Source organism: Streptomyces sp. NPDC091282 (assembly GCF_044757385.1).
Classification (GTDB): Bacteria; Actinomycetota; Actinomycetes; order Streptomycetales; family Streptomycetaceae; genus Streptomyces; species Streptomyces gramineus.
This window is the reverse complement of the sequence record NZ_JBIVUX010000004.1, coordinates 285,177-515,862: the sequence shown is the minus strand read 5'-3', so window position 1 is coordinate 515,862 and position 230,686 is coordinate 285,177. Positions and strand designations below refer to the sequence as shown.

Below are 230,686 nucleotides of genomic sequence, written 5' to 3'. Positions count from 1 at the left end.
CCGCGGAGTCATGGGCGTCGAGCCCGAGAACACCCTCCGTTCCTTCGTCGCCGCCCAGCAGGCCGGCCTCGACCTGATCGAACTCGATCTGCACCTCAGCAAGGACGGCGCCCTGGTCGTCATGCACGACGCGGAGGTCGACCGCACGACCGACGGCTCCGGCCCGATCGCCGAGAAGACCCTGGAGGAACTGCGCACTCTGGACGCCGGCCGCGGTGAGCGGGTGCCCGTGTTCGAGGAGGTCCTCGACGCGGTACGGGCTCCGCTGCAGGCGGAGATCAAGGACGTGGCGGCGGCGCGTGCGCTGGCCGAGCTGATGCAGCGACGGGACCTGGTGGGCCGGGTCGAGGTGTCGTCGTTCCACGACGAGGCCGTCGCCGAGATCGGCCGGCTGGTGCCGGGCGTCCGTACGGCGCTGATCGCGAGCCGCTACGGCACCGACGTGGTCGAGCGGGCCCGGGAGGCGGGCGCCGCGACACTCTGCCTGAACATCCGGCGGCTGACCCTGGAGGTCGTCGAGCACGCCCGCAAGGCGGACCTCAAGGTGATCGGCTGGGTGGTGAACACCCAGGACGACCTGCGGCTGGTGCGCGCCCTCCAGCTGGACGGCGCGACGACCGACTACCCGGAGATCAAGCGCACCGCCCGCTTCACCGCGTGAGCCGTCACACCAGGGGCTTGACCAGCAGCTCGAACTGCAGGTCGGCGCGTTGGGGAATGCCGAAACGCTCGTCGCCGTACGGGAACGGCGTCATCCTTCCCGTACGGCGGTAGCCGCGCCGCTCGTACCAGGCGATCAGGTCCTCGCGCACGGAGATCACCGTCATGTGCATCTCCGTGGCGCCCCAGTCCTGCCGGGCCCGGCGCTCCGCCTCGGCGATGACGGTCTTGCCGAGGCCGGCGCCCTGGAGCGCGGGGCTGACGGCGAACATGCCGAAGTAGGCGTGGGTGCCGCGGTGCTCCAGCTGGCAGCAGGCGACCGTCCGGCCGTCCCGCTCGACCGTGAGCAGGGTGGCGTCCGGTGCCTTGATGACCTGCAGGACGCCCTCCGGGTCGGTCCGCTGCCCCTCCAGGATGTCCGCCTCGGTGGTCCAGCCCGCCCGGCTGGCGTCGCCCCGGTACGCCGACTCGATCAGCGCGACCAGCGCGTCCACGTCGGCGTCGGTGGCGTCGCGGAAGGTCAGTCCGGCGGCGTTGTCCATGTGCGGTCTCTCCGATCTCGGGCAGCCTGAGCCGCCACGAGCCTAGCGCCGCCACCGGACCGCCCGCGGACCGGCCGTACCCGGTGGCGCCCGCCGGGCGGGTCCCCGGGCGGTGTCGGTGATCTCGGCGCGCGGGACGGCGGTGCGGGCGTGGGGTCCGGGACGGCGGCGGAGGGGACGTTACGCTCCGGTCGCATGGTGCATGTGGTGAGCAGCCGTACCCTCGTCCGCCCCGGCGACCCCGAGCGCTCGCGTGCCTTCTACGGCGATCAGCTCGGCCTCGCCGTCTACCGCGAGTTCGGCACCGGCCCCGAGCGCGGCACGGTGTACTTCCTGGGCGGCGGCTTCCTGGAGGTCTCCGGCCGCGCGGACGGCGCCGTCTCCCCCGCCGTGCAGCTGTGGATGCAGGTGGCGGACCTGGCCGCGGCGCACGAGGAACTGCTGGCCAAGGGCGTCGAGATCGTGCGTCCGCCGGTGACGGAGCCGTGGGGCCTGGTCGAGATGTGGATCGCGGACCCGGACGGCATCAGGATCGTGCTGGTGGAGGTGCCGGCCGGTCATCCGATCCGGTACCGGCCGGGGACCTGAGGGCACGCCCGGGTCCGATGGCCGCTGTCAGTGCCGGGGTCTAGCGTTCGCAGGAGACAGACCCCTGGAGGAATGGCCATGGAGTTCGACAAGGCGGTGCCGGGCGGCCCCTGCTGGACGGAGCTGGGGACCGACGACCTGGAGGGCGCCAAGCGGTTCTACGCGGAGCTGTTCGGCTGGCGTCCGGAGACGGACCCCCGGCAGGAGGCCGGCTGCTACACCGTGGCGCACCTCGGGGACGCGGCGGTCGCGGCCCTCAGCCGCCTCTACCAGGAGTCCCAGCCGGTCGCGTGGAACGTGTCGTTCGCGGTGACCGACGCCGACGCGGCGGCGCGGCGGGTCGAGGAGGCCGGCGGCACGGTGGTGGTCGGTCCGATGGACATCTTCGACGCGGGCCGCTTCGCGGTCGCCCTCGATCCCACCGGTGCGGCCTTCCAGCTGTGGGAACCGCGGGCCTTCCCCGGTGCCGGGCTGCTCGGCGCGCCCGGTGCGCTCGGCTGGGTGGAGCTGGCGACCCGGGACACCGGCCGGGCCACCGGCTTCTACACCGCCGTCCTGGGCTGGACCGCCGAGCCCTCCGAGCAGTACACGGAGTTCACCGTGGGCGGGCAGCGGTTCGGCGGGACGGCCGACATGGGCGACCGGTTCCCGCCCGAGGTGCCGCCGCACTGGCTGCCGTACTTCGCCGTCGAGGACGTGGACGCCACCGCCGAGGCGGCGGCCGCGGCGGGCGGGACCGTGCGGGCGGCGCCGGTGACGGTGCCGGACGGCCCGCGCATCGCCGTACTGAGCGATCCGCGCGGCGCGGCGTTCGGCGTCTTCCGGGCGGAGGAGAAGGGCTGAGCCGCGGGACGGGCGCCGGGCACGCCGCAGGCGTCCGCTGCGGCCGACCCGCGGTCGCCGCCGGGCGCGGTCAGGCCCGCAGCGCGCCCGTCCTGCTCTCCAGCCGTCCGAGCAACTCGGCGAGCAGACCCGCCAGTTCGCCCTGCCCGTCGGGGGCGAGGACGGACAGCACGGTGGTCTCGTAGGCGAGCTGCTCGGGCAGGATGCCGTCGACCAGATCGCGTCCCGCGTCGGTGAGGCTGAGGTGGGCCACCCGCCGGTCCCGGGCGTCGCCGCGCCGCTCGACCAGGCCCCGCTCGGTGAGCTGCTTGAGCCGCTTCGTGACGGCCGCGCCGGAGGAGAAGGTCTCCTTGGCCAGCTCGCTCGGGGTCAGTTCGTGGCCGGTGCGGCGCAGCGCGCCGAGCAGGTCGAACTCGGCGCGGCTGAGTCCCGCCCGGCGCAGCGGGGCGTCCTCGGCCTGCTGGAGGAGGGCGGCGCAGCGGTTGATCCGGCCGATGACCTCCATGGGCCCGGTGTCCAGCCGTGGATGGACGGCCCGCCACTGCCGGACGACGGCGGCGACCGTGTCGTCCCTGTCCGCGCCGCCGCTCGCACCCCCGTTCCGGTCGCCGCCGGCCGCCGGTCGTCCGCTGGTCGCCGTCATGGCCGTACGTCCTCCGTAGTCCTCGTACCGTCCCAGGAGTGCGGTTCCTGGCGTCGTACCGTCGCGGCGAGCGTACGGTGTCCTGACTGCTCGGCGAGCACGACCCGCTCCTCGGGCAGCGCGCGCCGCCCCCACTCGCCGGCGGCGGCGTCGGCCGTGGCGCGCAGTTCGGCCAGGGCGGCGGACAGGCTGCGGCGGGCGGTCTCCAGGGCGCGCGGCGACGGACGCGGCTCGGCCAGCAGCCGCGCGGTCTCCTCACGGGCCCGCTCGACGGCGGTCAGGGCGCGTTCGACGCGGTCCCCGGTCCGCCGGTCGGTGACCACGACGGCGGCCGCGAAGCCCACGAGCGCGCCGACCAGGGTGTCCAGGACCCGCTCGGTGATCAGCTGCCCGGAGTCCTGGGTGCGGGCGAACTCGGTGACCAGCAGCGCCATCGGCGTGACGCAGACGCTGCCGAGCCAGTAGTTGCGGCCGATCAGCGCCTCGGCGCCGAAGTTGAAGGCCAGGCAGCTCAGCACCAGGACGGCCGGATGGAGATGGGCGAGCGGGACGACGGCGGCGAAGACCAGGACGCCCAGGAGGTTGCCGACGACGCGCTGGACGCCCCGGCTCCAGGTGAGCGTGGTGTTGGCCTGGTAGAGGGACGCGGCCGTCACCAGTGCCCAGTAGGGGCGGCCCACGCCGAGGGCCAGGGACGCGTATCCGGCGAGGGCGCAGCCGAGCGCGGTGCGGGCGGCGACCGGGGCGAGCGGCCCGAGCCGGTGCCACAGCGGGCGGTGCGGTACGGCCCGTTCGGCGTCGAGGCCGAGGAGTTCACCGGCGGCGCCGGCCACCCGCGGGACGCGTCCGGTGCCGCGCAGTGCTCGGGCCCACCCGCGCAGCCGCTCGGGGTCGGCGTCGGCGGGGGCGGCGAGGGCGACCTCGGCACGGACCACGAGGTGTTCGAGGGCGCGGCGGGTGCGGTCGGTGCGGGCGCCGGCGGCCGTCAGGGACTGCCAGGCGGCCTGCACCGCGGCGGCAGCGGCGGCCCTGCTCCGGTCGTGGCCCTCGCCGCCCGCGGGGGTCCCGGCGAGGGCGGCGGCCGCGTTCAGGGCCTGGGCGGTGGCCCGGCGCTCCGGGCCGTGCGGGCGCAGCAGGCCGGGCGCCATGCCGACCAGCCAGGCCCAGGCGCCCGCCAGCAGGGCGAGTCCTACGTGGCCGGGCACCTGGCCGGGGGTCTGCGGCGCGAACAGGCAGGCGGAGCTGATGAAGGTGAGAACCACGTTGCCGGGCGGCCCGACGCGGGTGGCGTCGCACAGCGTCTTCTGCACGGCGGCCATCAGCGCGCCGACGGTGACCAGGACGACGGCGTTCGTGGTGAGCGAGGCGGCGAGCAGGGCGACGGCGAGGCCGCCGGTCATCCCGAGGACGACCCGGGCCAGCGTGCGGGCGCGGGCCGGGTAGGGGCGGTTGTGGCCGTAGAGGGCGCACAGCGACCCGGCCATGGTGTACATCGCGAGGTCGAGGCGGCCGAGGGCCAGCAGGATCAGGTTGGGCGGAGCGACCGCGGCGACCGCGCTGAGGGCGGGCTTGAACCAGATGTCGGAGGGCCGGCCGAGGCGCAGGGCGCCGGCCAGGGGCAGACGGCGGGTGGTCGGGGTCGCAGTGCTCATACCCATCAATTTAGCATGTGTTTTACTCGTAAAACATCATCGGACATGCCGTCCGCACGTCTGTCGGACAGCATGAGAACAGGCCGCCCTCACCTGCAGTGCTCCGCCGAGTGCTCCCCGTGTACACCCTTGCGCTCGCGTGAGCGCCGGGTGGGCGGGGCATCGCATCCATCGATGCGACGTCGAGCGGGGAGGTGCGCGTGCACGGACCGGCTTCGCCCGGCTGGCTGCTGGTCGCGCTGTGCGCGGCGACCGGGGCCTACTGCCTGCTGCGGATGCGCAGCGGCATCGAGGCACAGCGGCGTGCCGCGGGCGGCGAGGCACTGATGGGGTTCGGCATGGCCGCGATGGCCGTGCCCGCGACCGTCTTCACCCCACCCGCGTGGGCATGGCCGCTGTACGCGGCGGTGTTCGGCGCGGCCGCGCTGCGCGCCCTGTGGAGCGCCCGCGACAGCGCCCACCATCTGCACCATCTGGTGGGCACGGCGGCGATGGTCTACATGGCGGTGGCGATGGCGGCCTCCCCCGGCGGCCACCACCACGGCGGCGCCGGAGTCCCGGCGGTGACCGGCCTGTTGCTCGTCTACTTCACCGGCTACGTCCTGCTGTCCGGAGCCCGCCTGGTCCCGGTCGCGGTGGCGGCGGCCGGGAGCGGGACGGCCGGATGGGGCGACCGGCCCGAACTGGCGCGGGCGTGCCGGCTGTCCATGGGCATCGCGATGGTGACGATGCTCCTGGGCCTGTGACCGGGCGACCGGGGCCGCGACTGCCGCGTTGCCTGCGTCACTTCGGCGCCACCCTGTACCCCTGAGCGGTCCTGCGCTCATAGGCTTCCCGTCATGATGGTCCCCGTGGCACTGCTGCTGCTCGGCGCCCTGACGGCCGTGGCCGGTCCCCGGCTGCTCGCCCGGGCCGACTGGACGGACCGGGAACCGGTGGTCGCCCTGTGGGTGTGGCAGTGCGTGGTGGCGGCCGTCCTGCTGTGCTGCGCCCTGTCGATGACGCTCAGCGCGGCGGCGGCCTGGCAGGCGGCGCGCGGACACCTCTTCGCGACCGCCCCGAGCGGGGTCGCGGAGGCCTACCCGCTCGCCGCCACCGGCCCCTGGGCGGCGACCACCGCGGTGGCGCTCGCCTGCGCCGGTCTGTGGAGCGGGGCGATGCTGGTCCGCGAGATCGCCGGAGCCAGGGCCAGGCGCCGCCGACGGCGGGCCGAACTGCTGCGCCGGGCACCGCTGTTGCCCGGCGAGGAGAGTTCCGCCGACCGCCTGGTGGTCCTTGAGGGCGACCGCTCGGACGCCTGGTGGCTGCCCGGCGCGCCGCCCCGGCTCGTCGTCACCACGGCCGCGTTGCGCCGCCTGAAGGGGCGGCAGCTGGACGCGGTGCTCGCGCACGAGCAGGGGCACGCCCAGGCCCGGCACGACTGGCTGCTGCACTGCTCGGCAGCGCTGGCCGCCGGTTTCCCGCAGGTCCCGGTGTTCGCCGCGTTCCGCGACGAGATGCACCGGCTGGTCGAACTGGCCGCCGACGACATGGCCTCCCGGCGCCACGGCCGTCTCACCACCGCCCTCGCCCTGGTCGAACTCAACGAGGACCGCGGCGTGTTCGGGCCCGGCCCGGCGGGGCACGCGCATGTCCCGCAGCGCGTCGACCGGTTGCTCACCGCACCGGACCGGCTGCCCGCCCGGCACCGGCTGCGGCTGACCGCGACCGCCGCGCTGGTCCCCGTCGTCCCGGTCCTGGTGGCGCTCGTCCCCGGACTGCGCGCGCTCGGCTGAGGCCGCCGTCGGAGCCGGGGAATTGCCCTTCCGGCAATGATTCGGCAAAGATCGCGTCATGCGCCCCCCGTCCAGCGACCGCCCTGCCCCGCTCCTCGCGACCGCCGTCCTCGCCCTCTCCTCGGCGCTGCTGCTCGCCCTCGTCGCCGGCGAGTGGCCGCCGCTGGTCGCGCTCGACGAGGACATCGCCGACACCACCCATCGCTGGGCCGTCGCGGACCAGGGCACCACCCAGGTGCTGCGCATACTGACCGACTGGGTCTGGGACCCGCTGACGATGCGCCTGCTGTGCGCGGGGGTCGCGGTGTGGCTGGTGTGGCGGCACTCGGCGTGGCGGACCGCCCTGTGGCTGGCCGTGACCTGCGCGCTCGGCACCGTCGCCCAGCAGACCCTCAAGGCCGCCGTGGGCCGGCCGCGCCCGGAATGGCACGACCCGGTCGACTCCGCCCACTACGCCGCCTTCCCCTCCGGGCACACCATGACGGCGACCGTGGTCTGCGGCCTGCTGCTGTGGCTGCTGCACCGCTGCGGCACCGGCCCGGCGCTGCGGCGCACGGCCCTGATCGCGGCCGGCGTCTCGGTCGCCGGCGTCGGCCTGACCCGGGTATGGCTCGGCGTCCACTGGCCCTCGGACGTCCTGGGCGGCTGGCTGCTCGGATCCTTGGTGGTGGCCCTGGCGGTACTGGCGTACGAGTGGGAGCGCGACGGCCGGGACCCCGCCCGCTAGGTCCGGCCCGACGGGGCGCGCAGGCCTGACGGACCCCTTACAGGTCGGGCTCGGGGACCGCGCAGGTCAGGACCGGCGGACCACGTACAGGTCGGGCTCGGCGGACCGCGCGGGGCGGGCCCGACGGACCCCGCAGGTCGGGCCCGACGGACCCCGCAGGTCGGGCCCGACGGGGCGCGCAGGCCGGGCCCGGCGGACCCCGCAGGTCAGGCCCAACGGGGCGCGCAAGTCAGGCCCGACGGGGCGCGCAGGCCGGGCCCGGCGGACCGCGCGGGACCGACCCGGCGGATCGCCCGGCACCGCGCCGCCGTACCGCACCGCGGCCACGGGGTCCGCCGCATCGGTTCACGGCGTCCCCACGGGCTCCCTCGCCGGGCGTTCACCGCCGGTCGGCTCCGCCACCCTCGCCACACCTGCCGAACCCGAACCCCGCCCGCGCAAACACCGTCCCGCCGGCCGCCCGCGACCCGATCCGCCGGGCGGCTCCCGGGGTCTGCGGTGGGTCAGGGGCCCGGCAGCCGGTGACGCCGCCGGTGGCCAGGGGAGCCAGGACGGCGGATCTCGCGTCGAGAGCATGATCCGCCGGTCGGCCGCCGGGTAGGGTCCGGGCATGGATGCCGTGCTCTTCGACTTCTCCGGGACCCTCTTCCGCATCGAGTCCACCGAGTCCTGGCTGCGGGCGGTGGCCGAGGAGTCCGGAGCGGAGTTCACCGGGACGGAACTGACCGAGGCCGCGCAGGCGCTGGAGGCGGCCGGAGCCCAGCCCGGCGGCGCCAACCCGCTGGAGCTGCCCGCGGACCTCGCCGAAGTGTGGTCGGTACGCGACCAGAGCGCCGCACTGCACCGCACCGCGTACACCGGCATGTCCCGCCGGGTGCCGCTGCCCGACCCCGCCCTGCACGACGCGCTGTACGAGCGGCACATGACCCCGCGGGCATGGGCGCCGTACCCGGACGCCGCCGAGGTGCTGGGGACGCTGCGCGCCCAGGGGATCGGCGTCGGCGTGGTCAGCAACATCGGCTGGGACCTGCGGCCGGTCTTCCGGGCCCACGGGCTCGACGCGTACGTGGACACCTACGTCCTGTCGTACGAGCACGGTGTGCAGAAGCCGGATCCACGGCTCTTCACCGTCGCGCTGGAGGCGCTCGGGGCCGCGCCCGCCCGGACGCTGATGGTCGGGGACAGCAGGCCCGCGGACGGCGGGGCGGCGGCGCTGGGCTGCCGGGTGCACTTCGTGGACCATCTGCCGGTCGCCGAACGCCCGGACGCACTGCTGCCGGTGCTGGACCTGGTGGGCGTGGCCCGCCGACGGGTCGCGCCCACCCAGACCTGACATGCGTGCGCCGTCCGCCCGAGACGCTCCCCCGTGTCGCCCCGGACGGACGGCAGCACTGAACAGGCCCCGCACGAAGCGGTGCCCACCGCGTCGATTATAGTTGGCTGGCAGCCAGTCAACGCAGGAGTTCCAGGATGTCCCCTCGCAGCGCCTCGGTCAATGAAGAGTTGCGCAGGCGTTCCCGGGAGCGGCTGCTGCAGGCCGCGGTCGAGCTGGTCGACGAGCACGGCTTCGAGGCCACCACGCTGGGCGCCATCGCCGACCGGGCCGGTTCGGCGCGCGGGCTGGTGTCGTACTACTTCCCGGGCAAGCGCCAGCTGGTGCAGTCCGCGGTGCACCGGCTGATGCACCGCACGCTGGAGGAGGGGCTGGAGCGCGAGCCGCGCACGGACGACGGCCGGGAGCGGCTGGCCCGGGCCATCGACGCGATCCTGGGTCTCACCCGTGACCGTCCGGTGCTGATGCGCCAGCACATGGCGGGCCTGCTCCAGGCGGAAGGCTTCGTGCAGTGCCCGGAGCAGCGCCGGCTGTCGGAGCTGCTCGGCGACACCGTCGCCCGCTACGGCTCGCAGCACGTCGAGGCCGACTACCCGATGCTGCGCGCCCTGCTGATGGGAGCGGTGTTCGCGGCACTGGTGCCGGGCGTCCCGATGCCGGTTCCGGTCCTGCGGGCGGAGCTGTTCGAGCGCTACGGGCTCGACTGGGAGCAGGGCGTGCCTCCGGGGTCCGCGCCCGAGACGGAGCCGCAGGAGCTGTCCCGGTTCTTCGCCACGGAGGACCGCAGCGGGTCCGGGTGACCGCGCGGTTCAGCGGCGCGCGTGCCGCGGGGTGAGGAAGCCCGCGTCGCGCGCCTGGGCGATGAGCCGGAGCGAGCGCCGCCGGCTGTGCCCGGTCGCGGACATCACGGCGAGGACGGGGTCGGCGCCCTCCTCCTGGGCGGCCCGGTACTTCTGGGCGACCAGCCACCGCCCCTCGATCCCCCGCGGCCAGGCGGGCCGGGCCCGGCGCGCCCCGGCCCCGTCGTCCGCGTCCCGCGCGGCGCACGTGCCCTCCGCGACGCCCTCCGCGCGGCCCTCGGGGTCACCCCCGGGGTCGTCGTCGGGGTCGTCATCGGCGGGCTCCTCGTCCGCGTACGACTCCAGTCCGCACGCCCGGAACAGGGGTTCCTCGATCCAGTCGGCGAGCGCCGTCAGGTCCGCGAGCGACAGCGCGGGCCGCGCCTTGACGTCCTCGATCGAGACCAGCCCCGCGGCGACCACGGCGAGCGCGTCGACCCGGGCGCCGTCACCGAAGGCCAGGCTGACCTGGAACCAGGACGTGGCGCCGGTGTGCTCCTGCACCTCCCAGGCGGGCGTCACGGACACCGCGCCGTCCTCCGCACACCGATCGGAAAGATTAAGAAAGGATGCTTCTAGCACACACAAAACGTAACCGCATGATCACACTCGATAGCGAGGACACGCGTTCGCGTCACCCCAGCGGCCCCTGTCGAGGTGTCCGCGCCGGTGGGATGCTGGAGCCACCAGCCCCTCGGGCAAGGGAGTCCCCCCGTGTTGCGTGTCGCCGTCGTCGGCTCCGGGCCGAGCGGGTGCTACACCGCCCAGAACCTCGTCCAGCTCGACCCCACGGTGGTCGTGGACGTCCTGGACCGGCTGCCGTGCCCGTACGGACTGGTGCGGTACGGCGTGGCTCCGGACCACGAGAAGATCAAGTCGCTCCAGGGCAACCTGCGCGCGGTCCTCGAACACGAGCGGGTCCGGTTCCTCGGCGGCGTCCGGATCGGCGACGGCCCCGGCGAGCTGCCGGTACGGCGACTGCGCGAGCTGTACCACGCGGTGGTGTACTGCGTCGGCGCCGCGGGCGACCGGCGCCTCGGCATCCCGGGCGAGGACCTGCCGGGCAGCTGGTCGGCGACCGAGTTCGTGTCGTGGTACAGCGCGCACCCGGACGCGATCGACACCGGCTTCGTGCGCGACGCCCGCTCCGCGGTGGTGATCGGCGTCGGGAACGTCGCGGTGGACGTGGCCCGGATGCTGACGCGGGGCGTGGCCGAGCTGAGCCCGACCGACATGCCGCAGGCGGCGCTGACCGCGCTGGCGGCGAGCCGGATAAGAGAGGTCCACGTGGTCGGCAGGCGCGGCCCGTCCCAGGCCCGCTTCACCACCAAGGAACTGCGTGAGCTGACCGCCCTGCCGGACACCGAGGTCCGCGTGGATCCGGCCGAGTTGGCGCTCGACCCGGCCTGCGCCGACCCGGCCGCGCTGCCTCCCGCGCAGCGCCGCAACGTGGAGGTGCTGCGCGCCCTGGGCGAGGACGGCGCGCGGGGTGCGGAGCGCCGCATCTGGCTGCGGTTCTTCCTGCGCCCGGTCGAACTGCTCGCGGACGGCGGGCGGGTGAGCGGCGTGCGCTTCGAGCGGACAGAGCCGGACGGGCACGGCGGGGTGCGGGGCACCGGGCGGTACGAGACGCTCGACGCGCAGCTGGTGCTGCGGTCGGTGGGCTACCGGGGGCTGCCGCTGGCCGGGCTCCCGTTCGACGCGGGGACCGGCACGGTGCCGCACGCGGCCGGCCGTGTCCTGCACGGTCCGGGTGGCGGACGGGCCGGCGGGCCGGGCGACTACGTGGCCGGCTGGATCAAGCGCGGCCCGACCGGCGTCATCGGCACCAACCGGCCCGACGCCAAGGAGACGGTGACCTCGCTCCTGGCGGACGCGCCCGCGCTGCTCGACAGGGCGGTGCCGGACGATCCGGTCACCGCGCTGCGCTCGCTGGGCGTCGAACCGGTCGAGTGGCCGGGCTGGCAGGCGATCGAGCGGGCGGAGGCGGCGCTCGGTGCCCGACTGGGCCGCGGTGTGGTCAAACTGGCCGACTGGGAAGCCCTGTTGACGGCGGCGCGGTCGGGGGCGTAGCGAGCAGGCCGCCGCCGGTCGGGCAGGACACGTGTCGGCAACACCACGGCAATCAACAAACTGTGCAAGCCGCTTACGGTCTCGTCCTGACCGGATGTCGTCCCCGCCGCCTGGAGTCCTCGTGTCCGCCACCGCCGCCCCCGCCCCCGTCCATCCCGTCGACGAGGTGCCGCCCGTAGGACAGTTGGCCGCCTTCGGCCTGCAGCACGTGCTCGCGATGTACGCGGGCGCCGTCGCCGTCCCGCTGATCGTGGGCGGCGCGATGAAGCTGTCACCCGCCGACCTGGCCTATCTGATCACCGCCGACCTGCTGGTGTGCGGGGTCGCGACGCTCATCCAGTGCGTCGGCTTCTGGCGGTTCGGCGTCCGGCTGCCGATCATGCAGGGCTGCACGTTCGCCGCGGTGTCGCCGATGGTCCTCATCGGCACGACGGGCGGCGGACTGCCCGCGATCTACGGCTCGGTGATCGTCGCGGGCCTGGCGATCATGCTGCTCGCCCCGGTCTTCGGGAAACTGCTGCGGTTCTTCCCGCCGGTGGTCACCGGCACGGTGATCCTGATCATCGGGATCTCGCTGCTGCCGGTCGCGGGCAACTGGGCGGCGGGCGGCGCCGGTTCCGAGGACTTCGGCGAGCCGCGGAACCTGGCGCTGGCGGCCTTCGTGCTCGCGGTGGTGGTCGCCGTGCAGCGCTTCGCTCCCGCCTACCTCGCCCGGATCGCGGTCCTGACCGGCATCGTGGTCGGCGTGGCGGTGGCGGTGCCCTTCGGGTTCACGGACTTCGGCGGGGTCGGCGACGCGGACTGGGTGGGCGTCAGCACCCCGTTCCACTTCGGGACGCCCACGTTCAGGGCGTCCGCGATCGTCGCCATGCTGGTGGTGGCCCTGGTCACCATGACGGAGACGACCGGTGACCTGATCGCGGTCGGCGAGATGACCGGCCGGAGGGCCGAGCCGCGTTCCCTGTCCGACGGCCTGCGCGCCGACGGCCTCTCGACCGTCCTGGGCGGCGTCTTCAACACCTTCCCGTACACGGCGTACGCGCAGAACGTGGGCCTGGTCGGCATGACCCGGGTGCGCAGCCGCTGGGTGGTCGCGGCGGCCGGCGTCATCCTGGTGCTGCTCGGCCTGCTGCCCAAGCTTGGCGCGGTGGTCGCGGCCGTACCGGCGCCGGTGCTGGGCGGTGCGGGCCTGGTGATGTTCGGGACGGTCGCGGCGAGCGGCCTGCGCACCCTCGCGACCGTCGACTTCGAGGGCAACCACAACCTGACGGTGGTGGCCGTCTCGGTGGCCGCCGGGATACTGCCGGTGGGCGTGCCCACGGTCTACGAGAAGTTCCCCGACTGGTTCCAGACGGTCATGAACAGCGGCATCAGCGCGGGCTGCCTGACGGCGATCGTCCTCAACCTCCTCTTCAACCACCTGCCGGCCAGGACCCCTTCGTCCCCGGAACTCCCCCCGTCCGCTCCCGACACCGTCTGACCGGCCTGCCGTCCGGGCACGGGGCCGCCCGTCCGTCACGCCACGGCGCCGGCGGCGCCGTCCCGGGCGGGCACCTGCGGCTGGTCCGGCCAGGCGACCGCATAGCGGGGGTCGCCGCCGCGGCTCAGCCGTACGAACCTCAGGAGTTCGCGGACGATGCCCGCGTTGCCCATCGCCCAGCCCGTGGACGGTTCGAGGTCGCCCGGGACGGCCCGGTGGTCGACGTTGGACCAGCGCGCGCCGTCCCCGTCCCGGGTCGCGCGGGCGGCGAGGTCCGCGACGAGGATCCGGGCGAAGTCGTCGGTGTCCCGCCGCTCCGCGATCCGGTCGCAGGCCGTCGCGAGGACGCCCGCGGTCCCGCAGCAGCGGCCGTTGTTGTCCCAGAAACCGGGGCGCAGCCGCTCGGGCAGGCCCGAGTGCGTGACCGTGTGCCAGCAGCGGTCGGCGAGGGCGGTCCAGGCGGGGTCGCCCGTGACGTCCCGCAGCAGCCGGAAGGCCTGGCCGTCACCTGCCGGGCCGTGGCACCAGCCGTAGCTCACGGGATCGACCACGTCGGGACGGAAATGGGGAGTGGAGTGGGGCACCAGGAAGCCCGGCGGTCCCGCCTGGTCACGGGCCACGACGTCGGCGGCACCGGCCAGGGCCAGTTCGACCAGGTCGCCACGGCCGGTGGCGCCACCGATCCGGGCCAGCGCCAGGACGATGCCGAGCGTGCCGTGCGAGACATGGTGCAGATGGGAGGCGACACCGGGGCGATGGGTCCACTGGACGCCCGCCGGAGTCGGCTCCGCCGTCCGCAGGTAGGGCTCCACGGCGAGGACGCCCAGGTCGGGATCGCCGGCCGCGAGCGCTCCGAGTCCGATGCCCGCGTTCCCGCCCATCAGCTCGAACAGGGCGCCCCAGCGGGTGCCGTCGAAACGTGACCGTACGGCCGTCAGCGCGCGGTCGGCCGCGGCGCCGGCCGTCCTGTCGCCGAGTTCCTCCTCAAGTGCCCGCAGGACGAGGGCCATTCCGGTGCGGCCGAAGTACAGGGAGTCGTCGTCGGCGCCGTCGACCGCGTCCGCGATGCCCCGGCCCGTACGCAGCGCCGTGTCCGCGTAGGTGTCGTCGCCGAAGTGGCGCCAGGCCTCCAGGAACACCAGGACCTGCCCGGCCGCACCCCGGTAGAACGCGTGGTCGACGTCGCTGTCGGAGCGGAGGTCCGGCCAGGCGAGCTTCCCTCCGGAGGTCTCCCGTGCCGAGCCGGCCAGCCAGCGCAGGCCGTCCAGCGCGAGAGCCTCGGCTTCGTCGACGTCCTTCAACGTGGTCCGTGCCCCTGTCATGGGCTCACCTTCGCATGATCATTCCGCCGGATCCCCCAGTTCCGCCCGATAGGACGCGTACGCCGTGCGCAGGTCGTCGCCCGGCCAGTCGGCGGGGAGGAGTTGCGGGGGCAGGACGGGGTCGGTCAGCAGGTGGCGTACGGCCGCCGCGAAGAGGGTGAGGCGGTCGGGGGGGCGGCGGGCCCCGGCCTCGTGGGCCAGCAGGGCGCGGGCGGTGTCGGCCCAGGCTGTCAACGGCCAGAGGCGGGCGGCCAGTTCGGGGGCGGGTCGGGACGGGCGGGCCGTGCAGGGTTCGGTGAGGTCCAGCACGTCGCCGGGCAGCGCTCTGGCCAGGTTCGCCGGGCGCAGCCAGACGCCCTCGCGGAGTTCGGCCAGGCGGAGTCGGGTCAGGCGGGTGCGCAGCTCCGCGCGTTCGGCGGGACCGCGGCCGGTGGCCGTGACGACCAGCATCTCCCAGTCGCCGTGCCAGGCGCGGGTGCGGGGCCGTACCGCCTCGTCCTGGCGGCGCTGGCGGGCGAGCAGCCGGTCGCTGAGGCCGTAGACGGCGTCGTCGGTGCGGCGCAGGTCGCCCGCCGCCGTCATCCGGCTCAGCGCGGCCCGCAGCGCGGAGCCGCCGACCCCGAACGGTTCCACGAGCCGGAGCAGGTCCTTCACCGGCAGCCGCGGCGGATGCGTGCCCAGCAGCAGGCTCAGCACGACCGACCGGGCGGACAGCGGCCGCAGGTCGACACCGGCGGGCCCGGCGGACACGTTCATGCGCATGGTCACGTACTGTACGTGCGGCCTCATATTGCAGCATTGCTACAGTCGTAGTGAGAGTGCAACATGGAGCCATGGACCCGACCGCCGCGCTTCCGCAGCCGCAGTACGCCACCCACGACGTCACCAACCAGCCGCCGCCGCTGGCCCCGTACGACGCCTCCGACGACGCGGCCCTCCTCGAAGGGCTGCGCCGGGAGGGCGCCGAGTGGGCCGAGCAGGGGATCCGGCGGCTCGGCGCGCGGGCCGGGAGCGCGGAGGCGCAGGAGTGGGGCGAGCTGGCCAACCGGCACGAGCCGGAGCTGCGCAGCCACGACCGGTACGGCAACCGGATCGACGAGGTCGACTTCCACCCCAGCTGGCACCACCTGATGCGGACGGCGGTCGCCGAGGGCCTGGCCGGGGCGGCGTGGGCCGACGACCGGCCCGGCGCCCACGTCGCGCGGACCGCCGGCGGGCTGGTGTGGGGGCACACCGAATCCGGCCACGGCTGCCCCACCTCGATGACCTACGCGGCCGTCCCCGCGCTGCGCGCCACCCCGGACCTGGCCAAGGTCTACGAACCGCTGCTGACCAGCCGGGAGTACGACCCTCAGCTTCGGGTGCCGACCGAGAAGCCCGGCCTGCTCGCCGGGATGGGCATGACGGAGAAGCAGGGCGGCTCGGACGTCCGCACCAACACCACGGCCGCCACGCCGACTTCGGAGCCGGGCGTCTACACCCTGCGCGGGCACAAGTGGTTCACCTCGGCGCCGATGTGCGACGTCTTCCTGGTGCTGGCCCAGGCGCCGGGCGGACTGTCCTGCTTCCTCGTGCCGCGGGTGCTGCCCGACGGCAGCCGCAACGCGTTCCGCATCCAGCGGCTCAAGGACAAGCTCGGCAACCGGTCGAACGCGTCCTCGGAGCCGGAGTTCGACGGCACCGTGGCCTGGCTGGTCGGGGACGAGGGCCGGGGTGTGAAGACCATCATCGAGATGGTCAACTGCACCCGGCTGGACTGCGTGATGAACTCGGCGACCCTGATGCGCAAGACGCTCGTGGAGGCGGGTCACCATGTGGGCCACCGCAGCGCGTTCGGCGCCCGCCTCCTCGACCAGCCGCTGATGCGCAACGTGCTGGCCGACCTGGCACTGGAGTCGGAGGCCGCGACCACGCTCACGCTGCGGCTGGCGGGCGCCGCGGACCGCGCGGTGCGCGGGGACGAACAGGAGCGGGCCTTCCGGCGGATCGCGACCGCCGTCGGCAAGTACTGGGTCACCAAGCGCGGCCCGGCCTTCACCGCGGAGGCCCTGGAGTGCCTGGGCGGCAACGGCTACGTCGAGGACTCCGGCATGCCCCGCCACTACCGCGAGGCACCCCTGCTGTCGATCTGGGAGGGCTCGGGCAACGTCAACGCGCTCGACGTGCTCCGCGCCCTGGCCCGCGAACCCGGCGCCGCCGACGCCCTGTTCGGCGAACTCGCCCACACGCGCGGGGCGGACGCCCGGCTCGACGCCGCCGTGACCCGGCTGAAGTCCGGCCTGGCCGAAACCGACCAGGCGGGCGCCCGCCGGCTGGTCGAGAAGATGGCGCTCGCGCTCCAGGCCTCCCTGCTCGTCCGGTACGCCCCGGCCGCCGTCGCCGACGCCTTCTGCGCGACCCGGCTCGGCGGCGACTGGGGGTACGCGTTCGGCACGCTGCCGGCCGGGACCGGGCTCGACGCGATCCTGGAACGGGCCCTGTCCGGCGGGAACTGAGCCCGCGCGGGGCCCGGTTGGCCGGTGAGCGTCGACGGATCGCACACAGTCGTCGCCCGATTCCGCATTGTTGTCAGTGCCGTGGTGCACACTCCTGAACAGGTGGTAACCGCCCGGGGAGGACGACGTGTTCACGGGGATCGACGAGGTCGACTGGGCCGCGCTGCGGCACGCGTACGGCAGCGCGGAGGACGTGCCCGGCCTGCTGCGCGCCCTGGCCTCGCCGGACGCGACCGAACGCGAGGCCGCGCTCGACGGGATGTACGGCTCGGTGCACCACCAGGGCAATGTGTACGACTCGACGCTGGCCTGCGTCCCGTTCCTCTTCGCGCTCGCCGCGCGCGCGGAGGTGCCGGACCGGGGCGCCATCGTCGAACTGCTGGTCAGCATCGGGGCGGAGAGCGCGGGGCCGCCGGCCCGCACCGCGGTGCGCGCGCACGCCGAGGCGTTCGTGCCGCTGGCCGACGACCCGTGCCCCGGGGTGCGGCGGGCGGCCACGACGGCCGTGGTCGGATTCCTGGACGACCCCGCGCGGGTGCTGGAACTGCTGCGCCGGCGGAGCGCGGTGGAGCGCGACGAAAAGGTGCTGCGGACCCTGACCGAGGCCCTCGGCCTGTTCGTGCGGCGCCATCCCGCCGACGCCGGCGGGGCGGTGGAGCTGCTGGCCGCGCAGAGCGAGCCGCCGCACTCCCCGGGGACGCGGCTCGCCGCGCTCGGCCAGCTCGCCCTGGGCGCGCCCCTGCGGCTGCCCGCCGATCTGGTGCCGACGGCCGTCCGGCTGCTCCGGGAGCGGTCCCTGCGGCGCGCCTCCGGTCCGGACCGGGCGGCGCCGGACACCCTGGTCGGCCGGATACGGCGGCTGCGGCCGTCGGACGAGGAGGGCGCGTACCTGCTGCGCACCCTCCACCGGGCGCTGGACGACCGGGTGGCCGACCGGATCACCCTGCTGGTGGGCCAGTTGGACAGTCCGGACGCGATGGACCGGTGCAACGCGGTACGGATGTCGGCCGGGCTGTTCCGGGAGTGGCGGGCCGACTTCGGCGCGGCCGTGTCACTGATCGGCGGCCAACTGGACTGCGAGGAGGACCAGTTGCGCGAGGCGGCGGTGTCCGTGCTCGCGGAGCTGTTCGGCCTGGCCGCGCCCGCCGCCGACGACCTGCACGCGCTGGTGGTCGCGCGGCCCGACCTGTGGGTGCACAGCTGGGTACGGGGCAGACCCTCGCTCGGCCGGCCGCTCAAGGCGCTGGCCAGGAGCGGTGATCCCCGTGCGGTCCCGGTCCTGGCGCAGTTGCTGGCGGCCCCGGCGGCACCGGCAGGTCTCGGCTTCGAGGTCGCCCACCTGGGACCGGCCGCGACTCCGCTCGCGCCCGCGCTGCGGCGCCGGCTGGGCCGGATCCCGCTGGACTCGCCCGAGGCCGCCGAACTCGCCGCTCCCCTGCTGGCGGCGCTCACCGCCCTCAAAGACCCGGCGGCGGTCCCGGAAGTGCTGCGCCTGCTGCGCGGCGCCCCGGACGGCCTCGGAGCGCGGGAGGCGCTCGTCGGACAGGCGGTGCGCACGCTCGACGCCCTGGGTACGGCGGCCCGGGCGGCGACACCCGTGCTGCGCGCGCTCCTCGACACCCGGCACGCGGCGCCCGCCGCGGGCGCCCTGTGGTCGGCGGAGGGCGACGCGGACGCCGCACTTCCCGTGCTGTTACGGGAGTTGACACGCGGCCGCGGCGGGCGGACCGCGGCCGAACAGCTGGGGCGGCTCGGGACCGCCGCCCGGGAGGCCCTGCCCGCGCTGCGCGGCCTGGCCGGATCGGGCCGCGTGTGGGAACGGACCGCGGCGGCCCAGGCGTGGTGGCGGATCGACGGTGATCCGGAACCGGTGCTGCCGGTGCTGCGGTCCGCCTGGGCGGAGAATCCGTACGCCCGCGGTGCGATCGCCGGATGCCTGGCGGAGATGGGCCCGGCGGGCGCACCGCTGCGCGACCTGCTCACCGCCGAACTCGCCACCGCCCGACGGCACACGGCCCGGCCGGGCGGCCACGGCAGCCACGACATCGCCCGCGACGAACGCCTCCTCGCCGACTGCCGTACGGCACTGGCCAGTCGGTGACCGCAGCGTCGCGGGCACACCCCCACTCAGCCGAACCGCCCGACGCCCGAGGGCACACCATCCGGTCGGACGGCCGCGGCAACGGCCACACCGCTCGCGACCAGCACTCCCCCGCCGACTGCCGTACGGCGCCGGGCAGTCGGTGAGGTTCAGGTCGAGGGCAGGGCCGGCCGGGTCAGCCGATCGTCCGGCCCCATTGCGGCCCGAGCCGTGACCACTCCGCGTCCCAGCGGTCCATCCGCCGCCGTTCCAGGCGGCCGCGCACCACGAGCCCGGCGACGAACGGGACGGCGGCGGCGCTCAGTCCGACGAGGCCGCCGATCAGCACCGACCGCAGACGGGCCTCGGCGGCGGTGGCGGGCCGGGAGACGAGATGCCCCTGGAGGTCCGTCCAGACGGCGACCGGCGTGCCGATCCCGCTGCCCGCCGCGACCCGTGCCTGGCCGGTGTGCGCGGAGCCGTCGGCGACGGTCCAGCCCACCCTGGCCCAGACCCGTTCGCCGCCGGAGGACCCGGACTCGGTCTCCGTCTCGGCTCCGGGCCGTCCCGGTGCCCGGTCCAGGACGTGCGCCACGGCCGGCCGCCATTCGGCGCGCTCGCGGGCCAGACCGCCCTCCGCCGACCGCGCCGCCGCGAGCCCGCCGACCACCCCGGCCGCCAGCGTGAACAGCCAGGCGCCGAGCAGCACCCAGGCCTCCAGCGTGTCGCCGCGCCGCTTCAGCGGATTGCGCCGCCAGCGCCACAACCAGACCTTCGGACCACGGAACGCCTTCAAAGGCATCCTCCTCACGCGCGCACGGACAGGCCGGACCGCCCTCCCATACGGGAGAGGCCGCCCCGTTGCTCACGGCGAACCTCCGAGTCGACGGTCGCACGACCGGGCCCGCTCGCGCAGGCGTCTCCCGGAACGGATCCGGACACCTTCCCCGACGGTCCGGCAGCGCGCGCCCGCGAACCGTCCGAAGGCCACGGTTTCTGTCGTACGGACCGACGGTCCGGTCATCCTCGGTCGTCCCGCGGTCACCGCTTGATCACCGCCCCGTGTACGGCAGTAGGGTGACGCCGTGGCACCACGACCCTTGCATGAAATCGTCGAACCGGGCTGGGCGAAGGCCCTGGAACCCGTGGCCGGACAGATCGCCGCGATGGGCGACTTCCTGCGCGCGGAGATCGCCGCGGGACGCACCTACCTGCCGGCCGGGCCGAACGTCCTGCGGGCCTTCCAGCAGCCGTTCGACGACGTCCGTGTCCTGATCGTCGGTCAGGACCCCTACCCCACCCCGGGGCACGCGGTGGGACTGTCGTTCTCGGTCGCGCCGGAGGTGCGCCCGCTGCCGGGCAGCCTGATCAACATCTTCCGGGAGCTGAACACCGACCTCGGCCTGCCCCAGCCGTCCAACGGCGACCTCACCCCCTGGACCCGGCAGGGCGTCCTGCTGCTCAACAGGGCGCTCACGACCGCGCCGCGCAGCCCCGCCGCGCACCGGGGCAAAGGCTGGGAGGAGGTCACCGAGCAGGCGATCCGGGCGCTGGCGGGGCGCGGCAAGCCGCTGGTGTCCGTTCTGTGGGGCCGTGACGCCCGCAACCTCCGTCCGCTGCTCGGCCAGTTGCCCGCGGTGGAGTCCGCGCATCCCTCGCCCATGTCGGCGGACCGCGGCTTCTTCGGCTCCCGCCCGTTCAGCCGGGCCAACGACCTGCTGATCCAGCAGGGCGGTCAGCCGGTGGACTGGCGTCTGGCCTGAACCGGGCGGCGGCGGGACGCCGGTTCCGGTCCGTCCCGCCGCCGACCTGCGCGGCAACACGTCCGGTCACCGGACCGCCCGCTTCCCGGGGTGCGGAGACGCCGCCTCCGCAGTACGCACAAAAAGGGATTGATCCCACCGGGACGTGAACTGTCCGACAGGTGGCGGGATCACCTCCGAATCATGCGTAACTCATCAGACAAAACCGGACGGATACCGCTCACCTGCACCCTCCCCGAACAGGGGAGCCCAATAAGCCAGTAACATGCGTCGCCATGAGCTCCCCCACTGGGCCCGCGTCCGGCCTGCCAGTACGAATGCCGCGACCTCGCCAGCCCGGGCGGCACCGCCGACCCGAGCCGCTGGTGGCTCCCGAGGACGCGCCCGCGCTCGTCCTCGCGGTGCCGGGTACGCCCAGCACGGCCACGCGCGGCCTCGCCGAGGAGGTCGTGAGCATCGCCCGCTCCGAGCTGCCCGGCCTGGACGCCCGCATCGGTTACCTGGACGGGGACGACGAGTTCCCCACCCTGCAGTCCGTGCTCACCCGTGCCGCCGAGGAGCGCACCGCCCGCTACGAGCAGGCCGTCGCCGCCGGTGTCGAGGGTGTCAAGATGCCCGACGGCCCGGTTGCGGTCGTCGTGCCGCTGCTGGCCGGCCCGGACAGCGCGCTGCTGCGCCAGGTCCGCCAGGCCGTCATGGAGAGCCGGATCGCGGCCGACCTGACCGACGTCCTCGGCCCGCACCCGCTGCTCGCCGAGGCGCTGCACGTGCGTCTGTCGGAGGCCGGTCTGGCCCGCGCCGACCGTGCCCGCCTGTTCACGGTGGCGACGGCCGCCGACGGCATCATCCTCGCCTCCGTGGGCGGCGAGGAGGCCGTGCAGGCCGCCGGGATCACCGGCATGCTGCTGGCCGCGCGCCTGGCCGTGCCGGTGATGGCCGCGGCCCTGGACCAGGAGGGTTCGATCTCCTCCATCGCGGAGCAGCTGCGGGGGGCGGGCTCGCAGCAGCTGGCGCTGGCGCCGTACCTGATCGGTCCCGAGATCGACGCGGAACTGCTGGCCGCGGCCGCCGAGGAGGCCGGATGCGCCACCGCCGAGCCGCTGGGCCCGTACCCGGCGATCGGCAAGCTCGCGCTGGCCAAGTACACGACGGCGCTGGGGATCGCTCCGCAGCAGCCGCAGGGTACGCCGGTGCGCTGACACCAGCGTGTGTGTCCGCGACGGGTCCCTTCCCAGGAAGGGGCCCGTCGGTCTTTTCAGCGGCTCAGCCGAAGACGACGCAGGACGGCGCCGGGATCTCCACGGAGCCGTCGTAGCGCGGTACGCCCGTCTCCCGGTCGACGGCGAACCAGGTGATGTCCCCGGAGCGTTCGTTGGCCGAGTAGAGGAAGCCCCCGGACTCGGTGAGGGCCCTGGGCCAGTGGCCGCCGCACGGGACGGTGGCCGTCAGGCGGAGCTGGTCCCCGTCGACCGCGAACGTGGACAGGACGTCCTCGCCGCGGGTCGCCGTCCACAGGAAGCGGCCGTCGGGCGACACGGCGATCCCGGACGGGTAGGCGTCGCCCGCCGGGGCGCCGGGCAGTACGGGAGTCTCCGCGAGGGGCTTGAGGGCGCCGGTGGCGGCGTCCCAGCGGCAGACGGTGACGGTCGGGGTGAGTTCGTTGACCACGTAGGCGTACCGGCCGCCGGGGTGGAACGCCAGGTGCCGGGGGCCGGAACCGGGGCGCAGCGCGAACTCGCGGTGGACGGCGAGCGCGCCGTCCTTCAGGGTGCACACGCGCACCGAGTCGGTGCCGAGGTCGACGCTGACCGCCCACCGGCCGCTGGGGTCCGGCTGCACCTGGTGGGCGTGCGGGCCGCGCTGACGGCGCTCGTGCGGGCCCGAGCCGCTGTGCCGGAGCACTCCGGACGCGGCGTTGGCGAGGGTGCCGTCGGGGCGGACCGGGACGGCGCTGACGCTGCCCGAGCCGTAGTTGGCGGTCAGGACGTGGCCGCCGAAGACGCTGAGGTGGGTGGGGCCGTTGGCGTCGACCGGGACGGGGGGTCCGGCGAGCCGCGGCTTGTCGTCGTGGACGTGGTACGCGGCCACCGCGCCGTCGGCGGTCTCGCTGACCGCGTACAGGGTGCGCCCGCCGGGTGCGAGCGCGAGGTACGACGGGTCGGGCACGCCGCCGACGCTCTCCAGCAGGGCCAGGGCGCCACTGTGCGGATGGACCGCCGCCGTGACGACTCCCGGTCCGCCCGCCGCCGTGAACGACCCGATGAAGGCCCTCCGCCGTCTGCCGCCGTCTGTCACCGGTGTCCCCTCTCGATACGAGCCGGTACGAGTCAGTACGAGCCGGTCCGGGGCCGACGGTAGCAGTTTGCGGTCTAGACCAGGGCGTCCGGGGCGGCGCGTGTCAGGCTCCGATCAGGGGTGAGCGGGAGGGGGCGAGCAGCGGCTCGGCGAGGTCGGCGAGCGCGCGCTCCACGCCGTGCAGATGGGCGAGGGCGGGCTCGGTGGGCTGCTCGGCGGGACCGGCGGTGTGCGCGGAGCCCCGGGTCAGCGCCTCCACGGCCGCCTCGACGCGCCAGCAGGCGGCGGCCAGCCGGGCGTCGTGGGAGGCCTCGGGATCGGCGGCGACCGCGACCAGGCCGCGGATCTCCCGGGCGCAGTCGTCGAGCAGGGCCAGGACCCGGCGGGCACGGCGCCTGCGTCCCGGCATCGGGCTGAGCGGGTGGACGAGCGGGGCGACCGAGAGCCGTACCCGGCCGAGCAGCTGCTCCAGTTCGGCCACCCGGGGTGCCGGATCGGCGGTGGCGGACCCGGCGAGCCTGGCGGCGGCCTCGGCCGTGCAGGCGTGCACGCAGCGCAGGGCGCGCTGGATCCAGGCGTCGGTGGTGAGGTGGGTGGTGACCGGCAGGACGAACAGCACGGCGAGTCCGGCGCCGAGGGCGCCCACCGCGGTCTCCGTCAGCCGGAGCGCCAGCAGGGACGGGGTGAGGACGCCGAGGAGGCCGTAGAGCAGTTCGGCGAGCAGGGTCACCGAGAGCATCATCCAGGTGTAGGAGACGGCGGCCGAGTAGAAGATGCCGAAGACGGCGACCGCGGTCAGCACGGCGGTGGGTACGGGAGCGCCGTGCACGGGGACGGCGACCAGCAGGCCGAGCCCGATGCCGAGGACGGTCCCGAGGACCCGGCGGAATCCCCGGACCAGGGTCTCGCCGCGCGAGGCGGTGTTGACGAAGATCCACCAGGTGGCGCCGACCGCCCAGTACCAGCGCTGTCCCGACACGGCCTGGCCGACGACGAGCGCGAATCCCGCGCCCGCGGTCGCCTGGACCGCCTGCCGGGTGGTGACCCGGGCCAGGCCGCGGCCGGCGTGCGGGGCCGGTACGGCCGCCGGGGGCAGGTGGCGTTCGTAGCACCACAGGCCGAAGCGGACGACGGCCGCGGCGAGCACGGAGAGCAGCACGGCGGCGTACAGCCGCGGCAGCTGTCCGGGCGTGGCGTGCAGGAACTGGGCCACAAAGTAGGTCATGAAGGCGAACACGCCGAGGCTGTGGCCGCGCGGCCCCCAGCGGCGCGCGTACACGCCCGCACCGACGACGGCGAGGAAGACCAGGTCCCGTGCGACGGGCACGCCGTGCAGTTCCGCCGCGGCGGCCAGCACGGGGAGGCCCACCACGGGCAGCAGCGCGGTGGTGACGGCCTGCCCGCGCACGGTGGCGTCGGTGACCGTGAACAGGGCGAGCAGCGCGGCGAGGCCACCGGTGACGGCGCCCGCGAGGGACTGCCCGGCCGCCCCGCAGAGCACGACGGCGAGGCCGATGCCCAGCACGGCCCGCCCGGCGGATCGCAGCCGCATCCGGCCCGGGTCCGGAGCCGTGAACGCCCTCTTCAGCACTGCTTTCCCTCCCGTGGACGGCACAGAAATGGCGCCGCGGGATCCCGCAGCGCCATCGACACCCCCCATGAGAGCACCGCCGGGGCGACTGGCTCAAGTGTTCCCGGATTCACTGGGCCATTGGTTCACCGTCCTCTCAGTCTGTTGGTCACCGAGGGCGCCGATGGCGCAGCTCGACCGGAATTCCCACTGAGCCATTGGTACAGTCACCCACCATGGCCGTGGACGAGCTCGACACCCGCATCCTGCACCTGCTGCTGGAGCAGCCGCGCACCAGCGTGCGCGAGTACGCCCGGATCCTCGGCGTCGCCCGGGGCACCCTCCAGGCCCGCCTGGACCGGCTGGAGCGGGACGGCGTGATCACCGGCGGCGGTCCGTCGCTCTCCCCCTCCGCGCTGGGCCATCCGGTGCTGGCCTTCGTGCACATCGAGGTCACCCAGGGCCATCTCGACGACGTCGGGGACGCGCTGGCCGCCGTCCCGGAGATCGTGGAGGCGTTCTCGATCACGGGCGGCGGGGACCTGCTGACCCGGGTGGTGGCGCGGGACAACGCGCACCTGGAGGACGTGATCCAGAAGCTCATCAGTCTGCCGGGCGTGGTCCGCACCCGTACGGAGGTGGCCCTGCGCGAACGCGTCCCCCACCGGCTGCTGCCCCTGGTCGAGTCCATCGGCCGGGCCGCCCGCGGGTGACGCCGTCGCGGCCGCCCCCGAGCCGCCACAGCCACCGGTGGGCGGTCAGAGCCGCCTGTGAGCCGTCACGTCGACCCCGAAAGCCGCCGCAGAGCCACCCGTGAGCCGTCACACCACCCGTACGGACCACCGCCGCCAGCCGTTCGCTCCGCCGGTCGTGCGACCCGCGCGACGGCTGCCTAGCGTGGCGGCATGACCACGACCTGGGCGAAGCCGCAGCGACCGGCCACCGACGACCGGCGGTGGCGGGCGCTCGGGGTGTGTCTGGCGGCCGGCTTCATCTCGCTGCTCGACACCTCCATCGTCAACGTGGCGCTGCCCTCGATCGAGCACGGGCTCGGCGCGACGGAGGCCGCCCAGTCCTGGGTGGTCTCGGGCTACGCCCTGACCTTCGGGCTGGCGCTCGTCCCGGCCGGCCGGCTCGGTGACATACGCGGGCGGCGCCAGGCCTTCCTCCTCGGGCTGGCCGTCTTCACGGTGGCGTCGGCGGCCTGCGGGCTCGCCGCGAGCCCCGACTGGCTGGTGGCGTTCCGGCTGATCCAGGGCGCGGCCGCGGGCCTGGTGGCCCCGCAGACCTCGGGACTGATCCAGCAGATGTTCCAGGGCTCGGAGCGGGCCAAGGCCTTCGGACTGCTCGGCAGTGTCATCGGCGTCTCGACGGCCGTGGGCCCGCTGGCGGGCGGCCTGATCATCGACGCGGCCGGTACCGGCGACGGCTGGCGGTGGGTGTTCTTCGTCAATCTGCCCATCGGCGTGGCCGCGTTCGCCGCCGGCCTGCGGCTGCTGCCCCGCTTCCCCGGCTCGCCCGGCCGGCGCGAGGAGTTCGACCCCGTCGGGGTGGTGCTCCTCGGTGCCGGCGTGCTGGCGCTGATGCTGCCGCTGGTGCAGGAGCAGCAGTGGAACGGGCGGCTGAAGTGGTCGCTGCTGCCGGTGGGTGCGCTGCTGCTGGGCCTCTTCTGGGTCTGGGAACGCCGGATGGGACGGCTCGGACGGGCTCCCCTGGTCGATCTGGAACTGTTCTCGCTGCGGTCCTTCACCCGCGGCGCGCTGATCAGCCTGAGCTACTTCGCGGGCTTCACGACGGTCTTCTTCGTCCTCGCCCTGTTCCTGCAGAACACGGCCGGATACAGCGCGCTGGCCTCGGGCCTCTCGGTGATGCCGTTCGCCGTCTCCTCGGCGGTCGGGGCCGCCCTGGGCGGACGGCTGGTGGTCCGCCACGGGCGCAAGATCGTCGTCATCGGCCTCAGCGGGGTGGCGGTGGGGCTGCTCGGGATCGCCGCGGTGGCGTGGCTGGTGCCGCTGGAGGACCTGGGGTGGGCGGCGGCGGTGCCGATGATCATCGGCGGGATCGGCTCCGGTGTCACGGTCTCCCCCAACACGACGCTCACGCTCACCCTCGTCCCGGTGAAGCGGGCCGGTGCGGCCGGCGGCGTGCTGCAGACCGGCCAGCGCGTCGGCTCGGCGGCCGGGATCGCGGTGGTGGGCGCGGTGTACTTCGCCCACCTGGCGAACGGCGGCCCGGCCGTCGAGGCGCTCCAGCTGGGCCTGCTCACGTCCGTCGGTTTCATCCTGGTGGCGCTGTGCCTGGCAGTCGCCGACCTGCGCGAACGCTCGCACGCACCGCACGACGACTGAGCCGCTCGGGCCGGTGCTCGTCAACGTGGCCCAGGAGCGTCCGGCCTCGCGTGCGGCGGGAGCGGTGGCGGGTCAGGACCTGCGGCGGGGCTTTCCGCGTTTTGCGGGCTTGGCGGACTGGGTGCGCCTGGCGCCGCCGGCTCCGGCCCGGCCCTGGGAGCCACGGCCCGCCGCGGTCGCCTTCTGCGGCCGTTTCGACTGCGTCCGCGCGGCCGGGGATCCCTGCGGCTCCTGGTCGGACTGGCGGCCACGCGTGCTGTTGACCGTGCGGCCGCGGACGATGCCGATGAAGTCCTCGACCAGGTCGGTGGTGGCCTCCTCCGGCCAGGACAGCGCGACCGTCGACTGCGGTGCGTCGGTGAGCGGCCGGTAGGTGAGGTCCCGGCGGTGGTACAGCCGGGCCAGCGACTGCGGGACGGCCAGCAGGCCGACGCCCGCGGCGACCAGTTCGACGGCGTCCTCGGTGGTCGCCGGACGCTCGAAGGCGGGCTCGCCGGGCGGCGCGTCCCAGTCGAGGACGTCGTCCAGGGGGTGGAAGAGGACCTCGTCGGCGAGGTCGGCGACGGTGACCTCCTCCGCCGCCGTGATCACGTGGTCCTTGGGGACGACGATCACCGTGGCCTCGGTGTAGAGGGGGATCGCGCTGAAGAACGCGCGGTCCACCGGAAGCCGTACGAAACCGGCGTCCGCGTCGCCCGCGCGCAGCGTTCCGGCCGCCTCGGCGGCCGTGACCTGGTGGAGGGCGAGGGGGACGCCGGGCAGCCGCTCGTGCCAGATCCGTACCCACTTGGCGGGCGTCACGCCGGGGACGTACGCGAGCCGGAACGACGGTGTTTCCTCCGAGCCTGTCACCCGGCCAGGTTAACCGCCCGCGGGCGCCGGCCCCGCATCGGCCGTGGTCGGCGGATCCGCACCCGGCCGATACCCTTGACCTCATGAGTTCGCACCAGACCGCCCAGACGATGAAGCCCGCGACCGCGGCGAAGAAGCTGGGTGTGTACCTGCCCGCCACGCCCGCCGCCTTCCAGGAGGGTGTCGTCTCGCGCGCCGAGCTGACCGCGCTGCAGGCCGACCCGCCCGAGTGGCTGCGCGAGCTGCGGGCCACGGGGCCGCACCCGCGCCCGGTGGTCGCGGAGCGGCTCGGCGTGTCGATCGCGGGGCTGGCGCGCGGCGGGGTGACCGAACCGCTCACCACCGAGCAGATCGAGGAGCTCAGGCGCGAGCGGCCCGAGTGGCTGGAGAAGGAGCGCGCCACCCAGGCGGAGGTCCGCAAGGAGGGCGCGCGCCTGAAGAACCTGAAGCGGGAGAAGGAGGCGGGGCAGGGCTGACACCCCGCCCGCGAGACGTTCGTACGGCCCCGGTCCAGGCGCATCCGCCCGTGGACCGGGGCCGTTCGCATGCCCCGCCGTCCGTCTCCGCACCGGCCGCTCACCTGCGCACATGCGTGCTTGTCCACCGCCGTCGAGGTCGCGGAAGGGCGTTGTCAGTGGTCTCGCCTACAGTCGCCAGCACTTGATCACTGCGGTGCGGGGAGGCACGCATGGGGTGGGTGACGGCCGGGGACTACGAAGTGGCCCTGGACGACGGGAAAGTGGTCTGCCGCAACGCGGCGGGACGGCGGCTGAAGTCCGTGCCGGCGAAGCTCGCGGACGATCCGGCGGTCATGGGACTGCGGCAGCTGACCGAGTGGCTGGAGCGGCACGAACGGCAGTGCCTGGCCGACGTGGAGCGGTGGTTGACCCGTTCCCTGCCGGTGCCGCTGCAGGTCCTCACCCGTGTCTGGCCGGACCCGGCCTGGCAGGCGGCGCTACGCGACCTGGTGGTCACCGGTGCCGACGGCGAGGTCGCCGGTTTCCTGCGGGACGCCGACCCCGAGCGCGGGCTCGGCCTGGTGGATCTCGACGGCGACACCGTGCGCATCGCTCCCGGCCTGGTCCGGCTGCCGCACCCGGTGCTCCTCGAAGACCTCTCGGAGCTGCGGGAGTTCGCCGTCGAGCTGGGCGTCGAGCAGAAGGCCTCGCAGCTCTTCCGCGAGGTCTGGCACCGCCCGGCCGGCCTGGACGCGGACGCCGCCCAGGTCGAGGAGTACGCGGGCGGGACGTTCAAGGAGCTGCGCTTCCTGCACGGCAGGGCCACGCAGCTGGGATACCGGGTGCGCGGCGGCCACGCGGTGTGCTCCGTGCTGGAGGAGGGCCGCGGCATCGAGGCCCGGGTCTGGGTCGGCGACTTCGACGGCTACAGCGAGACCGAGACCGGCCCGCTCGTGTGGACCGATCCGGCGGGCCGGGCGCTGAAGCTGGGTCAGGTCGGCCCGGTCGCCTGGTCGGAGGGCATGCGGATGGCGGCGGCGCTGTACGCCGGGCGGGACATCGAGGACGAGGAGCGGGCGGCATGACCACGTACGACGACACCACGACGGCCGCGCTGCTGGACGCCGGAGCGATCCTGCCGTCGGGCACGACCCGGCGCGAGGACGCCGACGTCCTGACCGCCCGCGCCTACACCCATCCCGCCCTGGACGACCGCCCGGTGGTCCGGCTGGTGCCGGGCACCCTCGGCGAGGCCGAGGACCTGGCCCTGGAGTTCCTCGGGCTCGCCCGCGACCCGGAGGCACCCGAGGTCGGCCAGGTACGCCGGGAGACCCTGGGCTTCCCCGCCTGGGCGCTGGTCCACGACCCGGCCAACGGCCACCACGCCCTCGCCCTGGTCAAGGACGTCGAGCGGCTGGCCCGGCAGGCCAAGTCCAGGCCGGGCACCGCGAAGGAGGGCTTCGAGGCGCTCGGCGAGCGGCTGGGCCGGGCCGTCCCGCACTTCCTGCCGACCTTCTACGAGCAGGCCGCGCGGGTCTTCCTGCAGTACGAGAACGCCACCTACGCGGCGGCCTTCTTCGGCAAGGCCCGCGAGGCGGAGCGGGTGCACGCGCTGGCCGTGGACGAGGAGCGGCAGCGTGCGGTGTTCCTGGAGTTCGCCTTCGCCGGAGCACTCACGGTCAAGGCCCTCAAGGAGTACGTGAGGGACCTCGCCCGGCGGCTCGAACCGGCCGTCGCCTGGGCGCAGTTCCGGCAGCTGACGGTGGAGCGCTGCGCGGCCGGCATGCCGCCGTACGCCTCGCTTCCGCAGGACGCGCGCGGACTGATCAAGGCGGCGGGTCTTGACCGGGTCACCGAGGAGTGCGCGCTGGTCGCGGACCTGCTCGCGTCCCCGGCCGCCGTGCGGGCACCGGCCTCCTTCTGGAACGCCTACCGCGGTGTGCTGCCGGTCCTCGCCGAGTCCCGGCCCGAGATCCGGGTGCGGCTGCTGGAGATCATGCCGGCCGGGCTGGGCCGCGAGGTGGCGGACGACGAGTTCTGGCTCGCGCTGCTGGCCGAGTGCGGCACGGATCCGCTGCTCACCGACGACGCGGCGGGCGCGGAGGTGGACGCCGCGGACTGGCTGAGCCGCTGGGCCCAGCACCGCAAGCACGGATCGGCGTACTCGCACCGCTCCCCCGCCACGCTGGCGCTGGTCGAGCGGATGGCGCCCCGGCTGCGGGCGTCCGGACGGCCCGTGGACCTGTTCACCGGACGCTGGCAGGCCGGGGCCGACCTGGATCTCCTGGACCTGTGCGTGGCGGAGGGCATCGCGCTGACCGCTCCCGAGGAGGACGCGGACGTCCGGCTGCCGCTGAGCACCTGGCTGCGCGACGAGCGGCCGGGGCAGCGGGACCTGAAGGCGCTGGGCGCCGAATCCCGTTACCGGGACCTGCTGTTCGAGGCCGTCGAAGGGCTCGGGCGGGGGCACGGATCCTCGGACCTCCCCCGGATCGCCGCGCATCCGGTCCTCGGCGACGTGCTGCGCGAGTGGCTGCGGGAGGCGACCACGGAGTTCGCCGCCACGACCGGACTGCCCGGCGCGGGCACGAAGCTGGAGCGGCTGCGTCCCTTCCGAGCGGTCGTGCGGGAGAGCGCGCCCGCCGTCCGGCGGCTCGCCGAGTACGACGTGGTGCCGGTCCTCGGCCGCACCCTCCGCGCCGGGATCCTCGACGAACTGGGCTGGCCCGCGCTGGAGGAGGCGCTGGCCCTGCTCGACTCCGAAGTGCGCAAGGACCGGGACGACGAGCTGTCGGTGACCGAGGCCTGGCCCGCGCTGATCCTGGCCCGCGGTCACAAGGCGGTCGTGGTCGGCCCCGAAGGGCTGCTGCTCACGCACGACCTGCGGCTGCCCGCCGACCTGGACCGCTGGCAGCGGCCCCGGTTCCGGTACGCCGACGGCGAGTTGCTGGTGCTGTGGCGCGACGGCTCGAAGCAGCGCGGCTACTGGTCGAACCGTCCCTCCGAGGTGTTCCCGCTCGGCGGCGAGCAGGTGTCCGGCTGGTGGTCCGGCATGGACGCGGCCAACGCCTCCGTCCCGCTGCCCGCCGGCGGCCGGGCCACGGGCGGCCGGACCCTGCACGCCGGGGACACGGTCCTGCCGCCGAGCCGGCCGGTGCTGGGCGACGGCACCACCTACTGGCGTCAGGGACGGCAGGGACGGCAGTCGGTGTGGCTGGAGTACGACCCGGTGACCGGCGAGCACGGCCGGGCCTCGCTGCCCGCGCTGCTGGCGTCGGCCGTCCGCGAGGACGCCTCGCTGCTGCACGGCTCCTGCGAGGTGCTGCCGTTGCAACCCGGCCTGGAGACCAGCCCGTTCGGCACCGACGGCACGGTTCTGGGCCGCTGGGTGCGCACCGAGGGCGAGGGCGCCGAGGCCCGCACCGTCGCCGGGACACCGGACGGCCGGACGGTGACGCTGCGGGCGGCCCGCAACGGCCGGGTCCCGGGGGTGCCGCTCGGCGCGCTGCGCCTGCCGGGCGGGGCCGAGCCGATCGCCGCACAGACCTACCGGAGCGTCGCCCTGCACGCGGGCGACGGCACCGAGCTCGGGCGGATGTCCTTCGGCGAGTCCGGCGGGACGTACGCGGCCGGCACCCGGCTGGTGCCGCCGGTCGCGTTCTGGCACGCGCTGCGCCCCCGCGACGAACGCGGCTCCGGTGTACTGCGGGCCCTGACCGACGAGGCGGCCGGTGAGCTGCTGCGGGCCGCGGCGACGGCGCTGGAGGAACGCCGGCAGGCGCTGGCCGCGGCCGGACAGGACGAGCGGGCGAGGTCCGCGGTGCCGTCCGCCGAAGAGGTCACCGAGACCGCGGTGGCCCGGTCGCTGCCCGCACTGGCCGACCGGCGGTTGCTGACCGGTGTGGCCTCGCTGGTCCGGGCGGCGCTGCGGGTCGCCGAGTCGGCCGCGTCCCTGGCCGCTCCCCCGCGGGAACGGCCGCGCCGGCCCCGGCAGCGGACGGAGGGGATGTTCGCCGACTACGCGCCGGAGCACGGCGGGGACCGGTCCCTGCACGACGCCGTCGTCGGGATCGTGACGCTGCACAACTCCTGGCAGAACGGCTGGGCCGCGCTGCGCCAGATCCGCTCGGTGAACCAGGTGCTGTCCGGCACGCCCGCCGACGGCAGACCGCTGCCGGGCTCCGAGCGGCTTGCCGTAGGCGACGGCTGGCTCAGCGACGAGCACACCGTCCCCGGCATCGGTGCGATCTGGCCGGCCGTTCTCGGCGTCCTGCGCCCGCTCGCCTACCGCGCCGCCTCACCGGCCCTCACCGACGCGCAGCGGGAGCCGCTGCTGCTGCTGTTCGAGGCGCTGGCCGAGGGACCGCTCCCCGGCCTCGGGACCACGCTGCGCGAGATGGTGCTGAGCGAACCGCACGACAAGCAGCAGCGGGCGGGACAGGTGCTGCGCCGCGGCGGCCGCACGGTCGTGATCCTCGGCTGCCAGAGCGTGGACACCCGGCAGGGCGAGGTCGAGTGGCTGGCCCTGGACCACGATCCGACCGGCGCGTTCGGCGCCGTCGGGCACTTCACGCTGGTCCGGGAGACCCGGCACACCGCCGGCATCCCGGCGGACCGGCTCGCGGCCCTGACCCGGCTGGTCCGGGAGCGGGGCGCCGCACCCTGGCGGCCCGAGGCGCCCGAGGCACTGGTGGCCGCGACGCACGACGGGCTCGGTCCGCTCCAGGCCGCCGTGCTGCTGGCCGGACATCCGCAGGCACCCGAGGCCGCCGGCCTCGCCACCATCGGGCTGAAGCCCCGTCAGCGCGGCTTCGGCGCCGGACTGCTGAACTCCCTCGATCCGCACGAACTGCGGGCGCTGCTCGGCGCGCTGCTGCCGGACGACCCGGCCGCCCTGTGGACGGCCGGCCCCGACACGGCGGCCGCGGCCCGGTTCTGGGCCGAGCGGCTCGGCACCCTGGTGCGCCTGCCGGAGGACCTCAGCACCGATCTCGCCGGCATGGGCGTCGCGCACGCGGAGGCCGTGCTCAACCCCGGGCGGACGCCGTGGCTCGCCCGGACCACGGAGTTCCGGCCCGACGAGGACGGCGACCCGGCCCCCGCCGACCCGTCGGCGATACCCAGTTCCTACATGCTCGCCGGTGCGGTGGGGAGTCTGGCGGCGCTCGCGTACCTGCTGCCGTACGGGCATCCGCTGCGGGCCGGACTGCCGGACGGGCACACCGCGCTGCGCCGCCGCCTGGCCGACCCCGGACTGCTGCTCGACCTGGGCATCGACTGGACGGAGAAGGGCGGCCCGACCTCCGTCCAGCTGCGCAAGGTCTTCGGTCTGCCCGAGTCCGGCGGCGCCGGAAGCGACGGTCTGACCCGCGTCGGTGACGCGCTGGCACTGCGCCCCTGGTACGGGGAGACGGAGCACGTCATGGTCCGGCCCGCCGCGCTCGGCGGAGCGGACGACCCGGTCCTCGGACTCCTTCAGGGCCTGGCAGGCGAGGGCCGTACGGCCGGGCTGCGCGCGGTCCGGACGATCCTCGGCGACGACCTCACCCGCGCCCTCGCGGCCGACGGACCCGCGGGGTACGCCCAGGACCCCACGGTCAGCGTGCCCGCGCTGGTCGCGGAGGCCGCCTCGGCCCACGGTCTGGGCGCGGACGCCGCGGCGCTCTACCTCCAGTTGCTGGCGCTGCCCGACCCGACCGACCGCAACTGCGCGCGCTGGACCGGCTGGAAGCCCGCCCGGGCGAAGAAGGCGCGCGCCGAACTGGCGGCGAGCGCCCTGGTCGTCGAGGCCAAGCGCCCGCGGGCCGGCCGCACCCTGTTCCTGCCCGGCGGCTGGCGCGACCTCAGCGCCCCGGCCCTGCCCGTGGAGACCTGGAAGGAGGCCCTGTACCCGGTCTCCGACGGCGACCGCACCCTGCCGCTGGTCCCGGTGCCCGAGCTGTTCGCCCGCGCCTGGGAACGCGTACGGGCCGGTGACGCACCCGCCTACGAACAGCTGACCACCCGGGCCACCCGCGCGGGCCGCCGCCGATGACCGTGATCCGTACCACCGCGAAGGACGACCGCCGATGACCGCGCCCACCACTGCGACCGCTCCGCTCCGCCAGATCGTGCCGCCCGAGGACCGGTACGCCACCGAACTGGCCTTCCTGGCCGCCTACGACGCCGGGCCGCGGCCGCCCGCCTGGCGGCTCACGCCCCGGGCCGTCGTCACCTTCGTCATGGGCAGCGGCGGGCAGGCGCTGCGGCTGCCCGACGACGCCGAGGCGCCGGCGGGCGTGCCGCGCAGGCTCACGGTGGCGGGCAAGTTCGTCGGCGACCGTGCCCTGGTCGAACGCTGCGTGGTGACGCTCGCCGGTGAGCGGGGTCTGCTGCTGGTCGGCGAGCCCGGTACCGCCAAGTCGATGCTGTCCGAGCTGCTGTCGGCCGCCGTGTGCGGCACCAGCGGCCTGGTCGTGCAGGGCACGGCGGGCACCACCGAGGACCAGCTCAAGTACGGCTGGAACTACGCCCTGCTGCTCGCCCAAGGCCCCAGCCGGCAGGCCCTCGTCCCTTCGCCGGTGCTCACCGCGATGTCCCGGGGCGCCGTCGCGCGCGTGGAGGAGGTGACCCGCTGCCTTCCGGAGGTCCAGGACTCCCTGGTGTCGCTGCTGTCCGAGCGGCGCATCGCGGTGCCCGAACTGGCGGGCACGGACGACGCGCTGGCGCACGCCGCGCCCGGCTTCACCCTCATCGCCACGGCCAACCTGCGGGACCGGGGCGTCTCGGAGATGTCGGCCGCGCTCAAGCGCCGCTTCAACTTCGAGACCGTGGGCCCGATCCCGGACCTGGACGCGGAGACCGCGCTGGTGCGCGGCCAGGCCCGCGCCTCCGTGGAGCGGGCCGGGGCGCCCTTCCAGGTCGACGACGCGGTGCTGGAGGCGCTGGTCACCGCGTTCCGGGATCTGCGGGAGGGCCGGTCCGCGGAAGGCTGGGAGGTGGAGCGCCCGTCCACGGTGATGAGCACGGCGGAGGCCGTGTCGGTGGCGGGCGCGCTGGCCCTGGCCGCGGCCTACTTCCCCGGGGACCGCGACGTCCTCGGCCTGCTCCCGGGACACCTCCTGGGTGTCGTGCGCAAGGACGACCCCGCCGACGCGGCCCGGCTGCGCGGTTACTGGGACGGGCCGGTGCGACGGCGCGCCGAACAGGGCTCGGCGACCTGGCGCACGCTGTGGGACCTGCGTACGGTCCTGGAGGCATGACACCGTGACCGACTCCCCCGAGGCGGCGCTCACGGCCCTCACCGACCCGGCGGCGCCTTACCTGATCGGCGTACGGCACCACGCGCCGTCCCTGGCGGCGGTGGTGCCCGCGCTGCTGGACGCGGCGAAGCCCGACGTCCTGCTCGTCGAGCTGCCGGCCGAACTGCAGGACTGGCTGGCGTGGCTGGCCCACGAGGACACCCGCGCCCCGGTGGCCCTCGCGGCGGCACCGGCCGACGGCAGCGCAGGGCCGGCCTTCTATCCGTTCGCGGACTTCTCCCCGGAGCTGGCCGCGGTGCGGTGGGCGGCGCGCGCCGCGGTACCGGTCATCGCCTGCGATCTGCCGTTGGCGGACCGGGGGTGGCAGGAGGCCGAACGGCCGGCACAGGGGCCGGGCCGGCTGTCGGGCGCCCTGCGGTCCCGGCTCACCGGGCGTCCGGGCGAGGACCTGTGGGACCGGCTGGTCGAGGCCCCCGCGCCCGGTTCGGCGCCGGAGGCGGTGCGCCGTGCCGCGCTGCTGACGGGGTGGGCGCTGCGGGAGGAGTCCGCCGTGTCGGAGGTGGACCTGCGGCGCGAGGAGTGGATGCGGTCCCGGCTGGCGGAGGCCACGAGGAACGGGGAGCGCGCGGCCGTGGTGGTCGGCGCCTTCCACACCCCGGCGCTGGTCCGCTCCGGCGACACGGAACGGCACGCGGCGGCCGCCGACCACCGGCAGGACGCGGCCGGCCCTCGGTCGGACGCGTCCGATCCCCGCACGGAGGCGGCCGGGCCCCGCTCGGGAGCGGTCGGTCCGCAGGCGGAAGCGGCGGGTCCGCACGCGGAAGCAGCCGCTCCCCACCCGAAGGCCGCCGCTTCTCGCCCGCCCGCGCCCGAGTGGACCACCTCGCTGATCCCGTACACCTACGCCCTCCTGGACGAGCGCTCCGGGTATCCGGCCGGCATCCGGGACCCCGAATGGCAGCACCTGGTCCTGGAAGCGGCCGGTGAACCGGCCGCCTTCGAGGACGCGTTGACCGGGTCGGCGGTCCGGATCTGTGCCGCGCTCCGCGAGCTGGGCCACCCCTCGGGCCCCGCCGACGCCCGGGAGATCACCCGCCTCGCGGGCGATCTCGCCCGGCTGCGCGGTCTGCCGGCCGCGGGCCGCGGGGAACTGGTCGAGGCGGTGCAGACCGTGCTGGCGCAGGGCGAGCCCTACGGGCGGGGCCGGGCCGTGGCGCGGGCGATGGAGAGGGTGCTGGTCGGCGACCGCACCGGCGCCCCGGCGCCCGGCGCTCCGCGCAGCGGCCTGGCCCCCGCCGTGGAGGCCGACCTCGCGGCCCTGGGCCTGCCAGGTCCCGCGGACCACGGCGCGGCCCGCGATCTCCGGCTGGACCCCTTCCGCTCGGATCTCGACCGCCGCCGCGAACTCCTGCTGCGCAGGCTGGCGTTGTGCTCGGTGCCGTACGGCGAGCGCCGGCAGGTGACCGGCACCGGCGGCGCCGACGCGCTCACCTCGCGCTGGGAGCTGCGCTGGACCCCGGCCACCGCCGCGATGCTGACGGCCGCCGGGGTGCGCGGGGTCACCCTCGTCCAGGCGGCCGAGGGCCTGCTGCGCGAGCGCGGGCGCCGGGAGCGGGCGGCGGGCGGCGCCACGGCGGCGCAGGTCCTCGACGGCCTGGAGCAGGCGGCCCACTGCGGTCTGCCCGGCCTGGTGGACGAGCGGCTCGACGACACCGCCGCCGTGCTGCCGGACTCCGGCACCCTGCCCGAACTGCTCGCCGCGCTGGCCCTGCTGGACCGGCTGCGGGCCGGTCATGTCGCCGGTCTCGACGCGGACGAGGCCCGTACGGCGCGTGCGGTCGCCGTGGCCGGACTGCTGACCGCCGCCGCAGTGCGCCAGGTCGAGGGGCTCACCGGCTCCGAGGACCCGTCCGACGCGCACGCCCTGCTCGAACTCGCCCATCGGGCCGACCTGCTGGGCGGCATCCGGCTCACCGACGCGCTGGCCCGGCTGGCCGCCGACGGGTCACCGCTGATGCGGGGCGCCGCCGGAGCCGTCCGGGTGCTGCTCGGTCAGGAGGACCCGGAGGTCTTCGGGAACAGGGTCGCCTCCTGGGTGGACGGGGCCGTCGACGCCGCGTCGCGGACCGCGCTCACCGCCCGGCTGACGGGGCTGCTGACGGCCGCCGGGCGGCTGCTGGAGGCGGCGGCACCGGCGTTGGAGCCGCTGGTGGGCCGGGTGACGGAGCTGTCCGACCGGGACTTCCTCGACCGGCTGCCCGCGCTGCGCGGCGGTTTCGACACGCTGACCCCGGCCGACCGCGGCCGGCTGCTGGCCGGTGTGGAGGAGCGCCTCGGCGCCGACCGGGTGGCGGACACCGGCGCGGTCGACCCGGCCGCGCTGGCCACCTGGACCCGTGCGGATCTCGCCGCCCGCGAGGTCCTGGACGAGCTGGGCCTGTTGCCGCCGCCACGGGAACAGCCGGAGGCCGCCACCGTCGCCGAGACCCCGCCACCGCCGGACCACCGGCTGGCGCCGGCCGACCGCTGGCGCCTGCTGCTCGGCCGCCGCACCGACCAGCTTCCCGACCGGGCGCGCGCGCTGGCGACCGCCCTGGACGAGCTGTACGGCAGCGGTCGCGGTGAGGGCAGCCGGACGGACCTCGACGACGGCACCGGTGGCGGGCGGGGGGCGCCGTATCCGGGCGTGCGGGAGTGGTCGCAGGAGCTGGCGGCGCTGTTCGGCCCGGGCATCCGGGAGGAGGTGCTGGCGGCGGCCGCCGCGACCGGCCGTCAGGACGTGCTGGCCGAACTCGACCCCGACAGCGTGCGCCCCTCCGTGGACCTGCTGCGCTCGGTGCTGCGGCACGCGGGCGGGCTTCCGGAGGCCCGGCTGGCCGCGCTGCGCCCCCTGGTCCGGCGCCTGGTCGACGCGTTGACCAGGGAGCTGGCGACCCGGCTGCGTCCCGCGCTGCACGGCACGGTGCTGCCCCGTCCCAGCAGGCGGCCGGGCGGCGGCCTGGACCTGCCCCGTACGCTGCGGGCCAACCTGGCCACCGCCCGGCGGGCCGCCGACGGCACGGTCCGGGTGATACCGGAGCGCCCGGTCTTCCGGACCCGGGCCCGGCGCGCCGCCGACTGGCGTCTGGTCCTGGTCACCGACGTGTCGGGGTCCATGGAGGCGTCGACCGTGTGGGCGGCGCTCACGGCCTCGGTGCTGGCCGGCGTGCCGACCCTGTCCACGCACTTCCTGGCCTTCTCCACCGAGGTCATCGATCTCACCGAGCACGTCGAGGACCCGCTGTCGCTGCTGCTGGAGGTCAGGGTCGGCGGCGGCACCCACATCGCGGCCGGGCTGCGGCACGCGCGGGAACTGGTGACGGTGCCGTCCCGGACCCTGGTCGTCGTGGTCAGCGACTTCGAGGAGGGCTATCCGGTGGGCGGGCTGCTCGCCGAGGTCAGGGCGCTGGTCGGCGCGGGCTGCCAGGTGCTCGGCTGCGCCAGCCTGGACGACTCAGGGCGTCCCCGGTACTCCACCGGGATCGCCGGACAGCTGGTGGCCGCCGGGATGCCGGTCGCCGCCCTCAGCCCTCTCGAACTCGCCCGCTGGGTAGGGGAGAAGATCGCATGAGTCTCGAACTGCCCGCGGTGGCACCGGCGGTCACCGCCGAACTGGTCGCGGCGCTCTCGCCCCGGCTGCGCAAGCGGCTGGACGCGGGTGTCGCCAAGCTGGCGGACCGTCCGGCGGTCCGGGACGGCGACACGGTACGCATCACCGTCGACGACGAGGGCTCGGAGCTCGAACTCCGCGCCCCCGGCGGCGTAGTGGCCACCGTGGCGGACGTCCGCTGCGGCTGCCTGCTGTCCCCGGACTGCCTGCACCGCGCGGCCGCGGCGTCGGCGGCCCCGGTGGCCGACCCGGCCGGCGCCCCGCCACCGCCGCCCGACGCCGCCACGGCCGCACCCACGGCCGACGGCGTCACCGCGGTGCCGGGCACCGATCTCGCGGCGGCGACACCGGGGGCCGGTGCCTCCGAGTCCGGCGCCTCCGGGCCCGGCGAGGCGACGGCCGCCGGCCGGGCCGTCCCGAGGGACGGCGCCGGTGCTGCCGAGGAGTCCGCGACGCCCGCTCAACACGCCGCCGTCGAGGCGGTGTTCGCCGCCGCGGCCGCTGTCCTCGACGCCGGCACGGACGGCTCGGGCGCCGTGCTCCAGGCGGAGTTGCTGCGCGCCGCGCACACCGCGCGCCTGGCGGGGCTGCCCCGCGCGGCCACCGCCGTGGTCTCCTTGGTCACCGCGCTGCGGTCGGCCCGCGCGGCCGACCCGGCCTTCCGGCTCGCCGAGTTGGTGGCGGCGCTGTCGGAGACCCTGTACGTGGCGCACCGCGTTCGCTCCGCGACGGGTCCGGACCTGGCCGGGCTGCGCGGCACCGTACGGCAGCCGTACACCCCGGACGGGTCGCTGCGGCTGTACGGCCTGTTCTCCGAGCCGGTGCTGACCGCGAGCGGCTACGCGGGTGCCGTCACCTGGACCGCCGACGCCGACGGCCGCCTGTACACCGTCTCGGACGTGGCCCCGGGCGGCGCGGGCCGGGCGGTGGGCGCCGCCGACCGCGCCGTACGGATCGGCGACACGGCGCTGACGCACCGCGAGTTGGCGCGCGCGGGCCTCGCCGTGTCCGGGGCGACGGTCTCGCCCACCGGGCGGCTGGGGGCGGGTGCGGGGGTGCGGGCCGTGCGCGCGTCCGGTGCGGACTGGCGGGACGAACCGCTGGACCGGCTGTGGGCGGTGCCGGTGGCCGAGCAGGTCCAACGGGTCCTGAGCGGCGGTCCCGACCTGCTGTTCCTGGAGGTGACCCCGACCGGCGTGGTACGCGGAGCGGCGGGCGACGCCCTGCTGGCCGACTGCGACGGCCTGCCGGTGCGGCTGACGGCGGCACACGACCATCCGGCGCTGCCGCACCGCGACAACCTGCGGTTGCTGGCGGCCGTCCACGGGCGGCGGCTGCGCGTCGTCGCACGTCTGGTGGCGGCCCCGGAGGCCCGGGCCCAGTTGCTCGCGACCGAGCACCCGACGATCGCCGGCAGCCGTGTCGATCTGGGCCTTGACCGGCTCCAGCACGCGGACCTGCCGTCGCCGGCCGCGGCCGCCGTCGTACCCGCGTCGCCGGAGCCGCCGCTGCACCTGCTGCGGCGCCGGGTCGAGCAGTCGTCCTCCGGTGGCCGGCGGGTGCTTGCCTTCCCGGGGAACACGGCCGCCGACGTACACCGGCTGCACCGGCACGGCCTGGCCACGGCCGGCGATATCCTCGACGCGCTGCTCGCGGCCGCGGCGGAACGCTCGCGCGACGCCTTCGGCCGGCTGCTGCCGGCGGATCCGGGCCGGTTCGCGCGGGCCTGGCTGACCGCGGCGCGGTACGCGGACGAGGTCGACCGTGTGCTGTGCGCCGCGGCCTGGGGCGGGTGACCGGGCCGGCGACGGGCGCGGGCCGCCGCTCCCCCGTGCCGGCGGCCCGTACGACCCGTCGCCGAGCCCGGTCACGGTGCCCGGTTGAAGGATGCGACACCGGACGGCCGCGGGGGTATGCGTACAACTGCGTAGGGCGAGGGCGGAGAGGAACACGTGGCACAGGGTCCGGACAGCGCCTGGGAACGCCTCACCGGGCTGGCCGTGGCCGCGTTGAACGAGCGCGAGCCCGAACGGCTGTGGCCGATGCTCGCCGACGCGCTGACCGGCCTGTGCGAAGGCGAGACCCTCGTCTACAAGCTGGACGACTGGAACGAGGGCGAGGGCACGCTCGGCGTGACGGCCAGCGCGGCCGCGGAGTGGGGCCGGCTCGGCCGCCGGGAGCTGGGCGTGCTGCGGTCGGGCTATCCGTTCGCCCCGCACTACGCGGGCGGTCCCGGCCGGGCTCCGGTGACGGCCGGACGGCTGGCGGGCGGGGCCTGGAGGGCGAGCGAGACCGCGCGGGTCCTCGGCCGGGTCCTGGACCTGGACCAGGTGCTGGCGCTTCCGCTGCCCGGGACCGTCGCGCCGATCACCGGTTGCCTGGTCTACCGGTCCGGGGCCGATTTCACCGAGGACCAGCTGCGGACCGCCGAGCGTGCCCAGCCGCTGCTCGCCGCCGTCGAGGGGCAGCGGCACCTGCTGGAGCAGTGGCGCCGGTCCGCCGCGCCGGCGGGCGAGGCGGAGGAGCGGGCCGCGGACGCGGCGCTGACGCCCCGTGAACTCACCGTCCTGCTCCTGCTGACCGACGCCCTGACGGCGGACGCGATCGGCAGGCGGCTCGGCATCTCGGCACGCACGGTGCACAAGCACGTGGAGAACCTCTACCGCAAACTCGGCACCCGCGACCGTCTGTCCACGGTGCTGCGGGCCCAGCGCCTGGGTCTGGTGGCCGCCCCGGACCGGACGAAAACGCGTGGACGGCGTCCGCGGCCGCCCGGCAGAGTGGCCGCCCATGACGAGCAGTGAACGGTGGAGCCGCGCCGAGGCCGAACGCTACGACACGGAGGAGACCGTGATGACCTCGGCGGCCGTGCTCGGGCCGACGGTGGACTTCCTGGCGGAACTGGCCGGGGATGGACAGGCGTTGGAGTTCGCGATCGGGACCGGCCGGGTCGGGGTGCCGCTGCGGGAGCGCGGGGTGCCGGTGGTGGGTGTCGAGTTCTCGGAGCACATGGCGGCCGTGCTGCGCCGCAAGGTGGACGCCGAGACCCTGCCGGTGGTGATCGGGGACATGGCGACGACGACCGTGCCGGGCGCGTTCTCCCTGGTCTATCTCGTCTACAACACGATCTCGAACCTGCTCACGCAGGACGAGCAGGTCGAGTGCTTCCGCAACGCGGCCCGGCATCTGGCGCCCGGCGGCCGGTTCGTGATCGAGCTGGGGGTGCCGCCGCTGCGGTCGCTGCCGCCCGGCGGGACCGCGGTGCCGTTCGACGTGTCCGAGGGGCACCTCGGCTTCGACACCTTCGACCCGGTCGGGCAGATCCTGGTCTCCCACCACCTCACCCGCGACGGCGCGGACGGCCGCTACCGGCGTGACACCTCCCGGCACCGGTACGCGTGGCCGGCCGAGCTGGACCTGATGGCCAGGATCGCGGGGCTCGAACCGGAGCGGCGCGTCGCGGACTGGGACGGCTCCCCGTTCACCGAGGACTCGCCGAAGCACATCTCCGTGTGGCGCAGACCGGCGTAGGAGTCTCCTCGCCGTGAGGTCAGGCGCCCGCCAGGAAGGACAGGCGCACCTTTCGCTCCGGGTTGTCCTTGTTCGTGTCGACCAGGCACACCGACTGCCAGGTGCCGAGCGCCAGGCGGCCCTCGATCACCGGGAGGGTGGCGTGCGGGGGCACGAAGGCCGGCAGGACGTGGTCGCGGCCGTGGCCGGGGCTGCCGTGCCGGTGCTGCCAGCGGTCGTCGGCGGGGAGCAGGGTGTGCAGGGCGGCCAGCAGGTCGTCGTCGCTGCCTGCGCCGGTCTCGATGACCGCGATCCCGGCCGTCGCGTGCGGCGTGAAGATGTTCAGCAGGCCGTCGCGGCCGGCCGCGGCCTCGCGCAGGAAGGTCTCGCAGTCGGCGGTCAGGTCGACGACCCGCTCCCGGGTCCCGGTGGCGACGTGCAGCACTCGTGTGGTGAAGGCATCCGACATGCCTCCATCCTCGCCCATCCGCCGGACCGCCGGCACGCGCGGCCGGGCCGGGAAGATCTCCGGCCGGCCTCCTGTTGGTAGAAACGTGAACAACGTGCGCGAGGTCGACGTGGTCGTCATAGGTGCCGGTCAGGCGGGTCTGTCCAGCGCCTATCATCTGCGCCGCACCGGTTTCGAGCCGGACCGTGACGTCGTGGTCCTGGACCACTCCCCCGCGCCGGGCGGCGCGTGGCAGTTCCGGTGGCCGTCGCTGACGTACGGCAAGGTGCACGGGATGCACGCACTGCCGGGCATGGAGCTGACCGGGGCCGATCCGGCACGGCCGTCCGCCGACGTGATCGGCGAGTACTTCGCGGCCTACGAGCGCGCCTTCGACCTGCGGGTACGACGTCCCGTGAACGTCCGCGCGGTGCGTGAGGGAGCGGGGGGACGGCTGCTGGTGGAGACGGACGCCGGGGACTGGTCGGCGCGGGCGCTGATCAACGCCACCGGCACCTGGGACCGGCCGTTCTGGCCGCGCTACCCGGGCCAGGAGACCTTCCGCGGGCGCCAGTTGCACACCGCCCAGTACGCCGGGCCCGAGGAGTTCGCCGGGAAGCGGGTGGTGGTGGTCGGCGGCGGCGCCTCCGGCACCCAGCACCTGCTGGAACTCGCCCCGTACGCGGCCGCCACCACCTGGGTCACCCGGCGGCCGCCGGTCTTCCGCGAGGGCCCCTTCGACGAGGGCGCGGGCCGGGCCGCGGTGGCGCTGGTGGAGGAGCGGGTCCGGCAGGGCCTGCCGCCGCGGAGCGTGGTCTCGGTGACCGGGCTGCCGCTCAACGACGCCGTGCGGCAGGGCCTCGAGAACGGGGTGCTGGACCGGCAGCCGATGTTCGACCGCCTCACTCCGGACGGGGTGGCCTGGGACGACGGCCGCCATGTCGACGCCGACGTCATCCTCTGGGCGACCGGTTTCCGCGCCGCCCTCGACCACCTGGCGCCGCTGCGGCTGCGCGAGCCGGGCGGCGGGATCCGGGTGGAGGGGACCCGCTCGGTCCTGGATCCGCGGGTCCACCTCGTCGGCTACGGCCCCTCGGCCAGCACCGTCGGCGCCAACCGCGCCGGCCGCGAGGCCGTCCGGGACATCCGGCGGCTGCTGGCGGGCGACCCGGTCGCCGCGTGACCGGCGGGCGCCTCAGCCGGAGGACTGCGCGGCCTGCGGCGACTGCTGCGCCCTCTTCTTGCGTTCCACGTTGAACTCGGCGACGTTGCGCTGGTGTTCGGCGTAGTCGGCGGTGAACCGGGTGTCCCCCGGCTTGACCGTCACGAAGTACAGCCAGTTGCCGGGCGTCGGGTTCATCGCGGCGCGCATGGCGTCCTCGCCGGGGCTGTCGATCGGGCTGGGCGGCAGACCCATGCGCTGGTAGGAGTTGTACGGGTTCTCGACGCGGGTGTCGGCCGTCGTGGTGTCCAGGGTGCTGCGGTCGAGGGCGTAGTTGAGGGTGGAGTCCATCTGCAGCGGCATGCCGCTCTGCAGCCGGTTGAAGACGACCCGGGCCACCTTGCCCATGTCGGCCCTGTTCGACGCCTCGGCCTGGACGATGCTGGCGATGGTCACCGCCTGGTAGACGTTCATCGCGTCGCGCTGCGCACCGGCCGCGACGGGCGCGCCGCCGAACCGCTTGTTGGCGGTGTCGACCATGTACCGCAGCACGGACTGCGGGGTCGCGTTCTTGTCCAGGGGATAGGTGGCCGGGAAGAGATAGCCCTCCGGGTTGCCCTCGGCGTCGCCGGGCAGTTTCAGGCCGGCCGTGCCGACGGACTGCCGGGTGCTGCCGGACGGGAGGGCGAGCGCCTTGTCGACCGCGTCGTAGACCTGGCTCGCGCGCCAGCCCTCCGGGACGACCAGGGAGGTGGCCCGGCCGGCCGCGCCGTGGGTGAGGACCAGCAGCGGCACCGTCACGGCGGCGCCCGCCACGACGACGCCGGCCGCGCCGAGCAGGATCCTGCCCCGGCGCGTCAGCCGGATCGACTTCCGCCCGGCCGTCCCGGACCGCACCGTGTTCGTTCGGGCCGCGTCCCCTCGGGCCGCCTTCCGCCGCGGAGTGTTCATCTGCATGCAGGAACGTTAGCCCGCACAAGCTCGCAAACCCGACATATCGTCAGGTTGTCGGGCTCAGATTGTCGGCGGAGTGACCTTCTGACGCTCCCGGTCGCCCCGTCGGCGCCCCGGCCGTCTCGGCGTCTCCCACGAGGCCGCACCGTCGGCTCCGGCAGGCTCGGCCGGCGGCTCCGTCGTCTCCGCGTTCTCCGTCCGGGCGTCCCGGCGCACCAGCTCCGCGTACCGCCCGTCGCGCTCCAGCAGTTCTTCGTGCGTGCCCCGCTCGGCCACCCGGCCGGAGTCCAGGACGACGATCTGGTCCGCGCCGCGGATCGTGGACAGCCGGTGGGCGATGGTGACGGTCGTCCGGTCGGCCGACAGGGCGTCGATGGCCTCCTGGACGGCGTGCTCGGTGCGGGTGTCCAGGGCGCTGGTCGCCTCGTCGAGGATGAGGACCGGCGGGTCGCGCAGGATGGTGCGGGCGATGGCCAGCCGCTGCTTCTCACCGCCGGAGAAGCGGTGGCCGCGCTCGCCGACGACGGTGTCGTAGCCGTCGGGCAGTGCGGCGATGTGGTCGTGGATCTGGGCCGCGCGGGCGGCCGCGTGGAGTTCCGCGTCGGTGGCGTCCGGCTTGGCGAAGCGCAGGTTGTCGGCGACCGAGGCGTGGAAGAGGTACGTCTCCTGGGAGACGACGCCGACCGCACGGGCCAGGGTGTCGAAGTCGAGGTCGCGGACGTCCACGCCGTCCAGGGTGACCCGGCCGCCGGTGACGTCGTAGAGCCGGGGCACCAGGTAGCCGAGCGTGGACTTGCCTGCGCCGGTCGGGCCGACCACCGCCAGGCTGCCGCCGGCCGGGACGGTGACGTCGATGCCGTCGAGGACGGGCCCGCCCTGGTCGTCGTAGCGGAACTCGACCTTCTCGAAGCGCACCTCGCCCTTCACCCGGTCGAGGTGGACCGGCTCGTCCCGCTCGGTGATGTCGACGGACAGGTCGAGGTACTCGAAGATGCGCTGGAAGAGGGCGAGCGAGGTCTGGATCTGGACGCCGGTCGCCAGCAGGCTCACGGCGGGACGGAACAGGCCCTGCTGGAGCGAGACGAAGGCGACGATGGTGCCGAGCGAGATCTGCGGGCCGCCCACCTGGAGGGTCATGCCGGCGGTCCAGTAGATGACGGCGGGCATCGCGGCCATCACGATCGTGATCACGGCCATGCGCCAGCGGCCCGCCATGTTCGAGCGCACTTCCAGGTCGACGAGTTGCTCGGACTCCTCCGAGAAGGAGGCGGTGAGCGAGTCGGCGCGGCCCATGGTCCGGCCGAGCAGGATGCCGCTGACGGAGAGCGACTCGGTGACCGTGGCGGCCATCGCGGCCATCTGCTTCTGCCGCTCGGTGGTGATCTTCTTGCGTTCGTTGCCGACCCGGCGGCTGATCCACACGAAGGCCGGGAGCAGCACCATCGAGACGACGGTGAGCCGCCAGTCGAGGGCGATCATCGCGACGATCGTGGCGACCACGCTGGTCAGGTTGGAGACCAGGGAGGTGGCCGTCGAGGTGACGGTGGCCTGCATGCCGCCGATGTCGTTGGCGATGCGGGACTGCACCTCGCCGGTGCGGGTGCGGGTGAAGAAGGCAAGCGACATGCGCTGGAGCCGGCCGTAGACGGCGGTGCGCAGGTCGTGCATGACCCGCTGGCCGACGGTGGTGGATATCAGCGTCTGCAGGACACCGAAGACGCTGGTCAGGACGGCGCTGAGAATCATGCCGAGCGCCAGCAGGCTGAGCAGTCCGGTGCGGCCCTGCGGGATCGCGGTGTCGAGGATCGCCTTCAGGAGGAAGGGCGTGGCGACCGAGACCAGCGAGGCGGCGCCGACCAGCAGGCCGACGATCGCGAGCCGGCCGCGGTAGGGACGGAAGAGGGCGAGGATGCGGCGCACCTGGCGGGGCTGTCCGGCCGAGGTGCCGTCGGGGGTCCAGTTGATCTCGTCTCGGGGCATGGCTCCTACGGATGGGTGTGGTGTGTACGGACTGACGGAGCATAGCTCACTGTTACCTATACTCACAATGAACATGGTCCTGATATTGTTCCCGTATGAGCACCCCCGACTCCGACGGCCCGCTCGCCGAGCAGCTGCTGCGCCTCACGCGCCGGGTGTGGCGTATCCAGAAACGCCATCTCGCGACGCGCGATCTGGGTGTCACCCCGGCCCAGTCTCGGCTGCTGCGCACGCTCGCGCACTACGACGCACCCCCGCGCATGGCCGACCTCGCCGCCCGCCTGGAGGTGGTGCCGCGCGCGGTGACGACGCTGGTCGACGGCCTGGAGACGAGCGGCAAGGTGTGCCGGGTCGCGGATCCGACGAACCGCCGGGTGACCCGGATCAAGCTCACGGACGAGGGCCGCGAGACCCTGCGCGAACTGCGGGCGGCCCGCAGGTCCGCGGCGGAGGAGATCCTGGCCCCGCTCTCGCCGGAGCAGCGGGAGGTGCTGGCCGGACTGCTGGACACGCTGATCGACGGGCCCGCGCCCGTGGAGCACTGCTGAGACACGGCGAAGCGGCTCACCCGGCCCGGACCACCGGCGGGCGAGCCGCTCCCGGCTCGGCGACCGCCGCCCTTCAGCAGCGGCTGCGGTCCTCCGTCAGCACGCCCTGTTCGGTGGCCAGCGCACGGTCGTAGCAGCCGCCTGAGCCGTACCGCCGGTAGCGCTCGCTCGACGTGCCGACCGCGTGCCGCTGGTCACGCGGCACGTTCAGGGTGTAGGTCGCGTCACCGCGGTAGGTGTCCTCCCACCGCGACCGTCCGCCCTCCGGCGAGGTGACCGCCGCCCGGTCGCCGAGGACGAGTTCGGTGCGCAGGCGGTCGTCGGCGCCGATGGTGGTGGCCCCGTTCATCGTGTACGTCCGCAGCGTGCGTGTCGTCCGCGGCGGGCCGCCCGCCCGCACGGTGACGCTCTCGTCGTCCGTCCAGACGGCGTCGAGCGCGTCGGTCGTCTCGCCGTCGTTCCAGCGGTGCGCCGAGGTGTGGGCCAGGGTCCGGCTGACGGTGGTGGTCACCCGGCCGTGCGAGGTGTCGAGGTATCCGGAGACGGTCAGCCGGTGCCCCGCGCCGGTGTCGACCCGGTACACGCCGGGGCCCGGCGTGTACACCGAGGAGTTGACGGGCTCGGAGGCCTGGTCCGCGAGGAGCCCGCCGGTGAGCCGGGCGCGGTGCGGGTCCTGCCGGACCAGCACGTTCACGGAGGTGCTCCAGCCCGTCTGCCCCTCGGGCACGCCTGCGACGGAGACCTCGACCCGGTGCGGGCGGCCGTCGTCGAGCAGTCCGGCGAACGGCGTCAGGTCGTACTCGACCGGCTCGACGTCGAAGGCGCGCGGCCCCGGCACGACGTACCAGAGGAACGGGTTGGACCAGCCGCCGGTCCACACGTTCGGGAACGGCGCGGCGATCCCGGCGGTGTGTCCGTCCACGGCGATCCGCACCTCCCGGTAGGGACCGTGGTCCGCCTTGCAGGAGTACAGCGCCGGGTCGGCGACGGTCAGGTACCAGAACTCCTCGCAGCCGCCGCCGGATCCGGTGGCGTACACCTCGGCGACGATGCGCTCGCTGTTGCGCGGCACGGTGAGGGTGGTGCCGCCGTCCAGGGTGAGCACCCGGTCGGGGACCGCGGACCGGGGCCGCCCCGCGTAGAACGTGAGGGTGACCCGGACGTCGATGACGCCCGTGTAGGTGTCGTCCACGACGTTGCCGATCAGCATCTCCACGTCGCGTGTGCCGCGGAAGGTGTCGCTGTACCGGGTGACGTCCTTCTCCACGTGCCAGGCGATGCCGTCCGGCGAGGGTTCGGGGGTGGAGGTGCGCAGCACCTCGACGCCGCCGACGTGCAGGGAGCCGAGCCGGTCGTACTGACGGCCCTTCACCTCGCCGTCGAGCCGCAGCACCACCTTGCTCCAGCGGTCGCCGCAGCCCCGCGGCGGCGTGTAGGTGCCCCGGTACGGCGTGAAGTCGCGGAACCGGGCCTCGGCCAGCGTGACCCGGCACGTTTCGGCGCCCTTCGGCACGGACACCGGCGGAGCCGCGGTCACCGGATCGTGCCAGTCGGTGCCGAACTCCGCGGGAACGCCGGCGGCCGAGGCCGCCGAGGCGCCCGCACCGAGAAGCGCGCTCACCAGCAGGGCGAACCCGAAGAGCATGGACATGACCATCCGTCTTCTCATGGCCGGTGTTCTACGGGGAGTTGACCGCCCGCCACAACGCGGAGACCGGCCGACCGCTCCGCGATCCGCCTGCACGCACATCGGTGAACATATGATGCTATGAGCGGATCCTGCTGCCACAGTGCTCGCATGGAGATCACGACCGCTCGCGTCCGTCGCGTGGCCCTCGCCGTCGCCCTCGGCGGTGCCGTCGCCCTCACCTGCGACGCCGTGCTCGCCGGCCTCCCGCAGCGAGGCCACGACTCCCCCGCCGCCGGTCCCTCGGCCGCCGCTCCCTCCGGCCCCGCGCCGTCCCCCGGCGCACCCGGCATCGGCGACCCGTTGATGCCGCTGGACGGCAACGGCGGCTACACCGTGCGCCGTTACACGCTCGACTTCGACTGGCGGGCACCCCGGACGCCGTTCGAGGCCGGTGCCACCATCAGCGCCACCGCCACCCAGGCCCTGTCCCGCTTCGACCTGGACTTCGCGGGAAACACCCTGCACCGGGTCACCGTCGACGGCACCCCGGCCACCGCCGTGCGCGACGGCGACGAACTCGTCGTCACACCCGCACGGCCGATCCCGCGCGGCCACGCCTTCGCCGTCCGCGTCACCTACACCGCCGACCCCACCCAGAGCCGCAGGCGCGCCGACGCGATCCAGGAGTACGGCTGGGTGCCCACCGCCGACGGCACCCTGCTGTACGCGCAGCCCGACGGAGCCAAGCTCGTCTTCCCGGTCGACGACCACCCGAGCCTGCGGGCCCCGGTCACCTTCCGGATCACCACTCCCGCCGGGATCCGCGCGGTGGCCAACGGCCGGCTCGTCGAGCGCGCCGCCCGGCCCGGCGGCCGGGTGCGCTGGACGTACGACTCCGAGGAACCCGTCGCCGCCCAGCTGATCCAGCTGGCGATCGGGAAGTTCACGGTCCTCGACAGCAAGGGCCCCCGCGGGCTCCCGGTCCGGGACGTGGTGCCGGACGGCCTGGTCGCGGACACCGCGGCCGACCGCGCGCTCACGGCGGACCACCTCGCCTGGCTGGAACAGCGGCTCGGGCCGTACCCGTTCCGCCGCTACGGCGTCCTGGTCGGGGACACCGACCTGCCGGTGGCGCTGGAGACGCAGTCGCTGTCCGTCGTACCGAAGGACGACCTGCTGGGCGACCGGGTCGACGCCGAACGCAATCTCGTGCACGAGCTGACCCACCACTGGACGGGGGACAGCGTCGCCCTGCGGCGCTGGTCCGACCTGTGGCTGAGTGAGGGTCATGCCCGGTACTACGAGCGGCTGTACTCCGACGAGCACGGCGGCGTCCGGATGGAGGACGCCATGCGGGACGCGTACGCGCAGCACGACCAGTGGCGCCACGACGACGGCGCGCCCGCCGAGCCCACCGAGCCCACGCTGTTCAAGGTGATGCGGTACGACGGCTCGGCACTGGTGCTGTACGCCCTGCGGCAGAAGGTCGGTGACGAAACGTTCGGCCGGATCGAGCGCACCTGGGTGACCAGGTACCGGGGCCGCGCGGCGGGCACCAAGGACTTCGTCGCGCTCGCCTCCGAGGTCGCGGGCGAGGATCTGACGCCCTTTCTGACGCCCTGGCTGTACGGGCCGCACACCCCGCCGATGCCGGGTCACCCCGACTGGCAGGTGGATCCCGTCGAGGACTGACCCGGGACGGTGCGCGGCCGCCCCCCCGGACGCCGAGCCGCTGCCGCCGACTGGGTGGCCTCTGCGGGGCCGCTGGTCCACCCGGTTGACGCTCGGCGCGCCGTGCCGCGCCGGACACGGAAACGTACGGGGGGTGGCTTAAGGGCGATCCCCCGCCCTGATCGCGACGAGCGTGCTCGGAGACCCTCAGCAAGCGGTTGGAGACCCTCAGGTATGAGAAGAACTGTCGCCCCTCGTGTCCCCGGCACCCAGCGGACCTGCCGGCTGACGGCCTGTCTGATCGCGACGGCCGCGCTGCTGCCACCGCTGCTGATCCTCCCGGCGTCGGGTGCCGACGAGGCCGAGGACCAGCGCCTGCAGAACGCCTTCACCAACGCCGCCCGCGAGTTCCACGTGCCGAGCAGCGTGCTCCTGAGCGTGTCCTACATGCAGTCGCGCTGGGACTCCCACCCGGGCACCCCCAGCGTCGCGGGCGGTTACGGGCCGATGCACCTGGTGGAGGCCGACGGCCGCGCCTCCTCCCCGGCCGCGGCGCCCGCGGCCCCGGGCGGCGGGACGGACACCGCCCTCGCGGGGCCGGGGTCCGCGCCGGGCGGCCACACCGTGCAGCCGGCGGACCTGGAACGCGCCGCACGGCTCATCAAGGTCACGCCCGCCGAGCTGCGGACGGACGCCGTCGCGAACGTGCGGGGCGGCGCGGCGCTGCTCGCCGCCGCGCAGCGCCATCTCGGCAAGCCGCTCAGCCAGGACCCGGAGGACTGGTGGCAGGCGGTGGAACGTTTCCCCGGCACCCCCGACGTCACCACCGCGGCCACCTACGCCGACGACGTCTTCACCCTGATCCGCCGCGGAGCGCACCGGACCACCGCCGAGGGCCAGGACGTGACCCTGCCCGCCAGCCCCGGCGTCCGCTCGAACCCCGGTCCCCAGCTCCCGCCCCGCCCCAAGGAGGTCGAATGCCCTCCGGAGCTGGCCTGTGACTGGCTCGCCGCGCCCCACGTGCAGATCGACGAGGACGGCGACTACGGCAACCACGACCTCGCCGACCGGCCGCGGGACCAGAAGATCGAGTACATCGTCATCCACGACACCGAGGCGACGCTGCCGAACATGTTCAAGACCGTGCAGGACCCGACCGAGGCGTCCTGGCACTACTCGATCCGCTCCACCGACGGCCACGTCACCCAGCACATCCGGACCAAGGACGAGGCCTGGCACTCGGGCAGCCAGTTCGTCAACGCCCGTTCGATCGGCGTCGAGCACGAAGGGTTCCTCGCCCATCCCGGCGCCTGGTACACGGAGCAGATGTACCGGTCCTCGGCCCGCCTGGTGCGCTACCTGGCGAAGAAGTACGACGTCCCGATCGACCGGCAGCACGTCTTCGGCCACGACAACGTGCCCGCCCCGACCGGCGACAGCATCCCCGAGATGCACGAGGACCCCGGTCCGTTCTGGGACTGGCGGCACTACTTCGACCTGCTCGGCTCGCCGCTGAAGGCGACGGCCGGGCCGGACAGCGACATGGTGATGATCCTTACGGACTACGCCACCCACAAACCGCGCTACACCGGCTGCGACGGCCCGGGAAAGCGGTGCCAGCCGCACGGCTCCAGCGCCGTCCGGCTCCACACCGCACCGGCCGACGACGCCCCGCTGATCCAGGACCCGGGCCGCAGGCCGGACGGCGAGGAGTCCACCGAGGACGTCAGCGACCTCGGCTCCCGTGTCTCCACCGGCCAGACCTTCGCCGTCGCCGGACGCAGCGGCGAGTGGACGGCCATCTGGTTCCAGGGCAACAAGGCCTGGTTCAAGAACCCCGCGGACCACCCCACGGCCGTCGGCGCGAGCGGCCGCATGGTGACACCGAAGGCAGGCCTGGACGAGATCCCGGTGTACGGTCGGGCCCTGCCGGAGGAGGAGGCCTACCCCGAGGGAATGGAGGAGGACAGCGACACTCCGCTCCCCTACACCCTCCGGGCCGGTCAGCGGTACGTGACCCAGGCCGGCGTCAGCAGTTCCTATGTCGACAGGTCGACCTTCACCGACGTGCCCCAGCCCGTGGTACTGGGCCGGGAGATGTACTACGAGATCCAGTTCGGCCACCGGCTCGCCTACGTCCGGGCCAACGACGTGGACCTGGTACAGGCGAGCACCGGTTCGGCCGGAGCGCCCGATCAGCAGTCCGGCCCGGCCGGCCGGTGACCCCGCGACCACCTGGGTCACCGCTGGGCCATCAGGTTCACCCGGTCCCCCATCACCACGACGGGATCGCGGGCCGGGTCGAACGTGCGGAGCAGGGACCGCATGGCCTCCCGCGGGAGACCGATACAGGCCGAGGTGCCGCTGCCGTGGTCGAGGTGGAGCCAGATCTTGCCGCCCCGCCCGGCACCCCAGGGGCGGGTGGCGTCGTGCGGGGGCGCGCCCCGCAGCCGGTTGTAGTCGATCGCGATGACGTAGTCGAAGTCGTGCTGGTAGGCCGGACTCCAGTAGGACGGCGGCACGTAGGCGGCCCGGTCGTGGGTGTAGGCGAGCCGCGCGCCCGGGTCGGGCAGCACACCGCCCGCGTCGGTGACGGTGAACACCCCGACCGGGCTGCGCCCGTCACCTGCGTGGTGGTCGGTGGTCCAGCCGTTGCGCCCGTTGTGCGCTGACCAGCTGCCCAGCGGGCGCCACCCGTCGTCCTCCAGGCCGTAGAGGACGACCGTGGCGTCGGCCGAGTCCTGGCCCTCGCCGTACACGACCAGGGCCTGGCGGGAGTCGGCGGGAATCGCCGCACGCAGCCGCCCGCCCACGCCGGGCAGCGCGGCCGGGTCGCCGACGGGCACGGCCGGCTCCGGCCGCCCGGTCCGGCCCGCGGCGCCCGCGCCGGACGCGGTGACTGTTCTGCCGGGCTCCGGCGGCACACCGTTCTTCGCGCCGTCGCCGTCCTCGGGCCTTCCGCAGCCGCCCAGGGCCATCAGCGCGGCCGTGAAGGACACCGCCGTCACGGCCGCCGTACGCCGAACGCTCTTGGTCTGCACCCGGTCATCCTGACATCACATACCGTCACATTTGCTTACTTTCTTCATATATGTCGCGTGTTGGACGGCAACCCTGGCCGGAAGACGGTGGATTTCGCCGATCGTCCAGGAAAACCGTTTGATTTCGACCACGTCCCGACGCGAACCTTTCACGGCTTGTCGCCACCTTCACCCCCTGACACGAGCCACTGGGACGTCATGCAGATTCAAGATCTTCCGTACTCCGATCCGGGCGTGCCGGACGCGCGATCGGGTCCCCGATTCCTGTGGTGGCTGGGGCGGAACCAGCTGGGTGGCCAGTTCAAGGCGCTGGCCTGGGGTCTGCTGCACTTCGTCGCCGTCTCCGCGCTGCCCTTCTGCGTGGGGTTCGCCGTCCAGGCCGTCGTCGACCGCTCCGGCACCCGGCTGGCGCTGACGGGCGGTCTGCTCCTGCTGTGCGGCGCGGCGATCGCCGTCGGCGACACCTTCCTGCACCGGGCCGCCGTCACCAACTGGATCACCGCGGCCGCCCGCGTCCAGCAACTGCTCGCCCGCAAGGCCACCCGGCTCGGCTCGGCGCTGACCCGGCGGGTGGCGGCCGGCGAGGTGGTCGCCGTCTCCACCGGTGACGTCGAGAAGATCGGCTGGTTCGTTGAAGCGGTCTCCCGGTTCACCGCGGCCGCCCTGACCGTCGTCGTGGTCGGCGTGGGCCTGCTCTTCTACCAGCCCGCCCTCGGCTGGGTGGTCGCGGCCGGACTGCCCCTGGTGGCACTCGCCGTGCTGCCGCTGCTGCCCCGGGCGACGCGGCGCGCCGACCTCCAGCGGGCGAAGGCCGGACGGGCCACCGAACTGGCCTCGGACACCGTGGCGGGGCTTCGGGTGCTGCGCGGCATCGGCGGCGAGGACCTCTTCCTCGACCGCTACCGACGGGCCTCCCAGGAGGTGCGGCGGGCCGCCGTGCGCAGCGCCCGGATGTGGTCGCTGATCGCCGCGATCCAGGTGCTGGTGCCCGGCCTGCTGCTGATCGCGGTGGTCTGGCACGGCGTCCACCTCGCCCGGCAGGGCCGGGTCACCGTCGGCGAACTGGTCACCGTCTACAGCTCGGTCATGATCCTCAACTATCCGCTGCAGCACTTCACCGAGATCGCCATGGCGTACTCCTTCTCGCGGCCCTCGGCGCAGCGGGCCGCCCGGGTGCTCTCCCTGGACCGGGCCACGGACACCGGCGGCTCGCGCGCGGACGCCACGCCGCACGGTGACCTGTACGACCCGGACACCGGTCTGCTGGCGCCCGCGGGCCGGCTGACCGCAGTGGTCTGCGGCGACCCCGACGCGGCCGGCCGGCTCGCGGAACGGCTCGGCGGCCATCCCGCCGAGGCCGGCCCCTCCGTCCTGCTCGGCGGTGTCCCCCTCGACGAACTGCCGCTGCGGACCGCCCGCACCGCGGTGCTCGTCCAGGACAAGGACCCGGTGCTGCTCTCCGGTTCGCTGCGCGAGCTGCTCGACGTGCCGGCCTCCGGTGCCGTCCGGGCCGCGGACGCGCTGGCCGCCGCCCAGTGCGCGGACGTCCTGGAGGCCCTGGTCCAGGGTTCGCTGGACGTCACCGACCCGCTGGACGCCCGGATCACCGAGCGGGGCCGCTCCCTGTCCGGCGGGCAGCGCCAGCGGCTCGCGCTCGCCCGGTCGCTGATCACCGATCCCGAGGTGCTCGTCCTGGACGAGCCGACCTCCGCCGTCGACTCGCACACCGAGGCACGGATCGCGGAGGGCGTCCGCGAGGTGCGGTCCGGCCGCACGACCGTGCTGTTCACCTCCTCGCCGCTGCTGCTCGACCGGGCCGACCGGGTGGTCCTCGTCCACGAGGGCGAGGTCGAAGCGGTCGGAACGCACCGCGAGCTGCTGGCCGCCGAGCCCCGGTACCGGGCGGTCGTGACCCGGGAGACGGCCGGTGATGCCGACTTCCGGAGCACGGGGGACGAGGCCGCCGCCGCACGGGACGGCGTGCTCGGGACGCACGGGCAGAGGGAGACCGCGCCGCGCGGCGGCGCGCTGGAAGAGATCGAGGAAAGCGCATGATCGGCGTCGCTCCGCCCGCCTACGACCCGGCGGCCCCGACCACGGCCGCCACCCTGCCCGTCGGCGCCGCCTCCACCGTGCGCGCCTACGTGGCCGAGCTGTTCCGCCGGCATCGCCTGGCCTTCCTCGTCCTCGTGCTGGTCAACACGGTGGCCGTGGTCGCCTCCATGGTCGGCCCGTACCTGCTCGGCGGACTGATCGAGCGGGTGTCGGACGACGCCCGCGAACTGCATCTGGGGCTGACCATCGGCCTGTTCGCGCTCGCGCTCGCCGTCCAGGCCGTCTTCGTGCGCGAGGTGCGGCTGCGCGGTGCCGTGCTCGGCGAACGGATGCTGGCCGACCTGCGCGAGGACTTCCTCGTCCGGTCGGTCGGGCTGCCGCCGGGCGTCCTGGAGCGGGCGGGCACCGGGGATCTGCTGTCCCGGATCACCACCGACATCGACCGGCTCGCCAACGCGATGCGGGAGGCCGTGCCGCAGCTGTCGATCGGTTTCGTGTGGGTGGTGCTGCTGCTCGGCGGGCTCGTGGTCACGGCGCCGCCGCTGGGCGCCGCCGTACTGCTCGCCCTGCCGGTCCTGGTCGTCGGCTGCCGCTGGTACTTCCGGCGGGCCCCCTCCGCCTACCGGTCGGAGGCCGCCGGATACGCGTCCGTGGCCGCCGCCCTCACCGAGTCCGTGGACGCCGGGCGCACCATCGAGGCGCACCGCCTCGGCGCCCGCCGCATCGCCCTGTCCGACCGCCGGATCAAGGAATGGACCGCCTGGGAGCGGTACACGCTGTGGCTGCGCTCGGTGCTCTTCCCGGTGACCAACGCCACCCACACCACCGTGCTCGGCTCGGTGCTGCTGATCGGTGGCGTCCTCGTCCTGCACGGCCGGCTGGACGTGGGCCAGCTGACGACGGGCGCCCTCATCGCCCAGATGCTCGTCGAACCGGTCAACCTGATCCTGCGCTGGTACGACGAGGTCCAGATCGCCCACGTGTCGCTGGCCCGGCTGGTCGGGGTGCGGGACATCGAGCCGGACCCCGGCGACGCGTCGCTGACGCCGGCGGGCCGCAAGGTGCACGCCGACGAGGTCCGCTTCGGCTACGTGCAGGGCGTCGACGTGCTGCGCCGGGTCTCCCTGGAGGTCGCGCCCGGCACCCGGCTCGCCCTGGTCGGCCCCTCGGGCGCCGGGAAGTCCACCCTGGGCCGGCTGCTCGCCGGGATCTACGCCCCCCGCGACGGCCGGATCACCCTCGGCGGCGCCGAGCTGTCCCGGATGACCGCCGAACGGGTCCGCTCCCATGTCGCCCTCGTCAACCAGGAGCACCACGTCTTCGTGGGCTCCCTGCGCGACAACCTGCTGCTCGCCAAGGCCGGTGCCGAGGACGCCGAGCTGTGGGCGGCCCTCGGCGCTGTCGACGCGGACGGCTGGGCACGGGCCCTGGAGCAGGGTCTGGAGACCGAGGTGGGCTCCGGCGGCCTCACGCTGACCCCGGCGCAGGCCCAGCAGATCGCGCTGGCCCGGCTGGTGCTGGCAGACCCGCACACCCTCGTCCTGGACGAGGCGACCTCGCTCCTGGACCCGCGGGCGGCCCGCCATCTGGAGCGGTCCCTGGCCCGGGTCCTGGACGGCCGGACCGTGGTCGCCATCGCGCACCGGCTGCACACCGCGCACGACGCGGACGTCATCGCCGTGGTCGAGAACGGCCGGATCAGCGAGCTCGGCAGCCATGACGAGCTGGTGGCGGCGGACGGCGCCTACGCGGCACTGTGGCGGTCGTGGCACGGATGACCCGCCGTGGCACGGGGTGCGCGCAGCAGGTCGCGCCCCGTGCCGTTGCGCGGGTACGAGCAGGGGTGGAAGGCTGGAGAGCGGCACCGGTTCGGGGGCGGGCCGGGAACCGGAGGGTTCGCGGCGCGCGAGTCCCGTGCCGAGCGTGCCGGCGGGCCACCGATCGGACCGCCGCCTCACTCCCTGGAGGTAGCCGTGACCACCACCGACGGATGGGGGGACGACGTCTACCAGCCCGACGGATCCGAGATCCGTGAGGACACGGGACTGCTCGACGTGGAGGACACGCTGGAGTCCGACGGCGTCACCGATCCCCTGGACCGTGGCTGGTCCCCTCCCGAGCGGCCGTGGGCCGTGGAGCACACCGGGGTGACCGCGGCCGAGGGCCACCGGGGCGAGACCCTGGAACAGCGGCTCGCCGAGGAACTGCCCGATCCGGCGGCCCCCGACGGCGACGGCATCGGCGACTGCCAGGGCAGCGACGGCGAGCTCCTGGACAACGAGGTCGGCGATCTGCGCTCCGGCCGCCTCGTGGCACCCGACGAGGGCGCGCACGAGGACGACGAGAACGGTCTGGTCGCCACCGACGTGGGTATCGACGGTGCCGGGGCCTCCGCCGAGGAGGCCGCGATGCACATCGTCGACGAGGACACCGCCTACGGCTGACGCCGGCCCCCTTTGCCCGACCGCCCTGTCCGCCTCGTCCGAGGAGCCGCCATGCAGCAGGACAAGCAGCCCGACTACCACCCCGTGGTCTTCCGCGACCGCGCCGCCGGATACGCGTTCCTGACCCGGTCCACCGCGACCAGCGACCAGACCATCGACTGGGACGACGGCCGCACCTACCCGGTGGTCGACGTGGAGATCTCCTCGGAGAGCCACCCCTTCTACACCGGGAAGGCCCGCACGGTGGACACCGAGGGCCGTGTGGCCGCGTTCGAGCGGCGCTACGGAGGAGGCTCCCCGGAGGCCGGCTGACCCCGGAGGCGCCGCGGTCAGATCACGTTCAGGGCGGCCGCGCAGCCTATGCCGCCCAGCACCATGAAGACCGGCATCAGCACCTTCAGCTCGACCCAGCTGCCCGCGCGGAACCGCATCACCTTCGGCGGGCCGATCGGGTACCAGCGCTTGCGGCCGATCGGGATGGGCCACAGGATCGGGCAGCCGGAGACCGTCAGCGCGTCGCCGATGTCGTGCACCAGCGCCCCCAGCACCACCGGCAGCCCCAGCCACAGGTACTCCTGGCCCGGCTGGGTGAACAGCCAGTCCGAGCCGTTGTGCGGCTTGTCCAGGATGCCCGCGAGGATATAGGCGCTGGTCGCGGCCAGCAGCCACACCAGCACGTCGCTGCTGGAGCCGCGGGCGGCCCGCCACAGCAGGCCTTCGATGGCCAGCACCATGTGGGCGAAGAGGATCGCCAGCACCGCCCAGCGGCCGCCGAGGATCGCCGCGGCGGAGCAGCCGCCGCCGATCAGCACCGCCCACACCCAGGTATGGGTCAGCGTCCGGTGCCCGCCGTTGCGGCGCGGGTCGCCCGGCTTCCGGGTCGACTTGTAGACGGCGTAGGAGAGCTTGTCGACGATCTCGCACAGCCAGCGCGACAGTGGTCCGAAGGCGCGCGAGATGGTGGCGGCCTTGTGGTCGAGGTCCGGGGCGAGTGCGGCGCCGGCGGAGATCAGCGCCCCGACCAGAAGCACCGGCCAGGGCATCCCGTGCCCGGCCGCGGCGGCCGCGGCTCCTACGCCGAGCCAGGCGGCGGCTCCCGACAGTGAGTGTGCTGGTCCCATCATGGCCGCTGTGCGCCCCATTCCTCGTATGCCGCTGTCCAGTTGACCGGGTGCGATGACGCTCCGTCGGCGACACAGCATAGGGGTCTTGATCATCGACCTCGAAGCCGATTCCCCCCTCGAGGGTCGGGCCAGGCAAGATGGGGGCGTGACCCTCATCGATCGCCTGCCGCCGACCGCCGACCCCGACGCCCTGTACGAAGCCTTCGAGGCCTGGGCCCAGGAGCGCGGTCTCACGCTCTACCCCCACCAGGAGGAGGCGCTGATCGAGGCGGTCTCCGGGGCGAACGTGATCGTGTCGACACCGACCGGCTCCGGCAAGAGCATGATCGCCGCGGGCGCGCACTTCGCCGCCCTGGCCAGGGACGAGGTCACCTTCTACACGGCGCCGATCAAGGCGCTGGTGTCGGAGAAGTTCTTCGAGCTGTGCAAGATCTTCGGCACCGAGAACGTGGGCATGCTCACCGGCGACGCCTCCGTGAACTCCGACGCGCCCGTCATCTGCTGCACCGCCGAGGTGCTCGCCTCCATCGCGCTGCGCGACGGCAAGCAGGCCGACGTCGGCCAGGTCGTCATGGACGAGTTCCACTTCTACGCCGAGGGCGACCGCGGCTGGGCGTGGCAGATCCCGCTCCTCGAACTGCCGCAGGCGCAGTTCATCCTGATGTCCGCGACCCTCGGCGACGTCTCGTTCTTCGAGAAGGACCTCACCCGGCGCACCGGCCGCCCCACCTCGGTGGTGCGCTCGGCGACCCGCCCGGTGCCGCTGTCGTACGAGTACAAGTTCACCCCGCTCACCGAGACGCTCACCGAACTGCTGGAGAGCAGGCAGGCGCCGGTGTACATCGTGCACTTCACGCAGGCGCAGGCCGTGGAGCGGGCGCAGGCGCTGATGAGCATCAACATGTGCTCGAAGGAGGAGAAGGAGCAGATCGCCGAGCTGATCGGCAACTTCCGCTTCACCACCAAGTTCGGCCGCAACCTCTCCCGGTACGTCCGGCACGGCATCGGCGTCCATCACGCCGGCATGCTGCCCAAGTACCGGCGGCTGGTGGAGAAGCTCGCGCAGGCCGGCCTGCTGAAGGTCATCTGCGGCACCGACACCCTGGGCGTGGGCGTCAACGTGCCCATCCGCACGGTGCTGTTCACCGCCCTGACCAAGTACGACGGCAACCGGGTGCGCACGCTGCGCGCCCGTGAGTTCCACCAGATCGCCGGGCGAGCGGGCCGCGCCGGCTTCGACACGGCCGGACTGGTGGTCGCGCAGGCCCCCGAGCACGTCATCGAGAACGAGAAGGCGCTCGCGAAGGCGGGCGACGACCCGAAGAAGCGGCGCAAGGTGGTGCGCAAGAAGGCGCCGGAGGGCTTCGTCGCGTGGTCGGAGACCACGTTCGAGAAGCTGATCGCGTCCGAGCCGGAGCCGCTGACGTCGCGTTTCCGGGTGACGCACACGATGCTGCTGTCGGTGATCGCCCGGCCGGGCAACGCCTTCGAGGCGATGCGCCATCTGCTGGAGGACAACCACGAGCCGCGCAAGCAGCAGCTGCGGCACATCCGCCGGGCGATCGCCATCTACCGCTCGCTCCTCGACGGCGGCATCGTCGAGAAGCTGGACGAGCCGGACGCGTCCGGCCGGATCGTCCGCCTCACGGTCGATCTCCAGCAGGACTTCGCGCTCAACCAGCCGCTGTCCACGTTCGCCCTGGCCGCGTTCGAGCTCCTCGACCCCGAATCGCCGTCCTACGCGCTCGACATGGTGTCCGTCGTCGAGTCCACCCTGGACGACCCGCGGCAGATCCTGGTCGCCCAGCTGAACAAGGCGAAGGGCGAGGCGGTCGCCGCGATGAAGGCGGACGGCGTCGAGTACGAGGAGCGCATGGAGCGCCTCCAGGACGTCTCCTACCCCAAGCCCCTCGAAGAGCTGCTGTTCCACGCCTACGACACCTACCGCAAGAGCCACCCCTGGGTAGGCGACCACCCGCTGTCGCCGAAGTCGGTCATCCGGGACATGTACGAACGGGCGATGTCCTTCACCGAGTTGGTGTCCTTCTACGAACTGGCCCGCACCGAGGGCATCGTGCTGCGCTACCTGGCGAGCGCGTACAAGACGCTGGACCACAACATCCCCGACGACCTCAAGTCCGAGGACCTGCAGGACCTGATCGAGTGGCTGGGCGAGATGGTCCGCCAGGTCGACTCCAGCCTGCTGGACGAGTGGGAGCAGCTCGCCAACCCGGAGGAGATGACCGCCGAGGAGGCCCAGGAGAAGGCCGACGAGGTCAAGCCGGTCACCGCCAACGCACGCGCCTTCCGGGTGCTGGTGCGCAACGCGATGTTCCGCCGGGTGGAACTGGCGGCCCTCGACCACGTCGAGGAGCTGGGCGAGATGGACGCGGAGGCCGGCTGGGACGCCGATGCCTGGGGCGAGGCGATGGACGCGTACTGGGACGAGTACGAGGATCTGGGCACCGGTCCCGACGCCCGCGGCCCCAAGCTGCTCGTGATCAAGGAGGAGCCGGAGAACGCGCTGTGGCGCGTACGGCAGATCTTCGACGACCCGAACGACGATCACGACTGGGGCATCAGCGCGGAGATCGACCTGACGGCCTCCGACGCCGAGGGCCGCGCGGTCGTCCGCGTCACCGATGTCGGCCAGCTCTGACCACAGGAGAACACCACCCATGACCAACCCGGCCGAGAGACTGGTCGACCTGCTCGACCTGGAGCAGATCGAGGTCAACATCTTCCGTGGCCGCAGCCCCCAGGAGTCCATCCAGCGGGTCTTCGGCGGCCAGGTGGCGGGCCAGGCGCTGGTCGCCGCCGGCCGCACCACGGAGGGCGACCGCCCGGTGCACTCGCTGCACGCGTACTTCCTGCGCCCGGGCCGACCTGGCGTGCCGATCGTGTACCAGGTCGAGCGGATCCGGGACGGCCGGTCGTTCACCACCCGCCGGGTCACCGCCGTGCAGCAGGGCCGCACGATCTTCAATCTGACCGCCTCCTTCCACAAGCCTGAGGTGGGAGCTTTCGAGCACCAGCTGCCGCCGGCCCGCACGGTGCCGCACCCGGACTCGCTGCCGACGCTCGCCGAGGAGATCCGCAAGCATCTGGGCGAACTGCCCGAGCAACTGGAACGGATGGCGCGCCGTCAGCCCTTCGACATCCGTTATGTCGACCGGCTGCGCTGGAACACCGAGGAGATAGCGGGCGCCGAGCCGCGCAGCGCGGTGTGGATGCGCGCGGTCGGTCCGCTCGGCGACGATCCGCTGGTGCACACCTGCGCACTGACCTACGCCAGCGACATGACCCTGCTGGACGCGGTGCGGGTCCCCGTCGAGCCGCTGTGGGGGCCGCGGAATTTCGACATGGCCTCCCTGGACCACGCCATGTGGTTCCACCGGCCGTTCCGTGCCGACGAGTGGTTCCTGTACGAGCAGGAGTCGCCCATCGCCACCGGCGGGCTGGGACTCGCCCGCGGGCGGGTCTACGACCTGGAGGGGCGGCTACTGGTGTCGGTCGTGCAGGAGGGACTGTTCAGGGCCCTGTAGTACAGCCGCAGCAGGCCCCGCAGACGGCGTGGCTGCTCGGCCTGAGCCGGTGCGGGGAGCGCCGGCCGGGTGGCGGCCCGGTGCGGCAGTTGCGGGGCCGGGCGAGGCGCGGGTCGTACCTCGCGCGCTTCCGCCACGGCCCGTGCCAGGTCGTTGCGGAGCCAGTCGATCTCGTCCGGTTCGTCCGCCGTCATCAGTTCCTCGGCGAGTTGCGCGCTCGGTGACCCCGGCGCTCCGTGGGCGGGCGGTGCGGCTCGGAGCGCCTTCACATGGACACGCTCATGAGGGTCGGTCAGGATGTCGTCGATCTCGTCGGGGTCCAGGAAGCCGGCCAGCGCGCCGGCCCGCTCCCACGGTCCGTCCGCGGCCCTCAAAAGGAATCCGCAGTGGCGTCCCCGCCAGTTGCGGGCCCGCTGGTCCGCCCCCGTCCTGAGCCGGTCGCGCAGTTCCCCGGGCGCGCGCCCGGTGAGCAGCAGGGCGTTCTTCTCGTCGGCCGCGAACTGCCGCAGCTCCGCCGCCAGATAGAGCCAGACGACGGCCCGGTAGCGGTTCGGGTACCAGTTGACGGGGGTCACCAGGCCGAGTTTCGCGAAGCGGGTGAACCGGCCCGAGGGGATCTCCAGCAGCGCCGCGCCCTCGGTGGTGCCGACGGCTCGCACGCTCTCGCGGAGTTCGTCCGCCCGGTCGCGGAGCCGTTCGATCTCGGCGCGGGCGACACGGCGGCCTCCGCCGCCCTCGTCGGGCACCGTACGGATCCGGCCGAGATGCACCGCGAGACCGAACTCACCTCGCCTGAGGCCCAGTTCGCGGGCGGCACGGCCGAAGGTGTGGTGCAGCGGGCGGGGCCTGGCAATGGCGGTGGCGGACATGGTCGTACTCCCCCGTGGAGCGGGTGGCTCGCGCCGGATGCGCTCGCCGTGGAAAAACCGTAGCCGCTCCGGCGGATCTCCCGGCGGGCCTGTGGACAACTCCGCTGCAGGGGATGAATCAGCAGGTCAGAGGTCTACTGCGGGGGATCGCTCGGGTTGCCTGACGTCCACGCCGAGGTGTTCGCCGACCCGGTTGACGAGCAGGGTCATCTCGTAGGCGATCTGGCCGATGTCCGTCTCGGCGCCGCTGAGCACGCACAGGCAGCTGCCGGTCCCGGCGGCGGTGACGAAGAGGACCGCGTCGTCGTACTCGATCATCGTCTGGCGTACCTGGCCCGCGCCGAAGTGCCGTCCGGAGCCCTTGGCGAGGCTGTGCAGCCCGGAGGCGACGGCGGCCAGATGCTCCGCGTCCTCCCGCCGAAGTCCGGTGCTCGCCCCTGTGACCAGCCCGTCGTTCGACAGGACCAGCGCGTGCCGTACGTGCTCCACGCGCTCGGTCAGGTCGTCGAGCAGCCAGCCGAGTCCCTGGTTCTGCGCCATCTCCTGGTCTCTCCCCGTGTGCCGTCTCCCCCTGGCTGGAGGATCTCCCCGCCAGCCTTCCCCACCACCGGCGTCCGGGCAAGGAGGATGGGCGCATGGCACAGAAGATGACCGACGAGGAATGGCGGGCGTTCGTCTCGCACGGCACCCGCACCGGCAAGCTGTCCACCGTCAACGCCGACGGCAGTCCGCACGTGGCCCCCGTCTGGTTCCTGCTGGACGGCGACGAACTGGTCTTCAACACCGGCAAGGAGACCGTGAAGGGGCGGAACCTGGCCCGGGACGCGCGGGTCGCCCTGTGCGTGGACGACGACCGGCCCCCCTTCCACTTCGTGGTGCTGAACGGGACCGCCCGGCTGTCGGAGGAGCCCGGCGCGTTGCGTGACTGGGCCGCCCGCATCGCGGGCCGGTACATGGGAGAGGACCGTGCGGAGGAGTTCGGCGCCCGCAACGGCGTCCCGGGCGAGCTGCTCGTGCGGGTCGCCGTGGAGAAGGTGGTGGCGATGAAGGATCTCACCGGCTGACGCTCAGCTCACCGAGTCCAGGAGCCGGGCGGTATGCATCCGCCCGGCGTACTCGATGAGCCGGACCAGCACCTCCTTGCCGGAGTCCCGGTCCCTGGCGTCGCACAGCACCACGGGGGTGCCTCGTTCCAGGTCCAGGGCGCGGGAGACGTCGAGCGCTCCGTAGGAGCGCGCGCCGACGAAGCAGTTGACGGCGACGACGAACGGGATGTGCCGGTGCTCGAAGTAGTCGACCGCCGGGAAGCAGTCCTCCAGGCGGCGGGTGTCGGCGAGGACGACGGCGCCGAGGGCTCCTTGCGACAGCTCGTCCCACAGGAACCAGAAACGGTCCTGGCCCGGGGTCCCGAAGAGGTACAGGGAGAGACCGGAACGGATGGTGATGCGTCCGAAGTCCATGGCGACGGTGGTGGTGACCTTGCGGTCCACGCCGTCGGTGTCGTCCACCAGCCGGCCGGCCTCGCTGAGCATCTCCTCGGTGCGCAGCGGGCGGATCTCGCTGACGGCGCCGACCAGGGTCGTCTTCCCGACGCCGAAGCCGCCGGCGACCAATATCTTCAGCGCCAGGGCCGACGCGTCGTCGTCGGCGGCGGGCTCGGAGTACTCGGAGACCATGATCACTTCTCTCGTGAGGGCCGGCTGCGGACGGCCTGCCCGGGAACCTCGGGCGGCGGAGCCAGCAGCATGGCAACCGCTGTTGCCCAGCGGGCGGTTGGACCGGAAAACGTCTGTTCTGACCAAGACACGCCCGGTTGTTTCCGAATGTTCGTCTACAGTGCTCGCAATCCCGCGATGACCTCGTGCAGGATCCGTTCGTCGGGAAGCTGGGCCGGCGGCACCGGACGGCTCACGGTGACGCGGCCCAGTTCCAGCAGATCGCCCAGGAGGACTCGGACCACCCCCACCGGCAGATCCGCGTCAGCGGCGAGTTCGGCGACGGACTGCGTCTCCGTCCGGCACAGCTCGATCAGCGTCCGGTGTTCGGGGCCGAGCGCCGTGCCGTCGTCGGCTCCGGGCGCACCCGGGTCGAGCGTGACCAGGGCGATCAGGTCGAACCGCACTCCGGCGGGCCCGGATGTGGTGCGGCCGCCGGTCATGGCGTAGGGGCGCACGAGGGGCCCGGCCTCGCCGTCGTACCACTGGCTGCCCTGCTCGTCGAGCGGGGTGCCCGTCGTGTTCTCGGTCATCGGGGACGCTTCCGGGTCAGCCGGCGGCGGGCGGCCGGGCGGCGGCCCGCGGCGCGGTGCGAAGGTGCTCGCCGACGCGTTTGACCAGGCGCGCCATCTCGTAGCCGACCAGCCCGATGTCGGCGGTGACGGCGGTGAGCACGGCGAGGCAGGAGCCGTCGCCCGCGGCGGCCACGAAGAGGAAGGCGTCGTCCATCTCGACCATCGTCTGACGCACCCCGCCCACCCCGAAGTGCCGTCCCGTGCCCTTGGCGAGGCTGTTGAAGCCGGATGCGACGGCGGCCAGGTGCTCGGCGTCCTCGCGGCTGAGACCGGTCGAGGCGCCGACGGCGAGGCCGTCGTTGGAGAGCACCACCGCGTGCCGTACCTCCTCGACGCGCAGCACGAGGTCGTCCAGCAGCCAGTCGAGTTCACCGGATCGGCGGTCGGCCCTCGTGCCGGGGTCCTGGATCATGCGCGGTCTCCTTCGGTGCGATCGCTGGCGTGGTCGGGTTCCGGTGTGGCGCGGCCGGGTTGCCTGCCGCCGCCCCGCGCCCAGCCGTCGCGGTAGGCCGTCATGCGGGCGCGGACGAGTTCGGGGGTGCGCTCGTCCGCGAGGCGGGCGGGCTCGGGTTCCTCGGCGCGTGGGTCGCGCAGTTGGGGGGCGAGGCTCGCCTGGCGTACCCGGCGCGGGAGGTCGTCGTCGCGGGGGTCGGAGTCGTGCGGTGGGCGGTGTGGCCTCAAGGTCGTGACTCCGGGGGGTGGTGGTTCGGGTGCCGGGTGGGTGCCGGGGCGGGCGGGGTGCGTCGCGGCGAGCGCGGGGCGGGCCGCGGGGGCGTCGGCGGGCGGCAGGTCGGCGCCGGGTACGCGCGCGTGCTCGCGTTCCGGTACCTGCCTGATGACGGCGGCCTGACGGCCGGAACGTTCCGCCTGGTCGGCGTGCAGCAGGGTCTTCGGCACGAGGACGACCGCGGTGGTGCCGCCGTAGGGAGACGTCCGCAGGTGCACTCCGATGCCGTGGCGGGCCGCGAGGCGGCTGACGACGAAGAGGCCGAGCCGGTCGCTGTCGAACAGGTCGAGGGCCTCGGACTGCTCGATGCGCCGGTTGGCCTCGGCGAGCGTCTCCTGGCCCATGCCGAGTCCGCGGTCCTCGACCTCCAGGGCGTAACCGTTGCCGACGGGTTCCCCGGAGATCCGCACGCGCGTGTGCGGCGGGGAGAACTGTGCGGCGTTCTCCACCAGTTCGGCCAGCAGGTGCGTGAGGTCGGCCACGGCCGCGCCGGTGACGGCCGCCTCGGGGAGCTGCCGTACCTCCACGCGCGCGTAGTCCTCGACTTCCGACACCGCGGCTCGTACGACGTTCGTCAGGGAGACCGGCATGCGCCAGGCCCGTCCGGGTGCCGCGCCGGAGAGGATGATCAGGCTCTCCGCGTGACGGCGCATCCGGGTGGTGAGGTGGTCGAGGCGGAACAGGTCGCTGAGTTCGCTGGGGTCGTCGGAGCGGCGTTCCATGCTGTCCAGCAGGTTCAGCTGACGGTGGACCAGGACCTGGCTGCGGCGGGCGAGGTTGACGAAGACGCCCGAGATGCCGCCGGCGAGTTCGGCGCGTTCCACGGCGGCGCGCAGGGCGGCCCGGTGCACCGTGGTGAGGGCTTCCGCGACCTGTCCGGTCTCGTCCTCCGCGGGCGGCCCCTGGGGTGCCTCCGAACGCACGTCGATCTCCTCGCCCGCCCGCAGTCTGCGCATCGCCTCGGGCAGCTTGCGCCGGGCGATCTCCAGCGCGCTGTTGCGCAGGCTGACCAGTTCGACCACGAGTCCGCGTCCGATGCGGACGGAGATGACCAGGGAGGCGGCCACCGCGAGGAGGCCGAACAGGACGGCGGCGCCGGCCGGGGTGAGCAGGCCGCGGGCGAACGGGTCGGCCCGGCCGGCGACCGTGTGTGCCGTGCCGGTCTCGATGGCCCGCATGCCGTCCCGCACGCGCGCGTGAGCGCTCGCCCAGGTCGTCTCCGGGGCCGCGGCGAGCGCGTCCGCTCCGGGCCGGCCCGCGAGGACGCCGTCCTCGGCGGCGCTCAGTGCGGTGTAGTCGTCGCCGCCCGCGAGCCGTCGCCAGGCGGTGCGCTGGGCGCCGGGCAGGTCGGCGACGGCCGCGTCGGTCAGGACACGGCGGGTGCCGACGGCGCCGGTGAACAGGCTCAGCCGCGTGCCGTCCAGGCCGCCGGCCCGCCGCGCGCCGGCGAGCAGCGCGTCCTCCTGGGCCAGCGCCTCGCCCGCGCGGGAGAATTCGAGCAGCACGCGCGCGTCGGCGCCCATGTCACCGGCCTGAACACCGGTGAGGGCACCGTCCACGGTGAAGGCCGTGGCGATGGTCCGGGTGTACCGCTCGAAGGTCTCGTCCCGTCCGGCGCCGCGGTCGAGCACTGCCGCCCGCAGGGTGCGCAGGCGCTCGGCGCCGGTGACGAAGGTCCGCAGGCGTCCGGTGACTCCGGCGGGCAGTTCGCCGCTGTCGGCGACGGTGCTGTCCTTGCCGAGCCGCAGCGCGGCCACGGCCCCGTCGGTCCGGGTGCCGAGTGTCCTGAGGTCGGTGGCCTGTCCGGCGGTGGGACCGGCGGCGTAGCGGACGGCGGCGGTGCGCTCGGCCTGGAGCGCGGCGACGGCGTCGGCGAGCGGGGTCCGCAGCGCGGCGTCGACGCGCTGGGACTGGCGCAGCCGGGAGACGTCCTGCGCGGTGGTGACCGTGGCGTACGCCCAGAGGGCGATCAGGGACACGACCGGCACCATGAGCAGGCAGACGACCTTGGCCCGGACGGTCCGCGGACGGATCCGCCAGCCTCCGGCGCGCGAGCCGCCGGCCGCCTGGACGGCGACGTCGTCGGCCGGTTCGTCGGCGGGTGCTCCGGCGTGCGCGCGGCGGCCTCGGGCCGGGCGCGGGGACGGTTCCTGCGTGCCTGCTGTGAGGGTCTTTCTCGGTGTACGCATGGCCTCCTCGCTCTGAAGTGGGTCGGGGGACCGCGCGGCCTGGCCGGGTCGGTGCGATCAGGACGGCCGCGACGGCGCGGGCCGGTCAGCGCGCGGCACCGGCGACGGGCCGCTGGGCCGACGCGGACGCCGCGCGCTCCCCGGCCGTGGGCGACAGTGCGACGAAGGCGGAGGTGAGGAACAGGTAGGACCCGAGGCCTACGGCGAGCGGGAAGATGAACTGCATCGCGGTGGCGCCGGGCAGGGCGGTGGCGGAGGGCGTGACGTGCACGCTGACCGCGAACATCCCGGTGTAGTGCATGCTGCTGACGGCCGCGCCCATGACCAGGGAGGCGACGGTGACCGCGGCGGGTGACCTGATGTTGAGCGCCGCCCACAGGGCCGCGGTCGCGGCGGCCACCGCGATCAGCACAGAGAGCCCGACGAGCATCGGGTCGTAGTGCACGTCGCCGTGCAGCCGGACCGCCGCCATGCCGAGGTAGTGCATGCTGGCGACGCCCAGGCCGGTGGTGAGACCGCCCGCCAGAAGGGCTCGGTTGCGGTTGCGGCCGTAGCCGACGGCGAAGACGCCTGCGGTGACCACGAGCACGGCGACGAGCAGGCTGAGGATGGTCAGCGGCACGTCGTAGCGGATGTCGGTGCCGCTGACGCCGAAGCCGAGCATCGCCACGAAGTGCATGGTCCAGATGCCGGTGCCGAGCGCCGAGGCCGCGGTGAGCAGCCAGTTGCGGCGCGCACGGCCGGTGCTGGCGAGCGCGCGCACGGTGCAGCGCAGGCCCAGTGCGGCGCCCGTGCAGGCCATCACGTACGACAGCACGGGGGTCAGCCAGCCGAAGGTGGCGTGGTCCAGGTGTCCCATGGCCAAAGGACGCTAGGTGGCACGGAGGCACAAAGGGGGCGCATTTCGGAAGGTGTTGCAATATGACCCGGAGATGCGTCGGAACGATCGCCTCCGGCTCGAACGTGCGCGCAGGTTCGTCCTCCGTGACGGTGAGGGAACATGCGGAACATGAGCGATGACCACACGCACGTCCAGGAGTTCTTCACCGCGCGAGCGGCCGGCTGGGACAGCAGGTTCCCCGACGACGGTCCCGCGTACGCGGCGGCGGTGGCGGAGTTGGGGCTGCGCCCGGGCGACCGAGTGCTCGACGCGGGCTGCGGCACCGGCCGCGCGCTGCCGCCGCTGCGCGCGGCGGTGGGGCCCTCGGGCCAGGTGCTCGGGATGGACCTGACCCCGGCGATGCTCCAGGCCGCGGTACGGGCCGGCCGGCATCGCGACGGGAGGCTGGTGCTCGCCGACGTCGCCGCGCTGCCGGTGCGCTCGGAGTCCCTGGACGCCGTGTTCGCCGCGGGACTGATCGCCCACCTGCCGCAGCCCGGCCGGAATCTGCGGGAGCTGGCGCGCGTCGTCCGTCCCGGCGGCAGGCTCGCCCTGTTCCATCCCATCGGCCGGGCCGCCTTGGCGGCGCGGCAAGGACGCCGGATCACCCCGGACGACCTGCGCGCGGAGGGCAATCTGGGCCCGCTCCTGGCAGGCTCGGGCTGGCGGATGACGTCGTACGCGGACGAGGACGCCCGGTTCCTCGCGCTGGCGGTGCGCGAGGGCTAAGGCGTGTTGCGAAAGTCCCGTCTGCCGCGACGCGGGGGCGCGGTGCCGGGCCGCCCTCGTCGCGCGGGCACCGGGATCCGGCGCGTGTCCGGTCACGCCCTCTTCTGTCGGCGGGACTTCAACTCTACGTTCGATGACAGAAGGGACGTGTTCGCGCGCGACCTTCAAGCGACAGCCGACAAGGGAAGGCGGCCGGCATGTTCGACCGGATGCGCAGGTACGCGGAGAGGGTTCGCGCTAACGGGGAGACCCGGGTGCCGGAGCGGCGTGAAAAGCGTGCGCACAACTTGTTCGAGGCCGCGGCCGTCTACGTCGCGGCCCGCGCGGAGGACGACCAGGATCGGATCGAGGAGGCGGCGGGCTGGGTGTCGCCGGAGGCGCTGTCGTTCGGGGTGAGCGAACTGGCCTGCCGTGCCGTCGTCACGCTGGCCCGGGAACGCGGGGAGTCGCCGCGGACTGTGGCCCGGGACCTTCTCGGACTGCCGGCCGCCTGAGGCTTCGCCCCGCCGAGGCCGTTTCGTCCCCGTCCCGGTGGAAAGCTGCAGCTCCGGGTGTGGTGGCCGGTCGTGACAACGGCCTTCCGCTCGCACTAGGGTGCGCGCCGTTGGACGAACGACTGGGAGGCAGGCATGGCCGGGACGACGGACGAGGAGGCTCTCGCCGCCGCGGACGAGGCGCTGTACGTGCTCACGGCGGTGCTGCTGACACCTGCGAAGTTTCCGAGCGTGCTGGGCGACGACTACCCTGAGGCCTGTGCCGCGCTGGAGCTGGCACCGCGCGCCGACGGCTACGGACTGGTCCTCGGCCAGGACGGTGGCGGGGCGCGCTGGACGGTCGTCGTGGACGACGTGTCACTGGTCGCCGTCGCGATCGCGTCGTGGGACTGCGGCATGGAGCACGACCTCTCCCCCGACGAACGCACGGTGGTCGCCGCGCTGCCGGGCTGGCCGCTCGCGGTCGCCGTGTCGGCCCCGAACGTGCCCGCGCCGCATGATCCCGGCCCGGAGATGGCCGACCGTGCCCCGCTGACCCCTCCCGACACCAGCTCCTGGGGCCCGGCGCAACGGCGGCTGGGCGCGGACGAGATCGCCCTCCAGTGGGCGGTCTGGCGGGAGCAGATCGGCGACGACCACTTCCCGGCGCCGCCGGAGGCCCCCGCGGCCGCCGGTGAGGCTCCGGGCAACGGCGACGCGGCTCCGAAGGGTCATCTCGGGATCCGGCGCGTCCTGGCCGAGGCGCGCGCCTACGTGGACACGCCTCCGCCGCTGGGCCGGGTCCGCTCGTCGTTCGCCCCCGGTGACGCGCGTACGCTGCGCGCCGACGGGCCCGGCTGGTCGATGGTGGCGCGCACCGACGACATCGCCTTCGTGCTCCTCGACGACGAACCCGGCGAGGTCCTGCCCGTGGGCCGGGGCCCCGAGCTCCCCGGCCTCCTGGAGGCGCTCGACAAGATGGCCGTACGGCCCCTGTGAGCCTTCCCGGGTCACGTCACCGCCACGGGTCCCGAGATCTCGGGCAAGTGACTCAGCGGCCGATCTCCTTGCGCGTGACCCTGCGCAGCCTGCGCCGCTGCGACGGGTCCAGGGTCAGGTAGGCGGCCACCGGGACACCGACCACGATCAGGAACGTCACCCACCAGGGCAGCCATATCAGCAGGATGAGCCCGACCGCCACACCGCCTACGGCGATCTTCGCGTTCTTCGACATCAGCGTCGCCTCCTTCGCGGCCATTGCCGCGCTCTGATCTGAGAACGGCCCCGCGCCTCCCGCGGTTCCGGACGGCGCCCCTGAGACATCCCTGACGAGCGACCCCTACTGGTCCCGGACACCGGTCGAACAGCTTGTGAAGCGGTGCCGCTCTCAGCGTAGTCACTCCGCGCCGTCTGCCGGGACGGACTGTTCCCCGGCCGCCGCCGCTCCGGCGGAGCCTGTCGACGCCCACTCCCCAGCGGTCCGGGGCCGGCGGCGGCCTGACGGGATCATCCCGGCAGTGAGGGCAGCAGTGAGTCCAGGCCGCTCGGCAGTTCGCTGGGCAGTTCCGACGGCCAGCCGGAGGGGAGCCCGCTCGGCAGTCCGGACGGAAGACCGCTCGGCAGTCCCGAGGGAAGGCTGCTGGGCAGCTTCGTCGGGAGGCTGAAGGAGGGGCGCGGCGAGCCGGACGGGGTCGGGCTGCCGGAGCCGGACGTGCCGGCGGGAGAACCACCACCGCCGGAGACCATCAGGACCGCGACGGTGACGACGACTGCGGCAGCCAGCACGGCCAGTACGGCGTACAGCGGACCCCTGCGACGACGGGGCGGCTCCGGATACGGGCCGACGGCGGTGGGCGGACCGTAGTCCCCGGATCCCCCTCCCGGAGGTGGTCCGAATCCTCCGTACGGAGGCGGGTCGTAGCCGCCCGAGGGCGGGGTTCCGTTCGGCGGGCCGGGCGGGCGGGGCGGTACGGGCGGCATGGCCATACCGCCAAGACTCACCGCGTACCGGTCATCGCGCGAGACCCGCGCGGGAGTTGATACGGACTCGGGCAACGGACCGTACGGTTCCGGAGCATTGTCCGTGCGAGTCAGTCGTGCGCGTGCGGTGATCCGTGCGTCGCGCGGTCGCGGGCAACGGCACGCGCGCGTGCGGGCGCCCCGTGGGGAGCGGCCTGCACGCGCGCGTCCTCGGTCAGCCGCGGGCGCCCAGCAGGTGGTCCATCGCCAGCTGGTCGAGCTGCTCGAAGGCCATGCCGCGGGCGGCGACCGCCTCCACGTCGAACTCCTCGAAGGCCGTGCGGTCGGCGAGCAGCGCCTGGAGGCCGTCGCCGGCGGTGGGCTGGGCCAGCTGGTCCAGGCGGGAGGCGCGCAGGGCCTCCTGGACCTCGGGGTCGGCGCGGAAGGCCGCGGCGCGCTCCTTGAGGATCAGGTAGTTGCGCATGCAGCCGGCGGCGGAGGCCCACACGCCGTCGAGGTCCTCGGTGCGCGGCGGCTTGAAGTCGAAGTGCTTCGGACCCTGGTAGCCGGCGCTCTCCAGCAGGTCGACCAGCCAGAAGGCGGCACGCAGGTCACCGGCGCCGAAGCGCAGGTCCTGGTCGTACTTGATGCCGGACTGGCCGTTGAGGTCGATGTGGAAGAGCTTGCCGGCCCACAGGGCCTGCGCGATGCCGTGCGGGAAGTTCAGGCCGGCCATCTGCTCGTGGCCCACCTCGGGGTTGACGCCGTACAGCTCGGGGCGCTCCAGGCGCTCGATGAAGGCGAGCGCGTGGCCGACGGTGGGGAGGAGGATGTCGCCGCGGGGCTCGTTCGGCTTGGGCTCGATGGCGAAGCGCAGGTCGTAGCCCTGGGCGGTGACGTACTCGCCGAGGAGGTCGAAGGCCTCCTTCATGCGGTCGAGGGCGACTCGCACGTCCTTGGCGGCGCCGGACTCCGCGCCCTCGCGGCCGCCCCAGGCGACGTACGTCTCGGCACCGAGCTCGGCGGCCAGGTCGATGTTGCGGATGGTCTTGCGCAGCGCGTAGCGGCGCACGTCGCGGTCGTTCGCGGTGAACGCGCCGTCCTTGAAGACCGGGTGGGTGAAGAGGTTCGTGGTCGCCATCGGCACCTTCATGCCGGTGGCGTCCAGGGCCTGGCGGAACCGCTTGATGTGCGATTCGCGCTCGGTGTCCGAGGACCCGAAGGGGATCAGGTCGTCGTCGTGGAACGTCACACCGTGGGCGCCCAGTTCGGACAGGCGCTGCACCGTCTCGACGGGGTCGAGGGCGCGACGGGTGGCGTCGCCGAACGGGTCCCTTCCCTGCCAGCCGACGGTCCACAGGCCGAAGGTGAACCTGTCCTCGGGGGTGGGCTGGTAGCTCATGCCGCGGCTCCTTGCTCGGGGGTTCTGCGCGAAGACTGTGCCGGACGACTGTCGTGCCGACTATTTCGTCATGGCGGTTTACAAATTAGTATGCCGACGCGTCCCTGGGAAGGGTCACCCTGTCCCCGAAGGACGAAATCCGGTTCGCGACACCCCGTCGAACCGGAAAAATTGCAGGTCAGATACATCGCGAGCCGCGGAAAAAGGGAGAGCCCGATGTCAGCAGCCGAGGGTCCGCTCGTCGTCGGCGTGGACACGTCCACCCAGTCCACCAAGGCGCTGGTGGTCGACGCGTCCACCGGACAGGTCGTGGCGAGCGGCCAGGCGCCGCACACCGTGTCCTCGGGCGCGGGCCGGGAGAGCGACCCGCGCCAGTGGTGGGACGCGCTGTGCGAGGCACTGCGCCAGTGCGGGGACGCGGCGCACGAGGCGGCCGCCGTGTCGATCGGCGGCCAGCAGCACGGTCTGGTCACACTGGACGGGCGCGGCGAGCCGGTGCGGCCGGCCATGCTGTGGAACGACGTCCGTTCGGCGCCCCAGGCGCGACGTCTGATCGAGGAGCTGGGCGGCCCGAAGGCCTGGGCGGAGCGCACCGGCAGTGTGCCGGGCGCGTCGTTCACCGTCACCAAGTGGGCCTGGCTGGCGGAGCACGAACCGGAGGCGGTCCGCGCGACCAAGGCCGTACGGCTTCCCCACGACTACCTCACCGAGCGTCTGACCGGACAGGGCACGACCGACCGCGGTGACGCCTCCGGCACCGGCTGGTGGGCGTCGGCGACCGAGGCGTACGACGCGGAGACCCTCGCCCACGTGGGCCTCGACCCGGCGTTCCTGCCCCGGGTGGTCCGGCCCGGTGAGATCGCCGGCACCGTGCGCGACAGTCACGAGCTGCCGTTCTCCAAGGGCACCCTGGTCGCGCCGGGTACCGGCGACAACGCGGCCGCGGCGCTCGGGCTCGGGCTGCGCCCCGGGACCCCGGTGCTGAGCCTGGGCACGTCGGGCACGGTGTACGCCGTCTCCAGGCACCGTCCCGCCGACCCGACGGGCACCGTCGCGGGCTTCGCCGACGCGCACGGCGACTGGCTCCCGCTCGCCTGCACGCTGAACTGCACCCTCGCGGTCGACCGGGTCGCGGCGCTGCTCGGCCTGGACCGCGAGGCGGTCGAGCCCGGCACCTCGGTCACCCTGCTGCCCTACCTGGACGGCGAGCGCACCCCCAACCTGCCGAACGCCACCGGGCTGCTGCACGGCCTGCGCCACGACACCACCGCCGGGCAGCTCCTGCAGGCCGCCTACGACGGCGCCGTGCACGCCCTGCTCGGCGCACTGGACCTGGTGCTGGACGCGGACGCCGACCGGACCACGCCGCTGCTGCTGATCGGCGGCGGGGCCCGGGGCCGGGCCTGGCAGGAGACGGTACGGCGGCTGTCCGGGCGCCCGGTGCAGGTGCCCGAGGCCAAGGAGCTGGTGGCCCTCGGCGCCGCCGCGCAGGCGGCCGGACTCCTGACCGGCGAGGACCCGGCGGCGGTGGCCCGCCGCTGGAACACCGCCGCGGGCCCCGTGCTGGACGCGGTGGAACGGGACACGGAGACGCTGGCGAGGATCTCCGGGGTACTCTCCGACGCGGCCCCGCTGCTGGAGCGGGCGCCGCAGGACCGGTGACCGCGCGGGAGACGGGTCGCAGGACATCCGAGGAGACCGGGGACTGATCGAGGCATGACCGCACCGCTGCACGAGGCCCGTCCGACGGCGAACGGCCGTGCCCTGCCGGACACCCAGCAGGGCATGCGCCGGCGCAACCTCGCGCGCGTGATGCACGCGGTCAGCGCCGAGGGCCCGCTGTCGCGGGCCGCGGTCGCCTCACGCATCGGTCTGACCCGCGCAGCGGTGTCGACCCTGGTCGACGAACTGGTCCGCTGGGGCCTCCTGGAGGAGCTGGGCCCCGAGCGGCCCAGCCGGGTCGGTCGGCCCGGCTCCGCGCTCGCGGTGAGCGGGAGCGGGCCGTGCGGCATCGGGGCGGAGGTCGGGGTCGACCACCTCGCCGTGTGCGCGGTCGACCTGCGCGGCGAGGTGCGGGCGCGGGCCGTTCGGCACGGCGCGAACCGGGGCCGGGCGCCGAAGCCGGTCGTGGACGAGCTGTCCGCGCTGGTCAGGCAGGTCGCGGCGGACGCGGAGCGGGAGGGCCTTTGGCCGGCCGGTCTCGCGGTCGCCGTCCCCGGCCTCGTGGCTCGCGACGGGCACACGGTCGTGCACGCCCCGAACCTCGACTGGCACGGCACCGACCTCGGCGCGCTGCTGCCCGCCGACCTGCCGCCCACGGTCGACAACGAGGCCAACTTCGGCGCTCTGGCCGAGCTGTGGCTCGGCGACGCCACCCCACCGGACTTCCTGCACGTGTCCGCCGAGATCGGTATCGGCGCCGCGGTCGTCGTGGACGGCCAGCTGCTGCGCGGCAAGCGGGGGTTCGCGGGCGAGCTCGGCCACGTGCCGGTCCATCCCGAGGGCCCGGACTGCGCCTGCGGCGGACGCGGATGCCTGGAGCAGTACGCCGGCGAGGAGGCGGTGCTGCGCGCGGCCGGTCTGGAGACCCGCGAGGACGCGGTGGGCCTGCTCGCCCGGCGGGCGGGCGAGGACCACGAGGGTGTACGCCGCGCCCTGCACGACGCCGGTACCGCCCTGGGCATCGCCCTGACCGGTGCCGTCAACCTCCTGGACCCCGAGACGGTGGTCCTCGGCGGCGCCCTGGCCGGCCTCGCCCCGTGGCTGCTGCCGTCCCTGGAGACCGAACTGGCCGGCCGAACGACGGGGCCGGCCTGCCCGGTCACCGTCTCCCGCCTCGGCCCCGAGGGACCTCTGCTGGGCGCCGCCCACTCGGTGGTCCGCGCCGTACTGGACGACCCGGCTACGGTGGCGGAACGGGTCTGACGGAGTTCGACCACCGTCCCCTGCCACCTCCTTCACCCGTTCGGATGGCGAGGTTTTCCACAACGGCCGTCCTGTCCACGGAATCACTCGGCGCCCTTCTGCCCGCCCCGTCCTCGCCGTACCGTGATTCACGCGAAGCGGTCCGTGGGACCGATGGGTTCACGCACGTCGGGGGGTGTGTATGACCGAGGGGACGACCGGAGTGGCGACCGCGGGACTGCGGCGGGACGCCATCGGGTTGCGGGAGGTTCCTGTTCCAGAGCGTCACGGCGATGGCGCCCGCCGCCGCCGTCGCCGCGTCCATTCCGTCGGGAGCGGCCTTCGCCGGGGGCAGTCTGCCGCTGGCGGTGGTGATCGCACTGGTGGCCTGTCTGTTCACCGCGTCCTGCGTGGCCGAGCTGGCCAGGGAATTACCCGCGGCGGGCTCCGTCGCCACCTATGCGGCGCGCGGACTCCATCCCGCCGTGGGCTTCCTGGTCGGCTGGGGCTACGTGTTCGTGGAGGCGCTGGTGCCGCCGCTGCTGCTGCTCCAGCTCGGATTCACCGTGGCGGGGACCCTGCACGAGGAATGGGCCTCCTGGCCGGCCGACCTGTGGTGGCCGTGGTCGCTCGCCGGCGCAGCCGTGATCGCCGTCACCGGATATCTGGGGGTACGGGCCTCCGCCCGTTTCGGGACGGTCCTCGGGGTCTTCGAGGTCGCGGTCCTCCTGGTCTTCGCCGGATGGCTGATCGTCAAGGCCGGTTCCCACAACACCCTGTCCGTGTTCGGCACTTCGCACACGGCGAAGGAGTACGGGGGCTTCAGCGGGGTCTTCGCGGGATCCGTCTACACCGTGCTGGCGTTCGCGGGTTTCGAGGCGGCCGCGCCGCTTGCCGAGGAGACCCGCGACCCGCGCCGTACGATGCACCGCGCGGTGCTCGGCGCGGCCCTGGGGATCGGCCTGTTCTACGTGGTGACGACGTACGCGATGACCGTGTACTTCGGGCCGGACCGGTTCGCCGGGTTCGGCGCGGCGGGCGACGCGTCCTGGGAAGGCGTCGCCCGGGCCTCCTTCGGGCTCTTCTGGGTCCTGGTGTTCCTCGCCGTGGTCAACTCGACGATCGCCAACGCCAACGCCTGCGCCAACGTGTCCACCCGGACGGCCTTCGCGCTGGCCCGCATCCGGGTCCTGCCGCGCGTCCTCGCAACCCTCCATCCCCGGTACCGCTCCCCCGTCGCCGGTGTCGCCGTCCAGACGGCCGTGGCGGTCGGCGCCGTGCTCGGGCTGGGCTTCGGATACGACCCGGTGACCGCTTTCCTGCTGCTCGCCACGGTGATCGTCACGGTCGTCATCGGCGTCTACATCGTCGTCAACCTCGCCTGTGCGGGCTACTTCCTGCGCCGCGGCCGGTCCTCGCTCCGGCCGGTGCGGCACCTGCTGCTGCCGCTGCTGGGCATCGTGGCCTTCGTGCCCGCCCTGCTGACCGCGGCAGGCCTGCCCGTCTTCGACTTCGTGACGGAGCTGACAGCCCCGGTGTCGTACGCGGGTCCGGTGGTCGGCGTCTGGATGGCGGCCGGCGTGATCGTGCTCCTGGTGCTGATACGCCGCCACCCCGAGCGCATAGCCGAGACGGCACGTGTCCATCTCGAAGAAGCGGACGACCCGACGCACGCCGTCGACCGGCGGAACGGAGAACCCACACGATGACCGACCCCTTCGTCCTCACCGTCCGTCCCGAACCGGGCCAGTACGCCTGGACGTTCGGCGGCGCGCCGCCGGTCGCGCGGATCGCGCCCGGCACCGTCCTCGACCTGTACACGGAGGACTGTTTCGCCGGGCGGGTGCGGTCCGAGAAGGACCTGGTGTCCGAGGTGTGCGAGTTCCCGTTCCTCAACCCGCAGACCGGACCGTTCCACGTCGAGGGCGCGGAGCCCGGGGACACCGTCGCCGTGCACTTCGTGTCGATCGAACCGGCCCGGGACTGGGCGGCGTCCACGACCGTCCCGCTGTTCGGTGCGCTCACCTCGACGCACGCCACCGCCGGCCTGCAGCCGCCGCTCCCGGAGAAGGTCTGGATCTGGCAGCTGGACCGGACCCGGCGCACCGCTCTGTTCCGCGCCCACGAAGGCGGGTTCGAGCGGGAGCTGCCGCTCGATCCGATGCACGGCACGGTCGGTGTGGCTCCCGCCAACCTGGAGGTGCGCTCGGCCCTGGTGCCGGACGCGCACGGCGGGAACATGGACACGCCCGAGATGCGGGCGGGTGTCACCTGCTACCTCGGGGTCAACGTCGAGGGCGCGCTGCTCAGTCTGGGAGACGGGCACGCCCGGCAGGGCGAGGGCGAGACCTGCGGGGTGGCCGTCGAGTGCGCGATGAACACCGTGGTGATCGTGGAACTGCTGAAGGGAATCGCGACGCCCTGGCCGCGGCTGGAGTCGGACACCCACATCGTCTCGACGGGGTCGGCACGTCCGCTGGAGGACGCCTTCCGGATCTCGCAGCTCGATCTGGTGCAGTGGCTGGTGCGCGACTACGGATTCGCCGAACTGGACGCGTACCAGTACGCGACCCAGACGGTGGAATCGCCGTTGGCCAACGTGTGCGACACCAACTACACGTGCGTGGCCAAGCTCCGCAAGGAGTGGCTGCCCGCGCGCGAGACTTACCGCGGGCTGCACGCGCGGCTGCGCGAGACCGCGGCGGCCCTGCGCCGCTGAGCGCGACTCCCCGCTTCGGGCACGCTGGAGAAAGGCACCTCATCCATGGACCGGGCACGACCGCTCCCCGCCAGGCGACTGCTCCTGAAGGGCGCGGCCCTGGCCGCCGTCCCGTACACGCTGCTCCCCGCGCCCCCGGCGGGCGCGCGGACCGGAGTGGTCGACTATCCGAAGGCCGAGTGGCAGGCGGCGAGCGGTGAGAATCGCACGGCGGCCCAGCGCCCCGACGAGTACGACATCGACCGGGTGATCATCCATGTGACGCAGCACGCGTACGCCGGCACGCTGTCCATCTTCCAGAACCCGAAGAAGCGGGTGTCCGCGCACTACCTGCTGCGTTCGGCCGACGGCCATGTGGCCCAGTGCGTCCGGGAGTCGGACGTCGCCTGGCACGCGGGGAACTGGGACTACAACACCCGCAGTGTCGGCATCGAGCACGAGGGCTGGGTGGAGCAGCCGGAGTACTTCACCGACGCCCTGTACACGGAGTCGGCGCGGCTGACGGCGTCGATCTGCGACAGGTACGGCATCCCGAAGGACCGCGACCACATCATCGGGCATGTCGAGGTGCCGGGGACCGACCACACCGATCCGGGCCGGCACTGGGACTGGGTCCGCTACATGAGGCTGGTGGGCCGGTCCTCGGAGTGAGAGCGAGGCAGAGCGGTCGAAACGGTTGTCCGGGCGAACACCCCGAGTGACGATGTCCCCAGCCGCATCGCCTTCCGGGGAGGCCGAGTTGACCGATCAGTGGGTGGCCCTGGAACCGGGGACCGACCCTGCCGAGCGGGTCCGGGTGCTGCGCCGGGCGTACGAGACGTTCACCACGGCGGGCACCGTGCCGCGCCCGGTGCGGTCGGTGGTGGCCGAGTCGTGGCGGCGCTCGGCACGGGCCGGGGTGGGGCCGGAGGGCGCGGCGCGGGTGGAGCTGACCGACGGCGACCTCGGGGCCTATCGCGCGGAGCATCCGCTGGCCCGGGTGATGCCGCTGGTGCGGGAGCTGATGGGCACGTTCGCGGCGGACGGCGAACACCTGCTGGCGGTGTGCGACGCGGACGGCAGACTGCTGTGGGTGGAGGGCGATCCGGCGACCAGGCGCCGGGCGGACCAGATGAACTTCGTGCCGGGCGCGCGCTGGTCGGAGAGCGAGGTCGGCACCAACGCCCCGGGGACTGCGGTGGCGTTGGACCGGCCGGTACAGGTGTTCGCCGCGGAGCACTTCATCCGCCGGGTGCAGCCGTGGACGTGCGCGGCGGCGCCGGTGCACGATCCGCGTACCGGGCGGGTGCTGGGCGCGATCGACATCACCGGCGGCGACCGGCTGGCGCATCCGCACAGCCTGGGCTTCGTGCAGGCGGTGGCGCGGGCCGCCGAGTCGCAGCTGGCGCTGCTGGATCCGCCGGCACCCGTAGACGAGCCGCCCGCGCTGACGGCGCTCGGCCGGGACGAGGCCGAACTCCGCCTGGACGGCCGCCGGATCAGGCTCGGCCGACGCCACAGCGAACTGCTGGTGCTGCTGTCCCGCCACCCGGAGGGACTGACCGGCGACGAGCTGCTGTGCGCGCTGTACGAGGACGAGTCGGTGACGCCGGTGACGCTGCGGGCCGAACTGACCCGGCTGCGCAAGCTGCTGGGCCCGGGCCTGCTCGCGTCCCGGCCGTACCGGCTGACCGCTCCGGTCGAGTCCGACGCGAGCGTGGTGGAGCGGCGGCTGGAGGCGGGGGCGGTGACGGCGGCCGTGACGGCGTACCCGGGTCCGCTGCTGCCCGCCTCGCAGGCACCCGCGGTCGTCCTGCTCAGGCGGCGGCTCGCGGACGGGCTGCGGGCGGCGCTCATCGCGCGCCGCGACCCGGACCTGCTCGCCGACTGGGCGCACGCGCCGTGGGGCGAGGACGACGTGCAGGTCTGGCGGGCCCTCGCGGCGGTGCGGCCGACGGCGGTGGTCCGCAGCCGACTGGCCGCGCTGGAGTCGGAGTTGGCGGCGCCGCCCCGCTGACCTGCGGTGCAACGGGGGCGCAACGTACGTCTACGTAGCCTGCGCGCCGGAGCTGCCCAACGGCGGGCAGCGCATCTGCGAGGAGGCAGGCCACCATGACCCGTTACGCGGCGCCCGGCACCGAGGGCGCGATCGTCTCCTACCAGGCGCGCTACGACCATTTCATCGGCGGCGAGTACGTGCCGCCGGCCCGGGGCCAGTACTTCGAGAACCCGTCGCCGGTGAACGGGCAGCCGTTCACCGAGGTCGCACGGGGCACCGCCGAGGACGTGGAAAAGGCACTGGACGCGGCCCACGCGGCGGCGCCGGGCTGGGGCCGCACGTCGGTGACGGAGCGGTCCGACATCCTGCTGAAGATCGCCGACCGGATGGAGGCGCACCTCGAACCGCTCGCGGTCGCGGAGAGCTGGGAGAACGGCAAACCGGTACGCGAGACGCTGGCCGCGGACATCCCGCTCGCCATCGACCACTTCCGGTACTTCGCGGGGGCGATCCGCGCGCAGGAGGGGTCGCTGGGCGAGATCGACGACGACACGGTGGCGTACCACTTCCACGAGCCGCTCGGGGTCGTCGCGCAGATCATCCCGTGGAACTTCCCGATCCTGATGGCGACGTGGAAGCTCGCGCCCGCGCTGGCCGCCGGGAACGCCGTCGTCATCAAGCCGGCCGAGCAGACTCCGACGTCCATCCACTACTGGATGAGCCTGATCGCGGACCTGCTGCCGCCGGGCGTGGTGAACATCGTCAACGGCTTCGGCGTGGAGGCGGGCAAGCCGCTGGCGTCCAGCGCCCGGGTGGCGAAGGTCGCGTTCACCGGGGAAACCACGACGGGGCGGCTGATCATGCAGTACGCCTCGGAGAACATCAAGCCGGTGACCCTGGAACTGGGCGGCAAGTCCCCGAACATCTTCTTCGACGACGTCTGGGCGCACGACGACGACTTCCGTGACAAGGCCCTCGAAGGCTTCACGATGTTCGCGCTCAACCAAGGCGAGGTCTGCACCTGCCCGTCCCGGGCCCTGGTCCAGCGCGGTCAGTACGCCGACTTCATGGCGGCCGCGGTCGCCCGCACCCAGCAGATCAAGCCGGGCCACCCTCTCGACACCGACACGATGATCGGCGCACAGGCCTCCAACGACCAGCTGGAGAAGATCCTCTCCTACCTGGACATCGGACGGCAGGAAGGCGCCAAGATCCTCACCGGTGGTGAACGCGTCGAGCACGACGGCGAGTTGAAGGGCGGCTACTACGTCCAGCCGACGATCTTCGAGGGCGACAACCGGATGCGGATCTTCCAGGAGGAGATCTTCGGCCCGGTCGTGTCGGTCACGTCCTTCGACGACTTCGACGACGCGATCAAGATGGCCAACGACACGCTGTACGGCCTCGGCGCGGGCGTCTGGACCCGCGACATCAACACCGCCTACCGCGCGGGCCGCGCGATCCAGGCGGGCCGGGTGTGGACGAACTGCTACCACGCCTACCCGGCGCACGCGGCATTCGGCGGCTACAAGCAGTCCGGGATCGGCCGCGAGACCCACAAGATGATGCTGGAGCACTACCAGCAGACGAAGAACCTCCTGGTGTCGTACTCGCCGAAGAAGCTGGGCTTCTTCTAGACACAGAAAAAGGGCGCCTGACCAGGGCAGCTGCCCGGCAGGCGCCCTTTTTGGCGCACATCTAAGCAGCGAGTCGAAACACGCCCTTACTCCCGATATCTCCCACCCGTTTCCCAGCTCTGACCAGCAGTTCCGGGGCATTTCCGGGCCAAGGTCCTGCTAAGAGCTCGTAACACGATCACGTGACCCAGCCCCGGTAGTCGTGTCGTGGTGGAGCGTGGGAGCGTGGCCCTGGATCGTGGGCGATGGCCTGTGTGGGGAAGCGGGGCTGGATGAGCGTGGTGTGGGCGGCGACGTCGCCGGAATCGGGACTGTTCGATCCGGTTGAGCGACGCACGGAGGTGAAGGATTTGTCAGATCGCTTCGACGACCTGCGTTCCTGTGGCCAGGGATATGTCGAGGTTCGGTCGCCGGACAGGGAGTTCCCGGTACTGACCCTGGCCTTCCGAGTTGATCACGCGGTCGTCCACATGATGAGTGACACGGAGCGGATGTCTCTGCTCGCAGGAGACGGCGCCGTGTCCTCGGGTACCGAGGTTGAAGTCCCGATCGTGGACGATCTCACCGTGTTCACGGGCGAATTTGTCCTCGATGTCGATCGGGCGTGGGACCTGGTGCACGAGTTCATCCAGACGCGGGCGGCCGGCCCTTTGGGTGAGTGGTGTGTGGTGTAGCCAAAGAGTTCGTGCCGCGATCATGATCGGTGCTTCTTCAGGCGCCTCCAGCAGATGAGGCCGCAGGCCAATGAGACGAGGGCGTCGTGGAGTTCGGTTCGGCGTTCCCATCGCACGGCGAGGCGTTTGAACTGGTGGAGCAGGGCGAAGGTCTGTTCGACGACGTTGCGGTGACGGCAATCTTCCAGCCCTCGCCGTCCGTGCCGGGGCGGCCTAGCGGGAACCAGCCGAGGTAGAACCTGCCGTCCCTGCTACTGACGTGCACCCCCGCGCGGTCGTCGACGATCAGGTGGAAGTCCTTGGCGGAGAACAGATCCATGACCCCGGTCGGCCGACCGGGGCCGAGCTGCCACTCACGCAGTCGCAGTGCGTCGACCGCAGTGGAGAAACCGGGCCCGCAGGGGCTACGGTCACGGGCAATCACCTCTCTGACCTGGGGTTTCCTGCATGGTCGTCTACGTTGACATGCCCTCACGCCGTTGGCCAGTCTTTCCGCAATCTTTCCTGTCTGCCCCAGGCGAACTGACGTCCTTCGACAGTGAAGCCAGTCGCTTTGCCATCCAATCAAGGCTCCTAGAGCCGGGCTCCTTGGTGAGTCGATCCAGTGATCGGCGCCCCCTGAATGCTTGCGGCATCGCGCATGGAAACCTGTCCACATGGATAGATTCGCGGACCGACTCGACGGCGGGTGGAAGTGGTGGGAGGCCGCCATCGAAGAAGCGCAGGAGGGGCGCTGGGTCCGCGACGCCGTGGAACGGCAAGTCATCAAGGACATCGGCGCCGCCACAAACCCTCTCCACGGCGGACGGATGGCCCCGTTCACCGAGGACTCGTGGCACGTACGCATCGGGAGGATCGCGAACTGGGCCGGGGTGCTGCGGCTCGCGGCACGATCAGGCGGATGGGAGCTCCGACCCGTCGCCGGACACATCCCGCCAAACCCTGCCGGCATCGCCGAACTGCTGTCTGGCATCTACGCGGTCGGCGAGCAAGGAGAAATCTGGATGCGGCAGCTCCTGAAAGGTCAGCTGCCACCTGAAGACGAGATCGCGAAGGCCGAGGGCTTCCTCACCGGGCCGGGATCCGTCGAGGACCTTGAGCTCTTCTTCTACGACTGAAAGGCCATCGCTTGGTCGTCACCGCCGCGCCCAGATGAGGATGCACGGGCGGGACACCACTGAGTCCACCGGCAAAAACTCCCTCCCAACGGAACACAACAACGGCATCGGCACACCGGACGGAGCGCAACCGGCCACGCCCCTGCACCGACGCCGGGCACACCAACACCCTCATCTCCAACTACCCACGGCAATCAGCAGAATGCGCATCATGTCCACCGTGTGGGGTAGCGCGCGGAAGCACTCAACAGCGCAGCCCCGCACACCACTTGACCGCGCAAGCGTCCCACGCGCGCCTCGCAACAGCCCAGCCCGTCACCCCGCGCTCACTACCTGGGCTCCAACCGACGGGGTATGGGCCGGGCCAACGCCAGGGGCTGCTGATGGTCGGCATGGCCTGTTACGGGCTGAGGCGGACCGGTGAATGCCGGCGTCGAGACACCGGGCCGCCTACCTGGCTCGGGCTTGCAGGTAAGCGGTCCATTCGGTTGCCGTGCGGGAGCGCCATCGCGTGAGGGTGCTGAGGTGGAGGCCGAGCATGGATGCGAGAACGGCCGGAGGCATGTCCTGGGCGAGCTCGATCAGGGCGGTAGCCCGTGCGGGCGGCTGGGAATTCCGTGCTCGGCGAGACGGCGGGCCAGTGCACTGCCGGTGATGTGACCGCCCGGCTCGGCCGAGGGGAAGAGCCAGGGGTTGGGGTAGTTCGCGGCCTAGCCCGGTGGCCGTGGCCGGTCCGCGAACTCGGTCAGCCTCCGCGTCGGCCCTGCTTGCCCGCCCTCGCAATTCAGGTTGCCGACCGTCGTACCGGCCTTGAGACCTGTCCTCTCGGCCCGTAGTCCGCGTCGATGCGCCGGCGCTTGGCCGCCGCGGCCTCCCCGCCCCGCAGTATGAGTCCTGCCCCGGCCTGACGGTCGTGTGCCAGAAACCGACCGGTCAGCGGGCGGCCCCTGGCGCACGACCGTCTGGCGGCCGAGGACGTTCGCTCGTACCGGGCTGGAGAGACAGGCATGTACGCCGACACTGCGTGCACGCCATCCCTAGAACCACGCGGTGGCCCTGCAGTCCAGGGCCTCGGCATGGTCGGCGGGCGTCCATTTCGTGATCACATGAGATGACGATAGGGAGAGCGGGCGGTTCCTGCTCATGTCCATTGCGCCTCGGAGCCGTTGCGTCTCCTCATACCGTCGGGTGGAGTGAGCCGACTGCGCTAGGAGATGATCCCGTGCGTGACTGAAGAGGCAGGTACAGACGCGGACGACGCTTGTGCGTGGGCCGAGCGGCTGGGCTGGGCGTTCGCACTGATAGCGGAAGATCCGGCCGCAAGAGCCGCAACGCTCGTCCATCTGGCTGAGGCCCAGAGGAAGGTCGCGGACGCACTCGCCCGATCCAACGAGATGTGGCGGCTGACGAGGCCCCTGGGGGTGGAGGAGCAGTACCGGGAGCCGGCGTTTCTGCAGGCTCGCCAGAGGCATCAGCAAGCCCAGCGGCGTTCGCTGCCTGATGGGGTGTGGTGTGGCCCTGTGAGCGGGGATCTGGCGACTTGGCCGGGGCTGCCCTATGTGCTGCTCTTCCTGGAGTGGGAGGCGAGGTACCCGCTGGAGTGGACGCAGCATGCGAAGGCGTGGGGTACGAAGCAGAGCCTGATCCGGGCGGTCGCCCGTGCTCGCCAGGAAGAGGCGACCAGGGCGAAGCTCATCGACCTGGTCGAGATCGTCGTCCACCGGGCGTATCGCTGCAAGGATCGCGAGTACGTGCGGGTTGCCCGGGCAGTCGACAGCGCTGACCTGCGCGGCAGGCTCGATCGGGCTGCCGATGCGGACAATCCTTGGGCCCGGTGCCATGCCGGGTATGTGCTCTGGCTCCTTGACCGCCCTGACCTGCCGAATACCCGTCGTGTCTGGCAGACCTGGGTGGCAGGAGAGGCTGCAGCGTTGCTGTGACCGGGCACGATGCGAGGAAGGTTCCCGTGATCATGGAGTGCTCTATGCCCCGTGACCTGCCTGGAAGACCGTGCCTGCCGACGCATCCCTGATTCCGCCTGCCCTTGACCTGCTCCGCGAGCACTCCGACGTGGGGCCCGGGGAGGTGCCCGGCCTGCTGGAGTGGCTGGCTCGGGTGCCGGATCCACCCGATCCGCGCGGCGTGCGCCATGCCCTGACCCTCGTCCTCACACTGACCGCCTGCGCGGTGCTGACCGGCGCCACCTCGCTGCTGGCAGTCGGCGAGTGGATCGCGGACGCCCCGCCCCACGTGCTGGAGCGACTCGGCCTACGCCCTGATCCAATACTGCCCCGGAGGCTGGTGCCCTCGGAGGCGACGATCCGCAGGCTGCTCGCCCGCATCGACGGTGATGCCCTGGACCAGGTGGTGGGCGGATGGCTTGCTGACGGCCGGCCCGAGAGCACCGGGCTGCGCGGACTGTCCGTGGATGGTATGTCCCTGCGCGATGCAGCGAAGGCCCGGGGGCGGAGGATCCATCTGCTCGCCGCGGTGGAGCACACCATCGGGCTGGTCCTGGCGCAGCTCGACGTCGGCGAGAAGAACGGTGAGATCACCCGCTTCCAGCCGCTCCTCGACACCGTCGCCGACCTGACCGCAACCGTGGTCACCAGCGACGCGCTCCATACGCAACGCGAGCACGCTACTTACCTCCTGGGCCGCGGGGCCCATTACATCGCGATCGTCAAGGGCAACCAAAAGAAGCTGCGCAAGCCGCTGAAGTCCCTTCCCTGGAAGGACATCCCGTTCCAGGGCCGCACCCGGGGCACCGGCCACGGCCGCGCGGAGATCCGGCGGATCAAGGTCGCCACCGTGAACAACTTGCTCTTCCCCGCCGCCCGCCAGGCCGTTCAGATCAAGCGCCGCCGCACCGACCGCAAGACCGGCAAGACCACCATCACGACCTTCTGCGCGGTCACCAGCCTGACCGCCGGGCAGGCCGCCCCCGTCCAACTCGCGAGATTGATCCGCGACCACTGGAAGATCGAGGCCCTACACCACATCCGCGACACCACCTTCGCCGAGGACGCCTCCCAGCTGCGGACCAGCAATGCACCCCGTGCGATGGCGTCATGGCGCAACCTCGCCGTCGGCGCCCTCCGCCTGAGCGGCGTCAAGAACATCGCCGCCGGCCTCCGTCGCAACGCACGCGACGCCCGCCGGCCCCTCGCACTCCTCGGTCGCGCATGATCACAAAACGGGCGCCCGCCGACTATGCCGAAGCCCTGGCCCTGCAGTCCAGGACTGACGTCAGCAGTCGATCAACGACCTGGCGGCCTCATTACCTGCTGCCGTGTTGGCGATCCAGACGCGACTGCCCAGCTTGGGATCCCAGGAAAATCGCTCAAGGTCATCGAGCACCAGCTGAACAACTTCGTCGGCTCCTCCCCGCCACGGCGAAAATCCCTCTGCAGCGAGTTCACCAACCTGGACCAGATTACTTTCGAGCAAAAAGTGGAGGAGTTCCACGAAGAAAGCTCTCCAAAGAGGCCCCTGTTTTTCTTCTCGCGCAGCCCAGATGAGCTGATCGATAGGGACCCAGTCATCTAGTCCTTCGATCAAGACGTCGGAGAAAACACGGCTTTCGATCATGGCAAGTGCACCTTCAATGGTTTTCCGCCGCTACCGGGCTGGATGTCGATTGTCGCCCCGCCAGATGCAGACGCCGTTCTCCACTGCATTACGGTGCCATCTTCGAGTCGATATACATCGGGAATCTTCGGTCCTCGCGCTGGGAGTTGCTCCGCTCCGGCAGTCCAGCGCTCGAACGCATCGCGCATGGTCTGCTCGTCAGACATCTCTCGAACGTGCCCCTGTTTTCCCTTCGGCAGGCTATCGAACTCGGATTTCCATACACCGCAGATTCCATTGCTGTTGTGAACGAGGATCGGAGTGTCGCCCGCGAGTACATAGTACGTGTGCAGTTGCTGCACTGTGAGGTTCCAGCGATCGGCCGAACCGGGAGTCGGACGAGTGCTGACTACCGTGGCGTGGGCATTGTTTATTGTCTCCAGGCCGTCGCCTCTGTGGAGCCTGTCGGCACGTACCCACCGGTGCGCGGTGGCGTTCCAGAAGGGGTGGCCAGCAGTGGTGTGAATGATCGCTGTTCCACCGCCCGCGACGCGGACAACAAAGTCGAGCAGGTCCGCGTCATGGTTGATCCATACCTGTTGTACCTCGCGAGCACCTACATGCTCACCTGTTTTCTGGTCGGCTGCTTCAACCTTGTCACCGGGCTGTATCTTCCCGATGGGTCTGCTTTTTCCGTCTTCCATCAGGACGGGCGTGTCGGGTGAGAAGCTGCACGGCCTGACGGTTTCTACCTCTGCAGTTTCGCCGAGCTGAAGAGCCGAACCTTCGCCGAGTCCGAGAGCGTAGGCGAATCCGGGGCCGACCGCTTCTTGGGCATGATCCCAGACGCGTGCGTCTCTCTGACATTGGGACATGTGGTCCAAGCAGTAGGTGGCGGCGATGTGCTTCGCGCCGGCTATGTCGCCTGGGTGCCGCGAGATGTATTCGTAGGCCTTGTTGCAGGCAGTGCGGCCGTAGCAGACGATTTCAGATTCACCAGAAATATTTGTTCTGGGGTACCAGTAGCCGCCGTCCATACTGGAAGCGAGTTTGTTGGGTCCGAATTGGTAGAACTGTCTGCCGAGAGCTTTTGAGTCGGTTGTTCCTGGCGTTACCGTGCTCACCCAGCTCTGCTCTGCTTCGCCCTGACTGGGTGTGCTGTCGCTGCCTTGGTGATTCTTCGCGATCTCGTCGCATTGCGCCCCTGTGCCGCACATCAGGCCATCGGAGTTCACGGCGCCGAGGCCGGAGGGGTCCATGTAGTTGATGGGGTCGTTGTTGGTGTAGCTGTAGGCGGAGAGGTTTTGTGGGTTGTAGGGGGTGATGAGTGGGTCGGGGCTGAGGAAGCGCGCAAGGTGGGGGTCGTAGGGTCGGGCGCCGAGGAGAGAGAGGCCGGTGCTGGTGTCTTCGGTTTTGCCGAGGAAGCCGTTGCTGGTTCCGGTGGGGAGAGTGCCGGAGCGTTCGTCGCCGAAGGGGGTGTAGCGGCGGCGGGTGGTGGTGCCGGTGGCGGCGTTGACGGTGAGCTGGGTGGAGGCCTGGTTGTCGGCCATCAGGTAGGTGAGGGTGTTGCCGCTTGGGGTGCCGGCGGTGGTGCGCATGGCGACGGTGGCGCTGCCGCAGGTGTAGTAGCGGGTGGCGGTGGTTTTGGTGCCATCGTTGTGGAGTTCCATGCCGCCGAGGTAGGCGATGGTCTCCTGCGGGGTAGTGCGCACGAGGAGGGCGCCGTCGGCGTCGTAGGCGTAGCGGGTGAGTTTGGCGCCGGTGGAGTCGGTGACGGTGGCGGTGGAGAGCTGGCCTTGGGGGGTCCAGGTGTAGTCGGAGGTTTTGCCGGGTTCGATGTGTTTGAGCATCTGGCCGGCGGTGTCGTACTGGAAGTCTTCGGTGCCGGTGATGGTGGTGCCGGTCTTGATGTTGATCTTGCGGACGCCGTGGAGCTGGGGGGTGTTGGCGGTGGTCCAGGTGCCGCTGTCGTTGTAGCCGGGGTAGAGGTAGTCCCGGTTGACGGCCTTGCCGGTGGAGTCGGTGTCGGTGACGGACTGCAGGTTGCCCAGCCGGTCATAGGTGTAGGCGGTCTGGTACGGGGCTTCGCCCTGGAAGTCGGAGGTGGTGGCGAGCCAGCAGGGCAGAGAGCTGGTGGTGTCGGCGCTGTTCAGGCGGCCCTGGTCGTCGTAGGTGAAGCACTGTGACTGGGCAGTCTGGCCGGTGGCCTGTTCGCGGATCTGGGTGATGCGGCCGTCGTTGTCGTAGCTGTAGGCGTCTTGTTGGCGTTGCTGGGTGGTGGACTGGTCGACGGTGGTGGTTGTGGTGATGCCGGTCAGCTGGCGGGTGCCGTCGTCCAGGTCGTAGTCGTAGTGGCGGTCCGCGGTGACGGTGTTGGTGCCGACGGTGGGGTTGCCGTAGTAGCGGTCGGCGAGCTGGCCGTAGGGGTTGTACGTGGTGTTCTTGACGTAGGTCTGGGTGGTGGAGGCAAGGCTGATGGGCTGGCCGTCGTTGTCGTAGGTGGTGTTGACGGTCTCCGCGGGCAGGCCGCCGGCGGCGGGATAGTGGACGGCGGTGATGTGGTCGGCGGCGTCGTAGTCGTAGCTGGTGGTGTAGTCGCCGGCCAGGCCGTTGACGGCGGCGGGGAGGGTGACGGTGGTACTGAGCGGGCGTCCGCGGCTGTCGAAGGAGCCGGTCTTGACGGTGTAGGTGTTGCCGTTGGTGTCGGTGCTGGTGGCGGAGGTGATCTGGCCCTTGCCGCCGCTCACCCCGAGTCCGTCCCACTGCCACGAGGCCAGCGTGGTGGTGCCCTTGCTGACGGAGATCTGGCGTCCGAGGGTGTCGTAGCCGTAGGTGAGGGTGTTGGTCGGCCAGTTCAGGACCGGGTCGACGACCTTGTTGCCGACCGTGCTCACGCGGCCGTTGTGATCGTAGGTGGTCTTGGTGACACCGGAATCGGGGTCGTCAGCCTCCGTGCGGTTGCCGGCCCAGTCGTAGGAGTAGTGGGTGTTGTTGCCGCGCGGGTCGCTGATCTGCTGCAGCTGGCCCTTGTCGTCGTAGGTGTATTTGGTGGTGTAGGTGGAGGCGCCGTTGTGCTCGACGACCTGTGAGGGCCGCCCGAAGACATCGGTGTAGGTGTCAGTGGCTCCGGACGCGGGCGTGGTGACAGTGCTGTAGTCGCCGTGGTAGGCGGTCCAGGTCTGGCCTTCGGCGATGGCGCGTGTGCTGGTGCCGTCACCGACGAGGAGCTGGGACATGGTGGTGCGGCCGGCCCAGTCGAGGGTGAGGTCGGTGTAGGAGGGCAGGTCCTCGACCTTGGGACTGACTGGGGCGGGCAGGCCCGCGAAGCCTGCGGAGCGGAAGACCGGGGAGGTCCCGGTGACGTTGCCGGCCGAGTCGTAGCGGGTCACCGCTACGTGCTTGTACGGCTTGGTGGGCGACTCGGACGCGATGCCGGCTTGGGTCTCCCGGGCCCGGCCGAGGCCGTCGGTGTAGGCGTAGGAGGTGATGTAGGTGCTGCCGGACTGGAGGGTGGATGTCGTCGTCATGGGGTAGCCGACGACGGAGTCCGGCACGTCACCGCTGGGGTCGGTGGGAATGTCGTAGGCGAATTTCAGGGACGGGTTGGCGCCGGTTTCGGTGGGTTCCCACACCTCGGTGACGCGTCCGGCCGCGTCGAGGGTGAGCTTGGATATGTCGCCGTTGGCGTCCTTGGTCTGGTAGGGCACCCCCCAGAAGCGGGAACTCCACACGGTGCTGGTGAGCGGCCCTCGGGTGCTCTGTGAGCCGTCGGGGTCGGGGGTAGTGGTGGTGACGCCGTTCAGCGGCCAGTTGCTGGACGGGGTGTAAGTGGTGGTGGTGCGGTTGTTGTCAGCGTCCTGAGACCAGATCTGCCGGCCCGCGGCGTCGTAGCCGAACGTCGAACGCTTCGGATCCGTGTCGCCGGCCTCGGTGTATGTGCCGGTTGCGGTGGCGTTGCCGTCGGCCGGGTGGTTCGCCGTCACGGAGGCGGCGTTGTCGTACAGGGTGTAGGAGTAGGAGTCCTGGTTGGAAGAGTCCCGGTCGGCGCAGCTGCCTCCGCCGGTGTCGTAGTGGCGGGTCTCATCGTTGAGGATCATCCACCGCTGGATCTGGCTGCCGTCGAAGTAGTCGGTGTTGTAGGCGCGGCCGTAGGTGGTGCACTGGTTGTCGGCGACACCCTGCTCGCCTTGGTCGTCGGTGCGCAGGGGCAGGCCGTAGACGGCGGAGGTGTCGGTGCCGGCGTCGTATTCGTTCTGGACGACGTGGGTGCGCCAGCCGGTGGAGATCTTCGTGTCGGTGGTGGTCTGGTCCTCGCGGACGAACCGTGCGTCGGGCAGACCCACGTAGCTGGAGGTCGTGTGGGTCCAGTAGTCGTGGAAGACGCGCTGCTGGGAACTGCCGGTGTCGTCGCGGGTGGAGGTTTCGATGGTGTGGCCCTGCAGCCAGGCGGAGTCCGTGTAGCTGGTGCCCTCGCCGTCGGTGACGGATACCGAGCGGGTTTTGGACGGGTTGGACTTGTCGGTGCGGTCGCCGTCCAGGCCGCGGTAGAGCCAGCTGACGGTGGCGTGCTTGACGGCGCCGGTGCCGGTGGTGACTTCCACCGTGTGGTAGCCGCGCCAGTCCGACCACGACTCGTCGGCGTCCTTGGTGAGGGGGTCGTTGGTGAAGCGCCAGCCGGCCCCGCCGTCATAGACGTAGCTGGTGGTCATCTCCGGCGCGCCGTCCTGGCTGCTGGTGACCGTTGGGTCGACTGTCACCTTGGTGACCAGGAACTTCTTGAACCAGCCGGTCTTTTCGGTGCCGCCCTCGGGCGTCCACTTCTGCCAGAAGCAGTCCTTGGTGTTGGAGGCCTCGCTGGGCAGGTCGTCGATGCTGCAGGCGTCGGGAGCGTCGTAGGTGACGGTGGTGGTGGCCCCCAGGTCACCGTGGATGGTGTTGACGCGGCGGAAGTTCAGCTCGCTGGAGCCGACCTGGTTGTCCAGGTCGATGCCGTTGAAGTTGATGACGGGAAGCACCTGGTTCGTGCCGGTTCCGTAGGCCTCGCGCTGAACGTAGTCGAGCCACAGTGTCTTGCCGATTGTGCCCGCCGGGTTGGGCAGGCCGTGCTTGGTCTGGTACTGCTGCACCAGATCCCACCCGTCCGCGGTGGTATTCAGCACGAAGGTTTTGATGTCCCAGAGCATGTCCGTGCTGAAGAACGTCGGATAGTACGTCTTGCCCGCGCAGTAGTAGTCCGCCGCGGTGCCGTCGCACATCAGGTCCAGCGGCACGTCCGGGTAGGACGCGGGGTTGGAGGAGATCGACGGGCACGCGGCCGGTTCGTCGCGCAGCGGGTCCGTCTCCGCCATGCGCTCCACACAGCGTTTGACGTGGCTGAGCTCCACCTTGCCGGTCGGCTTGGAGCCGGCGATCTGGGAGGCCCAGCCGTACTGGATGCTGGTGAGGTAGCCGGAGGACGTGTACGCGCGGGCCTTGTCGGCGTTGGCGACGGAGCGGTAGTAGTTCGTCTCCTTGTCGTAGTGGTAGGAGGCCTCTACCTCGTTGGGGTCGACGGTGCGGTCGAGGTTCCACCGCCACGCCTGCGTGCACGGCTCCGGGAACTGCGCGTGGCACGGCTCGCCTTCATCATTGCCGACGACCGGTTCGGTGAACACCGATCCGGTCGCGGCCTGGGTGCGTTCGTCGCGGCCCCAGCCGAAGTAGTAGCGGCTGCCGTCCTGGCTGGAGATCACCCAGTACTCGTCATCCGCACCGTGACCACCGGACGTGATGTGCTGCACGCGCCAGCCCGGATCATCCTGCACGTGGTAGGAGCCGGTTCCGGTGTTGTCCTGGATGAGCTGGGAGGTCACGCCGTTGAAACTGATGACGTAAACAGCTCCGTCCGGCTCCTTCGAGCTGTTCGGAGAGTCCCAGCACATGTCACCGATCGTCGTCAGGCCGTCGTCGGTGCAGTTGCGGTAGCGGCGCTCGATGTAGCCGACATTCAGGTCCCAGCCCATGCCGACCCAGGACGCCTGGTTGTTGGTCGCCGAGGTCCGCCCGTCGACCGACTGCGAGTTGTACGACATCGTCAACGACGGCGCCTTGCCCTGCGCCGGGGAGGGCAGGCTGACGGGCAGGCTGTAGGTGAATGCACCCGAGCCGGTCGACACGTCCCACGAACCCGTCGGCGACAGCGTGGACGCCCGGTAGTCACCCTGATTCGAGGACGAGCCCGTCGCCACGGCATAGACGGAGGCCGAGCTGTTGACCATCTGGGAGGACAGGCCGTCGCTGTCGGGCTCCGCGTCGACCGTCGCGGTCAGCGTGCCCTTCGCGGTGTCGTTGTCCACGGGCACGGACTCCCGCTGCCGGCATTCCTCGGCGTCCGGCGTCTGCAGGGCACAGGCGGGCATCTTCACCAGGAGCAGTCGGTCGGCGAAATCTCCGCCGTAGGCGTACTTGAAGCCCGAGTAGTCGATCGAGACCTGCACGTGCCCGGGCGAGGCGACACCGTCCGTGCGGAGCACCTGCACACCCATCCCGATACCGCCCGCGGGGGCGACATCGTCGCGGTCCAGGACGCGTACCTCGACCTGGTCCGGTGTCACCGGATCCTCGTCGCCCGCAGGCGTCGACGCAGAGTCCGACGGCTGAGGCGACTGACTCGCTCCCGAGTCCGGATCTGCAGGCGTGGACGCCGTCGCATCGGCCGTGGCTGTGGCAGAAGGCTCCGCGGCCGGACTGCCGGTGCCGACCGCGCCGGGCGACGAGTCACCGGGCGCGGTCGGCTGCGGAGAAGAAGTGTCCTCATCGGCGAGCCTCGCACGGGACAACTGCGCCGAGGCGCCACCGCGGTCATCCACGGGCGCGACCTCGACCACGTCCGCGACCTCGCTGCTGCCGCTGCTTGCGGAAGCGGACGGACTCGCGGTGACCGTACCCGGATCGCCCGGCGCCGCCTGCGACAGATCCACCGTCGCCTCGGCGGCCTTCGGCCATTTCGGGGTCGGCAGCGCCTTACCCGCTTCCTCGGCCTGCTGCGGTGGCACCGTCCCCACCGGCTGCGCCGGCACCACCGGCGTCCCGTCATCCGAGGACGCCGCGGCGGTCGCCTGGAGCGGCGACACCGCCCCCGCTGTCGACAACAGACCCGCCAGCACGGCACCCGCCACACCGACGGAGAACCCGCGCAAACGCCGAGCCGCCACCAGCACACCCACCCCACACCAGCCCCACACTCACGCGCAGACACCGGCACTCACAGAAGACCGAACAGAAACAGACAGCACAGAACAGCCGGCCCACAACATTCGGCGAGCCGACCCGACCAGAAACTGATCAATGAAGCGAGACTGTAAAACGTGTGAATGGCCTGTGAACAGTGAGGATGACCGCAGGTTCCCGACATGACAGGTGACGTCGATCACAAAAGCGCCCGCGCCGCAGACGCCACAGCCCTCCTCATCGCACAACCGAGACAGCAACTGCCGCAGCGGCAATTGGCATTGCAGACGCAACTGCATGACCAGCACTTGGCGATACCGCCGCCGGATCAACGGCAGCGCCGGAAGGAGGCTCTGCGCGTTCCGTCAGCGCCTTCGGGTGGAGTCAGTCCCGGCACTCCGCCTCCGCGAACCGCCGCCGGGCGGCAAGCCTGACGCAATGATCCTCATGGGTAATTTCGCCGGAGAAGCGAACCGGACGCCGGAACTACTGGAGATCCTGCGTCGGTACGCCGTGGAACCCCGGGTCGAACTCATCGAGACCACACTGGCGCGGCTGCAGAAACGGGATGCGGTGCACGGGAGCGTCGACCGGCACACCGTCGCGACACTGTGCTTCGGAAGCTACTTCGCCTCGTTCTACCGCGGTGACACCAAGGCGGGGCTGGCGGAGCGGGTCACCGCCCTGATCTGGCCGGCGATCGCCAAGTGAAGCCAGTTACCGAGTCTTGCGCCGGGCCCGACTATCGACCGTCACGGTGGAAGACCTTCCCCATCCGTTCGATTCCCTGCGAGGCGTGCAGTGGGGTTGGGGAGCAGGTACCGGGGACTCGATCGGAGGACGGTGTCGGTGGGTGTCCGGCTTCAGTCGTTGCTGGGGGCGGTCTGCACGGTAGCTGGCGTGTTCCAGCTGGCGAGGAGGTTGAGGGCGTCGGCGTCGCGGCTGCCGGGGGCGACGCCGCAGATGATGAGGTACAGCCCGTCGTCGGCGGTGAGCTGCATGGTCTCGTAGTTGAAGGTCATGTCGCCGACCAGGGGGTGGGTGATGCGTTTGGCTCCGGCGCGGTGGCGGCGTACTTCGTGGCGGGCCCAGCGGCGGTCGAAGGTGTCTCCGCGGGTGGACAGTTCGCCGATGAGGTCGGACAGGGCCTTGTCGTGGGGGTTGCGGCCGACCTCGGCGCGCAGGGTGGCGACGTTCTGGTCGGCGACGGCGTCCCAGTCGGGGTAGAACTCGGCGGCGGCCGGGTCGAGGAAGGTGAAGCGGGCGGAGTTGGCGGGGCGGGCGGGGCTGTCGAAGACGGGCGCGAACAGGGCGCGGGCCAGGGCGTTGCCGGCCAGCAGGTCTAGGCGGCCGTTGCGGATGTAGGCGGGTACGCCGTGCATGGCTTCGAGCATGTTCCACAGTTCCGGGCGCAGGGTGCGGCGGGCCGGGTGGCGCGGGGCGCGCGCCTGGGAGGTGGTGTTGGCGGCGCGGACCAGGTCGAACAGGTGGGCGCGTTCGGCGTCGTCCAGGAGCAGGGCGCCGGCGATGGCGTCGAGGACGGCGTCGGTGGCGCCGCGGGCGTCGCCGCGTTCCAGGCGGGTGTAGTAGGGCACGCTGACTCCGGCGAGCTGGGCGACTTCCTCGCGGCGCAGTCCGGGGACGCGGCGTGCTCCGGCGAGCGGGGAGATCGTGAGCCCGGCTTGCTCGGGGGTGATCCGGGCGCGGCGGGTGGTGAGGAAGTCGCGGATCTCGCTGCGTCGGTCCATACCTCGACACTACGGCCGGACACCTGGTCGGGTGCGGGCGTGGGGGTCCTTGTCAGGGTCCCTTTGGCGGCTCCGTTCGGCCGCTGCGCGGTGTTCGCTGGAATGGAGGCAGCCGCCCTGACTGCCGCCCGGCCGGGTGCCGGGATTGCCCCTGCGAGAGAGCCGAAGTCATGCGCGCAACCCTGCTCCGTCAGGCCGGTGACGTCAGCGTCGAGGACGTTGCGGATCCGAAGGTCCAGCAGCCCACCGATGCGGTGGTGCGGATCGTGCTGGGGTGTATCTGCGGGAGCGATCTGTGGCCGTACAAGTCGCAGCCGCTGACCGAGCACCCCCGGCAGATGGGCCATGAGTTCCTGGGGGTGGTCGAGGAGACCGGCCCGCAGGTCACCACGGTCAGGCCGGGGGATCTGGTGGTGGCGCCGTTCACCTATAGTGACGGCACGTGCGAGTACTGTCGCGCCGGGCTGCACACCTCCTGTGAGCAGGGCGGCCCGTGGGGCGTGAACGGTGTGGACGGCGGCCAGGGCCAGGCAGCCCGGGTCCCGTTTGCGGACGGCACGCTGGTCAAGCTGCCGGTGGGCGAGGACTCCGAGCTGCTGCGGGACCTGCTCACCCTCTCGGATGTGCTGTGCACCGGCTATCACGCCGCCCGCACCGCCGGCGTGAGCGCGGGCGACAGCGTGACCGTGGTCGGCGACGGCGCGGTGGGCCTGTCCGCCGTCATCGCCGCCAAGCTGCTCGGCGCGGAGCAGATCATCCTCATGGGCCGCCACACAGCGCGCACCGACCTCGGCCGCGAGTTCGGCGCCACCGACGTCGTCGCCGCCCGCGGCCAGGAGGGCGTGGCAGCGGTGCGGGAGCTGACGGGCGGGCGCGGCACGCTGCGGGTGCTGGAGTGCGTGGGCCTCAAGGACGCCCTCGTTCAGGCGACCGGCGTGGTGCGCGACGGCGGCACGATCAGCCGTGTCGGCGCACCGCAGTACCCGGAGGTCCCGCTCGCCTTCCCCGAGTTCCTGCGCAACGTCACTCTGACCGGTGGCGTCGCCCCTGCCCGTGCCTACATCGACGAACTCATGCCGCACATCCTGGACGGCACCATCCACCCCGGCCGGGTGTTCGACCGCACCGTGGCGCTGGAGGACGTGGCCGAGGGCTACCGGCTGATGAACGACCGCGAAGCCCTCAAGGTCATCGTCCGCCCCTGACCGCGGGCAACAGCGCCACCATCCACCACCTGCTCGACCGAAGGACGGAGATCCTCGTGAAGCACATTCGCCTGCGCGACCTGGATGTCGCCCGAATCGGCCTGGGAGCCATGGGCATGTCCCACGGCTACACCGGCGCCGGCACCGATGACGACCAGTCGATCCGCACCATCCACCGCGCCCTCGGCCTGGGCGTCACCCTTCTCGACACCGCCGAGGTCTACGGCCCGTTCACCAACGAGGAGCTGGTCGGCCGCGCGCTGAAGGGACGCCGGGAGCAGGTGGTGCTGGCGACCAAGTTCGGCCTGATCTCCCACACCGGCCGCGAGGGCGGCACCGACAGCAGCCCCGCCGGCATCCGCACCGCCGTCGAGGGCTCCCTGACGCGCCTGGGCACCGACTACATCGACCTGTACTACCAGCACCGCGTGGACCCCGGCACCCCCATCGAGGAGACCGTCGGGACGCTCGCGGAGCTGGTGGCCGAGGGAAAGATCCGGCACATCGGCCTGTCCGAGGCCGGCCCCGAGACCATCCGCCGCGCCCACGCCGTCCACCCGGTCACCGCCGTGCAGTCCGAGTACAGCCTGTTCACGCGCGATCCCGAGGCGCGGGTCCTGCCGGTCCTGCGCGAACTGGGCATCGGCTTCGTCCCCTTCTCCCCCCTCGGCCGCGGCTTCCTGACCGGCGCCATCCGCTCGCGGGCGGACTTCGACACCACCGACTTCCGCGCCGACAACCCCCGCTTCACCGAAGCCAACTTCCAGCACAACCTGAACCTGGCGGACCAGGTCGCCGCCATCGCCGCCGAAAGCGAGGCCACCCCAGGACAGGTCGCCCTGGCATGGCTGCTGGCCCAGGGCGAGGACATCGCCCCGATCCCGGGCACCCGCCGCGTGGAGCGCGTCGAGGAGAACACCGCCGCCGACGTCCTCCACCTGACCGAGGACCAGCTCGCCCGCCTGAGCGCACTGCCGCCCGCCGCGGGAGACACCCACAACCCCGCGCAGATGAAGATGATGGAACGCTGATGAGCAGCACCAACCCCCGAGTAGCACCCGACCTGGTCCGCCGCCACGCCCCCAAGCTGGCCGACCTGACCGACGACGTGCTCTTCGCCGACATCTGGCAGCGTCCCGGCCTGACCCCGCGCGAACGCAGCCTGATCACCGTCGCCACCCTCGCCGCGCTCGGCCGCGACGCCCAGCTGACCGGCCACCTGCAACGCGCCCTGGACAACGGTCTGACCCACGACGAACTCGCCGAGGCCATCACCCACCTCGCGTTCTACGCCGGCTGGCCCGCCGCCATGACCGCCACCACCCTCCTGGCACAGATCACGGACGAACAGCACAGCTGAGGAGCACCCCCCGTGCAGCACCTGCCCCTGAACAACGGCGTGACCATGCCCGCCCTCGGGTTCGGCGTCTTCCAGACCCCGCCCGACGTCACCGAACAGGCCGTCACCTCCGCTCTGGAGAACGGCTACCGGCTCATCGACACCGCCGCCGCCTACGCCAACGAACGCGAGGTCGGCAACGCCATCCGCAACTCCGGCCTGCCGCGCGAGGAGGTCTTCATCGAGACCAAGGTCTGGATCAGCGACTACGGCTACGACCAGACCCTGCACGCCTTCGACAAGAGCGCCGGCAAGCTCGGCGTCGAGACCATCGACCTGATCATCCTCCACCAGGCCCTGCCCGGCCGCTTCGACCTCACCACCGAGGCCTACCGCGCCCTGGAAACCCTGCTCGCCGACGGCAAGGCCCGAGCGATCGGCGTCAGCAACTTCATGCCCGACCACCTCGACGCCCTCCTCAAGCAGGCGAGCGTGGTACCAGCCGTCAACCAGGTCGAAGTCCACCCCTACTTCACCCAGCCCGCAGTCCAGGCCGCCAACACCGCCCACGGCATCCTCACCCAGGCGTGGTCCCCCATCGGCGGCATCACCAGCTACCGCGGCACCAGCACCAGCACCTTCGACGACCCCACCCTCACCTCCATCGCCACCGCCCACGGCAAGACCCCCGCCCAGGTCATGCTCCGCTGGCACCTCCAGCAAGGCCGCAACGCCATCCCCAAGTCCGTCCGCCCCCAGCGCATCACCGAGAACATCGACATCTTCGACTTCCAGCTCACCCCAGCCGAACTCGAGGCCATCGATGCCCTCGACACCGGCACCCGCGGCGGCCCCGAACCCGAGGCCATCACCCTCGAAGCCTTCGGCCGCGACATCCCCGAAGCCTGACCCGCCCCCACACGCCAAGCCCTCGCAGCCCGCGGCACCGCCCGTAGAACCAGGTGCCCGTGCCACGCGGGCTTGGCGCGTTCGATCCGCTGACGTGGACCTTCACGTCAGTTCATCAGGCACTGAGGTACCGAGGTGGCGCAGAAGGGTTCCGACCTTGCGGTCCAGCTCGCGCCCCACGTCGGTGATGTCGGAGCGGCCCAGTGCGGCAACGGTGTCGCTCGGCCGATCGATGGCGAACAACGTCTCGCCCGAGGGCGACTCGTGAATCGTGGTGCGCAGGGGTGCGTAGAGGAGGGCTCCTGCGTCATGCCGGTACATACGCTCGGCGATGGTGTGATTGCCCATCAGGTACTCGGTACAGCGGGCTCGGTTGCCGGCCAGCCCGAACAGCGGCTGGGCGTCGAACTTCCAGTAGATCATGAAGCCCAGCGGGCCATTGGCTTCGGCGAGGTCGATCACGGCGCTCCACGGCGCCTGCTGCGCAACGAGATCGAAGGTGCGCTCGTAGTCGAGTGGCGGAACGGCCCGTTCGTAGCGCGCCCGGAACTGCTCGTAGCCCTCGTCGACGGCGACCTCCAGCCGCGTGACAGGACGCGAGGGCGCGCGAACCGCAGGATGGGCCGCGGAGACGTTATGGGTCATGACGATCTCCTTCTGGCTCTCACAATCAGCGTAGGTCTGCGGGCGCGGTTGTGCCGTGCAGGCCGGCAGCATGCCGGTCCTGGGCAGGGGCCTCAGTGTCTTCGCGGATCGCCTGCCCGGCTGGTTCAGCCGCTTTCGCCGCCGACCCAGGGTGGGACCGGGTTCGGACATCCCGCACACGGTGCGCCGCGCGGGCAAAGCGGGAATCATGGAGACAGTCGGCTGGATCAAGCAGACGACCGTCGGGGGCGTCGTGGCGGCCTGTGCGTGCTCACGACGGCAGCCGCGCGATCTCCGGGGCCCTGGGTAACTGTGGGACCGGGGTCAGCATGATCACGACGTCGCGCGGCCTGGGCATCCGGCCGTGCCACAACAGCCGCCCACCAGGTCTCTGCGCCTGACGATCCCGCCGCCCGCGGCCCATGAAGTCCAGGCAGCGCCACAGATTACGGGTCGGAGAGCAGGCGCAGACCGGTGTCAGAGAGGCTTCATCATGACTGTCGATCTCGTTTATGCCGACGCGAGCAAACTAGCGGAGCTGATCCGTACCGGGGAGGTTTCCTCGGTGGAGGTGGTCCAGGCACACCTCGATCGTATCGAGGCCACGAACCCGAGGCTCAACGCCGTCGTCACGCGCGTCGATCAGGTGCTGGACGCCGCGACAGCAGCGGACGAGGCCCTCGCCGCGGGCAGCGAAGTGGGCCCCCTGCACGGCGTGCCTTTCACGGCCAAGGACTCCTTCGACACCGCCGGCGTGCTCACCCAGCGAGGTTCGCCGATCTTCGCAGGGCGTATCCCGGACACAGACTCCACCGCGGTGGCACGCATGAAGAGCGCCGGCGCGATCCTGGTGGCAAAGACCAATCTCCCGGAGTTCTCCTACTGGGTCGAGACGGACAACCTGCTGACCGGCAGAACGAACAACCCCTGGGACGTGAACCGCTCGTCCGGCGGGTCCAGCGGCGGGGAGTCCGCCGCCATTGCGGCCGGCATGTCGCCCCTCGGGCTCGGCAGCGACCTGTCGATCTCAGTGCGCGGGCCGGCGGCCGACACCGGCATCATGGCCCTCAAACCCACGCACGGACGCATCCCGATGACGGGCATCTGGCCGCGGCAACCACGCCGCAACTGGCACGTCGGGCCCATGGCCCGCAGCATCCGCGACCTGGCACTCGCGTACTCACTGCTGGCCGGACCCGACGGCAACGACGGCTTCGCCACCGTCCCACCCGACTTCGACACAGGCCTGGGCAGCTCACCCGACCGGCCCGTGCGCCTGGGCTGGCTGGTCGACTCGGGACTCGGTCCCACCGACACCGAGGTCGCAGCCACCGTCCACGCGGCCGCTGAAGCCCTCCGGTCAGCTGGAGCGCAGGTCGATTCCGTGAACATCCCGGCTCTTGAGCACGACAACCCGCTGGAGCTCTGGAACAAGCTGAGCATCATGGAGGTGAAACCAGCCTTCCAGCAGGTCACAGCCGGCCACGAGGATCAGATGTTCAGCTACTCCAAGTTCGTGGCGGAACTACCCGACACGTCTATGGAGGACTTCGTCCAGGCCGAGCAGGCAGTCGAACGGCTCCGGGACGGATTCGCGGAGTACTTCCACCAGTACGACGCACTGCTGATGCCGGTCACGACGATCCCCGCCCATGAACACCAACTCGAACAGTTCACACTCGACGGCCGGACCATGGGCGCCTTCCATGTGTCATCAACGACCGTCCCGTTCAACCTGACAGGACATCCGGCCCTCTCGATGCGGTTCGGCACCAGCAGCGACGGAATGCCGATCGGTGTGCAGCTGGTCGCCAACCCGCACGCGGAATCCACGATTCTGCACCTCGCCTCGCTCCTCGAAACACTCAGCCCAGTCCGCGACCAGCACCCCTCCCTCTGACAAGCCGACAGCGGCCGAAGACAGCACCACCAAAGTGAGTGAGCGTTTGGTTCTTGCTTGTCGGCTTCATTTGGTGCGGCTGGTGCGCCAGTTGGGTGTTGCTTCGTGGGTGAGGCAACGGGTCATGAGGTTGACGGCGGCGAGCTGGATCATGGCGACTGACCGGTGGGGGTGCGTTTCGTAGTCGCATGCCAGGCGGCGGTGGTGCATGAGCCAGCCGAGGGGTGCAGGCTGGCGAAGAAGTGGCCGGTCCCCTGCGGCCACGCGGCCCAGCCCATCATCTTTTCCTCTTGGGTCCACTCTGTCCGGTCGGGTCGCTGCTGGTCACCGGGGTGTTGGCGCCGTAGTAGTGGGTCTGTTATTCGAAGAGGAGCGGCCGCGGCCGGCCCGCGCGAGGCCCATCGGACGCCGTGCCCGGACCACGACCGCCAGCAGGCGGAGAACGACGACCAGGCTCCCCCGCGAGCCGAACACGGGCGCCACCACATCGATGACACCGGTCAGGCGCCGCGGACGGGATCCCTTGAGGCCTCGCTGGTGGCGACGGAGACGTCAGGCCCTCATCACGGGTGTGGGAGGCCGTCTGGGAGAAGCCGTCGTGCCATGCTGCCTTCGCACCCGAGTCGCCGATGCGGTAGACGTCCACCACTGCGCCGGCCGCAACGACCAGGGAGAGGACCAGAGCCGCCACGCGGATCGGCTTCGCGGACCAGATGGCCTTGCCCGTGGCATCCGGCCGGGGTTCCGTGGCGGCCAGCGAAATCCACCAGACCAGCGAGGCCAGGAGGAACAGGCCGACCGCCCACGGGAGGAGACCGTCTCCGAGCTCGGCGTGGCGTTCCACCAAGGCGTCGTCCGTGACATGCCGTTCCAGCCACTCCCCGGCACTCGTCGTGAGGGGCACGCTGACCAGCGAGATCAGGGCCAGGAGCGGCAGCACGATGCCCATACGCCGGGCGGCTCGCCGGGATATCGCCGCGCCGACGAGGGCCAGCGCCGTCAGCGGGACGAGCACCACGACGAGGTGCACAAGAAGAACATGTGCCGGCAAGCCGTTGATCAGGGTCATGAAGAGGTCCTCAGATGTGGAGGTCGCAAGCACGGGGGGTACGAAGGCGCGTCAGCGTCGCACAGGAACCTCTCAGTCACCTCTGAGCGCAGGGCACACCTCGGCCGCGGTCGGGACCGATCCGTGTTCGGCCCCGTCCGCACGTTATGAGGCCACACGGGGCCGGCGGGAGCCGCGAGCTGTTCGGTGCCCGACCAACGGACGGGCACCCAAGCGCCCCTCGCCTTTCACCACTGGCCTCACGAACGAGAGGCCGGCTGTCCAAGCTGCAGAACAATGGGCCGCGCGGAAATCCCCGCCCAGCCGACCCGCACAACGACCCCGACACACCGGTTCAGCGGCTGGACGTCACGCCACGGGGCCAGCGCAGGCTGTTTCTACTGACCGGGAACGACTGCGCCTTTGCGAACTGTCAGGAGGTATTGGTCCTCGAAAACGGCGGCCTCTTCGGCGAGATCGCCCACATCCGCGCTGCGGAGAAGGGTGGGCCCCGCTTCGATCCAGCGAGGACCAGCGCCGGCACATCGAGCACCCCGTCCTGCTCTGCGTCAAGCACCATCAGCTGATCAACGATGCTGAGACCGCTGCTCGGTTCGACCGGGCAGCCCTTGAGGACATCAAGCGTCGGCACAGGGGTCATACCCGGCGCGTCCTGCAGGCGATGGAACGCGCCGAGCAACAGTTTGTCGATCACACCCGCACCCAGACCGTCGTTCACTGCTCTCGACTGAAGCGCATGTACGGCAGCGAGCTCGACGAGGACGACCGCCGGGGCACCGCCGAGAGCGTCAACAAGATCGTCGACCAGGTGCGCCGGGCCACCTCCAACCAGCGTCGGCGCAGGTGATCGTGGTAGGGATCCACGAGGGTGGGCCGGTACTTGGGGGCGCGGATGAGGTGCTCGGGCTCGATGACGCGGTCGTAGCGCTTGACGGTGTTGAGAGCCAGGTACAGGCGGCGCGCGCACTCCAGAAGCCCGACTCCGCGCTCGCGCAGGGCGTGGACTTGCTGCCAGGGCTCCCAGGTGGTGACGACCTGTCTCCCCTTGGCCGGGGGCGGGCCCGCTTTCGCCCAGCAGATGCTGTGCGCGGCCACTTCTTTGCGGACGGCCCCGGCGAGGTGGTGCCACAGGTGCCAGCGGTCGCTGATCTGGACCGCGTCGGGCAGGGCTCGGCGGACCGCCTCGGCATAGGTGGCCGATCCGTCCCGGTACACGGCCACAATGCCCGGATGTCCGCACAGCTAGGCTTCCAAAGTGGCGGCTTCACGGCCGGGCAGTACCTAGATCCGCTGGCCGGTCTCGGCTTTGATTATGACCATGGCGTAGCTGTGCCGGTGCCGCAGGGCAAAGTCGTCGACCCCGATCACTCGTGGGATCTGCACCTGCGGCACGGGCACCCGCCGCAGCAGCCGCAGCAGCCGCAGGGCGGAAGCGTACGACACAGACACGGCAGGGATCGGGCGACTCGCGCGGACGCCCGGCCGCATGACTCCCTGACCAGCTCGGATAACTAACAGGTCAGACGTATGGTACGGCGTTGACGGCGCTCCAGGAGCCGGGGACCTGCTCTCGGAAAGTCTGCCGCCTGCAGTCGCCCAGGACCGGGCAGACCAGCCATCGCATCCGCACCCGGACCACAACCTGCCAGCCGTCGACCGACACATCCCGCACCACGCTATTGACCAGCTTCCCGACGCGTTCACGCGTTTGCCGCTGCGTCTTCCGCCGCGGCCCGAAACACATCGACCATCAGGGGACCACGGAGGAGACCCACCCCCAAGGTCGTTTCGTGGGCGGCAATCGAGGTGACACCGTCGATCGGCAGGCGGAAGTATTCACTGTACTGTGGCACACGCCACGCGTGGATCGTTCCTTCCTCGCCGGCCGAATACAGCAGCCCCTGGTCGCCGAGGCGCGTGGCCGCGAGGCTGAGGACAGATCGGCTGTGTCCCTCCAGTACGGCTGTGCAGCGGCCAGTGTCTGGATCCCACAGGCGCACGGTGGAGTCGTCCCCGCTCGATGCGATCACCGTCCCCGACCCGGTGTCCACCAGGGCGACGGAGCGGACCCACTCCGTATGCCCGCTCAGCACGCGTAGACACTCGCCGGCCGTGGCGTCCCAGATTCGCACGGTCTGGTCCGTACTCCCGGAAACGACGACATCTCTGTCCGCAATCCGGCCGACCGCCACCGTACGCACCCATTCCGTATGCCCTTTGAGAACCAAGACGCTTCCTGCGGCGACGTCCCACACCCGGATGCTCTTGTCGTCACTCGCAGATGCGACTACGTCGCGGCTACCGACGCGCCCCGCAGCCACCTGCCACACCACGCCCGTGTGGCCGGTCAGTGTGATGCGCGGACGACCGTCAAGGTGCCAGACTCGTACCGTCCGGTCGTAGCCGCCAGAGTAAAGGGCCGGTTCGCCGTTGAGGACGCCAATCGCCACCGACTGTACCGTGCCAGCGTGTTCGGCACAGACGGCATGCAGGGTGCCGTTCGTGGCGTCTCGGACCTCAATAGTGCCGTGGTCGCCAGCAATCGCCATGACGGGTCCGTAGGGGCTGCGGCCGATCGCAATGCCGCGGACGATGCCGGGCGCCCTGCCGTCGCCGCTGAGCTCGCCCAGCCCTGACGCGTCCCAGATACGGACGCTGCAGTCGTTGCTGGCTGAGATGAGGGACGGCGCCCCGGCGAACTCGCCGACGGCTGCGGCTGACACGGACGCCGTGTGGCCTTCGAGCACGGACAGGCACTCACCCGAGGCGGGGTCCCAGGTACGGATGGTCCGGTCGTTGCTCGCAGATACCACGACGTCACGCCCAGCCAGGCGTGCGATGGCGACGGCCCTCACCCAGTCTGTATGGCCGTGCATAACCTCGCACGCCTCGCCGGTGAGCGGATTCCACGTACGCACCGTGCGGTCGTTGCTCGCCGAGGCGATCGTGAGCTGCTCCGCTGGCCCGCCCAACGCGACCCCCCAGACGGGTTCGGTGTGCCCGGTGAACACGAAGCGGCAGCGCGCCCTCTCGGCGTCCCAAAGGCGGATGGACTGGTCGTCCCCGGCGGAGACAATCACGTCCACGCCCTCCAGACGTCCCACTGCCAGAGCACGCACCCAGTCCGTATGCCCCTTCAGGATGCACACGCAGTCGCCGCTCAGTGCATCCCAGATACGGACAGCCGCATCGTCACCGGCCGAAACAATCACCTCGCGGTCACCGACACGGCCGATCGCGACTGCGTGGACAGCTCCCAGGTGGCTCGCCAGCAGGGCCATCTCCTGACCTGAGTCGAGGTCCCACAACCGCACAGTGCCGTCGTCGGATCCAGAAACGACGACAGGTCTTCCTGCGATGTGCCCGCAGGCGGTGGCGCGCACCCAACTCGTGTGCCCCTCCAGCAGGTTGATGGTACGCCCACTGAACGGATCCCAAACCCGCAACGTTCGGTCGGCTCCACCGGAGATAATGACGGCTGTGCCGCCTCCCTCACTGACGGCCACGCACTGGACCGGTTTGATATGCCCCAGTAAGGACCGGTTGAATGAAGTGGGGCGGGTACACGCCCACAGCGGCCACCACAAAGCCCCCTCGCGAGGTTCTATCTCCAGCACCGAGCCCTGGAGCAGGCCCTCCAGCGAAAGCACGGCAGCGCGCGAGTCGAATGTGTACTCGCCGAGGGTGTGGGCGACCCGTAGGTACAGGCGGGCGATGGCCCTGTCATCCGGCTCCATGCTGGTTCCCAACGCCTCGGTGAAGGTGTCGGGATCACATGCGATGAGGAAGTCAGTGTCCCGAATGAGGTGCCCGAGATATTCACCACGAGCTGCGTGGGCGGCAAGGAAGCGCAGGATGTACGGGTTGGCGTTCTCCCACCCGTCGCGGCGCCCCATGGCGGCGAGTTGCGCGGCGATGGTGCGCTCGATCTCTTTCTCACTCACCGGCGTTGGCCTCCGTGCGCAGGTAGTCCGCAATGGACTGGTGGTAGAGGCGGAAGACGGCCTGGTCACCCTCGGTCGCCTCGACCAGGTACCAGCCGGCCTCTCGGATCACCTGAGCCACATCTGCCGCTGAGTACGCGCGCCCCTTGGTGGACAATGACGTGGCCAGCGCGGACCATATCTGTCGCCGCGGGAGGCCCTTGCCTCGGGCGAATGCCAGCGGGCGAAGCACCTCGTGGAAGAGGTCGGGGTCCTCGAAGCGGTTCAGGTCGGCGGCCAACGCCTCGTACAAGCCCGCCACACCTATCTGTGCGGTGATGACCTTCTGCCATCCTCCGTCCGCCAGTTCGGCTGGCGGAACGCGACTGAGTGCCCGGACCGCGAAGCGGGCGTAGAGGAAGACGCCTTCGCTGCGCGCGGCGATCTGGGAGGCCGCCTGCCGCCGAGCGCTGGCGTCCTGCCAGAACTCGGAGAGCCGTCGCTCGGCGTATGCGGCGATTGCCTCACCCACGGTCTGGTCCGTATCGAGGTCGAGGACCAACGCCGGGTTGCGACGGGGGCTGAGCGCCGTCAAGAGTGGGCCCAAACCGCCTGGCGACGAGGCGGGCCGTCCGCTCCGGTCGCGCCGGGTTCCCACCAAGACCCTGCACCCGGGGAGGTCCGCCACCACTCTCAGCAGGTCACGAGCGATGAGGACTTCATCTCCGAGGACGGCCTCGTCGAGCCCGTCCGCCAGGACGGTCACCTCGCGCTCCGCCTCCGACAACGCAAGGACGAGACCCGATACCGGGTCGCCCTTGGAAGATAATGCGAGGCCGAATTGGTCTGCCAGCTCGGCGGCCACGGTGTCGGCGGACTTGTTCTTGAGGTGGACCACCGCATCGAAGATGCCGACCGGGGGAAGGGTGACCGAGTCGACGTCAAGCATGCCCAGGGCCCGGCACGCTGCCTGGGCGCTCTGGTCCGACAGGACGGCGAGCCGTCCCAGGACCGCGGACTTACCAGCGCCCGGGGAGCCAGTCAGCGCCACCAGGCCGACGCCGCCACTGAGCCAGCGAATCACCTGCGCGCTGATCTCCTGACGCCCCGTGAAGAACCAGCCCAGGTCGATGGCATCGGCGCCGGAGGCCTTGAGCAGGAAGTGCTCCCGATCGCCGAAGGGGAGATGCTGGAGCAACTGCCCCAACTCCACTGAGCGGTCTGCGGCGCCGACACGGTAGCGCGGATTGGGGATCACCTTCATCGAGCTCAGCCCCACCACTCGTGCGCACTGCTCCTCGCCCAGTTGGTCGCCCAGTTCGTCGCAGAGCTCGCCTGGCGTGATCCACGGGTCGAGGTCGCGCCAGTGGCGCTGTTCACCCGGGGGGCCCGACCCATTTTCTACAACGTTCATCAGGGTTTCGACAAACAGGCCGCTGGAGGACCGTTCATGGTGCAGCGAAGAGACCAGCACGGCAAGCCGCATGGGAGGTCCAGCCATGGACGCCGCCTGGCGTTCCAGCGCGGCCTGGAACTCGGAGGCCGCGAATCCCACACGGCATGCGTCGAGGAGAATCAGCGCCTCGCGGGCGCGACTGTTCAGAATGAGCGCCGAAACTTCCTCCGCACTGATCGCTTTGGAGAAGGAGTAGGGCGGCCCCGCCGGACTGGTGCGGCTGAGGATGAAGTGACGGCCGTGGTGCAAGCGCCCATGACCGCCGAGATAGAACACGATCGCCGGCGGTTGCGCGGATTCCCTTGCACCGTCGGCCCATTCCTCCACAAATGCGATGATCTCTCTGGAGGAAGCCCTGGCAAGGCGGGGAGGTACGGTGACGCCGCGGAAGCCTAGCTTCTCGAAGAAAGCGGCAAGGTCGGCAGCACCGGACACCGAACGAGGGAGGTCCTCATGCAGGCTTCCGGCATAGTCGATACCAAGCGAGAGGATCTCTCGAACCCGACTCCGCCTCACGTCAACACCCCCCCTGAGGCACCCGTTTCGGCTACACTAGCAGACCCATGGGGTGAAGCAGGAGGCGGATGTGGCTGTATTAGCCGATGGCGATATAGCCGTCGTTGTTCCCGGAATCTTGGGCAGCTCCCTGGAACGCGAGAACCGTCAGGTCTGGGGTTACCGACAGATCGGCTACAACCTTTTCCGCTTGGCGGAGAAGCTCACTCAAGATCTCTCCCTTCCACCTGATGCATTCGACTCCCCGGACGTGGCCTTCGATACCGACGTCAAGGCAACCAGCGTCCTGAGCTCCTGTCATCTCATTCCCGGATTCTGGTCGGTCGACGGTTACCGGGCCATGGTGAGGAGCTTACGCAGCCGCTACGCGGTCCAGGACATTTTCACCTTTCCCTACGACTGGCGGCAGTCCAATCGCGTATCGGCCCGGCGCCTAGGCGAATTCATCCTGCCGCTTCTACACCGACGGCGCAGAACGCATCCCCGTGCCCGCGCGGTGCTCATCGGCCATTCCATGGGCGGCCTGGTTGCCCGGTACTACGCGGCCTGTCTGGACGCGGACCACAACACGCGACGAGTGGTCACCATCGGGACTCCCTATCTCGGGTCGGTCAAAGCACTCCTGGTACTGGCGAGGGGCACGATCAGCCTGGGGCCGTACACACTTGATCTGGCCAACTTCGCCCGGAGCCTGCCGTCCGTCGCGGAACTGCTGCCCATCTACCCCTGCGTATGGTCCCCTGACGGAGAGTTCGGCACGATCGAGTCACACGTGGTGCCGGGGCTGCCAGCACATCTGACCGCACACGCTATCGCCTTCCAGCGAGACATCCGCGATGGAATGCGCAGGCACGGATCCCAGGCACCGAAGTTCCATGCCGTCGTCGGGCACCTCCAACCCACGGACGTCTGGGTCTCGACCGAGTCCGGTTTACAGGCGTACCAGCCAGGCGACCTCGCCGATCGCGGAGACGGCACGGTGGCCAGGCGTTCGGCGACCCCGCCCGAATGGGAGAGCGACGCTGCGGCCACGTTTCTTCCAGGCAAGCATGCGTCCATCCATCAACAGCGCGAGACCCTGCGCCATCTGCACGGGATACTCACTGCCCGGCCTCACGTCCCCATGGCAGTCGAGGACGAGATCGCGGTGACCGCGCTGCAGTACGCAGTGACCGACCACGTGTGGGAGATCCGGGCAGAGTCGTGCAATGGCGTCGACACCCTGGCCATCGAAGTGGTCGTCACTGACGACACCGGTCAGCAGCTCTGCGCGCCTATACCTCTGCGTCCCACGGGCAACTTGCAGTACCGGGCTTTCTGGCGCCCGACGACGTCGGGCGTCTTTCGCTGGGAAGTGCGCCCAATGGCGCATGCCGCAACTCCGCTGGAGCCAATCTCGGACCTTGTACTAGTCGGACCGCCGGAAAAGAGCGGAAAGGGGCGGCCGGCAGCCATCGCACCATCACGTCGGTAGGAGGAAACCCTATGCTCGACGCGATTTCCGAAGAGAACATCCTGCGCGTCCCGGAGGACTTCCCCGTCGGCCATGCCTTTTCCGCTCCACCGGGACTCCTTCGAGTTCAGCGCGAGCTGCCACTCTGCCCGGTCCGGACACCCCACGGCCACCGGATGTGGCTGGTGACACGGCATGCGGACGTCCGCGCCGTCCTGACCGATCCTAGACTCACCCGGCAACTGGCCTTTCCCGGCGCTCCGCGCCTGGCTGGCGAGGACGTCACCTCGCTGGCTGACTCGCTATTCAATCTCGAGGGACCTCGGCACACGGTGCTGCGCAAGGTGCTGTCCGCCTCGTTCAACCGAGGCACTGTGGAATGGTGGGCCGCACAATGGCGGCGGGCGGCGGCCGAGGCCGTGAAAATGCTGAGGCTATCGATGACGTCCGCCGACCTTGTCACTGCATTCGTCGACCCAGTGGTGGCTGATGTCGCCGCATCGCTGCTGGGCCTCAGCCGGGACGATTTCCTCCGAGTCCGGGAGAATGTCAGGTGGCAGACTGCCTTGACCGTCGGCAGCGGCCCCGTCGGACGGGCAACCGCGAACCTCGTGGAGTTCGCCAGCAGCCTGCTCACCCAATCCGATGGACGCGAACAACACCTTCCGGTCACCGCGCTGTCTGCGGCTTACCACGACAAAGTCATCACGCGCCGCGAGGCCGTCGCGACAACCACTCTGCTGCTGCTGACTGCGACGGACTCTCTCGTGACACCACTGGCCACAGGATTACTGGCACTACTCACTCACCAAGACCAGCTAGGGCGCCTCCTACGTGAAGAGACGCCCTGGGCCCATGCGGTGGAAGAGGTCCTGCGATTCTACAACAACGGGCCGACCAACTACCCACGGCTGGCAAGGGCCGACGTCTCACTAACCGAAGGAACAATTCGGTCTGGCGAGGCCGTCATCACCTCGACTCTCGCGGCCGGTTGGGACCCTCGGCTTTTCCCAGTGCCTGACCGCTTCGACATCCACCGCCGCAATGGCGCGTCCCTCGTGTTTGGCGCCGGGCCACACCGCTGCCCCGCCGCGGCCTTTTCACGTAGCATGCTGGCCCACTTCTCCAGCGCCGCGTTCACCGGGTTGCCAGGTCTGCGGTTGGGTGCGATGCCCGCGCCGAAGGACTCGGGCAACTTCTTCACCCGGCCTACAGTCCTGCTTGCCGAGTGGTCCTGACGCTACATCCGGCCCAGACTGACCATCCTGGGGATCACCTTCTTCGCCATGATGGATCCGACCTTGATGCCCTGCTCCTGGAAATGCGCGTCAATCCAGCGGAGTTCGCCAAGCTCGGCTTGCGGTGTCATCTCGCCGTCCACCTCTACTACATAGGCGTGGATGATGAGCGGTTCACCCTCGAAGACGGCAATGTCGCTGAACGTGCCTAGGTAGTCGTATGCGGCGACGTCGACACCCAACTCCTCATGCAGTTCCCGGTACAGCGTCTCCCGCTGAGTTTCGCCTCCCTCCATACGTCCGCCGGGCATGATGTACTCCTCGCCCTCCTGCTTCTTCTTACGTACGACGAGGATCTTGTTGTCCCTTACGATGGCGGCGCCAACCTTCTGGATGGCTGCCTGCGTCGGGTCGTACATACGATCTTCCGGACGGTCCACGGTGTCCTACCTTTCATAAGTTCATCGCACTTCCCAGGGGAAAGTGACCCAGCCGCCACAACACACGGCCCAGTAGTCGGGGCATAGTTCGCCAGAGATTCGGCCCGGCTCCGCGCAGCCCCCCTTCCATACGAGCGCAGCTGTTCTGACTTTGGCCGCCCCATTGGCCTTGATCATTCGGCTGACGCCGGAGATGGTCGCACCGCTGGTGACGATGTCGTCCACCAGAAGGACGTCTCGGCCGGTGAGATCACCGACCGACGCAGTGTTCCGCAAGATGAGTTCCGGGAGCATCGGTGAATGTGCGAAATCGCTGGACGTATGGCGCGCGTAGGCCACACGGACATCATCGATCTTGATCAGGTGTGCGATTATGGTTGCTGGAATGAGGCCACCGCGTGCTACAGCAACGATGGTGTTCGGGGGTTCGTCACGCGCTATCTGCAGATGCAGGCGGTGCGCTAGGTCCTGGATGGTTTTCCAGTCCAAGTCGGGGTCAGTAGCAGCCATGTGCCCCCTCCAGTTGCCTGTCCACCCGATTCTGCTCCCGCACAGCGGAATCAGACCATCTTCGCCGACCCACGAGAGGGCTGGCAAGCGCCACGCTAAGGGATCGCTATTTGCTCTGCCAGGCTGTGAGAGTTTTCAGAGTGGCCACTGATCGGGTAACACCGACGGTGTGCGCAACGCACGAGGCTCCTGTGCCGTTGCGGGAGATGTCCGAAGTTTCAACCCACAGGCACAGGAGCCGCGTTGGTTCCACGTTCTGCCACCGCACTCGACCTGCCTCATGCCCTGGTCGAGTGGGTCACGATGCTCATCGTCACTCGCGAGGGTGACCGCCGCTGCAAGCTCTCGCCGCACCAGCGTGCCCTGGTCAGCCTGGTGTAACTGCGCCGGCACGGCACTCTCGCCCAGCTCGCTGCCGGGTTCGGTATCTCCGTCGGCACCGCGTACGCCTACGTGGCAGCCGTCGTCCATCTGCTGGCCGACCGCCCGCCCGGCCTGCTGCGTGCCCTGCGCGAGGCCGATTCCGGACTACGTCCTGTTGGACGGCACGCTGGCGGAGTGCGACCGGGTCGGCGACAGCCGGTCCGATTTCCCTCACAAGCCCCGTCGGCACGGGGTGAACGTGCAGGTGGTGACCGACCCTGCCGGGCGGCTGCTGTAGATCTCACCCGCACAGCCCAGCCGTGGGTGCGGACGACCTCACTGCCGCCCGCACCCACCGTCCCGGTTCTCACCGACCGTGCCTACATGGGAGCCGGCCTATGGGTGACGACGGCCCTCAAACGCCTGCCGGGCCGTGACCTCACACCCACACAACAGACCGTCAACCGTGCGCTGTCCGCGGCACAGGCACCAGTCGAGCGCGGCGGCGCCCGCCTGAAAACCTGGCGGATCCTCCGCAAGGCCCAGGGCAGCCCGAATCAAATGACGTCAATCGCCGCCGCCGTCCTCACCCTGGAGCGGCACCTCAGTGAAACTTGAGAGGGCGGTAGGCCGGGCTACCGTGTTGCCGAATCCCTGCGCGAGACGGTCACACGACAGGGACGGCGAGTTGGACTCCTTGCACGCGAGCGCAGATGACTGCGCCAGTCAAGGGCGGTTCGACTGTCAGCGGTGGGACCGCGCCACGACGCTTCCATAGTGCACGGAAGAGGAAACCACAGGTCACAGCCGCACGGGAGTCGTCCTGGACGCACCCGAAGCAGCATTCGCTGCACGCCACAGAAGCTCGAAAAACCACGTTTCCGCAGCTCAGAAGGCTTCTGCACCACAGCAGTGGTGGGGCGGGTGGAACTCGAACCCACGGCCGACGGATTATGAGTCCGCTGCACTTCCCTACGAGGTGTCAACCGGGCAGACCGCGCGCGTCAGCCAACTGATGCCGCTGACCTTCGAGGCACGCTCCGCACCAGAGCTTGCGAAACCAAGATCCGGACCAGACGCGGGCCGGCGGCCGATCACACATTCCAACTAGCCTCGTTTCCCCTGGTCAGCGACGTGCGAGTCCTGTACCACCAGCAGACGATGAACCTCCTGGTGTCGTACTCGCCGAAGAAGCTGGGCTTCATCTAGACGCGTGCGAAAGGGCGCCTGACCTGGGTTTTCACCATCAGGCGCCCTTCGCGCAACCCGCCCTCGATCAGGCCCGGCTTGCGTTTCACCGACATTGGCGCCGTGAACCTGGAGATGATCAATTCCTTCGAGCTGTACCGGACGTCGATCCAGGCAGTCGAGATCATCATCGACCAGCTCTACCAGCGGGCGTGCTTCATCGTCGAAGATCGCTAAGGCCTTCATTCACCGGTCTGGGCGGCCTATGGGCGTGTCCAGAAGACGGCTGCCGTTACCCGCGCAGGCCATGTGCGTCAGGACTGACTCCGCGTCCAGGACTCGGCCCCGACGCCGGCGCTGACACTCAGCCGAGCGAGCGGACATGCGACGCCGAAGCGGCCAGCCGGAGGCTCATCGGTCACGATGAGCCTGGTCCGGGAGTCCTCGATCATGTAGCGGAGACGTTCGTCCGGGTACTCCGGCGACAGCGGCAGGTAGGGGGCACCGGCGTGCAGCACACCCCCAGACACTCACCATCAGGTCGACGGACGGTTCCATGAAGATGCCGACCGGATCGTCCGGTGCCGCACCGAGTCGCCGCAGGTGGCCGGCCATGGTGGTGCTGCGCTGTCGGAATTGGCGGAAGGTCAGCCGCTCCGTGCCGCAGGACACGGCAGTCCGGTCGGGCTGGGCCAGGGTGGCCGCGCGCAGCATGTCGGAGAGGGATTTTTTCTCGGACCCCGTTAGTTTCGCCATCATCCTTCGAACCTAGAATTCGCCCATGTGAGTCGACGCGCGTCACGCATCGGGGGATCCTGCTCCGATTATCGGAAACCTGCGCGATGACGAAGGGAGTCGCCCGGGCGGCGACATAGCGCCGTGGCTCGCAATGCCCGCCGCCGTGATTCCGTCGACAGCACCTCGGACCCGCACGGGAAGGCAGCCGTCTGCGGCAGTGAATGTTCCGTACACCCGGTTTCTCGGCACTCCCGCCCGGAGCGAGCGAGGCCTTCAGAAAGCGTTAACAAAGCCGCAACGGAACACGGCCGCCTCCCCCGTGGGTGCACCCAGCCCGCACGCCGCCCCTGATGCCCATCATGCGCGTGGCCTCTTACTCGTCTAGCGGTTGTCGTAGGCCGTGCGAGCGGCGTCGATGTGCGGCAGGTGCGTGATGCTCCAATCGAGCAGCGGCGCGGTGGCCTCGCGCAGGCTCCGGCCCATCGCGGTCAGCTCGTAGCTGACGTGCGGCGGCATGACGTTGCGGACCGTGCGCGTCAGGATCCCGTCCCGTTCGAGGTCGCGCAGCGTCACAGTGAGCATGCGCTGGCTGATGCCGTCGATGGCCCGCTTGAGTTCGGTGAAGCGCAACGGCCCGTCCTTGAGCATGCGCACGATCAGCAGCGCCCACTTGTCTCCGACGATCCCGAGGACCTCACGGGCCTGGCACGGGTTCTGCACGGTTACCTCCTGAGAACCGAGGCACTGAAAAGTGCCGTATTGCCCGGGGCGCGTCGCGGGGATCACGATGGTCTCGGTTACCAAAGAGTACCGAGGCACGAGGAGGAACCACGCGACCATGGCCACTTTTGTACTGGTACACGGCGCCTGGCACAACGGACGAAGCTGGGAGCGGGTCGTCCCGCTGCTGAGGGCGGCCGGGCACCGGGTGCTCGCGCCGTCACTGACCGGCTTCGGCGACAAGGCACACCTGCTGAGCCCCGAGATCGGGCTCGGAACCCACATCGACGACATCGCCGGCCTGATCGAGGACGAGCACCTCGACGACGTCGTGCTCGTCGGGCACAGTTATGCCGGGATGATCATCTCGGGAGTCGCCAACCGGGTCCCGAATCGGATCGCGCATCTGGTGTTCGTCGACGCGATGGTCCCCGAGGACAGCGAAAGCGCTGTCGACGTACTCCCTGTCACCAAGCAGCTCATCGATCTCGCCGTGGACGGCTGGCGGGTTCCGCCGATGCCCGAGCAGCCGCCGCCGCTCGGCTTGTTCGGCGTCACCGATCCCGACGACCTCGCCTGGTTGCGCTCGATGCTGTCGGACCAGCCGGTGCGGTGCCTGCGGGAGCCGGTCCGACTGGACGACCCGGCCGCGCGCACCGTCCCGCGCACACACATCCACTGCCTCAAGGACCGGCCGGCAGGCATCACCCGGCGCCCTGTCCCGGAAGGCGAGCGAGTACGCGAGCTGCCGACCGGCCACGACTGCATGATCACCATGCCCGTCGAGCTCTCCGCGCTGCTGTTGGAGACGGCCTAGTAATATCGCGGCTTCCCGGTCGTGGTTCCACCTGTAGGTACGACGGTTTGGTAGAGATCGCCGTTCGTCGCCGGGGCTCTGTTTCCTCGTCAGCCAAGACCCTGTTGTTGCCTTTCCCCGGAGAAATGCTGGCTGCCGAGGACGGCGAGGAGTTCCAGTTTGCCGGCGGCTTCGCTCCGCGGCGGTGCGGTGAGCACGAGCAGCGCCTGAGACTGGTCTTCGGTGAAGAGGACTTGGCAGTCGACCTCGATCTCGCCGAGATCGGGGTGGATGAGGGTCTTGTGGTCCGCGAAGCGGCGATGTATTTCCTGCTCGTCCCACAGGGCTGCGAACTCCGGGCTCTTCCGCGTCAGCTCGCGAACGACTTCCGTGGCGCGGGAGTTCGGTCCCGTCGCACCGAGCGCTGCCCGGAGGGAAGCGACCTGGGCACGGCTCTGCCGGTCGCGGTCGTGCTCCGGGTAGCGGCGGCGCTCCGTTTCGGGACGGACGAACCACCGGTAGACCTCGCTGCGCTCCAGGCCCGTGTAGTGGCTGACGTCACCGAAGAGGGCTTGGGCCGGTTCGTTCTGGACGAGCGTCTCCCCGAGGGCTGAGATGATCAGGGCCGGGGTGTCGGCCAAGCGGTCGAGTACCCGCAACAGCGCGGGTGCGACGTAGTCGCCGAGGCTGTGACGGTCCGGTGCACTGTGGCCTGCGACCCGGAAGAGATAGTCGCTGGAGCCGCCGTCCGTGGCAACCGATCTCGTCCCCGGTCAGCGGGAGAGCTCGTTCGCGATGCCGCTGGAGGAGTTCGTCGCCGAGGTCGTCACGCTGATCGAGACGCAGCCTGACGCGCGGGAGATTCAGGTCGAGCGGGTGAAGTTCCTCCGTTACGGCGAGGCCCGCGGCGATTACGACGAGACCGTGGCCGCGGTGAACCACCTCGACCCGCACGGAAAGTGAACGGCGCATCCGTCACGACCGGAATCCCCCTGCCCGCGCCCGTTCAGGAGTTCGTCGACGCGACCAACCGCGGCGACTCGGCGGTCTTTCTGGAGGCTTTCACCGACGACCCGGCACTGGACGACTGGGGCCGTGTGTTCGTCGGGCGCGACGGCGTCGCGACCTGGAACCACCGCCACAGCCCTCAGGCCCGGGTGCCAGGAGAAACGCCGTCACCCGGACGGGCCGGAGATCCACTCCAACGCACCACCCGCATCGGGTCCTCTTGCCCTCCGATCGGCGGAAGCGGGGTGGCTGAACCGCCACCGAGCCCGCCGTTCGCACAGGATCTGCGGTCGGGGTGCGCGTCCACGCGACCCCGTTCCCGATCCGGAGGAGAGCGTTGTCCGTGAAGTCCCTGGTGCGTCCGGCCGCCGTGCTCGCGGCCGCCTTCGTGGTCCTGACCCCCGTGACCGGCGCGGCAGCCGACCGGCCGGCCTTCTACGAGCCGCCGGCCCACCTGCCGCCGCACAACGGTGACGTCATCCGCCACGAGCGCTCGTTCTTCTACCTCGACCCGTTCAAGCACATCCACGCCGACGCGGCCGTCCAGCGCTTCATGTACCGCACCACCGACCGCAAGGGCACGCCCATCGCCGTCACCGCCACGGTCCTCACCCCCAACACCCCGTACGGCCACGGCGGGCCACGCCCGATCATCGCCTTCGCGCCCGGCACGCAGGGGCTCGCCGACAAGTGCGCGCCCTCGCGGCAGATGCCCGAAGGCACCGAGTACGAGGGACTGCCGGTCAAGCACCTGCTCGACCAGGGCTGGGGCGTCGTCGTCACCGACTACCAGGGGCTCGGCACGCCCGGCGTCCACACGTACATGACGCGCGAGGCCCAGGGGCGCGCCGTGCTCGACTCGCTGCGCGCCGCCCAGCGCGTACCGGGCACCGACCTCCCCGCCGACGGGCCCGTCGCCCTCTACGGCTACTCGCAGGGCGGCGGGGCCAGCGCCGCGGCGGCTGAACTCGCCCCCACGTACGCACCCGAACTCGACGTCAAGGGCGCGGTCGTTGGCGCCCCTCCCGCCGACCTCGACGCGGTCGCGGCGAACCTCGACGGCTCCGCGTACGGGGCCTTCTTCAACTACTCGCTCTCCGGGCTCGGCGCCGCCTACGGCATCGACGTCGACGCGTACCTCAGCCGGCGCGGCCAGCAGGTCACCGCCGACCTGCGCGACAACCAGTGCACGACGCAGGCCCTCGCCAAGTACCCCTTCCTCAACTCCCGCTTCCTCACCGCCGACGGGCGTCCACTGACCGAACGGCTCGCGCGGACCCCCTGGAAGGAGGTCGTCGCGGACCAACGGCTCGGCAAGCACGCCCCCGCCGTGCCCGTCCTGCTCTCGCACAGCCGCAACGACGACGTGATCCCGTTCCGGGTGGGCGAAGGACTCGCCAAGGACTGGTGCGCGCGCGGCACGACGGTGAAGTTCTCGCCCAACCACGTGCTCGGCCACATCCTCGCCACCGCCGCGACGAGCAACGAGGGCGCGCCCTGGCTCAGGGACCGTTTCGCGGGCCGTCCCGCGCCCAGCACCTGCTGAGACCGTCCTGCAACAGCGCTCGCCCCCGCTCCGGCCCCGATTCGTCCGCAGGGTGGAGGACACCGCAGGCGAGGTGACCGCGAGGTGCTGGCCGCGATCGTCGTCGTTGCTACCCCGGGCTGCACCTGGAACCAACTCCCGCCGGGTTTCGGGCTGTCGGGGGTCACCGCTTTCCGGCGGTTCACCGGCGAGGACCAAACGCTCACTCAGTCCACTGCGGTGCGAGTGGCCCTGTACTGGCCCACGGGTGACGGCTCGGATGGACACCGAATCCGCCGCCACCAAGTGAGAGGCTCTCGATCACCATGCCGCAAACCCGTTCGTTCATGCAGGTCGATGTGTTCTCCGCACAGCCCTACGGCGGCAGTCCGGTCGCGGTCGTGCTGGACGGTACGGACCTGACGGATGAGGAGATGCAGCGTCTGGCGCGCTGGACGAATCTGTCCGAGACCACATTCGTACTGCCCCCCACTGCCGCGGAGGCGGATTACCGGGTGCGGATCTATACGCCCGGGGGCGAGCTGCCGTTCGCGGGGCATCCGACCCTGGGTTCGGCGCGGGCCTGGCTGGAGGGCGGCGGCACGCCACAGCACGCCGGTCGGATCGTGCAGGAGTGCACCGCGGGCCTGGTCACCGTGCGCTGCGGAGACGGCTCACTGTCCTTCGCCGCCCCGCCCAGGGTGCGCGAAGGCGCGCTCGACGACGCCTGTCTGGACCGGATCGTCGCCGCGTTCGGCATCAGCCGGGAGCGGGTGCCGGCCCACCAGTGGGTGGACAACGGGCCCGGCTGGGCGGTGGTTCAGCTGGCCACCGCCCAGGACGTCCTCGCCCTCGAGCCCGACCTGTCTCTCCTCCCGACCGCGATGGTCGGCGCGATCGGGGCCCGCCGACTCCGGTCAGTACTTCGTCGCCGGCGCCCACCTGGACTCACCTGGCGTAGGACGCGTGACGCGCAACGGCACTGGCTACACGTTGGAGTACCTCGCGCCGGCGCTCGCCTGAAACGTCGAGCACGCACCCGTGACCGATCGGGTGATTCGCCACCAGTGCGGCCCGGCCTCTCCTTCAGCAGGTGGACGGTCGCGTGTCCTGCCGTGTCGAACGTGTCGTCGCGGACCTCGTCGTGCGGTCCTCGACGTAGCGGCCGACCCGGCCGTGGGAAGGCCCCTCGCCGTGGTGCCGGGCCCGAACTGCGTCCGGAGTCATGGAGTTCGGGCCAGCGACAGGGATGGGACAGCCCGGCGCCTCTGGGTCTGGTCTGGCCTGGCCTGGTTGACGGGATGGCGGATCTCCTGAATGCAGGCCCTCAGCCGGTCGGCAGGACGGAACCGGGAGCCGCGCCGCCCGCGGAGATCGCGTCGATGTTCACCGGAGTGGACGTGGCGCTGAGCGGCGGGGCGAGGACGACCGTCGGCTGGCCGAAGGCCGGAGGAGGCGGGGTCAGGTCGGACGCGGGCAGCGTAGGCGGGGCGGTCTGCTTCGCGAGGGTCTGCTCGAAGTCGACCAGGCCGGTCTTCTCCATGACCGTGATGTGATCGAGCACGGTGTCGTTGGCCTGGTCCGCCAGGGCGCGAACCAGCGTGTTCTTGGTGGTGGAGCGGATCTTCGCCACCGTGTTGAAGATCGATCCGTGGGTCATCCGCAGGATGTTGGCGAAGTCCGTGTCGAACTGCTCGCCGTTGTCGGCTGTCAGCGTGAACACGAACCCCTGCTGCTGGGGGCTCGCGACGTTGGGCAGCGTGATGTTCAGCATGGGTGCGATCTTGCGGCAGGTCGTGTCCAGTGCGGAGTGTCCGTCGACGAGGTGTCGACTCGCGATGACGACCGCCTTGGAAGTGCCCTTCTGCAATCCCATCTGCCCGACCGGGTATTCCCACAGCCCAGCCGCGCGGACCTTGACGACGAAGTCCCGGTCCGACTCGGTGAGCGGACCCCACTGCGTCTGGGCGATGACGGTGTCGTGCGAGGTCGAGGCAGCGCCGGCGCCCAGGGTGCCCGGGTAGGCGAACGCCGCGAGCGCAAGGCTCGCAGCACCACCGACGACGAAGGCTCCCGCCACAGTCCAAGAGAGGCGCACTGAAACTCCTGCAGGTCGTAGATCCGTCCGGGGACAGGTGCCCAACAGCAGTACGGACGGAAGGCCCACGCGTCTCGACCGCCTTGGTCATTGATTCCAGCGGGATCCGGTGCGAGGGATCCGGCCCAGGTCGAGGAGGTCACCGAAGCTGCGGGCACCGTCGTCGGCGATCCAGCCCGCGACTGCTGGCGCATCCAGGCCCTGAACCTGCACTTCGGCCAGATGCTCCTGACCCCCTGACACTTGAGGGCGCGCCCCTGCCCGCGCCGCCACGGGCCGGGCCGCCGGACGTCCTCTCGACGACGCCGTGCTGTTCGCAGGCGGCTCCGGGCCCGGTGTGCCCGGACATCGCGACGCCTCCCTCGGGCTCACTCCTCTTCGTCGCCGTCACGCAGAGAGCCGATCATGTTCCGCAGGAGGCGGAACGCGTCCGCCTGCTCCGTCTCCGTCATGCCGGCCAGCATTCTGACCTCGACGGACCGGACGGCCACGGTCGCCCTCGCCAGGCTCCGTCGGCCGCGAGGCGTGAGCCGCGTGGGAAGGACCTTCCCGACGGGTGCCTGCGCGGGCCTGGTCACGTAGCCGTCTCGTTCCAGCGCCTGGAGCAGGACGTTCATCGACTGCCGGGTCACGAACGCGCCTCGCGCGAGTTCGGAGTTCGACAACCCCGGCCGCTGAGCCAGCAGTTCGAGGCAGGAGTAGTGCGTCACGCTCATCCCGAGCGGCCGCAGCACCTCCTCCATGGCCACGCGGAGCGCACTCGACGCTTCCTTCAGCAGGTAGCCCAGTGACGTCTCCAGGTCGACGCCGGCGCCCTCTTCACTCATGTCAGTATCTTGACATAGGTTCTGCGTGTCAGAAGACTGACACACGAAAGAGGAGCACCGTCATGCCCGCAACAGGCCCCGACTTCATCTCGCTGCAGGTCAGCGACCTCGCCGTCGCCCAGGCGTTCTACGAGCAGTACCTCGGCCTCGTCCGCTCTCCCGCGGGACCTCCGCACGCGGTCGTGTTCGACACGAAGCCGATCGCGTTCGCCCTCCGGGACATCGTCCCCGGCACCGACCTCGCGTCCGTGGCGCAGCCCGGCATCGGGGCGGCGATCTGGCTCCACGCCACGGACGTGCAGGACATCCACGACGCCCTCGTCGCCGACGGCCACACCATCGTCTCCGCACCGATCGACGGCCCGTTCGGCCGGACGTTCGCCTTCGCCGACCCGGACGGCTACCACGTCACTCTCCACGACCGCACCTGAGGACCGCCGGACGCGAAGTGCCCTGCGCTCGGTCAATCCGCTGCCGGACCTGCCGGAGAACTCCGAGCGGCGAGCCGAGCACGCCCTTAGGCGCCGAGGAGTTCCAGCAGGTCCGCCACGAGGCCGTCCAGGTGGCGGCCGACCTCGGTGATGGCCGGGTTGCCGTAGGAGGCGAACAGGTCCGAGGGCCGGTCGACCGCGAGGTGGGTGCGGCCGGCGGCGTCGGCGTACAGGACCATGCGCAGGGGCGCGTGGAGCATGGCTGCCGGGTCGTGGTGGAACATGCGCTGGGCGATGACGTGGTTGCCGACGAGGTACTCGGTGCATTTCCAGCCGGACGGCGAGGTGGCCATCAGGCCCGTGACGTCGATCTTCCCGTAGATCATGAGGCTGTGCGGCGCGTTGATCTCGGCGAGTTCGCGCACCGCCTCCCAGCTGCCGAGCTGGCCGAAGCGTGCGAGGTCCGCGGGCGGCACCAGTTCCTCGAAGCGGCGTACGGCCGGGTCGTAGGGCTGGGGCAGGACGGCGTCGATCCGTAGCACGGTCAGTTCGGTGGATTCCCGGGCCGCTGTGGTGGTCATGGCTGTCACCGGTTCTCGTACTCGAAGGCCGCCGTCGGGGCGGCCTCGTCGGTCATCGGCGAGACGTGGTGCACGTCGATGGTGATGGAGGGGAGGTTGAGGTTGGCGGTGCCGTCGGGATTGCGGCGGAACGTGCGACGGCGGGTGGGGACGACCACACCGTCGAAGGAGCGGTGGTGGCCGGTGTAGTGGGCGACCAGGGCGCTGCCCATGACCTCGTTGACGTAGTCCATACGACGCTGCAGGCCGTCGGCGTCGTAGTAGAACGTCTGGTCCAGGCTGTGCGTGGCTATCGTCCCGGGGTACGTCACGCGCAGGCGACGCCAGGTCTGTCCGGCCTCCCGCCACGGCTCGATCTCACGGACCAGGACGTCCGGCCGGGTCAGGAGCAGTGGCGTGGTCAGGTAGTTCCACAGCGCGTAGCCGAGGAAGTAGCCCAGGCGTGCGGCGTCCCACGGCGAAGCACGCAGCAGACCCGTGAACGCGGCCCGCGGGTCGGTGAGTTCCTCCACGACCCGGCCGGAGTCATTCCTGAGCACGACGCGTTGCGGCCCTGCGCCGTCAGCGGCCGAATCCAGCGCGGTGGCCGCGGAGTTGTCGAACTCCATGCTCATGTCCGGCGCGGTGAACGGTGTGATCACGACGTGCTGACGGCGGGTGTCCGCGGTGACGGTCATGCCGGGTGCGCCGTCCGGCCAGCCCTTGGCGGCCCAGACGGAACCGCCGACGGAGACGTCCGCGCGCAGGGCGCGGATTCCTGACCATCGGCCGCCGCCGCCGGCGGCATCGAGGACGGTACTCAGCAGAGTGTTCATGGTGAGGCTCCCTCTTACGGATGTCCCCCACGGAGGCCGCCGCCCCCTCCGCGCGCCGCTCGATCAGCCGCCGGACGTCGCCCGTGCTGGTCACCTTCTCCGCATGACGGTAATAAGCGTACACCTTTCACCTATTACATCAAATCGCCTACCTCTTTGAAGACCGCCGCGATTCGCGCCATGAGGTTCATGAGGTTCGCCCTGGACACCGCCCGAGGCACGGGCCGCCCGGATCAGGCCGTGGGAGACGGTGCGGGGTCCGTGGTGGCGGGCGGTACGGCGCCTGTCGTGGGGGGTTGGGCCGCCGGGTCCGTGGTCGAGACGACCAGGAGTTTCGTGACGGACCCGTCGTCGGCGACCACGTCGCGCAGTTCCCGGAAGCCCAGCCGCCGGCACATGGTCAGGCTGGCGACGTTCTCGGCACCCACCATGCCGTAGGCCTCCTTCAGGCCCAGTTCGTCGGCGGCGTACCGGAGCAGGCCGCGCACCACCTCGCCGCCCAGGCCGCGGCCCCAGTGCTCGGGGATCAGCGCGGTGACGAGTTCGTGTCCTTCGACGTTGCCGGTCCTCTTGACCTCCGCGTGGCCGACGTAGGTGCCGTCGAGCCACAGGCCCCACACATCGAAGAGGTGCTTCGGATACACCTCGGTGAGGACGGCGCGGAACAGTTCGCGGATCTGGGCCTGGGGCACGAGGTCCTGGCCCATCCACCGGCACACCTCGGCGTCGCGCAGCAGGGCGACGAAGTGGTCCTCGTCCTCGGGGCGGTAGGGCAGGAACTCCAGGCGCTCGGTGCGGAGGGGCGGGGTCATGACGGTCTCCTCGGTCCGGGAGGTGCGCGGGTGCGGCGAACCGTGCTGGCAGGGCACCGGCGACGCCGAGAAACACGGGGGCGCCGGGCCGGCGCGGTGCGCGCGCGGCCCGGCGTGCCGGAGGTGCGGCCGGCGGCTCAGGCTCCGGTGGAACTGTCCATGCGCTCGCGCAGGCTGCGCGGCCGCATGTCCGTCCAGACCTCGTCGACGTAGGCGGAGCACTCGGCCTCGGTGCCCTGCTTGCCGACCGGCTGCCAGCCTGCGGGCACGTCCAGCTCCACAGGCCAGAGGGAGTACTGCTCCTCGTCGTTGCGCAGCACCTGGTACGTGGTGTCCTCGTCCATGTCTGTCTTCTCCTCTTGTCCTCGTGCGTCGTCGCGGGTGCGGGGCGGCCCAGGCGGCCGGAAACGGCCGGCGGGGGACGCGGGCGGGGGCGCGCGGGCCGTACCGCGCCGTCCGGACCCGCCGGTCCGGACGGCGCGGCCGGTCGTCATCGATCGCCCCGGGCGTGCCGGGCGAGCCGGCGCAGCGCCTCCGCGAAGTCCTCGGCCGCGCGGCGCACACTCGGCGTGTCGTGCACGCCGGGCCGGTGCAGCCAGGTGAAGGCGAGCCGGCCGCTCTGGACCGCGCCCACCACCTCCACCAGGTGCGATCCGGGGTCCCTGGGGTCGTGGTCCTGGCCGAAGGATCCGTGCTCGACCCGTACCAGGCCGCCGTGTGCCGTCTCGGGGCGGGCGTCCCACTGGCCGAGGTAGTTGAAGACCACCTGGCTGTGGGCGCCGTCGCCGAGACGGCGGCGCACCTCGGGCGGACCGAAGGTGCGCAGGGCTCCGTAGCCGAGCCCGTTGCCCGGCACGGCGCGCAGCTGGCGGCGGACCGACTTCACCAGGCCGCGCCAGTCGCGGTCAGGACCGAGGTCGTCGGGTGCGGTGACCTGGAGGACGACGGGGTGGACGGTGGTGAACCAGCCGACGGTCCGGGAGAGGTCGACGCCGTCGAAGAGGTCCTCGCGGCCATGGCCTTCGAGGTCCAGGCGGACCCGTTCACGGCCTGTCCAGCGGGCCAGCGCCAGGGCGAGCGCGGCCAGCAGGACGTCGTTGACGCGGGTGCGGTACGCGGTGGGAGCGTGGCGCAGCAGGGCGGCGGTGTCGTCCTCGTCGAGTCCGACGGTCACCTCCGCGGTGGTGGCCGTCTCGGTGTCCGCCGGTGGGCCGGCCGGAGCGGACGCGGCGGTCACCGCCTCCTCCCAGTGGGGCAGCTCGTGGTCGAGGCCGCCTTCGGCGACGTGGGCGGCGAGGGCGCGCGACCAGTCCCGGAAACTGGTGCCGCGCTCCCCCAGGTCGATGTCCTCGCCCCGGAGGGCCTGGGAGTAGGCCGTCTCCAGGTCGTCGCGCAGGATGCGCCAGGAGACGGCGTCGACGACCAGGTGGTGGGCGATCAGGAGGAGGTACGCCGGCCGGCCGGCGGACCCGGTGAACAGCGCGGCGCGCAGGTGCGGACCGTGGGCCAGGTCGAACGAGGCGTGCAGGTCGTCGGCGGCGGCCGCCATGGCCGCGTCGGCCTCCTGCTCGTCCAGGCCGGCCAGGTCGTGCCGCGCCAGGACGTCGTAGGACCCGGCGGGCGGCGGGTCGAACTGCCGCCAGCCGTCCGCTTCGCGGGTGAACCGCATGCGCAGGGCGTCGTGGTGGTCGAGCAGTGTGTCGAGGGCGCGGCGCAGCGCCTCGGGGTCGGGGACCCGGTCGAGTCCGAACAGCACCGACTGGTTGAAGTGGTGGTGGGCGCTGCGCGGGGTGGTCAGGAACCATTCCTGGATGGGAGTGAGCGGCACTTCGCCGGTGGCGGGGCCGGTGTCGGCGCGGCGGGGCGCTTCGCGGACGACGGTGGCGAGTTCGGCGACGGTCTGGTGGGTGAACAGGTCGCGGGTGGCCAGGTGCAGGCCGTCGCGGCGCAGCCGCGAGACCACCTGCATGCTGAGGATCGAGTCGCCGCCCAGGGCGAAGAAGTTGTCGTCGGCGGTGATGCCCTCCACGCCCAGTACGTCCGACCAGATGAGGGCGATGCGCTGTTCGGTGGGTGTGCGCGGGGCGGTGCCCGTCCCACCCGGCGTTCGAGCCGGGCCGGGTGCGGGCAGCGCCCGTCGGTCCGTCTTGCCGTTGGGCGTGAGCGGCAGCCGGGTCAGCGGTACGAACAGCGAGGGCACCATGTGCGGCGGCAGGTGCTCGCCCAGGTACCGGCGCAGTTCGGTGACGGGCAGGGCGGTGGCGGCCGGGTCGGTGGGCACGACGTAGGCGACGAGCCGGGCGGGTCCTGCGGGGCCGCCGTCGCGCGCCGGATCGGCCCGTACGACGACGACGGCGTCGCGCACCAGCGTGCTGCGGCGCAGGGCGCTCTCGATCTCGCCGGGTTCGATGCGGAAGCCGCGCAGTTTGACCTGCCCGTCGGCGCGTCCGGCGAACCGGAGCCGGCCGTCGGCGCCCCAGTGCACCAGGTCGCCGGTGCGGTACATCCGCTCACCCGGGGTGCCGAACGGGTCGGGGACGAAGCGGGCGGCGGTCAGTGCGGGGCGGTGCAGATAGCCGCGGGCGAGGCCGGGGCCCGCGACGTACAGCTCGCCGGTGACGAAGGGCGGGACGGGGCGCAGGGCCGCGTCCAGGACGTAGAGGCGGGTGGCGCCCGCGGGGCGGCCGATGGGCGGGGCGCCGGCGCCGGGGGTGAGCGGGCCGGTCCAGGTGGCGACGACGGTGGCCTCGGTGGGTCCGTAGGAATTGATCATCCGGCGTCCGGGGGCCCAGGTCTCGACCAGGTCGGCCGGGCAGCTCTCGGCACCGACGATCAGGGTCCGCAGGCCGGGCAGGGTCTCGGCGGTGCCGGGCGGCAGGGTGGCGAGCGCGGCGGGCGGGATCAGGGTGTGGCTGATGCGGCGTTCGGCGAGCACCTCGGCGAGCCGTTCACCGACCAGGGGTCCCTCCTCGCCGGTCACCAGGGTGGCGCCGCTGAGCAGGGAGGTGCACAGCTCCAGCACGGAGGCGTCGAAACTGGGCGAGGCGAACTGGAGGACCCGGTCGGCCGGGCGGACGTCGTACTGCTCGGCGGCCGCCGCGGCGAAGGAGGCGAGGCCGCGGTGGGTGACCGCGACGCCCTTGGGGGTTCCGGTGGAGCCGGACGTGTAGATGACGTACGCGGGGTGGTCGCAGGTGAGTGCGGCGAGGCGTTCGGCGTCGGTGGGCGCGGTGTCGGGGCCGTCGGCGCTCCACACCCCGGCCGGGTCGTCGAGGACGAGGTGCGCCCCGGCGTCGCGGATCATGAACTCCTGCCGTTTTGCCGGGTAGGCGGGGTCGATGGGCAGGAACGCCGCACCGGCCTTGGCGACGGCGAGCTGGGCGATCACCGTCTCCGCGCAGCGGGGCAGGGCGAGGGCGATCACGGTCTCGGGTCCGGCGCCCGCACCGATCAGCCGGTGGGCGAGCCGGTTGGCGGCCCGGTCGACCTCCGCGTAGGTGAGCAGCCGTTCGCCGTCCGCCAGGGCCACCGCGTCGGGGGTGCGGGCCGCCTGGCGCTGGAAGAGGTCGGCGAGGGTCGCCTCGGGAACCGCGCCGAAGGCGCCGACTCCCTTCTCCAGCAGTTCCTTGGCCTCGTCCGGACCGGTCAGCGGCAGGGCGCCGACGGGCCGGTCGGGGTCGTCGGCGACGGCGGCCAGCAAGGTGGCGAGCTGGTCGGCCATCCGTTCGACGGTGACCGCGTCGAACAGGTCGGTGCTGTAGGTGATCAGGCCGTGCAGCGCGCCGGACGCCGTCTCGGCGAACTCCAGGGTGAGGTCGAACGCCGCGTGCTCGGAGTCGGGTTCGACGTCGGTGACCTCAAGGCCGGGCAGGTCGAGGTCGGCGCCGGGGGTGTTCTGCAGCACGACCATCACCTGGAACAGGGGGCTGCGGCTGGTGTCCCGGACCGGCCGCACCTCGTCCACCAACCGCTCGAAGGGCACGTCCTGGTGGGCGAAGGCGTCCCTGACGGTCTGCCGTACGTCGGTGAGGAGCGCGCCGAACGGCCGGGCGGCGTCGACGTGCGACCGCAGGACCAGCGTGTTGACGAAGAAGCCGACCAGGCCTTGCGTCTCGGCCCGGTCGCGGCCGGAGGTCACGGTGCCGACGGCGATGTCCTCACCGCCGGTGAGCCGGGCCAGGTAGCTCTGGGCGACGGCGACGAGCGCGGTGAACAGCGTGGTGTTCCGGTCCCGGGCGACCCGGGTCAGCGCGCGGACGGTCGGAGCGGGGACGACCAGGCGGGTGGTCGCGCCTCTTCCGGTGCTCAGCGGAGGCCGGGGGCGGTCCGTGGGCAGTTCCAGGGCCTCGATCCCGGTGAGCCGCTCCTTCCAGTGGGCGAGCTGCTCCTCGGTGCCGGTGGCGCCGCCGGCCGCGCGCTGCCAGTGCGCGTAGTCGGCGTACTGCACCGGCAGCGGCGGCAACTCGATCTCCGCCAGGCCGAGTTCCGCCCGGTAGAGGTGGGCGAGGTCGCCGATCAGCACGGACGTGGACCAGCCGTCGGTGACGATGTGGTGCAGGGCGAGGACGAGCACGTGCTCGTCCTCGGCGAGCCGAAGCAGGGTGGTCCGCAGCAGGGGGCCGCGGCGCAGGTCGAAGGGGCGGGTGCGCTCCTCCGCGAGGTACCGGCGCAGCTCCGCCTCGCGGTCGGCGGACGGCAGGGGGGTGAGGTCCAGCAGCGGCAGGGGGGTTGCCCGTGGCGGCCGGACGATCTGCAGGCCCTGGCCGTCGACGCTGTCGAAGGTGGTGCGCAGCGACTCGTGCCGGGCGGTGAGGGCGTCGAGTGCCGCGTGCAGGGCACCGGTGTCCAGGGTGCCGCGCATCCGCAGCGCGAGCGCGGTGACGTACACGGCGCCGCCGGGTGCGAACTCCTCCAGGAACCAGAGGCGTTGCTGGGCGTACGACATCGGGGCCGCGGCCTCGCGGGCGACCGGGACGATGGCCGGCCGGCCGCCGTCCTCCCGTCCGCCGATCAGTTCGGCGAGCGCGGCGGGGGTGGAGTGGGTGAAGACGGCACGGGGGGTGACGTCGGTGCCGAACTCCTCGGCGAGGCGGGTGGCGAGCCGGATGCTGAGGATCGAGTCGCCGCCGAGCTGGAAGAAGTCGTCCCGCACTCCGGGCGGCTGGATGCCGAGGACGTCGGCGAAGACGCCCACGGTGCGGCGTTCGGCGTCGGTACGGGGGGCGACGTGCTCGGTCCGGGCCGTGGGTTCGGGGGCCGGGAGCGCGGCGCGGTCGATTTTGCCGTTGCCGCTGAGCGGGAGGGCCCGGAGCGGGACGAAGGCGGCGGGGACGAGGTAGTCGGGCAGGGTGCGGGCGGCGAAGTCGCGGAGCGCGTCGGCGTCGACGGCGTCCTCGCCGGCCGCCGCGACCACGTAGGCGACGAGCCGTTTGACGCCGGGCCGGTCCTCGCGGGCGAGTACGGCGACGTCGGCGACGTCCGGATGGGCGGCGAGCGCGGTCTCCACCTCGCCGGGCTCGACGCGGAAGCCGCGGATCTTCACCTGGTCGTCGGCGCGGCCGAGGAACTCCACGGCGCCGTCCGGACGCCGCCGGGCGAGGTCGCCGGTGCGGTACATGCGGGCGCCGGGCGGACCGAGGGGGTCGGCGAGGAAGCGGGCGGCGGTGTCGCCCGGGCGTCCCAGGTAGCCGCGTGCGACGCCCTCGCCGGCGAGGTACAGCTCCCCCGCGCAGCCGGGCGGGACGCTGCGCAGCCGGGCGTCCAGGACGTGGACGCGCATGTCGTCCAGCGGATGGCCGATGGGCACCGTGGCGGGCACCGCGGACGGGTCGGCGAGGGCGAGCGAGGTGGCGAAGGTGGTGGTCTCGGTGGGGCCGTAGCCGTCCACCACGGTCAGTCCGGGGCAGGCGGCGAGCACGTCGCGCACGGACTGGGCGGGCACCACGTCGCCGCCGGTCCACACCTGGGACAGGCCGCGGAAGCAGTCCGGGGCGTCCTGGGCGAGCAGCCGGAACAGGCCGGCGGTCACCCACAGCGAGGTCAGCCGGCCGTCGGCCGCCAGGCGGCGCACCACGGTGGCGTCGACGTCCCCTGCGGGGGCGACGACGACGCGGCCGCCGTTGAGCAGCGGCGCCCACACCTCGAAGGTGGCGGCGTCGAAGGCGGCCGGCGAATGCAGGAGCACGCGGTCGCAGGCGCCCCCGGCGAAGCGGCTGTCGGTGGCCAGCGCGGCGATGTCGCGGTGCCGTACCGCGACCGGTTTGGGGCGGCCGGTGGAGCCGGAGGTGAACATCACGTAGGCCAGCCGGTCCGGTTCGGCGACCGGGAGCGCCGTGGCGGGCGGTGCGGTGCGGGCGGCGGTGACGTCGGCCGCGGTGAGGCGGACGGCGGCGCCGGCCTGTGCGAGCAGGACGCGGCGGCGTTCCTCGGGGGCGCGGGTGTCGACGGGCACGTACACGCCGCCGGCGAGGAGGACGGCGAGCTGGGCGACGACGAGTTCGGCCGAGCGGTCCATGGTGAGCCCGACGCGGTCCTCGGCGGCCAGTCCGTCGGCGAGCAGCCTGGCGGCGAGCCGTCCGGCCCAGTCGGCGAGGGCGGCGTAGGTCAGTTCACGCCCGCCGTCGCTGACCGCGACCGCCTCGGGAGCGCGCCGGGCCTGTGCGGCGAACACCTCCAGCGGGCCGGTTTCCGCGGCGGGGCGAGCGGTGTTGTTCCAGGCGGTCAGCAGGTCCCGGTCGGCGTCGGTGAGCAGGTCCAGGGCGGCGAGGTCGCCGTCGAGGTCCTCGGCCAGGGCGGTGAGCAGGGCGGCGAGCCGTCCGGCGACGCGTTCGGCGGTGTCGTGGTCGAAGAGGGCGGGATCGTAGGCCAGGTCGAAGCCGAGCCGTTCGGTCAGGTGGGCGCGCAGGCACCAGGGGAAGGTGGTGGCGTCGTCGGCGCGCACCTCCTCGACGCACACGCCGGTGCGTGCCGTCGTGGACTCGTCGACGGGATAGTTCTCGAACACGAGCATGCTGTCGAACAGTGCTTCCCCGGGCGGGACGTCGCTGACGGACCGGATGCGGGACAGGGCGAGGTGGTCGTGGCGGCGGGCCTCGCTCTGCTCGTCCTGGAGGCCGCGCAGCCAGGGCAGCACGGATCCCGAGGGGATGCGGACCCGGGTCGGCACGGTGTTGATGAACATGCCGATCATGGTCTCGACGCCGGGCAGTTCGGCCGGGCGGCCGGAGACGGTGGTGCCGAAGACGACGTCGTCGCGGCCCGCGTGGCGGGCCAGGAGCAGCCCCCAGGCGCCCTCGACGACGGTGTTGACGGTGAGTCCCGCGCGTGCGGCGCTCTCCCTGAGCCGCCGCGAGACGTCCTCGCCCAGTTCGCGGCGGGCGGCGGCGCCGGAGCGGGCCCGGTGCGCCTCGGTGGGGACCCGGTCGTAGGGCAGCGGGGTGCGGGCGGTGAAGCCGGAGAGCGCCTCGGTCCAGTACGCCTCGGCTGCTCCCGGGTCCTGGGCGGCCGTCCAGTGCAGGTGGTCCGCGAACGGCCGGCGCAGTGGGGGCGGGGTGTCGGGGCCGCCGGTGAGGGCGGCGTAGCGTTCGCAGACCTCGGTCAGCAGTTGTCCGGTGCTCCAGCCGTCGAGGGCTATGTGGTGGGTCGACCACACCAGGAGCACTTCGTCGCCGGGCAGGGCGGCCAGGGTGAGACGCGTCAGCGGCGCGACGGCGAGGTCCAGGCCGGCCGCCCGGTCGTCCGCGAGCAGCCGCTCGGTGCGCTCCGCCCGCCGGCCGGGTGCGAGTGCGCGCCAGTCGAGGTGGGTGACCGGCAGCTCGGCGCGGCGGTGGACGATCTGCACGGGGTGGGGCAGCGCCTTCCAGTGGACGCTGGTGCGCAGGGCCGGGGTGCGGTCGGCGACCTGCTGCCAGGCGGCGGCGAAGACGTGCGGGTCGGCGACGCCGGACAGGCGCACGGCCGTGCGGTCGGCGTAGGCGCTGACGGTGTCGACCAGACCGTGGAAGAGCATGCCTGACTGGAGCGGGGTGAGCGGGAGGACGTCCTCGGTCGTGCGGCCGTCGCCGATGAGCCGGTCGAGCTGGTCCTGGGTGAGGTGGGCCAGGGGGAAGTCGGAGGGGGTGCGGCCGCCGGCGCCGGGGCGCGCGCAGTGCGCCGCGATGTCGCGCAGGGCGGCTGCCGTCTGCTCCGCCAGCCGGCGGACGGTGGCCTCGTCGTAGACGGCCGGCGGGTAGGTCCAGCCGAGTTCCAGCCGGCCCTGCTGGACGACGCCGGTGACGTCCAGCAGGTAGGGGCGGTCCTCGTCGGGGTCGGTGTCGCGGCCGGCCGGGGGCAGGGAGCCGCGGAACAGGCCGTCGGCCGCCGAGCCGCCGGTGTCCCACTGCCCGTGGTAGTTGAAGCCGATCAGCGGGGCGGGGGCCTCGCCGGGCGTACCGCCGGGCGCCAGGTGGCGCAGGGCTCCGTGGCCGAGGCCGTGGCCGGGCACGGCGCGGAGCTGCTCCTTGACCGAGCGGAGGGTGTCGTGCCAGCCGGCGTCGGGGTCGACGCGCAGGGCGAGAGGGTACTCGGCGGTGAACCAGCCGACGGTGCGGGAGAGGTCCACGTCGTCGAAGAGGTCCTCGCGGCCGTGTCCCTCCACCCCGAGCAGGATCCGGTCGCGTCCGCACCACCGGGCCAGCGTGCGGCCGAGGGCGCTGAGCAGGATGTCGCCCACCTGGGTGCGGTAGACCTCCGGGACCTGGCGCAGCAGGGTGTCGGTGGTCGTCTCGTCGAGGGTGACGGTGACCGTGTCCGCGGTGCCGTGCGTGTTGGGGCCGGGCCGTCCGGGTGGCAGCGGGGCGGGCGCCTCGGCGGTACGGGCCCAGTACGGCAGGTCGGCGTCGAAGCCGCCCGAGCGGGTGTGGTGCTCCAGCCTGGCGGCCCAGCGGGCCACGGGCGTACCGACGGGCGGCAGCGCGACGGGGTCTCCGGCCGCCGCGGCCCGGTGCGCCGTTTCCAGGTCGGCGAGCAGGATGCGCCAGGAGACGCCGTCGATCACCAGGTGGTGGGCGGTGACGACGAGTTGGCCCGCGCGGCCCGGTCCCCGGTCGAGGAACAGGACGCGGACGACCCGGCCCTCGGTGGGGTCGAGGGCGCGCTGCGCCTCGTCGGTGAGCCGCTGGACCTCTGCTTCCAGGGCGGTGCTGTCCGGCGCGCTCGTCCCGTGCCGGGTGAAGACGGGGTGCGGCGCCTCGGGCAGGGCCTCCTGGGTCCAGCCGTCGGCGGTGCGGCGGAAGCGGGTGCGAAGAGCCGCGTGGTGGCGGACGACGGCGTCCACGGCCCGGTGCAGGGCGACCGGGTCGGTGTCCGGGGCCAGTTCCAGGCGCTGGGTCATGGTGAAGCGCAGCGGGTCGCGCGGGTCGCGGCCGTCGAGGTACCAGTGCTGGATCGGGGTGAGCGGCGCCTCGCCGGTCTGCGGCGCCTCGGCCGCCGCGGGCGGAGCCGACTCGGCGGTGCGCAGGGCGAGTTCGGCGATGGTCTGGTGGCGGAAGACGTCCTTCGTGGTGAGGGCGAGGCCGGCCTGCCGGGCGCGGGAGACGATCTGGATGCTGAGGATGGAGTCGCCGCCGAGCGAGAAGAAGTTGTCGCGGGCGCCGACGCGTGCGACGCCGAGCACCTCGGCCCAGATCGCGGCGAGGCGTTCCTCGGTGCCGGGCCGCGGGGCGACGTAGGCGGTGGTGCTGTCGGGCTGGGCGGGCGGGGCGGGCAGGGCCCGCCGGTCGGTCTTGCCGCCGGTGGTGCGCGGAATACGGGCCAGCGGCACGAACGCGGTGGGCACCATGTGGTCGGGCAGGGAGCGCCGCAGCTCGACCCGGAGCGCGTCGGCCGTGGGAGTGCGCCCGTCGGCGGGCACGACGTAGCCGACCAGCATCAGGCGGCCGGCGTGTTCTCGGGCGGTGACGGCGGCGTCGGCGACGTCCGGGAGGGCGCGCAGGGCCGCCTCCACCTCGCCGGGCTCGATGCGGAAGCCGCGGATCTTGACCTGTTCGTCGACGCGCCCCAGGAACTGGAGCAGCCCGTCCCGGTCCCAGCGGACGCGGTCGCCGGTGCGGTACATCCGCTCCCCCGGCGCGCCGATCGGGTCGGCGACGAAGCGCCCGGCGGTCAGGCCCGGCCGGTCCAGGTAGCCGCGGGCCACCTGCGCCCCGGCCAGGTACAGCTCGCCCGGTACGCCGGGCGGCACCGGGCGCAGCCGGCCGTCGAGGACGTAGGCGCGCGAGCCGCCGCCGGGGCGGCCGATGACAGGGCGGCCGGGGCGGTCGCCGACACGGCCGTAGACGGAGTCGACGGTGCACTCGGTGGGCCCGTACATGTTGTGGACGGCCAGGCCGTGGTCGCGTTCGGCCGCGGCCAGTTCGTGCCACAGGGCGAGGGGGATCGCCTCGCCGCCGACGAGGAGCAGGCCGGGACGGTGGCGGCCGGGCGCGAGCAGTCCGGCGGACAGCAGTTCGCGCAGGAACGACGGGGTGACATTGACCCAGTCCAGGCGTTCGCGGTCGATCTGGGCGCAGAACGCCTCCGGATCCAGGCGTACGTCGTCGTCCACGAGGTGCACCTGGTGGCCGAGGGCGAGCAGCAGCGAACCCTCCCAGGAGGTGTCGAACGAGAAGGAGGCGCTGAGGGCGGCGCGCAGCCGTCGTCCGTCCGCGGTGTGCGCCGCGAGCAGTCCGTCGCGGTGGTCGTGGCAGAGGTTGACCAGTTGGCGGTGTTCGACGAGGACGCCTTTGGGTCGGCCGGTGGAGCCCGACGTGTAGACGATGTAGGCGGCGTTCTCGGGCCGCAGCGGCCGTACCCGGTCGGCGTCGGTGGGATCGTGGGCGGGCAGCCGGTCCCAGGGCACGTCGTCGAGGCCGCTGAGCAGCGTGTGCGGGCGGGCGTCGGCGAGCAGCAGGCGCCTGCGTTCGGCGGGCAGCGCGGGGTCGAGGCAGAGCACCGTGGCGCCCGCCTTGAGGACCGCGAGCACGGCGGCCACCAGCTGCGCGGTGCGGGGCAGTTGGACCGCGACGACCTGTTCGGGTCCGGCCCCGCGGGCGATCAGGTGGTGGGCGAGGCGGTTGGCGCGCTCGTTCAGGGCGGCGAAGTCGTAGGTGGTGTCGCGGGCCGCCAGGGCGGTGGCGTGCGGGGTGCGGGCGGCCTGCGCCTCGAACAGGGCGGGGAAGACGGTGGCGGGTCCGGACACGCGGGTACCGCGGCCGAACCGCAGCACCTCCTCCTCCTGGGCTCGGGTCATCAACGGCAGGTCGCCCACGGCCCGGCCGGGGTCCTCGGCGGCGGCCCGGAGCAGGGTGCGCAGACGGGCGGTGAGCAGTTCGGCGGTCTCGGTGTCGAAGAGGCCGGTGTCGTACTCCAGGTAGCAGGTCAGGCCGCCGTCGCGCTCGACGAAGTCGAAGGCGAGGTCGAAGGTGGCGGTGCGCACGGGCGGGGTCACCGCCGTCGCCTCCAGGCCGGGCAGCCGGGGCTCCCGCGCGCCGACGTTGTGCAGGGAGACCATGACCTGGAAGAGAGGGGTGCGGCTGGTGTCCCGTTCGGGCTGGACGGCGTCCACCACTTCTTCGAAGGGGGCCTCCTGGTGGGCGAAGGCGTCCAGGACGGTGCCGCGCACCTCGGTCAGCAGCTGGAGGAAGGTCCGCTCCTCGCGCACCTGTGAGCGCAGTGCGAGGGTGTTGACGAACATGCCGACCACATCGTGCAGTTCGGGCCGGTCGCGACCGGCCGTGACGGTGCCGACCGTGATGTCCTGCTGCCCTGACCAGCGGGACAGGAGTATCTGGCAGGCGGTCACCAGGGTCATGTACAGGGTGGCGTCGGCGGTCCGGCCGCGTTCGCGCAGCCGCTCGGTGAGGTCGGCGGGCAGGGTGAACGTCGTCAGGGCGCCCGTGCGGCCGCGGGTGGCCGGCCGGGGCCGGTCGGTGGGCAGCTCCAGCGGGGTGACGCCGTCCAGGACGCGCCGCCAGTGGTCGAGGTGGCCCGCGACGCGGTCGGCGCGGTCGCGCTGCCAGGCGGCGAAGTCCGCGTAGCGCACGGGCAGTGCGGGCAGGTCGGCCGGGCGGTCGGCCAGGGCGGCGGCGTACAGCTCGCCCAGGTCGCGGCCGAGGACGCCGAGGGACCAGCCGTCGGTGACGATGTGGTGCATGGCCAGGACGAGGACGTGTTCGGCGGAGTCGACCCGGGCCAGGCGGGCCCGCAGCAGGGGTCCGGTGGCCAGGTCGAAGGGGGTGCTCGCCTCCCGGAGCAGGAGGGCGTCCAGGGCCGCGGCGTCCGGGCAGTGCGCCACGGGCAGTTCCACCGGGGCCGGCGGGTGGACGACCTGCCGTGCGGTGCCGTCCTGTTCGGCGAAGGTGGTGCGCAGCGCCTCGTGCCGGGCGACCAGGCTCTCCAGGGCGCGGCGCAGCGCGCCGCTGTCGAGCGGGCCGCGCAGCCGGAGCACGGAGAGGGTGGTGTACTCGGTGCTGCCCGGTTCGAACCGGTCGAGGAACCACAGGCGCTGCTGGGCGTGCGACAGGGGCGCCGGGGTGTGCGGGTCGGTGGCCGGGACGGTGTCGGGGGTGCCGGGGGCCGGGCGGTCGCCGAGGGCGGCGGCGAGGTCGGCGAGGACCGGGTGGGTGAACAGCAGCCGCGGGGACACGCCGGAGCCGAAGGCGGCACGCAGCCGGGAGACGACCCGGACGGCGAGCAGGGAGTCGCCGCCGAGGGCGAAGAAGTTGTCGTGCGCGCCGACCTCGTCGATGTCCAGGACGTCGGTCCAGGCGGCGGCGACGAGTCGTTCGGCCTCGGTGCGCGGCGCGACGCGCGTACCGTCGGCCGCGAAGCCGTCGGGACCGGGCGCGGGCAGGGCCCGCCGGTCGAGCTTGCCGTTGACGGTGAGCGGCAGCGCGGCCATCGGCACGTAGGCGGCGGGCACCATGTAGGCGGGCAGGGACCGTTCCAGGTGTGCGCGGAGTCCGGCGGCGGGCGGGGGCGGCACGCTCCGGTCGCCGGTGCCCGTGCCGACGACGTGGGCGACCAGGCGGCGGGTGCCCGTGGTGTCCTCGTAGACGCCCACGGCCGCGGCCGTGACCCCCGGGTGGGCGCGCAGCGCGGCCTCGATCTCGCCGGGTTCGATGCGGTAGCCGCGGATCTTGACCTGCTGGTCGGCGCGGCCCAGGTACTCCAGGGTGCCGTCCAGGCGCCGGCGGGCCCGGTCGCCGGTGCGGTACATGCGGTCGCCGGGACGGCCGAAGGGGTCGGCGAGGAAGCGTGCGGCGGTCAGACCGGGCCGGTTGAGGTAGCCGCGGGCCAGGCCCTGTCCGGCGACGTACATCTCGCCCACGGCACCGGGCGGTACGGGGCTCAGCGTGCCGTCCAGCAGATGGACGCGCAGGTCGGGGATGGCGGTGCCGATCGGGCTGCCGGTCCCCGCGCCGGGGGTGGTGCCGTCCAGGGGCGCGTAGGTGACGTGCACGGTGGTCTCGGTGATGCCGTACATGTTGACCAGCCGCGGCGCGGTGTCCGCGTGGCGGGTGTACCAGTCGGTGAGGCGGGTGACGTCCAGTGCCTCGCCACCGAAGATCACCGTGCGCAGCGCCAGCCGGGCGCCCGTGTCGGGGTGGTCGGCGTCGGCGCGGACGAGCGGGTAGAACGCGGACGGGGTCTGGTTGAGGACGGTGACCCGTTCGTCGGCGAGCAGCCGCAGGAAGTCCTCCGGGGAGCGGACCGTGTCGTCGGGGACGACGACGAGCCGGCCGCCGTGCAGCAGCGGGCCCCACAGCTCCCACACGGAGAAGTCGAAGGCGTAGGAGTGGAACAGCGTCCACACGTCGTCGGGGCCGAAGCCGAACCACTGCCGGGTGCAGGTGAACAGCCGGACGACGGCGGCGTGCGGGATGACGACGCCCTTGGGGCGCCCGGTGGAGCCGGAGGTGTAGATGGCGTAGGCAGGGCTCTGCGCGAGCGGGCGGTGTCCCGGGGCCGCGGGGCCCGCGGCGGGGCGGCGGGCCAGGTCGGCGCGGACGTCCGGGTCGTCGAGAGCCAGGACGGGAACGGCGGCGACGGCGGTGGCGGTGGCCTCCGTGGTGGTCACCAGGGCCACCGCGGAGGTGTCGGTGAGGAGATGGGCGACGCGTTCGGCGGGGAGCCGGGGGTCGACGGGCAGGTAGGCGGCGCCGGTCTTGAGGACGGCGAGGACGGCGACGACGAGGTCGGTGCCGCGGGGCAGGGCGAGGGCGACGTACCGCTCGGGCCGGGCGCCGAGTCCGGCGAGCCGATGGGCGAGGCGTCCGGCGCGGGCGTCCAGGGTGGCGTAGTCCAGGCGCTCGTCGCCGCAGGTGACGGCCTCGGCGGTGGGGGTACGGGCGGCCTGCGCCTCGAAGAGGTCGACCAGGGTCAGCTCGGGCCGCTGCGCCGCGTACGGCTCCTCCGGGGCCGGGCGGTGTTCCTCGGCGGCCGTGCGGGCGAGGGCGCGCAGCGGGCGGTCGGGGTCCTCGGCCAGCTGGGCGAGGAGCAGGCACAGCCGGTCGGCGAGGGAACGCACGGTCGCCGTGTCGAACAGGGCGGGATCGTAGGCCAGGTCGAAGTGGAAGCGTTCGCCCTGGTGGGCCCGCAGCATGAGCGGGTAGTTGGTGGCGTCGCGGCCCGCGACGTCGGCCAGGCGTATCCCGGAGGCGGCCGAACGGGCCTGGTCGAAGGGGTAGTTCTCGAAGGCGACCAGGCTGTGGAAGAGCGGGCTGCCGGACGGCATGTCGCTCAGGGCGGTCAGTTCGGCGAGGGAGACGGCGGCATGGCGGCGGGCCTCGGCCTGGGCCTCCTGGAGGTCGCGCAGCCAGGCGGTCGCGGTGCGGGCGCCGTCCACGCGCACCCGGGTGGGCAGGGTGTTGATGAACATGCCGACCATCGACTCGACGCCGGGCAGGTCGTCGGGGCGTCCGGAGACGGTGGTGCCGAACAGCACCTCCGGCTCGGCGCTGTAGCGGGACAGCAGCAGCGCCCAGGCGCCCTGGACGACGGTGCCGAGCGTGAGGCCGGCGGCGCGGGAGGCGCGGGCGAGCCGGGCGGATGTCTCCTCGCAGAGCGTGCCGGTGTGCACGGCCGTCGAACGGGTCTCGTGCCCAGGGCGCAGGGCGCGGTCGGCGGGCAGCGCGGTGGGGGCCGAGAACCCGGCGAGCACGCCGCTCCAGTAGGCGCGCACGGCCTCGGTGTCCTGTCCGGCGAGCCAGCGCACGTAGTCGCCGAAGGGGCGGCGCGGCGGCGGTGGGGTCGCCGCGCCGGTGGTGAGCGAGGCGTACTCGTCGAAGACCTCGGTGAGGACCTGGGCCAGGCTCCAGCCGTCGAGGATCAGGTGGTGCGAGGTCCACAGCAACTGGACCCTGGCGTCGGGCAGCCGGACCAGGGTGAGCCGCATCAGGGGCGCGGCGGCGAGGTCCAGGCCCTGGGCGAGGTCGTCGGAGCGCAGCCGGCCGAGGCGGGTGTCGCGTTCGTCGGCGTCCAGGTCCCGCCAGTCCAGGACGGTCAGGGGCACGTCGACGTCGCGGTGCACCACCTGGAGCGGGACGGGCACGTCTTCCCACACCACCGAGGTGCGCAGGGCGGGGGTGCGGTCGGTCACCCGCTGCCACGCGGTGCTCAGCGCGTCGGGGTCGTCCACGCCCTCCAGCAGCAGCGCTGCCTGGTCGACGTAGACGTCGTCGGGGCCACCGACCAGGCGGTGGAAGAGCATGCCCTCCTGGAGCGGGGTGAGCGGGAGCAGGTCCTCGATCCGACGGCCGTCGCCGGCCAGCCGGTCCACGCGGGCCTGGTCGAGGCGGGCCAGCGGGAAGTCGGAGGGGGTGCGGCCGCCGGCGCCGGGCCGGGCGCAGTGCTCGGTGACGGCCGTGAGCGCGCGGACCATGCCGTCGGCCAGGTCCTCCACCGTCCCGGCCCGGTGCACCTGGTCGCTGTAGTGCCAGGTGATCTCCAGTTCGCCGTCGGTCACCAGGGCGGAGACGTCCAGCAGGTGGTCCAGCGGTTCGTCCGGCCGTGTCTCCCGGCCGGGCGCCTGGCCGCCGGGCGCGAAGTCGCCCCCGCCGGACGCCTCCCACTGGCCGTGGTAGGTGAAGCAGACCTGGGGCAACGACGCCTCGCGCAGCGCGCGGCTCTCCGGGCGGGGCGAGCCGAGGTGGGCGAGGGCCTGGTAGCCGAGGCCGCGGCGGGGCACCGCCCGCAGTTGCTCCTTGACGGCCTTGAGGGTGGTCCCCCAGTCGCCTCGGCCGCCCGGGGTGAGCGTGACCGGGTACTGGGTGGTGAACCAGCCCACGGTCCGCGCCAGATCGGCGCCCTCGACCAGATCCTCCTCGCGCCCGTGGCCCTCCAGGGTGACGGTGACCCGTTCGTCGCCCGTCCAGTCGGTGAGCACCCGGCTCAGGGCGCTCAGCAGCACGTCGTTGACCTGGGTGCGGTAGGCGCCCGGGACCCGGCGCAGCAGCGCGTCGGTGGTGGCGCGGTCCAGCCGGGTCCGTACGGTGCGCACGGAGCCGGCCAGAGGGACGCCGGGCAGGTCGGCGGGGAGCGGGGCGGGCGGGGTGGCGACCTGGGCTGTCCAGTACGGCAGTTCGTCGTCGAAGGCGCCCGCGCGGACCTGTTCCGCCAGTGCCCGCGCCCACGCGGCGAAGGCGGTCCGCTCCGGCTCGGGGCGGGGCTCCTCCCCCGCCGCGGCCTGCCGGTAGGCCTGCTCCAGATCGGTGAGCAGCACCCGCCAGGAGACGCTGTCGACCGCGAGGTGGTGGACGGTCAGGAACAGGCGCGGGCGGTGGCGGCCCGGCAGCAGGACAGCGCGTACCAGCGCTCCGGTGGCCGGGTCCAGCGCGGCGCGGGCGGCGTCCGCGGCCTCGGCGTCCGCGGCTTCCGGGTCCGCCGATTCGGGGGCGGTGAGTCCGGCGTGTGCGGGGAGGCGGGTCAGCAGGCCGGTGACCGGGCCCGTGCCCGGCTCCTGGCGCCAGCCCTCCCCGGTGCGGGTGAAGCGGGCGCGCAGCGCGGGGTGCCGGACCACGACCGCTTCCAGCGCCCTTTCCAGCGCGGGTCCGTCCAGGTCCGCGGGCAGGTCGAGCAGCATCGACATGCTGAGGCGGCGCGGGCCGTGGGTGGCGAGGAACCATTCCTGGACGGGGGTGAGGGGGGCGGGGCCGTCGTCGTCCAGCGGGCCTCGGGGCGGGGGCGGGGCGGCGCTCCGCCGGGACGCGGCGGCGACGAGGTCGGCCACCGTCTGGTGGCGGAAGACGTCCTGCGAGCCGATCCGCAGGCCGGCGGCGCGGGCGCGCGAGACGGCCTGGATGCTCAGGATGGAGTCGCCGCCCAGTTCGAAGAAGTTGTCCGTGACGCCGACCCTGCCGACACCGAGCACCTCTGCCCAGATGGCGGCCAGCGTCTCCTCGGCGGGGGTGCGCGGGGCGACGTGCTCCTGCCGCCGGTCGGCGCCCTCCACGTCGGGCGCCGGCAGGGCGCGGCGGTCCAGCTTGCCGCTGGTGGTCAGCGGCAGCGAGGGCAGCGCGGTGAAGGAGGAGGGCACCATGTGGCCGGGCAGCACCCGGTTCAGGGCGGCGCGGAGATCGGCGGGGGCGGGCGCGGCGCGGCCGGGTACCGGAACGACGTAGGCGGCGAGCCGGGTGTGGCCGCGGGGGTCGGTCAGACCGACGACCGCCGCCGCGGCGACCTGCTCCAGGTCCAGCAGAGCGGCCTCGATCTCGCCGGGTTCGATGCGATGGCCGCGGACCTTGACCTGGTCGTCGGCGCGGCCGAGGTAGTCCAGGCGCCCGTCGCCGGTCCAGCGGGCCAGGTCGCCGGTGCGGTACATGCGGTTCCCGGGCGGGCCGTACGGGTCGGCGGGGAAGCGGGTGGCCGTCAGTCCCGGCCGCCCGGAGTAGCCGCGGGCCAGTTGCCCGCCGGCGAGGTACAGCTCGCCGCCGACGCCGGGCGGCACCGGGCGCAGCAGGTCGTCCAGGACGTAGGCCCGGACGCCCGGCAGCGGGCGGCCCACCAGCGGCCGGTCGGCGGCCTCGATGCGGCAGGCCAGCGCGTCGACCGTGCACTCGGTGGGGCCGTAGAAGTTGTAGGCGGCCACGTCCGGGAGCGCGGCCAGTTCCCGCCACAGGGCGGGGTCCAGGGCCTCGCCGCCGAGCATCAGGACGCTCGGGTGGTGGCGGGGGTCGGTGAGTAGTCCGGCGGGCAGCAGTTGCCGCAGGTAGGAAGGGGTGACGTCGAGGAAGTCGACGCGGTGTTCGACCACGTACTCGACCAGGGCGGCCGGATCCCGGCGGGTCTCCTCGTCCACCAGATGCAACGGGTGGCCGTCGGACAGCAGCAGGAGGCCTTCGAGGGAGGTGTCGAAGGAGAACGACGCGGTCAGTGCCACCCGGAGCGGTCCGCCGCCCGCGTCGGCGACGAACCCGGCCCGATGGGCGGCGAGGAGGCGGACCGCCGAACGGTGCGGGACGGCGACGCCCTTGGGGCGACCGGTGGAGCCGGAGGTGTAGATGACGTACGCGGTGTTCCGCGGATCCAGGCCGTCGCGGGCGGGGTCGGTGCCGGGAGCGGTGTCCGGTACGGCCCGCAGCGCGTCCTCGTCCAGGACCAGCGCGGGGCGGGCGTCCGCCAGCAGGTGGGCGACGCGTTCCTCGGGCAGGGCGGGGTCCAGCGGAAGATAGCCCGCGCCGGACTTCCAGACGGCGAGGATCGCCGTGATCATGTCGGCGGTGCGCGGCAGTCTGAGCGCGACCAGCCGTTCGGGTCCGGCGCCGCGTGCGATCAGGTGGTGGGCGAGGCGGTTGGCTCGGGCGTCGAGCGTGGCGTAGTCGAGGCGCTCACCGCCGGCCACCAGGGCGAGGGCGTCGGGGGTGCGGGCCACCTGCCGGGCGAACAGGTCGGCGCAGGTGGTGTCTTCGACGGGACGGGCCTCGGTGATGCCGGTGGCGAGGGTCCGCCGCGTCTCCTCCTCGGACAGCAGCGGCAGGGCGCCGACGGGCTGGTCGGGTGCGGCCGCGGCGCCTTCGAGCAGGCGCAGCAGCTGTCGGGCCATGCGCTGGGCGGTGGACGCGTCGAACAGGTCGGTGCGGTACTCCAGCAGGCAGGTCAGCGCCTCGCCGTCGGGGACGAATTCGACGCTCAGGTCGAAGGTGGCCGTCTGCCGGGGCACGGCGACCGGGGTGGCGGTCAGGCCGTCGAACGCGGAGGCGGCGGGAGGATCGGAGTGCAGCAGCACCATCACGTCGAACAGCGGGTTGCGGCCGGCCTCGCGGGTCGCGCCGACGGCTTCGACGATCCGCTCGAACGGCGTGTCCCCGTGCGCGAAGGCGCTGTTGACGGTGGCGGCGGTGCTGGTCAGCAGGTCGCTGAAGGAGGCGGAGGGCTCGACCCGGGTGCGCAGGACCACCGTGTTGACGTAGAGGCCGACGGCGCGTTCGAGGTCGGTGCGGGTCCGGCCGGGGGTGAGCGAGCCGACGGTGATGTCGTCGCGGCCGGACCAGCGGGCCAGCAGGGCCTGGGTGGCGGCGACCAGGGCGGCGTACAGGGTGGTGTGCCGTTCACGGGCCAGTTCGCCGAGCCGGGCGGTGAGCGGCGCGGGAACGGTGAAGGTGTGTACGGCGCCGGCGCCCGCTTCCTCGCCGCGCCGGGGCCGGTCCAGGGGCAGGTCGGGCGCCACCGCCCCTGACAAACGCTCCCGCCAGTGGGCGAGGTGGCGTTCCAGGCGCTCTCCGGAGAGCTGTTCGCGCTGCCACACGGCGAAGTCGGGGTACTGGACCGCGGTCGGCGGCAGCTCCACGCCCGTGCCCCGGGCCAGGGCCGTGTAGGCGGTGCTCAGCTGGTCGAGGACCACGCCCATCGACCAGCCGTCCGTCACGATGTGATGGGCGGTCAGCAGCAGGACGTGGACGGTGTCCGACTCGCGCAGCAGCAGGGCGCGCAGCAGGGGGCCGTGGCGCAGGTCGAAGGGGCGGGCGTACTCCGCGAGCAGGTCCGCGTCCAGGTCCGCGGTGTCCCGCAGCGGCAGCGGCACCGGGGCCGCCGGGCGCACGCTCTGCGCCGGCCGGCCGTCGCTCTCCTCGAACGTGGTGCGCAGCGCCTCGTGGCGCTCCAGGACCAGCGCCAGCGCCTGTTGCAGGGCGTCGCGGTGCAGTGCGCCGGTCAGGCGCACGGCGACCGCGCTGTTGTAGCGGGCGTCGCCGGGCCGCAGCCGGTCCAGGAACCACAGGCGCTGCTGGGCGAAGGACAGCGGCAGCGGGCGGTCGCGGTCGGCGCGCGCGATGCCCCGCGCGGCGTCGGGTCCGCCCTGGCGGGCCCGTCCGGCCAGCCGGCGCCGCAGCGCCTCCCGCATCTCCTCGGGCAGGGCGTCGGCGCGGTCTCGCTTCGAAGGCTTCGAAGACGTCATGGTCGTCGGATCCTCACCGTTCGTCGGAGTCGTGGCCGCCGTACGCGGCGTCTTCGAGTTCGCTGAGCACCTGTTCCTCGACCAGCTCCGCCAGGGTGGCGACGGTGCCGGAGGTCAGGACGTCCCGGGGGGTCAGCTCGGTGCCGAACGCGTCGTTGGCCCGGGAGGCGATGAGCAGGGCGCGCAAGGAGTCGCCGCCGAGCAGGAAGTAGTCGTCCTCGGCGCCCACCGTCGTGCCGAGCGCCTCCTCCCAGATCCCGGCCAGCACCTCCTCGGTGGGCGTGCGCGGGGGCACGTGACCCGCCGGTTTCTCCTCGGGGGCCGTCGCCGGGGCGGGCAGCGCGGACCGGTCGGTCTTGCCGTTCTCGGTGAGCGGGAAGCGCGGCAGCGCCACGAACGCCGAGGGGATCATGGCGGCGGGCAGGGTGCGGGCGGCCAGGGCGCGCAGTTCGGCCGGGGCGGGGGTGTCGTGACCGGGCGCGGTGAGCAGGTGGGCGACCAGGCGGGGCGAGCCCGGTTCGTCCTCGCGGACGCTCACCACCGCGTCCAGGACGGCCGGGTGGGCGACCAGCGCGGCTTCGACCTCGCCGGCCTCGATGCGGTGGCCGCGCAGCTTGAGCTGGTGGTCGGTCCGCCCCAGGTAGTGGGTCTCGCCGCGGGCGTCGCGGCGCACCAGGTCGCCGGTGCGGTACATCCGGGTGCCGGGCGGGCCGAACGGATCGGCGGCGAACCGGGCCGCGGTGAGGCCGGGCCTGCCGAGGTAGCCGCGGGCGAGGCCGGGGCCGCTCAGCCAGAGTTCGCCGGGCACGCCGTCGGGGACCGGGCGCCGTCGGGCGTCCAGGACGTAGGCGCCGGTGGCGGGCAGCGGGCGGCCGATCGGGGGCGCCGCGCCGTCGGCCCGCAGGGGCGCGGACCACAGGGCGACGACGGTGGCCTCGGTGGGGCCGTAGGAGTTGACCATGCGGTGGTGCGGCGCCCACCGGGCGACGAGGTCGGCGCCGCAGGTGTCGGCGCCGACGATCAGCGTCTTCAGGTCGCCCAGGGTGCCGGGGACGTCGGCGGGTACGGTGGCCAGCGCGGCCGGCGGCAGCAGCGTGTGCGTGATCCGCCCCGCGCGCAGCACGTCGGCCAGTTCCGCGCCGAGCAGCGGGCCCGTGCGGGGTACGACCAGGCCGGCGCCGTGCGGCAGGGACATGCACAGCTCCAGCACGGACGCGTCGAAGCTCGGTGTGGCGAAGGCGAGGACGCGGTCGCCCTCGGACACCTGGTAGTGGGCGGCCTCGGCGGCGCAGAACGCGGCGAGCCCGCGGTGCGTGACGACGACGCCCTTGGGGCGGCCGGTCGAGCCGGAGGTGTAGATGACGTAGGCGGGGTCCTCCAGATGGAGGGGGCGGGTGCGGTCGGCGTCGGTGGGCCGGTGGGCGGGCGCCTCGTTCCCGGTCGCGGCCAGCAGGCCGGCGACCTCACCGGCGTCCAGGGTGAGGGCGGGTGCCGCGTCGCGCAGCATCAGCGCGATCCGCTCCGGCGGGTAGCCGGGGTCCACGGGCAGGAACGCCGCGCCTGCCTTGAGCACGGCGAGCTGGGCCAGCACCATGTCGGCCGAGCGCGGCAGGACCAGGGCCACGAGGCCGCCGGGGCCCGCGCCGCGGGCGATGAGCCGGTGGGCGAGCGTACTGGCGCGGGCGTCGGTCTCGGCGAAGGTCAGCAGCCGTCCGCCTTCGGTGAGCGCGGGCGCGTCCGGAGTGCGGTCCGCGGCGGCCTCGATCAGGTCGGCCAGCAGGGCCGGGGGCGGCGGGGCGAGGTCCGGCCGTTTCGGCTGGTGCAGCACCTGGGCGCGCAGCGCGGGCGGCAGGACGTCGATGTCGTCCGGCGTCACGGTGTCGTCGGCGCCGGCCACGGCGCGCAGGGTGTGCAGCAGTTGCCCGGCCAGCGAGCCGGCGGTGGCGGCGTCGAAGCACCGCTCGTCGTAGCCGAGTTCGACGGCGAGCCGGTCGCCCGGGGAGACGACGACGGTGAGGGGGTAGTTGGTGGCCTCCCTGGCGTCCAGGTCGCGGACGGTGAGGCCGTGGGCGCCCGCGGTGGCGTCACCGACCGGGTAGTTCTCGAAGACCATCAGCGAGTCGAACATCTCGGTGCCGGGCGGCAGGTGTGTCAGACCGCGCAGTTCGCCCAGCGGCATGTGCTCGAAGCGGCGGTCCTCGGCCCTGGCCTCCTGCACGGCGCGCAGCCAGGCCCCGCAGGTGGCGGAGGTGTCGACGGCGATCCGGGCGGGCAGGGTGGTGATGAACAGGCCGGTGACGGTGTCGGCGCCGGGCAGGTCGGCGGGGCGGCCGGAGACGGTGGCGCCGAAGCACACCTGGTCCTCCCCGCTCCAGCGCGCCAGCAGCAGGGCCCAGGCGCCCTGCGCGACGGTGTTGAGCGTGAGGCGGTGGCGCCGGGCGAATTCCTGGAGCCGTTTCGTGTCCTCGGTGCCGAGGCGGTGCGAGAGCCAGGTGCCGGAGCGGGCGGGGCGTCCGGGGGCGGGCCTGCGGTCGTACGGCAGCGGGGTGGGGGCGGCGAGGTCCGCGAGGACGCCGCTCCAGTGCTCGCGGGCGCGGGAGGTGTCCTGGCCGGCCAGCCAGGCGGCGTAGTCGGCGAACGGCCTGCGCTCGGGCAGCCGGGGCAGCTCGCCCCGGGCGAGGGCGGCGTGCGCGGCCATGACGTCGGACAGGACGTGGAAGACACTCCAGCCGTCCAGCAGGACGTGGTGGAACGTCCACACCACGCGCACGGAGTCCGGCCCGAGCCGGATCAGGGTGACGCGCAGCAGCGGGGCCCGGTCCAGGGCGAGGCCGCGCTCGCGTTCGCCGGCGAGCAGCCGTTCCAGCTCCGCCGGGCGCCGCTCGTCCGGTACGGCGCTCCAGTCGAGTTCGGTGACGGGCAGGGTGACGTGCCGGTGGACGATCTGGAGGGGCACGGGCAGGTCGCGCAGGGCCACGGAGGTGCGCAGCACGGGGGTGCGGTCCACGACGTGCCGCCAGGCGTCGGCGAGGACGCCGGGGTCGCGGGCGCCGTCCGCGACGAAGGTGATCTGCTCGACGTACAGGCCGTGTTCGGCGTCGTCCAGGCCGTGCACGACCATCCCGGTCTGGGTGGGGGTGAGGGGGTAGACGTCGGCGATGCCGGTGCCCGTGCCGACGAGCCGGTCGACGGCGGCCTGGTCCAGGCGGGCCAGCGGAAAGTCGGACGGGGTGCGGCCGCCGGCGCCGGGTTCCGCGCAGTGCCGGACGACGGCGCGCAGCTCGGCGGCCAGTTCCGCGGCGAGGCGGGCGACGGTCTCGCGGTGGTGCACCTCGTGGGAGTACGACCAGGTGAACTCCAGCCGGCCGCCGCTGACCCGGCCCAGCACGTCCAGCAGGTACGGCCGCTCGGCCGTCCGGTCCGTACCGCCGGTGAGCCCCCGGTACGGCGTGTGCAGCAGCCCGCCCGGGGGTGTGCCGGCGTCCTGCCGTCCCAGGTAGTTGAAGCAGATCTCCGGGAGTCCGGGCAGTCCCGTGGCGGCCGTCGGGTGCAGGAAGCGCAGGGCGCCGTGGCCGACGCCGCCGTGCGGTACGGCCCGCAGGCTCTCCTTGACGGCCTTCAGGGCGGCGCCGGTGTCCGCGTCGCGGGGCACGTCGAGGGCGACCGGGTACAGGGTGGTGAACCAGCCGACGGTGCGGGCCAGGTCGACGTCCTCGAACAAGTCCTCGCGGCCGTGGCCCTCCAGCGTGACCGCGACCCGGTCGCGTCCGGTCCAGCGGGTCAGGACGCGGCCCAGTGCGTACAGCAGGACGTCGTTGATCCGGGTGCGGTAGACCTCGGGCACGTCCTGGAGCAGCCGGCGGGTGTCGTCCTCGTCCAGGCCGGCCGTGACGTCGCGTTCCTCGGCGGCGGTGTTGCGGCCGGCTCCGTCGGTGGGCAGGCGGGTGCCGGTGTCGAGGCCGCGCCAGTGGGCGAGTTCGGCGTCGAAGCCGCCGGAGACGGTGTGCGCGGTCAGCCGCCGGGCCCAGGCGGCGAAGGAGGTGCCCTTGGCGCCGAGGCTCGGGCGTTCGCCCGCGGCCAGGGCGCGGTAGGCGGCATCCAGGTCCTCCAGGAGGATCCGCCAGGACACCGCGTCCACGACGAGGTGGTGTGCCGCCAGCACCAGCACCGGCCGTCCGCCGTCCCCGGGCCGGTACAGCGCGGCCCGCAGCAGCGGTCCTGCGGCCAGGTCGAAGCCGGCGGCGAGGGCGTCCACCGCGTCAGGGGCCGGCGCGGTCTCGTGGACCTCCAGGTGCGGGGCGGCGCCCGGCGGGTCGGCGTGCTGGCGCCGCCCTCCGTCGCCGTCCGCCGGGAAACGCAGTCGCAGCGCGTCGTGATGGTCCAGCAGGGCTGCCAGGGCACCGCGCAGCAGGCTCTCGTCGGGGTCGTGGGACAGGTGGTGGGAGACGGCCTGGGTGAAGTGGCCGGGGTCGCCGGGCAGGGTGTCGAGCAGCCAGTGCTGTACGGGGGTGAGCGGGATGTCGCCGCTCACCGGGCCCTGTTCGGCGACGGCCGCCCGGGTGGGCACCTGCGCGGAGACGGCGGCGAGTTCGGCGAGGCTCTGGTGGGTGAACAGGTGCCGGGGGGTGAGGGCGAGGCCTGCCCGGCGGGCGGCGGAGACGATCTGGATGCCGAGGATGGAGTCGCCGCCGAGGGTGAAGTAGTTGTCGTCGGCCCCGACCTCGGGCACCCCGAGGACGTCGGCCCAGATGGCGGCGAGGGTCCGCTCCGCGGGGGTGCTCGGCATCCGCCGGACCCCCTGGACGGCGGCGGCCCACTCCGGGTCGGGCAGCGCCCCGCGGTCGAGCTTGCCGGTGACACCGAGCGGCAGTCGCTCCAGCGGGACCACGGCAGCGGGCACGAGATGGTCCGGCAGGCTGCGGGCGAGGAAGGCGCGCAGTTCGGCGGCGTCCGGCAGGCCGGTGTCGCGGGGCACGGCGTAGCCCACCAGACGGCGATGGCCGTCGCGCTCGACGACCCGGGCCGCCGCCTGGGCGACCGCCGGGTGGCGGGACAGGGCGGCCTCCACCTCTCCGAGTTCGATGCGGAACCCGCGCACCTTGACCTGGTCGTCGTCGCGGCCGAGGTAGACGAGCTGGCCGTCGGTGCTCCAGCGCACCCGGTCGCCGGTGCGGTACATCCGGCTGCCGGGCGGCCCGTAGGGGTCGGCCAGGAGCCGGGACGCGGTCAGACCGGGCCGGCGCAGATAGCCGCGGGCGACGCCGGCGCCCGCGAGGAACAGCTCACCCGGGGCGCCGACGGGGACCGGGCGCAGCCGCTCGTCCAGGACGTAGGCGCGGGTGGCGCCGACGGGCCTGCCGATCGGCGGGTCGCGGTCGGGGTCGGCGGGGTCGCAGGTGAAGGCGGTGGCGTAGACGGTGGCCTCGGTGGGCCCGTAGATGTTGCGGACCTCGCAGCCGGGGACCGCCTCCCGCACCCGGCGGACGGTGCGAGCGGGCAGCCCCTCCCCCGCGAGCACCACGGTGTCCGCGTCGACGTGCACGGCGCCCTCGGCGAGCAGCCGGTCCAGGGCGGAGGGAACCGCGCTGAGCAGTCCGGCGCGCCAGGGCTCACGGCGCTCGGCGAGGGCGAGGAGGTCGCGCACCACCTCCACACAGCCGCCGGACAGCAGCGGAGAGAAGATCTCGAAGACGGACACGTCGAAGTTGAGCGAGGTGGACGCCACCACGTGCGCGAGGCCCCGGCCGGTGAACTCGGCGGCGGCCCAGTCGGTCAGGGCCAGCACCGAGGTGTGGGCGACGACGACGCCCTTGGGGATGCCGGTGGAGCCGGAGGTGTGGATGACGTAGGCGGGGTGGGCGGGCAGCAGGGGGCCACGCCGTTCGTGGTCGCCCACGGGGGCGGCGGACAGCGCGTCGAAGTCCGCCGCGTCGTCGAGCACGATCCGGGTGCACGGTCCCTGCGGCAGCCGTCCGGCGGTGGTGGCGCCGGTGATCACCGCGTCCGGGCGTACGTCGTCCAGGAGGAACGCGACGCGCTCGGCCGGGTACTGGGGGTCCACCGGAAGGTAGGCGGCGCCGCTCTTGAGGACGGCCAGCAGCGCCACCACGAGGTCCGCGGTACGCGGCAGGCACACGGCGACGAACCTCTCGGGGCCCGCGCCGGCGGCGATGAGGCGGCGGGCCAGCCGGTTGGAGCGCTCGTCGAGTTCGCGGTAGGTGAGGAGCCGGTCGCCGCTGCGGACCGCGAGGGCCTCGGGGGTGCGCTCCGCCTGGCGCGCGAACGCCTGCGGCAGGGTGCCGTGCGGCGCGGGCGCGGGCGTTCCGCCGTACCGGGCGAGCAGGTCGGGGCCGCGCTCGGCGTCCAGGAGCGGAAGGTCGGCCAGGCGGACGTCGAGGTCGGCGGCCATCGCGGTCAGCAGGGTGCGCAGGCTCTCGCCGAGCCCCGCGACGGTGGCGGCGTCGAAGGCGGCGGGGTCGTAGTCGAGGTGGACGGACAGAGTGCGGCCGGGCGCGACGACCACGCTGAGCGCGTAGTTGGTCGGCTCCAGGTCGCGTTCCTGCTCCACGGCCAGGCCGTGCCGGTGCAGCGCGTTCTCGTCGAAGGGGTAGTTCTCGAAGACCACGATGGAGTCGAACAGGCCGCTGCCGCCGGGGATCTCGCTCCAGGCCTGCAGCTGGGCGAGTGACACGAACTCGTGGCGGCGCGCCTCGGACTGGGCGGCCTGGAGTTCGCGGAGCCACTCCGGCAGCGGACGGCGTCCGTCCACCCGGATCCGCGTGGGCAGCGTGTTGATGAACAGGCCCACCATCGAGGTGACGCCGGGCAGTTCGGCGGGCCGCCCGGAGACGGTCGTGCCGAAGACGACGTCGTCGCCACCGCCGTAGCGGGACAGCAGCAGCGCCCAGGCTCCCTGGAGAACGGTGTTGACGGTCAGGCCCGCCTGCTGCGCGGTCTCCCGCAGCCGCCCTGTGGCCCCGGCGTCCAGGGTGACCAGCACCGTGCCGGACGAGGAGTCGCGGTGGGCGCCGGCGGCCCGCCGGTCGCGGGGCAGTTCGGTGGGGGCGGCGAAGCCGGCGAGGGCGCCGCGCCAGTACCGTTCGGCCCGGCCGGCGTCCTGGGCGGTCAGCCAGCGCAGGTACGCGGTGAACGGCCTGCGGTCGGGCACGTCGGGGACGGCTCCGGCGGCGAGGGCGGCATAGCGTTCGCAGACCTCGTCGAAGACCTGGGCGGCGCTCCAGCCGTCGAGCAGGACGTGGTGGAAGGTCCACACCATCCGCACCCGGTCCTCGGCGAGCCGGATCAGGGTCACCCGCATCAGGGGCGCGGAGGCGAGGTCGACGCCTGCCTCCCGGTCCTTGGCGAGCAGCCTGTCGAGTTCGTGCGCGCGCCGGCCGTCGGGAAGCGTGGTCCAGTCGTGGTGGGCGACGGGCACGGTGGCGCGGTGCTGGACGACCTGGAGCGGTTCGGGGGTGTCCTGCCACACCAGGCGGGTGCGCAGGGCCGGGTTTGCGTCGGCGGTGCGCTGCCACGCCTCGGCGAGCAGCAGCGGGTCGGTGACGCCGTGCAGCACCAGTTGCACCTGGTTGACGTAGGTGCGGCCGTCGGGGTCGAGCAGGCTGTGGAAGAGCATGCCTGCCTGCATGGGCGTGAGCGGGTACACGTCGGCGACGTCGCGTCCGTCCCCGCAGACGTGGTCCACGGCCGCCTGGTCCAGGCGGGCCAGGGGGAAGTCCGACGGGGTGCGGCCGCCCGCCTCGGGGCGGGCGCAGTGGGCGACGATGTCCTCGACCGCGCCCAGCATGGCCCGGGCGAGCCGGGTGACGGTGTCCTGGTGGTGGCGTGTCCGGCTGTGGTACCAGGTGATCTCCAGCTGCCCGTCCTCGACGCGGGCGACCACGTCCAGCAGGTGGGGGCGCTCGGTGCCGGGCGCCTCGGCGCCGCCGAGACCGCCGGGCACCGCGCCCACCAGGGCGGCGTCGGCGGCGGTCCAGTCGAAGCGGCCCAGGTAGTTGAAGCTGACGGCGGGCACGGGGGTGCCGGTGAGCCGTGGGTCGTGGGCGAGGTGACGCAGGACGCCGTAGCCGAGGCCCCGTTCGGGGACGGCGCGCAGCTGTTCCTTGACCGATTTCAGCGCCGTTCCCCAGTCGGCCGCGGGAACGCTGAGGGCGACGGGGTAGAGCGAGGTGAACCAGCCGACCGTGCGGGACAGGTCGATGTCCTCGAAGAGCTGGTCCTCGCGCCCGTGCCCTTCCAGGCCGACGGCGACGGTGTCGTGGCCGCTCCACCGGGCGAGCACCCGGCCGAGCGCGGCGAGGAGGACGTCGTCGACGCGGGTGCCGTAGACGCCGGGGACCTCGCGCAGCAGGGCGGTGGTGCGGACGGCGTCCAGGCGTACGGTCACCTCGTCGACGTCGGCCGCGGTGTTGGAGCCGTCGCCGTCCGCGGGCAGCGGGAGGGCGCAGTGCCAGGCGACGTGCTCCCAGTGGTCGAGGTGAGCGGCGAACTCGCCCTGACGGGCGCGGAGCCGCTCGGCCCACTCCTTCACGGAGGTGGTGCGCGCGGGAAGCCGTACGGGCTCGCCGGCGACGGCCTGCCGGTAGGCGGTCTCCAGGTCCTCCAGCAGCACGCGCCAGGAGACGCCGTCGACGACCAGGTGGTGCACGGCCAGCAGCAGCCGGTCCGGGCGGGCGCCGTCGGCGGTGAACAGGCGGGCGGTGAGCAGCGGTCCGGTCTCCGGGCGGAGTCCGGCGTGCGCCGCGGCCGTCAGCTCGGCCTCGGCCCGTTCGGCGCTGCCGTCGTCGGCGCGCGGGTCGAGCGGGCAGACCTGCAGGAGGTCGGGTACGGGGGCGTCGGCGGGGGTGACGTGCTGGCGCCAGGAGTCCTCACCGGCGCTCCCGTCGGCGGGCCGGGTGTCGGTGAACCGGGCGCGCAGCGCGTCGTGGTGCGTCCACAGGGCGGTCAGGGCGTCGCGCAGGGCGGCCGGGTCGACGGGGGCGGGCGCTTCCACGACGACGGACTGGTTGAAGAACTCGGCGTGGGCGGGGCGCGGATCGAGGAACCAGTGCTGGATCGGGGTCAGTCCGGCTTCGCCGCTGAGCGGTTCGGCGCCCGCGACCCGGGTGGCGGTGCCGCTGACGGCGGCCAGTTCGGCCACGGTGGGGTGCCGGAACACCTCGCGCGGGGTGAGGGCCAGTCCCGCCGTCCGGGCGCGGGAGGCGACCTGGATGCTGAGGATGGAGTCGCCGCCGAGCATGAAGAAGTTGTCGTCGGCGCCGACCTGCCGCACGCCGAGCAGTTCGGCCCAGATGCCGGCCAGGAGTTCTTCGGCCCTGCCGCGCGGGGGGCGGTAGGCCCGGTCGGCTCCGGCCGACCAGTCGGGGGCGGGCAGCCGGTGCCGGTCGACCTTGCCGTTGGCGGTGAGCGGGAGTTCGGACACGGTGACGAAGGCGGCGGGCACCATGTAGTCGGGCAGTCCGTCCGCCAGGTGGGCGCGCAGTCGCGCGGCGGTGGGCACCGTCGCGCCGGCGGCCGGGACGACGTAGGCGGCCAGGCGCTTGCGTCCGCCGTCCTGATGGAGGCGGACGACCGCTTCGGCGAGGTCCGGGTGCGCGGTGAGCCGGGCCTCGATCTCGGCGGGTTCCACACGGAAGCCGCGGATCTTGATCTGGTCGTCGGTCCGGCCGACGAAGTGCAGCTCGCCCTCGCCGCTCCAGCGCACCACGTCGCCGGTGCGGTACATCCGGGTGCCGGGCGGGCCGAACGGGTCGGCGACGTAGCGGGCGGCGGTCGCGCCGGGGCGCCCGACGTAGCCCCGGGCCAGTCCTGCGCCCGCGATGTACAGCTCGCCGGGGATGCCCGGGGGCTGTGGACGCAGGGCGGCGTCCAGGACGTGGACGCGGGTGTTCCGCAGCGGGCGGCCGATGGGCAGGACGGCGGGCAGCGGATCGCCGGCGCGGAAGGGGCGGCAGGTGGCGAACGTGGTGGTCTCCGTGGGGCCGTAGCCGTCCACCACGGTCAGTCCGGGGCAGGCGTCCAGGACGCGGCGGACGGCCGCGCCGGGCACGGCCTCGCCGCCGGTCCACACCTGGCGGGCGCCGCTCAGGCAGCCGGGGTCGTCCTGGGCGAGGAGACGGAACAGGCCGGAGGTCAGCCACAGGTGGCTCACCTTCTGGTCCCGTACGGCGTGGCGTACCGCCGCCGCGTCGAGATCGGCCTGCGGGGCGAGGACGGCCGTGCCGCCGCGCAGCAGCGGGACCCACACTTCGTAGGTGGTGGCGTCGAAGGCGTGCGGGGAGTGCACGAGGACCCGGTCGTGGCCGTCGAAGCAGCGGTCCAGGGCGAGCGCGGCCACGTCCCGCTGCCGTACCGCCACGCCCTTGGGCACGCCGGTGGATCCGGAGGTGAACATGACGTACTGCACGTTGTCGGGGTGCACGGGGACGGCGGCAGGCGTGCGGGGGGCGGACGCCGCCGGGGTGTCGGCGCGTACGACCTCGCCGTCGGGCAGCGTCTCGTGCGCCGTGCTCTCCCAGGCGGCGTCGGTGAGCAGCAGCTCCGCTCCCGCTTCGGCCAGGATGCGGCGCAGCCGGCCGGCCGGGGCGCGGCCGTCCAGCGGGACGCAGACCCCGCCGGTGCGGACCAGGGCGAGCTGGGTGACGATCAGGTGGATCGAGCGGTCCATCAGCACGCCGACCGGGCGCTCGGCGCGCACGCCGAGGCCGGTCAGCAGGGCGGCCGTCGCGGCCGCCCGCTCGTCGAGTTCCCCGTAGGTGAGGCGCTCGTCCCCGGCCTCCAGGGCGACGGCGTCGGGGGTTCGGGCGGCCTGGGCCGCGAACAGGCCGGCGACCGTGGTGTCGGGCGACTCGGCGGCGGTGGCGTTCCATTCGTCGAGCACCTGGGTGCGGCGCCGCGGGGTGAGCAGCGGCAGCCGGGCGGGCGGGAGCGCGGCCGAGTCCGGCATGCCGGTCAGCAGGGCGGAGAGGTACTCGGCGGTCCGGTGGACGGTGTCGGCGTCGAACAGTCGCGGGTCGTAGCCGAGACGCAGGGTCAGCTCGGTGCCCGGGTAGGCGACCAGGCTGAGCGGGTAATTGGTGCTCTCGACGCCCTCCAGGCCGGTCAGCCGCAGCCCGTGGGCGGCGGCGAGGCCGTCGTCCACCGGGTAGTTCTCGAAGACGACGATGGACTCGAACAGGTTCGTCCGCTCGGGCAGCCCGGTGAGGGCGCGCATCCGGGTGAGGGGCAGGTGGTCGAAGCGGCGGTCCTCGCTCTGGTCCCGCTGGAGCCCGCGCAGCCATTCCAGCAGCGTTCCCTGCGCGGGGACGGCGACGCGGGTGGGCAGGGTGGTGATGAAGAGGCCGGTCATGGCGTCCGCGCCGGGCAGTTCGGCCGGGCGGCCGGAGACGGTGGTGCCGAAGACGACCTCGTCGCGTCCCGCGTAGCGGGCCAGCAGCACGGCCCAGGCGCCCTGGACAAGGGTGTTGAGGGTGAGGCCCGAGGTCCGGGCGAGGCCTTCCAGCGCGCGGGTGGCGTCGGCGGGCAGGGTGACGCGCACCTCGCGGGTGGACTCGCTGCGGTGGCTCTCGTGGGGTTCGCGGTCGTAGGGCAGCGCGGTGGCCTCGTCCAGCCCGGACAGGCGGTCGCGCCAGTGCCGTTCGGCCTCGTCCGGGTCGCGGGTGGCCAGCCAGGTGAGGTAGTCCCGGTAGGGAGGACGTTCCGGGAGGGCGTCCGGTGCGGTCCCGGCGTGCTGGGCGAACACGTCGGAGAGCACCTGGAACAGGCTCCAGCCGTCGAGGACCAGGTGGTGGAAGGTCCACACGACGCGGACCACGGTGTCGGAGACGCGGGCGAGCACCAGGCGCTGGAGCGGGGCGCGGGTCAGGTCGATGCCGTTCTCCCGGTCGCGGGCCAGCAGTTCCCGCAGCCGGTCGTCGCGCTCCTCGGGGGTCAGCGGGCGCCAGTCCAGGTGGGTGACCGGCACGGGGGCGTGCCGCTCGACGACCAGGAGGGGTTCGGGCACGTCCTCCCAGACGGCGCGACCGCGCAGCACCTCGGTGCGCTCGGTCACCCGCTGCCAGGCGTCGGCGAGGGCCCGCGGTTCGGGTACGCCGTCCAGGGCGAAGGTGAGCTGCTGGAGGTAGACGCCGCGGTCGTCCTGGGAGACGCCGTGGAAGAGCATGCCGCTCTGGGTCGGTGTCAGGGGCAGGACGTCCTGGACGGCGGCCGGGTCGTCGCCGGTGACGTGGTCCACGGCCTGCTGGTCGAGCCGGGCCAGCGGGAAGTCGGACGGGGTGCGTCCCGCGGTGCCGGGCTTGGAGGCGTGGCGGGCGAGGTCGGCCAGCGCGTCGGCGTAGCGCCGCGCCAGGGCCTCGACCGTGTCCCGGCGGTGCAGCCGGTCGGAGTAGAACCAGCGGAACTCCAGGGTGTCGCCGTCCAGTCGGCCGACGAGCTCCAGGGGGTGCGGGCGGGGGGCGTCGGGGTCGGCGTCCAGCTCCAGCGGCCGCAGCACCGACCGGCACAGGCCGTCGGGACCGTCCGGGAGACCCATCCTGCCCAGGTAGTTGAAGCTGACCTGCGCGGCGGGGGCGCTTTGCGCTGCGGGTCCGGCCAGGCGGCGCAGCACGTCGTGGCCCAGGCCGTGCAGCGGGACGGCCCGCAGCTGTTCCTTGACCTGTTTGAGCACGGCGTCCCAGCCGGCGTCCTCGGGCACTCCGAGGGCGAGGGGGTGGCGAGTGGTGAACCAGCCGAGGGTGCGGCTGATGTCCATGTCGGGGAAGAGTTCCTCGCGGCCGTGCCCCTCCACGTCGACCAGCACCCGCTCGTGCCCGCTCCAGGCGCACAGCGCCCGGCCCAGCGCGGCCAGCAGCACGTCGTTGGCCTGCGTGCGGTAGGTGTCCGGCAGGGTACGCAGCAGGACCGCGGTGTCCTCGGCGCTCAGGCGTACGGTGACGGCGCGGGCGGAGGCGTAGGTGTCGGCGCCCGCCAGGTCGGCGGGCAGTTCGCCGCGCGCGCCGAAGACGGCCCCGGCCCAGTACGCCGTCTCGCCGTCGAAGCCGCCGTCGAGGGCGTGCGCGTCGAGCCGGCGGGCCCACTGGCGCAGCGGCGAGGACGGGGCGGACAGCACGCCCGTACCGTCACGGCCCGCCCGGCGGGCCCGGTAGGCGCGGTCGAGGTCTTCGAGAAGCAGTCGCCAGGAGACGCCGTCGACCACCAGATGGTGCGCGGCGAGGTGCAGGGCCGGTCCGCGGCCGGGGCCCCGGTCGTGCAGCACGGCCCGCAGCAGCGGTCCTCGGGCGATGTCGAAGGGGCCGGCGTGCGGGGTGTCGCCGTCGGGTCCGGTGTGGCGGCCCAGCCGCAGGCGGGGGGCGCGCTCGGCGATGTGCCAGCGGATTCCGGCGGCGTCCTCGTGCCGGGTGAAGCGGGAGCGCAGGGCGTCGTGGTGGGCGACCAGGTCGTTCAGCGCGTCCTCCAGCGCCGTCTCGTCCACGTCGTCGGGCACCTGCACGGTGAGCGCCTGGGCGTAGTGGCCGGCGCGCTCTCCCAGCGCCTCGAACAGCCAGTGCTGGATGGGGGTGAGGGGCGCGGCGCCGGTCGCGGCCTCGGGTGGGACGGCGGCGGCCCGTACGGGGGCGGCGGCGTCGGCGCAGCGGGCGAGGGCGGCGACGGTCTGGTGCCGGTAGACGTCACGGGAGGTGATCGCCAGGCCCTCGGCACGGGCGCGGGCGACGACCTGGATGCTGACGATGGAGTCGCCGCCGAGTTCGAAGAAGTTGTCGTCGACGCCGACCCGGTCCACCCGCAGCGCGTCCGCCATGATCGCGGCGAGCGTGCGCTCGGTGCGCGTGCGCGGGGCGACGTGCCGTACGGCGTCCACGGCGGGGCCCGGGTCGGGCAGCCGGCCGCGGTCCAGTTTGCCGTTGGGGCTGAGCGGCAGCGCGGCCAGCACGACGACGGTCGAGGGGACCATGTAGTCCGGCAGCGTGCGGCCCAACTCACGTCGTACGGACGCGGGTTCGACCCGCTCCCCCGGCGCCGGGACGACGTAGCCGACCAGGCGGCGGTGGCCGTCGGCGGCGACGGCCGCGGCCTCGGCGATGCCCGTGCAGCTGCGCAGTGCCTCCTCGACCTCGCCCAGTTCGATGCGGAAGCCGCGTACCTTCACCTGCTGGTCGGTCCGGCCGATGTACTCCAGGTCGCCGTCGGCGCGCCGGCGCACCAGGTCGCCGGTGCGGTACATGCGCTCCCCCGGCGCGCCGAACGGGTCGGCGACGAAGCGGGCGGCGGTCAGACCGGCGCGGCCCAGGTAGCCGCGGGCCAGACCGGGACCGCCGAGGTACAGCTCGCCGGTGACGCCGACCGGCTGCGGGCGCCGGAAGCGGTCCAGGACGTAGGTACGGGTGCGGGCCACCGAGCGGCCGATCGGGGGCGCCTGGTCGGGCAGCCGCTCGCCGCCGAACCAGGCGGTGGCGTACACGGTGGCCTCGGTGGGGCCGTAGATGTTGGCGACCTGGCTGCCGGGCATGGCGGCGCGCACTTCCTGCGCGGTCTGGGCCGACAGGGCCTCGCCGGCCAGGACGACGGTGTCCGCGGTGACCGACGGCGTGCCGCCCGCGACCAGGCGGGAGACCACGGAGGGCACTCCGCTGAGCAGCCCGGCGCGGCGGACGCCCGGCTCGTCGGCGAGCGCCGGCAGATCGGCGACGACCTCGACGGTGCCGCCGGTGGTCAGCGGGCACAGCAGCTCGAAGACCGAGACGTCGAAGTTCAGCGAGGTGGAGGCGATGACGTGCCGCAGCCGGTCGGCGCCGAACCGCTCGCGGACCCAGGCGGCCAGCGCGGCGACGCCGCGGTGGGTGACGACGACGCCCTTGGGGCGGCCCGTGGAGCCGGAGGTGTAGATGACGTAGGCGGGGTGGTCCGGCAGGAGGGGGCGGACGGGGACGGCGGTGCCCGGGTCGGTGTCCCCGCTCTCGGGCGCGATGTCCTCCAGCAGGAGGGGCGCGGAGGTCCCGGGCAGGGCGTGGGCGGTCTCGCGGGTGGCGACGACGAGGGCGGGCCGGGCGTCGCCGAGCATGAAGCGGACCCGGTCGGCCGGGTACGCGGGGTCGATGGGCAGGTAGCCCGCGCCGCACTTCAGGACCGCCCACAGGACGGTGACCAGGTCCGCGTCGCGGGGCAGGCACAGCGCCACCAGGGACTCCGGGCCCGCGCCGCGGCCGGCGAACAGCCGGGCCAGTCGGTCCGAGCGCCGGTCGAGCTCGGCGTAGTCGAGCCGGTCGGGGCCGCTGACGACGGCGGTCCGGTCCGGGGTCAGGGCCGCCTGTGCCCGGAACAGGTCGGCGAGCGTGGCGTCACCGGTCGCCCCGGAGGGCAGCGCGGGCGGGTTCCAGGCGTCGACGAGGGTGCGCTGTTCGTCGTCGGAGAGCATGGGCAGCTCCGACAGGGTGCGGTCCGGGCCGTCGGCCAGGCCCTCCAGCAGCCGGTGCAGGTGACGGGCGAGCCGGGCGATGGTCCGGGCGTCGAACAGGTCGGTGTTGTACTCGACGGTGAGCGCGCAGCCGGCGTCGGGACCGGCCTCCGGGGCGAACTCCAGGACGAGGTCGAAACGGGCGGCCGGGCGGGGCAGCGGATGGTCCTCGAAGCGCACGCCGCCGGAGCGTGGCGGGAGCACGGGTCCGGTCTGCTGGACGACCAGGGCCTGCACCAGCGGGGTGCGGCTGGCGTCGCGCGGCGGCGCGAGTTCCTCGACGACCCGGTCGAAGGGCACCGTGTCGTGGGCGAAGGCGTCCAGCACCGTGGCGCGCATGCGCTCGACGAAGCCGTCGACGGTCGCGCGTTCGTCGACCTCGCCACGGAGCACCACCGTGTTGGCGAAGAAGCCTGCCACGTCCTCCAGTTCGCGGTGGGGCCGGCCGTTGGTGACGGTGCCGAACGCCACGTCGCTCTGGCCGGAGTAGCGGGAGAAGAGCAGGGCGGCGGCCGCGGTGTACAGGGTGAACGGGGTGGTGCCCCGGTCACGGGCCAGGCGGTGCAGCCGGGCCACCAGGTCGGCGGTGAGGTGGTGGCGGTGGGCGGCGCCGGCGGTGGTGCGCTCCGGCGGCCGGGCCCGGTCGGTCGGCAGTTCGAGGTGCTGCAGGCCCGACAGGTGCCGCTTCCAGTAGGCGAGGTCGGCGGAGTGCGGGCCGGTGGCGTGCTGCCGCTGCTCCCACACGGCGAAGTCCGGGTACTGGACGACGGGTTCGGGCAGGCCGTCGGGCTCGCCGGTGGCCTCCGCGTGGTGCAGCGCGGCCAGTTCACGGGTGAGGACGCCCACCGACCAGCCGTCGGTGACGATGTGGTGCTGGGCGAGGAGGAGCAGGTGGTCGTCGTCGGCGAGGCGGATCAGCAGTGCCCGGGTGAGCGGGCCGGCGGCCAGGTCGTAGGGGCGGCTCAGCTCCTCGGTGAGAGCGTGCTCGGCGGCCTCGGCGCGCTTGTGCTCGGGCACGGCGGTGAGGTCGGCGGTCCGCAGCGGCAGGTCGGGGTGGGGCGCGACGTGCTGCTCGGCCCGGCCGTCCACCGAGGCGAAGGTGGTGCGCAAGGAGTCGTGGCGGGCCGCGAGGCGGAGCAGGGCGCGGCGCAGCGCCCGGGCATCCAGGGTGCCGCGCAGCCGCAGGGCGGTGCCGGTGTTGTACTCGGCTCCGCCGGCGTTCAGGTCGTCCAGGAACCACAGCCTGCGCTGGGCGCTGGACAGCGGCAGCGCGCCGTCGCGCGGTACGGGGCGCACCGGTTCCCCGGGCCGTGCGGAGCCGGCGTCGGCCAGCGTGGCCAGGGCGGCGACGGTCCGCGCGGTGAAGACGTCCCGCACGGTCAGCCGGACGCCCAGCTCCTCGCGGACGCGGGCGAGAACGCGGGTGGCGAGGATCGAGTCGCCGCCCAGGTCGAGGAAGTCCTCCGTCACGCCGACCTCGGCCACGCCGAGGACGTCGGCCCAGACGGCGGCCAGGGCGCGCTCGGCGGGGGTGCTCGGCGCGACACGGCCGGGGGCGGTGCGGGTGGGGGCGGGCAGGGCGCGCAGGTCGATCTTGTTCTGGGCGGTGAGCGGCAGCCGGTCCAGGACGACCACGGCGGAGGGCACCATGTGCGCGGGGAGCGTGCGGGCCACGGCCGCGCGCAGGGCCGCCGGTTCGGGGCGGGGTCCGGGGCCCGCCGGGGTGATGTAGCCGACCAGGCGCCGGCGGCCGGGTTCGTCCTCGCGGGCCACGACCACGGCGTCCTCGACGCCGTCGGCGTGGCGCAGCGCGGCCTCGATCTCGCCCGGTTCTATGCGGAAGCCGCGGATCTTTATCTGCCGGTCGACGCGGCCGAGGAACTCGATCTCTCCGTCGGCCCTCCGGCGGGCGCGGTCGCCCGTGCGGTACATCCGGGCGCCGGGCGGGCCCGCCGGGTCGGCGAGGAAGCGGGCGGCGGTCAGGCCCGGGCGTCCCAGATAGCCGCGGGCCACCGCCTCGCCGCCGATGAACAGTTCGCCGCTCGTGCCGTCCGGTACGGGCCGCAGCGCGGAGTCCAGGACGTGGATGCGGGTGTGCGGCAGCGCCCGGCCGATGGTGGGGGTGCCCGAGCCGGCGGTCAGCGGGCCGGTCCAGGTGGCGACGATGGTGGCCTCGGTCGGACCGTAGGAGTTGATCATGCGTCGGCCGGGTGCCCACCGGTCGACGAGGGCGGCCGGGCACGACTCGGCCCCCACGATGAGCGTGGTCAGGGACCGTCCGGTGCCGTCCGCCGGGTCGGGCAGGGTGGCGAGGGCCGCCGGCGGGATCAGGGCGTGCGTGATGCGGTGCTGGTCCAGTACGGCCGCGAGTTCCTCGCCCAGCCAGGGGCCCTCGGGCGGGACGACCAGCGTGGCGCCGGACAGGACGGAGACGAACAGTTCCAGGACGGAGGCGTCGAAGCTGGGCGAGGAGAACTGCAGGACGCGGTCGCCGGGGCCTACCGCGTACTGAGCGCCGGCGGCGGCGGTGAAGCCGCCGACGCCGCGATGGGTGACCGTGACGCCTTTGGGCGTTCCGGTGGAGCCGGAGGTGTAGATGACGTAGGCGGCGTGGTCGGGGCCGACGTCGGCTCCGCCGTCCGCTCGCGCGGCCGTTGCGTCCCGTGGTGCGGCGGGCTCCCGCTCCAGCAGGTCCGCTGCCTGACGGGGATCGTCCAGGACCACGGCGGCCGCGGAGTCGGCGAGCATCAGGGCCCGGCGCTCCGCCGGGTAGGCGGGGTCCACGGGCAGGAACACGGCGCCCGAGCGGGCGACGGCCAGTTCGGCCGCGACCAGTTCCATGGAGCGCGGCAGGACCAGGGCGACCACCCGGTCCGGGCCAGCGCCCAGGCCCCGCATGTGACCGGCCATCCGGTCGGCCCGCTGCGACAGTTCCCGGTAGCTCCAGACCCGCCGGCCGTCGGTGAGGGCCGGCGCGTCCGGAGTGCGGGACACCCAGGCGGCGAACAGTTCGCCGAGCGTCGGGAAGGGCCGCACCGCCGGGGACACGGCACCGTCCGGTGCTTCGGCGGCGTGGTCGTCCCGCGGCGCGGGTGCGGGCTTGTCGTGCAGGTCCGTCATGGGTGAAGTCCTTCGGAGGGCAGGGCGATACGGCGCGGGCGGAGGCGGACGGCCCGGGCTGCCGCCGAAGCGGGCGGGCAGGCGGTCGAAGGCGCGGTACGGGCAGGGCGCCCGCCCGGTACCCGGCCGGTGCGCGGGTGGGTGGGGGCGGGCACGGCAGGGGACGGAGTCGGCGCCGACGGGGCGGAGGGCGCCCCGGGCCGGGCTGCGGCGGCTGGAACGCAGGCCGTGGTGCCGGGCCGTCAGCCGGAGGCTGTGCGGCGCGCGGTACGCCCGGATATCTGTATCCGGTCGATCGTGCCGGTGGCGGGGTCGCGGTGGAAGCGACCGCCGGGTTCGAGGCGCCCGGTCACCGGGTCGACGAGGTCGCAGGTCAGGTCGGTGTAGCAGACCAGCGGCAGGGCGAGGTCACCGTCTATGGACAGGGACGGCGAGCCGTCGGGGCCGAGTGCCACCCGGTAGTGGGTGGTTCCGTTGCGGTAGACGCCCCCGCAGCCGGATGCCGGGGCGGGTCGGCCGCCGGAGGGCTGCTGAACGGCGGGCACCCGTACGCCGGTGAGGTCGGCGAGGTCGGCGGCGAGGTCGCGCCACAGGGCGGTGGCACCGCCGGAGTTGCCGGTGAAGGCGAGGACCACGCCGTGCTCGGGGTCGACCCGCAGATGGCAGGAGGTGCCCTGGGCGTTGCCGTCGTGGCCGAACCACACGAGGCCGTCCTGCCGGTACTGGGCGAGCCCGGGGCCCCAGCCGTCGGCGAGTCCGGCCGGCCGTGCGGCGTGGTCGACTCTGCGCATCTCCTCGGCGACGGCGGGCGGCAGCACGTCCACGCGCTTGATCAGGGCGTTGCCGAACGCGACCAGATCCAGGGCGGAGGCCAGCAGCGCGCCGGCCGGAGCCTCCAGGGGGGCCAGGTTCTGGCGGGCCGGGCGGGCCAGGCCGGTCGCGGTGTTGACGGCGTGTCCGGCGGCCGTCGGCCGGGTGGCCACTTGGTCCCCGATGAAGGCGGGGCGGGTGCCAAGGGGTTCGAGGAGCAGGGCGCGCACGGCCTCGTGCCAGGGCATGCCGGTCACCTCCTCCACGAGCCGTCCGGCGGCGACGTATCCGGCGTTGGAGTAGGAGAAGTCGGTGCCGGGGGTGAAGAGGGCGTCGCGGGCGTCGCAGATGGCGGCGAGGTAGCGCGCGGTGGACGTCGCGGCCGCGGTGTCGGAGTCCGGCCCGGTCGGCAGTCCGCCGGTGTGGCTGAGCAGGTGACGTACCGTGACCTGCGGTGTTCCGCGCAGTTCGGGCAGGTGGGCCGCGGCGGAGCCGTCCAGGTCGAGGTCCCCGTCGTCGGCGAGGAGCAGGACGAGCGCCGCGGTGTAGGGCTTGGTGAGCGATCCGAGCGGAACGGCCGTCTCGGCGGTGAAGGGCGCGCCGGTCGCGGTGTCGGCCGTCCCGGTGTGCAGGACGAGAGTGTCCGTGCCGGTGTCCAGGGCGAGTTGGGCACCGGGCACCCGGTGGGAGCGGGCGAGTGTGTCGAGGCGGTCCTGGAGCTCCTCGCGCAAGGAGGACGGCGCGCAGGGGGCGTTCGTGGTGGTGGGGACGGCGTACGGCATGAGAAGGGGACTCCCGTTGATGGGTCTCATGTGCGGGTGTGACGGCGGCCCCGATCGAGCGGCGGGAGGCTGCCGGTGCGGATGCGTGCGGTGCGCGAGCGGTGCGGCGCTACGTCCTGCCGACCTGGACGGGCAGATGGCGTACGCCCACGATGACGGCCGGGTTCTGGAAGGTCACGTCCGCGTAGGAGGGCACAGCCAGAGTGCGGAATCGTTTATTCAGGATCCGCAGGGCGATGCGTGCCTCCAGGCGGGCCAGCGGCGCGCCGAAACAGAAGTGGACGCCCTGGCCGAAGGTGAGATGCGGGTTGGGGTTCCGGCCGATGTCGAACGTGTCGGGTGCCGCGAAGCGGGCGGGGTCCCGGTTGGCGGCGCCCAGGTGTGCCATGAGCAGGCTGTCGACCGGGAGTTCACGTCCGTGCAGGACCACCGGGCGGGCGATGCGGCGGCCGAGTTCGGGGAAGGGCGGCAGCCAGCGCAGCACCTCCTCCACGGCCTGGGGCAGCCGGGCGGGTTCGGCGCGCAGCACGTCGAACGCGCCGGGGTGCCGGTCGAACATGACGATGGCGTTGCCGAGCAGAGCGGTGGTGGTGATGTGCCCGGCGACCAGCAGCAGGGCGACGAACCCGACCATCTCCTCGTCGGTGAGGCGGACGCCGTCCACCTCCGCGGCGATGAGGCGACTGGTGAGGTCGTCGCCGGGGTTGGCCCTGCGGGCGCGGATGTGGTCCAGCATGTAACCGGTCATGGCGCGGACCGTGGGAGCGATGGCCTGCAGCGCCCGCTCCAGGTCGGCCATGTCGGGCGTCTCGCCGAGCTGGTCGCCGCCGAACAGGACGCCGGCCCACTCCTGGAAGAGGCGGTGTTCCTCGGCCGGGATGCCGAGGAGTTCGGCGATGACGATGATGGGGAGCGGGTAGGCGAGCGTGTCCACGAGGTCGAAGCGGTCACGGTCGCCGACGTCGTCCAGGAGACGCTCGCCGATCGCCTCGATACGGGGCTCCAGCCCTTGCACGACTCGGGGGGTGAAGGCCTGGCTCACGAGCGTGCGGTACTTGCGGTGCTTCGGCGGGTCCATCGCGACGAAGTTGCCCTCGCGCAGGGCGTCGAAGTCGGGCTGCGCCGGGGCGAGGGCGGAGAGGTCCGAGGAGTACGTCGCCGGATCGCCGAGCACCGCGGCGACGGTCTCGTGATCGACCACCCGCCACACACCCTGTGTCTCATCGAGCTGCAACGGCCCGGACGCGTATAAGTCCCGCCAGCGCTCGGGTAAGACTTCTAACAGGTGCGGTGCGCCTAACACTCTTTCACTCATCACCATGCTCCTTGGTAATAAGGGGGAAGGTCGGCAGGGTGTGCGAGATTGCCATCCGCCGGCGACTGATGGGGGCGTGGCTGCGCCGACAGGGAAAGCAGCGAGCGGAGGCAGACGGTGCCGCGCGCGGACATGGTCCGGCCGTCAGCGGTGAGGTGTGACGTGGCTCAACACATCAGACGTGACCCACTGCATTTCTCCGACCGGGCAAGGCCCTTGGTCGGACACCCCCACAGGCCATAGCGCTCCGGAATGCCCCATTCCGTCGGCGAGTCGTCCGGCGCGGCAACCCCGCGAGTTCCCGGATGCTTGTGAACAAGCAGTCGGATTCGTGTGTCCGGCGTGCGGAACTGCGCGATACGGACCCCGCCGTTCCGCACTCGCATGGAGCGCACCCCCGATACACCTCCGCTCGGTCGGACATCGGCCACAGTCTTCACCGCGTGTCATTCATAAGCAACCCCCAGAAGTTGAACGCAGAGTGTGTGCCTGCTGCATCGACATCGCTCCCCGAAAATGTTGGCGGAGATTCGACCGATTGCGCAAACGGACCCTGCCCGCTTCTCCGCACCCCGTGTGCCCCGGAGTTCCCCGGCCAAACCGGCGCATGCCCCGGCCATTTTTCGCAGGATTCCCCGGTGCCGGATCCCGCATTTACGGGATGGCCGATTCCGCTAGGTTCGGCGGCCGCATCGGACGGCTTGATTTCTCCCCCGCCCCGACTACGCAGAAGAAAGCACTGGCCTGAGGAGCGGTTCGCCGACTCCAGCACGGGCAACTGACCCGCCATCAGTCCCCTTCACTCCGAACGACGCCGCTGAACAGGCAGGACGGCGGCACTCACTGGAGTACCAGGACGGCGTCGAGAGGCATGCGGCGCGATCAATGAAGCGGTCGATCTTCCTTACGGCCGGCGCGCTTATCAATAATCAGTAGGCTTTTCTCGCCCCGACCCGTTAACTTGACCGTTGAACTTTTATGAGCGAATACGCGCCCCCGTAACGGTTCGCGCAGTCGCATCTTCCTGAGCCGTCTCCTGGCAGAAACCCGCAGGCCGCAGTGGGCATAACGCTCCGACGATCTGGCCGCTCAAGACGGATTAGGACGTCACGTCGGCCACACGGGAACCAGTCCGTACGGCAGTGGTGCCCGCCTTGCCGCACTCCCGCAATCAAGCCACATTCAAGACGGCGAAGCACAGCCGAATCCGCGCGCGACGCCGCTGCTCGCCGACCACCGGATCTGCTGCGCCGCATGGGCGCTGCGGGCCGGTCCGGCCGGGTCCGGCGGCTGCGGCCTGCCGGGCTTCAGGCCGGATGGCTCATCCAGATGTCGTGGGCGTCGGAGGTGTCCCGCCCGGCCAGAGTCGGGACCACCTGGGTCTGCGCCATGGCCACGCCCATGGCGCCGAGCCCCAGAGCGATGATCAGAGGCGTCGAGCCGCGCCTGTAGGCCGAGGCGACCACGGGTTCGGTCACGCGGGTCGGCGTGTCGGTCAGGGACACGATTGCGGTCCTTACGGTGTCGTGCTGCGGCCAGGGCGCGACGGGACGCGGCTGGCCAACTTCATTGCGGTGAAAGGGCAGTGCGAGAAGGAGCGTTCGCGGAGCGGGCCTACGGCCCAGGGGTGGACGGCCACGTAGCGCAATGCCGCGCCGGGAGCGACCCGCGTCATCGCAGGGCCGTGCGAGCGGGAGGACGCCCGCGGGGGCGGGCGGTGCGGCAAGAACCGTCGCCCGGTCCATCCCCGTCCCCGCTTCTCGACCTCGGCTGCCGGTACGCCTCCGCAAGGCCCTTGAAGGCCCTCGGTGAAGCGGTGCGCACCGGGGTGCCGGCCTGGCTCCTACGGCATCGCGGGCGAGAGCCCTCCATGACCGGTCGAGTGTCTCCGTGGCCCCCTGGGGGCGGGTACGCGCCGAGCCGGTCGCGGGCTGCAGGGCTGCTCAGGTGGGCGCGGGCGTCTCCCGGCCTCGGCCGGGAGACGCCATGGCCGTCATCCCAGCTGCGCGAGGAGTTCCTCGGTCGTGAGAATGGCGTGGGCGTAGGTCGGGCCGTTGAGTTCGTGGGCGGCGTGCATGGCCTCCTGACTGAAGGCCGCGGTGGCGTCCTTGACCAGCGTGACGTGGTAGCCCAGCTCCTGACCGAACCGGCCGGTCGACTCGATGCACGTGTTGGCGACCAGGCCGATCAGGACGATGCGGCGGATGCCGTGCTGCTTGAGCTGCAGATCGAGATCGGTGTTGGCGAAGCCGCTCGATCCCCAGTGCTCATGGGCGACGACCTCACCGGGCTGGGGCTGGAAGTCGTCGCTGAACGTGCCGCCCCACGTGTCCTTGGCGAAGGCCTGCGCCTTGGCCGAGCCGAGCTGGTAGGGCGTGGGGAAGTCGAAGGAGACGTAGTCACCGGGCTCCCAGCGGTGGTGCGGGACGAAGATGACCTTCACTCCGCGATCGCGCGCTGCGGCGACCACCTCGCGCAGGTGGTCGAGGAGGTTCACTTCCTCGGCGACCGCCTTGACCCGGGGCCACACCTTGCCGCCTTCGCTGAGGAAGTCGTTGTAGGGGTCGACCAGCAGAATGGCGGTGGTCGAAGCGTCGTAACTCATACGAAATCTCCTGTCAGACGTCAGGCTTGCGCCTCATGGCGTCGAGCCTTGCGGTGAATTCGACTGTCCTTGTCCCCGGGGGCCCTGCGGGCGCATCCAGCGCGGCCGCCGCGCGGAGTTCCGGACGGCCTGGGCTGTCTGCCGCGCTTAACCCCTCAGGGGGCTCAGTGGTGCCGCCCACATGTGGATGTTATGCATCATCCACATGAATCAGGATGACGCCTAACATCCACCGTGTCAAACGGCGGGGTCCCGGTCGTCGGGGAGGGAACCGCGGAGGCGGCAGGAGAATCGCCCTCGCACTCAAGCCTTCGGAGTGCCTTCGTGGGCTCCATCAAGCTGCGGCCAGGGCCCGGGCCCACTCCTGGCGACGGAGATCCGCTTCTTCGAGCGGTGCACGGCACCACCCTTCCCGTGACCTGTCGGGGCTTCCTGATCGCGGTCGCCGGCGGTGGGGCGGCACCGGCGCCGCGGGCTCTTTCGCCCGACAGAGGAAGTGGACCGCGAACAGGCCCCGCACGGCTTCCCGCCAGGTGACGGCCAGAGTGTCTGTAGCTACAGCCGCAGCTACAGCCGCATTTCACGCCGGCTTCCTGATTCGCACCCACCCCGGGACGCCGAGAGGGGCCAGGCAGGATGCCTGGCCCCTCTGATGTGACATTGGGCGCCCCTCCCCCGACCCGCCGGCGGGCGAGCGGGCGGGCGGGTGGCGCGGACAACGACTCACTCCCCCACGGACTGCCGGCCGCCCGCTCGGCTGTTGTCCCATGGTCGCCCGGCGCATCATCCGCCCCGGAACATCCAACCGCCGGGGCGGGTGTCGTTGCCGTTGAGCGTCGGGACGCGGGCGGCGTGGCTCGTTCGGGACCGCGGTCTCAGCCCTGGGCACCGCCGGCGAGCGAGGCGATCTCGGCGCGGGCCGCCGCGACGAGTTCGGCGTTCGTGTGGGCGTGACCTGCAAGTCCCCAGCCGCCGTCCGGCGCCTCGGTCAGCAGTACCCAGGTCCTGTCGGCCAAGGACGGATCACCGGCAGCCGCGGCGATGAGATCGGTGAACTGCCGGACCACCGCCAGCTGCTTGTCACGGTCCAGGGCGCCGGCGTTGGTGAGGACCTGCACCCGTACATAGGTGCTGTCGCCCTCGACGTTCGAGATGTGATCCGCAGAAAGGTCGTGGACGAACGCGGCGGTGTTCTTCCGGAACATCGGGATGTCGGGCACCTGCTCGATCGCCATCAGGGTGGAGGCCAGGCCCTGAGCCAGCTTCCTGGGGTCGCTGAAGGTACCGGACGCGGCGTAGACGTCGATCATGGGCATGAGTCTGCTCCTCGGATTGGGGTCTGGGGTGAAGCGCCCTGAGAGGTGGCACCGCGATGGGCGCGACGACAGGGCGTCGTGCCGGGTTCCGTGCGGACGGACATCAGGCCGCCGGCAGCCCTGGCCACGACGCTTGACCCCATGGAAGCCTCCGGGAGTACGGGTCCAGGGTCCTGCCACCCTTTGATTATGCTATGCAACATAGCATAATCACACACAGGCCCGGGGGGGGTCTGCCGAATGAGAAAGAATGAGCCGCATGTCAGAGGGCGTGCGTGAAGCGATGATCAAGGCGGCGTGGTTGCTGATCGCCGAGCGAGGACTCGAGGGCATGTCGACCCGCGAGGTCCTCGCCCGCACCGGGGCGCCTCGCGGCTCCGTCTACCACCACTTCCCCCGCGGCCGCTCGGAGCTGATCGAGCTGGCCCTCGAACACTCCGAGCAGTGGGCGCAGAAGCAGATCGCCGCGATCCACCCGCAGACGCCGAGCGACGTGGTCGTCGGCTACATCGACATCTGGCGCAGAGTGGTCGAGGGCACGGACTTCCGCGCCGGCTGTGCGATGGCCGGGGCCATCGCCGGTGGACACGACCCCGCGATCCTCGACCGGACCGAGGCAGCCTTCGACGCTGCCGGCGAAGCACTGGCCGCCCTGTTCGAACAAGTCGGACTGGCACCTGCCCAGGCCGCACAGCGCGCCGCCCTGTTGGTGATCGCCGCCGAAGGAGCCGTCATCCTGTCCCGCGCACGGCGAAACAGCGAACCGCTCGCCCTCGTCGCCGCCCAGCTCAGCTGAGTCCGCAGGCGCCCTGCTCACCCGGTGCGCCGCCCGCGCCGTCGGCGCCCGCCCGCGCGGTCCGCCGGGTCGGGGCCATGGTCTGGTTCCGCACCAGCTTGGTCTTGCGCTGGGCCGCGACGAAGCGGACGGCGCCGAGGAGCAGGTTGCGTCGGTCAGTCACGGGTGAGTTCGCCGTCGACGAGGCGCCACACGTGCAGGGGGTTGGTCTCGCGCAGCGACTCGGGCAGCAGTTCGTCGGGGAAGTTCTGGTAGGTGACGGGGCGAAGGAACCGCTCGATCGCGCTCATCCCGACGGAGGTGAAGCGGGAGTCCGACGTGGCGGGGAACGGGCCGGTGTGGACGGAGGCGTGGGAAACCTCCTGCGGCATCGAGAAGTTGTTGATCACGATACGGCCGGTGCGGCGCTCCAGGATCGGCAGGAGTTCCTGGGCGATGGCGTGATCCCTCACCTCGGCGTGGAGGCTTGCCGACAGCTGTCCCCTGAAGCCGCGGGCGACCTCGCGGAGTTGGTCAGCTCCGGTCAGCCGCACCAGCAGGACGAAGGGACCGGACACCTCCTCACGCATGGCCGGTTCAGCCAGCAGCTGCCCGCCGGTGACCTCGTACACCAGCAACTGCCCTTCCCACGCGGTGGCCGGAGCCCCTCCGGCGCCGATCCGGGTGGCGCCGTTGTCCTGCATCCGCCGCACGTTGCCCGTGTAGGCGTCGTGGATGCCGGGCGTGAGCATGGTCCGTGCGGCTGTCTTCGCCACCTCGGCCCTTGCCGCGTCCCGCAGTTCGTCGAAGCCGGGCCCGTCGACGGCGAGGAGGACGGCCGGCTTGAGGCATGCCTGCCCGACGTTGTACTGGGCGCGCCGTGCGAGGCCGGTTCCGCGAGGCCGGTTCCGATCTCCGCCCCGCGCGCCGCCAGCGGCTCGGCGAGGAAGCGCGGGGGGACGGCCTGCTCGTGGTCCATGTGCCAGCCAGCAGCGCCTTCATGAGTGCGTGGGTCCCGGCGGTGTCACCGCGGGCGGCCTTCGCGGCTGTCCTCGACCATGTCGCTCCCCCGGTACCGACCTCGCCTCCGGCCTCGAAGCTCAGACCGTCGGTCATTCCGGTTCAGTACGCGCCTGCTTCCCGTAGCTCCTTCTTCACCACCGCCGAGTACCGGGGGCAGTACGCGACCACCCCCAGCACGACCAGCTGGTAGGCGTCCGCCTTCCCCGTACCCCAGTCCTCCCCTACCGGATACAGGTCGTCGCTGTCGTCGAGCATCCACTCAACGCTGTGGCCCGCAGCGAGGGCGTCGCACCACTTCGGTGGGAACGCCTCCAGCTCATCCGCCGGCGGTACTGCTGGAACGCCGCTTGCGTACGAGTCGAGGTGTGCGTCGATCACCGAGTTGATGAACTGCTCGGTGGGCGCGACGGTCGGGACAGGGCCTGGCGCAGCGCCGCCGATGCTGTCCCTGGAGCATCCGGCGACAGTCAACGTGGCGACGAGAGCCGCCGCGGCGGCGAGGGTGCGTGTCATGCAGGCGTGCCCCTGTTCAGGTCAGGCCGTTCACGGCCGTCTTGTACTCGGCGGCCTGTGTCGGGGTCAGGTAGTGCGACACCCGGACCAGGACGGCGCCGTGGACGTAGTCGTACTCCGAGAGCGCGGGCATCGACTTGGTGACGGCCTGGATGTACTCGGCTCGGGCTTGCGCGCCGGCGCCGTCACCAAAAACCTCGATGGCGCCGCCACGCTCGACGTCGCCCTTGTCGGTGCCTTCGACGTCGGACGTCCTGATGCGACTGTCGGTGAAGGTGATCTTCGAGGTGTACTGGTGGGGGCGCCCCAGAAGGTGGTTGGGGTCGTTGTCCGCGGTGACCGTGCCCGAGAGTTTCGCCGAGGCGACCGTGCCGGAGAGCTTCGCAAAAGCAGTGCCGGCAGTGAGGGGCTTGCTCACTGCGGCGTCCGCTTTGGCCGGGCTGCCGCTTTCACCGCCGCTGCTGTTGCTCGTGGTGGAGCAGGCGGCGAGCGCGAGCGCGGTGACGGCGGTGAGCGCGGCGGCAGTTCTGCGGCGCATGATTCCCCCTGGGTTGTTCGGTTGCGGGTACGAGGTCTGTGACCTGTGACGGTGCCGCGCGGTTGCCGCCTACTGGAAGATTCACTCATTCGTGATAGGTGCCAGACATCGCCGGTTCGCGATGCCCAAGGCCCGCCTGGTTGCCAGGTGGGCACTCTGGCTCACACGTTGCTGATGCAGCAGGGTGGGCAGCCTGCGACCTGATGACGAAGCCCCTCGGTGGACCCCGGTTCTTGGCCGGACGTGACATCGACGCTGGGGTGCTGCGGCCAAGCCGGGCCCGCGAGTGTGGTGATGGCCAATGGAGGACACTTCTCCGGCTCCCGGGTGAGGCTGACCAGTTCATCGGGAGGTTCGCCTCCGTCCCGGAGGGCCATCACATAGGCCTTCGCCTGCTGTGGTCCCAACCGGGGAGCCTGCTTGCGTAGGTGGCGCAGCGCGGCCATCGTCCCGTCGGAGTGCACGAGTTCCCCGACAGCCGTGATCAGCGGATCGGCCGGTTGGACCCCCCTGACCTGCTGAAGGTAGAGCTCCTCCCAGTCCTCACCCACGTATGTGGTGACAGGGATGTGGTGGATGCTCCCGTCCTGGCGGTCCACCAGATAGGGCCCACCGCCGACCAACATCTCTTTGATGTCGCGGCTGCTGACGTACTCAGCAGACTGCAAGGTGACCAGCCACCCGAGCACATGCTCCTCCACACCGAGGACAGCGAGCTCGGGCAGCCGTGCCGTCCAGGGCGACTCCTGGCGCTCTTTCGACAACAGGGCCTCGACCAGCTCAACGGCGCGTTCTTCGGTAACCACGCCCTTCATCTTTCACTACGGTGCAACCGGTTCAGATCCCCGAACGGACCAGTTGCACATACCTGGACCAAGATCCCCAGCGCGGTCTCACACCTTTGCCTCAGCCCCCTGTCCACCCCAACTCTTACTGATCTTTTCGGAGGTTCGGTGGAAAGCTGTCGGGGTGGCATGTGCGCGTTCCCCCCAGTCGCCGGTTCGTCTCTTCCTCGGGCAGGTCGGTCCGGTCACGCAAGCGGGGCCGGAGCGGGGGCGGCGGGAACCGGCAGGGCCGGCTGTTCGGCCCAGACGATCTTTCCGGTGGGGGTGAAGCGGGTTCCCCACCGCTCGGCGAGCTGAGCGACGAGGAAGATTCCGCGACCGCCTTCGTCCATGTCCGCCGCGTAACGCAGGTGCGGGGACGTGCTGCTGCCGTCGCAGACCTCTATCACCAGGTTGGTGTCGAACAGCAGACGCAGGTGGACAGGAGCTGACCCGTAGCGGATGGCGTTGGTGACGAGTTCGCTGAGGATGAGTTCGGTGACAAACGCCATCTCCTCCAGCTTCCAGTTGGTCAGCTTCGCGAGCACCTCGCTCCGCAGTACGGACACCGCGGCGGGATCGGTCGGGATGTCCCAGTCGGCGATACGGTCGTGGGGAAACGCGCGGGTTCGGGCGACCAGGAGAGTGGCGTCATCGACTGAGTGCGCGGGCAGCAGCGCTCCGACAATCAGCTCGCAGGTTTCCTCCGGGTCGGTTCCCGCGCCGGAAAGCGTGTCGCACAGCAGCGCCAGACCGGTCCCGATGTCGCGGCCCCGATGGTGAACCAACCCGTTGGTGTAGAGCACGAGCTGAGAGTCCTCCGGCAGCTGCCGCTCGGCGGCCTGAAAGCGCAGGCCGCCGAGACCGAGCGGGGGCCCCGCGGGCAGGTCGAGAAGTTCCACATAACCGTCCGGCTGGACGACAGCGGGCGGAAAGTGACCGGCCCTTGCCATCGTGCACCACCGTGAGACCGGGTCGTAAATGGCATACAGGCAGGTAGCCGCGAAGGTCGCGTCATCGCCGACGCCCGCTTCCGCATCCATCTGATGCACCGCGTCGTCAAGGCGGGCCAGCAGCTCGTCAGGGGGCAGGTCGAGGGTGGAGAAGTTCCGCACCGCGGTTCGCAACCGGCCCATGGCGACGGCGGATCGCAGCCCACGGCCGACCACGTCCCCCACCACCAGGGCCGTGCGGAAGCCCGGGAGGGAGATCACGTCGAACCAGTCCCCGCCGACCTCCGCGTCGGCGGGCACGTACCGGAACGCGGGCCGTACGGCGCTGGTGTCCGGCGTCATACGAGGCAGGAGGCTGCGCTGCAACGTCGTGGCGATGGCACGCTCACGGGAGTAACGGCGGGCCAGCTGAGAGACCGCCAAGCCGACGACGAGCAGAAGCCCCGCGGTGAGAATGTCGTCCGCGTTTTTGAATTGAGTGAAATTTTCGTAAGGAGCGGTGAAGAAAAAGGTGAACCCTATGGCGGCGGAAAGGGCTGTCAAGGCCGCGGCCCAGCGATGACTGAAAGCAGCCACCACGGCGACGACGAACATCAGAATCAGGGCCACATTGGCCTGGGACAGGGAGGCGCGAGCCGGCAACAGGAGTACGCATGCGCCAAGCGGGACTATCACCGCCGCAAGGAGTGCGATCAGCCCCTTGACCGGCTCACGAGGCATACGCCACCTCCTTTTCCTCCGGTTTATCAGGGCTTGCGAGGAACAGCCAGTCGGCACCGGCTCTTTCCGGAGACCCGGGCGAAGACCCCTTGGGTCCGCCCGAAGCCCCTTGTGGACGATCAACGGCGCCTACGAATGACAGTCGTAGTGAAGGGCTGACAGCAGAGAGTGGCTGCCAAGCCGACGAGGGCCAAGTACTGGACTTGACCGAGTGATGTCCAAACGAACTCCCGCGCAGCTGACCGGGCCTCCTTCGGTAGTCCCGGAGCCGACGGGAAGCGCGGTGGCGCGGTGAGGGCGGCGGTCGGGTTCTTCTAGGGCCTTGCCAGAATCCCGCCGGAACTTCGCCGGACTCTCTCTGGACCCGGTGTCCGGATTTCCCCAAGTCCGGTTCCCTGTCCGCTTCTTGACCTGTCGTGCCGTTCGACGGCGGTTAGGGTGGGGGCCGGGGGCGGACGGACGACCGGGGGGATCGGGTGGATCGCCTGGCAGGAGTGGAACCCGAGGCCGGCCCCGCCGCCGGCACCGCGAACCGTGCGCGGCTCGGGGCGGTCGCGGTGGTCGCCGCGGTGGTGGTCGTCGTCCTCGGTGTGCTGTTCGCCGGTCACGGTGAGCCCAGCACTGTGGACCGGTGGCTGGTCCCGCCCACGGCGGACAGCGTGCGGGGGCCGTGGCGGCAGGTCGCGCTGGCCCTGGACTTCCTGGGCGAACCCGTGGGATCGGTGCTGCTGGTCGCGGGCTGCGCAGCCGTCTGTCTGCTGCGCCGGCGCCGACGGGCCGCGGTGCTGGTGGTGGCCGGGGTCGGCGTGACGGTGGGCGCGACCACGCTGCTCAAGCAGGTGGTGGGACGCACCATCCACGGCGCGGGCAACCTGTCCTACCCGAGCGGGCACACCGCCTTCCTCACCACGCTCGCCGTGCTGGCGGCGCTGCCCGCGGCCGGCCGGCCCGGCGTCGGCAGGACGGCCGGCACCTCACTCGTGCTGGCCGCCGCGGTGACGGCCGGGGCGGCCATGGGCTGGGCCGAGGTCGCCCTGGGCGCGCACTATCCCACCGACGCCCTCGGCGGCTGGTGCACCGCGCTGGCGGTGACACCGCCGACCGCGTGGCTGGTCGACCGTCTGGCAGACCGGACGGCCGACGCGGACGGGCGGCGGCTCCGCTGACGTCACCTCACGCCAGGCGGCGGAACACGGGCTTCACCGCCCGTCCGGCCAGCCAGGGGGTGGGGTCGGCGGCCTCCAGCGCCTTCCGGTACACCGCACAGGCCTGGGCCACCACGTCGACGGTGCGGTCGATGTCCGTGTCGTCGAGTGCGCTGCTGACCACGAACGACGGGGCGAGCACGCCGCCCGCGAGGAGACTGCGCAGGAAGAGGGTGCGGTACTGCTGCGAGGGCCGCAGGTTCTCGTCGAGGGTGGCGAAGACCAGGTTGCTGGCCCGGCCCCGGACCACGACGTGCTCGCCGACGCCCATGGCGGCCGCGGCGTCGCGGACACCGGCGGCCAGCCGCTCGCCGAGGGCGTGCAGCCGCGCGGTGATCCCCTCCTCGACGTAGACCGTCTGGACGGCCATCGCGGCCGCCAGGGAGTGGGTCTCGGCGCCGTGCGTGGTGGACAGCAGGAACACCCGGTCACCGGAGTCACGCAGTCCGCCCCGTTCCATGAGGCCGCGTCGGCCGGCCAGCGCGGAGACGGCGAAGCCGTTGCCGAGCGCCTTGCCGAACGTGGAGAGGTCGGGGACGACGCCGTACAGGCCCTGGGCGCCCGCCTCGGACCAGCGGAAGCCGGTGATCATCTCGTCGAAGATCAGTACGCAGCCGTGCCGGTCGGCCAGGTCGCGCAGGCCGGCGAGGTAGCCGGGCGGCGGCTCGGTCTGGGTGGCGGGTTCCAGGATCAGGCAGGCGATCTCGTCCGGGTACCGGGCGAGCAGTTCCTCGGTGGCGGCGAGGTCGCCGTACGGGAAGGACACGGTGAGGTCCGTGGTGGCCGCCGGAATGCCGGCGGACATCGGTGTGGTGCCGATGAACCAGTCGTCGACGGAGAAGAAGGGATGGTCGGCGCAGAGGGCCACGCGCGGGCGCCCGGTGACGGCACGGGCCAGGCGGACCGCGGCGGTGGTGGCGTCGGACCCGTTCTTCGCGAACTTCACCATCTCGGCCGTCGGTACGGTGGCCAGGAAGCGTTCCGCCGCCTCGACCTCCACGATGGAGGGCCGGACGAAGTTGCTGCCGCGGTCGAGTTCCCGCCGGGCCGCCTCGACCACGCGCGGGTGGGCGTGGCCGAGGCTGACCGAGCGCAGGCCGGACCCGTACTCGACGTAGCGGTTGCCGTCGACGTCCCACACGTGGGCTCCGCGGCCGTGGCTGATGACCGGTGCCAGGTTCTCGGGGTACTGGTCGTCGCCTTTTGCGTAGGTGTGCGCGCCCCCGGGGATCATGGCGTGCAGCCGCTCGTTGGCCTTGCGCGAGCGGGGCAGGAGAATTTCTCGGATGTCTTCGGTGGGCACGCCGACCTCAACTTTCCTAGTGCTGCGAGACCTTGGCGAGGCTCGGTGCCTCCCGGTCCCGTCGGGACATCGATGTGACCGGCAGCGGCCACGGAATGGCGAGCTCCGGGTCGTCGAAGGCGATCGTCACGTCCTCGGCCGGATCATGCGGGCGGTCGATGCGGTACGAGGTGTCGGCGGTCTCCGTCAGCGCCTGGAAGCCGTGCGCGCATCCGGCGGGGATGTACACGGTGGCCTGGGTCTCGCCGGACAGTTCGAAGAAGGCCCGGTTCCGGTAGGTCGGCGAGTCCGGCCGCAGGTCCACGACGACGTCGAAGATCCTGCCGTACGAGCACCGCACCAGCTTGGCCTCGCCGGCGCCCGCGCGCAGGTGCAGGCCACGCAGCACGCCCCGGACCGAACGGGACACGCTGTCCTGCACGAAGGCGTCCGGGTCCAGTCCCACCGAGCGGATCACGTCGGCGTCGAAGGTGCGGCAGAAGAAGCCGCGTTCGTCGGCGTAGGGGGTGGGTTCGAACAGGTAGGCGCCGGCGATCTCCGGGACCTCGGTCGCTCTCATCGGGACTCCTGCCGGGCGTGGGTGCGGTCGGCGGCCGGGAACACGGCGGCGGCCAGGGCGGTGAACTGGTGGTCGAGCTGCCGGGCCGCGTCGAGGTTCCGTTCGGCGAGGGTCCGCCGCAGTTCGGCCGACGCCTTCTCCAGCGTCCGGAACTGCTCCAGCAGCCGGTCGGCGTCGACCTCGCGGGCCGGGTGGCAGTACGCGCCGAGGCCCATCCGGGCCATGAGGGCGTCGCTCTTGGCGGCGTAGCTGAGGGCGAGCACCGGGGTTCCGGTCTTCAGCGCGCAGATCAGGTTGTGGTAGCGGACGGCCACCACGGTGTCGGCGGCCGCCATCTCCTTCATCAGGTCGGCCAGCGAGGCCGGTTCGGCGGCGGTGACCAGCGGCGAGCGGACCGCGTCGAGGATCGCGTCGACCACCGTCGCGTCGCACCGGTCGCCGGTGAGCAGCCGGACCGGCCTGCCCTCCTCGGCCAGGGTGCGGACGAAGCGGATCGTGCCGTCGAGGTAGCGCTCGTAGATCTCGTCGGCGCGGGCGCGGTCGTCGTTGCCGCCGTGGAAGTCCATGACGCCCACGCACACCGGGCCGGGCTCGCCGGAGGGCTCGCGCGCCGGTGGTGCCGGCAGGGCGAACGCCAGGTCCGGGTAGACCTCGTCGCGGGCGGTGTCCACGCCCATCGCGCGCATGGCGTCGCGGGACTGGGTGTCGCGGTAGGAGCGGTAGGCGGCCAGCCGCGCGGACCAGCGCACCAGGGCCCGGGTGGGCCGGTTGCGGATCTCGGCGGCGCCGACGCTGACCAGCGCGACCCTGGTGCCGAGGAGCCGGCCGCTCGCGCAGAGCAGGAACAGCGCGTACGGGAAGCCCCACGGCCGCAGTGGCAGGGTGGCCTCCAGGACGCCCATGCCCGGCACGATCACCACGTCGTGGCGGCGCACCCAGGAGGCGGTGCGGAAGACGTCGACGAGTTTGCCGAGTCCTTTCGCCGCGATCGCGCCCGCGCGTGAGGCGGTCCGGTACTCCGCGCGGTTCCAGTGCAGGCGCGTGGCGGGGATCCCGAACCGGGCCGTCACCGCCTCGGGTCCGCCGCACAGGGCGTCCACCACCGCGTCGGGGTGGTCGGCGCGGAGGTGTCCGAGGAGGGCTTCGAGCGACCCGTCGTTGCCGAGGTTGCCGGAGCCGAGCAGGCCGAACACCCCGACGCGCACCGGTGTTCCGGCCGTGGCCGTCATGCCGGCCTCCTGCCCTCGCGGCCGGCGACGAGGGCGTCGACGGAGACCGTGAGCAGGGCCGGGTCGATGGGGGCGCGGTCCTCGACCCGCTCGCCGGCGCCCGGCCTGACCCGGCTGGTCAGCCAGGCGGAGAGGTGGCCGTAGCAGGCGCGCCGGTCGGCGGCGGACAGGGGTGCCCGGCGGATCGCCGAGGCGAAGCCCCAGACGTACTCGGCGAGCAGCCGGGGCGTCGGGTGCAGCGGGCCGGCCCGGCGCGGGTCCAGGTTGACGCACCGGGAGCGCTTGGAGGGGTTGGCCCGCTCGGCGCGGGTGGGGTGGTCGCGGCGGAAGTACAGCAGTTCCGGCACCTGGTGGAAGGGGCCGTGCAGGGTGATCTCGGCGACGTACGTGCGGTCCGCGTGGTGGTAGCTGTCCATCGGTTTCACCCGGCGCAGCACGTCGGTCCGCATCACCCCGTAGAAGTCGTCGCCGCCCGGCTCGAACAGCAGGCTGCGGAAGCGCTCCGGCGCGTTCGGCGAGTCGGTCGCGAGCGTGTACTCGTAGGGGACCGTGACCTGGCCGTCGCCGTCGATGACCGCCTGGCCGGTGTGCGCGAGGATCACGTCCGGCCGCTCGTCCAGCGCGTCCACGCAGCGGCGCAGCAGGTCGCGGCCGTAGAGGTCGTCGTGCGAGGCCCACTTGAACAGTTCGCCGCGGGACTCGGCGAGCACCCGGTTGTGGTTGGGCGTGGCACCGATGTTCCGGGGCAGCCGGAGGTACCGGATGCGGGAGTCCTGGGCGGCGTACTTGCGGCAGAGGGACTCGGTCCCGTCGGTCGAGGCGTTGTCGGAGACGACCAGTTCGAAGTCCTCGTAGGTCTGGCCGAGCAGGGCGTCGAACGACTCGGCCAGGTACTCCTCGCCGTTGTACACGGGCAGGCCGATGCTCAGCCTGGGTCGGGCGGTCATGAGGTCCTCACTTCGGGAATGGATGAGTCGTGGTGCTCGCGCAGGGCGGAGCGCAGCTGGAGCCACCACACGGCGGAGCCGGCGAGGGTCGCGGCGGCGACGCCCCAGGCCGAGCCGGCCGTGCCGCCGGCGGCCGCGCCGCCGAGACCGCCGCCGACGTAGCAGGCGGACGCGAACAGCTGGCAGCGCAGGCTGCGCCGGGCCGCGCCGAGCGCGCGCAGTCCGGCCGCCGCGCCGGTGCCGAGGCCCGCTCCGGCGACGCTCAGGGTGATCTGCACGATGAGGTGCGAGGAGGAGTGCCAGACGTCGCCGAGTGCCAGCGCGCCGAGCCGGCCGGGCATCAGCAGCAGCGCCGAGCCCCACAGCAGTGCTCCGGCGGCCTGCCCGCCGCCCAGGAGGAGGCAGAACCTCCCCAGTTGGTGCGGTGCCCGGCGCAGTACGCGTGCCGCCTCGGGGACGGTGACCAGCGAGAGTCCCATGAGGACGGCGAGGAAGGGGCCCATCAGGAGTTCGGCGCCGCGCACCGCGCCCACCGCGCCGACGCCGACGATCACGCCGAGCCCGTAGGCCCGTACCTGGCTGGCGCCGCTGAGGCTGACGTTCTCGACCAGGTAGCGGTATCCGAGGTCGCGTTGTTCGCGCAGCCAGCCGCGTGCCTCGGCCGTTCGGGGCCGGATGCCGGACTGGAGGCAGCCGTAGCCGGCCGCCACCGTGGCGGAGGCGCCCCAGGCGAGCACGAAGGCGGCCACGCTGTCCACGTGGGCCGCCACCACCATGGCGGGGACCAGCGCGATGCCCCACACGACGTCGTTGAGGAACGCCTTGCGGCCGGTGCCCGCGGCGAAGAACGCGAACCGCCAGGCGTCCTGGAGCAGCAGTCCCGGCAGCATGATGCCGAGGGCGGCGAAGGCGGGTCCGACACGGCCGCCGAGGCCGAGCCCGGCCGCCAGGCACACCACCCCGAGGACCGAGCCGACGCCGAGCGCGGTGCCCGTCGAACGCGCGGTCGCACCGCGCCAGGACGGCTCCGGTACGCCGCTGAAGCGCACCACGAGCGGGTCGGTGGCCAGGCCGCGGGAGACGTTGAGCACCACGCCGTAGGTCACCCAGGCCAGGCTGAACACGCCGAACGCGGTGACCCCCAGCGACCGGGCCACGTAGATGCCCACCGCGAAGTTGCTGATGCTGGAGGCGGCCTGGTCGGCCAGTCCCCAGGACAGCCGGCCGACGAGGGCCCGCCTGGCGGACCCGGCCGGTGCCGTCGTCGTCTTCTCCCCCTCGGTGGTCATCCGCGTCATTCCTTGATCAGTCCGGCGGCGAGCAGCGCGCCGGCCGCGTCGGCGACGGTGTCGAACGGGAGCCCGGACCGCTCGGCGACGTCCAGCAGGGAGTGCTCGCCGTCGGAGAGGCTGAGCACCCAGAGCATGGCCATCTGGGCCTGCTGGGTGTCGCTGCGGCCGCCGAGCGCGCCGTAGAGTCCGCGCCTGCCGAGCTGGGGTTCGCCGTAGGGGCTGAGGTTGACGTACCGCCGGTTGCGGTCGAGGACGCCGAACGCCTCCCGGCAGACGGCGAGGGTGTCCGCCATGGCCGCCGGGGAGACGAAGTCCAGGTTGTCCGCGGAGGTGTGGTACTCGGGATATCCGGCGTACGGGGTGCGGGTGAGCGAGCCGACGCCGAGGTTGAAGCCGGGCGAGCAGAACTGCCGCTCGTCGTAGCCGTACGGGGTGAACTCGTTGATGCGGTGCGGGCGTTCGGACGCGGTCAGGACGTGCCCCAGCACCCGGTCGATCTCCGCGTCGCCGCGCCTGCTCTGCTTGTACGTCAGCTGCCCCGGGTCCCCGGCGCAGGCCAGCACCAGACCGTGCTTGACGCGGTCCACCCGCTCCGCGTTGCGGGCCAGCCAGGTGATCGCCCCGATGGTGCCGGGCGCGAACAGAAACCGGTAGGTGTAGTGGGTCCGCTGCTCCGCCAGGGCGCGGGCCAGGAAGGTCGCCACCGCGATGCCGGCGAGGTTGTCGTTGGCCAGCGAGGGGTGGCAGACGTGGCAGGAGACGATGACCTCGTCGGGGACCTGCCCGGGGACCACGTACTCGGCGTAGGTCAGGTGGCCGTCCGCGAGGGTGGAGTCGACGCGGACCTCGTACTCGCCGTCGGGCAGCGCGTCCAGGGTCTCCTGGGCCAGGCAGAATCCCCAGTCCGGCTTGTAGTAGCTGGTGCGGTACGGCACCCAGGCCGGGTGGTCGGGCAGCGTGTGCAGGTGGGCGCGCAGCTCGGCGAGGGGCATGGTGGCGGACACCGGCACGCTGTAGCCGAGCACGTGCAGGCTGGACGCGGCGAAGTCGACGACCCGCCGGCCGGCGGCGTCGGCGATGTACGCGTCCCGGATGTTCCACTCCTGCGGCACCGTCCAGTCGAGCACCTGCGTCCCGGTCGGCACCTCGTGCACCTGGAGCGGGATGTACTCCCCGACGATGTCGAGGGTGGCGCGCACACCGTCGCCGGTGATGCTCCGGCAGAGCGGGTACAGCCGCTCCACCAGGGCGTACATCTCCTTGCTGACCTCGGTCACCGGCGCCGCCTGAGGGTGTCGTCGACGGTGCCCGCCTCGGACGCCGCGCGCAGCACGGCGAGCCGGGTGAAGCGCTGCTCGAAGTCCTCCCGGGTCAGGTCGAACGTGCGGTAGGCGTCGGCGAGTTCGAGGGCGCCCCGCTGTACCGTCCACGCGCACTCGAAGCCGGGGACCGCGGCGCGGAACCGGGAGAAGTCCACCCGGTAGGAGCGCGGGTCGGCGCCGTTCTCGCCGGTGATGACCACCTTGGAGCCGGTCACGGCGTCGGCGACCTGTTCGGCGATCTCGGCGACGGTGACGTTGTTGACCTCGCTGCCGATGTTGAACGCCCGGTCGTGCACGGCCTCGCGCGGCGCGGTCAGCGCGGCGGTGAAGGCCTGCGCGATGTCGGCCGCGTGCACCAGCGGGCGCCAGGGCGTGCCGTCGGAGAGCACGAGGACCTCGCCGGACAGCAGGGCGTGCCCGACCAGGTTGTTGAGGACGATGTCGGCGCGCAGCCGGGGCGAGTGGCCGAAGGCGGTGGCGTTGCGCATGAACACCGGGGTGAAGTCGCCGTCGGCCAGGGCGTGCAGGTCGTCCTCCACCCGGACCTTCGACTCGGCGTAGGGCGTCACCGGGCGCAGCGGGGCGTCCTCGGCGACCAGGTCGTCGCCGCCGGCCGCGCCGTAGACCGAGCAGGTGGAGGCGTACAGGAAGCGCTGCACGCCGGCGTCGCGGGCCAGGCGGGCGAGGCGGACCGACGCGTGGTGGTTGATGTCGTAGGTGAGTTCCGGCGCCAGCGAGCCGAGCGGGTCGTTGGAGAGCGCGGCGAGGTGGATCACGGCGTCCACGCCGGCCACGTGGTCGGCCGTGACGTCGCGCAGGTCGACCTGGTGGCCCGGCGGGTCCTCGGGGCGCGGGCCGAGGACGCAGTCGGCGAACAGGCCGGCGTCCAGGCCGACGACGTCGTGTCCGGCGGCCTTCAGGACCGGGGCCATCACGGTGCCCAGATAGCCCTGGTGTCCGGTCAGTAGTACGCGCAAGGTTCAACCCCCCAGGTTGAGCGTGAGTTTGGCGACGGCGAACGCCTCGGCGTAGCGGGCGTGGCATTCGATGCCGCGGATCCGGGCGAGGCCGAGGAAGGCCTCCCGGTCGTACCAGGGCCGGTGCCGCTGCGAGGGGTAGTGCTCCTGCAGCAGCCGCACCTTGTGTTCGGCGGTCTCGGGCGTGAGCGGCTGGTAGGCCGCCGGCCGGCCGAGGTCGCCGTCCCACTTGACGATCTCGTAGCCGAGCACGAGATGGTCGCGGAACGCGGTGGTCATGAGCGTGGCCAGGCCGCGGTGGTCCTGGTGGGCGTCGTCGGTGCGCGGCGCGAGGACCAGCTCCGGGTCGGTCCGCTCGCGCAGTTCCTCGACCGCGGACTTGGCCTCCTCCCAGTGCGCCGGGAAGCGGCCGTCGGGCAGTTTGTGGACGGTCAGCCGCAGGTCGGCGCCCGGGCAGAAGGCGGCGAGGGCGGCCTGCTCCTCCTGCTCGCGCTCGCTGCCGCCGCCGGACAGCACGAGGGCGTCGACACGGATACCGGGCCGTTCCTGGCAGAGCGTCAGGAGGGTGCCGCCGGCGCCGATGGCGATGTCGTCGCAGTGCGCGCCCACGGCGACGATCCGGTCCAGGGGTCCGGCCCCGAGCCGGATCACGCTCCGGCCCCGGCGGTGTCCCGCTCCCAGACGGCCCACGGGCGGTCGCCCCTGGCGTAGGCCTCGTCGAGGGCGGCGCGTTCCTTCACGGTGTCGGTCGGCTTCCAGAAGCCGCGGTGCTGGTGCGCCACCAGCCGTCCCTGCTTGGCGAGTTGGGCGCAGCCGTCGGCGACCAGGTCGCCGCCCTCCGGTATGTGGTCGAAGATCTCCTGGCGGAGCACGAAGTAGCCGCCGTTCTCCCACAGCGGCAGTTCGCTCACCGCGGTGATGCCGCCCACCAGGCCGTCCTCGCCGAGTTCGACGCAGTGGAAGGACGACTGCGGAGGCACCACCATCATCGACGCCCCGGCGTCCCGCGCGGTGAACCGGTCGATCATCTCGGTCAGCGGGGCGTCGGTGAGCACGTCGGCGTAGTTGGCGAGGAACATCTCGTCGCCGTCCAGGTGGTGCCGTACCCGGCGCAGCCGCTCGCCGATGGGTGACTCGATGCCGGTCTGCGCGAACGTGATCGTCCAGTCGGCGATGTCGGTGGACAGCAGCTCGGTCCGTCCGCCGCGCAGGACGAAGTCGTTGGACGTCGTCTCCTCGTAGTTGAGGAAGAAGTCCTTGATGTGGTGGGCGCCGTAGCCGAGGCACAGGATGAACTCGGTGTGCCCGAAGTACGCGTAGTAGCGCATGACATGCCAGATCAGCGGTCGCGGGCCGACCATCGCCATCGGCTTGGGCACGTCGTCGGACACGCCGCTGCGCATCCGCATCCCGTAACCGCCGCAGAACAGGACGACCTTCACGACTTCACCTCGACAATGCTCAGTTCCGGGATGGGAAAGACGAGCCGGCCGCCCCACTCGTGCACGAAGGACAGCTGCTCGACGAGTTCGGCCCGCAGGTTCCACGGCAGGACGAGGACGAAGTCGGGTCTGTCGGCGGCTATCCGCTCGGGGGCGAGGATCGGGATGCGGGTCCCCGGCGTGAACCTGCCGTGCTTGTAGGGGTTGCGGTCGACGGTGTAGGCGAGCAGGTCGGGGCGGATGCCGCAGTGGTTGAGCAGGGTGTTGCCCTTGCCGGGGGCGCCGTAGCCGACGACCGTCTGGCCGCGCTCGGCCGCCTCGACGAGGAAGCGCAGCAGGTCCCGGCGCACCTTGGCGACCCGGGCGGAGAACTCGGTGTATCCGCCGAGTTCCTGCAGTCCGGCGGCCCTCTCCCGGTCCAGGACGTCGGCCACGCGTCGGGTCGGCTCGCCGGCCGCCTCGGCGGGACGGGCCCACAGCCGGATCGAGCCGCCGTGCGTGGGCAGCAGCTCGACGTCCACGAGGGCGAGGCCGCCGCTGGCCAGCGCGCGGATCGCGGAGGCGACCGTGTAGTACTGGAAGTGCTCGTGGTAGATCGTGTCGTACTGGTTCTCCTCGATCAGGGTCAGCAGGTGCTGCACCTCGACGGAGACCCAGCCGTCGTCGGCGACCAGGGCCCGCAGACCCTGGGTGAAGCCGACCACGTCGGGGATGTGCGCGTACACGTTGTTGGCCACGACCAGGTCGGCCGGCCCGTGTTCGGCGCGGACGGCCGCACCGGTCTGCGGGGAGAGGAACTCGGTGAGCGTGGGCACGCCCGCCTCCCGTGCCGCGGCGCCGACGTTCACCGACGGCTCGATGCCCAGGCAGCGGATCCCCCGGTCCACCACGTGCCGCAGCAGGTACCCGTCGTTGCTGGCCACCTCGACCACGAAGGCGTCGGGGCCGAGCGCCAGCCGCTCGGCGGCGCCGTCCACGAAGGCGCGCGCGTGCTCCACCCAGGACGTGGAGTACGAGGAGAAGTAGGCGTACTCCTTGAACGTCTCCTCCGGTGTGATCAGCGGCGGTATCTGCGCGAGCCAGCAGTCGGTGCAGACCCGCAGGTGCAGCGGGTACGCGGGCTCCGGATCGTCCAGTCGGTCCGCGGCGAGGAAGCTCTCGCACGGCGGCGTCGCCCCCAGGTCGACGACGCTCGCCATCGCTTCCGAGCCGCAGAGTCGGCATCGTGTCATCTGCTGTCCCCATCCCCCCTGCCCGCGCGGGTCTCCCCGTCGTGAGCCTGTGCCGACCGCCCCGCGATCGCGGTGCGGTACTCCTCCACCAGGCGCGCCAGGCCGACGGCCGGGCTGAAGCCCTGCTCGTAGCGGCGGCGGGCCGCCCGGCCCATCTCCCGGTTGCGTTCCGGTGCGGTCGCGATCCGGCGTACGCAGGACGCGAGCGAGGCCGCCTCGCCGGGCCGGTGCAGCAGCCCGGTGACACCGTCCTCGACGAGTTCGACGAAGGCGCCGTGGCCGGCGGCGACGGTCGGGACCCCGGCGGCCATCGCCTCGACGACGACCAGGCCGAACGCCTCCAGCCAGGTCGACGGGGCCACCACGGCGACCGACCGCTCGATGGCCTTGCGGCACTCCGCCGTGTCCAGCAGGCCGACGTAGCGCACGTCGTCCCGGTCCGCCGCCCAGGCGGCCACCTCCGGCTCCAGCGGCCCGGTGCCGGCGATCACCAGGGGCACGCCGAGACCGCCGGCCGCCGTGATCTCGTCCCACGCGGCCATCAGCAGCCGGACGCCCTTGGCCTCCGCGAGCCGGCCGAGGTAGAGCAGGTGCTCGCCGTCGCCCTCCCGGCACGAGCCGGGGTCGGGCACGAAGTTGTGCTTCACGGTCAGCCGGTCGGCGGGCATGCCGGAGCGCACCAGGACGTCGCGCTGGGCCGCGGAGATGCACAGGAACCGCTCCACCCCGGTCCACCACCGCCGCCGGTTGGCCGACAGGCTGACCGCGAGCGGCACGGTGGCGAGGCGGGAGCCTCGGTAGCAGCCGTGCCGGACGGCGGGCAGGGGTGCGGAGCCGACGCACTCGGTGCAGGGCCGGCCGTCCCGCTGCAGGGTGCCGGGCGGGCAGACCTGCGTGTAGTTGTGCAGGGTGGCGACGGCGGGCACCCCGGCGTCGGCGCACGCGGCGAGGACCGCGGGCGACAGCAGCGGGAAGACGTTGTGGACGTGCACCACGTCGGGCCGGTCGGTGCGCAGCCGGGCGGCGAGTTCGGTGCGGACGGCCGGGTTCCAGGGCACGAGGAGCGGCACCGCGGCCTTGCCGAGCAGGGACCGGCCGGCGATGTCGTCGCTGCGCCGTTCGAAGACCTCGACCCGGTGGCCGGCCGCGCGCAGCAGCTCCACCTCCTGGTCGACGACCTTGTTCTCGCCGCTCGGCTGCGCCGAGCCGTAGCGGTTGTGCACCACGAGGACACGCATGCTCAGGTCACCTCCGGTCGGTGGGCGGGCCGTCGGGGAAGGCCGGGTGCCGGGCCGGGCGCCGCCGCGGCGGGTGCCGCCAGCAGCGCGGCGGCCAGGGCCAGGTGCAGCAGATACGGCGAGGCGTCGCCGAGGCCGGCCTCGGTGTACGAGGCGACCGCGCAGTAGCTGATCAGGAAGATCGCGCAGGCCCGCTGCAGCGACGGCGGCCGCAGCAGCGCGACGGCGCCCAGCACGATGATGATCACCGCGACGAGGGTCACGCCCGCCAGACCCTGCTCGTTGTAGACGGCCAGCCAGCTGTTGTCGATCGGCAGCCCGCCGTACGACTTGTCGCCCAGGCCCACGCCGAGGAACTTCTCCGAGGTCGACCGGGGTGCGGACAGCAGGGCGTCCCAGACCTTGGCGCGGCCGGTGAGGCTGGAGAAGTTCTCCTTGCTCTGTCCGCGCAGGAACCACGTCTGCAGGGCGGAGGCGAACCCGACCCCGGCGACCACGGCGCAGACCACCGCCCAGGTGAAGAACCGGCGGGCGGCCGCGCTGGTCAGGACGAGCGAGCCGATCGCCAGCGCCAGCCCGATGAACAGGCCGAGCGTGGCCGTGCGGGTGTGGGTCAGCGCGAGCAGCACCAGGGACGGCACGATGACCACCGCGGCGCTGGTCCCGTCGGTCCTGCGGCCGAGCAGGAGCAGCACGGTGAGTCCGATGATCACCGCCGCGTACTGCCCGATCTGCGGCGGGGTGAGCGGCCACAGCGCGCCGACCAGGCGTCCGCCGTAGAGGTCGGGGAGCGCCGCGCCCGGTGAGACGACCAGGCCGGCGGCCACCGAGCCGAGCACCGCGAAGTACGCCCGGATGTGGTACCTGACGAACGTCAGGCCGCCGTCCCACCAGCGGCTGAGCAGCCACAGCGTGCCGATGAAGAGGGCCAGCCGGAAGCAGCGGAACAGCGCGCCGAACCCGGACTCCAGGTTCGCGCTGGAGATCACGCTGGTCACCAGCAGCAGGGTGAGCAGGAGCAGGTAGGCGCTGGGCCGCACGCGCAGCCGGAGGTTGACCGTGAGCGCCAGCGCGAACGCGGCGACCAGGGCGCCCATGGTGACCATCTGGATGAGGGAGCGCGGCAGCGGGACGATGGTCTTCGCCCCCGCGGAGCCGAGCGTGTTGAGGACCAGCAGCCCCCAGACGACCCCGACAGTCCTCGGGGTGCCGGGTCCGGTGCCGGCCTCCGGCGCCGTCGGCGGCCGTGTGTGCGTCCGTTCGTCCATCTCAGTCACCGGCTCCCGGGTCGAGGGTGCTGCCCGCGTCCTGCCGGTAGTCGGGGCCCTGCCAGTCGTCGAAGTCGAGGACCCGGCTCGGGTCGTAGGCGACGAACTTCCAGGGCCCGACGTAGACGTTGCCGTGCCAGCGGTTGTGCTGCCTGTACGTGATCGCCTCCGCCACCTTCTCGCCCTTGTACGGCGACCAGTCCGGATAGGTGCCGTAGTTGGACAGCACCGCCATCCGGTCGCACATCTGCGTGCAGTCGACGACGGACTTGTCGAGCACGAAGCGGTTGTCGTGGATGTCCACGCGCTGGGTCTTCCACCGGCAGTCGCCGTACAGCGGCGCCTTGGCGATCGCCGGCTCCGCGCACCGGCGGGTGTCCTTCACCAGCAGCGTGCAGTCGCCGGAGGAGGTGTTGGCCGGGCTGTTGCAGAAGCGGTCGGCGTTCTCCCACAGGGTGATGCCGGACCAGTTGTCCTCCAGCACGTTCCGGTAGACCTCGATGTGGTCGGTGCGGGCCCGGATCCGTGGTTCGCCGCCGGACTCGGACAGGTAGAGCGCCGCGTAGGGGAAGGTGTCGCCGCGGTCGGCGTACCTGCGGCCCTCGGTCCAGTTGTTCCGCCGGACCGTGTTGTCCCGGATGATCGCGTTGTAGCTGGTCTCGTAGATCAGCGCGGCGCCGTCGTTGGACTCCAGGACGTTGTCCTCGACGAGGAAGTCGTTGTTGTCGGTGTCCGCCCACAGGCCCGCTCCGTGGTTGCCGTGCACCCAGTTGCCGCGGATGTCGGCGCCGTCGACGGCCCAGAACTTGATGCCTCCGGTGCAGCCGCAGCCCTGCTGCCTGCGCTCCCAGTCGTCGGTGTTGTTGCCCGTGATCTCGTTGCCCTCGACCACCAGACCGGTGATGCCGCCGCCGCTCTTGTAGGCGTTCATTCCGTACTGCCCGTTGTCACGCAGGCAGTTGGCGCGGACCCGCTGACGGGCGCCGGCCATCAGCCCCGCCCCGGAGTTGTCCTGGACCGTGGTGTGCTCGATCACCCACCCGTCGGCCGAGTCGTGGTTGACCACGCCCTCGTTCTGCGGTGCGACGAACCGCTGCACGGTCAGATAGCGGATGGTGACGTCCCGGGCGGTGCCCGCGAACGCGTACTGGTTCTTCTTCCCGCCGTCCAGGACCGCGCCCGGCGCACCGAGGTAGCTGTCCCCGGTCTTCGGTACGACCTGGGCGTAGCGGTCCGGGTCGAGCCGGTGCCTGCCCGGCCGGAGCCAGAACGTGGTGTGCGGCGGGCTGCTCCTGGTCTTCGCCGCCAGGTCGCCGGCCACCGCGGGGTCGACCGTCACCGCGCCGGCCGGTGCCTTCGCGGGCCCGGCGGCGGGATGCGCGCACACCCGGGCCACGGCGCGGGCCGCGGACGTGGACGTGGACGGCGCGGCGGTCGGCCGGGACGCCGGGGCGTCCGGCGGGCCGTCGCAGCCGGTCGCCGTCAGCAGGGCCAGTGCCGCCAGCGGTGCCGCCGCCCACACCCAGTGCCGCCTCGTGTTCCTCACCTGCTCCCCCTAGCCGCCGAACCTGAGCACGGTGGTGAATCCGGACGTGCCGTCGGCGGTACCGGTGCCGACCAGCGTCGTGGCGGGCTCCTTGCGCCCGAAGCCCGCGGAGTACCAGCCGAGCGGCGGACCGGTCTCGCCGCGGTGTGCCCGCCAGGACAGCTCCCCGGGTAGGTCGAGGACCGCGGAACGCCCCTCGCCGTCCCGGATCCAGGTGAGCGCCGCCCGGTTCCCCACCAGGTCGGCGGCGACCGCCGGGCCGAGGTGGAAGGCCAGCCGCACGGTGCGGCGCGGGCCGCGCACCTCGTCGACCACCGTCAGCTCCCGGCTCGCGGCCGTCAGCTCCACCCGGCGGCGGTGCACGGACCCCTGGTAGCCGTCGTGCTCGGCGCACCAGCGCGGGTCCGCGCCGGACGTGTCCGCGGCCAGGACGCGGGTGCGGGCCTGCCGGGTCCACAGGAACGGGCCGCCGGACACGGACTGGTCGGTGCCGTCCAGTTGCAGCGTGTTGTGGCCGAGGGTGGACCGGAAGTACTGCCGCCACTCCGGCTGGCCGTGGTAGCAGAACGTCCCCGGGTCGGCGAGCACGTCGACGCCGTCGTGCCGGACCTCCACGGACAGCGCGTCCGCGTGGGCGTGCGCGGCGATGGACAGGAAGCCGTGCGGACCGCCGTCGCAGCGGCACCAGATGCCTCCCGGGCCGCGCAGCACGGTGAGCCCCGCGTCGGCGAAGTGCGCCGGGCGGCGGGCCGGGCGGGACACGGTCCGCGCGGTGCCGTCCGCCGGGTACGGGCGCACGAGGGCGGCCAGCAGCGGGGTGCGGACGTCGGTGCCGGTGACCTCGGGCCACCAGTCCAGGCGGCCGAACACGGCGTCACCGGTGGCCAGCAGCGAACCCCAGCGGTCGGTGTCCGCTCCGTCCACGACCAGGCCGTGGCCGTCGTCGGCGTCGCCCTGGCGCGGCGGCCGCAGCCGGTCGTCCACGACGGCCGCGAGCGCGTCGGTCATCCGCAGCAGCACCAGCCGGACGGTGGCGGGGACCGGGACCTCCGCGGCATCGGCCTCGGCGAGCGCGGCCAGGCCGAGTTCCAGGACCAGTCCGTGGTATTCGGTGGCCAGTTCGCGGTTGAGGCCGGACCCGAAGGTGTTGGCGCGCAGGTGCCGGTCGAGCGACCGCAGCGCGTCGGCCCGCCAGCGTCCCGAGGCGGGGAACCAGTCGAACGCGCAGGCCGCCGCGAGCTGTCCGGCGGCCTCGGCGATGACGTGGTTGTTCGCCGAGGACCCGCGGCTGGGGAAGGCGGCCAGCCAGCGCTGGTGGTGCCAGATCTGGTCCAGGGCCACCGGGTTGTCCTCGAACAGTCCGGCCGCGCCCGGCCAGTCGTCGAGCAGCCGGCGGATCCACACCCAGGACAGCAGCCGGATGCCCAGTTCGATGCCGCTGACCCAGTGCACGCCCCGCAGCGGTGGGTTCACCTCCCACCAGGACCGCAGGTGCCCGGCCGCCCGCTCGGCGTACCGCTCGTTCCCGGTGACCGCGTAGGCGGCGGCGAGCACGGTGAGGTACTGGTGGCGGGACGGCTCCCAGATCTGCTTGATGTCCCCGACGGTGTCCTCGTCGCGGTACGGCACGTCGAAGGCGTAGCCCTGCGGCGCCCGGCGACCGGTCTTCGGGTCACGCCACCAGTCCGGGTCGGTGAGGTCGTCGCGGACCACCCCGAAGAACTCGGCCTGCCCGGACATCAGCCGGTCGGCCTCGGCGACGAGGCGCTTGGCGGCGTCCGGCGGCACCGCCGCGAGCGTCCCGGCGGGCAGGACGGCGGTGAACCGGGCGCCGGTCACCTCCGGCCGGTCCGGCAGGGCGGACCGCCACCGGCGTCGGCGGACCGTGTCGCCGGCCCGGCCGGTGATCTCCCGCGGCCCCATCCGGGACAGGCGTCGCAGGTACCAGCCCGCGCTCATGGTCATCGGGCCCGCTCCAGCGTCACCGGCGCACCGGCGGCCAGGGCGCCGCGCACCGCGAGGGTGGCCGCCGTGGTGGCGGTCAGCGACTCCAGCGGCACCGGCATCGGGCCGCCGGTCCGCACGGCCTTGACGAATGCGGCGAGTTCGGCGTTCTGGCCCTTGTCGCGGGCCTTGGGCAGCCGTGAACTGACCCAGCGCTTACGGCCGTACACCGAGGCGCGGACGAAGTCGTCGAGCTTGAGCACCTTGCCGTCGGCGACGAGGTCCAGCGTCTCCTTGGGAAAGCCGGGCGCGCCGGTGGTGACGTAGCTGATGGTGGCGGTGGATCCGTCCGGGTAGCGCAGGACGACCTGGAGGTCCTCGTTGCCGGACGGGGCGACCGCGTACACCGAGACCGGGTCGGCGTCGAGCAGCCAGCTCGCGGTGTCGACGAAGTGCCCGCCCTCGCCCTCGAACCGGGAGCCCTCGGTGCCCTGGCGGAGGTACCAGCTGCCGTGCTGCAACTGGCCGGCGTTGACCAGGTAGCGCAGGCTCGCCGGTCCGGTGCGCCTTCCCAGGCGCTGCTTGGCCTCGGTCAGCAGCGGTGCGAACCGGCGGTTGAAGCCGACCTGGAGGCGGTCGTTGCCGGATTCCTCCACCGCCGCGAGCACGCCGGCCAGTTCGTCCTCGGTGAGGGCCAGGGGCTTCTCCACGAACACCGTCTTGCCCGCCAGCAGTGCCCTGCGGGTGAGTTCGGCGTGCGAGCTGTGCCGGGTGACGACGAACACCGCGTCCACGGAGTCGTCGCCGAGCACGGCGTCGAGGTCGGTGGTGGCGTGGGCGAAGCCGAACTTGCGCTGGGCGTTGGCCGCGGAGAGCGCGGTCGTGGTGACGACGGTCGACAGCTCGACGCCGTCGCGCTGCGCGAGGTGCGGCAGCAGCATCGACGTCGCGTAGTTCCCGGCTCCGACGAACGCGAGCCGCACCGGGGCCGTGGCGGACCGGGCCGGGGCGGACGCGGGTCCGGCGCGGCGGACCGCGGGCACGGCCACCGACGGGGCCGGCGTCTCCCGCGGCTCCGTGGCCGCTTCGGGATAGCGGAACAGGACGGCCACGGCCTTCAGTTCGCCGTCCTTCAGCCGCCGGTAGGTGTCGACGGCGTCGTCGAAGTCGGCGACGTGGGAGACGAGGGGCTCCACGTCGACGCTGCCGCGGGCGACGAGGCCGAGGAAGCACGCGAGGTTGCGGCGCTCGGTCCAGCGGACGTAGCCGATCGGGTAGTCGCGTCCATCCAGTTCGTACTCCGGGTCGTAGCGCCCGGGGCCGTACGACCGCGAGAACCGGACGTCGAGTTCCTTCTCGTAGTACGCGTTCCACGGCAGGTCCAGGCGGCACTTGCCGATGTCGACGACCCGGCCGCGGTCCCGGCAGAGCCGGGCGGCCAGCTCGACGGGCTGGTTGCTGCCGCCGCCGGCCGCCAGGTACACCTGGTCCACGCCGTGTCCGTCGGTGAGTTCGGCCACGGCGGCCTCCACGGCCGCGGAGGAGGGGTCGCCGCAGGCCGCCGCGCCCAGGCGTGCGGCGAGGTCGCAGCGCGCCGGGTCGGGGTCGGCGCCGACGACGCGGACCCCGGCGGCGGTCAGGAGCTGGACGACCAGCTGTCCGATCAGGCCGAGGCCGATGACCAGGGCCACCTCGCCGAGTTGCGGCGCGCCCTGGCGGACGCCCTGCAGGGCGATCGATCCGACGGTGCCGAAGGCGGCATGGCGCGGCGCGAGTCCGTCCGGCACCGGGGTGTAGAGGTTCTTGGGCACCCAGTTCAGCTCGGCGTGCAGCGCGTGCTCGTTGCCCGCGCAGGCCACGAGGTCGCCGGCCTTCACGTCGTCGATGCCGGCGCCGACCTGCTCGACCACGCCGCACAGCGAGTAGCCGAGCGGTGTGTAGGAGTCCAGCTTGCCCATCACCTTGCGGTAGGTGGCGGGCACTCCGTTGGTGGCGACGCTCTGCATGACCTTGGCCACCTGGTCCGGCCGTGAACGGGCCTTGCCCAGCATCGACATGCCGGCCTCGGACACCTTCATCAGCTCGGTGCCGGTGGAGATCAGCGAGTAGGCGCTGCGGACCAGCACACCGCCCGGCTTGCACCCCGGCACCGGCACGTCGAGCACCGCCAGCTCGCCGCTCTTGTAGTTCTGCACTACCTGCTTCACCCGAACTCCTCTGAATTCCTAAGCCGTCGTACGAGTGCGCTGGCCGGACCCAGAGGTCGCGTCGCGATACCAGTACTCGAGAGTCAGTACGTGCCACAGATGCTTGGAGTAGTCCCGCTGTCCGGCGGCGTCCTCGGCGACCAGCCGGGCCAGCGCGTCGCGGCGCAGGAACCCGGACTTCACGAGCAGGCCGTCCTCGACCACCTCGCGCACCAGCGGTGCCAGGTCGCGGCTCATCCAGGCCCGCAGCGGGGCGCTGAACAGGCCCTTGGGCCGGTACACGATCTCCCGGGGCAGGATCGAGGTGGCCGCCTCCTTGAGGACGGCCTTGCCCTGACGTCCGACGATCTTGCGGTCGCCGGGCACGGCGAACGCCGCCCTGACCACCTCGACGTCCACGTACGGCACGCGCACCTCGGTCGAGGCCGCCATGCTGGAGCGGTCCGTGTACGTGAGGTTCAGGCCCGGCAGGAACATCCGGGCGTCGGTGAGGCACATCCGGTTGACGAAGTCGTCGAGGTCGTTGTCCGCGTAGACGTCCGCGTGCTCGGTCAGCACGTCCTCGACCGTCCCGGCCAGGTCCGGGTTGAGGAGCGCGAGCAGTTCGTCCTGGTCGTACATGGTGTAGCTGCGCCGGAAGGCGGTCTCCTCCGGCAGTCCGGCGAAGGACAGGAACCGCTTGGCGAAGCGCACCGACCGGTATCCGCGGCGGCTCGTGGCGACCGGCAGCCGGTCCACCGCCCCGGACAGGCCGCGCCGCAGGGGCCCCGGCACGCGCTGGTAGCGCACGGCGATGAGGTTGGCCAGGTGCTTGCGGTAGCCGGCGAACAGCTCGTCCGCGCCCATCCCGGAGAGCATCACCTTCACTCCGGCCTCTCGTGCGGCCTTGCAGATCAGGTAGGTGTTGATCGCCGCGGGGTCGCCGATCGGCTCGTCGAGGTGGTAGGTCATCCGGGGCAGCAGGTCCAGGACGTCCGGCGCGATCTCGATCTCGTGCAGGTCGACGCCGAACCGGGCGGCCACCTGCCGGGCGTAGCGCAGGTCGTCCGGCATCGCCTCGAACCGGGCGTCCTCGGCGCGGAAGCCGATCGTGTAGGCGGAGATCCCCGGCCGGTGGCGGGCCGCCAGCGCGGTCAGCCAGCTGGAGTCGAGGCCGCCGGAGAGGAAGGTCGCCACGGGCACGTCGGACAGCAGGTGGCGCCGGGTCGACTCCTCGACGACGGCGGCCAGGTCCGGCTGCTCGCCGGAGCGGGCCCGCTCCCGGCCCTCGGCGGCGACGTCCTTCAGGTTCCAGAACCGGCCGCGCTCCACCCGGCCGTCCGGCCGGCACCGCAGCCAGGTCCCCGGCGGCAGCTTCTCCGCCTCGCGGAACGCGCACCGCGAGTCCGGCACCCAGTAGTACAGGAGCGAGGCGACCAGCGCCGCGTGGTCCACCTCCAGCGTGCCTCCGGTGGCGGCGGCGAGCGCCTTGAGTTCGGAGGCGAACACCAGGCCCCCGCCGCGGCGGAGCAGGAACAGCGGCTTGATGCCGAGCTGGTCGCGGGCGAGCACCAGGTCGCCGGTGCGCTCGTCGAAGACGCCGAACGCGAACATGCCGCGCAGCCGGGGCAGGCAGTCCGTGCCCCAGCGCCGCCAGGCCTCCAGCAGCACCTCGGAGTCGGAGGTGCCGCGGAAGCGCACGCCGGCGGCCGTCAGCTCGGCGCGCAGCTCGGGTGCGTTGTACAGCTCGCCGTTGTAGGTGAGGACCAGGCCGTCCGAGACCATCGGCTGGGCGCCGGTGTCGGACAGGTCGATGATGGCCAGCCGGCGGTGTCCGAGGTGGACCTCGTCGTCACCGACGGGGTGGCTGTACCGGCCGGCCCCGTCAGGGCCGCGGTGGGCGAGGGTGTCGGTGAGCCGGTCGGTCACGGACTTGCCGTCGGGCCATCGGTAGGTACCCGCGATGCCGCACATGTGCTACCGGACCTCCTGGTCGTTGTCCGGGACGCGGGCGGCCCACACCGGCTGCCGCTCCGTCCGCCGCCGGGCCGTGCCCGGCGGCCGCCCGGACGGCTCGCTCCGGCCGCGCAGCGCGGTCTGCACTCCGTCCCACAGGGTGCCGTCGGTGCGGTCCCGCGGGTCGGGGTCGATCAGGACCACGCCGATCACCGGGATGCGCTGGTCGGCGAGTTGGCGTGCCACGGTGTGCAGCCACGCGGCGCTGCCGTGTCCGGCCCGCACCACGAGCACCGTCTGGGTGCCGAGGTGCCGCAGGTCCGTCCACGCCGTGCCGGGCGCCACCGAGCCGACGCCGATCCGGCGTTCCTGGGGCGGCACGGCCGCGGCCCGCTCGGCGCCGACCACGGCCGGGTCTCCCGGCTTCTGGCGGCGGCCCGCCAGCAGCGGGCGGGGCAGGCCGTCGACGACCGTCACCGGCCCCTCCGCCGCCATTGTCCGGGCGAGGTCCAGGGCGAGGGCGCTCGCGCCGCGCGCGCAGCCCAGTTCCAGCAGCGACACCGGTTCGGTGGCGCCGCGGGTGGTGCGGGCGAGGCTCGCGGTGAGCCGTTCCCGGGTGGAGCGATGGCGTCGGCGCCGCCACGGCCGTCCCTTGCGTCGGGGCAGCTCCGCGATGACGGAGGCGCCCAGGTTCGCCGCGATGTCCCGGCGCAGTACGGGGCGGTCCGCCACCACCGTGCCGACCGCGGCCAGCGCGAGGCCCAGGAAGAGGCCGAGGACCAGCCCGATCACGGCGTCGGTGACCAGGGCCTTGGGCAGGGAGTGCCGCAGCGCGCGCGGGTCGTCCACGATCTGCGTGCCGGCGACGACCTGTGGTGTGCCGGTCCGCGCGTCGGCGGCTCGCTCGTCGAAGTCGGCGATGCGCGAGTTGAGTTCGGCGCGGCGGGCGAAGAGGGACTCCAGGCCCGCGGACGCCTTCGGGTCGCTGTCCGCGGACTGGTTGCCGATCTCCTTGTTGACCTGGGCGAGTTCGTCCCGCATGCGGTCACGCTGGTCGAGCAGGGCCTGCGCCTGGGCCTGCGCGGTGTCCCGCATCCGCTGCACGTGGTCGGTGACGAACGCGTCGGCGAGCGCCTTGGCGCGGGCCACCGCCTGGGCGTCGCTGTCGCCGGTCACGGTGATCTGCAGCAGGTTGTTGGTCAGGCCGGTGCCCCGGTAGTCCTTCATGAAGTCCTCGGGCCTGTCCGGGGACTTGAGGGACGTCAGGGCCTTGCCCGCGATCTGTGTGGTCTGGAGCAGCTGGACGTCGGTGCGGATCAGCGTCCCGGTGTCGTTGGGCTGGTCCTCGGCGTGGGCGACCAGCACCGTGGTCACCGCGGTCGGCGCCGGCGGCATCAGGACGGCCAGCGCGGAGCCGGCCAGCAGGCCGAGCAGGGCCAGGGTGCCCCACAGGCGGCGGCGCCTGCGTACGGACACCACCAGCGCCTGCAGGTCGAGCAGCGGAGCGGCGGCCGACGGCTCCGGTGTCGTGCTCGTCGTCACGCTGAACCTCCTGTGGCCTTGCCGGGGACCGCGAGCGCGAGGGTGGCGTCGTCCGGCGGGTGGTGGCCGGCGGGCCGGGTGCCGTGGGTGCGGACCGGGTCGGCCAGGACGACGCCGTGCACCTCGTGCCTGCCGTCGGCGCAGGCCTCGGCGATGCCGGCGAGTTCCTCGGCGGTCCAGCAGCCGGCACTGAGGACGACCAGCGCGCCGGATTCGGTGTCGCGGTCCGGCACGATCGGCCGGGCCGCGGAGACCTCCACCACGCGCAGCTGCGGATCGCTCCCGGCCTCGGCGGCGAGCTGTCCTGCGGCCCGGCGGGCGATCTCGTCGCCGTCCGGTACGACCACCAATAGGCGTCGTGGCGTGGGCAGTTGGTCCCGGAGGCGGGCGCACACCCGCCGGTAGCGGATCCGGCGGGCGGCCTCGTCGTCGGACCACCGCGGGGCGGGCAGGTCCCACCGGGTGTCGACGCCGAGGAGCCGGCGGACCAGGCCCGGCCGGCCGTCGCCGTCCGCCCGGTGCGCGCCGCGGCGCTCGCCGGGGACGTCGACGGTGCCGAGCAGGGTCGAGCCCAGGGCCGCGGCGATCTCCGGTTCGGCGCGCAGCCGGCGGTTCATCCGGGCGGCGGCGAGGTGGCCGACGACCGCGAACAGCAGGAACAGCAGGGCTCCGGCAACGACGAGCTGGATGCGGGTCGGCGGTGCCTCGCCGGTCGGCCGGGCCGCCGCGCCCATCACGACCATGCCGGCCTTGTTGGTCGCCGGGTCGGCCTCGTCCAGTTTCGTCATGGCCTCTTCCAGCGAGGTGCTCAGCTTCTCCAGTTCCGTGCGGGCCTGTACGCCCTCCACGGTCTGTCCCGGATCGGCGGCGCCGGCCAGCTCGGTGATACGGCGGTTGGTCTCCTCGACCTGCTTGCGCAGCGCCTCTGCCTCCGTGGCCGCCGCGGAGTCGGTGTTGCCGCCCGCGATCCGGGAGGCGAACTTGACGAACTGCTGGGCGACCTGGTCGGAGAGCTGCTGGGCGCGTCTCGGGGTGTCGGCCGTGCCCGAGATCTTGATGATGTTGCCGTCGGCGGCCGCCGCGGTCACCTGGTCGCGCAGATCGGCGGCGCTGACGTCCTTCCAGCCGAGCGCGGCGGACGCGCGGTCGACCACCGTGGAACTGGTCGCTATGTCGACCTGGGTGAGCAGTTCGCGCTCCTCCCACTGCCCGGGCAGCAGGACCGACGCCGACGTCGTGTACCGCGGCGGGAACACCACCGAGGCGCCGAAGCCGACCAGTGCTCCCACGACGGTGAGCACGGTGAGAAACCGCCAGCGGCGGCGGAAGATCCGCCCGATGGTGACCAGACGTATGGTGTCCTCGCTCAACTGCGCTGCCTCTTCCCTGTCCGAACCTGTTCACTCGCCGCGACCGGGGTGTGGTCACGGCAGGCAGCGGCGTAGGCGGCGAGCAGCGACACCTGCGAGTTCTGCCAGGAGAGCGGTCCGCCGACCCGCTCCTGGCCGATCTTGCCCATCCGGGCTCGTTTCTCGGGGTCGTCGAGGAGCAACGCGATGAGCCGGGCGAACTCGGCCTCTTCGTCGGCGGGCGCGTAGACGGCGGCCTCACCGGCGGAGACGCGGGCTTCCTTCAGGTCGAACGAGACGATCGGCCGGCCCATGGCCATGTACTCCAGGACCTTGTTCATCGTCGACACGTCGTTGAGCGGATTGCGCGGGTCGGGAGAGAGGCAGACGTCCGCGGTGGACAGGTAGCGCACCAGGTCGGCGTCCGGGATGCGTCCGGTGAACTGCACCTGGTCGCCGAGGCCGAGCCGCCGCGACAGCTGCACCATCGCGTCGAAGGCGTCGCCGGAGCCGACGAACACCGCGTGCCAGTCGGTCCTGCCGAGCCCGTCGCGGAGTTCGGCCAGGGCCCGCAGGGCGTAGTCGACACCGTCCTGGGGGCCCATGACGCCCAGGTAGCACAGCAGATGGGGCTTGCCGCGCTTCAGCTCGGGCTCCGGCGGGACCGGCTGGAACCGTTCGACGGCGGGCGCGCTGCGCACCACGAAGACGTCCTGCGGCCGCTTGCCGCCGCGGTGCACCGCGACGTCGCGGTAGCTCTCGTTGGTGGCGATGACGATGTCGGCGGCCCGGTAGGTCCGCCTCTCCAGCGCGCACACGGCGCGGTAGAGCAGGTCCTTGCCGCGGCCGAACCGGGAGAGGTACAGCTCGGGCACCAGGTCGTGCTGGTCGAAGACGAACCGTGCGCCGCGCCGCTTCAGCCACAGCGCGGGCAGGAAGAGGAGGTCCGGCGGGTTGCACGCGTGCACCACGTCGACGGGTCCTACCCTGCGGGCCAGCCGCGCCGTGTGCCAGAGCGCGGATCCGTACTCCTTGAGGTAGCCGGCCGGTCCTCCGGTGGCGGCGCGCAGCGGGTAGCGGTGGATCCGCACCCCGTCGATCTCCGCCTCCGGTTCGGTGTCGCGCTTGCTGCCCTGCGGGCAGATGACGTCCACCGTCCAGCCCGCGTCGCGCAGGGTCGTGCATTCCTGCCACACCCGCCGGTCGAAGGGCACCGACAGGTTCTCCACGAGGATCAGCGCACGCCGGCCGGGGCCGGCGCCGCTCGTTGCGTCACCAGGCAAGGCCCATGTACCCCGGTTCGGTCCGGCGCGTCTCGGCGTCGGGAAGGCGGATGAGGTCGACGATCACCGGGCCCTCGCCGTGGGGCAGCGCCGCCAGCACGGCCGGGTCCCTGGTGCCGACCAGGCACACCTCGGCGTGTTCGAGCACCTCGTCGACGGAGTCGGCGAGCAGCTGCGCGAGGTGCGGCAGCCGGGTCTCGATGTACTCGCGGTTGGCGCCGATCAGCCGGGAGAGGCTCACGTTGGCGTCGTAGATCTTGATGTCGTAGCCCTTGCCGAAGAGCCGTTCGGCGAGTTCGACGAGCGGGCTCTCGCGCAGGTCGTCGGTGCCGGGCTTGAACGACAGCCCGAACAGGCCGACCCGGCGTTTGCCGGCGCGCTCGACCAGGTCCACCGCGCGCTGCAGGTGGTCGGCGTTGGAGGTCAGCACGTGGGCGAGGATGGGCACCGAGACGTCGGCGCGCTGGGCCGCGTGGACCAGGCTGCGCAGGTCCTTGGGCAGGCAGGAGCCGCCGAAGGCGAAGCCGGGGCGCAGGTAGGCGGGGCTGATGTTCAGCTTGCGGTCGGCCAGGAACACGTCCATCACCTGGTGCGAGTCGACGCCGAGCGCCTGGCAGACCGCGCCCAGTTCGTTGGCGAAGCCGATCTTGAGGCCGTGGAAGGCGTTGTCCGCGTACTTGATCGCCTCGGCCGTCGGGACCGGCACCCGGAACACCTCGCCGGGCAGGCCCTCGTACAGCGCCAGCACCGCGTCGCCGCTGGCCGCGTCGAGTTCGCCGACGACGGTCTTCGGCGGGTCCAGGAAGTCCCGGACGCTGGTGCCCTCGCGCAGGAACTCCGGGTTGACCGCGACCCCGAAGTCCACCCCGGCGGTGCCGCCGACGGTCTTCTCCAGGATCGGCACCAGCAGGTTCAGGCAGGTGCCCGGGAGCATGGTGCTGCGGAAGACGACGGTGTGCCGGCCGCCGCGCTCGGCCAGCGCGGCGCCGATCTCCTCGGTGACCCGCTCCAGGTACGTGGTGCACAGGCTGCCGTTGGGCTCCGAGGGAGTACCCACGCAGACCAGCGACACCTCGCTGTTCATGATCGCCTCGCGGACGTCACGGGTGGCGCGCAGCGCTCCGCTGCCCACGACCTCGGCGAGGAGTTCGCCGATACGTTCCTCCACCACCGGGGCCTTGGCGTCGTTGACCAGGTCGACCTTCACCTGGTTGACGTCCACCCCGATGACCTCGTGCCCCATGCCGGCCAGGCACGCGGCTGACACGCAGCCCACGTAACCGAGCCCGAAGACGCTGACTCTCATGACCCGTCTCTCCCCCCCAGGCAGGCCCTTGTGGCCTGCGGTCCGCACATCGGCCGGACGACGTCCGCGGCTCATCAGTAGGCCCCCTGCCCGTGGAGCACCGCGCGCATCGTCTTCCACAAGATCACCGTGTCGAGGGCGAGCGACCAGTCCTCCACGTACCGCAGGTCGAGGCGGACCGCCTCCTCCCACGGCAGGTCGCTGCGCCCGCTGATCTGCCACAGGCCGGTGAGGCCCGGCTTGACCAGCAGCCGGCGCCGGATGTCGGGGCCGTAGGCGGCGCACTCCTCGGGCAGCGGCGGCCGCGGTCCCACGAGCGACATCGCTCCGGTGAGGACGTTGAAGAGCTGCGGGAGTTCGTCGATGGAGTACCGGCGCAGCACCCCGCCGACCCGGGTCACCCGCGGGTCCCTGCGGAGCTTGAACAGCAGTCCCGCGCCCTCGTTGCGGTCGGCCAGCTCGGCGCGTGCGGTGTGCGCCCCGGTGACCATGGTGCGGAACTTGAGGATCGTGAACTCCCGGCCGTCCTTGCCGACCCGGCGCTGGCGGTAGAAGGCACCGCCCCGGCTGTCCGCCAGCACGAACAGGGCGACGACCCCCATCAGCGGCGCGAACAGCATCAGCAGCAGTGCCGCGCCCACCCGGTCGACGACTTCCTTGATCGCCCGGCGGCCTCCGGTGAACGTCGGCAGGCTGACCCGCAGCAGCGGGATCCCGAGCACCGCGTCGACGTGCAGCCGCGGTCCGGCCACCTCCATCAGCACCGGCGCCACGACCATCTCGGCGTCGCTGCCTTCGAGGTTCCAGGCCAGCCGTTGTAACCGTTCCGGCGTCCAGTGCGGGTCGGGCGTGACCGCGACGACCCGGTAGCCGTCGTGACGCACGTGCTTGGCGACGTCCGTCAGTTCGCCGACGACCGGCACTCCGTCCAGTTCGTCGCCGTCGGTCCCGCGGCCGTCCGTCGTGCACACGGCCTCCACCCGCCAGCCGATGTGCGGGTACTTGCGGGTCCGGGTGATCAGGTCGCCCACGGTGGCCGGGCTGCCCGCGGCGAGCACCGGTCTCAGGCACCGCCCGTCCTTGCGCCGTCGGTGCAGGCAGAGGCGGAGCACGTAGCGCGCGGTCATGGTGACGAGCCCGATCGCGGGGATCGCCACGAAGATCCAGAGCTTGATGTTGCGTGAGGTCAGGGCGATCCCGCCGAGCGCCAGGACGACGGTCGCCGCGAACAGGGCGCGGCCCAGCCGCCGGAACTCCTCGGCGCCCTGGCCGAGCACGGCGGGCGCCCACGACCGGCCCACCACGAGGGCCGCCAGCACCAGCAGTTCGGTGCCGAAGGCCAGAATCCCCCATTTCTCATGCCAGTTGGCCGCGTCCCGAGCCCCGAAGAACTCGCCGATCCCCGCCACCACGAAGGCGGTGGCCACGGTGTCGCTGATGATCACGGTACGCCGGTACCGCTGTTCCCACTCGATCGCCGGCCTGCTCATTCCCCCGTTCGCCAGACGCTCGCGCGCCGGCGGAAAAGGGCCGACTAGTCCCCCCTGCCGCACAGAAACCCCCCGGTCCCCAGTGGTTCGACATGGTGCCCTGACACGGTTCCTCCCCCCGGGAGGCCCCCGCCTCCCGCACGCATCCGCCCCCGGAAAGCCCCCCGGCTCTCCGCGCCGCGCTGTTCCTCCCGCGGACGGCCCCCGCCCTCCGCGTACGACATCCCGGCTACTTCAGCGCTTTTCGAACGAACCCGCCCTTGGCGCAGCGGACTTGCATGCCGTCAGGCCCCCGGGTGCTCCCCGCACCCGAAGTCCTGCCTGGGACACCGGAGTTGATCACCCCCACGTCCGGCCGCAGAGACTCGGCTTGTGGCCGTCTGCATCGCCGGACCCATAGATCATCATTTGTCGCCTAGTGTCCCAGCATGCGAAGCACGGTCAATCTAGACCATCAAGAGCCGTCTGAAGAGAGGGCCGTGTGGAATTTGTGCTCGAGATTTGAAGCTGGGTCAACAGGCGGACGGCGGGCGTCAGTTGCCCCCGCGAGCGGGGACACGCCGTGTGACCTCGGACGACGCGCGGTCCCGGGGCGGCCGGCACCGGCCGCCCCGGGGTGTGTCGGCCCTGCCGACCAAGTCGCATTCAGGGCAAGTTCGGCGCATTGTTGACCGAATCGTCGCCGTCGGCCCTATGCTCGCGACCGCGGACGTCCGACACGGGGACGTCCCGTCGGGCGGGCGTGCCGTCAGCCCTTGACGGGGCCGCCGTTGATGGCGACGCGCTGCCCGTAGCGGGCGAAGGGGTAGTAGTCGTACGTCGCGTGGTGCTGCACGCACCGGTTGTCCCAGAAGACGAGGGTGCCCGGTGCCCAGCGGACCCGGCAGTGCAGGACCGGCCGGCAGGCGGTCATGTCGAAGAGCATGTCGAGCAGGGCCCGGCTCTCCTGGGCGGAGAGCTGCGGGACGCGGCTGGTGTAGGCCCTGTTGACGTAGAGCAGCTTGCGGTCGGTCTCGGGGTGCCTGGCGACGAGCGGGTGCTCGCTCTTCGGGATGACGTAGTCCGCCGGCGGGGTGTATCCGGCCAGCGCCTGGGCGCCGTCGTGCACGGCGGTGAGCGGGTCCAGCAGGGAGCGCATGGCCGGCGAGAGCATCTCGTAGGCGAGGTGCATGTTGGCGAAGAGGGTGTCGCCGCCGCAGCCCGGCTCGGGGATCTCGGTGATGTAGAGCATCGACCCCAGGGACGGTTCGGCGTCGGCGGTGCCGTCGGCGTGCCAGCCGTTGCCCGCGATGTCCGCCGCGGCCGACGTCGTGCGGATCTCCAGGATGTACGGGTCGCCCTCGGGCGGCGGCGGGTTCACGGGCCGCAGCTCACCGAAGGCGCCGGCGAAGCGCTTGTGGTCCTCGGCGGTGATCGTCTGGTCGCGGAAGACCAGGACGTGGTGGTCGAGGAACGCCGTGCGGATCTCGTCCAGTTGCTCCGCCGAGAGCTCCTTGGACAGGTCGACGCCCGAGACCTCCGCGCCCGTCACGGGGGTGATCCGGTCGATCGTGAGCGTGCGGTAGGGGCGCGCGGGACGTGTGGTCACCGCTTCCAGCGCGTCGCGTTCGTATGTCTCCATGGCATCCTCCAGAAGGGGTGGGGTTGCGGTCCTGGGTGCGGCGGTACGGCGAGGGTCACGCGGGCGTGGGCGGGGCGGCCGGGCCGCCGTCCGCCGCCGGCCCCGCCAGTGCGGCCGTGATGGTCCCGGCCACCGTGCGCACCTGCGGTGCCGCGACCATGCCGTAGTGGTCGGTGGGCAGGGACCGGCGCACCGCGGAGGAGGGCAGCACGGCGCTCCACTGCCGGTCCGTCTCCCCCGGGTCACCGGCCGCGGGCAGCCCGGCCGTGGGCCGGCCGGCGAGCCACAGGTGGGTGGGCACGGAGGCGAGCGGCCGTACCCGGTGCTCGCCCAGGCTGCGCAGGTTCGCCCGGCAGCAGCGGGCCAGCCGCTCCGCGTACGCCTGTGCGTGCTCCGCCGACACCGAGGAGGCACCGGCGCCGAGTTCGGCGGCGAACACCTTCTCCAGGTGGGTCTCGTCGTAGCCGGCGACCAGCGCGCCGGCCCGCGGCGGGGGCGGGTCGAGCAGGTGGAGCGTCGCGGGCGGCCGGCCGTCCGCTTCCGCGAGGGCGGCCATCTCCATGGCGACCCGGGCGCCGAAGGACCAGCCGGCCAGATGGACCCGGTGACCGGTGCCGTCGAAGCGGTCGCGGAGTGCCGCGTCGTAGTGGCGGGCCCGTTCGGCCAGTGACCAGGCGGGTGTCGTGGCGTCGCGGAGTGCCGGGTCGGCGATGAGGCACACGGTCGGCGCCGGCCCGAGTTCCGCCACCAGGGACCGGTAGGCCTGGATGTCGCCGCCCACCGGATGGACCAGGCACAGGACGTCCCGGCCGGTGCCCTCCTGCCAGACGTCGAGGACGACCCGGGCGGCGGTCCCGGCCGTCGCGTCGGCGGGCTCGGCGGCGAGGGCCGCCTCGATGTGCTTGAGGATCTCGGTGAGGCTGACCCGGTGGCTGAAGGAGCCCAGGTCGAACTCGATCCCGTGGTCCTCCTCGATCGTGGCGATCAGGCTGATCAGGGTCAGCGAGTCGGCGCCGAGGTCGTACAGCGAGTCGTCCGGGTCCAGGGCGTCCACGCCCAGCAGGTCCTGGATCACACGGGCCATGGCGTCCGCCCGTGCCCCGGCCCCGTCCGGTTCCCGGACGCCCGGCGCGCCGTCCGCGCGGTGCGCGGGCCCGGACCGCTGGACGGCGGGGCCGCCGGCGGCGGGGGCGTAGAAGGCGCGGGAGGCCTCCAGGTCGGTGGTGGAGACGAGGAGCTGCGGCAGTTGCAGGGCCAGGGCCTGGGCGAAGACCGCCGTGCCGTCCTCGACGGTCAGGCCGACCGCCAGGTGGGCGCGGTGGCGGCCGTCCGCGTCCGGGACGCGGGTCGCCATGCCGGTCTCGCTCCAGATGTCCCAGTCGATGCCGATCCGCGCGGTCGTCTCCGTCGTACCGGAACGGTGGTGGGCGAAGGCGTCGAGGAGGCCCGCGCCGGCCGCGTAGTCGCTCTGGCCGACGCCGCCGAGCACGCCGGACATCGAGGAGCAGTAGACCGCGATCGCCGGGCGGAAGGTCTCGATCAGGCGCTCCACGACGAGTGCGCCCCGCTCCCGGGACCTGGCGGCGTCCCGCATGGCGGTCGCGTCGCGCCGGACGAGCAGTCCGCCGAATCCCAGACCGGCCGCGTGGATCACGCCGTCCAGCCGTGCGGTGTGTACGGCGACGGCCGCCGCCACCGCGTCCGTGGACTGCGCCGCCAGATCCGCCGGGACGAGGCCGACGCGGTCGGCCCAGCGGGTCAGTTCCGCGGGCAGGCGCGGATTCCTCGACAGCAGCAGGACCCGGCCGCCGGTGTGCTCCAGCAGCCAGGCGGCGACGGCGACGCCTATCCCGCCGGTGCCGCCCAGCACCAGGTGCACCGCGTCCGCGTCCCGCGCCACCAGGGGCTCCGTGCCGGACGGCGCCGGCACCGGCGTGGTGCCCGGCCGCCACCAGTAGCCCTCCCGCAGCGCGAGCTGCCGGGGCGGGACCGGGCCGCCGGTGTCCGCGGCCCGGCGGGCGTCGGCGACGGCCGCGGCCACGTGTCCGGCCCAGCGGGCAAGGTCGCCGTCGGGGAGGTCCAGCCAGTGGCCGTGCAGGGCGGCCTCCTGGTGCGCGACCTCCACCGGCCCGGCCAGCAGCGCCAGTTCGGGCCTGCCGACGGTGCCGGTCACCGGCCGGGCGTCGTACGACAGCCACCACACGCGCGGTGTCCCGGTCCGCCCGGACAGCGCCTGGGCCAGCGCCGCGGTGGTGTCCAGGCAGGCGTGGCGGGCGTCTTCGAGCGTGCCGGGTCCGACCTCTCCCGTCACCTCCAGGGGCAGTGCGTGGATCCACTCCGCGTCGGCCGGGACGTCGTCGTGCCCGTCCTCGGACAGCGCGTCGAGGAGCAGGCCCAGCGAGGCCGGGTCGGCCGGGTCGGCGTCGAAGACGTCGGGTCCCCTGCGGGCGAAGGCGCTCGCCGGGTGCACCCGTACGACACGGGAGGCCATGGCCTCGAACGGCCGGAGGGCCGTTGGCGCCGTGGTCTCGGAGGCGACGATCACCACGAGCGGCGCGCGCTCCCGCGGCGCGGTGGTGGCCGCGGCGCGGCGCAGCCGGACCCAGTGCGGCTGGTGCAGCCAGTCGGCGCGGGGCAGCCGGCGGGGGCGGCCGGGCGGGGCCTCGGAGGCGCGCTCGAAGTCGTAGTCCGCGAGCGCGAAGGACGGGGGCGGGAAGTCCCAGGGTGCCGGGGCGGGGCCGTGCTGCCAGTCGACGGGCCGTCCGGCGGTCCACACCGCGGCGAGGTCCTGGGCGGTGCGGCCTGCGGCGGGCACCGGCACGGCGTCCTGGTCCGCGTTGCCGTGCGGGATCTCTCCCGCGGCGACCGCGCGCAGCCAGCGCTCGGCGGCGGCGGCGTCCGCGACGGCGGCCGCGGTCCGCAGGCGCCGGGCCGGCCGGCCTGCCTGCAGATGGCGCAGCACGGCGTCGAACTGCTCGGGCCGCAGCCGGAGGTGGTCGGCGATCCGGACCGCGTCGGCGGCGAGCGCGTCCGCGCCGGAGGCGGACAGCACCAGGCACTTCGGCACCTCCCCGGTCCCGGCGGCACCGCCCGCGCTCGCGCCGGTGTCCTGTTCCACGACGACGTGGGCGTTGGTGCCGCCGATCCCGAAACTGCTCACCGCGGCCACCCGTTCGCGTCCCGCGGGCCAGGGCACGGCCTCGACGGGGATGTGGAAGGGGGTGGGGTCGGGGCCGATCTCCGGGTTGAAGGCACGGAAGTTGAGGTGCGGCGGGACGATTCCGTGGTGCACGGCGAGGACGGCCCGCACGAGGCCCACCACGCCGGCGGCGGCTCCCATGTGGCCGAGCTGGCTCTTGACGGAGCCGAGCGCGCAGCGGCCGGACTCGTCGACGTCGAACGCCTGCCGGAGCGCGGCGACTTCGATCGGGTCGCCGAGCCGGGTACCGGTGCCGTGCGCCTCCACGTAGCCGACGTCGGCGCCCGTGCGTCCGGCGCGGGCCAGCGCGGTCCGGATCACCTCGCGCTGTCCGGCGAGCGACGGCGCGGTGTAACTCATCTTGGCCGCGCCGTCGTTGTTGATCGCGGAGCCCGTGACGAGGCCGTAGACGGTGTCGCCGTCGCGCCGCGCCCGCCGCAGCGTCTTGAGCACCACGACGCCGACGCCGCTGGCGCCGACCGTCCCGGTCGCGTCGTCGCTGAAGGGGCGGCAGTCGCCGTCGGCGGAGAAGATGTGCTGCGGCCGGTAGCGGTAGCCGCCGGTCAGGCCGGGGTCGACGAGCACTCCCCCGGCGAGCATCGCGTCGGCCTCGCCCTGCCGCAGCAGACCGGCCGCCAGGTGCACGGCGACCAGCGAACTGGAGCAGGCCGTCTGGGCGCTGAGGGCGGGTCCGGTCAGCCCGAGGTGGTAGGCCGCCTTGGTGGCCAGGAAGTCCTTCTCGTGGTGGAGGGCCAGCTCGAAGCCGTCGGGCAGCCGGCCGGGGTCCGCCTCGCGCAGCAGGGACTGGAAGTACGTGCTCTCCCCGGCGCCGGCCACCAGGCCCACGCGCGCGGCCGACGTGTCCGCGATGCCGGCGTGGGCCAGTGCCTGCGCGCAGGCCATGAGCAGGTGCCGCTGCTGCGGGTCCATCAGGCGCGCTTCCTGGGGGCTGATGCCGAAGTGGCCCGGGTCGAAGCCGAGCATCGAGTCGAGCGTGCTGTGGGCGCCGACGACACCCTCCGGGGCGTCGATGCGGCGGATGCCGGTGCCGCCGGAGACCACCAGGTCCCAGAAGGCCGCCAGGTCCTCGGCGCCGGGCACGCGCACCGCCATGCCGACGACGGCGATCGGTTCTCCGGGCTCGGGGACGCCGTCGTCCGTCGCGGCCGGGAGTGTCCGCGGGCCGGGGTCGGTGCCGGTGGCGAGGTGCCGGGCCAGGGCGCGGACGGTGACGTGCTCGAAGAGGTCGGCGACGCCGAAGCGCAGGCCGAGTGCCGTGGTGCAGCGCAGGTGGAAGCGCATCAGGTCGAGGCTGGAGGCGCCCGCCTCGAAGAAGGTCCGGTCCGGTGCGATCGTCCGTCCGGTGACCTCCTCGAAGGCCGCGACGAGCCGCTCCTCCTCGGCCGATCCGCCGGTGCGGGCGCGAACCGCCCGGGGTATCTCCTCGGCCGCCGCCCGCAGCGCCGCCTGCCGGTCCAGCTTGCCGCTGGGGGTGCGGGGCAGCGCGTTCAGTCTGCGGAAGCGGTCCACCCGGACGTAGGAGGGCAGCGACGCGGACAGGTGCGCGCTCAGCTCGTCGGCGGACGGCGCCTCGCCGCGGATCTCCAGACAGGCCGTCAGCCGGTCGCCGTCCCGGGCGACGACGGCGTTGACGACCGCCGGGTGGCGCAGCAGGACCGCCTCGACGGAGCCGAGTTCCAGCCGGTGCCCGCTGATCTTGATCTGCTGGTCGTCACGGCCCGCGTAGTGCAGCAGACCCGCGTCGTCGAACCACGCCCGGTCGCCGCTGCGGTAGAACACCCCGGCACCGGGCACCTCGGTGAAACGGGCGTCGTTCAGGGCGGGTTCGCCGAGATAGCAGCGGGTGACCATGGTGCCGCCGATGAGCAGTTCGCCGGTGCACCGGGGCGGCACCGGGTCGCCCTCGGCGTCCACGACCCGCAGGTCGGCACCGGCCACCGGGCGTCCGACGGCGGGCCGTTCGGGCCACTGCCAGGGATCGCCCTCCAGGCACAGGGCGCTGACCACGTGCGTCTCGGTGGGGCCGTAGTGGTTGAACAGGCGGGCGCCGGGCAGTCCGGCGAACCAGCGCCGGATGCTGTCGGTGCACACCAGCTGCTCGCCCGCGGTGACCACCTCGCGCAGCCGGGCGGGGTACCGGCCCAGGCGCACCGCGTACTCGGCGAGCAGGTGCAGGGCCACGTAGGGCATGAAGATCCGCTCGGCGCCCGTGGACTCCAGGCGGTCCAGGAGCGCGGGGACGTCCGTGCGCCACTCGGGGCGTACGAGCTGGAGGGTGCCGCCGGTGCACAGCGTCCCGAAGATCTCCTGGAAGGACACGTCGAAGGCCAGCATGGAGAACTGCTGGGTGACGGCGGGCGCGGTCAGGCCGCCGGGTCCTGACTGCCAGCGGATCAGGTCGCACAGGGTGCGGTCGGAGATCTGGACGCCCTTGGGGACGCCGGTGGAGCCCGAGGTGAACAGCGTGTAGAGAGGCCGGGCTCCGTCGTGCGCGGGCCCGTCGTACGGCGCGCCGTTCGGACCGTCGCCGGCGTCCTCGCGCGGTGCCGGGTCGACCGGGTCGACGAGGTGCCGCGGCACGCCGTCGGGGAGCAGCGCGTCCGGGACCGGTGTGCCGTCGCGCGCGACCAGGACGCACAGCGGGTCGACCCGGTCCAGGACGCGGCGCAGCGTCTCGGCCGGGTAGGAGGGGTCGAGCGGGACGGCGGTGACGTTCAGCCGCGCCAGTGCCAGCAGGGCCACCACGTGCTCGGCGGACGGGTCCAGGTAGAGGGCCGCCCGGCAGGGGCTGCCGTCGGCCGGGACCGGGTAGCGGCCGGCCAGTTCGGCGGCGAGGGCCGCGGCGCGGGCGTCGAGCGTCGCGTAGGTCAGGGTGCGTCCGTCGGCCGTGCGCACGGCGGGGGCGTCCGGGGTGCGGGCGACCTGGCGTGCGAAGCCCTCGGCGACGGTGCCGAAGCCCGGTTCCGGTGCGGGCCCGCGCCCGTGCTCGGGCAGGGACCGCCGGTAGGGCGCGACCAGCTCCCGCACGGTGGCACCGCCGCCGGAGGCGAGCGCGTCCACGCCGCGCCAAAAGAGTTCGGCCATCGCCTCGACGGCCTCGCCGGTGAACCGGTCCTCGGCGTACTCCCACAGCAGGTCGAGGCCGTCGGGGTGCTCGACCACGGAGACGGTCATCGGGCACTTGGCCTCCGGCGCGGCCCACCACAGCGGGCGCTGCTCGCAGCCGGGCAGCCGCAGCGCCCCGAAGTCGGTGTTCTCCAGGACGAACAGGAGGTCGAACGGGGTGCCGTCGCCGCCGGTCCGCAGGCCGGTCAGGACGTCCGCGAGCGCCACGTCCTGGCGCCGCAGCACCTGTCCGGTCGCGGCCCCCGCCCGGTCGAGGTGGCTCAGCAGGTCGGCGCCGGGCGTCACCTCCAGAGGGAGCAGCACGGTGTTCGCCATCATGCCCACGCTGTCCTCGAACTCGCGTACCGGACGGTTGGCGACCGGGGCGGCGACACGCGGGCGGACCAGGCCGGTCACGCCGTACAGGCTCCAGGAGAACACGCCCAGCAGCAACTGGAAGCGGGTCAGCCCCGACTCGGCGCAGAGCCGGTCGATGCGGGCCCGGCGCACCACGTCGAGGGAGGTGTGCAGCAGGCGCGCCCGCGGCGCCGCTTGCGCGTCCTCGGCGGGCAGCGGTTCCTGCGGCTCCTCCAGGGCGTCGTAGTGGGCGAGGAGTTCGTCGCGCTGCGTGCGGTAGGCCGCGCTCTCGAACCAGCCGGACTGCCAGGCGGCGAAGTCCAGCGGGGTCGGAGCCGGTGCCGCCTCGCCGTGAACGGCGCCCGGCTCGGTGCCGGGGCCGGCGGTCTCGGCGTAGGCGGCGGACAGGTCCCGCAGCAGGATGCCCAGCGACCAGCCGTCGACGGCGATGTGGTGCAGGTGCAGCAGCAGGGTGCCACCGCCGTCCCGGGGCAGCCAGCAGGCCCGGAGCATGCGGGGCACGGCGAGGTCGAAGGGCTCGCCGAAGAACGTGTCGGCGAAGCGGCGCGCCTCCTCCTCGTCCCAGGCGCCGCGCGGGTCCGGCTCGTGCCAGGGGTCGTATGGGTCGCCGGTCGTCTGCCGGAGTCCGTTCGGCTCGGAGGTGAAGGCCGTCCGCAGGGCCGCGTGGCGCGCCACCAGGGTCCGCAGCGCCCGTCGCAGGGCGGCGGGATCGACGGGCCCGTCGATCCGGAAGGCCTGGTGGACGGAGTACGCCCGGGACTTCGGCGTACGGCGCTGCAGGAGCCACAGCCGCTGCTGCTCGCTGGTGGCGGGCGCCGAACGGGCGCCGGCGGCCACCGGTGCCGGGCAGGCGTCCGCCTCGCCGGGGGCGGCCGTGGCGACGGCCTCGGCGACGGCGGCCAGGTCGCCGTGGAGCACGGTGGTCTGCGCGAGTTCGCGGCCGAACCGCTGCCGTACGGCGAAACGGAACCGCAGCGCCTTCAGCGAGTCGCCGCCGCAGGCGATCCAGCGGTCGCGGGGCCCGAGCCCGGTGGTGCCCAGGATCTCCTCGGCCAGTTCGACGACCGCGCGTTCCGTCTCCGTCGGGGCGGGTCCGCCGGAGGCCGCGGGCCGCCAGGGCCGGCCGGCCCGCAGCAGCAGCGCGGCCTGGTCGACCTTGCCGTTGGCGTTGAGCGGCAGCTCCGCCACCAGGTGGATCTGGTGCGGGCGCATGTAGACGGGCAGCCGGGCCGCGAGGTGGCCGTCGAACTCCTCGTAGGACAGGTCCTGTTGCAGGACGACGAACGCCAGCAGTTCGTTGGGCCCGTCCTGGCCGGCGCGGCGGGTGCACACGTGGGCGCGCCGGACCGCCGGGTGGGCGAGGACCTGCCGCTCCACCTCGCCCGGCTCGATCCGGAAGCCACGGACCTTGACCTGCCGGTCGGTCCGCCCGACGTACTCCAACCGGCCCTCGTCGTCGGCCCGTACGAGGTCTCCGGTGCGGTAGTACCGCTCCCGGCCGCCGTCGAGCCAGCCCAGGCGCACGAACCGCCGCCCGGTCTCCTCGGGCAGGTTGCGGTACCCGCGCGCCAGTCCGTCGCCGCTCAGCAGGAGTTCGGCGACCTCACCGGGTGCGGCGACCCGTTCCCGGTCCGGTACGACGAGGACGGCACCGGTGCGCGGCAGGGGCCGGCCGATCGGCACGACCTCGCCGTCGAAGTCCCGTGGGATCGGGTGGCACAGGGCGAAGGTGGTGGACTCCGTCGGCCCGTAGATGTTGAACAGGCGGGTGTCGCTGTCGGCGTTGTCGCGGTACCAGCGCCGCATCACGCGGGGGTTGAGCTGCTCTCCGCCCACCAGGACCTCGCCGGCCGCGGCGAAGCAGTCGGGTACGGCGGTGACCGTCGCGTTGAACAGCGCGGTGGTGATGAAGACGGTGTCCACGCGCTCGCGGCGCAGCGCCGCGGCCAGCCGCTCGGGGTCCTGCACGTCCCCGTCGCGCAGGACCACGCAGCAGCCGCCGGTCAGCAGGGGTGCCCAGACCTCGAAGCTCAGCGCGTCGAACGCCGGGTTCGCCAGGCACGCGTAGCGCAGGCCGGGCTCGACCCGCAGGTAGCCGGGGCGGGCCAGCCGCGTGATTCCGGCGTCGTGGACCTCGACGCCCTTGGGCCGTCCGGTCGTTCCGGACGTGTAGAACAGGAAGGACACCTCACCGGCGGCGGACGGCGGCTCCGCGGCGGACCCGGCGGTCGCGGCGGACGGGCGCTCGGGCAGCAGGGTGTGCGCGGCCAACGCCTCGACTCCGTCGGGGAGTCCGGTGGCGCTCTCGGGCGTCCCGTGCACCAGGGCGGTGGCTCCGGAGTCCCGCAGGACGAAGTGGCGGCGCTCGGCGGGGCTCTGGGTGTCCAGCGGCACCACGTGCGCCCCCAGCCGCAGAATGCCCAGCATCACGCAGACCAGCTGCCAGGAGCGCGGCAGGGCCACGGCCACCGCCTGTCCGGGTGCCACGCCCCGGCGGCCCAGTGTCTCGGCGACGGCCGCTGCCGTGTGGTCGAGCGTCGCGTAGTCGAGCCGTACGTCGCCGTCGGCGACGGCGTCCGCGTGCGGGGTGCGCAGGGCCCTGCGGTGGATCGCGAGGGCGAGCCCGGCGGCATCGTCCAGGTCGTCGGCGTGGCCGGCGGGGGATGTTTCGACGCGGGGTTCCATCATGCCTCCGACCTGCCGTTGGGTGTCGTGCGGCCGGCCCCGGTCGGGTCCGGGGCGGCGGCAGGCCGCTCCAGTTCGGCGGCGAGGACGGCGGCGACGCGCGGCAGTTCGTCGCTCTCCAGCATGTCCCAGTGGCCGCAGGCCACCGGCTCGACCGTGAAGTCACCGCCGACGCGCTGCCGCCAGAACGCGCGCAGCCGGCCGGCGGCCTCCTCGCCGTCCTCGTCCTCGACCGCCGTGGCCTGCATCAGCACGACGCGGGCAGGCGACGCGGGCACGGCGTAGTCGCGTGCCGTCTCGCGGTGGTGGTTGTAGACGTTCAGGTACCGGGCCACCTGGTCGTCGTCGATGCCCGGGTACATGCCGTTGAAGCGCACGAGTTTCTCCCGGAACTCCGCCATGCCGACCGGGACGAGCGCGTCGTTCTGCTCCGCGTCCTGCGTGCCGTGGGTGTCGAGCAGCACCACGCCGACCCGGCGGTGCCCGGCCTCGGCCAGCAGGCGGCCCATCTCGTAGGCGATCAGGCCGCCGTAGGAGAGTCCGCACAGGACCAGGGTCTCGTCCGGGCGGGGACCGACGAGCCCCAGGTACGCGCGGGCCATCGCCTCGACGCCGGGCAGGGTGGACTCCCCCGGGTCGATGCCGGGCGCCTGGAGTCCCAGCACGCCGACGTCGTCGGGGAGCAGCGTGGCGAGCGGCAGGTAGCAGAAGGCGGTGCCGCCGGCCGGGTGCACGCACACCACACGCCGGTCGCCGTCGCCCGCGCGGAACTCCACCAGGCTGCCGTGCCCGGCGGCCGCCGCGGTCTCCGGGCCGTTGCCGCGCACCCGCTCGGCGAGCGCCTCGATGGTCGGGTGGATCATGACCTCCCGGACCGGCAGGGTCACGCCGAGCCGTTCCTGGACGGCGGCCACCATCTTGATCGCCGATATGGACGTGCCGCCGAGTTCGAAGAAGTTGTCACCGATGCCGATCTCCGGGTGCAGCAGCACCTGCCGCCAGATCCGGTAGAGCGCCATCTCGACGTGGTCGCGGGGCGCGGCCGTGTTGACCCGGCCCGAACGGGACTCGGCCGCGGCGCGCAGCACCTCGGTCCGGTCGACCTTGCCGCTGCGGTTCAGCGGGAGGCGCGGGAACTCGGCGACCACGCCGGGGATCATGTAGTCCGGCAGGCGGTCCTTGAGGGCCGTGCGCCACTCGTAGGCCGTCCGCGTGGCATCGGGCTCGCATCCCACGCCGGCTACCAGGTGGGGGCCGCCCGGGGCGTCGCGGTCGGCGAGCACCACGGCCTCCCGTACACCGGGCACCGCCAGCAGCGCGGCCTCGACCTCGCCGGGTTCGATGCGGAAGCCGCGCAGCTTGAGCTGGTCGTCGGCGCGGCCGGCGTACTCGGCGTTGCCGTCCGGCAGCCAGCGTGCCAGGTCACCGGTGCGGTAGACGCGTTCGCCCGGCAGGAACGGGTCGGGCAGGAAGCGCTCGTCGGTGAGGTCGGGCCGGTTCAGGTATCCGCGGGCCAGGCTCGCTCCGCCGAGGTAGACCTCGCCGGGCACTCCCACCGGGACCGGGCGCATGCGGGCGTCGAGCAGGTAGAGGCGGGTGCCGCGCAGTGGCCGTCCGATGGGGCACGAGCGGTCGCGGGGCTGCGGGTCGGTGTAGGCGGTGGCGTAGAGCGTGGCCTCGGTCGGGCCGTAGCCGAAGCAGACGCGCAGGCCCGGCAGCAGCTCGCGCATCCGGTGCAGGGCTCGTTCGGGCAGGGACTCCACTCCGGTGAGGAGCTGGCGCAGGCTGAGTCCGGCCAGGCGCGCGGCCGGATCCTCGTCGATCCACAGGACGTAGGACGGTGGCAGGAACGCCTGGGTGACCTTGCGTTCGCGCAGCCAGTCCATCAGCGCCGCGGGGTCGCCGCGCAGGTCGTCGGGGACCATGTGGAGCACCGCGCCGGTGGTCAGCGGCAGCAGCAGTTCGTGCACCGACGCGTCGAAGCCGATGCTCGACCAGGCCGAGGACGCCTCGCCCGGGGTGTCCCCCATCAGCTCGTGCCAGTGGTCGAAGAGGTTGACCACGCTGGCGTGGGTGACGGCCACGCCCTTGGGGCGGCCGGTCGATCCCGAGGTGTAGATGACGTAGGCGAGCCGGGCCGGGTCCGTGCCGACGGGCGGCGGCTCGTCGCGGGTGCCCTCCGCCTCGACCTTCGCCAGGTCCTGCCAGAGCGGGCGGTCCTCGCCCGAGGGGTCCGGCCGGTCGGTCAGGACGAGCAGCGGTGCGGCGTCGGCGACCATGGCGGTGAGCCGTTCGGAGGGCTGGTCGGGGTCGAGGGGCAGGTAGGCGGCTCCGGCCTTGAGGATGCCGAGGACGCCGACGACGAGTTCGGTGGTGCGCCCGGCGTGCAGGCCCACCACCGTGTCGGGTCCGGCGCCGCGGGCGAGCAGCGCGTCGGCGAGCCGGTTGGCCCGGCGGTCCAGTGCCGCGTAGTCCAGTTCGGTGTCCTCGGCCACCACGGCGGTCTGCCGCGGCCGCTCCCGGACCTGCGCCGCGAACCGCTCCAGCAGGCCCGGCGGTTCCTCCGCGGCCACGGCGGGCCCGGTGCTGAAGGTGGCGAGGAGGTCGCGTTGCGCGTCCTCGTCCAGCAGCGTCAGGTCGGCGATCTCGGCGAGCGGCCGTTCGGTCATGAGGCGCAGCACGCGCAGGAACTGGCGGATGTACCGCTCGACGGTCGCCCGGTCGAAGAGCGCCACCGCGTAGTCGATCTCCCCGGTGAGCTGCCGGCCCTCGTCGGCAAGCGCCAGCACCATGTCGAACTTCGCCGGGACATGGGCGGCGTCCTGCCGCAACTCGACTGCCAGACCGGGGAGTTCGAGTTCCCTGCGCATGGAGGGCACCCAGGCGAACATGGTCTGGAACAGGGCCGTGAAGGCCGGGCTGCGGGGCGGGTTGACGACTTCCACGACCCGCTCGAAGGGCAGGTCGACGTGGCGGAGGGCGTCACGGATCCGCTGGTTCACCTGTTTCAGGGCGTCGCCGACGGTGGGTGAGCCGGACAGGTCCGCGCGCAGGGCGAGGGTGTTGACGAAGAAGCCGATCAGTCCCTCGACGTCGCCGCGCCTGCGGTTGGACGTGGGGGCGCCGACGACGATGTCGTCCTGGCCGGAGAGCAGGGAGAGCAGTACCGACCAGCCGGTGAGGACGGTGGCGTAGAGCGAGACATCGTTGTCCGAGGCGAGCCGGCGCAGCGCCCGCGTCAGGTCCTCGTCCACCGTCACGGGCACCCGGTCGCCGCGGAAGTCCTGTTCGGGCGGGCGGGGGCGGTCGGTGGGCAGTTGGACGACGGCCGGGGCGCCGTCCAGCGCGGTGGCCCAGTAGCGGGCGTGCGCGTCGGGCTCCTCACCGGACATCCAGTCCCACTGCCAGCGGGTGTAGTCGCTGTACTGCCAGGTCAGTTCCGGCAGTTCCGCGTCCTGTCCCCGCTGGAGCGCGGTGTGGACGAGGCCCAGTTCGCGCAGCAGCAGGGAGCGCGACCAGCCGTCGAAGATGATGTGATGGGCCGTCAGGATCAGCACGTGGTGGTCCGGTTCGAGTGCGACCAGCACACCGCGGACCATGGGCTCCGCACCCAGGCGGAAGGGGGTGCCTTCGGTCTCCCGGCGGATCCGCGCGAACCGTTCGGCCGCGTCCGCCCGTCCCGTCAGGTCCTCGAAGGTCACCGGGAACGGGGTGTCCGGCGGGTCGACGACCTGGAGGGCCGTCCCGCCGGAGGGCACCAGCCGGGTGCGCAGGGCCTCGTGGCGGGCCGCGAGCAGATGGAGCGCCCGGATGAGCAGGTCACGGTCCAGCGGCCCCCGGATGTCGAAGGGCATCGGCTCGTTGTAGGCGGCGCTGGCGTCTCCGTCCATGCGCGCCATGACCCACAGTCGCTCCTGCGCCAGGGACAGCGACGCGGGCGGTGTTCCGTTGTCCGAGTGATGGGTGACGGTGATTCGTGGGGAAGACACGGATTACCCTTCACGAGAAGAGAACGCGGGCATGCGTCGCCCGCGCCCCCGAAGGATCAATGGTTCACGCACTTCGGTGCGCACTCGGGCCCGGCACGGCCGTGGTCGGATCATTCGGCGTGCCGTCCGGAATTCGGGCACAATTCAGCGGGACGTATCGGCGCCCGGACTGAAATTCTCATGGGTTCAGCGGCGTTTGAAGCGGACTGCCGGCCGCCTTTCCTGTGCCGGAACTCCATGAATTGCGTCGGATACGTGCGGAGGAGTGGTCGGGGAAGTGTCCGTTTTTCCGGCCACCCCGGCGGTGGCTCATTTCCGCCGATGTTAGGTGGGTACCGATTAGATGGTCAACAGTGACCGACGCCACAATTTTCGAAGGCGGAAAAGGCGTCCGCCTTCGGTTTAGAAAATGTTTGGGCGGACTGCGGCTTTTCACCTAGGGTGCGGCGTATCCGGACACGGAGGGCCAGCGCACGGTCAGCACCACGGAGTCCTGTTCGGCGGTCCACGAGTGATCCACTCCCGCGCCCCAGACGACGTAGTCGCCCTGTTCCTCCAGCAGGACGCTCCGGCCGGGGAACTCCACCCGGAAGCGGCCCGAAACGAGCACGAGGAGGGCCGTCCGCACCTCGCCGCGCACCCACTGGACCCGTCCCTCGCCCCGCGGGTGGACGCCCCATTTGACCTCGACGGCCTCGCTGCGGCGGGGATCGCCGGGCTCCTTGAAGTGCCCGAGCAGCCAACCCCGGTCCAGCGCCGCGTCCTTGCCCGCGTTGCCCACGTACACGCCGTCGTCCATGCGCCCGCACGCTAGCAGCCGGCCGACGGCACCCACGCGGCCCGGCGGGGCGTGCGGGAGCCCCGGCCGATCGCGTCCGCCCCGGCCGGGGCTCCCGTTCACCGGGGCGGCCCGGGGCTACCGCAGCGCCTCGGTCAGCAGGCTCGCGGCCGCCTCCGCCCCGTCGGTGCGGATGCGGCCTCCCAGGGCCTTCGCCCGCGCCCGGGTCTGCGGCGACAGGGCCGTCTCGAACGCGGCGGCCAGCGCGTCGGATGTCGGCGGCGGACCGTCGAGTGCCGCACCGACGCCGAGGTCCGCCACCCGCCGCGCCCAGTACGGGTTGTCCGACAGCTGGAGCGGTATCACCACCTGCGGCGTGCCCGCACGGGCGGCCGTCGACGTCGTTCCCGCGCCGCCGTGGTGCACCACGGCGGCCACCCTGGTGAACAGGCGCTGGTGGTTGGCCTCGCCGACGGCGAAGCAGTCCTCCCGCTCGTCGCCCGCGTCCAGTTCCGCCCAGCCGCGCGACACGAGCACCCGGTACCCCCGGGCACGGACCGCCTCGACGGCCATGCGACCGATGCCCGGTGACGGCCGCATGCTGCCGAAGCCCACGTAGACCGGCGGCGCGCCCGCGTCGAGGAAGGCCGTCAGGTCGGCCGGGAGCGGACGGTCGTCCGGCAGGTACCACGCACCCGTCTGGACGACGTCGAGACCGGGGGTCCGCGGCCACGCGCCGAGGACCGGGTCCGCCGCCAGCCACGGCCGGCCGGTGAGGACGTGCCCGCGGACGTCGTCCACCGGGGGCAGACCGAGCGCCGCCCGGCGGTCGTTCAGCGCCTGGCCGAACTGCGCGTTCACGTTCCGCGCGTCCAGCTCCCACAGCGCCCGGTTGCCGTCCGTCCCCGGGTCCGGGTCCGGCCAGCCCGGCCGTGGCGGCGGCGCATGGTGCGGCGAGGGCAGGTGCACCGCCGCGTAACTCACGTACACGTAGCGGACGCCCGCCGCCTCCGCCGCCGACCGCGCGGCGATCTGCGCGAGGCCGGCCGCCACCACCGCGTCGCATCCCTCGACGGCCGCCGGGAACGCGTCGAACTGCGCGCCGACCATCTCCGTCCGGTACCGGGCCAGGTCCGCCGCCGACGGCAGTGCCGTCCCGCGCATCACCTCCCGTACCGGCGGCCCGACCGGGAACGGTCGCACGCCGACGCCCGTGAGCCGCGCGGCGAACTCCTCGTCCGGCGGGACGCACATCCGCACCTCCGCGCCGAGCGCCCGTAACCGCACCGCGAGGGCCACCAGCGGTTCGACGTCGCCGCGCGTCCCGTATGTGGACAACAGCACCCGCATTCCGCATTCTCCTTCGTCGTGTCTTCCACGCGTTTCGGGCCGTTTCCGCCCGGAATTCGAGCGCTGCCATTCACGCGGCGCACCGGCCGCCACGGTATGCGTCCGCGGTACGGATCGGTCAACACCATGTTTCTTCGATAAGCGCCGTGCGCAGTGTCTACGGTGAACGCCGGCATGCCTCGACGAGGCACGCGAGGTCCCCCATCGACAATTCCACCGGAGAGCTGCTCGATGCATAGTCCGTCCGTGCCCGCACCCGATGTCTCGGTCATCTTGCCCTGCGCCGGAATCGGCTCCCGTTTCGGCGCGCCCTACCCCAAGGAGCTGCACTGTCTGGCTCCCGGGGTCACCGTGCTCGACCGCAGCCTGGAATCCGTCGTCGAACTGGTCAAGAGCGGACTCCGCGTCCGTCTTGTGGTGGTGTTCGGGAAGCACAAACTCGACACCGTGCGCCATCTCGCGCGCTATGCGGAGATCTTTCACATGGTGTTCGTCTTCCAGGACGAGTCGTGCGGACCGGGTCTCGACGGAGCGATCCGGTCCGCCCTGCCGATGACGCGGGGCCCGGTGGCCCTCGTCCTCCCTGACATCGTTGTTACGGGCCCGGACACGGCCGGCACGCTCCTCGCCGCGGTACGGCACGCCGAGGAGTCGGGCTGGAGCGTGGTGGCCGCCGAGGAGCGCGATCCCGGGACGCTGCGGCAGATGGGGGCGCTCGCGGTGGCCGAGGCGGACGGTGTCCTGACCGTCGCGGCGGCCGTCGACAAACCGGCGGACCCCTCGGGCTACAACGCGTTCTGGGGCATGGTGGCGGCCGGCGAGGCCGAGGCGCACCGGCTGCCCGACGTCGTCGCCGAGGGGGCGGCCAGTCCGCTGTCCGGTGCGGTCGCCGTCATGGTGGACGGAATCGTCAACTACAACACGCCGTCGGGCTGATTCACGCCGTCGGCGTCAGCCGCCGCACGGGCTCGCCGGCGAGGAAGGCGGCGATGTCCTCCACCGCCTGGGTGTAGAAGGTGCGGTAGTTGCCCTCGGTGACGTACCCCAGGTGCGGGGTGGCGAGGACGTTCGGCAGGGAGCGCAGGGGGTCGTCGGGGGCGAGCGGCTCGGTCTCGAAGACGTCGAGTCCGGCCCCGGCGATCCGGTTCTCGCGGAGGGCGCGCAGCAGCGCCGGCCCGTCGACGATGGCGGCGCGGGAGGTGTTGATCAGGTAGGCGTGCGGTCGCATGGCCCGCAGGTCCTCGTCGCCGAGCAGGCCGCGGGTCCGCTCGGACAGCACCAGGTGGACGGAGACGAAGTCGCTGCGGCCGAGCAGGTCGCGCTTGCTCGGCGCGAGCCGGACGCCCGCGTCGGCGGCGCGCTCCGGGGTGAGGTGCTCGCTCCAGGCCAGGACCTCCATGCCGAAGGCGATGGCGACCTGGGCGACCCGGGTGCCGATCTTGCCGAGTCCGAGCAGGCCGAGGGTGCGGCCGTGCAGGTCCTGTCCCACGGTGGACTGCCAGGGGCCGCCTTCGCGCAGTGACCGGTTCTCGGTCGCGATGTTCCGCGCCAGGCCGAGGAGCAGGGCCCAGGTCAGTTCGACCGGCGGGGTGGAGCTGCTGGCCGTGCCGCAGACCGTCACCCCGCGGGCCGCCGCGGCCGCCAGGTCGACGGACGCGTTGCGCATGCCGGTGGTCACCAGCAGACGCAGCCGGGGCAGCCGCTCCAGCAAGTCGGCGTCGAAGGCGGTGCGTTCGCGCATGATCACGACGATCTCGCAGTCCGCCAGCTCGGCGACGAGCCGTTCCCGGTCGGCGATGTGCGCACGGACCGGCCGCACCTCGACACGGCCGTCGAGGGAGCTCCAGTCCGCCAGGGCGAGAGCCGCGCCCTGGTAGTCGTCCAGTACGGCACAGCGAAGGGTCATGCGGACGTTCTGCCTTTCCTGCGGAGCGGGCGGACACCCCGGTGAGCCCGCCGGGGGCACCGATCCGCGCCGATCAGCGTACCCAGCGCGCATCGGGCACGCGCACGGCCGTACGACGGCGCATGCCGCCCGGCCTTCCGGGGCCGCGAAGGCACGTCCCCTCCGGGGCACGGGTGCACGTCACCTCCGGGGCAGGGGTGCTCGTCCCCTCCGGGGCAGGGGTGCACGTCCCCTCCGGGGCAGGGGTGCTCGTCCCCTCCGGGGCAGGGGTGCACGGCACGGGGCCACATCCCCCGCCGGAGCAAAGACGGACGGCACCGGACCAAGTCCCCCGCGAGGCGCGGACAGTCGGCGGCGCCCGGTCCCCGAACCCCCTCCAGGGGTGGGGTATCCGGGCCGACCTCCGCGGGAGCGGGACGGCGGAACCGAGCCACCGCACGCACCGCGCCGGGCCCGCCGGGAGGCTCGTCGTCGCCTCCGGCGGGCCGCCCGGGACCGGTCAGCCGGCCGCCGGCTCGTGCTCCCTGCGTTCCGGCTCCACCGGGGCGGGACCCGGCAGCTTCGCGCCCTCGATGTCCACGTCCGGGGTGATGCGGTCGAGCACGCCTGGCAGGCCCCAGGCGCGGCGGCCCAGCAGGGCCATGGCCGCCGGGACGAGCGTCATGCGGACCACGAACGCGTCGACCAGGACGCCGAACGCCAGGGCGAAACCGATGGACTTGATGATCGGGTCGTGGTTGAAGACGAAGCCGCCGAAGACCGCGACCATGATCAGGGCGGCGGCGCTCACCACCCGGCCGCTGCGGGCCACTCCCTGCGTGACCGCCTCGGCCGCGTCGCCGGTGTGCTGGTGGTGTTCCCGCATCCGGCTGACCAGGAAGACCTCGTAGTCCATGGCCAGTCCGAAGAGCACGCCGATGAGCAGGACCGGCAGGAAGCTGGTGACCGGTCCGGCGGACGGGATGTCGAGGACGCCGTTGAGATGGCCCTCCTGGAAGACCCACACGGTGGCGCCCAGCGAGGCGGCGACCGACAGCAGGAAGCCGAGCGCGGCCTTGACCGGGACCAGCAGGGACCGGAAGGCGACGGTCAGCAGCAGGAGCGCCAGGATCACGATGATGGCGACGAACAGCGGCAGCGCGTCGGACAGTTTGCCCGCGACGTCGATCGCGGCGGCCGTCGTACCCGCGATGTAGAGGGTGCCGCCTGCCGTGCCGACGGTGGCCGCGTTCTCGCGCAGCCGGTGCACCAGGTCGGTGGTGGCCTGGGCGTCCGGGCCGGTCTTCGGGACCACGGCGACGACGGCGAGGGTGGCGTCGGCGTTGGTGACCGGCGGGGCGACGACGGCCACTCCGCGGTCGCTCGCCAGGGACCTGCTGAGCGACTTGACGGTGGCCGTGCGGTCGGCGGCCGGGATCCGGTCCATGTCGACCACGGCGGTCAGGGTGGCGTTGAAGCCGGGCCCGAAGCCCTCCGTCAGCAGGTCGTAGCTCTTGTGCTGGGTGCTGTCGACGGGCTGCGAGGCGTTGCTCGGCAGGCCGAGGCGCAGGTCGCGGGCGGGCACGGCGAGCGCGAGCAGGCCGAGCGTGCCGGCCAGGAGGACGAGCAGCGGCCTGCGGGTGACGGCCCGGCCCCATGCCAGGCCCCAGGAGCCGGCGGCGCGTTCGCGTCGCGGGCGGGCACCGGCGGGCGCGGGGCGGTGGGCGCGGGGCCGCAGCCGTTCGCCGAACAGGCTCAGGGCGGCGGGCACCAGGCTCACCGCGACGAGCACGGCGAGCAGCACGGTGGCGGCCGCGGCCAGGCCCATGACGGTCAGGAACGGGATGCCGGTGACCGCCAGCGCGGCCAGCGCGATGATCACGGTGGCGCCGGCGAAGACGACCGCGCCGCCGGCCGTGGCCACGGCGCGGGCGATCGAGTCGGCCATGTCCTGCTCGGGGTCGGCGAGTTGCTCGCGGTGGCGGGAGATGATGAACAGGGCGTAGTCGATGCCCACGGCCAGGCCGATCATCAGGGCGAGCACGGTGGCGGTGCTGGTCATCTCGACCCAGCGCGAGACGAACTGCACGCCGAGGACGCCGACGGCGACGCCCACGAGGGCGGTCAGCAGCGGCAGTCCCGCGGCGACGAGCGAGCCGAGCGCCAGGGCGAGCACGGCGAAGGCGACCACCACGCCGACCACTTCGGCCGGTCCGCCGACCTCGGTCTTGACGTCCATGGCCGAGCCGCCGAACTCGACGGTGAGCCCGGCGTGACGGGCCTTCGTCATCGCGCGGTCCAGGGCGTCCTTGGACGACTGCGGCACGTCACTTGCCTGTTGGCGGAAGCGGACGTCGGCGTAGCCGATGCGCAGGTCCGCGGCGACCGTCCTGGTCCTGAGGGGGTCGGAGACGTCCAGGACGCCGGGTATCCGGGCGGCCTCCTTGAGGCTCGCCTCCAGGGCCGCCTCGGTCCGGGGCGCCGTGAGCCGGCCGCCCTCGGGGGCCGCGAAGACCACCCGGGCCACGCCGCCGGAGGCCTGCGGGAACTTCTTCTTCAGCAGTTCCTGGGCCTGCTGCGACTCGATCCCGGGCACCGAGAACTCGGTGGTCGCCTTGCCGTGCAGGGCGATCCCGAGACCGCCGACGACGGCGAGCAGCAGCACCCAGACCGCGATGACCCGGCCGCGACGGCGTACCGCCCATCGCCCCCAGGTGTACAGGCGTGACGCCATGTTCCTCTTCCCTCTCCCTCGACCACTCGGCCGGTAACAACGTACGGCATTTTTGCAGTCGACTGTAAATACGCGTCCGATGGTAAAGTGCCGGTCATGATGAGCGAGGGTCTGCGAGAGCGTTCCAAGGCGCGCCGCCGGGAAGCGATCCTCAGGGCCGCCTACCGGCTGTTCGCCGACCGCGGTTTCGAGGCGACGACGATCGCCGACATCGCCGAGGCGGCGGAGGTCTCGCCGCGCACGGTCACGCTGTACTTCCCGTCCAAGCTGGAGCTGGCGACCTCGCGATTCGACGCGTTCACGGACCGGCTGGGCACGGCCGTGCGGGACCGCGCGGAGGGTCATTCGATCGTGGACTCACTGGAGGGCTGGCTGCGGGCCGAGGCCGCCGACCACAGCGAACTGGACGACCTCTACGACCGCATGCTCGAACTCAATCCGCAGGTCAAGGCGGTCGCCAACACCCGGCTGACGGAGGTCATCCAGGAGGGCACGCGCATCCTCGCCGAGGAGCGCGGCGAGACGCCGGACGACTTCGGCCCGCGCATGGCGGCCGCCGCGGCGGCGGCCGTCGTCTGCGAGGTGATGTGCCGCACCCCCCGGGAGCACGACATCGAGACGGCGATGGCCTTCCTGCGCGCCGGAATCGCCGCCCTGCCCGCACCCCGGCCGGCCAATGATCCGGGCCGCCCGGACCCCTCCGGCGGACCGCGCGGCTGACACGCCGGCGGGCTCCGGCGGCCCGATCCGCCGGACGGGTCCGGCGCGGACGGCGCACGGACGGGCGCGTTCGGCCTGCCGGGGCATGCCACCGGGCCCGCCAGTATGTGGATGGGAAAATCCAGTTCATCAGTCCGCAAACCGGTCGCTGGATCGGTGTAATCGGCACCGATGCCGCACCGAAAAGCGATCTAGCTTCGGAGTGCACGGGGCCGCACGGACAAGAAAGGCATCGAGTCACTCATGCCCATCCCGCATACCGACGTCATGACCGCACCCGACTTCGACACCCTCATCGTCTCCCCCGGGACCGAACCCGAACCCGAACCGGAACCCGACCGCCCGGCCGTCACCGGCCTGGCGCCGCTCGCCGACCATCTGCTCCTGCCCGTCGACGAGTTGCCCGCGCACGCGTCCTCACCCGACCAGGTCGGCCGCCGGGTCCGCGACGAGCTCATGCTCGACGGAAACGCCCGGCTCAACCTCGCCACCTTCGTGACCACGTGGATGGAGCCGCAGGCACGGCAGTTGATGGCGGAGACCGCGGAGAAGAACCTCGCGGACCGCGCGGAGTACCCGCAGATCACCGCCATGGAGGGGCGCTGCGTCCGGATGCTCGCCCGGCTCTGGCACGCGCCGTTCCCCGAGCAGGTCCGCGGCTGCTCCACCACCGGCTCCAGCGAGGCGGCCATGCTCGGCGGCCTCGCGCTCAAGCGCCGCTGGCAGGACCGCCGGCGCGCGCAGGGCAAGGACACCGCACGCCCGAACATCGTGATGGGCGCCAACGTCCAGGTGTGCTGGAAGAAGTTCGCCAACTACTTCGAGGTGGAGCCGCGTTACGTCCCGATGGAACCGGGCCGCTACCACCTCACGCCGGACACGCTCACCGCCTACTGCGACGACAACACGATCGGTGTCGTCACCGTCCTCGGCTCCACCTTCGACGGCTCCTACGAGCCCGTCTCGGACATCTGCCTGGCCCTGGACGGATACCAGGCCGCCACCGGCACCGACATCCCCGTGCACGTCGACGGCGCCTCCGGCGCGATGGTGGCCCCCTTCCTCGACCCGGGCCTGCTCTGGGACTTCCAGCTCGAACGCGTCGCCTCCATCAACACCTCGGGGCACAAGTACGGGCACGTCTTCCCGGGCCTCGGCTGGGCGTTGTGGCGCAACGCCGAGGCCCTCCCCGACGACCTGGTCTTCGAGGTCGACTACCTCGGCGGCTGCTCCCCCAGCTTCACCCTCAACTTCTCCCGCCCGGGCGCCCATGTCGTCGCGCAGTACTACAGCTTCCTGCGCTACGGCTTCGAGGGGCTGCGCAACCTGGCCGCCCAGAACCGGACGACGGCCCGCGCCCTGGCCGCGCGCATCCAGGCCATCACGCCCTACGAACTGGTCACCGACGGCTCCGAACTGCCCGCCTTCGCCTTCCGGCTGGCACCCGGCACCGAGGGCCTGACGGTCTTCGACATCTCCCAGGCGATGCGCGCCCGCGGCTGGCACGTGCCCGCGTAC

At 72.6% G+C, this 230,686-nt stretch carries 153 protein-coding genes and 7 pseudogenes (2 of these 160 only partly in view); 70 read left to right on the top strand and 90 right to left on the bottom strand.

Features of this window, described 5'->3' with window-relative positions; translation table 11 throughout:
- Positions 1 to 661 carry the 3' portion of a glycerophosphodiester phosphodiesterase family protein gene (locus ACIQOE_RS21130; RefSeq protein WP_351322503.1) on the top strand. The gene continues 23 nt to the left of window position 1, outside the view, so only the last 661 of its 684 coding nucleotides appear in the window; the start codon falls outside the window, past its left edge; the stop codon is at positions 659 to 661.
- 4 nt (positions 662 to 665) lie between these two features.
- Here the strand turns inward: ACIQOE_RS21130 and ACIQOE_RS21125 are convergent, their stop codons facing one another.
- Positions 666 to 1,202, bottom strand: a complete 537-nt coding sequence (locus tag ACIQOE_RS21125; RefSeq protein ID WP_399009867.1) for a GNAT family N-acetyltransferase — start codon at positions 1,200 to 1,202, stop codon at positions 666 to 668.
- Between the two features lie 195 nt (positions 1,203 to 1,397).
- Between ACIQOE_RS21125 and ACIQOE_RS21120 the strand changes: the two genes are divergently transcribed.
- On the top strand, positions 1,398 to 1,790 hold the full coding sequence (locus tag ACIQOE_RS21120; RefSeq protein ID WP_363016663.1) for a glyoxalase superfamily protein: 393 nt from the start codon (positions 1,398 to 1,400) through the stop codon (positions 1,788 to 1,790).
- A gap of 78 nt (positions 1,791 to 1,868) precedes the next feature.
- On the top strand, positions 1,869 to 2,633 hold the full coding sequence (locus ACIQOE_RS21115) for a VOC family protein (RefSeq protein ID WP_401412945.1): 765 nt from the start codon (positions 1,869 to 1,871) through the stop codon (positions 2,631 to 2,633).
- Between the two features lie 70 nt (positions 2,634 to 2,703).
- On the opposite strand, the gene ACIQOE_RS21110 is transcribed toward ACIQOE_RS21115, so the two are convergent.
- Together ACIQOE_RS21110 and ACIQOE_RS21105 are read right to left on the bottom strand one after the other, a co-directional pair.
- Entirely contained in the window at positions 2,704 to 3,276 is a 573-nt protein-coding gene (locus ACIQOE_RS21110) for a MarR family transcriptional regulator (RefSeq protein ID WP_365554104.1), read from the bottom strand.
- Positions 3,273 to 4,928 (bottom strand): FUSC family protein, encoded by a 1,656-nt coding sequence (locus tag ACIQOE_RS21105; protein WP_401412943.1) that lies wholly within the window; start codon positions 4,926 to 4,928, stop codon positions 3,273 to 3,275. The genes ACIQOE_RS21110 and ACIQOE_RS21105 overlap by 4 nt, the downstream gene beginning before the upstream one ends.
- 200 nt (positions 4,929 to 5,128) lie before the next feature.
- Between ACIQOE_RS21105 and ACIQOE_RS21100 the strand changes: the two genes are divergently transcribed.
- From ACIQOE_RS21100 to ACIQOE_RS21080, 5 genes are all read left to right on the top strand, one after another.
- The gene (locus ACIQOE_RS21100; protein ID WP_351322491.1) at positions 5,129 to 5,674 is read left to right on the top strand and encodes a DUF5134 domain-containing protein; all 546 of its coding nucleotides are present in this window, start codon (positions 5,129 to 5,131) and stop codon (positions 5,672 to 5,674) included.
- A gap of 93 nt (positions 5,675 to 5,767) precedes the next feature.
- Positions 5,768 to 6,703 carry a M56 family metallopeptidase gene (locus tag ACIQOE_RS21095; protein WP_351322489.1) on the top strand — a complete coding sequence of 312 codons (936 nt, stop codon included), beginning with the start codon at positions 5,768 to 5,770 and terminating at the stop codon, positions 6,701 to 6,703.
- A 58-nt stretch (positions 6,704 to 6,761) separates the two neighbouring features.
- Complete coding sequence (locus tag ACIQOE_RS21090) at positions 6,762 to 7,430, top strand: phosphatase PAP2 family protein (RefSeq protein WP_365554095.1); 669 nt, start codon at positions 6,762 to 6,764, stop codon at positions 7,428 to 7,430.
- Positions 7,431 to 8,040: 610 nt separating this feature from the next.
- Positions 8,041 to 8,763, top strand: coding sequence for an HAD-IA family hydrolase (locus tag ACIQOE_RS21085; protein ID WP_365554093.1), 723 nt, complete (start codon positions 8,041 to 8,043; stop codon positions 8,761 to 8,763).
- 137 nt (positions 8,764 to 8,900) lie between these two features.
- Positions 8,901 to 9,563, top strand: coding sequence for a helix-turn-helix domain-containing protein (locus ACIQOE_RS21080; protein WP_351322483.1), 663 nt, complete (start codon positions 8,901 to 8,903; stop codon positions 9,561 to 9,563).
- 9 nt (positions 9,564 to 9,572) lie between these two features.
- On the opposite strand, the gene ACIQOE_RS21075 is transcribed toward ACIQOE_RS21080, so the two are convergent.
- On the bottom strand, positions 9,573 to 10,130 hold the full coding sequence (locus ACIQOE_RS21075) for a DUF6214 family protein (RefSeq protein WP_401412940.1): 558 nt from the start codon (positions 10,128 to 10,130) through the stop codon (positions 9,573 to 9,575).
- 186 nt (positions 10,131 to 10,316) lie between these two features.
- Here ACIQOE_RS21075 and ACIQOE_RS21070 point away from each other — a divergent pair, with 186 nt between their 5' ends.
- Together ACIQOE_RS21070 and ACIQOE_RS21065 are read left to right on the top strand one after the other, a co-directional pair.
- Positions 10,317 to 11,675 (top strand): FAD-dependent oxidoreductase, encoded by a 1,359-nt coding sequence (locus tag ACIQOE_RS21070; protein WP_401412937.1) that lies wholly within the window; start codon positions 10,317 to 10,319, stop codon positions 11,673 to 11,675.
- Between the two features lie 94 nt (positions 11,676 to 11,769).
- Positions 11,770 to 13,155 (top strand): nucleobase:cation symporter-2 family protein, encoded by a 1,386-nt coding sequence (locus ACIQOE_RS21065; protein ID WP_401412935.1) that lies wholly within the window; start codon positions 11,770 to 11,772, stop codon positions 13,153 to 13,155.
- 35 nt (positions 13,156 to 13,190) lie between these two features.
- On the opposite strand, the gene ACIQOE_RS21060 is transcribed toward ACIQOE_RS21065, so the two are convergent.
- Entirely contained in the window at positions 13,191 to 14,477 is a 1,287-nt protein-coding gene (locus ACIQOE_RS21060; RefSeq protein WP_401412933.1) for a lanthionine synthetase LanC family protein, read from the bottom strand.
- Between the two features lie 18 nt (positions 14,478 to 14,495).
- A complete protein-coding gene (locus ACIQOE_RS21055; protein ID WP_401412931.1) occupies positions 14,496 to 15,239 on the bottom strand; it encodes a PaaX family transcriptional regulator C-terminal domain-containing protein in 744 nt (247 codons plus the stop codon).
- A 71-nt stretch (positions 15,240 to 15,310) separates the two neighbouring features.
- On the opposite strand from ACIQOE_RS21055, the gene ACIQOE_RS21050 reads away from it, so the two are divergent.
- Positions 15,311 to 16,972: a DNA alkylation response protein gene (locus ACIQOE_RS21050; protein WP_365571469.1), complete on the top strand. Its 1,662-nt coding sequence runs from the start codon at positions 15,311 to 15,313 to the stop codon at positions 16,970 to 16,972.
- A 127-nt stretch (positions 16,973 to 17,099) separates the two neighbouring features.
- The gene (locus ACIQOE_RS21045; RefSeq protein WP_401412929.1) at positions 17,100 to 19,073 is read left to right on the top strand and encodes a HEAT repeat domain-containing protein; all 1,974 of its coding nucleotides are present in this window, start codon (positions 17,100 to 17,102) and stop codon (positions 19,071 to 19,073) included.
- Between the two features lie 175 nt (positions 19,074 to 19,248).
- On the opposite strand, the gene ACIQOE_RS21040 is transcribed toward ACIQOE_RS21045, so the two are convergent.
- Positions 19,249 to 19,854 carry a hypothetical protein gene (locus tag ACIQOE_RS21040; RefSeq protein ID WP_399009849.1) on the bottom strand — a complete coding sequence of 202 codons (606 nt, stop codon included), beginning with the start codon at positions 19,852 to 19,854 and terminating at the stop codon, positions 19,249 to 19,251.
- 283 nt (positions 19,855 to 20,137) lie between these two features.
- Between ACIQOE_RS21040 and ACIQOE_RS21035 the strand changes: the two genes are divergently transcribed.
- Together ACIQOE_RS21035 and ACIQOE_RS21030 are read left to right on the top strand one after the other, a co-directional pair.
- Positions 20,138 to 20,815 carry a uracil-DNA glycosylase gene (locus tag ACIQOE_RS21035; protein WP_351322467.1) on the top strand — a complete coding sequence of 226 codons (678 nt, stop codon included), beginning with the start codon at positions 20,138 to 20,140 and terminating at the stop codon, positions 20,813 to 20,815.
- A gap of 275 nt (positions 20,816 to 21,090) precedes the next feature.
- Positions 21,091 to 22,014 (top strand): hypothetical protein, encoded by a 924-nt coding sequence (locus ACIQOE_RS21030; RefSeq protein ID WP_351932642.1) that lies wholly within the window; start codon positions 21,091 to 21,093, stop codon positions 22,012 to 22,014.
- A 64-nt stretch (positions 22,015 to 22,078) separates the two neighbouring features.
- On the opposite strand, the gene ACIQOE_RS21025 is transcribed toward ACIQOE_RS21030, so the two are convergent.
- Entirely contained in the window at positions 22,079 to 23,110 is a 1,032-nt protein-coding gene (locus ACIQOE_RS21025) for a lactonase family protein (RefSeq protein WP_351322463.1), read from the bottom strand.
- 103 nt (positions 23,111 to 23,213) lie between these two features.
- Positions 23,214 to 24,701: an FUSC family protein gene (locus ACIQOE_RS21020; protein WP_401412926.1), complete on the bottom strand. Its 1,488-nt coding sequence runs from the start codon at positions 24,699 to 24,701 to the stop codon at positions 23,214 to 23,216.
- 215 nt (positions 24,702 to 24,916) lie between these two features.
- Between ACIQOE_RS21020 and ACIQOE_RS21015 the strand changes: the two genes are divergently transcribed.
- Together ACIQOE_RS21015 and ACIQOE_RS21010 are read left to right on the top strand one after the other, a co-directional pair.
- Positions 24,917 to 25,393, top strand: a complete 477-nt coding sequence (locus ACIQOE_RS21015) for an Lrp/AsnC family transcriptional regulator (RefSeq protein ID WP_399009846.1) — start codon at positions 24,917 to 24,919, stop codon at positions 25,391 to 25,393.
- Positions 25,394 to 25,585: 192 nt separating this feature from the next.
- Positions 25,586 to 27,028 carry an MFS transporter gene (locus ACIQOE_RS21010; protein ID WP_362642575.1) on the top strand — a complete coding sequence of 481 codons (1,443 nt, stop codon included), beginning with the start codon at positions 25,586 to 25,588 and terminating at the stop codon, positions 27,026 to 27,028.
- Between the two features lie 72 nt (positions 27,029 to 27,100).
- Here ACIQOE_RS21010 and ACIQOE_RS21005 read toward each other — a convergent pair whose 3' ends face one another.
- On the bottom strand, positions 27,101 to 27,880 hold the full coding sequence (locus ACIQOE_RS21005; RefSeq protein ID WP_365554061.1) for a LysR family substrate-binding domain-containing protein: 780 nt from the start codon (positions 27,878 to 27,880) through the stop codon (positions 27,101 to 27,103).
- A gap of 83 nt (positions 27,881 to 27,963) precedes the next feature.
- Here ACIQOE_RS21005 and ACIQOE_RS21000 point away from each other — a divergent pair, with 83 nt between their 5' ends.
- From ACIQOE_RS21000 to ACIQOE_RS20965, 8 genes are all read left to right on the top strand, one after another.
- Positions 27,964 to 28,356, top strand: a complete 393-nt coding sequence (locus tag ACIQOE_RS21000) for a DUF5997 family protein (protein ID WP_351322453.1) — start codon at positions 27,964 to 27,966, stop codon at positions 28,354 to 28,356.
- A 212-nt stretch (positions 28,357 to 28,568) separates the two neighbouring features.
- Entirely contained in the window at positions 28,569 to 29,423 is an 855-nt protein-coding gene (locus tag ACIQOE_RS20995) for a DUF4132 domain-containing protein (RefSeq protein ID WP_365554058.1), read from the top strand.
- Positions 29,420 to 34,372 carry a hypothetical protein gene (locus tag ACIQOE_RS20990; protein ID WP_401412922.1) on the top strand — a complete coding sequence of 1,651 codons (4,953 nt, stop codon included), beginning with the start codon at positions 29,420 to 29,422 and terminating at the stop codon, positions 34,370 to 34,372. The genes ACIQOE_RS20995 and ACIQOE_RS20990 overlap by 4 nt, the downstream gene beginning before the upstream one ends.
- A gap of 34 nt (positions 34,373 to 34,406) precedes the next feature.
- Positions 34,407 to 35,579: an AAA family ATPase gene (locus ACIQOE_RS20985; protein WP_365571451.1), complete on the top strand. Its 1,173-nt coding sequence runs from the start codon at positions 34,407 to 34,409 to the stop codon at positions 35,577 to 35,579.
- A 4-nt stretch (positions 35,580 to 35,583) separates the two neighbouring features.
- On the top strand, positions 35,584 to 39,189 hold the full coding sequence (locus ACIQOE_RS20980; RefSeq protein WP_401412920.1) for a DUF5682 family protein: 3,606 nt from the start codon (positions 35,584 to 35,586) through the stop codon (positions 39,187 to 39,189).
- A complete protein-coding gene (locus ACIQOE_RS20975) occupies positions 39,186 to 41,024 on the top strand; it encodes a hypothetical protein (protein WP_401412918.1) in 1,839 nt (612 codons plus the stop codon). The genes ACIQOE_RS20980 and ACIQOE_RS20975 overlap by 4 nt, the downstream gene beginning before the upstream one ends.
- Before the next feature lie 156 nt (positions 41,025 to 41,180).
- Positions 41,181 to 42,032, top strand: a complete 852-nt coding sequence (locus tag ACIQOE_RS20970; RefSeq protein ID WP_399009838.1) for a LuxR C-terminal-related transcriptional regulator — start codon at positions 41,181 to 41,183, stop codon at positions 42,030 to 42,032.
- Positions 42,019 to 42,759 (top strand): class I SAM-dependent DNA methyltransferase, encoded by a 741-nt coding sequence (locus ACIQOE_RS20965; protein ID WP_401412916.1) that lies wholly within the window; start codon positions 42,019 to 42,021, stop codon positions 42,757 to 42,759. Before ACIQOE_RS20970 ends, ACIQOE_RS20965 begins: the two co-directional genes overlap by 14 nt.
- Before the next feature lie 19 nt (positions 42,760 to 42,778).
- On the opposite strand, the gene ACIQOE_RS20960 is transcribed toward ACIQOE_RS20965, so the two are convergent.
- Positions 42,779 to 43,207, bottom strand: a complete 429-nt coding sequence (locus tag ACIQOE_RS20960; protein ID WP_365571436.1) for a secondary thiamine-phosphate synthase enzyme YjbQ — start codon at positions 43,205 to 43,207, stop codon at positions 42,779 to 42,781.
- 85 nt (positions 43,208 to 43,292) lie between these two features.
- Between ACIQOE_RS20960 and ACIQOE_RS20955 the strand changes: the two genes are divergently transcribed.
- The gene (locus ACIQOE_RS20955) at positions 43,293 to 44,369 is read left to right on the top strand and encodes an FAD-dependent oxidoreductase (RefSeq protein ID WP_401412913.1); all 1,077 of its coding nucleotides are present in this window, start codon (positions 43,293 to 43,295) and stop codon (positions 44,367 to 44,369) included.
- Between the two features lie 12 nt (positions 44,370 to 44,381).
- On the opposite strand, the gene mltG is transcribed toward ACIQOE_RS20955, so the two are convergent.
- Together mltG and ACIQOE_RS20945 are read right to left on the bottom strand one after the other, a co-directional pair.
- Positions 44,382 to 45,245 carry an endolytic transglycosylase MltG gene (gene mltG, locus ACIQOE_RS20950; RefSeq protein WP_399010255.1) on the bottom strand — a complete coding sequence of 288 codons (864 nt, stop codon included), beginning with the start codon at positions 45,243 to 45,245 and terminating at the stop codon, positions 44,382 to 44,384.
- A gap of 117 nt (positions 45,246 to 45,362) precedes the next feature.
- Positions 45,363 to 47,282 carry an ABC transporter ATP-binding protein gene (locus ACIQOE_RS20945; protein WP_401412911.1) on the bottom strand — a complete coding sequence of 640 codons (1,920 nt, stop codon included), beginning with the start codon at positions 47,280 to 47,282 and terminating at the stop codon, positions 45,363 to 45,365.
- A 95-nt stretch (positions 47,283 to 47,377) separates the two neighbouring features.
- Between ACIQOE_RS20945 and ACIQOE_RS20940 the strand changes: the two genes are divergently transcribed.
- On the top strand, positions 47,378 to 47,830 hold the full coding sequence (locus tag ACIQOE_RS20940) for a MarR family winged helix-turn-helix transcriptional regulator (protein ID WP_401412909.1): 453 nt from the start codon (positions 47,378 to 47,380) through the stop codon (positions 47,828 to 47,830).
- Between the two features lie 73 nt (positions 47,831 to 47,903).
- Here the strand turns inward: ACIQOE_RS20940 and ACIQOE_RS20935 are convergent, their stop codons facing one another.
- Positions 47,904 to 49,499: a peptide-N4-asparagine amidase gene (locus ACIQOE_RS20935; protein WP_401412907.1), complete on the bottom strand. Its 1,596-nt coding sequence runs from the start codon at positions 49,497 to 49,499 to the stop codon at positions 47,904 to 47,906.
- Between the two features lie 129 nt (positions 49,500 to 49,628).
- Here ACIQOE_RS20935 and ACIQOE_RS20930 point away from each other — a divergent pair, with 129 nt between their 5' ends.
- On the top strand, positions 49,629 to 51,152 hold the full coding sequence (locus ACIQOE_RS20930; protein WP_365554028.1) for a M1 family metallopeptidase: 1,524 nt from the start codon (positions 49,629 to 49,631) through the stop codon (positions 51,150 to 51,152).
- 213 nt (positions 51,153 to 51,365) lie between these two features.
- Positions 51,366 to 53,354 (top strand): N-acetylmuramoyl-L-alanine amidase, encoded by a 1,989-nt coding sequence (locus tag ACIQOE_RS20925; protein ID WP_401412905.1) that lies wholly within the window; start codon positions 51,366 to 51,368, stop codon positions 53,352 to 53,354.
- Between the two features lie 17 nt (positions 53,355 to 53,371).
- On the opposite strand, the gene ACIQOE_RS20920 is transcribed toward ACIQOE_RS20925, so the two are convergent.
- A complete protein-coding gene (locus tag ACIQOE_RS20920; RefSeq protein ID WP_401413401.1) occupies positions 53,372 to 54,109 on the bottom strand; it encodes a L,D-transpeptidase family protein in 738 nt (245 codons plus the stop codon).
- Positions 54,110 to 54,370: 261 nt separating this feature from the next.
- Here ACIQOE_RS20920 and ACIQOE_RS20915 point away from each other — a divergent pair, with 261 nt between their 5' ends.
- The 4 genes from ACIQOE_RS20915 to ACIQOE_RS20900 all read left to right on the top strand — a co-directional run bounded on the left by ACIQOE_RS20915 (position 54,371) and on the right by ACIQOE_RS20900 (position 58,983).
- The gene (locus ACIQOE_RS20915) at positions 54,371 to 56,227 is read left to right on the top strand and encodes an ABC transporter transmembrane domain-containing protein (protein WP_401412903.1); all 1,857 of its coding nucleotides are present in this window, start codon (positions 54,371 to 54,373) and stop codon (positions 56,225 to 56,227) included.
- A complete protein-coding gene (locus tag ACIQOE_RS20910) occupies positions 56,224 to 58,005 on the top strand; it encodes an ABC transporter ATP-binding protein (RefSeq protein WP_365571413.1) in 1,782 nt (593 codons plus the stop codon). The genes ACIQOE_RS20915 and ACIQOE_RS20910 overlap by 4 nt, the downstream gene beginning before the upstream one ends.
- Before the next feature lie 195 nt (positions 58,006 to 58,200).
- The gene (locus ACIQOE_RS20905) at positions 58,201 to 58,671 is read left to right on the top strand and encodes a DUF5709 domain-containing protein (protein ID WP_362173694.1); all 471 of its coding nucleotides are present in this window, start codon (positions 58,201 to 58,203) and stop codon (positions 58,669 to 58,671) included.
- A gap of 51 nt (positions 58,672 to 58,722) precedes the next feature.
- Entirely contained in the window at positions 58,723 to 58,983 is a 261-nt protein-coding gene (locus ACIQOE_RS20900; protein ID WP_351322413.1) for a type B 50S ribosomal protein L31, read from the top strand.
- A 17-nt stretch (positions 58,984 to 59,000) separates the two neighbouring features.
- On the opposite strand, the gene ACIQOE_RS20895 is transcribed toward ACIQOE_RS20900, so the two are convergent.
- Complete coding sequence (locus tag ACIQOE_RS20895) at positions 59,001 to 59,795, bottom strand: metal-dependent hydrolase (protein ID WP_351322411.1); 795 nt, start codon at positions 59,793 to 59,795, stop codon at positions 59,001 to 59,003.
- A gap of 145 nt (positions 59,796 to 59,940) precedes the next feature.
- On the opposite strand from ACIQOE_RS20895, the gene ACIQOE_RS20890 reads away from it, so the two are divergent.
- A complete protein-coding gene (locus tag ACIQOE_RS20890; RefSeq protein WP_362642616.1) occupies positions 59,941 to 62,454 on the top strand; it encodes a DUF3516 domain-containing protein in 2,514 nt (837 codons plus the stop codon).
- A 19-nt stretch (positions 62,455 to 62,473) separates the two neighbouring features.
- Positions 62,474 to 63,340, top strand: coding sequence for an acyl-CoA thioesterase II (locus ACIQOE_RS20885; protein WP_351322407.1), 867 nt, complete (start codon positions 62,474 to 62,476; stop codon positions 63,338 to 63,340).
- Here ACIQOE_RS20885 and ACIQOE_RS20880 read toward each other — a convergent pair.
- Both ACIQOE_RS20880 and ACIQOE_RS20875 read right to left on the bottom strand, forming a co-directional pair.
- Entirely contained in the window at positions 63,277 to 64,209 is a 933-nt protein-coding gene (locus tag ACIQOE_RS20880) for a DUF6397 family protein (RefSeq protein ID WP_401412899.1), read from the bottom strand. The genes ACIQOE_RS20885 and ACIQOE_RS20880 overlap by 64 nt on opposite strands.
- Positions 64,210 to 64,335: 126 nt before the next feature.
- Complete coding sequence (locus ACIQOE_RS20875) at positions 64,336 to 64,749, bottom strand: roadblock/LC7 domain-containing protein (RefSeq protein ID WP_351322403.1); 414 nt, start codon at positions 64,747 to 64,749, stop codon at positions 64,336 to 64,338.
- A gap of 95 nt (positions 64,750 to 64,844) precedes the next feature.
- Between ACIQOE_RS20875 and ACIQOE_RS20870 the strand changes: the two genes are divergently transcribed.
- Positions 64,845 to 65,273, top strand: coding sequence for a PPOX class F420-dependent oxidoreductase (locus tag ACIQOE_RS20870; RefSeq protein WP_401412896.1), 429 nt, complete (start codon positions 64,845 to 64,847; stop codon positions 65,271 to 65,273).
- Positions 65,274 to 65,276: 3 nt separating this feature from the next.
- Here ACIQOE_RS20870 and ACIQOE_RS20865 read toward each other — a convergent pair whose 3' ends face one another.
- The 5 genes from ACIQOE_RS20865 to ACIQOE_RS20845 all read right to left on the bottom strand — a co-directional run bounded on the left by ACIQOE_RS20865 (position 65,277) and on the right by ACIQOE_RS20845 (position 70,274).
- Complete coding sequence (locus ACIQOE_RS20865; RefSeq protein WP_401412894.1) at positions 65,277 to 65,885, bottom strand: GTP-binding protein; 609 nt, start codon at positions 65,883 to 65,885, stop codon at positions 65,277 to 65,279.
- Positions 65,886 to 66,040: 155 nt separating this feature from the next.
- Positions 66,041 to 66,457, bottom strand: coding sequence for a DUF742 domain-containing protein (locus ACIQOE_RS20860; protein ID WP_365571400.1), 417 nt, complete (start codon positions 66,455 to 66,457; stop codon positions 66,041 to 66,043).
- Between the two features lie 16 nt (positions 66,458 to 66,473).
- A complete protein-coding gene (locus tag ACIQOE_RS20855) occupies positions 66,474 to 66,911 on the bottom strand; it encodes a roadblock/LC7 domain-containing protein (protein ID WP_401412892.1) in 438 nt (145 codons plus the stop codon).
- Positions 66,908 to 69,415 (bottom strand): nitrate- and nitrite sensing domain-containing protein, encoded by a 2,508-nt coding sequence (locus ACIQOE_RS20850; RefSeq protein WP_401412889.1) that lies wholly within the window; start codon positions 69,413 to 69,415, stop codon positions 66,908 to 66,910. The genes ACIQOE_RS20855 and ACIQOE_RS20850 overlap by 4 nt, the downstream gene beginning before the upstream one ends.
- 85 nt (positions 69,416 to 69,500) lie before the next feature.
- Positions 69,501 to 70,274 (bottom strand): MHYT domain-containing protein, encoded by a 774-nt coding sequence (locus ACIQOE_RS20845; protein ID WP_365553996.1) that lies wholly within the window; start codon positions 70,272 to 70,274, stop codon positions 69,501 to 69,503.
- Positions 70,275 to 70,424: 150 nt separating this feature from the next.
- Between ACIQOE_RS20845 and ACIQOE_RS20840 the strand changes: the two genes are divergently transcribed.
- From ACIQOE_RS20840 to ACIQOE_RS20830, 3 genes are all read left to right on the top strand, one after another.
- A complete protein-coding gene (locus ACIQOE_RS20840; RefSeq protein ID WP_401412887.1) occupies positions 70,425 to 71,024 on the top strand; it encodes a class I SAM-dependent methyltransferase in 600 nt (199 codons plus the stop codon).
- A 197-nt stretch (positions 71,025 to 71,221) separates the two neighbouring features.
- A complete protein-coding gene (locus ACIQOE_RS20835) occupies positions 71,222 to 71,518 on the top strand; it encodes a hypothetical protein (RefSeq protein WP_365553990.1) in 297 nt (98 codons plus the stop codon).
- 135 nt (positions 71,519 to 71,653) lie between these two features.
- On the top strand, positions 71,654 to 72,496 hold the full coding sequence (locus ACIQOE_RS20830; protein WP_351932713.1) for a hypothetical protein: 843 nt from the start codon (positions 71,654 to 71,656) through the stop codon (positions 72,494 to 72,496).
- Between the two features lie 52 nt (positions 72,497 to 72,548).
- Here ACIQOE_RS20830 and ACIQOE_RS20825 read toward each other — a convergent pair whose 3' ends face one another.
- The 3 genes from ACIQOE_RS20825 to xylA all read right to left on the bottom strand — a co-directional run bounded on the left by ACIQOE_RS20825 (position 72,549) and on the right by xylA (position 74,858).
- Entirely contained in the window at positions 72,549 to 72,731 is a 183-nt protein-coding gene (locus tag ACIQOE_RS20825) for a hypothetical protein (RefSeq protein ID WP_351322844.1), read from the bottom strand.
- 272 nt (positions 72,732 to 73,003) lie between these two features.
- On the bottom strand, positions 73,004 to 73,282 hold the full coding sequence (locus tag ACIQOE_RS20820) for a hypothetical protein (protein WP_399009816.1): 279 nt from the start codon (positions 73,280 to 73,282) through the stop codon (positions 73,004 to 73,006).
- Between the two features lie 409 nt (positions 73,283 to 73,691).
- Complete coding sequence (gene xylA, locus ACIQOE_RS20815) at positions 73,692 to 74,858, bottom strand: xylose isomerase (protein ID WP_365553983.1); 1,167 nt, start codon at positions 74,856 to 74,858, stop codon at positions 73,692 to 73,694.
- Positions 74,859 to 75,074: 216 nt separating this feature from the next.
- On the opposite strand from xylA, the gene xylB reads away from it, so the two are divergent.
- From xylB to ACIQOE_RS20775, 8 genes are all read left to right on the top strand, one after another.
- Positions 75,075 to 76,520 (top strand): xylulokinase, encoded by a 1,446-nt coding sequence (gene xylB, locus ACIQOE_RS20810; RefSeq protein ID WP_365553981.1) that lies wholly within the window; start codon positions 75,075 to 75,077, stop codon positions 76,518 to 76,520.
- Positions 76,521 to 76,574: 54 nt separating this feature from the next.
- Entirely contained in the window at positions 76,575 to 77,783 is a 1,209-nt protein-coding gene (locus ACIQOE_RS20805) for an ROK family protein (RefSeq protein WP_401412883.1), read from the top strand.
- Positions 77,784 to 78,055: 272 nt separating this feature from the next.
- Positions 78,056 to 79,471 carry an APC family permease gene (locus ACIQOE_RS20800; RefSeq protein ID WP_401412881.1) on the top strand — a complete coding sequence of 472 codons (1,416 nt, stop codon included), beginning with the start codon at positions 78,056 to 78,058 and terminating at the stop codon, positions 79,469 to 79,471.
- The gene (locus tag ACIQOE_RS20795) at positions 79,468 to 80,481 is read left to right on the top strand and encodes an acetamidase/formamidase family protein (RefSeq protein ID WP_401412879.1); all 1,014 of its coding nucleotides are present in this window, start codon (positions 79,468 to 79,470) and stop codon (positions 80,479 to 80,481) included. The genes ACIQOE_RS20800 and ACIQOE_RS20795 overlap by 4 nt, the downstream gene beginning before the upstream one ends.
- Positions 80,482 to 80,526: 45 nt before the next feature.
- Positions 80,527 to 81,132: an N-acetylmuramoyl-L-alanine amidase gene (locus ACIQOE_RS20790; protein ID WP_351322369.1), complete on the top strand. Its 606-nt coding sequence runs from the start codon at positions 80,527 to 80,529 to the stop codon at positions 81,130 to 81,132.
- Positions 81,133 to 81,184: 52 nt separating this feature from the next.
- Positions 81,185 to 82,477 (top strand): GAF domain-containing protein, encoded by a 1,293-nt coding sequence (locus ACIQOE_RS20785; protein WP_365553970.1) that lies wholly within the window; start codon positions 81,185 to 81,187, stop codon positions 82,475 to 82,477.
- Between the two features lie 95 nt (positions 82,478 to 82,572).
- Positions 82,573 to 84,096, top strand: coding sequence for an aldehyde dehydrogenase family protein (locus tag ACIQOE_RS20780; RefSeq protein ID WP_365553967.1), 1,524 nt, complete (start codon positions 82,573 to 82,575; stop codon positions 84,094 to 84,096).
- 272 nt (positions 84,097 to 84,368) lie between these two features.
- Positions 84,369 to 84,770, top strand: coding sequence for a hypothetical protein (locus tag ACIQOE_RS20775; RefSeq protein ID WP_401412876.1), 402 nt, complete (start codon positions 84,369 to 84,371; stop codon positions 84,768 to 84,770).
- A gap of 151 nt (positions 84,771 to 84,921) precedes the next feature.
- On the opposite strand, the pseudogene ACIQOE_RS20770 reads toward ACIQOE_RS20775, so the two are convergent.
- Positions 84,922 to 85,191, bottom strand: a pseudogene (locus tag ACIQOE_RS20770) (hypothetical protein); the annotation flags it as partial.
- A gap of 235 nt (positions 85,192 to 85,426) precedes the next feature.
- Between ACIQOE_RS20770 and ACIQOE_RS20765 the strand changes: the two are divergent.
- The 3 genes from ACIQOE_RS20765 to ACIQOE_RS20755 all read left to right on the top strand — a co-directional run bounded on the left by ACIQOE_RS20765 (position 85,427) and on the right by ACIQOE_RS20755 (position 89,077).
- On the top strand, positions 85,427 to 85,888 hold the full coding sequence (locus ACIQOE_RS20765) for a hypothetical protein (RefSeq protein WP_365553962.1): 462 nt from the start codon (positions 85,427 to 85,429) through the stop codon (positions 85,886 to 85,888).
- Positions 85,889 to 87,114: 1,226 nt separating this feature from the next.
- Positions 87,115 to 87,828: a hypothetical protein gene (locus ACIQOE_RS20760; RefSeq protein ID WP_401412874.1), complete on the top strand. Its 714-nt coding sequence runs from the start codon at positions 87,115 to 87,117 to the stop codon at positions 87,826 to 87,828.
- Between the two features lie 70 nt (positions 87,829 to 87,898).
- Positions 87,899 to 89,077 carry an ISAs1 family transposase gene (locus tag ACIQOE_RS20755; protein WP_401412872.1) on the top strand — a complete coding sequence of 393 codons (1,179 nt, stop codon included), beginning with the start codon at positions 87,899 to 87,901 and terminating at the stop codon, positions 89,075 to 89,077.
- A gap of 60 nt (positions 89,078 to 89,137) precedes the next feature.
- On the opposite strand, the gene ACIQOE_RS20750 is transcribed toward ACIQOE_RS20755, so the two are convergent.
- Both ACIQOE_RS20750 and ACIQOE_RS20745 read right to left on the bottom strand, forming a co-directional pair.
- Complete coding sequence (locus ACIQOE_RS20750; RefSeq protein ID WP_365553953.1) at positions 89,138 to 89,479, bottom strand: hypothetical protein; 342 nt, start codon at positions 89,477 to 89,479, stop codon at positions 89,138 to 89,140.
- On the bottom strand, positions 89,476 to 96,663 hold the full coding sequence (locus tag ACIQOE_RS20745; protein WP_401412870.1) for an RHS repeat-associated core domain-containing protein: 7,188 nt from the start codon (positions 96,661 to 96,663) through the stop codon (positions 89,476 to 89,478). The genes ACIQOE_RS20750 and ACIQOE_RS20745 overlap by 4 nt, the downstream gene beginning before the upstream one ends.
- 301 nt (positions 96,664 to 96,964) lie before the next feature.
- Here ACIQOE_RS20745 and ACIQOE_RS20740 point away from each other — a divergent pair, with 301 nt between their 5' ends.
- Positions 96,965 to 97,378, top strand: coding sequence for a hypothetical protein (locus ACIQOE_RS20740; RefSeq protein ID WP_365553947.1), 414 nt, complete (start codon positions 96,965 to 96,967; stop codon positions 97,376 to 97,378).
- Positions 97,379 to 97,530: 152 nt separating this feature from the next.
- On the opposite strand, the gene ACIQOE_RS20735 is transcribed toward ACIQOE_RS20740, so the two are convergent.
- The gene (locus tag ACIQOE_RS20735) at positions 97,531 to 98,415 is read right to left on the bottom strand and encodes a helix-turn-helix domain-containing protein (RefSeq protein ID WP_399009797.1); all 885 of its coding nucleotides are present in this window, start codon (positions 98,413 to 98,415) and stop codon (positions 97,531 to 97,533) included.
- Positions 98,416 to 98,585: 170 nt separating this feature from the next.
- Between ACIQOE_RS20735 and ACIQOE_RS20730 the strand changes: the two genes are divergently transcribed.
- The 4 genes from ACIQOE_RS20730 to ACIQOE_RS20715 are packed head-to-tail and all read left to right on the top strand — an operon-like array spanning position 98,586 to position 101,868.
- Positions 98,586 to 99,620 (top strand): alcohol dehydrogenase catalytic domain-containing protein, encoded by a 1,035-nt coding sequence (locus tag ACIQOE_RS20730; protein ID WP_401412868.1) that lies wholly within the window; start codon positions 98,586 to 98,588, stop codon positions 99,618 to 99,620.
- 56 nt (positions 99,621 to 99,676) lie between these two features.
- Positions 99,677 to 100,651 carry an aldo/keto reductase gene (locus tag ACIQOE_RS20725; protein WP_365571365.1) on the top strand — a complete coding sequence of 325 codons (975 nt, stop codon included), beginning with the start codon at positions 99,677 to 99,679 and terminating at the stop codon, positions 100,649 to 100,651.
- The gene (locus tag ACIQOE_RS20720) at positions 100,651 to 100,980 is read left to right on the top strand and encodes a carboxymuconolactone decarboxylase family protein (RefSeq protein ID WP_365553937.1); all 330 of its coding nucleotides are present in this window, start codon (positions 100,651 to 100,653) and stop codon (positions 100,978 to 100,980) included. Before ACIQOE_RS20725 ends, ACIQOE_RS20720 begins: the two co-directional genes overlap by 1 nt.
- A gap of 12 nt (positions 100,981 to 100,992) precedes the next feature.
- The gene (locus tag ACIQOE_RS20715) at positions 100,993 to 101,868 is read left to right on the top strand and encodes an aldo/keto reductase (RefSeq protein WP_401412865.1); all 876 of its coding nucleotides are present in this window, start codon (positions 100,993 to 100,995) and stop codon (positions 101,866 to 101,868) included.
- A 102-nt stretch (positions 101,869 to 101,970) separates the two neighbouring features.
- Here the strand turns inward: ACIQOE_RS20715 and ACIQOE_RS20710 are convergent, their stop codons facing one another.
- On the bottom strand, positions 101,971 to 102,513 hold the full coding sequence (locus ACIQOE_RS20710; protein WP_351932759.1) for a hypothetical protein: 543 nt from the start codon (positions 102,511 to 102,513) through the stop codon (positions 101,971 to 101,973).
- Between the two features lie 493 nt (positions 102,514 to 103,006).
- Between ACIQOE_RS20710 and ACIQOE_RS20705 the strand changes: the two genes are divergently transcribed.
- Entirely contained in the window at positions 103,007 to 104,413 is a 1,407-nt protein-coding gene (locus tag ACIQOE_RS20705) for an amidase (protein ID WP_401412863.1), read from the top strand.
- Between the two features lie 66 nt (positions 104,414 to 104,479).
- Here ACIQOE_RS20705 and ACIQOE_RS20700 read toward each other — a convergent pair.
- From ACIQOE_RS20700 to ACIQOE_RS20675, 6 genes and pseudogenes are all read right to left on the bottom strand, one after another.
- Positions 104,480 to 104,635 (bottom strand): annotated as a pseudogene (locus ACIQOE_RS20700) (IS5/IS1182 family transposase); the annotation flags it as partial.
- A gap of 136 nt (positions 104,636 to 104,771) precedes the next feature.
- Positions 104,772 to 105,482 carry a DUF2231 domain-containing protein gene (locus tag ACIQOE_RS20695; protein ID WP_401412861.1) on the bottom strand — a complete coding sequence of 237 codons (711 nt, stop codon included), beginning with the start codon at positions 105,480 to 105,482 and terminating at the stop codon, positions 104,772 to 104,774.
- Positions 105,483 to 105,894: 412 nt separating this feature from the next.
- On the bottom strand, positions 105,895 to 106,200 hold the full coding sequence (locus tag ACIQOE_RS20690; RefSeq protein WP_401412859.1) for a hypothetical protein: 306 nt from the start codon (positions 106,198 to 106,200) through the stop codon (positions 105,895 to 105,897).
- A 113-nt stretch (positions 106,201 to 106,313) separates the two neighbouring features.
- A pseudogene (locus ACIQOE_RS20685) lies at positions 106,314 to 107,148 on the bottom strand (transposase); the annotation flags it as partial.
- A gap of 34 nt (positions 107,149 to 107,182) precedes the next feature.
- Positions 107,183 to 109,426 carry a WD40 repeat domain-containing protein gene (locus ACIQOE_RS20680; RefSeq protein ID WP_401412857.1) on the bottom strand — a complete coding sequence of 748 codons (2,244 nt, stop codon included), beginning with the start codon at positions 109,424 to 109,426 and terminating at the stop codon, positions 107,183 to 107,185.
- Entirely contained in the window at positions 109,419 to 111,296 is a 1,878-nt protein-coding gene (locus ACIQOE_RS20675) for a hypothetical protein (protein WP_401412855.1), read from the bottom strand. Before ACIQOE_RS20675 ends, ACIQOE_RS20680 begins: the two co-directional genes overlap by 8 nt.
- Before the next feature lie 133 nt (positions 111,297 to 111,429).
- Here ACIQOE_RS20675 and ACIQOE_RS20670 point away from each other — a divergent pair, with 133 nt between their 5' ends.
- Both ACIQOE_RS20670 and ACIQOE_RS20665 read left to right on the top strand, forming a co-directional pair.
- A complete protein-coding gene (locus ACIQOE_RS20670) occupies positions 111,430 to 112,851 on the top strand; it encodes an esterase/lipase family protein (RefSeq protein WP_401412853.1) in 1,422 nt (473 codons plus the stop codon).
- Positions 112,852 to 112,862: 11 nt separating this feature from the next.
- Positions 112,863 to 114,068: a cytochrome P450 gene (locus ACIQOE_RS20665; protein ID WP_401412851.1), complete on the top strand. Its 1,206-nt coding sequence runs from the start codon at positions 112,863 to 112,865 to the stop codon at positions 114,066 to 114,068.
- Positions 114,069 to 114,070: 2 nt separating this feature from the next.
- Here the strand turns inward: ACIQOE_RS20665 and ACIQOE_RS20660 are convergent, their stop codons facing one another.
- Positions 114,071 to 114,508 (bottom strand): NUDIX domain-containing protein, encoded by a 438-nt coding sequence (locus tag ACIQOE_RS20660; protein ID WP_401412849.1) that lies wholly within the window; start codon positions 114,506 to 114,508, stop codon positions 114,071 to 114,073.
- A 21-nt stretch (positions 114,509 to 114,529) separates the two neighbouring features.
- Positions 114,530 to 115,018: a phosphoribosyltransferase gene (locus ACIQOE_RS20655; protein ID WP_401412847.1), complete on the bottom strand. Its 489-nt coding sequence runs from the start codon at positions 115,016 to 115,018 to the stop codon at positions 114,530 to 114,532.
- 243 nt (positions 115,019 to 115,261) lie between these two features.
- Between ACIQOE_RS20655 and ACIQOE_RS20650 the strand changes: the two are divergent.
- Positions 115,262 to 115,999 (top strand): annotated as a pseudogene (locus tag ACIQOE_RS20650) (transposase family protein).
- Between the two features lie 884 nt (positions 116,000 to 116,883).
- Here the strand turns inward: ACIQOE_RS20650 and ACIQOE_RS20645 are convergent.
- The 3 genes and pseudogenes from ACIQOE_RS20645 to ACIQOE_RS20635 form a co-directional block, all read right to left on the bottom strand.
- Positions 116,884 to 117,087, bottom strand: coding sequence for a hypothetical protein (locus ACIQOE_RS20645; RefSeq protein ID WP_401412845.1), 204 nt, complete (start codon positions 117,085 to 117,087; stop codon positions 116,884 to 116,886).
- A 16-nt stretch (positions 117,088 to 117,103) separates the two neighbouring features.
- Positions 117,104 to 117,283 (bottom strand): annotated as a pseudogene (locus ACIQOE_RS20640) (AMP-binding protein); the annotation flags it as partial.
- 405 nt (positions 117,284 to 117,688) lie between these two features.
- A complete protein-coding gene (locus ACIQOE_RS20635; RefSeq protein WP_351322249.1) occupies positions 117,689 to 118,027 on the bottom strand; it encodes a helix-turn-helix domain-containing protein in 339 nt (112 codons plus the stop codon).
- Positions 118,028 to 118,145: 118 nt separating this feature from the next.
- On the opposite strand from ACIQOE_RS20635, the gene ACIQOE_RS20630 reads away from it, so the two are divergent.
- Positions 118,146 to 118,844 (top strand): alpha/beta fold hydrolase, encoded by a 699-nt coding sequence (locus ACIQOE_RS20630; protein WP_401412842.1) that lies wholly within the window; start codon positions 118,146 to 118,148, stop codon positions 118,842 to 118,844.
- 89 nt (positions 118,845 to 118,933) lie between these two features.
- Here ACIQOE_RS20630 and ACIQOE_RS20625 read toward each other — a convergent pair whose 3' ends face one another.
- Entirely contained in the window at positions 118,934 to 119,485 is a 552-nt protein-coding gene (locus tag ACIQOE_RS20625; RefSeq protein ID WP_401413399.1) for a hypothetical protein, read from the bottom strand.
- A gap of 88 nt (positions 119,486 to 119,573) precedes the next feature.
- On the opposite strand from ACIQOE_RS20625, the gene ACIQOE_RS20620 reads away from it, so the two are divergent.
- The 4 genes and pseudogenes from ACIQOE_RS20620 to ACIQOE_RS20605 form a co-directional block, all read left to right on the top strand.
- Positions 119,574 to 119,786 (top strand): hypothetical protein, encoded by a 213-nt coding sequence (locus ACIQOE_RS20620; protein ID WP_351322245.1) that lies wholly within the window; start codon positions 119,574 to 119,576, stop codon positions 119,784 to 119,786.
- Positions 119,787 to 120,174: 388 nt separating this feature from the next.
- The gene (locus ACIQOE_RS20615) at positions 120,175 to 121,377 is read left to right on the top strand and encodes a lipase family protein (RefSeq protein ID WP_365571342.1); all 1,203 of its coding nucleotides are present in this window, start codon (positions 120,175 to 120,177) and stop codon (positions 121,375 to 121,377) included.
- A gap of 30 nt (positions 121,378 to 121,407) precedes the next feature.
- A pseudogene (locus ACIQOE_RS20610) lies at positions 121,408 to 121,563 on the top strand (transposase); the annotation flags it as partial.
- 119 nt (positions 121,564 to 121,682) lie between these two features.
- A pseudogene (locus ACIQOE_RS20605) lies at positions 121,683 to 122,231 on the top strand (PhzF family phenazine biosynthesis protein); the annotation flags it as partial.
- Between the two features lie 452 nt (positions 122,232 to 122,683).
- On the opposite strand, the gene ACIQOE_RS20600 reads toward ACIQOE_RS20605, so the two are convergent.
- On the bottom strand, positions 122,684 to 123,454 hold the full coding sequence (locus ACIQOE_RS20600) for a DUF4142 domain-containing protein (protein WP_401412839.1): 771 nt from the start codon (positions 123,452 to 123,454) through the stop codon (positions 122,684 to 122,686).
- A gap of 90 nt (positions 123,455 to 123,544) precedes the next feature.
- On the opposite strand from ACIQOE_RS20600, the gene ACIQOE_RS20595 reads away from it, so the two are divergent.
- Positions 123,545 to 123,694: a hypothetical protein gene (locus ACIQOE_RS20595; protein ID WP_401412837.1), complete on the top strand. Its 150-nt coding sequence runs from the start codon at positions 123,545 to 123,547 to the stop codon at positions 123,692 to 123,694.
- 128 nt (positions 123,695 to 123,822) lie between these two features.
- Here the strand turns inward: ACIQOE_RS20595 and ACIQOE_RS20590 are convergent, their stop codons facing one another.
- The gene (locus ACIQOE_RS20590; protein ID WP_365553908.1) at positions 123,823 to 124,281 is read right to left on the bottom strand and encodes a MarR family transcriptional regulator; all 459 of its coding nucleotides are present in this window, start codon (positions 124,279 to 124,281) and stop codon (positions 123,823 to 123,825) included.
- A 62-nt stretch (positions 124,282 to 124,343) separates the two neighbouring features.
- Here ACIQOE_RS20590 and ACIQOE_RS20585 point away from each other — a divergent pair, with 62 nt between their 5' ends.
- A complete protein-coding gene (locus tag ACIQOE_RS20585) occupies positions 124,344 to 124,712 on the top strand; it encodes a VOC family protein (protein WP_365553905.1) in 369 nt (122 codons plus the stop codon).
- 86 nt (positions 124,713 to 124,798) lie between these two features.
- On the opposite strand, the gene ACIQOE_RS20580 is transcribed toward ACIQOE_RS20585, so the two are convergent.
- The 11 genes from ACIQOE_RS20580 to ACIQOE_RS20530 all read right to left on the bottom strand — a co-directional run bounded on the left by ACIQOE_RS20580 (position 124,799) and on the right by ACIQOE_RS20530 (position 172,741).
- Positions 124,799 to 125,293, bottom strand: a complete 495-nt coding sequence (locus tag ACIQOE_RS20580; RefSeq protein WP_365553902.1) for a DUF302 domain-containing protein — start codon at positions 125,291 to 125,293, stop codon at positions 124,799 to 124,801.
- 5 nt (positions 125,294 to 125,298) lie between these two features.
- On the bottom strand, positions 125,299 to 126,108 hold the full coding sequence (locus ACIQOE_RS20575) for a hypothetical protein (RefSeq protein WP_401412834.1): 810 nt from the start codon (positions 126,106 to 126,108) through the stop codon (positions 125,299 to 125,301).
- A gap of 233 nt (positions 126,109 to 126,341) precedes the next feature.
- Positions 126,342 to 126,920 carry a GNAT family N-acetyltransferase gene (locus ACIQOE_RS20570; RefSeq protein WP_351326404.1) on the bottom strand — a complete coding sequence of 193 codons (579 nt, stop codon included), beginning with the start codon at positions 126,918 to 126,920 and terminating at the stop codon, positions 126,342 to 126,344.
- Between the two features lie 137 nt (positions 126,921 to 127,057).
- Entirely contained in the window at positions 127,058 to 127,264 is a 207-nt protein-coding gene (locus ACIQOE_RS20565) for an MbtH family NRPS accessory protein (RefSeq protein ID WP_351326405.1), read from the bottom strand.
- 146 nt (positions 127,265 to 127,410) lie between these two features.
- Positions 127,411 to 147,327: a non-ribosomal peptide synthase/polyketide synthase gene (locus ACIQOE_RS20560; protein WP_401412831.1), complete on the bottom strand. Its 19,917-nt coding sequence runs from the start codon at positions 147,325 to 147,327 to the stop codon at positions 127,411 to 127,413.
- A gap of 13 nt (positions 147,328 to 147,340) precedes the next feature.
- A complete protein-coding gene (locus tag ACIQOE_RS20555; protein ID WP_401412829.1) occupies positions 147,341 to 165,913 on the bottom strand; it encodes a non-ribosomal peptide synthase/polyketide synthase in 18,573 nt (6,190 codons plus the stop codon).
- 242 nt (positions 165,914 to 166,155) lie between these two features.
- Positions 166,156 to 167,505, bottom strand: coding sequence for a serine hydrolase domain-containing protein (locus ACIQOE_RS20550; RefSeq protein ID WP_401412826.1), 1,350 nt, complete (start codon positions 167,503 to 167,505; stop codon positions 166,156 to 166,158).
- A gap of 109 nt (positions 167,506 to 167,614) precedes the next feature.
- Entirely contained in the window at positions 167,615 to 168,706 is a 1,092-nt protein-coding gene (locus ACIQOE_RS20545) for a cytochrome P450 (protein ID WP_351326412.1), read from the bottom strand.
- Positions 168,707 to 170,127: 1,421 nt separating this feature from the next.
- Entirely contained in the window at positions 170,128 to 170,325 is a 198-nt protein-coding gene (locus ACIQOE_RS20540) for a hypothetical protein (protein ID WP_401412824.1), read from the bottom strand.
- Between the two features lie 488 nt (positions 170,326 to 170,813).
- On the bottom strand, positions 170,814 to 171,425 hold the full coding sequence (locus ACIQOE_RS20535) for an isochorismatase family cysteine hydrolase (protein WP_365553879.1): 612 nt from the start codon (positions 171,423 to 171,425) through the stop codon (positions 170,814 to 170,816).
- 875 nt (positions 171,426 to 172,300) lie between these two features.
- Complete coding sequence (locus ACIQOE_RS20530) at positions 172,301 to 172,741, bottom strand: hypothetical protein (protein ID WP_351326415.1); 441 nt, start codon at positions 172,739 to 172,741, stop codon at positions 172,301 to 172,303.
- A gap of 250 nt (positions 172,742 to 172,991) precedes the next feature.
- Here ACIQOE_RS20530 and ACIQOE_RS20525 point away from each other — a divergent pair, with 250 nt between their 5' ends.
- Positions 172,992 to 173,537, top strand: a complete 546-nt coding sequence (locus tag ACIQOE_RS20525; protein ID WP_401412821.1) for a TetR/AcrR family transcriptional regulator — start codon at positions 172,992 to 172,994, stop codon at positions 173,535 to 173,537.
- Here the strand turns inward: ACIQOE_RS20525 and ACIQOE_RS20520 are convergent.
- The 6 genes from ACIQOE_RS20520 to ACIQOE_RS20495 form a co-directional block, all read right to left on the bottom strand.
- The gene (locus ACIQOE_RS20520; RefSeq protein WP_401412819.1) at positions 173,530 to 173,700 is read right to left on the bottom strand and encodes a hypothetical protein; all 171 of its coding nucleotides are present in this window, start codon (positions 173,698 to 173,700) and stop codon (positions 173,530 to 173,532) included. The two genes, ACIQOE_RS20525 and ACIQOE_RS20520, sit on opposite strands and share 8 nt — an antisense overlap.
- A complete protein-coding gene (locus tag ACIQOE_RS20515) occupies positions 173,693 to 174,292 on the bottom strand; it encodes a hypothetical protein (protein ID WP_401412817.1) in 600 nt (199 codons plus the stop codon). The genes ACIQOE_RS20520 and ACIQOE_RS20515 overlap by 8 nt, the downstream gene beginning before the upstream one ends.
- 346 nt (positions 174,293 to 174,638) lie before the next feature.
- On the bottom strand, positions 174,639 to 175,052 hold the full coding sequence (locus ACIQOE_RS20510; protein WP_401412815.1) for a hypothetical protein: 414 nt from the start codon (positions 175,050 to 175,052) through the stop codon (positions 174,639 to 174,641).
- Between the two features lie 16 nt (positions 175,053 to 175,068).
- On the bottom strand, positions 175,069 to 175,590 hold the full coding sequence (locus tag ACIQOE_RS20505) for a hypothetical protein (RefSeq protein WP_351326425.1): 522 nt from the start codon (positions 175,588 to 175,590) through the stop codon (positions 175,069 to 175,071).
- A 161-nt stretch (positions 175,591 to 175,751) separates the two neighbouring features.
- Complete coding sequence (locus tag ACIQOE_RS20500; protein ID WP_401412813.1) at positions 175,752 to 176,405, bottom strand: YrhB domain-containing protein; 654 nt, start codon at positions 176,403 to 176,405, stop codon at positions 175,752 to 175,754.
- Between the two features lie 215 nt (positions 176,406 to 176,620).
- On the bottom strand, positions 176,621 to 178,087 hold the full coding sequence (locus ACIQOE_RS20495; protein ID WP_401412811.1) for a SpoIIE family protein phosphatase: 1,467 nt from the start codon (positions 178,085 to 178,087) through the stop codon (positions 176,621 to 176,623).
- A gap of 494 nt (positions 178,088 to 178,581) precedes the next feature.
- On the opposite strand from ACIQOE_RS20495, the gene ACIQOE_RS20490 reads away from it, so the two are divergent.
- Positions 178,582 to 179,253 (top strand): phosphatase PAP2 family protein, encoded by a 672-nt coding sequence (locus ACIQOE_RS20490; RefSeq protein WP_365571280.1) that lies wholly within the window; start codon positions 178,582 to 178,584, stop codon positions 179,251 to 179,253.
- 7 nt (positions 179,254 to 179,260) lie between these two features.
- Here ACIQOE_RS20490 and ACIQOE_RS20485 read toward each other — a convergent pair whose 3' ends face one another.
- From ACIQOE_RS20485 to ACIQOE_RS20360, 26 genes are all read right to left on the bottom strand, one after another.
- Complete coding sequence (locus ACIQOE_RS20485) at positions 179,261 to 180,595, bottom strand: glutamate-1-semialdehyde 2,1-aminomutase (RefSeq protein WP_401412809.1); 1,335 nt, start codon at positions 180,593 to 180,595, stop codon at positions 179,261 to 179,263.
- 16 nt (positions 180,596 to 180,611) lie between these two features.
- Positions 180,612 to 181,154 (bottom strand): dTDP-4-dehydrorhamnose 3,5-epimerase family protein, encoded by a 543-nt coding sequence (locus ACIQOE_RS20480; protein ID WP_362172938.1) that lies wholly within the window; start codon positions 181,152 to 181,154, stop codon positions 180,612 to 180,614.
- Positions 181,151 to 182,383 carry a polysaccharide pyruvyl transferase family protein gene (locus ACIQOE_RS20475; protein ID WP_365553854.1) on the bottom strand — a complete coding sequence of 411 codons (1,233 nt, stop codon included), beginning with the start codon at positions 182,381 to 182,383 and terminating at the stop codon, positions 181,151 to 181,153. Before ACIQOE_RS20475 ends, ACIQOE_RS20480 begins: the two co-directional genes overlap by 4 nt.
- A complete protein-coding gene (locus ACIQOE_RS20470) occupies positions 182,380 to 183,330 on the bottom strand; it encodes a glycosyltransferase family 2 protein (RefSeq protein WP_365553851.1) in 951 nt (316 codons plus the stop codon). The genes ACIQOE_RS20475 and ACIQOE_RS20470 overlap by 4 nt, the downstream gene beginning before the upstream one ends.
- A complete protein-coding gene (locus tag ACIQOE_RS20465) occupies positions 183,327 to 184,619 on the bottom strand; it encodes a hypothetical protein (RefSeq protein ID WP_401412806.1) in 1,293 nt (430 codons plus the stop codon). The genes ACIQOE_RS20470 and ACIQOE_RS20465 overlap by 4 nt, the downstream gene beginning before the upstream one ends.
- Before the next feature lie 5 nt (positions 184,620 to 184,624).
- Positions 184,625 to 185,878, bottom strand: coding sequence for a DUF4910 domain-containing protein (locus tag ACIQOE_RS20460; RefSeq protein ID WP_365554490.1), 1,254 nt, complete (start codon positions 185,876 to 185,878; stop codon positions 184,625 to 184,627).
- 17 nt (positions 185,879 to 185,895) lie between these two features.
- A complete protein-coding gene (locus tag ACIQOE_RS20455; protein ID WP_351326437.1) occupies positions 185,896 to 186,921 on the bottom strand; it encodes an SDR family oxidoreductase in 1,026 nt (341 codons plus the stop codon).
- 3 nt (positions 186,922 to 186,924) lie between these two features.
- The gene (locus ACIQOE_RS20450; protein WP_365553845.1) at positions 186,925 to 187,572 is read right to left on the bottom strand and encodes a PIG-L deacetylase family protein; all 648 of its coding nucleotides are present in this window, start codon (positions 187,570 to 187,572) and stop codon (positions 186,925 to 186,927) included.
- Entirely contained in the window at positions 187,569 to 188,363 is a 795-nt protein-coding gene (locus ACIQOE_RS20445) for a sugar phosphate nucleotidyltransferase (RefSeq protein ID WP_351326441.1), read from the bottom strand. Before ACIQOE_RS20445 ends, ACIQOE_RS20450 begins: the two co-directional genes overlap by 4 nt.
- A complete protein-coding gene (locus ACIQOE_RS20440) occupies positions 188,360 to 189,595 on the bottom strand; it encodes a class I SAM-dependent methyltransferase (RefSeq protein ID WP_399009748.1) in 1,236 nt (411 codons plus the stop codon). The genes ACIQOE_RS20445 and ACIQOE_RS20440 overlap by 4 nt, the downstream gene beginning before the upstream one ends.
- A complete protein-coding gene (locus ACIQOE_RS20435) occupies positions 189,592 to 190,833 on the bottom strand; it encodes a glycosyltransferase (RefSeq protein ID WP_401412803.1) in 1,242 nt (413 codons plus the stop codon). Before ACIQOE_RS20435 ends, ACIQOE_RS20440 begins: the two co-directional genes overlap by 4 nt.
- A 2-nt stretch (positions 190,834 to 190,835) precedes the next feature.
- The gene (locus ACIQOE_RS20430) at positions 190,836 to 192,101 is read right to left on the bottom strand and encodes an O-antigen ligase domain-containing protein (protein ID WP_401412801.1); all 1,266 of its coding nucleotides are present in this window, start codon (positions 192,099 to 192,101) and stop codon (positions 190,836 to 190,838) included.
- Between the two features lies 1 nt (position 192,102).
- Positions 192,103 to 193,647: a right-handed parallel beta-helix repeat-containing protein gene (locus tag ACIQOE_RS20425; RefSeq protein WP_401412799.1), complete on the bottom strand. Its 1,545-nt coding sequence runs from the start codon at positions 193,645 to 193,647 to the stop codon at positions 192,103 to 192,105.
- A gap of 9 nt (positions 193,648 to 193,656) precedes the next feature.
- The gene (locus ACIQOE_RS20420) at positions 193,657 to 195,612 is read right to left on the bottom strand and encodes an alginate lyase family protein (protein ID WP_401412797.1); all 1,956 of its coding nucleotides are present in this window, start codon (positions 195,610 to 195,612) and stop codon (positions 193,657 to 193,659) included.
- Entirely contained in the window at positions 195,609 to 197,798 is a 2,190-nt protein-coding gene (locus tag ACIQOE_RS20415) for a bi-domain-containing oxidoreductase (protein WP_401412795.1), read from the bottom strand. Before ACIQOE_RS20415 ends, ACIQOE_RS20420 begins: the two co-directional genes overlap by 4 nt.
- A gap of 18 nt (positions 197,799 to 197,816) precedes the next feature.
- A complete protein-coding gene (gene asnB, locus ACIQOE_RS20410) occupies positions 197,817 to 199,751 on the bottom strand; it encodes an asparagine synthase (glutamine-hydrolyzing) (protein WP_401412793.1) in 1,935 nt (644 codons plus the stop codon).
- 3 nt (positions 199,752 to 199,754) lie between these two features.
- Positions 199,755 to 201,275 (bottom strand): Wzz/FepE/Etk N-terminal domain-containing protein, encoded by a 1,521-nt coding sequence (locus ACIQOE_RS20405; RefSeq protein WP_401412791.1) that lies wholly within the window; start codon positions 201,273 to 201,275, stop codon positions 199,755 to 199,757.
- Complete coding sequence (locus ACIQOE_RS20400; RefSeq protein ID WP_365571248.1) at positions 201,272 to 202,645, bottom strand: Wzz/FepE/Etk N-terminal domain-containing protein; 1,374 nt, start codon at positions 202,643 to 202,645, stop codon at positions 201,272 to 201,274. The genes ACIQOE_RS20405 and ACIQOE_RS20400 overlap by 4 nt, the downstream gene beginning before the upstream one ends.
- On the bottom strand, positions 202,642 to 203,907 hold the full coding sequence (locus tag ACIQOE_RS20395) for a glycosyltransferase family 4 protein (protein ID WP_365553818.1): 1,266 nt from the start codon (positions 203,905 to 203,907) through the stop codon (positions 202,642 to 202,644). Before ACIQOE_RS20395 ends, ACIQOE_RS20400 begins: the two co-directional genes overlap by 4 nt.
- A complete protein-coding gene (locus ACIQOE_RS20390) occupies positions 203,897 to 205,213 on the bottom strand; it encodes a nucleotide sugar dehydrogenase (protein WP_362641998.1) in 1,317 nt (438 codons plus the stop codon). Before ACIQOE_RS20390 ends, ACIQOE_RS20395 begins: the two co-directional genes overlap by 11 nt.
- A 74-nt stretch (positions 205,214 to 205,287) precedes the next feature.
- Complete coding sequence (locus tag ACIQOE_RS20385; RefSeq protein WP_351933246.1) at positions 205,288 to 206,766, bottom strand: sugar transferase; 1,479 nt, start codon at positions 206,764 to 206,766, stop codon at positions 205,288 to 205,290.
- Between the two features lie 685 nt (positions 206,767 to 207,451).
- On the bottom strand, positions 207,452 to 208,324 hold the full coding sequence (locus ACIQOE_RS20380) for a TauD/TfdA family dioxygenase (protein WP_362642000.1): 873 nt from the start codon (positions 208,322 to 208,324) through the stop codon (positions 207,452 to 207,454).
- Positions 208,325 to 208,379: 55 nt separating this feature from the next.
- Positions 208,380 to 217,715 carry an amino acid adenylation domain-containing protein gene (locus tag ACIQOE_RS20375; protein WP_401412787.1) on the bottom strand — a complete coding sequence of 3,112 codons (9,336 nt, stop codon included), beginning with the start codon at positions 217,713 to 217,715 and terminating at the stop codon, positions 208,380 to 208,382.
- Positions 217,712 to 221,701 carry an amino acid adenylation domain-containing protein gene (locus tag ACIQOE_RS20370; protein ID WP_401412785.1) on the bottom strand — a complete coding sequence of 1,330 codons (3,990 nt, stop codon included), beginning with the start codon at positions 221,699 to 221,701 and terminating at the stop codon, positions 217,712 to 217,714. The genes ACIQOE_RS20375 and ACIQOE_RS20370 overlap by 4 nt, the downstream gene beginning before the upstream one ends.
- Positions 221,702 to 222,137: 436 nt before the next feature.
- Positions 222,138 to 222,500, bottom strand: coding sequence for a signal peptidase I (locus ACIQOE_RS20365; protein WP_365553804.1), 363 nt, complete (start codon positions 222,498 to 222,500; stop codon positions 222,138 to 222,140).
- 117 nt (positions 222,501 to 222,617) lie between these two features.
- Complete coding sequence (locus tag ACIQOE_RS20360) at positions 222,618 to 223,829, bottom strand: glycosyltransferase (RefSeq protein ID WP_401412783.1); 1,212 nt, start codon at positions 223,827 to 223,829, stop codon at positions 222,618 to 222,620.
- 246 nt (positions 223,830 to 224,075) lie between these two features.
- On the opposite strand from ACIQOE_RS20360, the gene ACIQOE_RS20355 reads away from it, so the two are divergent.
- Complete coding sequence (locus ACIQOE_RS20355; protein ID WP_399009728.1) at positions 224,076 to 224,765, top strand: hypothetical protein; 690 nt, start codon at positions 224,076 to 224,078, stop codon at positions 224,763 to 224,765.
- A 1-nt stretch (position 224,766) separates the two neighbouring features.
- On the opposite strand, the gene ACIQOE_RS20350 is transcribed toward ACIQOE_RS20355, so the two are convergent.
- The gene (locus tag ACIQOE_RS20350; RefSeq protein WP_401412781.1) at positions 224,767 to 225,735 is read right to left on the bottom strand and encodes a D-2-hydroxyacid dehydrogenase family protein; all 969 of its coding nucleotides are present in this window, start codon (positions 225,733 to 225,735) and stop codon (positions 224,767 to 224,769) included.
- A 499-nt stretch (positions 225,736 to 226,234) separates the two neighbouring features.
- Complete coding sequence (locus ACIQOE_RS20345; protein WP_401412779.1) at positions 226,235 to 228,448, bottom strand: MMPL family transporter; 2,214 nt, start codon at positions 228,446 to 228,448, stop codon at positions 226,235 to 226,237.
- A 96-nt stretch (positions 228,449 to 228,544) separates the two neighbouring features.
- Between ACIQOE_RS20345 and ACIQOE_RS20340 the strand changes: the two genes are divergently transcribed.
- Both ACIQOE_RS20340 and ACIQOE_RS20335 read left to right on the top strand, forming a co-directional pair.
- Positions 228,545 to 229,168 carry a TetR family transcriptional regulator gene (locus ACIQOE_RS20340; protein ID WP_351326478.1) on the top strand — a complete coding sequence of 208 codons (624 nt, stop codon included), beginning with the start codon at positions 228,545 to 228,547 and terminating at the stop codon, positions 229,166 to 229,168.
- A 243-nt stretch (positions 229,169 to 229,411) separates the two neighbouring features.
- A protein-coding gene (locus ACIQOE_RS20335; RefSeq protein WP_351326479.1) for a glutamate decarboxylase crosses the window boundary here: on the top strand, positions 229,412 to 230,686 show its 5' portion. 165 nt of this gene lie beyond the right edge of the window; 1,275 of the gene's 1,440 nt are visible here — the first part of the coding sequence; its start codon is at positions 229,412 to 229,414; its stop codon lies beyond the right edge, outside the window.

Coding starts and splice junctions, on each gene's coding strand:
- ACIQOE_RS20785 (WP_365553970.1), top strand. CDS start 81,185: ATGTCCCCAGCCGCATCGCCTTCCGGGGAGGCCGAGTTGACCGATCAG.
- ACIQOE_RS20960 (WP_365571436.1), bottom strand. CDS start 43,207: ATGTCGGATGCCTTCACCACACGAGTGCTGCACGTCGCCACCGGGACC.
- ACIQOE_RS20840 (WP_401412887.1), top strand. CDS start 70,425: ATGAGCGATGACCACACGCACGTCCAGGAGTTCTTCACCGCGCGAGCG.
- ACIQOE_RS20915 (WP_401412903.1), top strand. CDS start 54,371: ATGCAGATTCAAGATCTTCCGTACTCCGATCCGGGCGTGCCGGACGCG.
- ACIQOE_RS20505 (WP_351326425.1), bottom strand. CDS start 175,590: ATGCGCCGCAGAACTGCCGCCGCGCTCACCGCCGTCACCGCGCTCGCG.
- ACIQOE_RS20695 (WP_401412861.1), bottom strand. CDS start 105,482: ATGACCCTGATCAACGGCTTGCCGGCACATGTTCTTCTTGTGCACCTC.
- ACIQOE_RS20995 (WP_365554058.1), top strand. CDS start 28,569: ATGGGGTGGGTGACGGCCGGGGACTACGAAGTGGCCCTGGACGACGGG.
- ACIQOE_RS20945 (WP_401412911.1), bottom strand. CDS start 47,282: ATGCCCCGAGACGAGATCAACTGGACCCCCGACGGCACCTCGGCCGGA.
- ACIQOE_RS20345 (WP_401412779.1), bottom strand. CDS start 228,448: ATGGCGTCACGCCTGTACACCTGGGGGCGATGGGCGGTACGCCGTCGC.
- ACIQOE_RS20855 (WP_401412892.1), bottom strand. CDS start 66,911: ATGATCCAGGACCCCGGCACGAGGGCCGACCGCCGATCCGGTGAACTC.
- xylB (WP_365553981.1), top strand. CDS start 75,075: ATGTCAGCAGCCGAGGGTCCGCTCGTCGTCGGCGTGGACACGTCCACC.
- ACIQOE_RS20710 (WP_351932759.1), bottom strand. CDS start 102,513: ATGACCCATAACGTCTCCGCGGCCCATCCTGCGGTTCGCGCGCCCTCG.
- ACIQOE_RS20750 (WP_365553953.1), bottom strand. CDS start 89,479: ATGATCGAAAGCCGTGTTTTCTCCGACGTCTTGATCGAAGGACTAGAT.
- ACIQOE_RS21050 (WP_365571469.1), top strand. CDS start 15,311: ATGGACCCGACCGCCGCGCTTCCGCAGCCGCAGTACGCCACCCACGAC.
- ACIQOE_RS20940 (WP_401412909.1), top strand. CDS start 47,378: ATGAGCACCCCCGACTCCGACGGCCCGCTCGCCGAGCAGCTGCTGCGC.
- ACIQOE_RS20865 (WP_401412894.1), bottom strand. CDS start 65,885: ATGGTCTCCGAGTACTCCGAGCCCGCCGCCGACGACGACGCGTCGGCC.
- ACIQOE_RS20935 (WP_401412907.1), bottom strand. CDS start 49,499: ATGAGAAGACGGATGGTCATGTCCATGCTCTTCGGGTTCGCCCTGCTG.
- ACIQOE_RS20535 (WP_365553879.1), bottom strand. CDS start 171,425: ATGAGTTACGACGCTTCGACCACCGCCATTCTGCTGGTCGACCCCTAC.
- ACIQOE_RS20665 (WP_401412851.1), top strand. CDS start 112,863: ATGCTCGACGCGATTTCCGAAGAGAACATCCTGCGCGTCCCGGAGGAC.
- ACIQOE_RS20780 (WP_365553967.1), top strand. CDS start 82,573: ATGACCCGTTACGCGGCGCCCGGCACCGAGGGCGCGATCGTCTCCTAC.
- ACIQOE_RS21080 (WP_351322483.1), top strand. CDS start 8,901: ATGTCCCCTCGCAGCGCCTCGGTCAATGAAGAGTTGCGCAGGCGTTCC.
- ACIQOE_RS20860 (WP_365571400.1), bottom strand. CDS start 66,457: ATGACCGAGAACACGACGGGCACCCCGCTCGACGAGCAGGGCAGCCAG.
- ACIQOE_RS20850 (WP_401412889.1), bottom strand. CDS start 69,415: ATGCGTACACCGAGAAAGACCCTCACAGCAGGCACGCAGGAACCGTCC.
- ACIQOE_RS21090 (WP_365554095.1), top strand. CDS start 6,762: ATGCGCCCCCCGTCCAGCGACCGCCCTGCCCCGCTCCTCGCGACCGCC.
- ACIQOE_RS20435 (WP_401412803.1), bottom strand. CDS start 190,833: ATGCGTGTCCTCGTGGTGCACAACCGCTACGGCTCGGCGCAGCCGAGC.
- ACIQOE_RS20835 (WP_365553990.1), top strand. CDS start 71,222: ATGTTCGACCGGATGCGCAGGTACGCGGAGAGGGTTCGCGCTAACGGG.
- ACIQOE_RS20375 (WP_401412787.1), bottom strand. CDS start 217,715: ATGATGGAACCCCGCGTCGAAACATCCCCCGCCGGCCACGCCGACGAC.
- ACIQOE_RS21015 (WP_399009846.1), top strand. CDS start 24,917: ATGGCCGTGGACGAGCTCGACACCCGCATCCTGCACCTGCTGCTGGAG.
- ACIQOE_RS21010 (WP_362642575.1), top strand. CDS start 25,586: ATGACCACGACCTGGGCGAAGCCGCAGCGACCGGCCACCGACGACCGG.
- ACIQOE_RS20830 (WP_351932713.1), top strand. CDS start 71,654: ATGGCCGGGACGACGGACGAGGAGGCTCTCGCCGCCGCGGACGAGGCG.
- ACIQOE_RS20570 (WP_351326404.1), bottom strand. CDS start 126,920: ATGACCCCGCCCCTCCGCACCGAGCGCCTGGAGTTCCTGCCCTACCGC.
- ACIQOE_RS20585 (WP_365553905.1), top strand. CDS start 124,344: ATGCCCGCAACAGGCCCCGACTTCATCTCGCTGCAGGTCAGCGACCTC.
- ACIQOE_RS20870 (WP_401412896.1), top strand. CDS start 64,845: ATGGCACAGAAGATGACCGACGAGGAATGGCGGGCGTTCGTCTCGCAC.
- ACIQOE_RS20800 (WP_401412881.1), top strand. CDS start 78,056: ATGGCGCCCGCCGCCGCCGTCGCCGCGTCCATTCCGTCGGGAGCGGCC.
- ACIQOE_RS20930 (WP_365554028.1), top strand. CDS start 49,629: ATGGAGATCACGACCGCTCGCGTCCGTCGCGTGGCCCTCGCCGTCGCC.
- ACIQOE_RS20920 (WP_401413401.1), bottom strand. CDS start 54,109: ATGGCCCTGGGCGGCTGCGGAAGGCCCGAGGACGGCGACGGCGCGAAG.
- ACIQOE_RS20340 (WP_351326478.1), top strand. CDS start 228,545: ATGATGAGCGAGGGTCTGCGAGAGCGTTCCAAGGCGCGCCGCCGGGAA.
- ACIQOE_RS20795 (WP_401412879.1), top strand. CDS start 79,468: ATGACCGACCCCTTCGTCCTCACCGTCCGTCCCGAACCGGGCCAGTAC.
- ACIQOE_RS20805 (WP_401412883.1), top strand. CDS start 76,575: ATGACCGCACCGCTGCACGAGGCCCGTCCGACGGCGAACGGCCGTGCC.
- ACIQOE_RS20390 (WP_362641998.1), bottom strand. CDS start 205,213: ATGAGAGTCAGCGTCTTCGGGCTCGGTTACGTGGGCTGCGTGTCAGCC.
- ACIQOE_RS21125 (WP_399009867.1), bottom strand. CDS start 1,202: ATGGACAACGCCGCCGGACTGACCTTCCGCGACGCCACCGACGCCGAC.
- ACIQOE_RS20465 (WP_401412806.1), bottom strand. CDS start 184,619: ATGACCACCGAGGGGGAGAAGACGACGACGGCACCGGCCGGGTCCGCC.
- ACIQOE_RS20910 (WP_365571413.1), top strand. CDS start 56,224: ATGATCGGCGTCGCTCCGCCCGCCTACGACCCGGCGGCCCCGACCACG.
- ACIQOE_RS20430 (WP_401412801.1), bottom strand. CDS start 192,101: ATGGACGAACGGACGCACACACGGCCGCCGACGGCGCCGGAGGCCGGC.
- ACIQOE_RS20580 (WP_365553902.1), bottom strand. CDS start 125,293: ATGACCACCACAGCGGCCCGGGAATCCACCGAACTGACCGTGCTACGG.
- ACIQOE_RS20965 (WP_401412916.1), top strand. CDS start 42,019: ATGACGAGCAGTGAACGGTGGAGCCGCGCCGAGGCCGAACGCTACGAC.
- ACIQOE_RS20925 (WP_401412905.1), top strand. CDS start 51,366: ATGAGAAGAACTGTCGCCCCTCGTGTCCCCGGCACCCAGCGGACCTGC.
- ACIQOE_RS20875 (WP_351322403.1), bottom strand. CDS start 64,749: ATGGCGCAGAACCAGGGACTCGGCTGGCTGCTCGACGACCTGACCGAG.
- ACIQOE_RS21060 (WP_401412933.1), bottom strand. CDS start 14,477: ATGACAGGGGCACGGACCACGTTGAAGGACGTCGACGAAGCCGAGGCT.
- asnB (WP_401412793.1), bottom strand. CDS start 199,751: ATGTGCGGCATCGCGGGTACCTACCGATGGCCCGACGGCAAGTCCGTG.
- ACIQOE_RS20720 (WP_365553937.1), top strand. CDS start 100,651: ATGAGCAGCACCAACCCCCGAGTAGCACCCGACCTGGTCCGCCGCCAC.
- ACIQOE_RS20350 (WP_401412781.1), bottom strand. CDS start 225,735: ATGACCCTTCGCTGTGCCGTACTGGACGACTACCAGGGCGCGGCTCTC.
- ACIQOE_RS20975 (WP_401412918.1), top strand. CDS start 39,186: ATGAGTCTCGAACTGCCCGCGGTGGCACCGGCGGTCACCGCCGAACTG.
- ACIQOE_RS20730 (WP_401412868.1), top strand. CDS start 98,586: ATGCGCGCAACCCTGCTCCGTCAGGCCGGTGACGTCAGCGTCGAGGAC.
- ACIQOE_RS20845 (WP_365553996.1), bottom strand. CDS start 70,274: ATGGGACACCTGGACCACGCCACCTTCGGCTGGCTGACCCCCGTGCTG.
- ACIQOE_RS21000 (WP_351322453.1), top strand. CDS start 27,964: ATGAGTTCGCACCAGACCGCCCAGACGATGAAGCCCGCGACCGCGGCG.
- ACIQOE_RS20825 (WP_351322844.1), bottom strand. CDS start 72,731: ATGTCGAAGAACGCGAAGATCGCCGTAGGCGGTGTGGCGGTCGGGCTC.
- ACIQOE_RS20550 (WP_401412826.1), bottom strand. CDS start 167,505: ATGCCGTACGCCGTCCCCACCACCACGAACGCCCCCTGCGCGCCGTCC.
- ACIQOE_RS20590 (WP_365553908.1), bottom strand. CDS start 124,281: ATGAGTGAAGAGGGCGCCGGCGTCGACCTGGAGACGTCACTGGGCTAC.
- ACIQOE_RS20560 (WP_401412831.1), bottom strand. CDS start 147,327: ATGACGTCTTCGAAGCCTTCGAAGCGAGACCGCGCCGACGCCCTGCCC.
- ACIQOE_RS20985 (WP_365571451.1), top strand. CDS start 34,407: ATGACCGCGCCCACCACTGCGACCGCTCCGCTCCGCCAGATCGTGCCG.
- ACIQOE_RS20575 (WP_401412834.1), bottom strand. CDS start 126,108: ATGAACACTCTGCTGAGTACCGTCCTCGATGCCGCCGGCGGCGGCGGC.
- ACIQOE_RS20365 (WP_365553804.1), bottom strand. CDS start 222,500: ATGGACGACGGCGTGTACGTGGGCAACGCGGGCAAGGACGCGGCGCTG.
- ACIQOE_RS20740 (WP_365553947.1), top strand. CDS start 96,965: ATGACCAGCACTTGGCGATACCGCCGCCGGATCAACGGCAGCGCCGGA.
- ACIQOE_RS20880 (WP_401412899.1), bottom strand. CDS start 64,209: ATGTCCGCCACCGCCATTGCCAGGCCCCGCCCGCTGCACCACACCTTC.
- ACIQOE_RS21040 (WP_399009849.1), bottom strand. CDS start 19,854: ATGCCTTTGAAGGCGTTCCGTGGTCCGAAGGTCTGGTTGTGGCGCTGG.
- ACIQOE_RS20460 (WP_365554490.1), bottom strand. CDS start 185,878: ATGTACGCCCTGGTGGAGCGGCTGTACCCGCTCTGCCGGAGCATCACC.
- ACIQOE_RS20495 (WP_401412811.1), bottom strand. CDS start 178,087: ATGCCTCGTGAGCCGGTCAAGGGGCTGATCGCACTCCTTGCGGCGGTG.
- xylA (WP_365553983.1), bottom strand. CDS start 74,858: ATGAGCTACCAGCCCACCCCCGAGGACAGGTTCACCTTCGGCCTGTGG.
- ACIQOE_RS20630 (WP_401412842.1), top strand. CDS start 118,146: ATGGCCACTTTTGTACTGGTACACGGCGCCTGGCACAACGGACGAAGC.
- ACIQOE_RS20480 (WP_362172938.1), bottom strand. CDS start 181,154: ATGAGAGCGACCGAGGTCCCGGAGATCGCCGGCGCCTACCTGTTCGAA.
- ACIQOE_RS20735 (WP_399009797.1), bottom strand. CDS start 98,415: ATGGACCGACGCAGCGAGATCCGCGACTTCCTCACCACCCGCCGCGCC.
- ACIQOE_RS20420 (WP_401412797.1), bottom strand. CDS start 195,612: ATGACCATGAGCGCGGGCTGGTACCTGCGACGCCTGTCCCGGATGGGG.
- ACIQOE_RS20530 (WP_351326415.1), bottom strand. CDS start 172,741: ATGCCCATGATCGACGTCTACGCCGCGTCCGGTACCTTCAGCGACCCC.
- ACIQOE_RS21095 (WP_351322489.1), top strand. CDS start 5,768: ATGATGGTCCCCGTGGCACTGCTGCTGCTCGGCGCCCTGACGGCCGTG.
- ACIQOE_RS21110 (WP_365554104.1), bottom strand. CDS start 3,276: ATGACGGCGACCAGCGGACGACCGGCGGCCGGCGGCGACCGGAACGGG.
- ACIQOE_RS21105 (WP_401412943.1), bottom strand. CDS start 4,928: ATGAGCACTGCGACCCCGACCACCCGCCGTCTGCCCCTGGCCGGCGCC.
- ACIQOE_RS20705 (WP_401412863.1), top strand. CDS start 103,007: ATGACTGTCGATCTCGTTTATGCCGACGCGAGCAAACTAGCGGAGCTG.
- ACIQOE_RS20990 (WP_401412922.1), top strand. CDS start 29,420: ATGACCACGTACGACGACACCACGACGGCCGCGCTGCTGGACGCCGGA.
- ACIQOE_RS20900 (WP_351322413.1), top strand. CDS start 58,723: ATGCAGCAGGACAAGCAGCCCGACTACCACCCCGTGGTCTTCCGCGAC.
- ACIQOE_RS20765 (WP_365553962.1), top strand. CDS start 85,427: ATGGATAGATTCGCGGACCGACTCGACGGCGGGTGGAAGTGGTGGGAG.
- ACIQOE_RS20885 (WP_351322407.1), top strand. CDS start 62,474: ATGACCAACCCGGCCGAGAGACTGGTCGACCTGCTCGACCTGGAGCAG.
- ACIQOE_RS20555 (WP_401412829.1), bottom strand. CDS start 165,913: ATGACGGACCTGCACGACAAGCCCGCACCCGCGCCGCGGGACGACCAC.
- ACIQOE_RS20440 (WP_399009748.1), bottom strand. CDS start 189,595: ATGACACGATGCCGACTCTGCGGCTCGGAAGCGATGGCGAGCGTCGTC.
- ACIQOE_RS21115 (WP_401412945.1), top strand. CDS start 1,869: ATGGAGTTCGACAAGGCGGTGCCGGGCGGCCCCTGCTGGACGGAGCTG.
- ACIQOE_RS20565 (WP_351326405.1), bottom strand. CDS start 127,264: ATGGACGAGGACACCACGTACCAGGTGCTGCGCAACGACGAGGAGCAG.
- ACIQOE_RS20655 (WP_401412847.1), bottom strand. CDS start 115,018: ATGGCTGCTACTGACCCCGACTTGGACTGGAAAACCATCCAGGACCTA.
- ACIQOE_RS20895 (WP_351322411.1), bottom strand. CDS start 59,795: ATGATGGGACCAGCACACTCACTGTCGGGAGCCGCCGCCTGGCTCGGC.
- ACIQOE_RS20470 (WP_365553851.1), bottom strand. CDS start 183,330: ATGACCGCCCGACCCAGGCTGAGCATCGGCCTGCCCGTGTACAACGGC.
- ACIQOE_RS20360 (WP_401412783.1), bottom strand. CDS start 223,829: ATGCGGGTGCTGTTGTCCACATACGGGACGCGCGGCGACGTCGAACCG.
- ACIQOE_RS20380 (WP_362642000.1), bottom strand. CDS start 208,324: ATGGAGACATACGAACGCGACGCGCTGGAAGCGGTGACCACACGTCCC.
- ACIQOE_RS21065 (WP_401412935.1), top strand. CDS start 11,770: ATGTCGTCCCCGCCGCCTGGAGTCCTCGTGTCCGCCACCGCCGCCCCC.
- ACIQOE_RS21120 (WP_363016663.1), top strand. CDS start 1,398: ATGGTGCATGTGGTGAGCAGCCGTACCCTCGTCCGCCCCGGCGACCCC.
- ACIQOE_RS21030 (WP_351932642.1), top strand. CDS start 21,091: ATGAGCTCCCCCACTGGGCCCGCGTCCGGCCTGCCAGTACGAATGCCG.
- ACIQOE_RS21085 (WP_365554093.1), top strand. CDS start 8,041: ATGGATGCCGTGCTCTTCGACTTCTCCGGGACCCTCTTCCGCATCGAG.
- ACIQOE_RS20525 (WP_401412821.1), top strand. CDS start 172,992: ATGAGCCGCATGTCAGAGGGCGTGCGTGAAGCGATGATCAAGGCGGCG.
- ACIQOE_RS20510 (WP_401412815.1), bottom strand. CDS start 175,052: ATGACACGCACCCTCGCCGCCGCGGCGGCTCTCGTCGCCACGTTGACT.
- ACIQOE_RS20500 (WP_401412813.1), bottom strand. CDS start 176,405: ATGAAGGGCGTGGTTACCGAAGAACGCGCCGTTGAGCTGGTCGAGGCC.
- ACIQOE_RS21055 (WP_401412931.1), bottom strand. CDS start 15,239: ATGCGCATGAACGTGTCCGCCGGGCCCGCCGGTGTCGACCTGCGGCCG.
- ACIQOE_RS20475 (WP_365553854.1), bottom strand. CDS start 182,383: ATGACGGCCACGGCCGGAACACCGGTGCGCGTCGGGGTGTTCGGCCTG.
- ACIQOE_RS20775 (WP_401412876.1), top strand. CDS start 84,369: ATGAGCGTGGTGTGGGCGGCGACGTCGCCGGAATCGGGACTGTTCGAT.
- ACIQOE_RS20790 (WP_351322369.1), top strand. CDS start 80,527: ATGGACCGGGCACGACCGCTCCCCGCCAGGCGACTGCTCCTGAAGGGC.